The following is a 230,686-nucleotide window of genomic DNA, read 5'->3' on the forward strand; positions in this document are numbered from 1 at the left end:
TGCAACTGCACGTAAGACTAACCAGGGACTTCAGGTAGATACCCATTCTCATGGTGTACATTATTCAATTGATGAACCCAAAAATGCTGGTGGAACTAATACGGGGATGAACCCAGTCGAATTAGAACTCAGTACTTTGGGTGCTTCTCTGCAAGCTACTGCCAAACAACTAGCAAAAAATGAAGGGTTCCAGTACGATCAAATGACAATCGAACTGGAAGGAGATCTCGATCCTCGTGGCTTTATGGGAAATCCTGATATACGGAATGGCCTTCAAGAAATTCGGATCAATTATCAGGTTAAGACCACTGCCTCTGCGGAAGAGTGCGCAACATTTATGCAAAAGGTTGAGCAGCAGTCACCGATTATGGATAATTTGCGTAATGGAGTCAAAATAGTTGTTGGACAAGTAACTACAAAGTAGAAAGTAAGTGAAAAACAAATGACAACATATAAAGCAAGCGTTAGTAGTACTGAAGAAGAGAATGTTTATCAAGCACAAGTTCGGGAATTTCAAATTAAATATGATTTAACAGGACGACGAAACGGGTACGAAGAGGGCGTAGTTCCGGAAGAAGCACTGTTATGTGCGCTTGGTGCTTGTGAATCAATTGTTGCTGGCTCATTTTACCGAAAGCAGCATTTTACATACCGTTCCTTCTACTTGGTATTAAACGGGACTATTAATGGTGATCGTCCAGGATTCGATGAGATAAGAATGGATGCCCATTTTAATACCGATGAATCGAAAGAAAGTACGGAAAAATTTGTTGAGTTTATGGAAAATACTTGTCCGGTTCGTGATAACTTGGCGAATACCGTCCCAATTAAAAGCCAAGTGACGATTGTTAAATAAGATCATTAATAAATAAAGAATCCAACTTTCGGTGTGAAGTGCCTCATAATTGTTAGACAAAAGTTCTAACGATTGTGAGGCACTTTTTATGACTAAATACAAACCTGACTTTAAAGCTAAAATTGTCCACGAATATCTGACTACTCCACAAAGTTCTCGAGCCTTGGGGCGCAAATACAGTATCAGTAGCCGACTGATCAGGAAATGGATTCAAAGATATCGCTTAAGTGGGATAGACGCCTTGAAACGGCGTCGTCATCCACGAACCCTTACCGCAGATTTTAAGTTGAGTGTGATAGACTACTACCAAACTCATGAGGAATCGATGGTTAAAGTAGCGGCTCGATTTGACGTGCAAGCGTGCCAAATTTCACTTTGGCGGTCACAGTTCAAGCGAGATGGTATTGAAGCCTTGAAACCTCACCCGAAAGGTAGGCCGTCAAAGGTGAAACATACTAAGAAACGACTTCGTCGTCTTACTAATAAGACTGAAGTGGAACGTTTAAAAGAAGAACTTGCCAAGAAAAGCCAAGAACTCTATGACACAAAATTGGAACGTGACATCTTAAAAAAATCGTTGGCCCTGTTCGGACCCTCCAAGGCAAAGAGAAAACGCAAATAGTTGATCAGATCAGGGCAGATCAAGCATCGCTACCGAAGAAATATCGCTATAAGATTGGTGACATTCTCCATAAAATCAACCTTCCTAAGGCTACTTACCATGATGAGCGCAAGCGCATCGCTAACCATCATGATAAATATGCGAGTGTTAAGCAAGTGATTCTTAGCGTGGCTAAAGAAGGGCAAGTCCGCGGACGATGGACCTACGGTTATCGTCGCGTGAACCAAAAACTGCGGGCAATGGGCATTCATTTGGCGGACATGACGGTGAACAAGTTGATGGCGAAATTAGATGTTCAAGTGGCACTGTATAATCGCCACCGTAGTGGTAAATACTCATCTTATGAAGGTAATGTGGGCACAGTTGCGGATAATCTACTAAAACAACAATTTCAGGCCACCATTCCTTATCAAGTCCTCCACACAGATGTTTCTCAAGTTCGCTTAGCTAATCACAGTTGGGCTTATATTTCCTCAATTATCGATGAAGCCAGTAAGGAAGTTTTAGCCTTCCAATTGAGTCAACATCCTGATCGACAGTTGATTACCGCTACTCTCAACGAGCTATGTACAAAGCTGCCTGATAATGCTCAACCAATTATTCATTCTGATCAGGGGTGGCACTATCAACTGGGGTACTATACCCAAAAGTTAGCTGATAATCACTTTATTCAAAGTATGTCCCGTAAGGGAAATTGTCATGATAACGCACCAATGGAGAGTTTCTTTCACCTGTTTAAGACAGAGTTATTAGATGGTTTCCCACCATGTAAAGACTTAGCTGAATTAAAATCACTCTCAGCTCAATACATTCATTACTTTAATTACCAACGTATCTCCTTAAAAACAAAAGGTATGACTCCGGTTGAATACCGAAATCATACCTTGGTAGCTTAAATAATCAATTTTGTCTAACTTTTTTGTTGCACTTCATTTCTTCTCAGACCTTATCGATATTTATGTTATTTGTTAAGATCGTAAACCCACTTGCGACCGTCACGAGCTAACAATTCAGTAGCTGCGGCAGGACCCATTGATCCTGGAGTGTAGTTAGGAAATTGTGGCTTTTCGATGTCCCAGAGGTTCCGAATAACATCAACGAACTTCCATGCATAAGCAATTTCAGCCCATGAAGCAAAGTTAGTGTGGTTACCTTCAAGAGCATCGTGGAAAAGACGTTCGTATGGTTCTGGTGATTCCTTCTTGGCAGAGTCGCTTTGGAGGAACTTCAAGTCAACTGGTTCAGTTGTGTAGCCTTGACCAACGTGCTTAGCATTTAATTGAAGAGCGAAACCAGACTTAGGTTCAACAAAGATAGTTAAAACGTTGGAATGAAGTGCTTGTTCATTACCAGAGTTTGGATTAGCGAAAATATCAATTAATGGCTTCTTGAAGACTACATCAATCCGTGTAAACTTGTCAGCTAACTTCTTACCAGTCCGAACGTAGAATGGAACACCTGACCAACGGTAGTTATCAAACATTAACTTAGCAGCAACGAATGTTTCAGTGCCTGATTCTGGATCAACACCATCTTCGTGCCGGTAATCAGGTTGACTGCCATCAGCACCATATTGACCACGAACAAAGTTAGCAGCGGCTTGTGATGGGGTGTAGACACGTAAACTACGTAATGCCTTGATCTTTTCAACACGAACATCGTCGTCAGTAAAGGCAACTGGTTCTTCCATTGCGAGTTGAGCGACAACTTGCATGATGTGGTTTTGAACCATGTCACGTAAAGCACCAGAATTGTCGTAGTATCCAGCACGTTCTTCAACACCAAGCTTTTCGCTAAGGGTTACTTGGATGTTGTCAATGTATCGGTTGTTCCAGAGAGCTTCAATAACTGGGTTACCGAAACGCAATGCTTGGATGTTTTGAACCATTTCCTTACCAAGATAGTGGTCAATCCGGAAGATTTGGTTTTCTTCGAATGTTTGTGACAATTCGTCATTCAACTTCTTAGCTGAATCGAAGTCACGACCGAATGGCTTTTCGATAACAAGACGGTTGTAACCATAATCAGTTAATAAGCCTTGCTTCTTGATGTTGATAGCAATAGTACCGAAGAATTGTGGAGCCATTGACATGTAGAATAAACGGTTACCTTCAGTACCGAATTGCTTGTCAAGCTCAGTTAAGCGATCCTTCAACTTAGCATAATGTTCTGGTTTAGTAACATCATGAGCACAGTAGAAGAAATGCTTAGAAAATGCTTCTGCTTCGCCATCCTTTGCAGGAATATCCTTAATTGAGTTTAAAACCATTTCTTGGAATTCTTCGTCGCTCATTTCATGACGTGAAGTACCAAGTAATGCAAAGTGGTCAGCTAAGTAGCCCTTTTGATAAAGCTTGAAAAGGGAAGTGTAAAGCTTCCGCTTAGCTAAGTCACCAGTTGCACCGAATAATGTAATTAATGCCTTATTTTCTGTAGCCAAAATGTTCACTCCTTCTGAATATTCAGAAAATCTTCTAACGCTACAATTATATACTTTCAACAGCAATTCTGCATTAAAAATGGTAAACGTTTTCTCTATGAATTATTTACAAAAGTAATGGATCAACTGAGATCTTTATTCGTATGAAAAGAACATTCGCTATTGATAAATAATTGGTCTAGAACAAAACTTTTTTGCTTTTTTATACAAAATTAAGCAAATTTGCGAATGAAAAATCAAAAAATGATCGTTCTAATATATTAGAAAGGTGATTTTCAGTGCCTTATTTTGGGACACTTGTTTGACGTGACACAAAATGAACAATATAATCAAAAAAGAGGATTTTAACGGAGAAAAAACATGACTGCACAGATATACCCATATTTAACATTTGAGAATGCAAAGGAAGCGATGGACTATTATGTTCAGAACTTTGATGCAGAAATTGTTTATCACCAGCCACTTAGTGAAGAGCAAGCGGAAAACTTGGGATTGGATATTGACTCATTAAGCACTACAACTTTTCGTGGCATTTTTCAGGTTGCTGGTCAGAAGCTAATTTGTGCAGACGCGACGATGACGAATCCCCAACCATCGTCAATGGTTTCTATTATGCTTAATTTTGGTGAAGATGAGGCTGGGGCAAAGCAGCTATTTAATAAAGTAGCAAGCTCTGATGAACAGCGCGTTACAATTCCGTTCGGTAATCAAGCAGCTGATAATCAAGTTGGTCAGGTAGTAGACAAGTACGGAATCACTTGGTTGATTTGTAGTGGTAAATTGATGCAGGAAGATTAAATAAGGAGCTGGGAATAATAAAGGACTGGGAAAACGTTTTGTTTTTCCCAGTCCTTTATTTTTTTATCCTGATCCACTCTATTTTTCATTCCATCTCTTTGCAAGACGATCGTAGATAACCTCGATATCTTGAGAGGTTCCGCGAAGTTCATAATCAGTAAGGAAAGGAGCATCAAATTGCTTAGCGTACTTTCTTGCAGTTAGGCAGTATTGCTCGTTGAAGTTTCGGTTACCGCTGCCGACAATTCCGAGACACTTCTTAGCGTTGTCGCCATAAGCAATGTATTCGCCTAGAGCGGTGGTCATAATTTCTGTAAAGCCGGAAGTAATACCATCGCCACCATCTAAGTATGTCGGAACAAAAACAAAGAATGGTTCTTGCTCATTAGCTGGTTCTGTTTGGTCAGTGATTTCCTTAAGGTTTAGTAGTGGGCTGCTGGGATTAAAACTATGTTGTTGCTTAGCGTATGTTTCCATACGACTAAGAAATGAACGCGTATTTCCCTCAATGGAGATATAAATAATGTTCATTGATGTCATTTGAGATCCTCTTTCTATTATAACGTAATTGATTCTTAATCTATTTTAGATGAATAGGGCGATAAATAACAGTATAAATTATTTTATTGTTAAGGATTGCTAATAGTATTGTAAATGATGGTGAAATTCATTAAGCTCTAAAAATAGCCTAAGAAATATTGAAGTAATCAGTAATTAGTAAAATATAAAAATCATTTTAAACCGATGACATAGTCTATTTATATAATTACATGATAAAATTAATCTATAACGTTTCTTAATTTGGGAGGACTCGATTTGAGTAGTATTGTTTTAGATAACTTAACATTCGATGCTAAGTCTGGGGATCAGCTTGAAAATGTTTCATTAGAATTGACTTCGCCACAAGTGATTACTTTTTGTAGTAATGATAATGGTGCGACAACAGCATTAAAGCAACTCTTAGATGCTCAGGGAAGCATTGAAGAGGGAGCAGTACTTGTAAATGGTGAGCCATTGGGAAAAGTAAATCGTCGCCACGGCAACTCGCTAGTAGCTCATTTTGATGATGTTGAGCTGAAAGGGAAAACTGTTTTAAAAGCAGTAAAGAATTCCCTTAAGCACCACCAAAATGTTTTGACTGTTGATCAGACTAACCAAATGCTTGAATCGCTTGGCATTGTTCCAGGAAAGCGAATTGCTGACTTAACCCCTGACGAACAGCAAAAGCTTCGAATTGTGCTCCTCCTTTCTTGGTGTCGACCGATTGTTCTTCTTGATAATGCCTTTGATGGTCTTGATGAAGATAGTCGCCTAACAATGAGTGACCTTGTTGCTGATTATACTAAAAAGACTGACTCATTAGTCATTTTTACAAGCCAGGACGTTTCAACATTGATGCGTTTTTCTAAAATAATTTATTATTTTGAAGGGAGTCATCTTACATCTGCTCGTAATGTTGAAATGCTGGATAGTGTTGACTGTGTAGTAACAATAATTGGAACAGGTTTTCCGGTTGAAAACGCGGTAAAGTTAGGAGCTCATATGTTAGAGGAAGCCCCGAAAGAAACACGCTTTCTTTTCACCGGTAATATTCAAGTCTTACTGCCGCTTCTAGAGCAGAGTACGATTACTGATGTTCGAATTGAAGACGCAACGGTGGAGGATGAACTGATGACTTGGTAAATGTTTAAGGAGGAATGCATGTGGGTAGAGTAGTACTGGTTGATAACCGGGAGGATGAATTGGCGCTTAAAATTATGAAGAAGGTGCCGGATGCCATTGTATCAACAAACTTCAAGGTTCAATTTCAATCAGGAGATATTCTATGCTGGTTGCCAAAACCAAGCGATTACGTGGATGACGAAGTTCAAGAATTAGCCGATTTAATAGATCAAAGCACGTTTTTACCAATAAAAATTATCATGTTAAGTGTTCCCGGAACAGCAGACGATGCTTCATTGGAGCAAGTAGAGAAGTGGTATGGTAAGGATGCACGTTCAATGATAATGGCGCATCAATATGCAATTAAGATGATTGATGAGTTTGAGATTCCGTATACAATTGTCCGCATTCCACCATTGACGTTGACTAATACAAGTGTTTCAGTTATTGGTGAAGGGCAACCGATGACTGGCGATAAACTAGGAATAAACCAACTAGTCTCGATTTTCCAAACGGTTCTCGAAACCAACCGCTACCTTAATCAGTCAATTGGGATTGTTAATAGCGAGGGAGGTCAACAATGACAAACTTAACAGAATTTAAACGCTGGGAGAATGGGATCTCCCGGATGCATTTTCCAAAGTGGGAAGAATTGCCAAGCTTGGGATTATATGTTGATCAAGTGGCAGCAGTAATTAATGAATATTTAACTAGTTTGGGGATGGAACCTCTTACCAAGTCAATGATTAACAACTATGTAAAAAAGAAAACTATTCAGGCACCAATTAAGAAAAAGTATGCAGTTAATCAAATCGTTGACTTATTACTGATTGGTTTCTTCAAAAATACTTTTACGATTAATGATATTCGACAAGGAATTTTTCAAGTCACTACCAAGGATTATCCTAAGCAAGCTTATAACCGGTTTGTGGAAGTCCTTAATGCGCGGTTAAGAAATGAGCCGATTCCAACTAACCCTAATTTCAACTCGTCAAATGAACAATTAATGGTTCTAGGAATTGACGCTGTTCTGGCTGGGCTGAAGGCTCGATACTTGCTAGAAAATAATGGCAGATAGTAACAAAACTGAAAAAGATTAAAAATATGGGAGAGTTAATCCAGAGTCATGTGTGACTCCAGAGGAACTCTCCCATTAAATTATTCAGTTGCTAAGCGTTTATGGGTATCTGTCTTAATAATTTTATAGAGAGCAGCGAATAGCGGTACGGTAAACATCATTCCTAAAATACCGTAAATTCCACCGCCAATAATAACTGCGGCAAAGACCCAAACGCTAGGCAGGCCAATTGATTTCCCAACAACTAGCGGGTAGGTAATTCGATTGTCAAGCTGTTGGAGGATGATAATAAAAATTAAAAACATCCCTGCTTGAATTGGAGAAACTGCGAAGATAATAATTACACCAATTCCGGCACCAAGAATTGCACCAATAATGGGGATCAGGGCACCAATCGCCGTTACCACGCCAATCATTGACGCGTATGGCATTCGGAGAACACTCATCCCAATAAAACAGAAAATTCCCAAAATAGCGGCATCCTTACACTGACCAACAATGTAACTGCTGTAACTATCATTAAAAACTTTGGTAACGTAGAAGATATGCTTGCCTAACCGAGGAAGGTAGGCATTAATAAGCCGTTTTATTTGGCGGCTTAGAGTTTCATTATAAATTAGGAGGTAAATGGAAAAAAAGAGAGCAACCACTGCGGTCGCAACAGTTGAAAATACCGATGATGCAGTTGAAATGATTGCCTTAAAAGTCCCACCAAAACCAGTAGTAAGGTATTTGCCAACCTGATTCCATTTAATTTTTTCTAAATCAAAACTATTCCATAAGGTATTTAGATCCTTATTATGTTCAATAAACCTTACGAAACGGTTAACAACTTGTCCATGATTAGCTACTAGTAATTTAATACAGGAAATAAGTTCCGGAATTACTAACGATGAGACGATCACTAGGATCAGAATAATTGTTAGGTAGGAAAGAACAATCCCGAATAATCGTCGGTATTTTTGAGCCCGCTTTGTTTTAAACGTTCTGGAATAAAGATGCTCGTACTGATTGAGAAGAAGGTTAACAATATATGCGATAATTCCGCCAATTAATAGCGGCATCGCGGCACGAGTAACTGACCCAATTAATTTAGCCACTGTAGGCCAGTACCTTACTGCCAGATACAGGCAAAAAAGAGCAATTATTAATGATAGGTGGTTTTTTTGAATTTTAACTTTCACGCTATTCTCCTTGCATTAGTTTTTTAGCGATGGTAGTAAGATAACGGTGACTTTCAACCTGTTCATGACAATTCCATTGATCGCGAAGGTTAATTTCGTAGATGCTGCTAGCATCTGGGTTTAGTAGCTTTAGTACAGGAGCCCAATCAATCTTTCCCTTACCTAGCTGCAGACTATCATGTGTTTGCCCCATTGAATCTACAAGGTGGTAGTGGACAACGTGATCACGCAGATGCTTAAGCGATGCCTGCAGTGCTTGATTATCACCATGCATCTCAATGAAACAGTGTGAAGTATCGAATGCTAGTCGGTAGTCGTGACTTAGTATCTCGTCTTCTTGTTCGGGATGGCCGTACGCAAATACTGGTGCAATTGAATTTTCAAACATAATATGACGACCGCCAGCCTTCGCAAAGCGATCTAACCGCTTATAAACTGCTTGACGAGCTTCTTCTGTGCTTGAATAAAGGTTAACCATTTCCTGAACTTCTTTACCAGCATAGCCACCGTGGACTAGCACTTGGATATCTCGCTTTTTGGCTAGATCAATTAATTGTTCAGTTGATGTTTCAATGAAACGATAAAGCTCGGGAAAGTTTTTTTCGGGTGCAACAACCTCTGAGTGCCACTCATGGTAGACCATTGGGTGGTGAATAACAATCCTTTGAATTCCCTTTGCCTGAACATATTGAACTGCTTCATCAAGCTGTTGATACCCTTCAGGTGTAAAGTCAGCAGCGCTTGTATAAAATTCATATACGTCAGGGTGATATTGAAGGCGATCGTCAATCTGCCGCTGATCACTACTTCCCTTTAACCCTAGCATTGGCATAACCATCATTGTCAGTCCTTCCAATAAAATAGTTACCTTCATTTTAGCAGATTATATAGTTAGCGACTGATGAAGAAAACTGAAACGTTTCACATGGAACAAAATAAGATTTAGGATTTGATAATATCAAATCCTAGATCTTATTGTTGAATGTACTATAGATTCTTATCCATAATAAATGTTAATTTAGAAAGCTCAAGACCATGCATAATTAAGTTACTCATTAACTCTTTAGTCCGTTTTGCCATTTCCGCAACCATCTTGTGGGTTTCTTCACTGAGGTAGGCGCAAGCATCATTATCACTCATCCCTTCAACCTTTGGTGCAACCTGATTGACCCACCGGTAAAGATATTCACGTGAGTCTTTTAAGTAGTTAAGGTCATCCTGAGTAAATTCAGCATGGTGAGCTTCAACAATCATTGAAAGTGCTCGATACATCCAGTAAGCACTCTTTAGATCCATATTAAGCTTCTTTGGTGTTTCACGGTAGCTGACATCAATATCATCTGCGTTACCAAAGAATGGAATATAAGGGGTGAAGGTTGGAATACCAAAACTCATCCACATAATGGTAGAGGAAGCTTCTGGTAGATCATTCCGTACTTGAAGAACGTGGGAGTTCTGTGTTCGGTTAAGAGAAATTGGCCGGAACAAGTGCTTTTGTTCTTCGGTACCGTGACCTAGTGGATCATATGGGGTGCCTTGGTAGTGGCTACTCAAAATCTTTTGTACATCTGCCAAAGTAATTCGGTAGTTAGTTCGCATAATGAATGGAAGATCAAAATCAAGTGGATCCTGTTCGACACTTGGATTGAGGACCTTATGACCGTACCATTGCCGTGGTGTATTGTAGTGCTGATCGAATACGTCGGCCGTTCCAAAGATGTGCCGGAAATCCCAACCGTATTTATCGGGGTTAAGATGATTCTTTTCAACAAATTCTTGAATACCTTCTGACCACATAAAGTTATCATGATCGTTGAAGTCCACTTGTTGAATGGCAACCCGATTGCCAGTTACTGCATAAGCATCATCTGGGATTCGTTCAGCAACCCAGTGATGACCGGTAACGATTTCCATGTACCAAACATCATTTTTATCACTAAAAATAACCCCGTTTCCTTCTGCGGAACCATACTTTGCAATCAATTGACCGAGGTACTTAACACCATCTTTAGCACTGTCAATAAATGGAAGCGTTGCGGCAACGATTAGGTCTTCATTAATGCCAGATTCAGTATTTAACGGATCACATGCCAGAACTCGTTCGTTAGCATAAACACTTTCAGTGGCGCTCATTCCAACATTCTTTTCGTTAAAGCCGCTTTCATCAAAAACGCCCTCAGTCTTGTAATTAACGTTTGGAGTTCCTTGGTACCGATATCCGTCAGCTGGCCGATCAACAACACACTTATTTAAGTATGCTTTTACTTGATTAGGGTGATTATGGTAAGCAGGATAAGTGACGAACCGTTGGGGTGTTAATGGGCCAAACGTATCATCATTTCTTGCTGCCATTGTTGAGCCGTCAATTGTAGCGTCCTTACCAACCAGGACGGTGGTACAAGCAGATAAATTTTTCTTCATCTATTTCAAGACCTTTCTAGATAAAACATAAAAAATTGGTCATTATCATTTTAAGCTTCTTGATACCGGTTATCAATTTGAGTGCATAAGTTAGCTTAACGAGAACCGATTATATTGATTAAGTTAACAATGTTAAGAATGTTGTTCAAGATCAGCAAATTCAGCGTGAACCAGTTTAGCTAAGTCCTCTGAATTTAATTTAACCGAACGACCAAGCTTGCCAGATGAAACGTAAATCTCGCCTTGTTCTTTTGCCTCATTATCAATGAAAATTGGGTACTGGAACTTTTCGTAAATACCAATTGGGGTATTGGCACCGTGGACATATCCCGTAGTCTTCAAGAGGTTTTTTAACGGCACCATATTTACCTTTTTATTTCCAGAAACCTTAGCAAGTTTCTTTTCATCAAGGTGCTGATCTACCGGAACCACGCCAACAAGGGGACCAGTAACGTTACCGGAAAGCACCAGTGTCTTATAAATGTGGTGTTCATCAACACCGGAATGATCAACACTCATTGTTCGGACGTCACCATCTTGGTGGGTAGGAAATTCTGCTTGTTCATATGGAATGTTATTTTTATCCAGGATTTGTTCAACCTGGGTTTTCTTCATTTTACTTTTTTTCTTTTTACTCATAAATCTTAAGCTCCTTTTTTCTGGGACGAACCAATTTTTATTGAAATAGATCCCAATTTTAAATAGGTCTGCTATACTAGAAATAGAATTAATCGTCTATCAAATAATCCGAGGAGTAAATGACATGGCAGATTTAGTATACCGCTCAGTAATGAGTGATATAAAACAAAAAATCTTAGCAAATCAATATCCAGGAATGAAATTGCCTGATGAGCGGAGTCTTAGTGCAAGCTATAAGGTGAGCCGTAGTTCGATCAAACGCGCACTTGGTGTTTTAGCTCAGCAGGGGATTATTTTCAAAAAACGGGGATCTGGAACGTTTATTAATCCCTTATACCTAAAGAACCGGTCACTATTCCGCTATGAAGGAAGTAACTTGGGGGTTACCGACAGTTTTAAGTTTGGTGACAAGAAGCAGAGTATCAAATTAATGGACTATCAGGTCATTCCCGCAAGTAAAGATCTTCAGCAGGACCTTTTCCTTGAAGATAATGATTTTGTCTACAAGGTTAAACGACTTCGCTTAATTGATGATCAACCTTTTATTATCGAAACCGGTTATATTCCAATTAAGATCATTCCAACCCTTTCACCAGACATTGTTAAGAGTTCGATTTTTAATTATCTGGAAACTGCCAAGGGAAAGCGAGTTACAAAATCCTTTATGTCGATTAGTGTTGCCCCATCAAAGGCAGATGACCAGCGACTGCTTAAATTAAAGCCAACTGAACCGGTTGCCATTATGGAAGGGGTTTTCTTCCTTGATGATGGGACGCCATTCGAGGTTTCTAATATGCGTGTTCATTACCGTTACATGAAGTACGATACCTTTGTAAGTTTGGATCAAGAAAATTAAAATGTAAAGAACGGCAACTCTGATGCTATAGATACGCTAGCATCAGAGTTGCCGTTCTTTACATTTTAATCGTCGGTAATAACTTTTAAGATATTACCAGCTAAATTCTAAAAAGACAACATAAATTAGCCATTAATTAGGTGGCGAAAGTGAAAGTTGTACTTAATAGTTGACCATAACCAATGGAAACCATAGGCGGAAATAAATGCTAACAAAACGGTCATTAGAATTAGAAGTGGAAATTTGATCATTAACGGAATTGTCCAGTGAGCTAATAGTTTCCAGTTCCAGTAAAGCCAGAATACGTGGGAAAGGTAAGCGCGGTGAGCATAGAGCGCCACCCAATGAACTAAGGGTAACCATTGGCTGTGAAACTTTTGCATATACAGCGCAATTGTTGCGATTAAACTAATTGAAGCTAAATTATAGAAAATCATTGATGGTAAATAATAAGGAGCATTATCTAGCCTGACTGGTGTACCATAATTAAAAAAATTGAAGGTAACGTAGTAAAGAAGAAGACACCAAATGGTAACCAGCAGTCCCCAATGATTCATTACGAATAAACAAAGGGACTCATGGAAAACCCATAAGAGGGTACCGCTAACGGCAAAAATAATAAAACTCGGAAATATTCGATCAAATAAGTACCATTGCTGAGCTTGCGGACCATGGAAAATTTCTAATTTATAAATCCAATGCCAGGTTAGTTCAAATGCTAGGGTTAGACTAAAAATGAGAATTCCCCGGTGCGGTTGCCCCGTACACCAACGAGCTAGGCTCCAAAAAATTGGCATTAAAATAATAAATTGAAGCATCATGACGTTGTACCAAAGGTGTGGGGCAGCATTCCCACTGATAAACTGCCAAACAAAACTGATTAGGTCATGATAGTGACCATGTTGTTGTAGTTGTGGTAAGAAAACTAGGTAGACCGTTGTCCAAAGAATTGAGGGGATGAACAAAATGTGCCAACGGTTAATCATAAACCGAGGATAATCGCATAGCCGAGCTTGGGGATGGGTCCGGGTCGATGAGAAGAGAATACCAAAGATAAAAGCAGATACAGAAAATTTAACTACTTCATATATTCCGCCAAGTAAGAATTGCTGCCCTGTGGGTAAGGCGGTTTGCATCAAGAAACTAATGATCGATTGGATCATTACGGTAGTCACAGCGAAAAGTTTTACAAAGTCTCCAATATCCGCCTGACTGTTTGCGCCTAATTGTTGCAAAATTACTCCTCCATATTATTATTTAAACTTACATTAATAAGTGTAAAGCGAGATTCTTTTTTCGTCACTAGTTTGGTAGGCTAATTATTCGTAAAAGTAAATTATATAAATTGGATCGGATCAATTTGTTAAAAGGTTGACTTTTATTTTAAATCCGTTATTATTAGTAATGTAAATTTGAATGATTTACGTATTGTTTAACGGCAAGAACGTATTTATTTATTCAGAAGGAGTGTTTATTAGAATGGCAGTAGATTACGATTCCAAGAAGTACTTGGAAAGTGTTGATGCTTACTGGCGTGCAGCCAACTACCTTTCAGTTGGTACATTATTCTTAATGGGTGACCCATTATTACGTCAACCATTAAAGGCGGAAGACGTTAAGCCTAAGCCAATTGGTCACTGGGGTACTATTGTTCCTCAAAACTTCATTTACGCACACTTAAACCGTGTAATTAAGAAGTACGACCTTGACATGTTCTACATCGAAGGTTCAGGTCACGGTGGCCAAGTTATGGTTAACAACTCATACTTGGATGGTTCATACACTGAAATTTATCCAGAATATACTCAAGATACTAAGGGAATGGCAAAGTTATTTAAGCACTTCTCATTCCCAGGCGGTACTGCATCACACGCCGCACCTGAAACTCCAGGTTCAATCCATGAAGGTGGGGAACTTGGTTACTCACTTTCACACGGTGTTGGTGCAATCTTGGATAACCCAGACGTTATCGCCGCTGTTGAAATTGGTGATGGTGAAGCTGAAACTGGTCCATTGATGGCATCATGGTTCTCAGATAAGTTCATCAACCCAATCAAGGATGGTGCGGTATTACCAATCATCCAAGTTAACGGTTTCAAGATTTCTAACCCAACTATCCTTTCACGGATGAGCGACGAAGAACTTACTAAGTACTTCGAAGGTATGGGCTGGAAGCCTTACTTCGTTTCAGCTTACAAGGAAGCTGATCGTGAAGGTGAATTTGATGGTTACAAGGACCACATGGAAGTTCACGAACAAATGGCTAAGACTATGGATACTGCTATTGAAGAAATCAAGGCTATCCAAAAGAATGCTCGTGAAAACAACGATGATTCATTACCACAATGGCCAATGATTATCTTCCGTGCTCCTAAGGGTTGGACTGGTCCTACTAAGGATCTCAACGGTAACCCAATCGAAAACTCATTCCGTGCTCACCAAATTCCAATTCCGGTATCACAAGATGACATGGAACACAAGGACATGCTTGTTGACTGGATGAAGTCATACAAGCCAGAAGAATTGTTTGACGAAAACGGTCACCCAGTTGCTCTTGTTGAAGAGAACACACCAGAAGGTAACCGTCGGATGGCTATGAACCCTATCACTAACGGTGGTATCGATCCTAAGCCACTTGTATTGCCAAACTACCGGGACTTCGCTGTTGATGTTCAAACACCAGGTTCTGTTGTAAAGCAAGACATGCTTGAATGGGGTAAGTACCTCAGCAAGATGGCTGAATTGAACCCTAACAACTTCCGTGGATTTGGTCCTGATGAATCTAAGTCAAACCGTCTTTACGCATTCCTCGACAATGACAAGCGTCAATGGATGGAAGGTATTCATGAACCAAACGATGAAAACCTTGCACCTGCAGGTCGGATGATCGATTCACAACTTTCCGAACACCAAGCTGAAGGATTCCTTGAAGGTTACACCTTAACTGGTCGTCACGGATTCTTCGCAACTTACGAAGCATTCGGTCGTGTTGTTGACTCAATGCTTACTCAACACATGAAGTGGTTACGTAAGGCTAAGGATCTTTACTGGCGTCACCAATACCCAGCATTGAACTTTGTTGATACTTCAACTGTATTCCAACAAGACCACAACGGTTACACTCACCAAGATCCAGGTCTGTTAACTCACATGTTCGAAAAGGAACGTCCAGATCTTGTTAAGGAATACTTACCAGCAGATACTAACTCTCTGATGGCTGTTTCTAACAAGGCCTTCAACGACCAAGAATGCATTAACATCTTCGTAACTTCCAAGCACCCACGTGCACAATGGTTCTCCATTGATGAAGCTACTGAATTAGTTGATAACGGTCTTGGCTACGTTAACTGGGCATCTACTGACCAAGGTAGCGAACCAGATGTTGTCTTTGCATCAGCAGGTACTGAACCAACTGAAGAAGCTCTTGCTGCTATTGACATTCTTCATGACAACTTCCCTGAATTGAAGATTCGTTACATCAACATCATTGAAATCATGAAGTTGATGAAGCAAGACAAGAACCCAGAAGGTTTGTCTGACGCAGAATTCAACCGTTACTTCACTACTGACAAGCCAGTTATCTTTGCATGGCACGGATTCCGTGACATGATCCAAGCATTGTTCTTCGATCGTGCAAACCGGAACGTTCACATTCACTCATACGAAGAAAATGGTGACATCACCACTCCATTCGACATGCGTGTATTGAACGAACTTGATCGTTTCCACTTAGCTAAGGATGCAATCCAAAGCGTTCCTGGTTACGAACAAAAGAGTGCTGCATTTGTTGCCAAGATGGACAACATGATCAACAAGCACAACCACTACATCCGTTCAGAAGGTAAGGACTTACCAGAAGTTACTAACTGGACTTGGAAGGGTCTTAAGTAATCACCGTTGATTACTAATTAAACACTTAATAAATTGAAAATAGCTGAAGAAAAGATTGTTTTTCTTCGGCTATTTTTTTGCTCTTAAGTTGAACGAAAAGATTTGTAAAGTAATTTTTAGCAGGGTACAATTTAAGTGTAGATATTATTTTTGTTATAAAAGATTGAAGGTGAAGATTATCAGTGGAAAAACAACGAGTCCCAAAAAGTTATCTTTTATTTCAATTTACTTTTTAGGCATTAATGGTGTTATTGGCTCTGGAGCCTTTCTGTTGCCACAGGTGATTTATAAGGACATGAATTTAGCAAGTGTGCTTGTTCTCCTCTGTGCAGCTATTACCGTTAGTATGGTTGCCCTATGTTACGCGGATCTTTCTAGTAGGTTTACAGGATCAGGAGCGGCCTGGCTATATTCATACAATGCGTTTGGCCGTTTTTGGGGTTATGAGTTAGGAATCTTTACGTGGTTTTTAGGATGCTGCACTTTATCAGCAGAAGTTGTTGCGCTGTTGACAACGCTGAAGAGTTTCTTACCAATCTTTAGCAATCATTGGGTTTATTATTCATCTGTATTTGGTCTAATTCTGTTCTTTTCGCTTATTAATTTTTATGGAAGAACAATTGTAAAATTTGTTGATAACTTATCATCTGCTGCAAAGATGATTACGGTGATCGTATTCATTGTTATTGGTGCCTTTTGCATTCATTTTGCAAACTTTTCGCCAGTTATTCCGCATGCGGCGATGACTGGTGCAATGCCGTTAGCCAAACATTTTGGTGCGGCCTTTAGTGTTGTTTTCTATATGTTTACTGGCTTTTCTTTTATTCCGATTGCTGCTAAACAAATGAATAATCCTGAGAAGAATATTGCACGGGTGCTAATTTCAGTAATGATTAGTGTAACTATTTTATATTCGTTAATGATGCTAGTTGCGATTGGGATTTTAGGAACGAAAATGGTAAATTATAGCACACCAATTGCGAATGCTTTTAATGTAGGTGTCGGTCGCTGGGGATATATTTTAGTTATTGCTGGGATGCTGATTAGTATTTTTGGGGTTGCTTTTACAGCTTCATTTAATACGCCATCCTTAATTGCCTCTTTGGCGAGTGAACATGCGATGTTACCAAAGTGGATTGGGAAGAAGAATTCTCATGATGCCCCGTGGGTAGCGATTATTTTAACCGCAGTAATTTCTCTTCTTCTAGTAACGCAATCTTACCTGTTCTTGGTATCTTGTATTGTGCTTGCTTCATTTGTTCAATATGTTCCGTCAATTTTGGCGGTAATTAAGTTTAAGCATACTGATGAATTTCCAAACCATGGCTTTAAATTACCAGGTAAGTATGTAATTCCCGCGCTTGCCTTAATAATTTCCTGCTACATGGTGACTAACTTTACAATTAAAACGATCACTGTGGGAGTGGTTGTTGCCGTGCTTGCTGCTGTATCGTACTTCTTTATTGAACGCGATGAGAAACATGAAGCTCAGCATCAGGCTAAGTTAGAGATGCTAAAACGGCATTAAGTAGTTCGAGTATTAATTAAACCCTCTGGAGTTAGTTATTTAGCCGACTCTGGAGGGTTAAATGATTATTTTAGTTCAAACAGCTGATTTTCTTCTCTGCGGAAAATAGTTGTGTATAATATTAATGATAACTGAAGTGAGGTGTTAGTGAGTATGCAACGGCAGTACCTAAGTATTGATATTGGTGGAACAACGATCAAAAGTGCCCGAATTGATCATTCTGGAAATATTATGACTAAAGGAAGACAGCTAACACCACGCTCCAGAGATGGTTTTTTGCAGGCTCTGCAAACAATTATCCAAGAAAACCCAGTAATTGCTGCCGTCTGCGTGAGCGTTCCTGGAATTGTTGATCCACAAACGGGAAATGTTCAATTTACAGGGGTATTGAGTTATATGGGAAACTTTGAGTTAGCTCAGTATCTTGAAAAGACGACTCAGTTGCCTGTCTACGTTGGTAATGACGCTAATTGTGCAACGTTAGCAGAGCAATGGCTAGGAAACCTGGTCGATGTTGATAATGGTGCGGTTATTACTCTGGGGACATCGGTTGGTGGCGGAATCGTAGTTAATGGAAAACTTCTTCATGGTCCGCATAGTCGTGCGGGAGAGTTAAGCGCGATCGTAACTAATCGTGATGATCCGTTAATTGAACAACGGACGGTGGGGGCTACTACTTCAGCGGTTAGAATGGTTGAAATGATAGCCCAAGCATGCAATCTTCCTGATCCAGCAGATGGTCAACAGGCATTTCAAAAAATTATTGCTCATGATCCGCTTGCTTGGGAAATCTTTGAAGAGTATTGTCAACGGGTTGCCTATTTAATCGTTGCTCTTCAGGCAGTCCTTGATCTCGAAGTAGTTCTCATTGGTGGTGGAATTAGTGTTCAGCCAATCTTAATTGAGAAAATTAAAAACCAGTTTATTAAAGTCCAACAAGCGGATCGGCGATTGATGGCTGATATTACAATGCCAGTTATCAAAGCGGCCAACTTTGGCAATGAGGCCAACCTTCTTGGAGCGCTTTACGGGTTGCTTTTAAAAATTGAAAAATAAAAAGAGAAAGTAGGGACTAGAAAAACAAAATGTTTTCTGGTCCCTGCTTTCTTATTTCAGGTTACTATTTATTAACTTTTGCGGGTCTTTCTCGCTCTGCTTGACAAGGATTGAGTTAAGGACATCTTGCAAAGAAATTGTTGCTAGTTTTGCTTTTGCTGCCATTTCTGCCTGATTATAAAAATCGTTAAGGGTTGCCTGGATGTTACCACCAACAATGCAATCGGGATTTGTTTTGGGATCAATTGCAAAGAGATGCTGTTCATCTTCGACTGCAAGGAAAACGTCATAGAGTGAAATATCTTTTGGCTCGCGCATTAGCTTAGGGTCAGCTGATCCATGGACGGTCTTGATCAATCCGGCACTCCGTAGTTTTCCCATTAATCGACGAACAACAACCGGAGAAGTTTCAATGCTTGCAGCGATATGCTCGCTACTTAATGGTAATTTACCCTTGTAGGTTTCAATAAAAGCGAGAATATGGATACTATCGCTAAAACGAGTTGAGATTCTCATGTTAATTACTCCTTTTCTGTATAACTAATTGTAACAGCTGATGTTACAATTATCCAGAAGAAAGTCATTTGTATTTCTTGACAACATATTATCAGTAATATAAGCTTAGAATTATAAGATTGATCGATGAAACTTTTTGAGTTACTAATCATGGAGGCAAAAGAATGACAACTCGTTTAAGAAAGTTGATTACTAGACTAGCTTTGCTTGGCATAATGATTTTGGTTGGTAGTAGTATTCCAATGACCATCAGTGCAAGCAGTAAGCCGATTATCGTTGGTTCTAAGAGCTTTTCGGAAAGTAAAACAGTTAGTGAAATTTACGCATTAGCATTAGAACATGCTGGATATAAGGTAGTGCGGAAACCAAATATCTCTAATTCTGTTGTTTTCCGTGCGGTGAAGACTGGGCAGATTGATGTTTATCCAGAATATACTGGAACAATTGTCGAGGCGTACCTAAAGAAAAGTGCTAATGGTAAGAGTGCTTCACAGATGGCATCGTTAGCACAGAATGGTGTAAAGAAAGATGGCCTAGTAACTTTTAATTATGCACCAGGAGATAATCGCCAAGGGATTGGAATGCGGACAAGTGTTGCTAAAAAATATAATATTAAGACGTTAAGCGATCTCCAAAAAAATGCTAGTCATATTCGGTTTGTTTCCCAAGGAGAGTTTGATAAACGGGCAGATGCGTTACCAGGGATGAATAAGAAATACGGGAAATACAACTTTAAGTCCCATAAGGATTACGATGACAGTTTAAAGTATAAAATTATGTCACAAAATAAGGGAGATGCAGCACCGGTTTCTACTACGGACGGTCAGCTTGCTACTAGTAAGTTTACCTTGTTGAAAGATGATAAAGGACTGTGGTCGCCATATAATCTTGTTCCACTAGTAAATAAGAAGGCAGCCAAGAGTCACCCAAAGATGGAAAAGGCTTTGAACCAGGTTGATGCTAAGTTGACTACCAAGCAGTTGACTAGTCTTAATAAAAAGGTTGATGTTGATGGTCAAAACTATAAGACAGTAGCGAAAAATTGGTATAACGAGCACGTATTGAATTAGTAGATGGGTCGTTTCAAAGAAATTGGGGAGTGACGTTTTGGTATCGCAAATTATTCATTATTTTCAAACGGACAGTGGTCAATACTGGTTATACGTTTGGCAGCATATTTATCTTAGTGGGATTACATTGGTGATTGCAATGACAATCGCGTTGCCGTTGGGGTATATTGGTTCGCAAATTAGGGCAGTAGCGGCTTTTTGTACAGCTTTTTCTCAAGTGTTGCGAATTATTCCAAGTTTGGCGTTACTCTTTTTATTAATCCCGTTTATTGGAACGGGGATGACTCCAGCATTAATTGCACTTGTCGTTTTGGCATTACCCCCGTTATTAATCAACACAATTCTTGGCTTTAACGAGGTTAGTCCCTTATATAAGGAAGTTGGCACTGCCTTAGGGATGAATCGTCAGCAATTAAGGCGGCAAATAGAGATCCCGCTTGCCTTACCCTATATCTTGAACGGAATTAAGCTCGCCCTTGTTGAAATCATTGCGAGTGCAACCCTTGCTACTTATATTGGTGCCGGTGGTTTAGGAACATTAATTTTTACCGGATTAGGGTTATATGATATGACCTATGTTATTATCGGCGGAGTCAGTGTAGCGATTCTAGCATTGCTTTCGATGGTTGGATTTGATTTTTTGATTAGGAGGGCTCGGCGGTATGACGAAGCCAGTTATTCAATTTAAACATGTTCAAAAGCGGTTTGGCAAAAATGTGGTAATTCCAGACTTGAATTTTGAAATCAATCAGGGAGAGTTTGTGACAATCCTAGGTTCTTCCGGTTCCGGTAAAACAACGACCCTTAAAATGGTTAATGGCCTCTGGAAGCCAAATGCTGGAGAAATTCTGATTGATGGTCAAAAAATTAGTGATCTTGATCTAGTAAAATTACGTCGTCATATGGGTTACGTTGTTCAGCAGATCGGGCTTTTTCCTCACATGACGATTGCGGAAAATATTGCGGTAGTGCCGAAGATGCTGCATTGGGAGCAGCCAAAAATTGACCAGCGGGTGAAGAAATTACTTGCTTTAGTTCAACTTGATCCAGCAAAATATGCTGATCGATACCCTAGTCAACTTTCTGGTGGGCAACAGCAACGAGTTGGCGTTGCCCGGGCATTAGCTGTTAACCCGCCATACGTTCTTTTTGACGAACCTTTTGGGGCATTGGATGCTCTAACGCGAATTGAATTACAAAAAGAAGTTAAACAAATCCACGAATCACTAGCAAATAAGACGTTCATGTTTGTCACCCACGATATTAATGAAGCCTTTTTCCTGGGGCAAAGAGTGATGATAATGCACGAGGGACGAATTGAACAGTTTGCAACACCAGGAGAGATTATTTCTCATCCCGCAACTTCTTTCGTTAAAGAACTTTTGGGGACAGTTCAACAGAATCAAGAGCTCTGGAGGCAATATCATGATTGAGTATTGGAAAACTAATTGGCCAACGATGATCATTGATTTGCAACAGCACGCTGTTATGGTTCTGACTTCTTTAGGAATTGCTCTAGTAGTGGCGGGAGTAATTATTTTATTACTGATGTACAGAAGAAACTGGTTGAATGGTTTAACCTACTTTTTTTCGTTACTTTATTCAGTTCCCAGTTTTGCCTTTTTTGCCCTCTTATTGCCTATTTCTGGCTTGGGGATGCGCACGGCAATTATTGTCTTAACAATTTATTGTGAGTACGTTCTGTTAAGGACATTCATTACTGGTATTCAGGAGATCGACCCAGCGTTAATTGAAGTTGCTAAGGGAATGGGGATGACAAGGAGGCAAGTCTTCTTTAAAGTTCAACTTCCTCTTGCTACGCCTGCTATTTTTAGCGGACTTCAGGTTGCCTTAGCTTCAACAATGGGAATTGCCACAATTGCAGCTACGATTAATGCTGGTGGATTAGGACAGCTACTATTTGAAGGCCTCCAGTCACAGCAAGTAGTACCAATCCTATGGGGAACGTTGTTAACGGTTGTGCTAACGCTTTTGTGTGCCGGGAGCTTAAAGTTAATTGAATGGTTGCTAATTCATCATTGGCGAGCAGCAATTAATTAAAACGGGGTCTGAAAAAACAAAACGTTTTTTCAGACCTCATTTTAGTTATCTTTTACGTGTGCCATTGCTGGGACTTGATCCCATTTAACAGGATAGCCAGCACCGTGAGCACAGAAAACAGAATCTGGGGTGTTAGCCAAATCAGCGGTCGGGTTATAGTTTGCTTTTGTAATAACCTCATCAGCGTTATGACACTTTTGGTAGCCACTGACCGTTAATTCAAGCTGCCCTTGTCCATGAGTATACGCTCGGACTACTGATGCGTATTTGCGCATCTCGGTTACTGGAGCAGTTCCTGTAATAACGGTGGTGGACGAATTGGAATTATTTTCGTTAAGCTTGAATGTACCGGCCATCTGCTGAATGTCGTTAATCGCACGACCAACATGTTCCTGGCTAACAGTTAACCTGAATTGATACCAAGGCTCAAGGAGTTCGCAGTTCCCAGCTTGTTTAAGTTCCATTAATCCTTGACGAACGGCCCGAGAAGTTGCTTCGCGGAAGTCCCCGCCCCAACAGAGTGAACAATACTTCCGCGACCGTTAACTAGGGTGATTTTGACATCCGTTAACGGCGCACCAGTTAGGACGCCCCGATGTTCCTTATCCCGTAAACTGGTCATTACCTGTTCCTGCCAATTATGGTTAAGAATATCAACACTACACTCGTTAGCGAAGGATAGGCCACTTCCTGAATTGCCGGGTTCAATTAAAAAGTGAACCTCAGCATAGTGCCGCAGTGGTTCAAAGTGCCCAATGCCGATTACCCTTGAAGTAATGGTTTCCTGATAAAGAATGTTTCCTTCATCAAAGGTGACACTGATCCCGTATCGCTGGTCAAGAAGTTGCTGAATGGTTTCAAGCTGGACTTCTCCCATGATTTGAAGATGAATTTCCTGAAGGTGTTCTGACCATTGAACATTAAGGTGGGGTTCTTCGTCTTCTAGTTCTCGTAATGCCAATAAGCACTTATGGGGATCGGTGCCGTTTAAGTTAACTGCATAACTAAGAACTGGTTGAATTTCGTTGAGTGGTAAATCATCAGCAGTCCCTAATCCCTGACCCGGAAAGGTTGTGGTAGGACCAGTAACTGCACAGACGTCACCGGCTGAAATTTCTTGAACGACTGTAAACTTAGCACCATTATAGACACGCAATTGATTAGCCTTTTCATTTGGGATGAGTTCTTCCTTTGCCTTGAGACTGCCGCCAAGAACCCGAACCCAGGTAAGGCGTTCTCCCTTGTTATCATGAGAAATCTTAAAAACGCGTCCCTGAAATTCTGTCGATAGTGATGGCTTAACGGTCCATTTAGAAAGACCAGCAATAAAATCATCAATTCCCGTTAATTTCAAGGTTGCACCAGAATAAACTGGAAAAACCTTCTGCTGGTTAATTAATTGCTGGATTACGTCACCGCTAAGTTCACCGGATTCAAGATAAGCACTTAAAACCTCATCATCGGTCATTGCAATTGCCTCAATTGTATCGGCAGTTAATGGTTCAGAAAATGGTAAACAGGCGGGAGAAAATTCTGTCTGTAATTCTTGAACTACTTTGACTGGTTCAGCACCAACGACGTCTGTCTTATTGATGAAAATAAAGGTTGGAACTTGGTATTTCTCTAGGAGTCGCCATAACGTTCGGGTAGATCCCTGAATTCCATCAGTTGCTGAAACGACTAGAATAGCGTAGTCAAGAACGGGGAGCACCTGTTCAGTTTGTCCAGCAAAATCAACGTGTCCTGGAGTATCAAGCAGGGTGAGGTGGAGGTTGTCATAAGTGACACTTGCTTGATGAGAAAAGATAGTGATTCCACGTTGCTTTTCAAGGGTGTTCGGATCAAGAAAAGAATCTCCATTATCAACCCGTCCCAGTTGTCGTTGCGTTCCTCCACGGTAAAGAAGCGCTTCTGAAAGGGTTGTTTTTCCTGCGTCAACGTGAGGGACAACTCCTGCGACAATTTTTTCACAAGTTCCTCCTAATTATTATCTTCCGTCCGAACAACAAGAACATCACAGAGGGCGTTACGGTTAACGTAATTAGTAACTGAACCAAGAACAAACCGTTCAACGCTTGAAAGTCCCGTGGTACCAATAACAATTAAATCGCTATGGTGATCTTTGGGGAAGTCCTCAGCAATGACCCGTTTGGGATTACCGAAACGAATGTGGATACTAACGTCAAGAAGCCCCATTTTCCAAGCGCGCATTTTAAGATCTTCTAACCGTTCTTTAGTAGCTTCCACTAAACTATAGGTTTGCTCGCTGCTGACCGTTGTGTCAGTAATATAGCCGTCAGTAATTTGGCCTATTTGTTCAATCGTGAGGAGATCCAGGTGGGCATGATTTTGAAGTGCAGATTTAACTGCCGCTGTTAACACGGGGATGGTTGCCTTTGAACCGTCGATTGCCGCAACGATGTTTTGATATTGCATATCCTTCATCGGACTTACTTCCTTTCGAACTCTTTACTTTAATTATAAATGTTTATCTTAAATCGCAGTTAATAAAAATATAATTTTAGTAAAATTAATTTCCATGATTGAAAACGGTTGCAAATAGGACTAAACTTTAAAAGTAGATTAAAGGACAATTTACCGAATTTAGTCTAATAATAGTTAGAATCTTCACAAAGGAGTTGTAATTAATATGCGATATGTTTCAATGACTTCCCACAATATTGGGATGAACTTGGCAACCGAACAGTATTTGATGAATGATAAGGATTTTGGTCGGGAACCATTAGTGCTTTTTTACTATGAAGAACCATGCATCATTGTTGGACGAAACCAGAATACTCTTGAAGAAATCAACCAAGATTACGTTAAGGAGCATAATATTCGGGTAACCCGGCGACTTTCCGGTGGTGGTGCTGTTTACCAAGATCTCGGCAATCTCTGCTTTAGTTTTGTTGTCCCAAGCGATAGTGAAGAATTCGGTGACTTTAAGTCCTTTACCCAACCAATTGTTGATGTTTTGCATAAAATGGGGGCAACGACTGCAGAAGTTAGTGGCCGGAATGATATCTTAGTTGATGGTAAGAAGTTTTCTGGTAATGCAATGTATTCACGGAATGGCAAGACATTCTCACATGGTACATTGATGTTAAATGTTGATCTGAGCGTTGTTGCGGATGCCCTCCATGTTGCTAAGGATAAGATCGCATCAAAGGGAATTAAGTCAGTTCGGTCACGGGTTACTAACTTACGTCCATTCCTTGATAAGGAATATCAGGATATTGATGTGCCAACCCTCCGTGATGACTTGATTAAGGGACTCTTCCACGTGGATAGCTTAGATGAGATTAAGGATAAGCAATACGTGGTTACTCCAGAAGATCAAAAGGAAATTGATAAGATTTATGAACAGTACTATAACAACTGGGACTGGGTCTACGGCAAGTCTCCTGAATTTACCATTAAACGGCGGAAGCACTTTGACATGGGAACAATCGATGCCCGGTTTGATGTTAAAGATGGTGTGATTAAGAACGTAAAGTTCTATGGTGACTTCTTTGGTCCACAAGATATTAATGAATTAGCGGCCAAACTTCAGGGAGTTAAGTATGACCATGACGCAATTGCAAAAGTTTTAAATGAAAATGGTACCCAGCAATACATTACAGGAATTCCAACGGATCAAATTGCGGATCTATTGGCTTGATTGAGCTTTACCGTGATCTTTAGTAAAATGTGGTTGATTGATCATTTCCGGATGGTGGATTAACCACATTTTTTTGATCCGGTAAGGAGAGACGGAATATGAAATTAACAGTTGCAGATTATTTAGATCAGGTTGTTGGAAACAAGGTACTTATTACTGAAAATGAGACAACCGCATCAAAGGTTCAACAAAAAACAATGTTAAAGAAAGCAATCGAGGCAGTGATTGAAGCACTGGATACAGGGCATTTAGGAAAGTATCAAATCACTATTAGAGTCAAGAAAGGTGATCCAGTGGTTTTTCATCTTGATACCAACCTGATCAATATTCCAATGGCAGAAGCTGAACGGCTAGACGGCAAGCTTTTGGATAAGGAGATTAGTTACCCGGTAAATCTCTATATGGTAATGGAGAGCAAAGATGTAAATAAGTCTGGGCTACGGATCGACGAGTTAGCTAACGAAACTGACTTGGCAGGAAATATTGATCCCCTTGTCGAACGGCTTCAAGAGTGGCTTGCTGAGCATCTTGCCGATGTGATGGAAGCACGAGCAGAGGCATAAGACTTGCGCAAATAGCTCATTCGTGTTAGATTATTCTTTGCGATGAGTCGAGAGGTCTGGTAGCAACCCAAATAGCTACCATAAGACATTTCGAATGTGGGGCACAAAACTCACCGGATTGTGAGGTGCCCGGAAATAGTCGGAGTGGACACTGGCTGGTTTCCTGAGATAGTATCAATACACGGAGCGGGCCTAGAGTTGTTAATACAGCTCTAGGTCCGCTTTTTCTTTTTCCTAATTGCTAGCTTTCTTTACTGAAAGGGCTTACAATAATAACGAGGGGTGATCGAAATGAGAGAATGGTATTTCTTTGGTTACTTTGTTTTGTTCGTTCTTCTGTTATTCGCATATTGTACGTTTATCCACTAAAAAATATTTTAATATTTAATAATAGAAAGAAGCTGACGAATCCTTTGGTTTTCGTCAGCTTCTTTCTATTATTAAAATGAATGTTGATCTTTAAAAACGCATTCCAGTATATTTCTTACTTAGAACTAAGACGAGGATTGTTGCGGCAAGGCCATAAACCGCACCGACGTAGCCTAAGTTGCGCATCGGCAAAAAGGCCACGGCTTGAGAAGCGGTGAATGATCCAAGAGAAATCCCGATGTTAGCGAAGATTGAGTTAAGGGATGAGGCAAGATCTAATGACTGCGGATACTCTTTTTCAGCAATGTCAAGGAACATTAGCTGGGTTGAGGAACCATAGGAGGAGAAGGCAACACAAAGTAATGCAACGATGATAATAGCAACCCACTTGAATGAAAGTAATGGTCCAAAGAGGAGGTAGAGGATCGTCATTGCAATGTAAATTCCGCCTAACCGATGAATCCCGCCATTATCAGCAATGTAGCCACCAAACTTATTTCCGATGATAAAGAAGATCCCCATACCGAACAGCAACCAGTTTAGCCAGATGTTACTAAAGCCCATTTCATTAGTGATTAATGGCCGGATATAAGTATAGATAGTGTAATCAGCGGCACAGACCGTAACGATAAAGATAACCCCAAGGAGGACCCGAGTATCTTTTAAGAGAGTGAATTGCTTGCTTAAAGTACTCTTGAATTGTGGTGTGTCTTTTGGAACCAGCCAAATTAAGGAAATAAAGACAAAAATCGTTAAACCAGAAATCATCCAGAAACTGTCGTGCCACGAGAAAGTAGTACTGATTACCGTACCGATTGGAATCCCAATAACGGAGGCGATACTAAAGCCGGCAAAAACCCAGGAAACCAGACTAGCCCGCTTTTCTCGTGGAGCTACAAAGCTAGCCATTACTAACACGATTGAAATAATTGCTCCGGCAACGGTAGCTGTTAGTACCCGTGAGAAAAGCATTGAAATAAAGTTGCTAGCAAGAGTAGTCCAGGTATTGCCGATAAAAAATACCACCATCAAGACGAGCAAAACGTGGTGTCGTCGCCAGCGGTTCGCGAGTGATGTAATAATCGGGGTGAAAATAGCATAAACAAGTGCAAAGACAGTTACGAGCAGTCCAAGCGTTGATAATGAATCATGATATTGGTGTGCAATATCGGGAAGAACACCAACGATCATGTATTCATTACACCCGAGCATAAACGCAACAAACACAAATAAAATTGATTGGAGACGGTATTTCATTGTATTCAACCCTTACTGATCGACAGAATGCCGGACAGTTTTCCTTTCTTTAAAAATTCCAAACTTGCAATATTGTATCGAATAATAACTTGAATTACTAGGGCATCCACAAAAAAAGACCCGCCACTAAAAAGTTTGCGGTCTTTAGTTACCTTGCGATGTAAATTTGCTCGTCGATTAAGTCGAATGAATGAAGTTGCCGGTTAACCTTTTGCAATGCTTCATCCTGACTTAACTGAGCATTATGCCAGAAGGTCTTTGAATTAGTTGCACCATTCTTCTCACCGATTACGAGAAGGTTAATTTCTGGGTAATCCTTTCTGAGAAGCTGGAGAACTTCCCAATCGGTCTCCTGCTTATCTGGTGCCCAAGACATAATGACGAATTTAACCTGATTACCATATTTTTTAATTGCCTCGATGGCATCTAACTTTTCAATTTGGGTGACAGGGTGTTTACCGGTCTCATTCTCCTTAGTCCAGGCTTGACTATCAGTAGTAAAGAGCTTTTCCGTAGGGTTATTATTCCGGATTCCCTTAGAGATATAGCCGTTTCCAGCCATAATTTCGAGAACTGGATCACCATTTAAGTATTCCGCTAATGCCTTGGCAAAGGGAGCATTGACGTATGACCACATGCCATAAGTATCTTCAAGGTAGTCACGGAAATTGCGAAGAGCCTTATCAAGTTTAGGCAGGGCTGCCGAATATTTATCCCATAAAGCGTCACCCTGGGGATCGCCCTTTGGGTAATGCTGGTTAACGTACGTAAATACTTGATCTTGAATGTCATCAGGAAGAAGAAGGTGGGGTAGTGGTTGTGGTAAGAGACCTTTTTTAAGTAAGCGGTCACTTTCTAAGGCATTATTAATTAAGAATTTAACTTCCGGAAAGGGATCAAATAAGTCACGATATTGAGTAAGTTCTTCAATATATTTGGGCTGTTGAAGAGTTTTCTGGGCCTTTTTAACGCGCTTCTTAAGCTTCTTTAATTGCTTTGGATTCATAATAACTCCTCACTTTAGCTTTAGATTAAGCTGTTCTTGTTTTCCATAGAATTTGTCAGTATCAAGACGGTTATTCCGTCCCTTTAAATAACCATCGATCAGTTGGAAAATTTCGTAACGGTCATCGCTCCCAATATCAGTTTGGTTAAAGGTTAAATTGCGAGCGGAAATTAATAATTTGGCAAGGTCAAAGTCGTCTCGATCTGACTTTCCGGTAAGGTAGTCAAGACTGACATCAAAGAACTCGGCAAGCTTGCGGGCTTCAATGTAAGATGGCGTCCGGATTCCCCGTTCCCAGTTACCAATTTGTGAAGCGGTATTTGGCTTTTCGTTAGGACCGAGGTTTTGGTTGAGGTGTTCAGCTAATTCTTTTAATGTGATCTTTTGCCCTTTACGTAAGGCACGTAATCTTTCTGGAAACATCAAGTCACTCCCTTTAATACTAACCTTTATTTTAACATTGGAAGCCACGTTTCGTGGAAAAATGTGCAATTAAAAATATTCTGTGATAAAATCATGAACGTTAATAAAAATGCAACATGGGGTTAATTATTTTGAGTTCACAAAAAAAGAAACAAAAGCATTGGATACGTCGCGGCTTAGTCACGGTATTAGTAGTGCTTGGAATTACTCTTTTCGGTGCAGGATCTTATTTTTTCCACGTTGGAATGGTTCCGGGGCATAAGTCATTCGTTAATAATAACCAGCGAATCGAAAAAAGTGATCCGCTATATGACCAGAAGATGTGGTTTAAACATGCTAAAAAACAGCAATGGACAATGAAATCTGCCACTAAGGATTACCGGTTGGTGGCGGATTATATTCCTGCAAGTCACCAAACGACTAAGAACGTGGTAATTCTTCATGGCTTTATGGGGAATAAAGAAAAAATGGGCGAGTATGCGACGCTGTTTCACCAGATGGGGTACAACGGTTTGATGCCGGATGCTCGTGCACATGGTCAAAGTCAGGGGAAATATATTGGCTATGGCTGGCCGGAACGTTATGATGTCCGTAAGTGGACGCAAAAACTGATTACCCATAATGGTCAAAATAGCCAAGTTGTAATTTATGGGGTCAGCATGGGTGGAGCCACAACGATGATGACAAGTGGGATTCACATGCCAAAACAGGTGAAGGCCTATGTTGAAGATTGTGGATACAGTAGCCTTAATGATGAACTTAACTATGAAGCCGGCAACTTATATAACATTCCAACACCAATTCGTTGGCCATTAATTAAAACTCTTAGCTTAATTAATCGAGTTCGTAACGGCTTCTTTACTGGGGAGGCTAGCTCCGTTAATAGTCTGCACCATAATCATTTGCCAATGCTCTTCATCCATGGGAGTAACGATCATTTTGTCCCAACCGACATGGTGTATGCCAACTATCGGGCTACTCAAGGACCTAAGCAATTATGGATTGTTAACGGTGCCTCCCACGCTTCTTCCTTCGCCCACGCTCCCCAATCCTACCGCCACCATCTTGAGAAATTTTTGGGAAGGTATGTAAGATAGAGTGCCTTCGCTCCAAAGAGTTTCCGGAAAGCTAGCGATTTCTCCTGACGAAGGCGACTTGCGCCTAGGAAGGAGGTCGCTAGCTCTAGGAAACTCGGGCGAAGCACGTTTAAAGTAGATTGTGAAGCCGTTAAAAACTTCCGGTGGCTAACGATTTCTCCACCGAACGGCGGTAAGTCGTCGGAGGTGGAGGTCATTAGCTCGAGGAAGTTTAGGCTGAGCACGTTTGGTCTATGTTGCAGTAGGAGCTACCTAGCCAGAAGTTGCGGTCACGGCGAACACGTTTTGACTCTGTGACAGTAGAACTTCATCTAGGTGGAAGCTCATTTCAACAATGTTATAATTAACCGTTAAAGCAAAAACGGATAGGAGAATCAAAAATTGGGAATTGCATTTGAAATCGTTACAATCTTAATTGGAATTGAACATCTGGGAATTATGGTACTGGAAATGTTTGCTAGTCCTGCCAAACAGGCTAAAGCGTTTGACATGGAAGAATCTTTTCTCCGGCAAAAGGCTGCGAGAATTTCAATGGCTAATCAGGGAATCTACAACGGGATGCTTGGAGCGTTATTAATTATTAGTCAGTTTATCTTCCCGGGGATCACGGCGATCATGGTAGGACGCTTATTACTTATTTTCGTTGCAGTCGTTGGGTTATACGGTGCCTTAACTGCTACAAAGAAAATTTGGTTATTCCAATTTATTCCAGCGGTAATTGGATTGATTTTATCACTTTAAATAATTGAGAGGCTGAGAAAAAACAAAACGTTTTTTCTCAGCCTCTCGCTATTACCGATAGTTTACAAATTTACTGAGTTTAATCGCGGGAATCAAGCAAAGCCCTAGTGTCTAGTTACGAACGGAGAACGGTTCTAATCGAACCAACCTCCGTTCTCGACTAGCCATACGGACTCTTAAAAAGCTTGATTTCCAGCTTCATTTTTATTCCATTGATTGGACCATTACAAGTTCATCAGTTGAAATTTGTTCATTAAGCGCGTTCGCAAGTGATTGGGAGAATTTACCGTCAACGAGACATTGTTGAACATACGAGTGCTCTAACTGAAACGCTTCGACAAAGAGAGCGTTTATTCTATCGGCATCAACTCGTGAATCACGGTTGAAGAAGTGCGATCGTTGAAGGTAAGCTCGACGAATCATTGTAATTTCATTAACGTTTTTAGGGGTTTGAATTGTATCAAGGTATTTATTAACACGTTGGTTAAGAAGGTTGAAAACTTCTTTAAATGATAAAAACTGGTCAGGATGAAGTTGGTGCTGTTCAAGCTGACGACGATGTTGCGCTTGGACTTTGCCGTTACGGTGCCGGATAATTCGCCACTTAATTCGGTGAATAACAGTGGAAATAAAGGACATGAAAGTATGATTTCCAGTGTTATAAATTGAACGAGCGACAATTCGGGAATACCATTCTGCTTGGCGTTCAGAGATTTTTTCCTCTTCAGCAAGTTGCTCGATGACCTCTAGTTCTAATTGATGAGACTTACGAGCGATTTTCTCAAAAACATCTGTATTGATACGGTGATACTGGGTCATCTGGCTGCTTAACTGATCCATAATGATCGCTTTTTCAGCCCGATCTTCAGTATTTGATTTTAGCTCATTAATTGCGTGTTGAACCGTTTTTACTAGGGCACTATGAAATTCTGCTGCACTGTAATCGTTGGCTTTTCGTGGAAGAATCATTGGAAAGGCAATTGCGCCGACAATGATACTGGTTAGAATTACTAATGCCGAGATGAGGATAATTGAGTTCCGGAAAGCAAATTGATGACCGCTAACAATAATCGGTAGGGAGAACGCTAAAGAAAGTGTGATGGTACCGTGAACGCCCCCTAGAGCAAGCAACCAACTATCACGGTTAAGCTCTTCCTTTGGTGAATGGAGGTTAACTAACCGCCAGCGAGCCCAAGCATACCGAAGAATTAACATTATTAGGAAAAGGACTACCGAGAGACTAATTAGTTTTAAGAGGTTAGCGGGTGTTGTTCGACCAATTACTTGAGGAATTAATAATCCCAAGAGGACAAAGACAATTCCGTTTAATGCATCACTAATAATTGACCAGATTGTTTTTGTTGCCATTTGGACCTTAGCGGAAGTTAAACGTAATCGGTCATAGAGAATACTATGAACAACCCCTGCGGAGACAACCGCTAAAATCCCGGAAAAGTGACATTCTTCAGCTAACCAGTAGATAACAACTGGCGTCATAACGTTAATCGGGATCACAATTGAACCGATATCAACGTGCCGACTCATTAATTTCATCCGCAGAGTAATCAAAAGGTTACCCAAGATTGCCCCGAAGATGATTCCACCGAAGAAAACGTAAGAGAAGTACCAGATCCCGTGAGCAAGTGAAAAAGTCCCAGAGGTAAAAGCAGCAAGCGCGAGATCCAACAGAACGATTCCTGAAGCATCGTTAAAGAGAGACTCAACCTCCAAAGTCGTATTAACATTTTCAGGCATCATTACGTTAGTGGTTAACGACTTGACAGCAACAGCATCGGTTGGCGTAATAATTGCCACTAGCATAAAGGCAAGCGGCAGAGTAAACAGCTTGGGGAAAGCTAAGTGAAGAGTTGCCCCGATAATAATTACAGCAACAAGCGCAAAGCCGACACTTAGCGACAGGATATTTCTAACGTTTTTTGATAAAACTCTGAAAGACTGATTTTGACCGTCATTAAACATTAATGGAGCAATAACCGCCATCATGAATAACTCTGGATGCATTGTAAAATCAGTGGCGGTGGTTGGCAGGGATGCCATTAAAATCCCGGCTACGATCTGATAAATTGATAGTGGGATTTTCGGATAAATTAGGTGAATGATATTAGCGATGACAACGGCAGTCAGTAATAGAAAGATTGTAAAAATCGTGTTCATTTACTTACTCAGCTCCTTCTAAAAGACTGCTAAACTATTCACGACCAAGAAGAACTTTCACTGCCATTGCAATATTGTAAATATAGAGGATTAACGCAATTAACAGTGCAAAGGTTAAGAGGATCCCACTGAATGCACCTAGGTTGGTAATTATTGAATGCCAAGCTGCTACGCTAATGAAGAGGAAGCAGAAGATAATGTACAGTAATGGGAAAATCTGCGTCCAAAAGGCTAACTTAGCCTGGTGTTTAACCCAGGGATTATCGCTTCCAGCAACAATCCAGACAATTAGCGGAAAAATTACCGGAAGAAAAAGAATACTGAGGTACGAAAGAGCCCCAATGATTCGTTTTGATAAACTAATATCGTTATTCATAATGAAAAAATCTCCAATCATTTTTCTTCATTATGCCTGATCTATTGCGGGAGTGCAATTAGCAGAACTTGAAGAATGATGATACTAACGATGAAAATTATCCAATCAGACCAAGAAATTGGGATTTGGACAGTGTGAGTCCGTGGCTGTCCTTCACGGAAACCGTGAGTCTCCATTGCCTGAGCCAGTTGATCTGACCACCTAATAGCTGAAAGGATTGCTTTGAAGTAAAGGGTTGGTGACCACCAGTGAAGGTTAGTCCCGCGCATTCTTCCAGCAATCCTAATTGAGATAACGGTTTGCTTAATCCGCGGCAAAATATTTAATGCTGCTAAAGTACCATAGGCAAACTTACTGGGGAGATGACAGTTCTGTTCTAATGATCGCGCTAGGGCAAGAGTTGAGGTTGTAAAGGTCATTACCCCACCAGCAAAAACATAAACGTAAAAACGGCTTACCATACTCCATCCAGTAAGCCAACTATGCCCTGGACCATATCCACCAATAGTGATCAGAACTGCAATTCCAGGAATTAAAGGAATTAGCATTAGCCACATAAAGCGACGCCATGTTAGGTGGTGAAAAAGAAGAACGAGCAAAAGACAGACGATCAAAATTAGGTTTACATAAAGCTGATTTGTAAAGCTAATCTCAAGTGAAATGAGGAGAAGGAGGAGAAGTTTAATACTGGGATTCATTTTGTGATCCTCCTTGGTATGAAAGCTGCTGATTAGTAAGGTTAAGGTGATAATCAACTACGCCAGCTAAGTAATCCAATTGGTGACTCACAATTAGCAACGTTTGTGGAAAGGATTGCTTACTTTGTTCAATAAGTGCCAGTAACTTTTGTAGTGATTGATGATCGAGGCCAGTAAAAGGCTCATCCATTAGCAAAATTTCCTGTCCCATTACCAACATGACAAGGTTTTGGATGAGTTTTCGCTGACCACCACTCAGTGAATAAATAATTCTTTGACTAATGTCAGGTAAACCGACCATTGCTAAAAGTTCTGTTACCGTCTTTCGAGTTAGAAACGGATTATGACCATTCTTGAGGCTTAACAGTAATTCTTCACCGACAGTAACGTTTAAGAATTGCTGATTAGTTTCTTGGAAGATTAGACCGACCTTGGAATAATATTTCCCGGGGAATATTTTTTGGATATTTTGCCCCTTATATGTTATTTCCCCCTGATAAGGAGTTAGCTTAGCAATTGATTTGAGGAGAGTTGATTTTCCCGCACCACTAGGACCAGTTAATAAGGTGATTTTGTTCTGAATGATATTTAAACTGGTGGGCCTAATAAGGGAAGTTTGATTACGGCTTACAGCATAATCTTTTAATTCCATAACGATATTAGCAGTTAGCGGCGGAACCTTAGTGGTGAGTCTGTTCCTATGTTGGTGATTAGCATTTTCTAAAAGCATCAAACTATCATGGTGTGACAGTAGAGTGACTTTAGAATTGTGAAACTGAACAACAAGCTGACTAAACTTTTGGTAATTATGGAGATCGTGATCGCTGATAATGATCGTTGTGCCATTTTCATTTTGTAGTTGGGTCAGCTTTTGAAGGAGAAACTGTCGGTTAGCTTCATCAATACTTGAAAAAGGTTCGTCTAGTAGAATGATCTCTGCCTTCATAGCAATTGTAATTGCCAACGCAACTCGCTGTAATTGACCGCCAGAAAGGGTAGTTAGTTTTTGCTGAGCAAGTTTCTCTAAGCCGACAAAGCTTAGGGCACTCTTTACCTGCTTGTTGATTTCTTCGTGGGGAACTTGAAGATTCTCTAGGGTAAACTCTAATTCATGTTGCGGGGTATCCATCGTGAATTGCATCGCTGGATCTTGAAAGAGCATTCCAATTCGTTGCCCGTGGGGAATGGCAACTTTTCCTGAACAGCTGCCACCATATTTTGGAAGCAAGCCAGCGATCAACTTCAGCAGGGTTGTTTTTCCACTGCCAACGGACCCGCTAAAGATGATTGAAGTATGAAGTGGTAATTCAAGGGAGACGTCATTAAGGATCGGCTGACCGTCCTCATATGAAAATGTCAGGTGTTGAATAGCGATTGATTCCATTTGTTTTACCTCGGAAGAACGTGACTTCTGTTTAATAGGTTAACAATGAGCTTAACAAGGATGCCAGTAAAGAAAAACATTGATAACCAGCGAACAATCAGCATCACAATTAACATTGAAAATGGAAAATGGCTGTAACCATTGCGGAACCAGTCCCAGGCAAATGTCAGAATCGTGGTAGTGGTTGCGGAGAGGAGTAAGGTCACCCAATTGTATATTTTATAAAGCGTTAAGGTAAAACCGAGCTCAGTCCCGATCCCTTGAACCAGCCCTGAGAGCAGAGTGGTCACACCCCATTGATCACCGAGGAGCATCTCCACAACGGCACTGAGAAATTCACCGAGAAATGAGGCACCAGGAAGACGGAGCATAAAACCAGCTAACGGACCAGCCATACACCAAATACCTAATGTAATATCGTTAGCCATTGGTCCATAGCCAAAGGGAGTCAGGGCAATTGTTAAGCCGTTGTAGAGCAGACCAGTTGCTAAGTAGATCACTCCAAAAACGATCCCGATGATTGCTAAGAGAATAATGTCCTTTAAATGAAATTGATGAAACATAATGATTCCTTTCTTGGGGAAAGAAAAAGAACCGTGACAAAAAATGCCATGGTTCCTTAAATGGTCGATTAAAAACGCGCTTCCTTCGCTAGCATTATCTAGACAGGTTCAATGGGTCTAATCTCAGCCAAGTGGCACCCCAGACATATAATTTTCTTTTATTATTACCATCATACAACAAAAATGGGTTCTTCGACAGTTAATTTAGTGATTAGCTAAAAGATTAGTCAGGTGGTTCATAAAGACGGAAACAAATCGTTCTTGGTTAACGTTAATTGCCACCTTAACATTTGGGTGGGGTTCATTCAGCCGTGTTTTATCACCGATTGTTCGGGCATAATTATGCTTATTGGTAATAACCTTCATTGGCAGGGCAAGGGTGGTTACAAATGATGGGTCAATTGCCACGCCAACTGCCAATGGATCATGAATTGCACAGCCACGCTTATCAATTCCTAACCGGTAATAGGCATCAATGTAGAAGTCGGTAAGATCAGCATAAGCAATTCCAGCCCGTGTTCCCAAATTGCGCCACTGCTGAGTTTCTTTTTTCGTGAGGAGGGTCCGTAAAGTAACGTCAAGGCCGACCATTGTAATTGGTAATGGACTGGTAAAAACCTCGTTAGCTGCTTCGGCGTCTTGATTGATATTCGCCTCGGCAACATCGCTAACGTTTCCTTCGACCGTTAGCGCACCACCCATTAAAGTAATATTACCGATTAATTGGCTAATCTGTGGATCCCGATGTAGTGCAGCAGCAAGATTTGTCAATGGGCCAGTAGGAACGATAATGAGATCTTTGCTGTACTGGTGGGCCGCCTCAATGATAAAGTCGACACCATCTTTTTCTTGAACTTGATGGCGCGGTTCGGAGAGTGAAATATCACCAATTCCGTTGCTTCCGTGGATCTCCTTGCTGACTTGCATGACATTGAAATGATCAGTAGTACTTGAATGGCTAAGGCCCTTAAAAACAGGAACATCTTGGCCGAGTAATTCAAGAAGCTGTAATGAATTTTTAGCGGTTTGTTCTAGTAAGTTATTACCATAAGAAGCAACAATCCCAATTAAGTCAATCTGTGGGTCAGCAATTGCATACGCAAGAGCTAACGCATCATCGACCCCGATATCTAGGTCCAAGATCATTTTTTTAGTGGCCATGATATTTTCCTCCATTTAGCTAGTTATTTATTTCAATAATAGCTAAATGATGAAGACCCCGCAATTTTAATTTTAGTAAAAATCAATTACAATAAGAAAAAAGAACAGAGAGGAGCCATTACGAATGGCAAAGATGTATGACATTACAATTATTGGTGGCGGTCCCGCAGGAATGTTTGCGGCATTTTATTGTGGACTCCATGAATTAAACGCCCAATTGATTGAAAGTTTGCCCCAACTTGGCGGTCAAGTTAATGCTCTTTATCCGGAAAAACAAATCTGGGACGTTGCGGGACTTCCGGGAGTTACGGGACATGAACTAGTAAGTCAGCTTCAAAAGCAACTTGCTGTGGCTCCGGTTGACCAGTTTACAGGTGAGACTGTTGAGGACGTTGTAAAGGAAGCAGATGGAACGTTTACAGTTAAGAGTGCTGATCGCATTTCGCATTCCCGGGCAATTGTGATTGCATTAGGAAACGGTGCATTTAAGCCCCGAAAATTAGCTCTTGATGGAGCAGATGAAATTGAAGGACACCAGCTTCACTACTTTGTTACTCACCGCGATGACTTTGTTAATAAACGAGTAGCTGTCCTAGGAGGCGGGAATTCAGCAATTGACATTGCTTTAATGCTTGAACCCGTAGCTAAGCAGGTTTCGTTAGTTCACCGTCGGGATCAGTTTCGGGGGATGGAACATTCTGTTTCGCTTTTAAAGAAGTCAAGCGTGGATCTGGTTACACCATTTTTGCCAAAGGAACTTCAAGTGGAAGATGATCGATCCGTTACGTTGAAACTAAAGAAGATGCGAAGCGATGAAATGACAAGTTTGAACGTTGATCGGCTTGTGGTTAACTATGGCTTTACGTCCAATAATGCGGCACTTGATCAATGGTCGCTTGATTTAGCCGCAGAACGAAACTTGATTAAGGTTGATTCAACGATGCAAACAAATATTGAAAATGTTTATGCGATTGGGGATGGGATTACCTATCCTGGAAAGACTGCACTTATTGCAACTGCTTTTGGCGAAGCGCCGACTGCAATTACTGCCCTTGCTAAGAAACTTTACCCGAATAAGCGGCTGGCAACGCACAGTTCATCAATGAAAATTGGTTAATTCCAGCGATTAGGCATAAGTGCAGAAGATTGAAAAAAGCAAAGAGGATGGGAAAAAACGTCAAGTTTTTTCTCATCCTCTATCCATATTTAGCGATCTCCGAATCTATAGAGTCTAATTGCGGGAATCAAGCAGAGCCCTAGTGTCTAGTTACGAACGGAGAACGGTTCTAATCGAACCTCGACTAGCCATACGGACTCTTAAGAAGCTTGATTCCCAGCTTCCTCAATTTTAGGGTCGCTAAAATAGATCAAGAAATAATTTAAAAAGGTAACAGATGTTGAGAATAATCCAAAATTTAAAGAAGATCCCCCATGTGATAATCGCTAATTGAAAATGACACAGATCATAGATGATTACGAGAGAAATAAAGAGGATGTTTCCTCGCAGAATATCCTTTGACCATTTGTGGGTGACAATGTATGTCCAAAGATTGCTAAAAAGACTATTAATACTTTGCATAGGGCTGATCTCCAATTAAATTAAGTTAGCACAAATCACTGCAACGATAAAAAAGAAAATTGCGGTAAGATAGCTAATTTTCAAATTTTGACGCATTTTGTTACCTCGTATTATTCATTAAAAAGACGATTGATTATCTAATAGTCTATAATATAATAGAAATGATTTTATTGGTAGTTGAATTAAAAGGGGTAAGGTAAAATCAATGAAAAAAAGTAGATACGTTATTTATGCGTTATTCTGCCTACTTATTGCTATTTTTGGTGTTCATTCCAGCCTGAAAACTAGTGCAAATGATCAGGGGAGTACGGCAGCTACTACCGTTACAAAAACAGTTGCACAAAAGTCGGCAGCATCTTCTAATTCTAGCAGTCAGATGCGGACACCAATTGATTGGCAAAAGTCTTCTGAAACAAAGGCATATCCTGATTTGAGCAAGGTTAAGCACTTGTGTATTAAGGTCAATTTAAGGACTAACCGCACGTATTTATATGATGGTAATCACGTGATCTACACTATGTATTCAACTGGTGGGATTTATAAAAAAGATCCTAAAACAGGTAAAATGAAAAGTATGACACCAACGGGTACTTTTTATGTTCAACAGGAACGGGGAAATAGTTTTTATAACGCGCGATTAAAGGAAGGCGCTAACTACTATACTTCCTGGTTAAACCATGGAGAATATTTATTCCACAGTGTTCCAACAAATGCAGACGGGTCATATAATAAAAAGGAAGCTGCTAAGTTAGGAAAGTCCACAGGCTCACATGGCTGTATTCGGTTGTCAGTGGCAGACGCTAAATGGATGGAAGAGAATTTACCAGTGGGGACAAAAGTTGAAATAGTTGGTTAAAGGCAACTGATTGGAGAATAAAAATGAAAAAGGTTATTGCTTTTCTTTCGACATTGTTACTGATGATTTGTTGTGTGGTTGCTAGACCACAAACAGCATCTGCTGCTCAGGTGATCGATAGTCGATCTGCAATTATGATCGACGCTGATACGGGGCAGATTATTTATCAACAAAATAGTGAGGAAAAGCTGCCGATTGCTTCAATTAGTAAGCTATTAACGGTAAGTGTGATTGAAGATGAGATTAATCATCACCAGCTTACGTGGAATACCAAAGTAAAGATTAGTAAAAAGATCGCTGATGTTTCTAACGATTCAAACTATTCTGCAATTGGGTTGCAAGCTGGACAATCATACACGGTTCGTGAGCTTTTTAATGCAACTCTGATTAAATCTGCTGATGGGGCGGCCTTGGCATTAGCAACCGCTGATGGAAGCACCATTAAACAGTTTAACGAAAAAATGCAGAAGAAGGCTCGGCAAATAGGAATTACCGATGCCACGATTGTTAATCCAGTTGGGTTGAAGAATGGTGACCTGAAAGGATTAAAGCAAGCGGGAATCAGTAATAACGCTGAAAATTCGATGACTGCACGGGATGTTGCTTTACTGTCGCAGTACTTGGTTAAACACTACCCAAGTGTTCTAAAAGTTACAAGTCAACCTAAAGCTCAGTTTACAATTGCCAAGGGGAAGACAAAGGAAGTTGAAAACCTGAATAAGATGCTTCCTGGTGGTAAATATACCGTTGAGGGTGTGCAAATTGATGGTCTAAAGACCGGGACTTCTGATGCTGCGGGAGCTTGTTTTGCTAGTACAGGAATTTACCAGGGACATCGACTAATTACTGTTGTTCTTCATGCTAACGGTAAGGATAAGGATGCTCGATTTACGCAAACGCAGAAATTGTATCAGTACTTTATTCAAAATGCTCACCAACAAGTGCTAACACTGAATAAAAAGCAATCACAAAAGCGGGTTTCTAATGGTACTAAACGGATGCTAACCGTTGGACCACATTCATTTACGGTATGGCAGATGCAAAAGACTGCCCAGTATACCATTCAGCCTCGTTATTACAAGCACTTAACTAACCATAAAGCAAGGTTGAAGGCACCGGTTAAGAAGGGTGAACGACTTGGAACTATCGCAGTTACTGGCTCTGACATCAGAACCGTTGATAATAAGCCTCTCGCTATTCCGTTACAGAGTACCGAAACAATCAACCGCGGAAACCTTTGGCAGAGAATTTGGAATTAATTAGAGTGTAAGCCGCGACGAATTAGCCACCGAGTACTAGGAAGTTCGGTCGATGATTGGAAGACAATCGAGACTGGACTAATTAGACGGAGGCGGCGGTCGTTATCATCCGGGAGCTCTTTACGGCTTCACGCTCTGCTGGCTCACACTCTATTTGTTATTCCCATCCGGGTTAGTAATTTTAATTCGGTTAGAATCAGTTGAAGAGTGGTTTTGTTCAGGTGCGTCGGTTGAGTAATCATCAACGGTTGAACGATCGCCATTCTTCGAGAAGATACTGGTTGACTTATCTCCTAATTTCTTTTCGATCCGTTTTTCGCGCTTCAAACCATTGGAATAATTGTAGTTCGCAGGGTTAACTTTCTTGAAGCCCTTTGGATGGTAGAAACGAAGAAGGTTCTTTTCGTTTAAGGAATCGGAAAGCGATAATTCGGTATTAACAAGCTTGCGATCTTTCTTTAGCTGTTTCTTTTGCTTTGCAGTTAATTCAGCGATTTTACCAGTCTTATTATCGTAAATTGTTCCGCTAATGCTGGAGAAACGTGGAGTCACGAAATCATGATTACGGAAAGCAACAACCTGACTGTGCTGACTAGAGAAGAGGTCGGTACCAAACTGGATATACCGCTTGGTACTAATCCCAAGAAGGTGAAGCAGGGTCGGTAAGACATCAACCTCGCCACCATATTGGTGATAAATTCCTCCGTGACCGCCAGAGCCAGGGATAACAAACATTAATGGTACTCGCTGAAGTTGAGTATTATCAAAGTCAGTCCAATCATCTGGATTACGATCAAGGGCGGTTGCTAAAGCCTTATTTTCAGAATTCGAAATTCCGTAATGGTCACCATAAATCATGATCACTGAGTTTTTATCTAACCCGGTCTTTTGCAGGTAAGCAAAGAATTCAGCAAGTGATTGATCGAGATAATGGGCTGTCACGAAATAGTTGTCAACAGTAGTGTTGCCGGTATTGGTAGTTTGAAAATTAGGATCCTTATCCTCATCGTCCAAGCTGTATGGGAAGTGGTTAGTAACAGTGATGAACTTGGTATAGAACGGCTGCTGTAAGTTTTGCAAGTAGTTAATGGAGTTCTTAAAAAGCAGCTTATCCTTAAGACCATATCCCGTTGCCTTATCACCAGAAGTATCATAGTAGCTTGCGTCGAAGAAGTATTGGTATCCTAAGTTTTTGTATACGTTGTTCCGGTTCCAGAAACTGGCAACGTTACCGTGAAAGACTGCGCTAGTATAGCCAGCTCGTTGATTTAGAATTGCTGGCGCTCCCTGGAAAGTATTATCACTACCAAGAGTAGCAAAAAGTGACCCTTGAGGAAGCCCAAATGTACTGGTTTCAAGCATATTTTCAGCATCACTGGTCTTTCCTTGACCAACTTGGTGGAAGAAGTTATCGAATGCGTAAGTATCATTGCCATGATATAAGGAGTTTAGGAATGGGGTAACTTCTTGCCCGTTAACTTTTTTATCAATTAAGAATTGTTGGAAACTTTCAAGGTGGATAACAATAACATTGCGTCCCTTAGCGATCCCGTACATTTTGGGATTCGGGGATGCATAATGTTTATCAGTAAACTTTTTAACTTTTAGCAACTCTGATTTTGTGGCACTTTGCCGCATTTTGTTAATATGTTGTGATTTCAAAACATCATACCCGGTAAACGCATCAATTCCAAGATACTTAACAATGTAAGTTCGGTCGAACGTCCGGGTAAGTAATTGTGGTCGGCTCATTTCGGCAAATGAAAGGTTAATGCCAAAAAGAGTTAATGCCATTGAAGTAAACGCAAAGGCTAATTTACTGCTGATAGCACGAGGATCAAAGTGGATCTTGTGCAATAGCATTAGAATGATAATGACGACAATATCAAGCCAATAAAAAAGATCGTGAATGTTGGTGAGGGCTAGTGAACTGCCACTTAGTCCCTGATTAACCTTTGAATAACCAGTCATGGTTGCAATTGTCATAAAGTCAGTAAATTCACGATAATAGATGACGTTTAGGTACAGTAAAAGCGTGTTAGCAATATCTAATCCCATTAGAACTGGGTAGAAAAAGCGGGAGCGCTTAAAGTAAAAGGCAATACTGTAAATTAATGCGGTAATTGGTAACGGATTAATTAGCAGAATCAGGTATTGAAAAATGCCTTCTGCTCCTAATTTAAAGTCAGTAAAGTAAGCAAATAATGTCTTTAACCAAAAAAGGACTACTAGAAGGGTGAAGAACCCGATCCTAGTGTCCACGAATTTGCTTAGTTTTTTCATTAGGAATGTTCCTCGCAATCGAGATTTAATAGTTATTTAGTGCTAGCAAAACTAGCAAATCAATAGCCATTCTATCACAGATCAATCGAGAAACATTTATCTAAGAAAGATTGTTGTCAAAATTTAATTATTTATTTACCTTAACCGGAGCCGGTTCAGGTTCTACTAACCAGTCATGACTGAATAACTTGCGTAACTTCTTGTTGACAGGAATCCAAATTCCAGCACGAAGAATGTCTTTTAAGGATTCAAGCATCGTTTTGTCCTGCCGGTATTCCTTGGTCAATGGAATTACCAATAAGTGGCCTTCTTCCGTCACTACGGTAACTTTTTTGGCACTCATGGCAATGATTTTAGCCGCGACAATGTTAGGTTGAGAAGTAGTTTCTTTTAGTATCATTAATAATCCCTTCCTTCATCTTGGTTTTAAGAATAATGGGAAAATATGAAGAAGCTGTGAAAACGAGAATAAGCAATTTCAAAGAATTGGTTCCGCTTCTAAATCGCTAATGGTAGCGCTATAATTAAGGAGATTACAGAAGAACGGAGGATGGGTCATGACAAAATTAAATATCTACTTAGTACGACATGGTCAAACATATTACAACATTTATAATAAGCTTCAGGGATGGAGTAATTCACCGTTGACTGAAAAGGGAAAGCAAGACGCGAAGAAAGCTGGCGAGCGGCTGAAAGAGATTCACTTTGATGCGGCTTTTTGTAGTGACACAACACGGGCAATGGAAACTATTCAAGAGATTCTCGATTTGAACCAAGCTGATTCCGTGCATTCACCAGTCATTGCCCCATATTTCCGTGAGGAGTTTTATGGTTCTTATGAGGGAACGAATATGGACTTAGCTTGGTATAACGCTGGTGCTCCACATGGTTACAATACGTTTAAGGAAATTGTTCTTGCTAGTTCCATCGGTCAAGCGAAGGATTGGCTGAAGGAAGCCGATCCATTCCACGATGCGGAAAATAATCAGGAATATTGGGAACGAATGAATAAAGGACTTGACTTGATCCGGCATGCTGATCTTCCTGAAGATGCCAACGTTCTGTGGGTAAGCCATGGAAATACCCTCTTAAGCCTTGTTGAAAAATTTGGTGGCGGTAAATACGATGTCACCGTCCGTCCAAAGAACGGTAGCCTCACCACCGCCACCCTCACCGACCACGATTTCAAGATTGAGGAGTATGACAAGTAGAGTGTGAGCCGTGACGAATTAGCAACTGAGCACTAGAAAATCCCGGACGATGATTGTTTACAATCAAGGACGGGATAGCTAGGCGGAAGTTGCGGTCACGGCGAACACGTTTGGTCTATGTTGCAGTAGAAGTAGCGATTTCTCCCGACTGGATGCTGAAACCCTCTACTGCAGGAGGTCGCTAACTCTAGCATTAACGCGAATATCATTAAATACTGGGAGACTAATGACCTGTTAATCTCTCAGTTTATTTGATCCCAGATCCGAATTCAACCAATTTATCAAACCCAATTGAAAGTAATCACCAATCCTGTTATAATTACCGTCAATTAATAAATATTCAGTATTTTGAATAAAAGATATTGGCTATTGCTTGAGGATAGAGATTGGAGTTAATGCTAATGGACGAGAAAAAAGGAATTAATACAACCGAGTTAACGTTGTTGATTATCGGTTCAACAATTGGTTCGGGAGTTTTTGGAATAACAAGTGATTTAGCAACAGCAGCCGCGCCTGGACCGGCGATTCTAGCATGGATTATTGTTGGGATTGGGGTCTTAACGTTAGTATTATCGCTAAATAACCTTTCGCAAAAACGACCAGATCTGGATTCAGGAATCTTCAGTTATGCAGGCGCTGCATTTGGACCACTTGGTGAGTTCATTTCTGGATGGGCGTATTGGCTATCGGCTTGGCTTGGTAACATTGCGTTTGCCACGATTACAATGAGTGCGTTTGGGACATTCTTCCCTAAGGTATTTGCAAATGGTCAAAATCTAGTATCCATTATTGCAGCAATTATTTTAACTTGGATTTTGACACTTTTAGTTAACCGGGGGATTGAATCGGCAGCTTTTATAAATTCAATTGGAACAATATGCAAAATCATTCCGCTAGTTGTATTCGTCATTTGTGTAATTATTGCGTTCAAAGCAAAGATGTTTACGGCAGACTTTTGGGGTAATGTTGCTCAAAACGTTCACGGACTAAAACAAACATCCCTATTTACCCAAGTTCGGTCGTCAATTATTGTTATGATGTGGCTGTTCGTTGGTGTTGAGGGGGCGTCAGTGCTTTCAAGTCGGGCACGAACACGAACCGATGCAGAACGAGCTTCAATTCTCGGTCTTGCTAGTTTGCTAACAATCTACATTGTCGTTTCGATCTTGCCTTATGGGGTAATGACCCGGGCACAGTTAGCTGCTGGTGGTCAACCGGCTCTTGGGGCAATTATGCAACACCTAGTTGGTAGTTGGGGTGCCGCATTGATTAGTATTGGGTTAATCATTTCAGTGCTAGTTTCCTGGCTTTCATGGACGATGCTGCCAGCTGAATCATTGATGTTAATGGCAGATGACCAAACCTTGCCAACCGCTTGGGGAAAGTTAAACAGTAAGAAGGCCCCAACTCGAGCATTAGTCATCACTGGGGTGCTTCAATCAATTTTCCTGTTCTCATTATTATTCACTAATTATGCGTATAATTTTGCATATACTTTATGTACGGCTGCGATTCTGATTTGTTATTTCTTAGTGGGAGTTTACCAAATGGAATATAGCGGTCAAAATAATGAATGGGGTCAGTTTATTATTGGGTTAATCGCAACCTTGTTTGAATTAATGGCAATGATTTTGTCTGGCTGGAAGCAAGTAATGGTAGTTTCTGTCGGCTTTATTCCTGGCTTTATTTTCTACTTGCAGGCATGTAAGGAGTTTAAACACGTTGTTACCACAAAGGAAAAAGTTGTCATGGTTTTAATCGTTCTTTTTGCTGTGGCTTCGTTAGTCTTAATTGGTAACGGTACAATTTCAATTAATAATTAGGAGGCTGTGACTTATGGTAGAAATCGCTCCATTTGGTGTTGAAGCATGGTTGAATAAATGGGAAAAGAGTGCTAAATATGATATTTCCCAGAGTACAATTGCTTCGTTAACAATGCATGAAGTCCTAAACCTTGACGATAATAATGGTCAAGAGTTCTATGAGATGCTGGATCAGCAAAAGATGAACTATGGTTGGATTGAGGGTTCACCTGAATTCAAGCAAGAAGTTGCTAAGCTGTACCAACATGTGGAACCGGAAAATGTGCTACAGACTAATGGGGCAACCGGTGCCAACATCTTAGCTCTATATAGTCTGATTCAACCCAGCGATCATGTTATTGCAGAATACCCTTCATACCAGCAGTTATACGATATCCCTAAGTCACTTGGAGCAGAAGTTGACTTTTGGCATATTCATGAAGAAGCTAACTGGTACCCTGATATTGATGAGCTGAAAAAGTTGATTCGTCCTGATACGAAGATGATTTGCTTAAACAATGCTAATAATCCAACCGGGACAATTTTAGACAAGCAATTCTTAGAGCAGATTGTCGAAATTGCTAAGTCGGTTGGCGCGTATGTTTTGGTAGATGAAGTTTATTTGCCATTAGATGATCCAACAAAGTTTACATCAATTATTGATCTTTATGACAAAGGAATTGCGACTAATTCGCTTTCGAAGACCTATTCAGTACCAGGAATCCGGATTGGCTGGACCGCAACTAATAGTGAACTTGCGGATGTCTTTCGGAAATTCCGTGACTATACAATGATTTGTGGCGGGGTCTTTAATGACTTGCTTGCCACCTACGTTCTTCGTCACCGTGACCAGGTGTTGGCACGTAATCGAAAGCTGGTTCTCGGTAATTTAAAGATTTATCAAGAATGGATTGAAAATGAGGATCGCGCTTCAGTAGTAATGCCCCAAGCGGTTTCAACTTCATTCCCAAAGTTAGATGTTCCAATTGATATTCATACCTTCTGCGAAAACCTGCTAAAGGATGAAGGGGTCTTACTTGTTCCGGGAGATGCCTTTGATACACCTAAGCACGTTCGTTTAGGTTATTGCGCTCCAGAAGATACCTTAAAAGAAGGGCTTAAACGGTTATCAAGTTACTTACATTAGTGGGACTAGTAGAAAGAAGCTTGATTCTCGCGATTAGACTCAGTAAATTTGGAAACTACTGTAATAAAAAAGATCTGGAAATTGTTTTCCAGATCTTTTTATTCTTTACTAACGAGTCCATCCAAGAACTTTTGAATAGAAATTCGACCACCAGAGGGGCGTTTACCTTGCTGATATAGCATTTCACTATGGACACTTTCGTAGCCAAAAAGGAGATTGGAAATATCAGATAATTGCTCATCATAAGGATTATCGATCAACCTATTGGCGATGTTTGCCAAGCCAACCTTAATTGCCCGGCGAATTCGTTGCTCGATTATTCGCCGTTCATGCTCAGAAAGGTCCATCAATTGTTCTAAGTCAAGGTTCCGGTAATTCTCGTTCTGCGCTTCCATTAACGAAGCGATCTTAAGAATATCGCTAGTTCCCTTTTCTGAGGTCATCCCGAGATAGCTAAGGGTAGCAGTTGCTTGGTGATGAGCTTTAACTGATTTTGGTTGCGATCGGGGAGTGAAGTTATTAACCATCTTTGAAATCGAAGATAGCTGAGACGCCATTTGAAGACTTTGCTTAACGTTTTTGAGAACTGCTTGAACCTCGATTAAATTAATTGGTTTGTTAATGAAAAATTCAATTCCGGCCTTATAGGCTTCAGCACGCATTTCGCTGTTCTGAACTTTGGAGATCATGACAAAGCGAATATTTGGTTTCACATCTTTGACTTTTCGGACAAGGTCAACGCCTGATAATTCAGGCATTAAAAGATCGACAAGGACAATATCGACGTCCTTAACCATCAATTCTTGCAATGCGCCAGTTGAAGAACTAGTCATCCCGACAACTTCATCGTTAAAATTTTGCTCAATAATATTCTGCAGAACATAGAGGATTGATTGGTCGTCATCTACAATATAAAATTTCATTTTTGCTCCCCCTAACTAATTAACTTTTGCCGATCTAATGTTACGAAAAATGTTGTCCCGACATTTGGAGTCGAATCAACAGTGATCTTTCCCGCAAATTGTTCTTCTGCAATTGTCTTGACGTTTGAAAGGCCGATTCCCCGATAGATATCCCCAAATTGATCAAACTTAGTCGAAAAACCTGATTTGAAGATCAGTGGGAGAAGATTTTTCGGGATTCCACTTCCGTTATCGGTGACAGAAAAGAAAACGTGACGACTATCAGCAGTTACTTTAATTAGCAGTTCCCCGTTTCGCTTAGTCCCGATCGCATCAATCCCGTTGATGATGAGGTTTGACAGGATGGTAACTAAGTAGAAATGACGCGGGATCGTAATGTCAACGTGATTTTGAACAACGAGGTTAATATGAGCTTGTTTCTCACGGATAATCATTTGTGAATAGTCAACAACGATTTTTAAAATGTCCATCATTGTCATTGGCGCGTTACTCTGATCATCAAAATAATCGCCCAGTCCCTTAATGAGATTTTGGTAGGAATGCTTGATTTCATGAACATTTTGAGCGATTTTATATGCCATTGCCTGCTCCTCAGGAAGACCCTTCTCTTTTAAGTGTTGGTTAAGTTGGTAGGCGTTTTTGGTTACCTGCTCAATCTCGTTAATCGTTTTTTTCATGAAGTAAACCTCACTCTTAACCGCTGATGCGACCAAAATGAAGTGATAATATTGTCGTTCGTGGCTTTCGCTATTCACCGTTAAAAATTGAAAGTAACGAATGGGAAAAGCAATAAGGAAAGCTAATGTCGAGCGAGCAAAGGCAAGAATAAATAGTCCTTGAAGAGTATTAAAGGAGAACGCGCTGAAGTGATTTAAAAAGGCAATCTCGGTCATATTAGCAAAATAGTCACAGATAATAATCGTAAAGTAAAAGGCAACATTATTTTGAAAACTACGGAGCCAATAAATTAAATAATAAAGGAATACGTAGCAGGTAAAAAAGATAATGTCTGCGATAGTATAGGTGAGGGCATTCGATGCCGTTGCGCCATTACTGACCAGTAAAATAAAGCCCCGAAAAACCGGGGAGGCAATGGCAATTGCCAGACCTAATTGAAGCGGGTTTAAGTCCTGGTTGAAGTAGAGAAAGACTGGTAAAAGAAACGCAGAAAGAGCAATTGTATTCCCCGTGGTAAAAGCGCTGGTACCGATTTGAGACGCGAGAGCAACACAAATGGCAGCGATGATAATTCGTTGGTATTTCCGGTAACGTAAAAAGTTGAGATTTTTTAACATGTGAATTCCTTAATTTTATTCATGATTAATTGTGATTATTTTTGATGATCATGGAAAGCGCTTACTAAAATTTTGATTGTAACTGATTAATCAGTTAATAACTGTTAATCATATTAACTACTATTATACAACTATCCGAATAACGGACGGGAGTAGTAGTGGTAAATGCAATTATTTTATTATAGTGAGGAGTTTAGGGTTATGGATGCAACTGCTAATCAGCCAAAGAAAAAATGGAAACTGAAGATGCCTGGCGCCTTCACAATTCTGTTCTTTCTGACGGTCATTTCAGTATTTTTAACATGGTTTGTACCAGCGGGGAGTTATTCTAAACTTTCGTATAGCAATGATCATCTTCAAGTTGTAGCGCCAAGTGGAAAGAAGACGGTTTATCCGGCAACACAGGCGACACTGAAGAAGCTCAACGTAAAAATTGATGTCGATCAGTTCAAATCTGGGGCAATTAGTAAGCCGGTTTCAGTTCCGGGAACCTACAAGCGGCTTAAGCAACACCCAATGAGTCTGTATTCAATTTTTACCAGCATGGTTAACGGGACGATGCAGGCCGTTGATATTATGATCTTTATCTTTGTCCTTGGTGGCCTTATTGGGGTTGTTAAGGCAAGTGGGGCTTTTGAGTCAGGGCTTGAAGCATTGACGAAGAAGTCAAAGGGTAAAGAATTTATTCTTATCTTTATGGTTGCCGTTCTGTTGGCATTTGGGGGAACGCTTTGTGGAATTGAGGAAGAAGCGGTGGCTTTTTACCCAATTTTAGCACCGGTATTTATTGCAATGGGCTATGACTCAATTGTCGTTGTTGGGGCCATCTTCCTGGCTTCGTCAATCGGGACAACTTTCTCAATTATTAACCCATTCCAGGTTGTTATTGCTTCTAATGCCGCCGGAACTCAATTTACCCAGGGGATGACTGGGCGAATTGTTGGTTTTACCGTGGCTGTTATTTGCCTGCTCTTCTACCTCCATTGGTATGCCCGGAAGGTTCAAAAAGATCCATCATTCTCATACACTTATGAGGATAAGGAGAAGTTTGATGAAATGTGGTCAATGGATTCTTCAGAAGAAAAGGATCTTACATTTACAATTAAGAAACGGATTATTTTAATTCTCTTTGCCGCTTCATTTATCATTATGATTTGGGGTGTGATGGCTAAGGGCTGGGCCTTCCCAGAAATGGCATCATCATTCTTATTGATTGCGGTAATTATCATGTTCTTAACATGCTTTGGTCATAAGGATGGGCTTGGTGAATACCAAACAACCGAAGCATTCTCTAACGGTGCCGCCAGCTTAGTTGGGGTATCATTGATTATTGGATTAGCACGGGGAATTAACAACATCTTGAATGATGGTTATATTTCTGATACGATCCTTTACCAATCTTCAGAATTAGTTCGTCATATGTCAGGATCTGTTTTCATCATCATGATGATGCTGATCTTCTTCGTCCTTGGTTTTATTGTGCCATCTTCCTCTGGTTTGGCAGTTCTTGCCATGCCAATCATGGCACCGTTGGCCGATACTGTTCATATTCCACGGTACATCGTCGTTACCGCCTACCAGTTCGGTCAATACGCAATGCTCTTCCTCGCACCAACCGGATTAGTTATGGCAACTCTGCAAATGCTTGACATGAAGTACTCTCACTGGGTTCGCTTCGTCTGGCCAGTCGTTGCCTTTGTCCTCATTTTCGGTGGCGGAATTCTGGTAATGGAAGTGTTGATAGGATAGAGTGTGAGCCCGTTAAGACCTTCCGGTGGCTAACGATTTCTGCGACGAACGGCGTCTTGACGTCGGAGTCGGAGGTCGTTAGCTCGAGGAAGGTTAGGGCGAACACGTTTCTACTCTGTTGTCGAAAACTTTATAATACAAAAAATGCTATCCAGGAATTTCCTGAATAGCATTTTTTATTAAAGGGCGGTATGTGGGATTCGAACCCACGCGTGCCGGACCCACAAACCGGTGTGTTAACCAAACTTCACCAATACCGCCATGAAATAACAGTAACAAGTGTAGCATACTTTTTGAAAAATGAATAATTATGTTTGAGCAGGATCGTGGTTGTTAAGACTATTATTAACTTATGATAGCGGTTAATATTTTATTGAACAATCAATATACAAGTGATATATTGAATTTGAACATTGTGCATATTCCTATTCCTTACAAATACGATGTGAGGGATGTGTACAAAATGGCCGATGGGAATAAACAAGCTGAAAAGATGGGGCTTGTTGGTTTGATTGCACTTTGTGTTAGTGCAATGGTCGGTTCAGGAGTTTTTGACTTACCAAAGAATATGTCGATGGAAGCTGGGGTTACTGCTCAGTTCCTCTCCTGGATTATTACTGGTATTGGTATTTGGTTCATTGCTGAAATGTTTGTTATTTTAAGTGATGTTAAACCAGATTTAACTGCCGGTCTTTATAAATATGCTCAAGTTGGTTTCGGCTCTTTTACCGGATTCTTTAGTGCATGGGCATACTTTGTTTGTGAGTGTGCTGCTAATGCTGCATATGCTGTCTTGGTTATGAGTACCTTAGACTACTTCTTCCCGGGAACCTTTACAGGTGGTAATAACTGGCCATCAGTTATTGGTGCTTCAATTATTACCTGGGCAATAACCGCTCTGGTTCTCCGTGGGGTTGAGGTATCAAGTGGTGTTCAAAAGATTGCTACTGCAATTATGTTAGCAGTTGTTATCGTTTTCCTTGTTTCTGTGCTATTTCACTTTAATATCCATACATTTACCACTAATATGAACGCTACTCACAGTGTTCCATCCGTTAGTGATAAACCAATGGGTAGTGTGATGCATCAGTTAATGAACACAATGATGGTAACCCTGTGGCTCTTTGGAGGAATTGAAGGGGCCGTCGTTATGTCTGGTAAGGCCAAGAATGTTAAGCAGGTTGCTCCTGCGACCGTTATTGGTTTCGTTATTTGTTTAGTGATGTATGCACTTGTCGGGATGCTATCGTTAGGTGCCTATTCATATGGTCAATTAGCAAAGATGACCTCTCCTTCAACTGCCTACATTTTGACTAATATCTGGCATAATAATATTGGTCGTGACGTGATTGCAATTGCATTGTTAGTTGCTGTCTTCTCAAGTTGGATTTCCTGGATTCAAATGTTGGCTGAATTGCCACAACATGCAGCAGCAGAAGATGGTTCTTTCCCACGGGCTTTCGCTAAGGTTTCGAAGAAGGGAGAACCAGTATTTTCAATTATCATTGCGACTGTATTAATTGAAATTATTATTTTAATTGCACACTTTGATGAAAGTGCATATCAAATGCTGTTGACAATTGTTGGGGTTATGACCGTTCCACCTTACTTGTTATCTTCAATGTACTTGATTAAGATTAGTCGTAAGGAAAACGGTGACTTTCCTACAAATACAAAACACCATCGTGGTGCAGGGATGGCAATTGGGATCCTAGCATTCCTGTACATTATTTTTATGGCATATTCTGCAAATATTAAATATACTTTGATTTCATTTATTTTCTACGCTGTTGGTATTCCACTGTATATGTGGGCTCGTCACCAACATGGTAAGAAAATCTTTACTAAGGGTGAATTGATTTTTGCAATAGTTATTTTAGTAGTAGCTATTTATGGGGTCTACGATCTGGTTCACTAACTTTTAAAGATTAAATTTGTGTGCTTAATTAAAAAATAGAAAACAATAATATGGCTGTAAAAGGCGTCAAAATTAAAATTTTGGCGTCTTTTTTCTTTTAAATTTTGAGGTTAATTATTTTAAAAACTGCAATTTTTTCAACAAATTTCCCGTTTCCTATTGACATATATATATATATATATATACTGAGGCTTGTAAGGAATAGGAAGCGCTTTCGTTCGTTGCTATTGTTGTAACTTTTGTTTTAATTAATGGAGGTCTAATTATGTCCGAATTAGATACGAAACTTAATAAGCTTGGCGTTGACCGTATTGCGATTAGTCCATACAAGCAATGGAGTCGTGGTTACATGGAACCAGGAAATCTTGGTAACGGTTATGTAACTGGTTTGAAAGTTGATGCTGGTGTCCGTGACAAGACTGATGATGATGTCTTAGATGGTATTGTTTCATACGACCGTGCCGAAACTAAGAATGCTTACATTGGTCAAATTAACATGACTACTGCTTCATCATTTACTGGTCCTCAGGGTCACTGTATTGGTTATGACCTGTTGAGAAACCCTGAAGTTGATAAAGCTGAACCACTCTTTACTGAAAAGCAATGGGATGGCAGTGAATTACCAATTTACGATGCTAAGCCATTACAAGATGCTTTAGTTGAATACTTTGGTGTAAACGATGATCGTCGTCACTACCCAGCTCCAGGTTCATTCATTGTTTGTGCTAACAAGGGTGTTACTGCAGAACGGCCAATGAATGATTCAGACATGAAGCCTGGTCAAGGATATGGTGTATGGTCAGCAATTGCTCTTTCCTTTGCTAAGGATCCTTCAAAGGACTCCAGTATGTTTATTGAAGATGCTGGTGTTTGGGAAACTCCTAACGAAGACGAACTAATTGAATACCTTAAGGGTCGTCGGAAGGCAATCGCTAAGTCAATTGCAGAGTGTGGTCAAGATGCTAATACTTCATTCAAGAGTTCATGGATCGGCTTTGCTCACACAATGATGGAACCAGGACAAATCGGTAACGCAATTACGGTTGCTCCTTATGTTTCAATGCCAGTTGATTCCATTCCTGGTGGTTCTATCTTGACACCAGATAAGGATATGGAAATCATGGAAGACTTAACCATGCCAGAATGGCTCGACAAGATGGGTTACAAGTCATTAACTGCTAATGGCGCTGTTAAATACTAATAGTAAACAGTATAAGTCTTTTTAGTCAGCTATCTATTAACAGCAGTTTTTAAATTCCCTTCCAGAATGTCTTCTAGTCTTTTTGATGGGAAGAGGGTATTCAATTATATCCCTCTTCCTTTTATCGGTTAGGTTGTGTTGATTTATGACAGATAATTATAACGTAAGTGTTCAGCGGATTGAGAAAGTAGTTCCTGCTTCACTCATTACCAGTGAATTTAAACAAACGATAGAAAAGACAAACGATCGGATGTCACAAGTAATTGTGAATGATAATCATGGCAGTAAAGAAATATTGATGACATCAATCCATAATTTTTATCGGTATGTTAATGGTAAGATTACTTCATTTAAAAAGGATGAAGTTAAGAGTGTGGAATTTATTAAAGGAACTCCACACGGGAAAGTAGTGATTAATTTTCTTGATTCCAGTTGCCTTCAATTAGACGATATTACTAGTGGTCGAGCATTTGATTTTATTCAGGATATTAAGCCACGAGAAATTAACCATGCAGGATATGATAATACGATCCGCGGTGAGTTCCCTCAATTACTTGATCCTGATCATGCTGAAGAAATTGATCGGTTACGACGCTGGATGCAAGATGGACATATTAGTCATTACGAATATGATGATGCTAACCCAGTTTACCCAAAAGCTGGGAAGTAAAACGTGATAAATGCATATTGACAAATTCATATGATCGTTTATCATTTAATTCAAGAGCAGTATTAATTTAATGCTTGTTCTTCAAAAAGATTAGTCGACTAATTCTTTTTATTGATTTGAGAAACATCTTTAATTCACATTTTGCTTATGTGAATACTAAAAATATTTCGTGATGGGGAGCGTTATTACCCCGGCGGGTGGTTATACCATTTACCCGGTGGAACACTTTACCTTGATGGTAAGTGTGAATTAAGGTAGTATATAAAGGCTCTTCATAAGTCGGTAGACTTACTGAGGAGCCTTTTTGTTTGAAAAGGTGGGTTCTATAATATGGCAAAAGCTAAAGTTAATTATCAACGGCCACGTGGTACTGTTGATATTTTGCCTGGTGAAAGTGAACTATGGCAAAAAGTTGAAAATATTGCACGGAATACATTCGCGGAATTTGGTTATTCAGAAATTCGAACACCGATGTTTGAAGACTATAACGTCTTTGCGCGGAATGTCGGTGACACCTCTGATATTGTTGAAAAGCAAATGTATGACTTTCACGATAAGGGTGATCGTCACATTGCTTTACGACCAGAAGGAACTGCTGGAGTTGTTCGGGCTTATGTACAGAACAAGTTATTTGGCCCTGAATATGCTAAGCCATACAAGGTTTATTACATGGGGCCAATGTTCCGTTATGAACGACCAGAGTCAGGACGCCAACGTCAATTTACCCAAATTGGTTGTGAAGCCTTAAATAGCGAGTCACCACAAATTGATGCGGAAGTTATTCTTGAAGCATTAATGTTCTTTAAGCGGCTTGGAATTTCAGGGTTACGGGTTGCCATCAATACACTTGGCGATAAAGAAACCCGTGATAACTACCGCCAAGCTTTGATTGACTACTTAAAGCCACATTATGATGAACTTAGTGATGATTCTAAGGAACGTTTATATAAGAACCCATTACGTGTCCTTGATAGTAAGGATGAGACCGATAAAAAGATTGTTGCGAATGCCCCTTCAATCCTGGATTCATTGAGTGATTACTCTGCCAAGTACTTTGATTCAGTAAAGAGGATCCTTGATAAATTTAATGTTGACTATGTAGTTGATAATGAAATGGTTCGGGGATTGGATTATTATACTCACACTATTTTTGAAATTATGTCTAACTCGCCAGTATTTGGTGGTGGTTACACGACAATTTGTGGTGGTGGTCGCTACAATGGATTGATTTCGCAAATTGGTGGTCCTGACGAGGGCGGTATTGGTTATGGTATTGGAGTTGAACGATTACTTCTTCTGTTGAGACAAGAAAATAAGAGTTTTGTTCCACAGCCCGGACTGGATTTATTCTTTGCCACTGTTGGCGAGGAGGCAGATGAATTTGCCTTTGAATTAATGGAACCGCTTCGTAATATGGGAATCAAAGTCGATAAGGATTATCAAGGCCTGAAAGTTGGTACTCAAATTAAGGAAGCAAGCCGGCGAAACAGTAAGTACTTTGCTGTTATTGGTGACAATGAAGTTTCGTCAAAGGAGATCGAGTTAAATCTCACTGAAGCGGACAGCAGTGAGAAAGCACGGAAAGTATCTATTGATGAACTTTTGAGTGATCCAGAAAAGTATTTGAAGTAATATCAAATTATTGCACAATAGCAATGAAATAAATGGACAATAAGAAGAGCAATGATCAAGACGGACACTTGGTCATTGCTCTTCTTATATATTAATAGGGTTATTTAAATTTGAGGTAGAGATGATTAGTAATCACAATCGGTATAAAAGTGACTAACATTAATAGGAAGGCAGTAATAAATAGGACGTTATATGAATAGGCCTCAATGATGATTCCACCAAGAAGAGGACCAATTGCCCGACCGATAGAAACGGTACTGCTAATGAGACTTTGATATTTGCCAGATTTACTAATCGGCGTTATCTCAGAGATCCATGCTGGAATTCCTGGGATACTAAGCATATCGCCAATAGTTAAAACGATAAAATCAAGGGTAAAGCCCAGTAATGTATGAATAAACGGTAGAAAAAGGAAAGAAAAAGTGAAAAGAAGTAAACCAATATAAATTTGGATATGTAATTTAATGTAGGGAGCAAAATAACTAATGATTGGTTGACCTACAATAATAATTGCTCCATTCAAAGTCCAAAGCAGACTATATGCTACAAATGGAATCCCCAGATTGGTTATATGAACGGACATGATGCTTTCCCAAAGTGCATACGCTAAGTAGATCATGATTAGATGAATGAAAATTGCATAGATAATAACTTCTCTAAGGGATCGGTGACTACTATTTTCCTGAGAATTTGTATTCTGCTTTTTCTTTATTTGTCTATGAAGAGGGACATTAAAGCAAAAGAGGACAGTTAATAGGAAGATAATGTAAAAACATGAAGCAACAATAAATGTCAATCCAATACTAATTGGGTATAGGATTCCTACCAGTAATGTTCCTAAAACAACCCCAACGTTAAATGCAAGGCATACCATGTTGTAAACAAAGCGGGCATCTTTGCTTGGAATAAAGTTGCCATATGAATTAATAACGGAGGCACAGATCCCGTCTCCAAAACTAACAAAACAGATTAAAATTGGGAAAGCAGGCCAATTATGACAAAAAATCATTAAAATAATTGCAACAGTAGCGATAATAGCGCCCCAAACGCTGGTAAAATACGCATTCCAACGATCAAATAAATAACCACCGATATAGTTTCCCACTATCATAGTGATGGACATGATGAAAAGAACAATTCCGGCAACGGTTAATGATTCTCCGAGGTGCTTATTGATAAAGACTGTTGTTAACGGCCAAAGAAATGCTGCACCTGTACTATTTAATAAACTTGCTAAAGCTAACCATTTTAGCTGAAGTGTCTTAGCTTTAGGCATAGAAAATTCCTCCTTATAAAGGAAGCGCTCACCTTTATTCTATTATAAAATGGGTTAGAGTGCGAGCCAGCAAAGATGACTAGAACTTTATGAATATAAAGTTCAGTCAGCTACTGCGGAGAGAGGTCGTTATCTTGAGGGAGCTTAGGCTGAACGCGTTTTGGCGCTACCGCCGAGAAACATCATTTAAGCATAAAAGAGGCGTGGACCGTAATTAAACGATTCACGCCTTGTCGTCATTCTCCCCAATAATCTTAAACCCGTAATCACGAATATGATTTTTAAGCAACTGAATAAATTTCAGACTTAACTGGCTTGGCACAGTATGCTGATGTTGAGCAATCCCGATTGTTATGGGATCGTCAAGCTCCAAGGGAATAGCGACAATCTTGTCATCATTAAGCTTGCTGCTAATGATTCCTGAACTGATGGTGTAGCCATTTAACCCGACCATTAAGTTGAAAATGGTTGCCCGGTCACTAACCTTAATCTCCTTTTTATGACTCAAAGTTGACTGAATCTCCTCGGAAAAGTAAAAGGAATTATTTTCACCTTGCTCAAAAGAGAGGTAGGGAAGCTCGGTCAGATCATCAAGGCTGATTGAGTGTCGTTTTGCAAGTGGATTATAACGGCTTAAAAAGACGTGTGGCTTAGCAACAAAGAGTGGCGTGAATTTGAGGCCGTTTTCCGTTAACAATTTATTGATAATTCGCCGGTTAAAATTATTGATATAGAGTATACCTAACTCACTCTTAAAAGTTCGTAGATCATTAAAAATATTTTCGGTTTCCGTCTCACGGAGAGTGAACTTATAAGTTGGTGAATTGATTTCCTTGATTAATTCTACAAAGGCATTAACAACGAAAGCATAGTGTTGTGCGGAAACAGCGAAGGACTGGTGAAGCGCTTGCTGATGTTTGAAGCGGTCATCAAGTAGACGAACTTGGTCCAGAATTTGTTTGGCATAATTCATGAATTCGCGCCCGTCAGCAGTTAAACGTACTCCCGAGTTACTTCTTTGAAAGATCGTGATTCCCATTTCTTTTTCTAAATCCTTGATCGCGCTTGAGAGACTTGGTTGGGTAAGGTAAAGTCGTTTAGCCGCTTCGTTAATTGAGCCAGTTTCAATCACGGCTTCTAAGTATTCTAATTGTTTAATTCTCATTGGTCTGATCCCTTTTTATTTGCATTATAGTCTTTGCCTATATCCAGTTCAAATATTTAACAGTTATTCAATAGCGAGAATCCATGGTAGATTATTAGACAAATAAAAAGGCGAAAGAGATGAACGAACGATGACAACAACTACGATTATTGGCTTCCCCCGGATAGGTGAGAAGCGGGAATTGAAATTTGCTACTGAAAAATACTTTAAGAATAAAATTAGTCAAGAAGAGCTACGGACAACGGCAAAGAAACTAAGGAAAAATAACTGGGAACTTCTTCAGCAGGCGGGAATTGATGCAATCCCGAGCAATGACTTTTCATATTACGACCAAACTTTGGACGCTGCTTTCCTCTTTAATTTAGTTCCCCAAAAAGTTCAGGATTTGCCGCTTTCGGAACTAGATAAGTATTTTGCCTTAGCACGAGGCTACCAGGGCAAAGAGGGAAATGTTTTAGCTTGGCCAATGAAGAAGTGGTTTAACACTAATTACCACTACCTCGTTCCGCAGCTTAATCAGGACACCCAATTTAAGCTAACTGGAAATAAAATTTTTGCGGAGTTTGAAGAAGCAAAAGAATTAGGGATCATTACCCGCCCTGTATTGATTGGTCCCTTTACATTACTGAAGCTAAGTGAATATCAAAATGTGACTGCTCATGACTTTATTAATGACGCTGTAACTGCCTATAAAGCAGTTTTTGATCGACTTGCAGACAGCGGGGCGCAATGGATTCAACTTGATGAACCGGCTCTCGTTAAGGATTTAACTACTGAAGATCGCCAACTATTTAATGAACTTTACCAGCCACTATTAAACGCTAAAGGAAAATTAAAGGTTCTCCTGCAGACTTACTTTGGTGACGTTCGGGATATTTATGACGACCTGATCGAATTACCGTTTGATGGTCTTGGCCTTGACTTTGTTGAGGGAAAACAGACGCTTCAATTAGTTCGTCATCATTTTCCGGAAGACAAGATTCTTTTTGCCGGAATTGTTAACGGAAAAAATATTTGGCGGAACCATTATGATAAGAGTTTGACGCAACTCAAGAAAGCTGGAGTGAAAAATCTTATAGTTAGCACCTCTTGTTCGTTACTCCATGTGCCAATTACAGTTGAAAATGAAAACTTTGAGCCAGCTGTTAAAGAGCACTTTGCATTTGCTGTAGAAAAGTTAGCTGAGCTTAAAGAGCTTGCAGCAATCTACGAAGGTTCTGCTAAAGAAAAGCTTCGAGCTAATCAGGAATTGTTTGCGAAGCAGCGAGTTCAGGAGGATGCTGAATTACATGAGCAAATTGCAAACCTGAAGGATGAAGACTTTGTTCGTCAACCAGCTCGTCAGGTACGAGAAAAGATCCAGAAAGCAGAATTTCACCTACCACTTTTACCAACCACAACGATCGGCTCCTTCCCACAAACTAAGGAAGTTCGGCAGACTCGTCGTCAGTTCCGTCGCCATGAAATTGATCAAAAACAATACGACGACTTTATTAAGGGAAAGATTGACGATTGGTTAAAGTGGCAAGAAAAGATCGGACTAGATGTTTTGGTACATGGGGAATTTGAACGGAATGATATGGTTGAATACTTCGGCCAGCACCTTTCGGGATATATCTTCTCCAAGAATGCATGGGTTCAATCATACGGAACCCGCTGTGTTAAGCCGCCAATTATTTGGGGTGATGTTAAACGACAACAGCCAATTACCATTAAGTGGTCCAAGTACGCTCAAAGCCAAACCAAAAAGCTGGTTAAGGGTATGCTGACAGGACCGGTAACCATCCTGAACTGGTCATTCCCCCGTGAAGATATTAGCTTAAAGGAATCAACTCTTCAGTTAGCTTTGGCTATCCAAAAGGAAGTCCTTGACCTAGAAGCTAACGGGATTAAGATCATTCAGATTGATGAAGCGGCCTTGAGAGAAAAACTGCCGCTGAGGAAATCTGATTGGTATTCTGAATACTTGAACTGGGCCATTCCAGCTTTCCGCTTAGTCCATAGCAAGGTCAAACCAGAAACCCAGATCCATACCCATATGTGTTACAGCGAGTTTTCCGATATTGTTCCGGCAATTGATGCGATGGATGCCGACGTTATTTCCTTTGAAGCTTCACGTTCTAATTTGGAAATCTTGGATACACTGAAGAAACAACATTTTGAAACGGAAGTGGGGCCTGGAGTTTATGATATTCACTCACCACGAATTCCATCCGTTGACGAGGTGAAGGCAACAATCAACCGGATCCTTGCTAAGATTGCTGCTCCAAAGGTCTGGATTAATCCAGACTGTGGTCTAAAAACCCGTGGTGTTGAGGAAACAAGGGCTAGTTTAGCCAATGTAATTGAAGCAACTCGTGAAGTTCGTCGTCAGTTAGGAGAGGGTGATTAAATGACAACTTTATCATACGAAGTTTTTCCGCCTAATTCGATGGTGGGGATCAATCATCTTAACCAGGTACTAACATCTTTGCGTGATCTTTCCCCGGATTTCATCAGTGTCACTTGTAACAGCAATACAAAACAGCTTGCTCATGAAACAGTTAGGGTAGCTGATTACGTTGAGAACGATTGTCAGGTACCAGCAATGGCCCATCTTCCTGCTTGGTATCTCAGCCGGGAAGACGTTGATCGGATCTTGGAACAATTGCGAGTATGCCATGTCGATCGGGTACTGGTGTTGCGAGGCGATGAACGACCAAATTTGGAAAAGAAAACTGACTTTGCTCATGCTAGTGATTTGATTGCTTATATCAAACAAAACTATCCTGACTTCCAAATTACCGGAGCTTGCTACCCGGAGAAGCATCCCGAGTCACTGAGTATGGTAGATGAAATTCAACATTTAAAACTAAAGGTTGAAGCGGGATGTGACCAAATAATTACCCAGCTTTTCTTGGATAATCACAGTTATTATCGGTTCCGTGAACTGTGTGCCATTGGCGGGATTGATGTACCAATTATTGCGGGGATTATGCCAGTCGTTAATGAACGACAAGCTAACCGAATTTTGCAAACTAGTGCGGTGACAGTTCCGGAGAAGTTTAAGGATATTCTGGCAAAATATCATAACCACCCCCAAGCATTGAAACAAGCTGGAATCACCTATGCAATTGATCAAATTGTTGATTTAGTGACCAATGACGTGTCCGGGATCCACCTTTACACGATGAACCACTCAGATACTGCCCGCCAGGTTAAGCAAAACATTGGCTCGCTTTTCCAAGTTTGTTGCTAAGGGGAGATTATTGACGGTAAAAAATTGCCTGGGAAATCAATGAAGAAAACTGCTAACGTCCGATGAGACACTAGCAGTTTTCTTCTATTATTTAGTATTTAATTTTTAGCGCGCTTCAAGCCAATCCCAGTAAATCCGCTAATAACGGAGAAGACTGGTGAGAAAAGACTGAAGAATGCAAATGGCAAGAAGTGGAGAACCGGTACGCCAAGAGTGGAAGCGGCAAACATCCCGGCAACTCCCCATGGGATCAGGTAGTTAATAACACTACCACCATCTTCAAGGACCCGACTAAGGGCTAATGGAGAAAGCTTCATATCCTTAAAGGCAGTCTTAAAAGCTCGTCCTGGAAGAATTACTGAAAGGTATTGTTCACCAACGAAGAGGTTCACCCCAATTCCAGAAAGAATTGTAGTCAGAATTAAGCTCCCTGGAGTCTTAAGGTGCTTAACAAGGGGATCCATTGCAGATTGGATAACGTTAAATTGCATTAAGATCCCCCCAAGAGAAAGGGTCACAATAATCAAGGAGACCGTTCCCATCATACTGGTAATTCCACCACGAGAAAGAAGAGCATTAACTGAAGCATCATTAGTATGAGCAACGAATCCTTCACTAATCAAGTTAGTTAATGATTTCAGAGAGGTGTGCGGATCTTGAATGAAAATCATGATTACGGTCACAATGATATTGATGAACAGAGTGGGGATGGCTGGGACATGACGCCAAGCACAGGTGAAGAGTAACGCGATTGGTAGCAAGGCCCACCAGCTAATACTGAAGTTGTTCATCAATGCTTGAGTAGTGTGAACGATCTTACTGGAGTTCATCCCGCTACCGCTTTGACCAATAATCCAGAAGAGGATAAATGAAACGATGAAAGATGGGATGGTGGACCACATCATGTTCTTAATGTGGGCAAATAAGTCACTACCGGCAATTGCGGAGGCCAGGTTGGTAGAATCAGATAGTGGCGACATCTTATCACCAAAAACCGCACCAGAAATAATTGAACCGGCAACTAAAGCCGGGTTAATTCCCATTGCGTGACCAACAGCGAAAAGTGCTAACCCAATTGTTGAAATGGTGGTAAAACCACTCCCAATTGAAACCCCAACTAGTGAGCAGACGAGGAAAGTAGAAGAAACGAACCACCGTGCGCTGATAATCTTAAAGCCGATTACCATAATTGATGGAATAATCCCAGCTTTAATCCAAACGGCAATTAGAGCACCAATTAGGATGAAGATAAAAATTGGAATAATTGCTGTACCGATCCCATCTTGGATTCCCTTATGAAGGTCATCCCAGGAAGCTCCCCGTAGTTTTGCCCAAAGCATGATTAAGGCGATGACGAAGAGGACTGGAATCTGTGGGGAGAGCCCAAACTTAATAACGGCTATTCCCAAAATAACTAACATAATTAGTAGGATACTAACTGCTTCACTAAACTTAATTGACTTCATAATTCAAATCTCCCTTATAAAATTTATTTATTGGTTATTATTTGAAATGAAGTTGATAACGGATAATGCCACCACAATTTTTCATTTTTTTGCTCCTCCTTAATGAACTGCTTGCATAAAAAATCCCGCTGATGAAAAGATTCATCAACGGGACGATTTATTAACCGCGGTACCACCCACATACGTATTGATCTAATACGCTCTCGTATCAGGTGGTAACGACACTGAGTATGGCCGAGCAATCTTAAACTCGCGATAATTCATTAACTCCGCCTGACCGGTTCGCACATCCCCACCGGCTCTCTGACACCGAACGAAGCAACTACTGAAACGATAATTGTTGAAATTATTCTAGCGTGACCAAATTAAATTGTCAATACTATTATTAAAATTTAATGAGATTAATCTTTGGCCAGTTTTTCCTTCCCGTAACCGTTGAAGAGCAGGTTAAGAACAACAGCAGCAACACTACCGACAACCACACCGTTTCCCATCATAATCTGAAATTCGGTTGGTAGGAATTGAAAAATATGTGGATACATGGTTACACCTAACCCTAAACCAACAGAAACTGAGGCAACCAGGATATTTCCGTTATCAGTAAAGTCAACCTTATGTAGAATTTGAATCCCTTGAACCCCAACGATCCCGAACATAACAATCATGGCACCACCAAGAACCGGATCGGGAATAACGGTCGCAAGTGCACCGGCCTTGGGAAGCAATCCCAGAAGCAACAGCATAAAGGCGGCGTAGTACACTGGTCGACGGGTTTTAACCCCAGACATCCGAATAACACCAACGTTTTCGGAGAAGGTTGAGTAGGGGAAGGTATTAAAGAGACCACCAAGAATTGCGGCAATTCCTTCAGCACGGTAACCCCGCTTGATGTCATCGCTTGTAAGCTTTTGTCCGGTAACTTCACTCAGGGCAAAGAAGACTCCCGTAGACTCGATCATCGTTGTCAAAGAGACCAGGATCATTGTAATCATGGCGCTCCCGTTAAAGTGTGGGACACCAAAGAAAAATAGTTGCGGGGTGTGAAGCCAGGCAGCTTCAGAAACCGGCTTTAATGAAACCATCCCCATTGCGCCAGCAACAAAGGACCCGATTAAGATCCCTAGCAGGATGGCGATTGACTTTAAGAAACCCTTTGCCCAGGCATTAAGAAGCAGGATTACCGCAATCGTGACGAAACCGATGAAGAGGTTTCTGGGATCACCAAATGAGTGAGCAGTTGGTGTTCCTCCACCAAGATCCTGGAAACCGACCGGAACCAGGGTAAAACCAATGATGGTGATTAACGAACCGGTAACGACTGGTGGAAAAAGCTTCTTTAATCTAGAAAAGACTCCAGCAATCAGAAAAACAAAGATTCCGGCAGCAATGATTGCTCCGTACATATAAGTGATTCCCAGCTTACCCCCAATTGATTCCAGCGGGGTTACTGATTGAACGGCACAGCCTAGAACAACGGGAAGCCCAATCCCGGTTAGCGGCGTCCGCTTTAATTGAAGGAGCGTTGCAATACCACACATGAAAATGTCGATTGAGACCAAGTAAGTCATCTGGATGGTTGAAAAGTGCAAGTAACTACCAATTAGCAACGGGACAAGGACATCTCCCGAATACATTGCTAATAAGTGTTGAAAACCAAGTACCAGATCTTTAGGCGAAAATAAAACTTTTCGTTGGTGAGTGTTATTTACTGAACCTGTTTCGTCCACGATTAATCCTCCAATAAAAAAGAGACTGCTAACAACTGTCGCGGTCCCTACAAAACTAGTATTATTGCTTATAGTCCAAAGTTTAAGGCTTTGGGTAGAGACTCACCGACCATATTACGGTATTATATAGGCATATAGTGTTGTTATCCTACCACGACTTGAAAAAGCAAACAAGTCGATTAGGTTAAAAGTGTTATTATAATAGTAAACGCAACCGAAAGGACGGGACAAAATGAGCGTCAAAAAAATGAGCAGTTGTACTGCAATGTTAGTTGGTAAAAACGCGTCAATTGATGGTTCAACCATGATTGCACGGAATGAAGATTATTACGATGGTGTTAACCCAAAGACTTTCCAGGTATACCCTGCTAAGGACTATACTGGTGAACACTTTAAGTCAACCTACAATGGCTTGGAAGTTGACTTGGATGGTCAAGGTTGTCGTTTTACCGCCACAACAAATGGCGATATTAATAACGGCCGGTGGGATGAACAAGGGATTAATGAATATAATGTTGCGATGAGTGCATCCGAAACCGAAATGACTAATCCGCGAGTACTAGGTCACGACCCGCTTGTTGAGAAGGGTGTCGACGAAGACTCAATGGTTTACCTTGTTCTGCCGTTTATCAAGAGTGCCCGTGAAGGTGTCCAACGCCTTGGTCACTTAATCGAAACTTACGGGACCGGTGAAAGTAACGGAATTGCATTTAGTGATAACAATGAAGTTTGGTACTTTGAAACTGCTGGTGGTCACCAGTGGGTTGCTCAACGAATTCCGGATGATGCTTATGCAATTTGTCCTAACATTATGTGTATCGAAGAGGTTAACTTTGAAGATCCAGACAACTTTATGTTTGCCCCAACAATCCAACAATTTGTTCAAGATAATAACCTAAATCCATATCCTGGCAACTTCAACTTCCGGAAAATTTTCGGAACTAATGATGAAGCTGATCAATACTACAACACTCCACGTTCATGGTACGGTCAAAAACTATTTACCCCATCAGTTGAACAAGAACCAACCAGTTTGGACATTCCGTTCATTCAGCGGGCAGAGAAGAAGCTGGCTGTTGAAGATGTTGAATACTTCTTGTCATCACACTACAATGGCACGCCATATGATCCAACCGGTTCGTATGCTTCTGGTGATGAAAAGGATCAAAAGAAGTTCCGTTCAATTGCTTTAGACCGGAACCAAAGCTCATGCATTTTACAAATTCGGAATAATGTTCCAGCAGAATGTGCCGCAATTCAATGGATTAACTTCGGCTTCTTTGCATACAGTCCATATGTTCCATTCTTTACCAACATTAATGCAACACCGGCATCATACGATCACGCTGGCAACAAGGTTGATGACAGTGCATACTGGCTACAAAAGCAGCTTGAGGTAATCGTTGAACCCCGTTACCATGAATTTATTAACGAGGTAAATGCTTTCCGTGATGCTTCACAAAGCTATGCCGTTAAGCGAATTGATATGATTACCGCGATTGCCAAGACAAAGCAGGGGGATGCCGTTACCGACTTCCTTACCAAGCGGAATGAAAAGACCGCTACCCACGCCATGGACGCTACCAAAGATCTCCTCAACAGCCTCATCCACCAATCCCTCTTAAACTCCAAGTTCCAGTTCGAGAGAGGGGATAACTATTAAAAGAGTGCGAGCCAGGAACTTGCGGAAAGCTAACAATTTCTCCCGACTGGATGCTGAAAGCATCTGGGAGGGAGGTTGTTAGCTCTAGCAAGTTCCTGGCGAGCAGATTTCTACTTTGTTGCAGTAGAACGCTAGCTCTAACCACACAAAAAACAAAGCCTAAGTACACAGCCATTCAAGCTTATGTACTTAGGCTTTTCTAATGCCACCGAGCCAAAACGCGTTCGCAGGGAAGACCCTATAGATAACAACCATAGTGATAACGTGCTTCGTCCACGCTTCCTAGCTTCTACTTCAACTGAGTCAAAACGCGTTTGCAGGAAAGCCCCTATAGACAACAAACTCCCTCCCAGATGCTTTCAGCATCCAGTCGGGAGAAATTGTTGTCTTACGGGCCTTCTTAGCCTGCTCACGCTCTATTATTTCCACCAATCTTTTCTAATCAGGAAGACGGCGCAGAGGACCATTAGGAGGATTGCAATTACGATGGTAATAATCCAGGAATAGCTCTTGTTAGCTAGTGGTAGGGCAACGTTTTCACCATAAAAGCCGGCGACGATGGTGGGGATGGAAAGGAGAATTGAATAGATTGTTAAAAACTTCATTGTTTGGTTTAGATCACTATCCAGGACCTTGCTGTAAGCATTTGAAACTCGAGCGGAAACGTCAGAAGTCATCTGTGCCATTTCCAATCCTTGCTGGGCTTCAACAATGACATCATCAAGGTCATTCCTTTGCCGGGTCGACATGATCGGGTTCATTCGGCGTTCGAATTCTTCCAGTAGTGAAACATTTCCCTTTAATGAGGTAAGCATGTAGACCAACCCAGTTTCAATTTCCATAAATTCAGTAATGGCTTTTCGTCCGGTACGTCCTTGAAGCGAGCGCTGGATTTGTTGCCGCTTTTGGTCAACCCGGCGTAACGGACCAAAGTAATCGGTTGACAAGCGATACAGGACGGCAAGAACCAGATTTAATTTTTCAACGACGGTATCACGATTCTGTAAACGTTTGAGTTGGTTAGCGATAATTCCGTTAACAAAGTTAGTCTTGGCATTTGTAAATGTGATCAGATTGTTATTCGTTAACATAATACCGATCGGTGCGGTCTGTGGGGCAGTTACTTCGTGAGTTGGAACATAGACATCAAAGATCAGTAAAGTAACTCCAGCATCTGGATCGACTTCAACCCGAGCTTTTTCATAGGGGTCGATGGCATAGTCAAGTAGCTCCTTAGTAACCTCATACTTTTGGATAAGATCCTGTCGCTCATGGGGGAGTGGTTCAAACACACTGATCCACCAGCTATGAGCGTTGATTCTCTCCGTACTTAACATTGCCGTTCATCCCCCTTGTGTAAATCGCTTATAATCCTATTCAACTATTTTAGCAGAGAAAAGTAAAGCAGTCTGAGAACAAAATGATAACTATTTCCCGGGAAATCAGATAAACTTAAGATAAAAAATGGGAGGTAAACGATCATGTGTACCAGTATTTACCAGGTAACATTGGATCACACTCACTTGTTGGCGCGAACAATGGATTGGCCGATCTTGGCAGTTTCGCCATTATTTGTTCCTCGGCAATTTAAGTGGGCTACCGCATTCGATCACCGGATTTATACAAATAAATATGCAATGGTTGGCGGAGGGAGTCTTTCTGCAACCCGGATCGATGTATCAGATGGGGTTAATGAGCATGGACTAATGGCACAGAAACTGACATTTGCTAACGGGGCACACTACGTAGATGAGCGTAATCAGGGGAAAGTTCAGCTTGCAGCGTATGAATTTATCTTTTGGCTTCTCGGTAACTTTCGGACCGTTGCTGAAATTGAGGAGCACCTCGATGAAGTTGAATTAATGAGTGAAAAGAATAGTGATACCAAGTATGGCAATCCAGAACTTCATTTTGCGGTTGCTAATCGAACGGGAAGAATTGTTGTGATTGAGCCAACCCAGAACCCATTAAGAGTAATTGAAAATCCCTTAGGCGTAGTAACTAACAGTCCTGATTTTGAAAAGCAGCTTCACCAAATGGAAAAGTATGTTGAGTTTACTCCTGAGTTTAACGAACATCGTGTTCCACTTAATACACCGCGCGTAACGACTGGCCGTCTTTCAGGAAAGACCAATCCGCCAGGTTATTATTCGCCAAGTGCGAGGTTCGTTCGGGCTGCTTACTTAAAGGAACGATCAGATGTCCCACAAGATGAAAAGCATGGAGTGATCAGTGAGTGGCATCTCTTAGATAGTGTAACGGTGCCGCAAAATACTCGTCACCAGAGCACCTATTCCGTGTACCGCGCAGTGACAGTCGCTGAGAGTCGCAGTTATTACTTTCAACCATACCACCGCGGCGATATTACAAAATTGCAACTAACTCCAGAAATGCTCAGTTGGGATAAGCCCAAAGTCTACCATGTTCCTGACCAATTAACTGTTCGGGAGGTTAAGTAATGACTAACTATCAATGGCAAATACGGGAACAGTTAACCGCTAATCAGCCAGTGATTTCCATTCGTGAACTGTTACAGCGACAATGGCTCCTTCCAAACCGTTTTGTTCACTATCTGCGTAGTCGTCGTCAAGTGTTGGTGAATAGCAAGTACCATCCAATGAATACGGAAGTTCACCCTGGAGATCAGGTAATGTTGCAATTTAGAGGTGATGAGTTCCGTCATCCGGGTAATAATCAGTACATTCCAACAAGCAATCCCAAGTTAGCTGTCCTGTATGAAAATCGTGACTTACTAGTTGCTAATAAACCACGGGGTCAAAAGAGCCACCCTAATGAAACGGGAGAAACTGGAACACTAATGAACGATGTTGCTGGATATTTACACCATCAAGCATATATGGTTCACCGAATTGATCTGCAAACTAGCGGAGCAGTAATTGTGGCGAAAAATCCGGTTGTGGTGCCAATCTTAGACCGATTAATTAGTCAAGGAAAAATTCATCGGGAGTATCTAGCATTAGTTGAAGGGCAAATCAAAGGTAGTGGTGAGTGGGACTGGCCAATTGGAAATGACCTGAGTGATATTCGGAAAAGAAAGGTTAATGGCGAGCGTTCACAGCGGGCACAAACTTTTTATCAAACGGTTAAGAGTAACTCAAAGTACTCGCTGGTTGATTTGAAATTGGGAACGGGAAGAACGCATCAATTAAGAGTTCACCTTGAATATAGTGGTCATCCAATTGTGGGAGACCCGATTTATAATCCTTCCTCGTTAGCTAAAATGTACTTACACGGGTACAAACAACAGTTAGTGGTACCGTTTAGTAATCAGAAAATTACAATTACCGCTCCTCTTCCTGACTATTTTAGTCAAGATCTGGTAAAATACCATTTAGAATAGAGAATTTAAAGGAGGACATTGATTGTCACTTTTAGAAAAGCTTTATGGTCCATTCTTTGATGGTCATAATTGGGCAATGGTAATTACTTCGGGACAGGATTGGTTGATTATTCTTTCCTTAGTATTAATTGAGTGTTTGCTTTCGGTCGATAACGCGATTGTGTTAGCGGCCCAAACACGAGTTTTACCAACGCTAAAGGAACAAGAAGAATCACTCTTCTACGGAATTTGGGGTTCGTACATTTTCCGGTTCCTGGTTATTGGGTTAGGGACCTATTTGATTCATTTCTGGGAAATTAAAGTTCTTGGTTCTGTTTACCTAATGTACTTAGTGTACCGATTCTTTAGTGCCAAGTTTTCTCATAAGCAAAAGAAAGAGAAAAAGCCGTTAATTCATCGTTTAGGCGGAAAATTGACGGGAAGAAAATTATTTTGGTCGGTAGTTGCCCAGATTGAAATGATGGACATTATTTTCTCAATTGACTCCGTATTAGCATCTTTGGCAATTTCAAATAATCCAGTAATCGTCTTAATCGGTGGTATTATTGGGATTGCATGTATGCGTGGTGTTGCCGAAGTTATTATGAAGTTAATGCGCAAGATTCCAGAACTGGAACCAATGGCGTATGTCTTAATTTTCATTATTGCAATTAAGCTCTTCTTAACCATTCCGGCAATCGACATCGAAATACCATCTGGCTACTTTGGGGCGTTTGTCCTCATTGTCTTTGTCGCTACGATGATCATTCACTATCTCCGTCAACCAAAACGAAAGGAAAAATAGCAATGGCAACAGTTGTGACTGACCAGACTTTTGCTGAGTTAACTAGCTCTGCTCCAGTAGTGGTGGTTGACTTCTGGGCTCCGTGGTGTGGGCCCTGCAAGATGATGGCTCCGGCATTGGAAAATCTTGAAAAAAAGTATGCCGGTAAAATTAAATTTTTGAAATTAAATGTTGATGATAATAAAAAAATGGCTGCCAAGTACAAAGTAATGAGCATCCCAACCCTAATCCTTTTTCGGGATGGCGTTGCTAAAGAAAAGGTAACGGGCTTCTACCCTGAGGTAAAGTTGGATCATTACTTTTCAAGGAAAATCTAAAAAGGGAGCGTGACAGAAGTCATTTATGACTTCGTTTTCACGCCCCCGCGAGCGCAAATAGGGTTCCAGAGTTCGGTTATACCGGACACTGGAACCCATTTGCGTACCGCGCTGTTCGTATTTGAACTTGGTAAAAGTACTTATGTCACAATCCCTTTTTTAGTTTTCTTTTATGACGAATCAATTAGGTTTTCCAACAGCTTTATTATTCAGTGCTCTTTCTATTAAAGTGTGGTTCATAGACTTTGTAGAAGATTAGCCCCAAAATCAAAGTTAGTACGTCTGAACATGCTTGAGCAGCTAAGATTCCCGTATAGCCAAAGAAATGAGCCAGGATTACGATAGCTAGGCCAAAGATTAACCCTTGACGACTGAATGATAGCCAAAATGCTGGAGCAGCCTTTCCCATTGACTGGAAAGCGGTGGTAAATACTAGGATTATCCCAGCTAAAGTAGTTGTTATAGATAACCAGCGAAGCATCAAGGCACCTTCTTTAACGATTACCGGATCATTCATAAAGATGCGAATTACTTCAGGGGCAAAAATAAGAAGGAGTATTGTTAAGACAATGTTAATTGTAGAAATAACGAATAAATCAAAATGGATAATTTCGTAAAAGCGTTTTTCGTTTCGGGCACCATAAGCATAACCAATTAATGGTTGGGCACCGAAAGCAAAGCCAACCATGATCATAATAATGATTGAATTAGCTTTCATCGCAATCCCCATCGCAGCAACGCTATTAGCTCCATATGAAATTAAGTAGCGATTAGTCATGGCTGTTGCGAAGGAAACCATAATATTGGTAATCGATGCGGGAATTCCGATAGCATAGATCTGAATTTGATGATGCCAGCTGATTTTAGTCTCATGAATTGAAGTTGTCAGCTTTTTACTTTTCGTTCTGAGATAGTAAACCATAATGATGTCTGCAATTACACTTGAAGTGACCGTTGCCAGGGCTGATCCGGCAGCTCCTAATCCACAGGTGAAAATAAAGATCGGATTAAGGAAGATGTTAATGATCGTCCCCGCCATCGAGGCAATCATTGACTGGATCGCTAGGCCTTCTGTTCGGAGAATATTGGTTGGCGATAACCCGAAGATGATAAATGCCGCTCCCCAGGCGATTACCAGGTAATATTCACGGGCGTACTTCCAAGTATTAGCTGAAGCACCGAGCAGGTGAAGAATTGGATTTTGAAAAACTAATAGGATGATTGTAACAACAATTCCACAGGCGATTGAGTAATAGAAAGCGTAGCCGGAAACGTTTCTTGCAAGGTGGTCCTGATGCTCGCCGAAAAGCCGTGAAATTAATGAACTACCACCAAGACCGAAAATATCACCAATCGCAATCATCAAGGTGAAAGTTGGGGCTCCCTGAGATACTCCAGCAACTAGATCAGGGTTACCAGTCTTAGAAACAAAGAAGGTATCAACCAGATTATAAATAAGCGTTACAGCCATGCTTAACACTACTGGTAGTGCAAGAGTAAAATAGGCCTTTTTAATCGAAGTACGCTCAAATAGGTTATTCACAAATAATCCTCCCGTTAAAAATTGTTTAAATTATTAAAGAGACCAAGAATGCTCTTAGCCTCTTATTATCTTAAAGGATATTGATATTGTAGTGCAAGGAGACTCGTACTTTCTCTCAAACGTGCTCAGATTAACCTTCCTCGAGCTAATCGTTTCCACTGCAATATAGCAAAGAACTGCTCACCGCGACCGGCCACCTCCGTCTAACTATCCCGTCCTTGATTGCAAGACAATCATCGTCCGGGATTCCTTAGTACTAGGTGGCTAGTCCGTCGAGGTTCGCACTCTCTCCCTAATATAAATTCTTTGGATGGGGTTCGCCTTTAATTTCGTGTTTAACGTGGGCAATCATGTCATCCGTTAATTCCATAATGTGAGGATCGTCAAGGATGTAGAAGACACGGGTGCCAGAGCGACGGGAACAAACCAGTTGGTAACGCCGGAGGATTCCGAGTTGTTTAGAAACCACTGGTTGGGCAAGGCCAAGATCATTAACAATTGTTTTTACATCAACCTCATCAGTTTGATGACGGAGATAGTAGAGAATTTTGATTCTCGTGCTATTGCTTAATACTTTGTAGATCTTTGCCGCTTCGTTAATTAAGACATCTGGTTGTTCCACAGGTGAAGGCCTCCATCGCTTTTTGATGAATATTATACCAGACCAACCCACTGTGCCAAGTGACGGATCAGCCCGCTATCAAAGAAGACATATATTCCGACTCCAATGTAGATAATTTTCATTAACAGTTCGCTATATTTATCCATGAACTGGGCGACTGGTGGTAATTTACCAATTTCCTTAATCAAAATTACAACGAGAATGGTGAGAATAAGAATGAAACTCAATGCCAAGCCAAAGTGACCGAGGGGAATTCCTGTTAGGATTGGTAAAAAGATCGAGAGATTACAACCAGAGCAAACTGCAAGGTATGTTATGAGAACAATCAAAATTGGTGATCGAGTGGTCGATTGGTGGTTGGAATCTTCATCGTTATCATGGAGTGCCATGTAAATTGGTAAGATTCCAAGGAAGCCGAGGAGCCATTCAGGAAGGAAAAGCGTAAGAACCTTACCAGCAGCAAAGCTAGCAGTGACCAGGAGTGCGACACCAATCACGTAACCGATGATAACGTCTCGCAATGGGTATTTATTGACCAGACAAAGCAAGATAAAGAAGAAGTCTAGATTGACAGCAATAAAGGTAACAAAAAGAAGCCAGTAATTCATGATTTAAACCTCCAATATTCCAAAAACGATATATTTCATTATTAATATATATCATTTTTGGAATATTAACAAGGCTATTCTTCAAAATAGGTATAAAGTTTGTCAGTGGTGAGCTGTTGTTTTGCTTCACCTTTAAAGTCGGCTTTAATTTGGCCGTCTTTTAGGACAATTAACCGATTACCATATGTTAAGGCATCTTCTAGGTGATGAGTAATCATCAAAGCCGTCAGGTGATCCTGATTGATCCGCTCATCAGTGGCATGGAGAAGATTTAAACTCGTATGTGGATCAAGAGCAGCGGTATGTTCATCCAATAAAAGAATATCAGGACGCTTAAGAGTAGCCATTAAAAAGCTAAGTGCTTGCCGTTGGCCGCCAGAAAGTGCTCCGGTTGCGGTGGTCATTCGGTTTTCTAACCCGTTGTTCATTGTGGCAGCTAATTTGGTAAACCGTTCCATGTTTTGCTTTAGTTTTCGCAAAACCAGGTGACGTTTTTCACCACGCTTTGTTGCGAGCAGCATATTTTCAGCGACGGTCATCCGGGGAGCTGTCCCAAGCTTGGGATCCTGAAAGACGCGGGCAAGAAAGGACGTTCGTTGTTCTTCGGTTGAGCGGGTGATGTCCTTGCCATTATGAAGAATTTGCCCGCTATCAGCATGGAGGTTTCCACCAATAACATTGAAGAGGGTTGACTTACCGGCCCCGTTAGTGCCGACAATGGTAATAAAGTCACCTTCGTTAATTTTTAAATTAATCCCTTTGAGGATCGTGGTTTCGTTTGCAGTTCCCTTATTAACAACTGTCTTGACATTTTTTAATTCTAAAATGGGCTTACTCATGTGGTTGCACTCCCTTCAAGATTGGCTTTTTTAAATTAACAACCTTTTCCAATTGCGGTAGCATCATGCAGATTGCAAGAACAATCGAAGAAATTAAGTTGAGGTCGTTAGCGGAGAAGCCGAGTTGTAATACTGCTAATAGAATTAAGCGATAGATGATTGAACCAAGAGTCACAGCAACGAGTCGCTGATTAAGAGTGAGGTCACCAAAGGCTACTTCACCAATAATAATTGAAGCTAAGGCAATAACGATGGTCCCAATCCCTATGTTAACGTCAGCATAGCCATTGCTTTGGGCAACGAGGGCACCACAGAGAGCAACCATCCCGTTAGAAACCATTAAGCCAACATTAATCATTTTGTCAGTGTGAATTCCTAATGACTTTGCCATTGTGGGGTTATCCCCGGTTGCAATGAATGCTTGCCCATAATCAGTGGCGAGAAAGATCATCATCAGAATAGTTACAATGATGATCACAATTAAGCCGACTGTCACGCTATCAAAGAATTGGGGAAGTTGACGAAGAAAATTACCATTAAAAAGTGTTGGCTTTCCCAATAATGAGATGTTAGATTTCCCCATGATCCGTAAATCAACGGAGTAAATCGCGGTCATGGTCAGGATTCCAGCTAAGAGGCTTGGGATCTTTCCCTTAGTATAAAGAAGACCGGTAATTAGACCAGCAATCATTCCAGCACCGATCGCCAATAACGTTGCTAAAAACGGGTTAATGCCGTTTGCAATGGCGGTAACTGCAGTGGCGGCACCAAGAGGGAAAGTTCCTTCAACTGTCATATCACAAAAATCAAGGATCCGGAATGTGAGGTAGAGGCCAAGACCGAGTAATGCCCACAATAATCCTTGACCGATAGATGAGACGATTAGATTCATTTGTATACTTCCCCCTTTGTTTGTGCTTCGTGTTCGAACTGGGCAGGAATTTGTAAGTGGAGTTTTTGTGCCTGCTTAAGGTTAAGGACTGGTTCACCGCGACGAACGTATTCGACTGGAAGGTTACCAACTTTCTTTCCTTTAAGGACTTTTACGGTCATTTTTGCTCCCATTACACCAAGCTTGTATTGGTTAACGCTGTATGTAGCAACCCCGCCTTGCTTAACCATGGTGTCAGTAGCAGGGAAAACGGGCTTATTAGCAGCATCCGCGTTCTTTACCAGTGTCTGCATTGCTCCAGCAACCGTGTTATCGGTTGGAACAATCACCGCGTCGACCTGACTTACCATTTGTTGGGAAACCTGGTTTAAATCGTTACTGTTCGAGATCGAGTACGCTTTTAGCTTAATGTCCATCTTCTTGCATTCACGAGCAATTTGGTGGTAGCCAGTAACACCAGAGCTGTCATTAGAAGTGTAAATTACCCCGAGAGTTTTGAGGTTAGGAACGAATTGCTTGATTAAGGTTAGTTGCTGGTGAACTGGTGCTAAATCGGAGACACCGCTAATGTTGCCACCAGGATGCTGGTTATTCTTCACTAGGCCGGCTCCTTGAGGGTTAGAAACCCCACCGAGGATGATTGGCGTCTTAGTGGTAGAATTGGCGAGCGCTTGAGCAGCGGGGGTAGTAATCCCAAAGAGAACCGTTGGATTGTTATTCGTTAATGTATTGGCCATTGTTTTAAGATTACTCTGGTCACCATTGGCATTCTCGTATTCAATTTTAATGTTCTTCCCGTTGTGGTAACCTTCCTTAGCCAGCTCATCGACATACCCCTTGTAGATTTGATCTAAGGCAGGGTGGTGCATCAAGGTTAATGCCCCGACTTTTGGAACCCGCTGCTTAACAACACCGCCGTTTTCGGTGAAAAAGGCAATCCCGAGAAAGCCAAGCAGCAGAATAATGACTGCGGACATTCTTTTCATAAAGATAAAACTCCTTCCCTAAAGAAAAAACGGGGAACCACATGCAAAGGGCTCTCCGCTTTTGAAAAAAGAAAAGCCTGCATGTAGGATCCATGCAGACTGAATAAATGATCACTTCTCAGCCGGCACAGATGCAATCTGTCATCTCAGGTTGCATCCATGACGAACTCAACCCGAATTACCGGCTTTGCCAAGTATTTAACTTGATGGTGTGAGACATAATCATTTAACATTCTCCGTTCACTTAAGATTGCTTATAGTTTAGCGAAGGATGATCTGGATGTCAAGGTGAAAATGAGATTCCTTTAATAATCAGTTTGGAGAGGAATTTGATTTGTGTTACCATATTAAGCAGTTTAAACGGAAAAATGAGGAGAGAAGACATGGCAGTATTAGATGTCAAGGGATTGACAATGAGTTATGCGGATAAGCAACTCTACGATGACGCTAGCTTTCAGCTTGAAAAACATGAGCATATGGGAATTATTGGTCAAAATGGTGCTGGTAAAAGTACCTTAATTAAGATTTTGATTGGGAAAGTCCTTCCGGTGTCGGGAACGGTAACTTGGGCTAAGAACGTTAAAATTGGTTACTTAGACCAGTACGTTGATATTCCTAAGGGGATGACTCTGATCAAGTTCCTTCATACCGCCTTTGCTGATCTTTATGAAATCAATGACCGGATGAATAAGCTGTACGAAGAATATGCTCAAAAGATGGATGATGAACTGTTAACTAAAGCAGGTCGGCTCCAAGAACAATTGGATGCTCATAATTTCTATGATATTGAGACCGAAGTTGAGCGAGTAATGAATGGGTTAGGGTTAACCGAAATTGGGAAGGATCACGTTGTCTCTGAAATGAGTGGTGGCCAACGTTCTAAGATTATCTTAGCGAAGATGTTACTTGAGCAACCGGATGTAATCCTGCTTGATGAACCTACTAACTACCTTGATACGGCCCACATTGAGTGGTTGATTGACTACTTAAACGACTTCGATGGTGCAGCGATGATCATCTCTCACGATTATGATTTTTTGGAACAGGTAACGAATACGATTTGTGATGTTGCCTTCGGGAAAATTACCAAATATCGGGGGAGCTTTGAACAGGCAATGCGACAAAAGGAGGAGCGCAAGGAAACCCAAGAGCGGGAATACGAAAAACAACAGGTTGTTATTGAAAAGGCTGAACGGTTTATTCGAAAAAATAAGGCGGGGTCAAAATCAACGATGGCTAAGTCGCGGGAAAAGATGCTGGCCCGGATGAAGCGGATTGATCCACCGACAGATAATTTAAAAGCAACTTTTAAGTTTCCGTATGAAAATACCGGCTCCGCGAACGCGCTTCGGGTCGAAAACCTTTCCGTTGGTTATGGTCATCCATTGTTAGCACCGGTGACATTTTCAATGACGATGGGAGAAAAGCTGCTTTTCACAGGATTTAACGGTGTTGGGAAGTCAACGTTGATTAAGTCGATTTTAAAGAAAATTCCTGCTCTTGGTGGAACAGCAACTTTTTCACCATCCGCTAAGGTTAACTACTTTGATCAGGATCTTGAATGGGATGACCCGTCATTAACCCCATTACAGACAATTCAAAATATGTTCCCAACGATGCAGCCCAAAACTATTCGGCAAAAGCTAGCTCGGGCAGGAATTAATGCGGCAAATACAATGAAGCCGTTACACCTGCTTTCAGGTGGCGAACAAACGAAGGTTAAGCTGGCAATTTTAGAGTTAACCCCGTCTAACTTTTTGATCATGGATGAACCAACAAACCACCTTGATGATGAAACTAAGGAAGGATTGAAAACGGCATTACAAAATTTCCCGGGAAATTTAATTTTAGTTAGTCACGAACAAAGTTTCTATGAAGGCTGGCTTGATAAGATCCTGAATGTTGAAAAACTTAGCTTAAAGTAAAAAATATGAGACAATAATTGATGAAGGGAGGGTGCCGGACCATGCATTACTCAATTTCAGAAATTATTGTCTTATTTTTTACCTATTCGGTAGTTGGCTGGTTATGGGAAACCTTTTATTGTTCGATTAAGGATCATCACTATGCCTACCGTGGATTCCTTTTTGGTCCATATTGTCCAGTTTATGGATTTGCTGTTACCACGATTTTAATTACAGCGGAACCCGTTAAAAATAATTTAATTCTCCTATTTATTGTTGGCTTTATCGTTGCTAGCATCTTTGAATATTTTGCGAGTCTCTTTTTGGAGAAAGTCTTTCATATGAAGCTCTGGGATTATTCTAAACTGAAAGGAAACATCCAGGGAAGAGTTGCTCCAGAAATATCATTGTTCTGGGGGATCGGTGTGGTTTTCTTAGTTAAGTACATCCAACCTTTTATCCAGCGAATAATTAATTGGGAAGAAGCACGGACGCACGGTTGGCTGGCTGTTATAATCGTTCTTGTAATGGGCACTGATACGATTTTGACGATGTTCAGTGTTCACCGACTTCATACATCTACTAAACAATGGGATAACCGGATTAATCAACGGTTTGAACACTTGCATGAACTAATCCAAGAAGCCAAGCCTGCGGAAGAACATCGCTTAAAGCAGCGGCTGGCTAATTGGCGGGCAGAGATCATTAATAGTGAAGATACGCGACGGTTTAACCAGCACCTTTCCTGGAACCAACGTCGGCTGATTAGGAGCTTCCCAAAGATGAAGGTTACTGATGCAAAACACTTTAATGATGTTAAAAAGGACTTATTAAAGAAGTTTTAAAACTTCTCGCTTTATAATAAATGATTGTTTATAATAAGCGCGAATACTTAGTTAAAGAGGAATAAATATGAAAAAAGAAACTAAAATTATTTCTGCAATTACAATCGTTTTTCTTGTTGTCGTCTTTACGATTTGTGGACTAACCATTAAGAATAGTCCATTGTCAGGGTACCCCCGACAAATTCACGACCAAAACATGACTGTTCAACAGTTTGTCTCTCAGGTGGCGCCAGCAGCTCAGCGTGAACAGAAGAAGTATGGCATCCCAGCAAGTATCACAATTGCGCAAGCTGGATTAGAGTCCCAGTGGGGAAATAGTCGGCTCGGTAATAAATACAACAACTTGTTCGGCATGAAGGCAAGTAAGGGTGAAGATAAGGTACGGATGTATACCATTGAAAACATTAATGGTAAGCAACGGTACATTCCTCAATACTTTGCTGTTTACCAAACATGGGATGATTCAATTAAGGCTCATACTAATATTATTGTTAATGGAACCAAGGACAACCATCACCGCTTCGATGGTGTCCGCACCAATACTAATTACCGAAAAGCCGCTCAAGAACTCCAAAAGAACGGCTATGCCACCGACCCGAACTACGCCAACAAACTCATCTATGCTATCCAAAAGTTTGGATTGGAGAGGTATGACAAGTAGAGTGTGAGCAGGTAAAGAAGACCCGTAAGACAACAATTTCTCCCGACTGGATGCTGAAAGCATCTGGGAGGGAGTTTGTTGTCTATAGGGGCTTCCCTGCGAACACGTTTCGGCTTTGTTGCAGTAGAAACTAACGATTTCTCTCGACGAAGGCGACTAGCGCCTAAGCGGTGAACCAGAAAACTTGTTTTCGTCTGTGAACCCTCGCAAGGCTGACTAGGACTTTATAACCAACTTGTTGGGATATAAAGTTCAGTCAGCTACTGCGGAAGGAGGTCGCTAGCTCTAGGAAACTCGGGCAAAGCACGTTTCGACTCTGCTACAGTAGACGGAAGGTCACGGCACGCACATTTACCATGTAAAAAACTCAGCCCAGAATGGTGACATCCTGAACTGAGTTTTTTAGATTGGAGTTTTTAATTAATGGCGATTATTAGATTAGACTAATCAACTTCTGTCTGCTTAACGTTAACTTGGTTGTGGCGGAAGAAGTGGAATGCGAGCCCGACAACTAAACCAACAAGTGCTGGAACAACCCATGAGAGACCCATTGAGGCGAGTGGCATCATCTTCCGGACACCGGCTACCCAGAGGCCAAATGAACTTTGACTTACAACGGCTGGGAAAGCAACAACCATATCACCAAGTGCTGGAACCACAGTCAAAAGGACAACGAAGAAGTAAACAACGCCATCACGATGGAAGAGTGGTGAAGCAACTGAAAGAACGATTAAGACCATTGATAGTGGGTAAAGGAACATTAGCATTGGAGTTGACCAAGCGATGATTTGATCCAAACCGAAGTTAGCAGTTAAGAATGAAGCAAGGCAACTAAGTGCTAACCAGGTGTGGTAACTAACCTTTGGGAAGTGCTTGTGGAAGTCTTGAGCAAAGGCAGCAACCAAACCAACAGCAGTAGTTAAACAAGTAACAGTTAATAAGAATGCTAGAACAACTTGACCAAATGCACCTGCATAAGCGTTAACTAATTGGTTGAAAGCAACACCACCATCAGGTGAAACCTTAAAGCGACCAAGTGACATTGCACCAAGGACGATTAGAAGAAGGTAGATGAAACCGATAGCACCAACTGCGAGAACACCAGATTTTGTAACAACCTTTGAAACAGCACCTGGACGACGAACGCCCATCCCTTTAATTGCGGTAACAACAGTAACCCCAAAGGCAAGACCTGCTAGAGCATCCATTGTGTTGTATCCTTCAAGGAAACCATTAGTAACGGCACTGTGAACGTAAGCGCTAGTTACTGGTGCAGTAGCTGGGTTCCCCAACGGATTAGCGAACGCAACTACGAAGACTAAGAATAGAAGTGCCAAGAAGACAGGGTTCAAAACTTTACCAACGTTTGAAAGAATGCTGTTTTCCTTGTAAGAAAAGGCAAATGCTAAGACAAAGAACACTGCTGAGAAAAGCAATAGTGACCAGCCTTGAGCAGCTTTTGGAACGAATGGCGCAACCCCAACGGTAAATGAAACGGTTGCTGTCCGTGGGGTCCCGAATAAAGGACCGATGGTAGCGTGAATTAAGACCATGAAGACTAGGGCAAATGCTGCACCGAGTGGTCGACCAACATCGTAAACCCCTTCAGCACGGGTAACAGCGATGGCAAGAACAGAAAGTAATGGGAGTAAGACCCCAGTAACTAAGAAACCAAGAGCAGCTGGGCCCCAATTCGCACCAGCTAACTGTCCAAGGTGAAGCGGGAAAATCAAGTTTCCGGCACCAAAGAATAGCCCAAATAGTAACGAAGCAACAACTAAGTATTGCTTAAATGTTAACTTTTTTGTTGTTAAATCCTGCATAATCAATTCCCTCCTAGGAAAAACGTTAAATAATTGCTTTGATCCCAACAAAAAGGTCCCTTAACCAAAATTACTTTGGTTAAGGGACGCTCGAGCGTGGTACCACCCTATCTTCGTATCATCATTACTGATAATACCTTACACGTACGACCCGGGACTGGGCGATACGCTGGCACGTTAATGGGTGCTACCATTAAGTCTTACTATGAATTAAGACTTAAGCTCGAAAGTGATTTTCGATTAACGTTGAACCTGTCTCCTTCCACCTAACGAGACTCGCTAATGGATATCGTTAATTTACTCTTCTTTCTCATTGCGATCGAATAATTAAATTGTTATTTAATTATTCTAACTAGTTTTTAATAAAAGTCAACAAGTTTTTTAGAATTTTTTTATTTTTTCTGGTAATTAGCCATATCTTCGCTTGTTTGTGCATAGGCAGGGTCACCATTCAAAGCCCGTGCAATTGCTCGTTCAACAGCAGTATTTGTTGTTGTATTCGCGATTGCTAGCGGTTTTTCGTAACGCTTGGCATGATGATTTGCTAACTGGCTAATTCGATGATGAATTTTATCAATGCAGACCACAATGAAGTCAGCCTCACGAATTTCCCGTTTCATTTTACTGCTGGAGACTTTATCTTCCATGGAAGCGTCAAGGGCATGGTAAATTCCATGGTGCTTATCAACAACTGCCTTTAATTCTTGTGAACGTTCCCGATCACCAGTAATCAGGAGAACGATTCGTTGTTTCAGATCGTAATCCAATTTTTTCTCGTAATCGTGTCGCGGATGAACAGGCTTCTTAACCTGCTTTGGTTTAGCAGGCTGTTTGGTTGTGTCGAAGTCCTGTTTTTCGTGAATCCAGCGAATTAACCCATTCTTAGCATCTTCAAGACCATTTCCATGATCGAAATAGGCGTAGTCGACCACCATTCCAGCCTTGAGACTTCGCCCAGGGAACTTAAATGGATCAATAACAATCGTATTAGCTGAATCTTTATCCAAGATTGAATTACCCTTTAGCGTAGCATTAATTTGCAAGACGTCTGAGCCAGGAACGCTACTTAATTCGGCGTACTCAATTACTTCAATCTTTTTTGGCTCGTAATTATCCAAGTGGTCAGCGGTCACTCGACGAATTGCGGGCAGGCCACGAACCGTTTGTTGGGGATCGAGTTGAACAATATCACCGTCTTCAAGCGGAAAGTGAAGTGAATGAATCACTGCCTCGTTGTAATAATGGTGATTAATCTCAGCACCACTTAATTTTCGGTGAACAAGGTAAAGATCATCTGCCGCTAGTCGCTCTTCTTGAGAAACTTTTTCGACCGTGACTGGTTCTGGAGTGACTGGCCGTTTAAGAGAATTAGGTGTCACCTTGTGTGCTGGACCGGTAAGAAGGGAGGAATGGCTTGCCTGCCGAATTCGTGGAGCTGGTCGAATTGCCTTATTTTCAGGCTGGGCGAGTTGCTTAGGCCTTTGAGGCGATGTTGATGTTTGAGTATCTTCGTAGTGATTTAAAATATTAATCACTGTGTTTAAACTTTGGAGTGTTTGCCGTAAACTCTGCTGGTCGCTACTAGTGTTTTCTAGTAATTCGATCAGCTCATGACGATAATCGTATATTTGCATAGGTACTTTATCCTTTCTAAATGCTTACTAATGATAATCATACCAAGAAGTTTGGAAAGTGTCAGGACATATGAATAAGCTTCTTGGTATAATTGGTTAGGATTAAGCAAAGGAAATGGTATTAATCATGGCAAATCAGGTAATTAAAATTTTCTCACACAACGACTTAGATGGCTTTGGGGCACCGCTATTGTTAGAGACGGTTAAAGAGACGATGTTTCCTCATAGTGAATTTGATCTTACCAATTGCGGTGCAGGTCGAATTGATGAAGAATTCGCTAAGTGGTTGCAGACCCCAGAAGCAAGTCGTACTACCGATGTTTACATTATGGATATGACGCCAGATAGTGACTACACGTTTAAGCAGTTAAACACTAATTTTGCTAACCACTGGTTGGTATTTGATCATCATGAAACTGAAGCTGAATTACGAGAACAATATTCAGCTAACAGTATTCGGCCAGCAAATCCAAAAGTAAACCCAAGTGCAACGAGTCTTGTTTGGGATTGGTTAACAAGTCAACCGCATTTCATGGAGCTAAGTGAAGACCGCCGACAACAGCTTGAGTATCTTGTGGAACTTATTCGAGCTTACGACACATGGGATTGGCAAAATGATCCGAATATTAGTGAAGAAGAACGGGTTGCTGCTGATAACTTTGACCAGTTATTCTGGTTCTATCCTCTACAAGACTCGGCATCATTCGTTGCAAACGTCTTTAGTGTTGGCTGGGAAGAATATGCAAAGCAAAATCAGCTTCTGATTAAGACGCTTAACGAACGTCGGGCAAAGTACCTAAAGAGCCATTTGAAGGATACCCTAATTACAAAAATTGCTGGCCATCAATTGGGGCTTGTTTATGCTGACGATTATAAGTCCGAAATTGCTCATGAATTACTGATCCAGCATCCTGATGTCGATGCAGCGTTAGTAATTAGCCCAGTTAGTGTTTCCCTGCGAAGTAACGGTAAACTTGATGTTGCTAAGTTCGCTGAGAAATACTTTAATGGCGGTGGTCATGCTGATGCTGCTGGTGGACGACTTACTATCAACCCGATTGAAATTGGTGAACAGGCAGTTGCTGATAATTTAGCCGAAATAATTAAGAATAGCCAGCAAACAGCCACGTCAAATAACACCGGTACTTTGGCAGACAACCTTGATCCTGAGGTTGCAGCCAAGATGGCGCAATTATTTAAGAAGTAAGCAAGAGAGCTACTAATTTAATAGAGTAAAGAAGGGAGCGTGACAGAAGTCATTTATGACTTCGTTTTCACGCCCCCGCGAGCGCAAATAGGGTTCCAGAGTTCGGTTATACCGGACACTGGAACCCATTTGCGTACCGCGCTGTTCGTATTTGAACTTGGTAAAAGTACTTATGTCACAGTCCCCTTCTATAATTGTTAGTTTTGAAACTTACTGATTCTCAACTTCAATTATTTTTAATCAATCTTCAATAAGTCTTGTGGTTTATGGAGCGGGTAATCAGCGTCTTGAATATTCTGCGGCTGAGATGAGCCATATAATGCACCAGCAAATTTAATGCCAGCATTATGAGCGGCTTTCAGATCGTTGATCGTATCACCAACGTAAACTGAATTTTCGGGACGGGCACCAAGCTTGTCCATTGCCAACAAGATTGGGTCAGGATCCGGTTTGTGCTTGCTAGTTAACTCCTCAGTTACGGCAACATCAAAATATTTCGTCCAGTCGTAGTCATTGACAAAGTGTTCCTGATAATCTTCGCGAACCTTAGATGTTGCAATTGCTAATTTCGTGTCAGGACGAGCAGCTAGTCCCGTAACCATTTCCTCAATTCCAGGGAAAACCGTTACTAAATCTTCACGTTGGAAAGATAACGCGCGCCATTCATCGACCATTTCGGGGATGTCCTCCTCTTTGACACCGCCCTGACGTAAAGAATCAGCACCGGTGATACCAAAGAGTTTTCTTTTGAGAGAATCAACTTGGTCAGCAGGAACATGGTAGCCATGTTTTTCCATTACATCAATCATTGGTGGCATGTATTTCTCATAAGTATTAATGAGGGTTCCATCAATATCAAAAATGAAATTTGTAATTTGGTGTGCCATAAAGTAAACCTCGCAATCTTAAGTTTTCCATTCTTATTGTATACCAATTATGGTTAGGAATTAACTAATATCAATATCTGTAACGCAAAGAATAAGAAAAGCCGAGAAAACCAATTCGAATTTTCTCAGCTTTTTGATTATCTTTAGTTTTGTTCGCAATCCCGAATGAAATCAGCGAGATGCTTGTAATAAACATCTGGATTATCAACCATGTGGTGGTGACCACCGTTTGGCGTGGTAACGAACTTAGCGTTTGGAATTAATTCGGCCATCTTTTTCCCGGTAGCAAGTGGCATTGATTCGTGTTCACCAAAAGTAATCAGTGTTGGAACCTTGATGTTCTTAAGTTGGTTACGGAAATGCCAATCCTTTAATTTCCCGGTAATTACAAATTCGTTATCACCTTGGAAGGCGTTGTAGACCGCATCGCCACCAAGATCTTTAAGGTGGTAAAGCTTAGAAGGTTGTTTCCGGTCAATATAGTTTTCGTTCATTACCTGAACATACTCTTGATACTTTGGATTGCTGTAATCATTTTTCGCTTCACAATCCTTCATAAAGTCAACGGCTTCCTTAGAGAGCGTCTTTTCCCGGAGTGCGTTGACGTGCTTAACGTAATCATCAATTTCATCGACCATGGATGAAATGATGGCACCCTTTAAGTGTTGACCATACTTGACAGCATATTCTTGAACGAGGAGACCACCCCAACTTTGCCCAATGAGGTAGAAGTTATCGAGTCCCAGCTTTTCACGAACTTCATCAACTTCATCCAAGAAATATTCATAGGTTAAGTATTTCTTGGCAATTTCAGGATCTGTGTAGTCGGGCTGATCAGAATAGAGTGAGCCCAATTGGTCGTACATTGTAACTTGAACGTTTAGTCCTTGCTTTTTCAGCTGTTCTGCGGCATCTTCCCAGTACTCATGATTACCACCAGGACCACCATGAAGAGCTAACAAGTGAATGTCACCCTCGCCCTGAGTGTTTGTCCAAAGGTGATAACCGTTATCCAGGGTAATAATCTTTGTTCCTGTTTGCATTCTCAATCTCTCCTTTGTCTGTATATTAATACAGTATACAAACCATTCTAGCACAGGATAAGTTTACTTGTGAAAAATAAGCAGTTGGTGCAGGAGATTAGAGTGCCATTACTCCCGGAATCAATAAGGAACTATCGGCTGTTTTAACAGTATAGGTAATCTCTTCATTACCACGAAGAGTAGCGCCATAGTCAGTGCTATAAATAATCAGACCGAGGCGATGACCTTTAAGCAGGTGATGAAAAATTGGCTGAAGCTCAAAGTGGACTTTCACAAACTGATTTGCTGCTAAATCATCAACCTGACTGGCACTATGACGGTTTTGCAGGTTGATATGGCCGTCAGCAATTACCTTGTAATCACTAGCCTTTGCTTGTAAATGAAATTCACGGAGATCATCACTTGCCCAATGAAAACCTAACTGGAGGCCGTTGCGGTTCAATAAAACAGGCGAACTCGTTAATCGTTTAGCAGTACCAAAATCAACTAATTGAGCACTAAGCATCCCGTGATCAGCCGAAGAAGCAACGGTAACGGAAACTTCAGGTGTTCCCCGAAGTAAAAGATCTTCTCCAGCGGGTGCCGTCATTAATTTATAAGAGAACTTGCCGTGATCCTTAATTAATGAATCTTGCCAGTCATTAATATTTCGGCACCATTTTTCAAAGGTTTCAGGAGTTTGGTGATCATTAAACCGATATTCCGAAGAAAGTTGCGGATCATTAGTGATTAATTCCGTCTTATTAAAGGAGAGCCTTCTTGTGTTCCCAGCAGTCCATTCATTATACTTCCACCAGGTTTCAGGCTGCGTATTATCTTGAACTAACACTTTTGGCAGAGTTTCATCGGCATGGTTATCCTTTTCCCACAGTTTATTAGCTAACCACAAGTTAACCATTTCAGAAAAGTCAAGGGATTGAAAGGCGTTGATATAGATGTGTTGACCTTGGTGTAAGACTAGCTTGCTGGTTACGGGAAGCTTTTGTAATTCGTCATAGAGCGCCTTAACGTTGCTTGGCTTGACGTTGGTATCATTTAGCCCATGAACCATCATGACGGCTGCTTTAATATTTTTGATTGCTGGTCGGTAATTACGGTTAGCCCAGAATTGGTTATAGTTTCCGGTTTTCCGGTCCATTGCCTGTGAAAGCCCGTCAATATATTTGTCATTTGTTTTCTTAATTCGTTGGTAGTCAGCTGGCCGTTTTGTTCGACTGAATGTTTCATCAGCCAGAACATCGGCATCTTCACCCTGGAAGCCGCCGGGAGCACGAACAAGGCCGTTTTCGCGGTAGTAGTCATACCATGATGAGATTGCCGCTTCGCTAATGATTGCCTTTAATCCGGGAACAGCAGTTGTCGCAACGGCGGTGGCCAGGGTTCCAAGATAGGATCGTCCAGTCATTGCAACATTGCCGTTACACCACCATGCCTTGATTTTAATCCCGCTATGTCGATCGGTAAACGCAATCCGGTCACCATGGAGCCATTCGACAACTGCCTTCATTGAGTCAGTTTGTTCAGGCGAGCCACATGTTTGAAGACCATCAGAATCCTTAGTCCCAATTCCCGCAGAGTAGATAATTGCATAACCGCGTACTGCCAGATAATTATTCAGGGTATAAGCTGGTGTTTCCGCAAAACCTTCTGTGGCGCGTTTACTTTCTCCTTTAATCTCGCGATGGGTGAATTGCTTTGGAAAGGTTGGTTCGGTAGGAGAATTTTCCCCGGCAATCTTATGGGTTAACGGGTGATTTACATGGTGGGTTACTTTTTCTCCCCATTCATCATTAGTTCCCTGATTGTATGGACTAGCAGTAAAGACGGCCGGGACCTTTAAGCCGTTGTTACTATCGACGGGTCTGAGAATTTCAACCTTAACAAGGTCAGCCTTGCCATCGTAATCGGTATCCATATCAGTCTCAACGTAAACTACCTCACGAATAAACTTGGCTGGATCAAAGGAAGCAAGCGGCTTGCCATTAAAGTACAGTGGCTTTTTATATGCCGGCAATTGGTACGACCAGGTGAGAAAGCCTTCGCTCGTTAGCTGATCAATAAATGACTGTCCATCCTTATTGCGAGTATTAAGAAGCAGGTAAAAGGCTTCTAGAACATCTAACGTTGACCAGCTTGTGTGCTGAACAAACGGCAGACCAATATGTGCCCAGTCTTCAAGGGGATGGTTAGAATTAAAGTCAACTTCTGGCTCGAAATGAAGGAGCTGAAGAGCAACTAAGTAAAAAACATCAGTTGTTAATGGCTGATCATGTTCAAGCCATTCATCAATTGCAAGGGTTGGTGTAGCAAGGAGATCGTGGAGCCATTGGCGAACCGCAATTGGCTGCTCACTTGCCATGTGAGTACGGGCAAGGAGAGTGAGCCACATTTGGGTTGGATCTAGCTCCGTTGCTTCATTAGCTCTCAGTAAATGGAGTTTCTTTAATTCACGTAATTTTTGTTCAGAACTTGTCTTGGTAATACTAAATTGGTTAATTTTCATGAAGAGCACCTCGTTATGATAGAGTGTAAGCAGGTAAAGAAGGCCCGTAAGACAACAATTTCTCCCGACTGAATGCTGAAAGCATTTGGGAGGGAGTTTGTTGTCTATAGGGGCTTTCCTGCGAACACGTTTGATAGAGTGTGACCTCGCAAAGAACTCGCGGAAAGCTAACGATTTCTCCGGGGAGTGGTGTCTTGCACCACTTCTCGGAGGTCGTTAGCTCTAGCGAGTTCCGAGGGAACACATTTTGACTCAGTTGCAGTAGAAACTTTAACTCTTGAATATGTTGCAAAATAAAGTTTAACTATATCATTCTACTGTAACATAGCCTAAACGCGTTCAGCCTAAGCTTCCTCAAGATAAAGTTCTACCATTACAGAGTCAAGATCTGTTCGCCAGGGACTTGCTAGAGCCAGCAACCTCCTTCCGCAGTAGCTGAACTTTATATCCATAAAGTTCTAGTCATCCTTGCGAGGGTTCACAGACGAAAACAAGTTTTCTGGTTCACCGCTTAGGCGCGAGTCGCCTTCGTCAAGAGAAATTGCTGGCTTTCCGCAAGTCCTCTGCTGGCTTACATTCTCCATTATAAATCCAAATTGTCATTGCATTGTAACTACCGAGAAAATAAATAAAGAGTATAATTAATTGGCTAACTATGGACGATGAAGTAAATAAATCGTGAGGGAAGATTATGGCAAAAAATATCTTGGAATTTAAACATGTTGGTAAGCGTTACGATGACAATGTTGTTCTTCGTGACATTGATTTTGAGGTTGAAGCGGGAAAATTTTATACTCTGCTTGGACCATCTGGCTCTGGGAAAACGACAATTCTGCGAATCATTGCCGGATTTGATCAAGCTAGCAGTGGTGAAATCCTTTTCGATGGGCAACCGATTAATAACGTGCCCGCCAACAAACGACAAGTAAATACCGTATTTCAAGATTATGCCCTATTTCCGCACATGAATGTCGCTGAAAACGTGGCATTTGGGCTCCAAATTAAAGGAGTAAAAAAGACGGCGATCCGACAACGGGTAAAAGAAGCCCTGCACCTTGTTCGGTTGGATGGTTATGGTAATCGGGAAATTACCGCAATGTCTGGTGGCCAGCGTCAACGGGTAGCAATCGCCCGCGCAATTGTTAACCGCCCGAAAGTTCTCCTTCTTGATGAGGCCTTATCAGCTCTTGATCATAAATTGCGGGTCGACATGCAGCGAGAATTGCGTCAGTTGCAGCGACAATTGGGGATCACTTTTATCTTTGTCACCCATGATCAGGAAGAAGCATTAGCGATGAGTGACCAAATCATGATTATTAATGATGGCAAGATCCAGCAAACGGGAACCCCAGTAGACATTTATGATGAACCGTTAAACCATTTTGTTGCTGATTTCATTGGTGAAAGCAATATTGTTCCTGGAGTAATGAAGAAGGACTATGTTGTAAATATTAATGGTCAGGACTTTGAGTGTGTAGATGCCGGAATGAAGCCTAATGAAAAGGTTGAAGTTGTAATTCGGCCGGAAGACTTGGACATCACCACGGTTGATCAGGGAAAATTAAAGGCAACGGTTGATACGCAGCTCTTTAGGGGAGTTGACTACCAAATTACCGCTCACGATCAGCGAAACCATGAGTGGAAGATTAATTCAATCCATAAAACAAGGGTCGGGGCCAAAGTAGGCTTAACGTTTGATCCTGAAGATATTCACGTAATGCGGTATAACGAATCAGAAGAAGATTTTGATGCTCGTCTTGATAGCTACGAGGAGGATGAGGATTAATGCGGCAAAAAGTAATGTTCATTGTTCCCTATGCTTTATGGATCATCCTCTTTGTGGTTGCCCCATTAGCACTGATTTTTTATCAATCATTTTTTGATATTAACAGCCATTTCACATTGGCTAATTATCAAGATTACCTAACATCGCCAACGTACTTAAAGATGACCCTGAATTCTGTTTGGTACGCGACCTTAATTACAGTAGTGACTCTCGCAATTAGCTACCCGACCGCTTATGTGCTTACCCAATTGCAGAATCGCCAATTCTGGTTGTTGATTGTTATTTTACCGACATGGATAAACCTTTTGCTGAAAACCTATGCATTTATTGGCCTTTTTTCACGAACCGGGTCGATTAACCAATTTTTACGGTTTGTTGGTTTGGGAAGTCACCAGCTCCTTTTCACTGACGCTAGTTTTATGTTCGTTGCGGCCTACATTGAAATTCCGTTTATGGTTTTACCAAGCTATAATGCACTGATCGAGATTAATCCTTCATTACTAAATGCTAGCAAGGATCTCGGGGCAACTTCCTGGCAGACTTTTCGGCGAATCGTTTTTCCATTATCAATGCCCGGAGTAAAAGCAGGAATTCAAGCAGTTTTCATCCCTTCGCTCTCCCTCTTCATGATTACACGGTTAATCGGTGGTAACCGGGTAATTACTTTAGGGACCGCGATTGAGGAGCACTTCTTAACGACCCAAAACTGGGGGATGGGATCAACGATTGGAGTTGTTTTGATCCTCGCAATGTTTATTGTAATGTTTGTTACTGGTGATACGCGTGAGAAAGGAGGTCGGCATTAAGATGAGACAGAAAGTTGCGTGGGGCAAGCTATATTTAGGGTTAGTGTTTATTATTCTGTACGCACCAATCCTGTATTTAATGATCTTCTCCTTTAGTTCTGGAAAAACGATGGAACACTACCACGGCTTTTCCCTTCAGCACTATGCCGACTTATTTGCGGATTCCCGGATGATTACGATCGTGATCAATACAGTGCTGGTTGCGGTATTATCGTCTTTAATTGCGACAATTATCGGCACGCTTGGGGCATTGGCAATTAAAGAAACACATGGAACCTGGCGAAATAGTTTGTTGTCATTAAATAATGTCTTAATGGTTTCACCAGATGTCATTATTGGGGCAAGTTTTTTGATCTTTTTCACTGTTCTTGGCATTCGCCTAGGCTTTGTTTCAGTGCTTTTAAGTCACATTGCGTTTTCAATTCCGATTGTGGTTTTGATGGTGCTGCCAAAGATTAATGAATTGTCGCCAACCTTGGTCGATGCTGCCTATGACCTAGGCGCATCAAGGTGGCAGGCATTATCACGAGTAATCTTACCAGCGATTTCACCAGGAATTATGGCGGGATACTTTATGGCTTTGACCTATTCGCTTGACGACTTTGCGGTTACCTTCTTTGTTACTGGGAATGGTTTTTCGACGCTATCAGTAGAAATTTATTCTCGGGCACGTCAGGGAGTTAACCTTGAAATTAACGCTTTATCAACCTTGATGTTCATTGTGTCCCTAGCATTAGTAATTGGTTATTACTTTGTTAGTAAGCATGCAGGTCGTCGTCAACGGGTTGTTACGGTTAAAGAGGGGGATGCTCAATGAAAAAACTTTGGGGCGCCCTCTTGGGAATTATCGCCCTATGCTGTTTGCTGGCATTAGGCGATTACTTCATGAACCGGCAGAATAATGGTAGTAGTGGAAAAACCGTGACCGTTTATAACTGGGGAGATTATATTGATCCAGCGCTGATCAAAAAGTTTGAGCGGCAAACGGGCTACCATGTTGACTACGAAACCTTTGACAGTAATGAATCGATGCTAACGAAGATCCGGCAAGGTGGGACAAACTATGACGTTGTAGTTCCGAGTGAGTATACGGTTCAACGAATGAAGAAAGAACACCTTTTGGCACCGTTGGATCACCGGAAGCTAAGTAATTTGCGCTATATTGACGCTCGCTTCCTTAATCAGAATTTTGATCCAGGGAACCGATATTCAGTTCCGTATTTTTGGGGAACGTTAGGAATCATCTATAATGATCAGAAAATTGCTGGACAAGAGGTACAACACTGGGAACAGCTTTGGAATCCACGACTAAAGAATAATTTATTATTGATTGATAGTGCACGGGATGTTTTTGCGATGGCCTTGATTACTCAAGGGAAGTCAGTTAATACAACAAACTATTCACAATTAACGCAAGCCCAACACCATCTTCAAGCTTTAACACCTAATGTAAAGGCGATTATCGCGGACGAGATGAAAATGTATATGGAGCAGGATGAAGCAGCCGTTGGGGTAACTTATTCTGGGGATGCTCGGGAAATGATGAGCGTTAATCATCACTTACACTATGTTGTTCCTAGTGAGGGAAGCAATATTTGGTTTGATAATATGGTAATTCCTAAGTCAGCGAAAAATAAGCAGGCTGCCTACCAGTTCATTAACTTTATGCTTCAACCAGAAAATGCAGCCAAGAATGCTGAATACGTTGGTTACGCGACTCCTAACCGTGCCGCGAAGAAACTATTGCCACGGTCTGTAACTGATGATCAGCAATTCTACCCGCCAGAATCAACAATGGAACACTTGCAAACGTATAAGGATCTTCCTCGACGTGTTCTGGGTGAGTATAATGATTTGTTCTTAGAGTTTAAGATGTTTAAGAAGTAAAGATGGATCTTTACCGCGATTAGACTAAGTAAATTTAAGATCGATAAAGGCCGAGAAAAGCAATTTGCGTTTCTCGGCCTTTATTAGACTTGTAGGTTTGTTTGACAGGTTCTATGCGACAGAGTCAAGAACTGCTCGCCAGGAACTTGCTAAAGATAATGTTCTAGGCGACCGAGCCGAAACGTGCGCAGTAGCTGATTGACTTCTTTCACCAACGAGTTGGTAGCAAGAAGCCTAATCAGCCTTGCGAGGGTTCACAGACGAAAACAAGTTTTCTGGTTCACTCCTTCGCCGTGACCGCAACTTCCGCCTAGATGACGTTCTACTGCAACAGAGTCAAAACGTGTTCGCAGGGAAGCCCCTATAGACAACAAACTCCCTCCCAGGCAACAGAGCCAAAATGTGCTCAGCCTAAGCTCCCTCAAGATAACGAACTCTCTCCTAGGCGCGAGTCGCCTTCGTCGAGAGAAATCGTTATCATCCGGGAGCTTTTTACGGCTTCGCACTCTACTCACTCTACTACATTCTCTTTGCATCCATTCTTTTAACGGCATAGAAGATTGGGAGACCAACGATGACGATTCCGATGAAGAGAAGGACACCAGCAGGATCGTTGAAGACTTCACTGACAAGAACGAAGATTCCACCGGCAATTGCAATAATTGGCACGAGCGGGTAGAGCGGGGTACTGAAAGGACGGGGGCCATTATTTTTCTTTCTTAGAATGAAAATGCCGAAAAATGCTAAAAGGTAGAAGCAGTAAACTGTAAAGACACAAAGATCCGAGAGGTGGTCTGGATCAAAGAAGAACATCATCACAGTTGCAAGAGCCACGATAAATAATGTGGCAACGACTGGCGACTTTCCCTTTGGTGTAACGAACGAAAGAAAACGTGAGAACGGGAGATCACCACGACGCGCCATTGCGTAAACGATCCGGGGGAAAGTAATCATCTTTCCGTTAAGGGTTCCCATCATCGAGATAATAATTCCGGCCGAGAGAAGTTTCCCGCCAATAGCACCAAATGCTTTGGTTGCTAAGTAGGCGGTGGCATTTTCACCAAGGCGGTGGATTAAGTTAGCCGGTAAGAATTTAAGAATTCCGATTGTAATTAAAGTATAGATTACGAGAACGGCGGTGATACCAAGGATGATTGCTTTTGGTAGCAACTTTTGTGGGTTCTTCATTTCACCACCAAGGTTAGCAATTAGGATCCAGCCATCATAACCGAAGAGGGTGGCTAAAACCGCGACACCAAAACCGCCAGTAGCGTGTTGGACTTCGGTAACGGTTTGACCAAATGCATGCTGATTACCGAAGAGAAGACCGAAGATAATAATTGCTGCGATTGGAATCATTTTCCCGGCCGTTGTAATAATGGCAAAGATCGCTCCGACCTTGTTTTCAAAGAGGTTCATTACACCGATTGCCAGAACGGTGATAACAGCCAGTGGAATTCGCCATTCAGCACCAAGACCAAAGAAATTGGCCATTAAGATACTCATAAAGCCGGCAACCGAAGCAATGATTGCTGGACCATAGACGATTACTTGCATCCAGCCGGCAAGGAAACCAAGAATCCGGCCATAGAGGTTTTCGATGTAGACGTAAAGACCACCAGTGTATGGCATTTGGGCCCCAATTTCGGCAACGGTTAAACCACCAGTTAGGGTAATAATCCCACCAAATACCCAGGCAGCAATGGCTAAAGTTGATGAACCGGCACTATCAAGCACGGAACCCTGCTTAAAGAAGATCCCTGAACCAATAATTGTCCCCACGACAATCGAGATTGCCGACCAAAAACCTAACGACCGTTTTAATTCTTCTTTTGGTTGATTATTCATCGCCATTCCTCCAATTCAAAATCGGCATAATAAAAACCGGGTCCACGCTTAATCATCTGGAAAGTGCCAAATGATTAAGTGAACCCGGTAATTCATTAAACCGTTCTATAGGTACACTAAAATCACTCAGCCTCGAATAGAGCTAGAGGCTGAGGAGGAAGATTGTTGTAATTGGTTATTGAATACTAACATTGATCTTTCTCCTTTCGTGTACTTGATGTTTCTTAGAATACCATTAGAAATTTAATTTGGCAAGGCTTAATTTTAAAATGTGCGTTATTAAGTCCTGTTATTTTAATTGCAAACCTAATTTTCCCATTTAGAAACAACTACTTTCCCAATCATGTGACCACTCTCTACTAAACTATGTGCCTTTCGGAGATTATCCGCATTTAGAGGAGAAAGTGATTGCGTTAATGTTCCTTTTAACTTACCCTCATCAAGGAGCTGTGCAATTTTTTCCAAAATAATATGTTGAGTCTGCATATTGTCTGTATGGTAATAAGATTTTGTGTACATCCATTCCCAGGCAAAAATGGCTTTTTTCGGAGTTAAGAGACGCAGATTGATTGGCCGCCTATTTTCGGTGATTGAGGCAATTTTTCCTTCAGGTTTGATTAACTCACACATTTCTTTCCAGTGACTATCGATGTCTTTAAGCTCCAAAATATAATCTACATATTTGTAGCCTAGCTTTCGTACTTCATCAACTAAGTTATTCCTGTGGTTTACGGTATGCTTAGCGCCATGCTCTTTAACCCACTTAATACTTTCAGGACGGGAGGCCGAAGCGATAACAGTTAAACCGGCATTAGCTGCTAATTGAGTTGCAACTGAGCCTACTCCTCCAGCGCCGTTGATAATAAGGAGAGTTTTACCTTTATTTTCTGAACTAGTGGTTGGTAATGATAACTGTTCAAATAATGCTTCATATGCAGTTAATGATGTAAGAGGCATTGCAGCTGCTTCGTCATCACTTAATGTCTTTGGTGCGTGGCCGACAATTCGTTCATCAACTAATTGATATTCACTGTTACTTCCGGGACGCTTAAAGGAGCCAGCGTAAAATACTCTGTCACCAGGCTTAAAGAGTGATACGTGAGTGCCAACTTTTTCGACAACACCACAAGCGTCCCAACCGATAATTTTAGGTGTCATTAATTTTCCACGCCCACTGCGTCGTACACCAATATCAACAGGATTAACAGAAACAGCATTAACTTTTACTAATAGATCATGTCCCTTAGGAGAAGGAACAGGTTTTTCAAACTCAAACAGACTTTCAGGATCATTAATATCTAAATGTTGTGTAAAACCAATAGCTTTCATAATAAGTCCTCTTTTCTACTTTGCACTTACAAATAGTAACTCGACCGAAAAATTAAAAAAGAGGAGAATTTAAATTTCCTATGTAACAATTATTTCCCTAATAGTAACGTAAATAGAATCAATGTATTATGGAGTAAGTATATCCTTTGAAAGGAGTGCTCATCTTGCAAAGGCATATTTTTGACTGTAGTGAAGGTTGCCCTGTTGAAAGTACTTTACAGATAATTTCTGGTAAATGGAAAAGTGTTATATTGTATCATCTTATAAAAAATGACGTGTGTAGGTTTAGTGAACTGCAAAAGAAAATGCCAAATTGTTCCCGGAGAATGTTATCATTGCAGCTTAACGGATTAGAGAAAGATAAGATTATAGAGAAAAAGGTATATCCGGTTGTCCCTCCTAGAACAGAATACAGATTAACTAGTTTTGGAAAAACATTAACACCAATTATTATTGAAATGGAAAAATGGGGTCAAATGTATAATTCGATCAAATCCAGTAGTAATGATTAAAATCAATAATTATAAAAAATAAGGCATCGAATCAATATAGTTTCGATACCTTATTTATTACAATTAAGCTTTTTTCATCCTCGACCGAATCCACTTGTCTCCTTCAGTGAAAATCATAATCAAGCATGAGAAGAGGATTACGGCACCCCATTCAGCGAGACTGATTCCAGTAACGTGGAAAGCAGTCTGCATAAATGGTACGTAAGTTAAGATAAGTTGGAAGATGATCATCAACCCAATTACGCCCCAGGCATTTTTGCCAATGTCGTTAATTTGAGTTAATCCGTACTGTTCAGTTCTAATACTGAAGAAGTAGAAGACCTTACTGATAACAATTGTGTTTACCATCATTGTTGTGGCGTTTATTTCGCTTGCACCACCTCGAATGAACCATTCGTAGCCAATTAAGGCGAAAATTGCCATTAATGCAGATACATAACCCATTTGGAAGAGATCATGACGATTCATCAATCGCTGAGTAATTGGTCGTGGTGAACGTTCCATAATCCCATCCTCAGCCTTTTCAAAGACAAAGGCAAACTGGATTGTAATCGCAGCAATTAAGTTAATCCATAATAATTGGGCCGGTTGAAGCGGAACCTGTTGAGCAGTCAAAATCGAGAAAGCAACGACGAGTCCTTCCGCAAAGGATGTCGGCAGGAGGAAGAGAATACTCTTCTTAATGTTGTCGTAGATTCGTCGACCTTCCTTAATTACCGCTGCCATGGTAGCAAAGTTGTCATCACCCAAGATCATGTCAGCGGCGTCCTTCGCCACGTCCGTTCCCTTGATTCCCATCGCAACCCCAATATCGGCCTTCTTTAATGCTGGAGCATCGTTTACCCCGTCACCAACCATGGCAGTGACCTGTTGTTGATTTTGAAGGGCTTCAACAATTTCAAGCTTGTTTTGCGGGGTCGTTTGGGCAAAGACCTGGTTATTCATCGCGGCACTTTCTCGCTCTTTTGCGGATAGCTTATCCCATTCGGCACCGGTAATGGCGTTGATTGGACCATTAGTCAATCCTAGTTCCTTACCGATTGCCCGAGCGGTTTGCGGATCATCACCAGTAATCATCTTAACGTGAACCCTAGCGGTATTCATCTTCTTTAGAGCAACGATGACCTCTTCTCGTGGCGCATCAAGCAATGCAGCGAGACCAAGGAATTTAATGCCTCGGTAAAGGTGCTCGTGTTCCACCTCAGTTAAGTTTTCGTTGCTTGGTACTGGTTGATACCCAACAGCAATTACCCGCTTACCAGCACTTGACCAGTCGTTAACCCGTTGTTGCCACTTGGCAAGGTCAAAGTTAGGATCCTCTTTTTGGGCCATTTCAAATAACTTATCAGGAGAGCCCTTGATGAAGATAACTTTTTCATGGTTTTCTTGGTCCTCTGTCAGTTCGGCAATGTACCGGTAATCAGAGTCAAATGGCAATAGGTCAATTTCGGCATACTGTGATTGGTGCTTAGGACCATATGCTTTATGGTAAAGCGTTAGGAAAGCACCGTCAGTAGGTTCACCATTAATGTGCCATGCACCATTATTTTCACTTAAGACGGTGTCATTGGCTTGATAACCAGCTTCGACAAAGAGCTTGAGCTGGTCAGTGAGCGGCGCCTTTTTACCATTAAGTTTGATCTCGCCATTTGGTGCGTATCCAGTTCCTGAAACCTGGTAGAGTTGATCGCCAACCCACAATTCAGTCGCTGTCATTTCATTTTTAGTCAGCGTCCCAGTTTTATCGGTTGCAATCACGTCAACCGAACCGAGAGTTTCTACGGCAGGCATTGATTTAATAATTGTCTTATACAATTTGGCCATTTTACTGATTCCAAAGGCTAGAATCACGGAAGTAATTGCCGGTAACCCTTCAGGAATCGCACCCACAAGCATCGCAACAACTGCGAGGGCTAATGCAGGAAGAGAGTAAATCTTCAGCATAAAACCAACGATGAAGACGATGATTGAAGTTGTAATCGTGATGTATGAAACCACAGTCCCAACATGATCAATTTCCCGGGTAAGTGGAGTCTTCTTTGGTTTGATGTGGGCGACTTCTTGAGAAATTTTCCCAATTTCAGTTTGTTCAGCAGTAGCAATTACGACACCCAGACCGCTTCCGCTTGTTACAGAAGTGGAAGCATATGCCATATTCACGCGTTCTGCTAACGGAATATCATTATCAGTTAATGCTTGATCCGTTTTAATGACAGAGTTCGTTTCACCAGTTAATGCAGATTCTTCAATCCGTAAGTTATCCGCAGAAACAATTCTTAAGTCGGCTGGAACATTGTCACCAGCTTCAAGGAAAACCACGTCCCCAACAACCAAGTCAGCAGCGTCAATATCTTGGCGCTTACCGTCACGATAGACCGTTGCCTGGTTTGCCATCATTTCCTTAATCTTAGCAAGGGCATTGGCAGCACTCGTTTCCTGAAAGTAGCCGATTAAGGAATTTAAGACAACCACGGCCCCAATAACGATCGCATCAGTATAGTGGCCAATAATAATTGTTAACAACGTTGCGACTAACAGAATGTAGATCACGATGTTGTTAAATTGGCGAAGAAAGATCTTCCACTTAGGTGTCGGCTTTACTTCGAGAACGTTTTGACCGTCGCTAGCTAGTTTTTGTTGCACTTCTTTGCTAGTTAGTCCTTGAGTAAAGTCCGTTAAGTTAAATTCTTTCTTTAATTCGTCAGTAGTTAATTGATATTGTTCTTTCATTTTGCTCCTCAAATATTTTCTATAAAGCAACAATCTCATGGGATCCCGTCTCCATGATTAACAGTCGGTTGTTTGCTTTGAGTTAAGTTGCTTTAATCAGTCCTTTTCTTATTTTTCGTAAGAATATTATACCATTCTGATTGAAGCGAGAAGGCTCTGAAGTGCAACAAAAAAGTTAGACAAAATTGATTATTTAAGCTACCAAGGTATGATTTCGGTATTCAACCGGAGTCATACCTTTTGTTTTTAAGGAGATACGTTGGTAATTAAAGTAATGAATGTATTGAGCTGAGAGTGATTTTAATTCAGCTAAGTCTTTACATGGTGGGAAACCATCTAATAACTCTGTCTTAAACAGGTGAAAGAAACTCTCCATTGGTGCGTTATCATGACAATTTCCCTTACGGGACATACTTTGAATAAAGTGATTATCAGCTAACTTTTGGGTATAGTACCCCAGTTGATAGTGCCACCCCTGATCAGAATGAATAATTGGTTGAGCATTATCAGGCAGCTTTGTACATAGCTCGTTGAGAGTAGCGGTAATCAACTGTCGATCAGGATGTTGACTCAATTGGAAGGCTAAAACTTCCTTACTGGCTTCATCGATAATTGAGGAAATATAAGCCCAACTGTGATTAGCTAAGCGAACTTGAGAAACATCTGTGTGGAGGACTTGATAAGGAATGGTGGCCTGAAATTGTTGTTTTAGTAGATTATCCGCAACTGTGCCCACATTACCTTCATAAGATGAGTATTTACCACTACGGTGGCGATTATACAGTGCCACTTGAACATCTAATTTCGCCATCAACTTGTTCACCGTCATGTCCGCCAAATGAATGCCCATTGCCCGCAGTTTTTGGTTCACGCGACGATAACCGTAGGTCCATCGTCCGCGGACTTGCCCTTCTTTAGCCACGCTAAGAATCACTTGCTTAACACTCGCATATTTATCATGATGGTTAGCGATGCGCTTGCGCTCATCATGGTAAGTAGCCTTAGGAAGGTTGATTTTATGGAGAATGTCACCAATCTTATAGCGATATTTCTTCGGTAGCGATGCTTGATCTGCCCTGATCTGATCAACTATTTGCGTTTTCTCTTTGCCTTGGAGGGTCCGAACAGGGCCAACGATTTTTTTAAGATGTCACGTTCCAATTTTGTGTCATAGAGTTCTTGGCTTTTCTTGGCAAGTTCTTCTTTTAAACGTTCCACTTCAGTCTTATTAGTAAGACGACGAAGTCGTTTCTTAGTATGTTTCACCTTTGACGGCCTACCTTTCGGGTGAGGTTTCAAGGCTTCAATACCATCTCGCTTGAACTGTGACCGCCAAAGTGAAATTTGGCACGCTTGCACGTCAAATCGAGCCGCTACTTTAACCATCGATTCCTCATGAGTTTGGTAGTAGTCTATCACACTCAACTTAAAATCTGCGGTAAGGGTTCGTGGATGACGACGCCGTTTCAAGGCGTCTATCCCACTTAAGCGATATCTTTGAATCCATTTCCTGATCAGTCGGCTACTGATACTGTATTTGCGCCCCAAGGCTCGAGAACTTTGTGGAGTAGTCAGATATTCGTGGACAATTTTAGCTTTAAAGTCAGGTTTGTATTTAGTCATAAAAAGTGCCTCACAATCGTTAGAACTTTTGTCTAACAATTATGAGGCACTTCACTCTATTAAGGTATTTTTAGATAATAGTTCAACAAAAATTCATAAATAAACAAGCTGGGAATTAGACTCTATAAGTTTGGAGATCACTAAGGATAAATAACCTAAGACTATTTCTTGCTCTGAACTAATCTTAGGTTATTTGATATCTATTTACTTTTTACAAATCGTGGCGATGTTTCAGGAGCCCAGAAGAGACAGATGAGGCCACCGATGATTAAGACAATGGTACAAACGAGCATTGCTAAGTGAGCGCCACCAATATTGGTCAATACTGGCAACAGAAAGGTTCCACTAGCAGCACCAACTCGACTAATTGTAATACAAGTTCCGACCCCGGTAGCGCGAACCTTAATATCAAAAAGTTCGGTTGGGTAAGGGTAGTCAAGGGTTAATCCTGAAGAAAGGATAATTGAAAACAGCGCAAAAAGTCCAATTTGAAAGTCAAAAGACGACTGAGGGCCGATGATCATGCCGACCAGACAAATTGCGGATAAGAAGAAGGTACCAACTAGAAATACTCGCCGACTAATCCGCTTGAAGAACCATGCACCGAGTAAAACGCCGACCATCATACAACCGTTATAGATGATTCCTGATAGATTACTATCTCCCATGTGCATACTCTTTAACAAGATTGGCAAGAAAATACTGATACCGAAGAATGCAAACGCCTGGCAGGCATAAAATAATCCACCAACAAGTGTTCGTCGGCGATACTTCTTACTAAATAGAATTGTCCAGGAAATATTATCAACGGGTTTCGCTTTGAGGAGGTGAAGAGGGAGTCCCCAGCGCTTACCAATATGCTTTTGAATTAGTTTCTGGGCCTTTTTATTTTCACCCTGACTAGCAAGCCAGCTAGGCGAAGCAGGGAGCTTGGATACGGAACGAAAAATTCCAGCGACTAATCCGGGAACGGCGGAAGAAGCAAGGATAACTTGCCAATTATGGCTACCAAAGCCACTAATCATGATCCCGGCAATGTAGGAAAGAATAAAGCCAATTGTCCAGTAAATAATTAATTGACTCTGCCGCTTGCCACTTTCGTTTACAGGTAGCCATTCAACAAGCAGTGAATTCCCTACCGTGTAGTCGATAGCAATCATTAGACCGATAAGGAAGCGCAGAATAAACAATAAGAATAAATTAGTAGTCACTAGCTGAAGGAGCGAAAAAATCGTAAAAAGATACATGTCAATCAGTAACATTCGACGACGCCCAAATTGATCAGCAATTCGTCCCATCAACGCGCTTCCCATGAGGCCCAGTAAGCTACCAGCACCGATTAAGCCGACCCAAAAATCATTGATGGCAATATAATGCTGTGCTTGAGCAAGCCCGGTACCACTAATACCGAGGGCGTACCCACAGGCAATTTGACCAAGAACGATTGCAAAGAAGACGCGGAAGTGAACAGCTTTTAGGGGTGCTTTTTTATAATTCTTTTTTGTATATTCCATAAATATTAGACAGTCATTTGAGAGTGTCTATTAATTGATTCCTCCTTGAAATTAACAATAAAGTTTAAAACGTATTGTTAAAAACACTAACAAAAGTAAAAATGGCTTGTCAAACGTTTATCGGGGAATAAGAAAGCGGATTAGCTTTTGAAATGAAGCCAATCCGCGGAATTTAAAATTTAATTTTGTTTGTCATTTAGCTTACTGTGCCAGTAGCCATAAGTGAAGTAGATAATAATCCCCAGTGTGAACCAAATTCCAGCACCAATGTAGGTCTCAAGTTGCAATTGGGTCATCATTGCTAGACAAAGCAGTCCAGAGAGAATCGGAATAACTGGGTAGAGAGGAACCTTGAACCCACCACGGTTACCAATATCCTTTCGGTGACGAAGAGGAATGATCCCAAATGAAACTAATGTAAAGGCAAATAAGGTCCCAATGTTAACTAAACTAGTTAATTGATCGAGTGAAACTAAGCCACCCATAGTAGCGATAATCACGGCAACAATCCAGAGGGCAACTTGTGGAGAGTGACTCTTCTTGTCTAACTTTCCTAAGAATGCTGGCAATAATCCGTCACGGCCAATCGCGTAAATTAACCGTGAACTTGAGTAAATCATGGCGACCATCATGGTAAACATTCCAACTAGTGCCCCAATTGAAAGCAGTTCTGCCAACCAGTCTTGGTGAACTAGCTGAAGCGCATATGATACTGGGTTAGCAACATCTAGCCGGGTATACTTCACCATTCCTGTAAGGACAACTGCAACCCCCATGTAGAGCAAGGTAACGATTCCTAAAGTACCGATGATTCCAAGAGGCATGTTGCGCTTTGGGTTCTTTACTTCAGCGGCTGAACTAGAAACACAGTCAAAACCTAAGTAAGCAAAGAAACCGATCGTTGCCCCATGAATAACCCCGCTCATGTGGTAAGGCAAGAATGGATGATAATTCTTCGGCTTGATGAAGAACAGTCCAGCAATAATAAAAATTAAAATAATAGCAACTTTAACTACTACCGCAATGTTGTTAACCCGAACGGAAGATTGTAAACCACGAGATAACATTACGGTGATTAAGAGGACAATGACGACCGCAACGATATTGATATATGTACCGTGTGCGGGATCAAACGGCCCTGATAAGGCATGAGGGATCTTTAGCCCAAAACTTTCGATAAATGAATTAAAGTAGGCTGCCCACCCCGTTGAGACTGATGCTACGGCAAGCATGTATTCCAGGATCAACGCCCATCCAAGGAGCCAACCAAAGAATTCGCCGAACACCACGTTACCATAAGAATAAGCACTACCGGCAACGGGTAATGCTGAAGCGAATTCGGCATAACACATTGCGGCAAATGCACAAACGATTGCGGAAAGTAAGAAGGAGAGAGAAACCCCCGGTCCAGCTTGCTTAGCAGCAATAGTACCAGGAAGAATGAAGATCCCGGTACCAATAACGGTTCCGATTCCGATAGCCATCAGATCGCGAGCGTTCATCGTTTTAACGAAGAGTTTATCAGCTCCGAGATAACGATCGAGACTCTCTTTTCGGAAAATGTTTAAGCCCATCTTTAACCCACCTTTGCTATAATAAATTTAGCGGCAGGGAGCAATTCCTGTCGCGGATACTAAATATAATACATATGATTAATATTAAAAGTCAATTAGAAACATTAGATTATTTTAAAGGGAGTCAATAACTATGGCAATTGAAATTACTAGTGGTGCTGTTGTTTACCGAAAGAATACTGGTAAAATTGAATACTTACTGTTAGAAAGTCAGAATAAGGGTCATTTTTGGGGATTCCCTAAAGGTCACGTTGAAGGGAACGAAACCTTAGAAGAAACTGCTAAACGAGAAATCAAAGAAGAAACGCAATTGGTATTGCCAATCGACACTAGTTTTCACGTATATACTGAATATGACTTGCCAAATGGGAACCGGAAGCAGATGACGCTGTATACTGCTGACTTAACGCAGAGCGAAGATATTCATTTACAAGCAGAAGAAATCAAAAACTGTGGTTGGTTTAACTATGCTGATGCTCGAGAACGGTTAACTTATAACAACCTTAAGCAATTGCTCGATCAGGTTAACGACCACTTAACAAAGTAATATGAATTCTGGAAAGGTATTTGTAATTGTCGGTGCAGCTGGTTCGGGGAAAACAACGGTTGCTAAGTATCTTCATGATCGTTACAAAATGGAGCGGATCATTACCCATACAACGCGGGCATCACGCCCTAATGAACTGGATGGGGTCGATTACCATTTTGAGACGCCGGCGTCAATGAATAGACTTCATTTGCTGGAATCCGTCGAATATGATCACCATCTTTACGGCTCTTCATTAGAAAGTTTGATTACAGGATGGCAAACAGGACACGATGATGTGATTGTGCTGGATACCAAGGGAGCGTTCACTTATTACCAGAAGCTTGGTGATCGCGCGATAATTATCTTCCTGACGGTGAGTCATATTGCCTCGCTAGCTCACCGGATGGTTAAACGGGGCGATGAATTACGGGCAGTCCATTCAAGACTGAAGAGCCCTGAGTATCACCGGGACCTTCATTTACCGGATGAGCTTAAAGAAATTGCAAATGTTGTTGTTAACGATTCCTGGTCGCAAACAACTACTCAAATTGACCGAATAGTAAGACAAATCAGTTCAGAAAATGACTAATTTATGGTAGAATATTTTTCTCATTGGGGAGGTGGCATTAGATGAGTGACCTTGTAGAACAAGCTCGTAAGGTATTAAAGGATAATGGTTCACGGTGGACTAAGCAGCGTCAGCAAATGATTGAGATTCTAGCCGAACATCCGGATCATTACATTGATTTTACGGATGTCGATCAACGCTTGCGGAAGGATAATCCGGGACTTAGTCATGGTACCGTATATCGGAACCTCAAGGATTTTGAAAGCTTGGGGATTGTTGAAACTAGGCAAGCTGGTGAACGGATGCAGGTTAAGGTTTGCTGTGATTCCAATCATCACCATCATTTTATTTGTGATGTTTGTGGCAGGGTGCAAGAGATTCAAATGCCACCAATTGATTATGCCTTTTTTGCCAAGCAATTACCGGGGGCTAAAATTAATGGTCATACGTTTGAGCTGCATGGTATTTGCGCTGATTGTCGGGCAAAAAAAGAAAAGGCAAAATAACTTCAACTTTCCTTAATATTTATGGAGGAAAAAAGCGAGTATGATAGGTTGTAGAAAAGGAGCATTTATTTATGGCAAATAAAATCCCACCTTTCGTAACTCCCTTTGCGTTGTTTTCAATTGTATTAGCGCTGGGGGCTACTAACGTTGTGGTTAACCACGCAACGCATACATCTGAAGGTGCACGAGTGAGTTCTACCTCGTCAGTTAGTCGGCGAATGGACTCTGATGACAGTAGCTCAGTTAGCCGTTCATCTTCACAACAGGATGAAAGCGAACAGCAATCTTCCAGTACTCGTAGTAATAACAATTCAACTACTCAGGAAAATCAAAATAATACTGGGAACGATACTGAACGCTCATCCTCGACTACTACCCAGAATAAGCAAAATAACGGTGGTAATACTTCAACTGGCAACGAAAGCCAGACAGGTCAATCAAATAGTGGTCAAAATACTAATACTCAGGCCACAACTGATAATCAATAAGCGGGGTGAACCTAACTAATGTTTAGTTTTCTCGATATGATTAATTCATCGTTAAGTTACTTTAACCTGGACGTTAAATTGAAGAACCGGATTTATATTGTTCTAGCGACTCTAGGTGATATTTACTTGGTATACGTAACCTTCCGCTTATTTGTTAATCAAGCCTGGTTGCGTGGGTTCTTGTACTGTTTAGCGATGATTGCAATCACGTACTTTATTTACGTTAACTTTGTTTTCTACTTTTTAGGCAAGACGTCGCAATTTGACTTTTTGTCACCACGAATTGCCAAAATTACGGGGCAGAAGTTTGCGGACAATAGTCAATCGCAGATGAGACGGAGAGCTGCTGGCCGGTACTCAACAGGACTTGCTAACCAGTCAAATGGTCTTTTTGATGGGGCGGATACGATCCCCGCAACTGTTGAGATTGACCATTCGGAACAAGAAAATCTCCAAAAAGTGGTTGATCGGCTTTTAACGGAAAAGATCTTTGTTAATGATTTTAACGGGATGAGTGAACGGGAGATTATTCGCCAGTACCAAGAGACCCATAAACCAGTTCAAGCATTGAATGTGGAATCAATTCCGCCATTTTTTGAATTAGTTCATGATCCGATTCGTCATCGCCTTGAAATTTACATGGGGATGAATCAAATGGAGCGGCGACCAGTTGGCCATATTTCTAAGATTGGGTTGACCGATGTTCGGGAGGCCCACCAGAAATACCGAATTTATTTAGCTAACTTGGTCGTGGTTGATGGACCAAATAAGATTCCTGGTCGAAGCGGCACCACAATCATGACAACTGCTGATTATGGTCTGAAGGCTCAGGTTGCATATCGTCAACGAACTTCAAATTAAAGAACTACAATTAAACAAGATATTGTATAGTAAAACTATTGTCCTAATCTAATAAGACAATAGTTTATTTTTGTCTCATTTTAGCTCAGATGTGCCAAATTAACTCTGTTGTCTATTTTTGACACGGTTTACAATATTCATTGCAAAATTGGCGAAAAGGAGGGGAAAGTTGTGCGAGTCACGAGAACCGTGCGTGATTTTCAAAATGCATTGTTGACGTTGCTTGAAGAGTATTCCTTTGAGCACCTAACCGTTGACCAGATTTGTCAAGAAGCGTTATTACACCGGAGTAGTTTTTACCGTTATTTCCGTGATAAATATGACCTCCTTGAACAAACTCTGGGAACACAAATAAACCGGCTGGTTGATAGTAGTGATTCCGAGGATGATTTAATTAAGCAATTAATTTATTACGTCAATGATCATAAGAACGTTTTTCGGCACTTAGCATCTGAAAGTGCTCATAGTTCGCTATATGCTGAAATGATGCATATCTTAAGCCAGATCATGTTGGAACGACGGCGTGAAAAGAGCAATGATTCTGTTATTCAATTATTACAGCAAACCGATGATCCGGAGATGCTGGCTTATGTTTTGAGTGGCGCACTGATCGGCACGTTTTATTGGTGGCAGGAGAAAAATTATGATGTTTCAATTGAACATGTAATTGAGTTTGCCAAACGAACGATGCAGTCGTTATCAATTGGTCGTCAATTGGAACAAAAACAGTGAAACTATTAATAAAAATATTTAGGGGATAAGAGGAGAATAGAAATGTGGAATGCGATTAAAGCAGAATTTAAGAATATCCTGCACAATCGACTGTTATTGATTTCCACTACTGTTATTTGTATCATCCCATTCCTTTACAGTATCTTTTTCCTGAAGTCTGTTTGGGATCCATACGGGAGTACAGAAAACTTACCAGTAGCGGTTGTCAATAAGGATGTTCCAGTTGAATATCGTGGACAAACGATGGATATTGGACACCGGATGGTCAAAGAATTAAAGAAGAATAAGCAATTAAAGTGGGAAATCGTTTCACCAGAAAAGGCGCATTATGGTTTAACCCACCGGAAATATTACACAGTAGTGACAATTCCAAAGGACTTCTCGAAAAATGCCACAACTGTATTGGATAAGCATCCTAAACAAATGCAGTTGAAGTATGAGACTAATGGTTCCCTTAACTACATTGGTGAAGTAATTAGTCAACTCGGGATGACCAAGCTGAACGAAAAAATTCGGGTGCAAGTTACCCGGGCATATGCTACGGCAATGTTTAAGGCCTTGCACACCGTTGGTAAAGAAATGAGCACTGCTGCTAACGGGGCAAAGCAACTAAGCACTGGAATGGTTACCCTTCAAAGCGGAATGAACCAATATGTTGCTGGGGTTTCCCAAGTAAACAACGGTGTTCAAACATTGCGGGTAAGCGTCGCCCCATTAGCTGCCGGTGCCCAACAATTGGCATCTGGTAGTCAAACACTTGCTAACGGTATTCGCCAATACACTGGTGGCGTTGGTCAGCTTGCTACTGGATTAGGTCAACTGAACGCTAATTCTGGTGCGCTGAACTCTGGTGCAAGTCAACTGCAAAGTGGTTTGAGTCAGTTGAGTGGCAACTCTGGTCAGTTACGAAGTGGATCTGGTCAATTAGCTACTGGTGCAAGTCAGCTAAATAGTACTGTTAATAGTCAGTTGGGAAATATTGACTTTAACGGTATTATGGGCGCAATGAATCAGGCACAGGACCTTCAAAAGGGATTAACTCAGTTACAAACTGGTTTAACGACTGCTAAGGCTACTTTAGCTGGTGTCCAAGAAAGTGCGGGTAAGCTTCAACAGGCTTCAGGTGCTTTAGCTGGTGTCAGTCAGGTTAAGGGACAATTAACCAGTGCTGCAAGTGGTACGGGTAGTGTTGCCAAAAGTGATGCTGAGATCGCTGGTAAATTACAAGAACTTGCAGGCTCAACCAGTGATAATAATATTAAGAGCCAATTAGGTGCATTAGCTGCGCAAGCTGGAGCAAATGCGAAAACTGCTGGGGATAGTGCTAAAACTATTGCCAGTGTGGGTGAGACATTAACTAGTTTAAATAGCTTGGGGAGTTCTTTAAGTGATATGCAATCGCAACTTGGTCAGCTTTCTCAAATGTCAACAATCCTTGATAATGCTGATGGCACAATCAAGCAAGCTAATACATTACTTAATACTTTAAATGGTTATAAGGGTACTTTATCGTCAATGCCAGATGCCGTTAATAAGTTAAAAGAAGCTACTGGCCAAATCTCCTCTGGTGCCAACACGTTGAATGCCGGTGTCAACCAATACACTAACGGAGTAGATACTGCTGCCGCTGGCGCCGGAACGTTAACTTCTGGGATTGGTCAATACACCGCTGGAGTTGCTCAAGCAGGTGCTGGTGTTGGTCAATTAACGGCTAACTCTGGTCAATTGAATGCTGGTGCTGGTCAACTTGCTGGTGCTCTTGGTCAACTGAATGGGCAGGTTCCTGCATTGACTGCTGGGGTTAACCAATTGGCTGCTGGTACTCAGCAATTAGTTGATAATTCACCTGCACTTGTCCAAGGAATTATCAAACTGAATGTTGGTGCTACTAAGCTCTCAACTGCTCTTGGCAAGGGTGCGAAGACAATTAATGGTATTAAGACTTCACCACGGACTGCTAAGATGATTGCTGAACCTTCAGTTGAAAAGCACTCTAACTACAGTTACGTACCAAACTATGGTCACGCACTGGCACCTTATGTTCTGTCAGTTGCCCTCTATGTTGGGATGCTGGTCTTCAACTTTGTTTACCCAATTCGTCGGGTTGCGGATCCAGATGCTTCTGCAACTGCTTGGTGGTTCAGTAAGGTTGTCGTTGGTGCGGTAGCCGCAATTGCCATGGCCGTTGTTGAATGTGGAATTATGATGATGTGTGGCTTAACAGTCGATCATGTTCCGTCATTCTTTGCAACAACAATTCTCTTCGGGCTCGCTTCAATGGCCGTCGTAATGTTCTTATCGATGACCTTTGATAACCCTGGACGGTTTGTTGCCATGGTTCTTCTGATGTTACAACTTGGTGGTTCCGGTGGGACATTCCCAATGGAAGTTACTATGAAGTTCTACAATGTTATTCACTGGTACCTACCAATGACCTACTCAATTCTTGGCCTTCGTGATTCAATTAGTGGTGGTCTTGGTACTCACTACACATTGTTCTGTAACCTGGTCCTTCTCGGAATCGCGGTTGTCTTCAACTTGTTACTCTTGTTAACGATGAAGGGAATTGCATCACACGATTTCCGTGCGCCAACTGTCGAAAGCTTAAAAGCTAACGAACACGGTCCAATGGGTAAGGGCGATGGCTTTACATCAAATGGTGAAAATGATAAATAGAATTTGATTATGATTAACTAGAGCTGGAAAAAGCAGTGGCTTCTTCCAGCTCTTTTAATAATTTGTGACTTAATCGCTTACAATAGCAAAGTTCGTCTTTTACTTGTTGTTTAATTAAAAATCCTGTGTTATTTTTTAAACACCGAACTAATATATATTATTTAAAAATAATGTTCGGAAATAATAACAAAGGAAGTATCAAGAATGGCAAAGACGAGAAACCGGTATGGAGTCGCAATTGCGGGGGTAATTCTCCACTTAATGATTGGTGGGGTATATGCTTGGAGTGTATTTACCAAGCCAATTTCTGCCTATACTGGTTGGAAGGAAACATCAGTATCATTTGCGTTTAGTTTGGCAATCTTCTTTTTAGGAATGTCAGCTGCATTTATGGGACGGCTAGTTGAAAAGTTTGGTCCAACCGTTACTGGAACAATCTCAAGTATTTGTTACGGAAGCGGAATCGCATTAACTGGATTAGCTATCCAATCACATCACTTATGGTTGCTTTACTTGGCATATGGTGTCATTGGCGGATTAGGGTTAGGTTCTGGCTATGTTACACCAGTATCAACGATTGTTCGCTGGTTCCCTGATAAGCGGGGGTTAGCTACCGGGTTAGCGATTATGGGATTTGGTTTTGCAGCAATGCTTACTGGTCCAGTTGCTCAACACTTGATGGCATTTGTTGGAATTGCGAATACCTTTTATGTTTTAGGAGCATTTTACTTTGTTGTAATGATTGTGGCTGCTCAATTTATTAAAAAGCCTCGTCCTCATGAATTACCACAAGCAATCGCTGAGAACGCTCAACGGGTAAGTTTAACCAACCAAGAATTAACTGCTAACCAAGCATTAAAGACCCGGACTTTTGCATTCTTATGGTTCATGTTCTTTATCAATATCACAACTGGAATTGGACTTGTTTCAGCTGCATCACCAATGGCTCAGAACATGACGACAATGACTGCTAGTGCCGCTGCGGTAATGGTCGGGATCATTGGTTTATTTAACGGTTTTGGTCGACTTGCCTGGGCAACATTATCTGACTTTATCGGTCGGCCACTTACATATAGTTTGATCTTTGTATTAGATATTTTAATGCTCTTCGTTCTCCTCTTCTTCAAGACACCATTTATCTTTGCGTTAGCGCTCTGCTTGTTAATGTCATGCTACGGTGCCGGATTCTCAGTAATTCCAGCATACCTTGGCGATGTCTTTGGAACAAAGGAATTAGGAGCAATTCATGGCTACATCTTGACTGCCTGGGCTGCAGCGGGGATGGTTGGACCAATCCTTCTTTCCTACACTCACCAAGTACTCCATAATTACTATGTAACTTTGATTGTCTTTGTTATTATTGATGCCCTAGCAATGATTGTCTCCGTTTGGATTCAACGTGATTTTGTCACTCGTCGGGAAACTAAGGCTGCTTAACTTAAAAATAACTTTTTAAATAAGAGCTGAAGACTAATTTGTCTCCAGCTTTTTAGTTTACCCATCAATTTAGTATAATAAGGATTGTAAGCGATTTTTTGCACACAAATACTTACAGATATATAAAGGATGGGATTACAAATGAAGCTAATTATGTTTGGCGTAGACGATAAAGAAGTACCTTACGCTAAGGAGTGGGCTGCTAAAACCGGCAATGAGGTTAAGCTAGTTGGGGAACAATTAAATTCTTCAACCATTGATTTAGTAGAGGGCTTTGATGGAATTTCAGTTCTTCAAACCAGTAAGATTGATGATCCAGCCATCTATACTAAGTTAAAGCAATTTGGGATTAAACAACTATCAACCCGGACAGCAGGATTTGACATGTTCGATCTTGAGTTAGCAAAGAACAATGGCTTGAAGATCACGAATGTTTCTATCTACTCTCCACGGGCAATTGCGGAAATGGGACTGACTCACGCAATGTACCTTTTGCGCCGGATTGGCGAGTTTAAGGAACGGATGGTAAATGACGCTGACTTCCGCTGGAGCAAGGATCTTGTTAGCAATGAAATCTATAACCAAACCGTTGCAGTTATCGGTCTCGGTCACATTGGCGGAGCAACCGCGCAGATCTATAAAGCGCTGGGGGCACGGGTAATTGCGGTTACGCGGGAAACAAGCGTTGTTTATGCACCGTATGTTGATGCCTTTGTTGATCTAGAAACCGCGTTAACGGAAGCTGACATTATTACCCTTCACGTTCCGTTGACTTCTAGTACAGAAAACATGTTTGCTGCTCCGCAATTTAAGCAAATGAAGAATAATGCAATCTTGATTAATATGGCACGGGGAAAAGTTGTTAATACGAATGACCTGATTGCGGCATTAAAGGATCACGAAATTGCTGGAGCGGGACTTGATACTCTTGGTGATGAAACAACCTACTTTAGTAAGAAAGTTTCTCCAGAGGAAGTTCCGGCTGACTTTAAGGAGTTAGTGGAAATGCCAAACGTGGTAGTGACGCCCCACGTGGCCTTCATGACGACTACTGCTGTTCGTAACATGGTTCAAGTTAGTCTGAATGATATTGCAGCGATTATTGAAGGAAAAAATGTTAAGAATGAAGTTCGTTTTTAATTCATAATTAAAAAGCGGGCAGACGTTAAAAGACGTGAAGATGCTGGTAGATTAGTATCTTCACGTCTTTTGTTAATTTAAGGAAAAGATAATTAATATTAATACTTTCATAAGCAGACTAGTAAAGTATCGCTAATAAAATCGCTTATTGTTATGATCAAATCATCAAAGAAAGTTACTAGCACACAGTCACTCGGATAGAGAAAGGAGCAGACTATGACTAGCAAAAAGAGTATTAAGAATAAGGTTGTCGGTAAGCTGAAACAGGTTGAAGGGAAAATAACTAAGGATAAGGTTCGTGAGGCAGAAGGCAAAGCACAAGAAACTCACGGTAAGGCGCAAGCAAAAGCAGATGAGTTGAAGAAGAAAGCAGCTAAGAAAAAAGAAGAATTAGGTGAATAAAAGGAGGGGATGTAAATGTTACATTGGATTTGGGTATTAATCGTTGGTGGTGTCATTGGATTGATTGCCGGAGCGATTACTCGTCGTGGTGGTTCAATGGGAGTCATCAGTAATATCATTGCCGGACTAGTAGGTTCATCACTAGGTGAAGCAGTCCTCGGTGCTTGGGGACGACAAGTTGCTGGAATGGCAATCGTCCCTTCGATTATCGGTGCGGTAATTCTGGTATTAATCGTTTCCTGGATTATGGCGATGATTAATCGACGGGCAGCGTAGTATCACTTATATATAAATAAATAGAAGAAGAGGTAGGGGAAATTTTTCCTACCTCTTCTTCTATTTATTGAATAACGTATTTTTGATACTTATCGTAATCTTTTTGCGAAAGTTCAACGGTCAGAACTGTCCCACTATTTTGATATTCAGTATTCAAGATATTGGTGTTTTCGTTAAGGTACGAAACGACATTGCCGTCCGCAAATGGGATCAACATTTTAGCTTCAACATAGTCTTGGAACAAGTGTTTTCGAATGGTTGAAACGAGGAGATCGAGTGATTCATCATCCTTAGCAGAAATTACGATTTGATCGTCGCCCTCAAGTACTGGATATTCCATGTCGGTCTTATCAGCCTTGTTAAAGACATACAACATTGGGATGTTTTCAATTCCAATCTGCTTGAGTGTCTTTTGGGTAGTTTTCATCATGTCTTCGTAATGTGGATCTGAAGCATCAATTACCTGAATTAACAGGTCAGCATTAGCTGCTTCTGCTAACGTTGACTTGAATGATTCAACCAGGTGGGTTGGCAACTTGCTGACAAAACCAACCGTATCGCTAAGTAAGAATCGCTTTTGATCCGGCAATGTCAATTGACGAACACTAGTATCCAAAGTAGCGAATAGCATATCCTTTTCAAAAACAGTCTTGTCTTCACCAGCACCATATTTTTCAACGAGGCCATTCATGATTGTAGATTTACCAGCGTTAGTATAACCAACGAGGGCGGCTGTTGGAATGGCACTCTTGTCCCGTTGCTTCCGTTTAACTTCTTCAGAACGATCAATTACCCGGAGTTCCTTTCGCAGGTGGCTGATTGAATTCTGAATTGTCCGACGGTTCATTTCCAGCTTGGTTTCACCGGATCCCCGGTTAGTGAAGCCGCTACCGCCACCGGTTTGCTGATCAAGTCGTTGGTTAGCACTCGTCTGTAATCGTGGTAACCGGTATTGTAATTCTGCAATTTGAACCTGGAGTTTGGCTTCCTTAGACTGTGCCCGTTCAGCGAAGATTTCAAGAATCAATGCAGTTCGGTCAAGAACACGACAGCCAAGTTCGTCCTCAAGGTTTCGTAACTGGCTAGGAGTTAACTCATCATTAGTGATCACGGTTGAAATATTTTCAGCTAAAACTGCTTCTTTAATTTCATCAACCTTACCACTCCCGAAGTAAGTAGCTGGATTAGGCCGGTCAATTGACTGATCAATCCGGTCGATTACTTTCATGTGATTTGCCTGGGCTAATTCAGCAAGTTCGGTCATGGAATAATCAAAGTCTTCTTGTTCGGTATTTAACCCAGTGATTAATACTGGCTCTTCAGTTTGTATGTTATCCATTGAAAGATAGTGTTCCCCCTTTTAGTTCAATTATTTTTATTTATCAGGAATGTGGAGCTGGTTATAAAAGTCCACATGAGTATCAGTATCAGTTAGTGTCATTTTCATAATGCTGCCGTTTCGTGGCGAAACGTTTTGGTCGACCCCTTCAAGGTAGCGGTCAGCGATTGAGCGGATCGCAGCACCGTGTGAAACGACAACCGCAACAGAGTTATCTGGCAGGCTACGCAACCGATCAAAGCCCTTATCCATTCGTTGCCAAAAACGTTCGGCATCTTCAGCGTCCCCATATTGATCCGCCTTTGCAATTCGATCCTTAAGTTCGTCTGTTCCCCAGCCGGCAGCCATTTGTGAGAATGTATGGTAGCCATATTTACCGCCAACAATATCAGCAACGGCACCGCCATTTGCTCCTTCAAAAAAGCCAAAGAAGATTTCGCGAAATGCTGGTTCTTGAATCGGCTCCTTAAGGTCAGTATTTGGGTCAGCAGCAAGGAGCAACCGTGCGGTATTCACTGCCCGTGAAAGGTCACTGCTGAAAATGTAATCAAATTTAACTTTCGATAGTGCTCTTCCTACACGCTTAGCATCTTCAATCCCCTTTTCGGTCAGGGGAGCGTCAGACCAGCCCTGCATCCGATTATAGCGGTTAAGGTAGGTTTGACCATGACGAACAAAGTAGACAGTAATTGCCAACTTGATCAGCTCCTTTATTACGTAATAACAATTATCTACTATTTTACCATGCTTTAATGGTAAGTGGGAACTGTGGTGGCTTAATGTTAGAGCATGTTATTCCGCTTAAGGATCTTTCGCCGAATATGGCGGATGAGGGCAAGGATGGCAATAACTAGCAAAGCGCCAGCAGCAAAAATCAAGATAATTAGCGAGAAGTGCTCCTTAACGAAGGGAATACTGCCAAAGTAGTAACCGACGACACTGGCGAGGAGAACTCATATTATAACACCAAGAAGGTTTCCAATCATAAACCGACGAAAGTCAAAGTGCATTGTTCCAGCAATTAACGGCACGAATGTCCGGATCAGCGGAACAAAACGACCAAACGCAACGGTTTTAATCCCGTGCTTTTCTAGTAGCTGATGAGCTTTAACCATTCCGGGACCATTAACTCGTTTTGAAAGCCATTGCCAGCGCGAAAGGGAGCGACCAATAAAGTAATTGACCGTATCACCAATAAAAGCCGCCAAAAAGAAAACGGGAATTACAATTTCCATTTTCAGAACAGGGTGGAATGCAATAAACGAGGCGGTAAGGAAAATCAGTGATTCTCCCGGGAGCCACGGAAAGATGACCAGTCCGGTTTCCATAAAAATGATTGTAAACAATAGAACGTAACTCCAGGGTCCCAACCATTCAAACATTGGAATGATCACTTCAGCAATGTGAGTCAAGATATAAAATAAGTTGGCCAATCGACGAGGCTCCTTTCTGAATCGAGTTATTATACCATTTTACCGTTATTCTGGACTTAAAAGTTAGGGTAGCAGTAATATTTAAAGATAATTTAGCATTCACGATAGCAGGGCGATATTGTTTCGGTCACCGCTTCATCAATGATATAATAGTAAGACGATTTCACGAATGGAGGTAGAAAGAGTGACCGAACAGTCAGTACAAGAATTTGAACAGCAGCATTTAGATCACGTTATTGATGAGATCAAACAGGCTAAGGAAAAGGCCGAAGAAAAGATCCATACCGCCCGACATGATATTAAGGGAATTAATAAACAGATTGATGATATTCACCTAAACACGACGACCTATTCAGGGATGATGGATACGGCAATGTCATTTCGTGCCCAACAGCAGATGCTGGATGAACGACAAAATAGCTGGCAACACGCTGCGGATCGCCTTTCAACCTTGAAACGCTTAGAAAAGAAACCTTACTTTGCTCGAATTGATTTCCAAGAAAAGGGGGCCGAAAAGCCCGAAACCGTTTATATTGGCTTAGCATCATTTAGTGATCAACCAGATCATTTTCTGGTATACGATTGGCGGGCACCGATTTCTTCGATCTACTATGAGGGAAAGCTAGGAAAGGTTAGTTACGAGACTCCAGTTGGAACTCAGGAAGTTAACATGACCCTCAAACGTCAATTTCAGATTGATGATGGGACAATTGTAACGATTTTTGACACTGACGAGCAGGTCGGTGATCAAATGCTTTTGGAAGCTTTGGGGACTCATTCCAGCACTAAGATGAAGAGTATCGTTACAACGATTCAGCGAACCCAAAATGAAATTATTCGGGACACGAAGGATGATCTTCTCTTCGTTCAGGGAGCTGCGGGTTCCGGTAAAACAGCCGCGGTTCTTCAACGGGTTGCATGGCTTTTATATCGCTACCGGGGAAACCTGAGCTCGTCGCAAGTGGTTCTCTTCTCGCCTAATCAATTATTTAATGACTACATTGACCAGGTGCTCCCGGAGTTAGGGGAACATAACATGGTCCAGATGACTTATTACCAATTTGCTAATCGGCGGGTTCCGCGATTACACGTAGAAACGCTCGCCCAACGATTTACCAGCAGTCAGGCTCCAACAACCAAGAAGGCGGTTCAACTAACAACAAGTTTAGCTTACTTTAAGGCAACTGGGCGTTATGCTAAGCATCTTGGGAAGGCCAACATGCGTTTTCGCAATCTGATGTTCCGCGGAAAAGTCTTCATTAGCAAAGAGAAAATTAAAGAAATTTACTACTCATTCAATAGTAACTACAATCTTGGCAACCGGCTTGATGGAACCAAGGAAGCATTAATTAAGTACCTCAATCACCGGATTAGTGTTGAAATGCGCAGTAAGTGGGCTGAAGAAGCCGTGCAAAACCTGAGCAAGGAGCAAATTGATGACTTGATGGACAACCAGCCACGAGAATTTGCGGATGAAAATCAACAGTTCAAGTTCCTCGCCCGCCAGATTGTAATGAAGGCGCTCACACCAGTAAAACGGGCGATTGATCATAATTTATGGCTAAACATTAACGCCCAATTTATCCACCTCCTCCGTGCAACCCCTAAGCTCATGGACCTGAATAAATTTGGCATTAGCACTGCTGAATGGGAAGCGTACGTTGAAAAAACAAAGGATGATCTCCGTCAAGGAAACATTAGCGCCAACGGGATTACCATTTATCTCTACCTCTACGATTTAATGACCGGGAAGAAGGGCCAACGGGATATTCGATATGTCTTCATTGACGAAGTTCAGGATTATGATGCCTATCAGTTAGCATACTTAAAGTTCCGTTTTCCTAATGCTCGGTTTACTCTTCTTGGTGATTTGAATCAGGCAATCTTTACCCATGAGAATAGCCGTTCACTCTTACGCCAATTGGGAACAATGTTTGAACCGGAAAAAACAAAGGTTGTTCAACTAACTAAATCTTACCGGTCAACTAAACAAATCACGGACTTTACGAAGCACTTCTTAACGAATGGCGAGGCGATTGAGGCCTTTGATCGGAATGGTGATTTACCAACCGTGATTGAAGCTGATAATTATTCTGCTGGTGTTGATAGTGTCGTTGAAACGCTAAAGAAGTACCAGCAGGAGCATGATGCAGTGGCGATTATCGGCAAGACGCTTGATGATTGTGAAAAGCTTTATGACGAATTAAAACGGCGGAATGTCAAGACAACGCTTATTCGGACAGAAAACCAGCGCTTAGTTGATGGGGTTATTATTGTGCCATCTTTCTTAGCTAAGGGACTAGAATTTGATGCAGTGCTAGCTTGGAACACTAACGAGCAAGAATACCCTGATGACAGTGAACGCCAGCTACTGTATACGATTGCTTCTCGGGCAATGCACGCGTTAACGATGATTTCCGTAGGTAAGGTTACGCCGTTACTTAAGGATGTACCAGATGAACTTTATTTATTTGTGAAGCGCGATAAGAATAATTAATTAAAGCAAAGACCTAAGTCTCCGTTTGGCGGGAACTTAGGTCTTTGTCTTAAAGATAGTTTAATCTTGCACTCTTAGCTTTGACTTACGGAAATTAAACTGCATGATCACGTTAGCTATAATAATCAGTAGACCACCAATAACTAACCGTAGTGAAAGCTGGTCGTAGCCGAGAAAAACGGAAATGACGGTTGCAAAGAATGATTCGCTCATCAGAATCAAACTGGCAGAAGTGGCATCAGTGTACTTTTGCGCCCTAATCTGGATTCCCCGAGCGACAAAGGTAATTACCACAGCGATGATTGCTAGTGGAAGAAGTGCTTGGAGCCAATGAATGTGGGTAAGGGATGCTCGTTCTGTTGTTAGTGCTAATGGGGTACCACAAATTACTTGGACAACTCCGATCAATGTAATGATAATCCACGGACTAGATGCCCGACTAGCATATTTACCGAAAATGATAATTTGCAATGCCCAGAAGAAGGCGGAGAAGAAAGTGATTAGGTCGCCTGGCCGAAGAGACCAGGAACTTCCGGTAATACCCGTTAGAATTGCCATTCCAGCAAGCGACAGCGGGATCGCAAAAATGATCTTGAGTTGTGGTCGTTCGTGCCAAAAAATCCATAAAATTATTGGCGTCAAGATAACGTAAGTCACGGTGATAAAAGAGCTCTTGGCCGGTGTTGTGGAACGAAGACCGAGCGTTCTTAGATAATAACCGCAAAAGTTAATCAGGCCAACGATTAACCCTACTTTGATGTCAAACCGGGTAGCTTGTTTTAGTTGGCGGTGAAAGAGGATGATTCCGCCAGCCACACACATGGCACCACGAACCGCATTGATGGTTCCTGATTGCATTCCGGCATTAACCACCATTTTATTGAAAATATAGGTACTTCCCCAAAGAATGGTTACAAAAACAAGAAGGAGGTTAGCGGCTGTTTTGGAAAGCTTCATTGGCGTGCTCCTTTCAGCTTCCAGGAAATTCCTGGTTAAAAGATAATTACAGGGTACCAATTGTTGATGCTAAATGCAATTAATTAGTCCGTTTTAAGAACGGGAGACGGTGAAGATCAGTTTGCATAATCGCATTTGCGAGAAGTAAGATTGCTCCACCAATGATCAGCGAATGGGTTAATGAATCATAACCCAAAATTACTGACAGAACACTGGCAAAGAACGATTCAAGCATCAGAAGCAAGCCAGCTGATGTAGCATCGGTATATTTTTGGGCGGTAATTTGCATTCCCTGAGCAATGAAAGTAACGAGAATGGCAAGCAGGGCAACTGGAATTAACGCTTGGAGCCAGTGGATGTGAGAGAAAGTTTGGACCTCAGTTGCAAAGGAAACACCCCATCCGGCAGCGCCCTGGATTAATCCGATCATAAAGATAATCACCCAAGGACTTGAAGCTTTCGAGGCAATTTTGCCAAAGAAGATTAACTGGAGGGCCCAGAAGATTGAAGAAATAAGGGTCAAAAGGTCACCATAATTTAAGGCTAATCCAGTAGCTGTAACATTAGTTAAAATGCCCATCCCGATTAACGCTAGCGGAATAACAAAGTAGGTTTTCCGTCGTGGCCGTTCGTGCCAAAAAATCCATAAGAGAAGTGGTGACAGAGCAACATACATGGTAGTGATAAAGGCGTTTTTGGCTGGCGTGGTAAAACGGAGACCGTCAGTTTGTAAGTAATAGGCGACAAAGTTAGTAATCCCCATTAATAGACCTGCCTTGAAATCAAACCAAGTCATTTGCCGGATACTTTTATTAAAGACAATCAGGCAGCCAACCACACACATCGTCCCTCGGACAGCATTAATCATTCCTGACTGCATTCCAGCATTGATTGCCATTCGGACGAAGATATAGCTTGCGCCCCAGAGAATGGCTACGGTTAGCAAGAGTAAATTAGCCTTACGTTTTGACATTAAGATTCCTCCCCAAAATATTTACTATCCTAGTATATGATATTTTGTTGCAAATACAACAAAGAATGTGAGTGGTTGTTATTTTTGGTAGCTGGTTAAGAACTGCGCAGTAGCTGATTGACTTCTTTCACCAACAGGTTGGTAGCAAGAAGACTAATCAGCCTTGCGAGGGTTCACAGACGAAAATAAGTTTTCTGGTTCACTCCTTCGCCAGGAACTATCTTCAGTTCTAGATAACATAGTCAAGAACTGCTCGCACTCTAATTTAAACGTGTTCGCCAGGAACTTGCTAGAGCTAGCAACCTCTCTCCTAGGCGCAAGACGCCTTCGTCGAGAGAAATTGCTAGCTTTCCGGGAACTCTTTGGGGCGAAGGCACTCTACTTTATTCTTAATTTTTTTTGAAATAAGTTTTTAAAGGTTGCTCACTCTAAATTGTTGTAATATTGTAGGTATTGATATTTTTTAATGGAGGAACGATTATGAAGACAGCGTTGCAGAAGCTCTGGCACGGCTTGAATACCAAGCTTGGCTTTTTTCTGCTAGTAGTACTCCTGTTTGCAATTAAAAGTTACTGGGCATATAGTACTGAGTTTAACTTGGGTGTTAAGGGGAGCGTTCAGCATTTCCTCTTGGCATTTAATACCATTCCGGGTGCCTTAGTTTTTCTGGGAATTGCGTTATATTTTAGGGGACGGTTATCGTACTGGTTAATGCTGATTATTAATGCATTACTCTCAACCTGGCTGTTCGCTAATATCCTGTACTACCGTGAATTTTCCGATTTTATTACATTTAATATTATTAAGGGGTCAGGAGCAGCCTCTAATAACTTAGGGACGAGTATTCTCGGAATTATTCGTCCAGAGGATTTCTTGGTCTACGCTGATGTGGTTATTCTTGCATTAGTACTCCTGTTCCATGTTATTCGGATTGATATGCGGTACTTTAAGATTCGCTATGCGATGACAATTACCGCGTTAGGTTTTGTCTTGTTTGGCGTTAACTTGGGGATGGCCGAATCAAACCGTTCGCAATTGTTAACCCGGACATTTGATAATAACTACATCGTTAAGTACCTCGGGTTACAAGCTTACACTATTTATGATGGGGTAAAGACAACTCACAACAGTGTGGTTAAGGCTAAAGCAAATAAGGAACAGCTAAAGCCAGTGCAAAAGTTCTTAAAGAAGAACTATGCTGGTCCAAATGTTGAATATGAAGGAACGATGCGGGGAAAGAATATCTTCGTTATCCACTTGGAAAGTTTGCAGCAATTTATGATTGACTATAAGCAAAATGGTCAAGAAGTAATGCCAAACTTGAACAAGCTGTACCACTCATCTAATACTCTGGCATTTGATAATTTCTTCCACCAGGTCGGTCAAGGGAAGACTGCTGATGCCGAAATGATGCTGGAAAACTCCCTTTATGGGTTGCCAGAAGGTTCAGCAATGGTTACTGACGGGACGAATAACACGTTCCAGTCAGCACCTGCTCTATTGCACCAAAAGCTTGGTTACACGACAGCTTCGTTCCACGGGGATGTGCCGAGTTTCTGGAACCGTGACAATGCTTATAAGTCATTTGGTTACCAGTACTTCTTTAGTAAGAGCTACTACCCAAAGGTTAAGGATCAAGAATTGGGTTATGGGTTGAAGGACAAGATCTTCATGAAGGAATCAATGCACTACATAGAGCAGTTGCCGCAACCATTCTATGCTAAGTTGATTACCGTTACTAACCACTACCCATACATTATTGATAAGAAGAATACTTCAATTGATGCCTGGAAGACTGGGGATGACACGGTTGATCACTATATTCAAACCGCCCATTACCTTGATCAATCAATTGGTGAATTCTTAGATTACCTTGATAAGTCTGGCTTACGGCAAAATAGTGTCATTATTTTATATGGTGACCACTACGGAATTTCAAATAATCACCGGCCAGCAATCGCTCAGATTTTAGGTAAAAAGAAGGTTACCAACTACGACTTGGCAATGTTCCAAAAGGTCCCATTCATGATCAACGCTCCTGGCCTTAAGGGTGGAATTGATCATACTTATGGTGGTGAAATTGATGTTCTGCCAACCATCGAGGACTTGTTAGGAATCAGTTCAGACAAGTATATTCAATTCGGACAAGATCTTCTTTCTAAGGATCGCAATCAAATTGTGCCATTCCGGAATGGCGACTGGGTAACGCCAAAATACACGAAATATAATGGTGATTACTACCACACTGCTACTGGAAAGCAGATTAAGAACCCAACAGCAAAGGAACAGAAGCAGTTTGACAAGATTCAAAAGTACGTCACAACTGAGTTAGGCTTAGCCGATAAGGTAATGAATGGTGACCTGATTCGCTTCTATAATCTTCCAGGATTCAAGAAGGTCAACAAGAAGGACTACACTTATAACATGAAGAAGAGTCTGAAGAACCTGAAGAAGGATCAGAAGAAACACAAGACAAGTGTGAAGGCAGAGAACAATAATCAAAGTACTTACGATGATTACTCGACTGACGCACCGGAATTAAAGGATCAGAACCCTAGTTTCCCAGATTAAGGTGTATATAAACCTGTCAGCAATAAACTGACAGGTTTTTTATTTGATTGAAATATAAAATAAGATAAGCAAATATAAACGGGTATGTTATAGATAATCAATTGATTACGGTTCCTCGTCGTGGTTTTGTCCAATTATCATTACCATTCTTTGCTGAATTTGTTGATAAATATAACCAAGAACACTTTCTGATCTAGTCACACTAAACTATGGTATGATTATTGTTAATCGCTTACATTAATTAATGAAGGAATCAGTAACTATGAATGAATGGATGAATTATGAGCAATTTGATCGACAGGAGTGGCACAGCTTCTTTCCAACTGATACGGTTCGTTTGAGCCAGGATAACCTTGATGAGATTAAATCGCTTAATGATCGAATTTCAATTGAAGATGTCCAGGATGTCTATTTGCCACTAATTAAGCTGCTTCAGTTGCGCTTTCAAAATCATCTGGAATGGCAGATGCAAAAGGCTAATTTTCTCCACCAGAAAAGTGAACGGGTCCCGTATATTATCGGGATTGCGGGATCGGTTGCGGTTGGTAAGAGTACGATTGCCCGGCTTTTAAGTATTTTGCTAAATAAACTTCTCCCAGATAAGCGGGTTGAATTAATGACCACGGATGGTTTCCTTTATCCAAATGCCGAATTGAAACGGCGGGGGATCCTGGATCGGAAAGGGTTCCCTGAATCGTATGATATGGAGAAACTGCTGCGCTTTATGAATGATATCGAGGCTGGTAAGGCAGTAGTAAAGGCACCGACATACTCACATCAAGTGTATGATGTAATGCCAGACCAGCCGTTAGTTATTCGGCAACCAGATATTTTAATCGTGGAAGGGATTAATACCCTTCAGCTGCCATCCAGTCAGCAAATTTATGTTAGTGACTATTTCGATACTGCAATTTATGTTGACGCTGATGCTGAGCAGATTGAAAAGTGGTACCTGCAACGGTTTGGGATGTTGTTAGATACGGCACTTACCGATTCGGATAATTATTACTATTCATATTCTCAGGGACCACGAGAAGAAGCGTTTAAGATGGCGAAGAATGTTTGGCAAACAGTTGATTTACCGAACCTCACTGACTATATTTTGCCAACCCGTAATCGAGCAAATATCATTCTTCATAAGACCGCTAATCACGTGGTTGATCGAATCTACTTAAAACGTGGTTAAAAGTTGACTCTTGATGCATTACTTTTTAAACGGTGCATCAAGAGTTGTCTAGTTTAAAAAACGAACTAATAATGATCATTGACCATTAAACGTTTAGCTTGTAAACTTAGTTGTTAAGAAATAAGAAATTCAGAAAAGGGAAGTGGCAACGTGGCAAAATTAAACTTGGATGCTTTTGATAAGATTATCGTGCTTGATTTTGGTAGTCAGTATAATCAATTGATTACCCGACGTTTGCGTGACTTTGGGGTATATTCTGAACTCCTTTCACACAAGATTACGGCTGATGAAATCAAGAAGATTAACCCGAAAGGTATTATTTTCTCTGGTGGTCCAAACAGTGTCTACGACAAGGATGCCTTTAAGGTTGATCCTGAAATCTTTAAGTTAGGTATTCCAATTTTAGGGATTTGTTATGGGATGCAATTAATGTCATACGATCTTGGCGGTAAGGTTGAGAAGGCCGATAATTCCGAATATGGTCGTGCTGATATTGAAGTCTTAAAAGATGATGCGGTATTGTTCAAGGGCTTGCCAAAGAAGCAATACGTTTGGATGAGTCACGGTGACTTAGTAACCAAGGCTCCTGAAGGCTTTGAAGTTACTGCAACCAGCAAGAACTGCCCAATTTCCGCAATTGCCGATGACAAGCGAAAGTTCTATGGAATTCAGTTCCACGCTGAAGTACGGAACTCCGAATATGGGTTAGACATTCTTCGGCGGTTTGCCTTTGATGTTTGTGGCGCCAAGGATAACTGGACAATGGATGACTTTATCGATCTTCAAGTCGACCATATCCGTCAAGAGGTTGGTGACAAGAAGGTTATCCTGGGCCTTTCCGGTGGGGTTGATTCTAGTGTTACTGCCGTACTGATTCACAAGGCAATTGGTGACCAATTAACTTGTATCTTTGTTGACCACGGTCTGTTACGGAAGAACGAAGCCGATCAAGTAATGAAAGCCTTGAATAAGGATCTTGGGGTAAATATTATCAAGTTTGACGCTGCTGACCGCTTCCTCGGCAAGTTAGAGGGTGTTACTGATCCCGAAACAAAGCGGAAGATTATTGGTAAGGAATTTATCGAAGTCTTCAACGAAGAAGCAAAGAAGATTCCTGACGCTGACTTCCTCGCTCAAGGGACCCTTTACACCGATGTGATCGAATCTGGGACTGACACTGCCCAAACAATCAAGTCACACCATAATGTTGGGGGCTTGCCAAAGAAGCTCGGCTTTAAGCTGATCGAACCGTTACGAAAGCTCTTTAAGGATGAAACCCGTGAATTGGGTGAAAAGCTTGGGATCCCGCACGAATTAGTTTGGCGGCAACCGTTCCCAGGTCCAGGTCTTGGTATCCGGGTTATCGGTGAAATTACTCCAGAAAAGCTGGAAATTGTCCGTGAATCGGACGCAATCTTGCGTGAAGAGATTAAGAAGGCCGGACTTGATGAAAAGATCTGGCAATACTTCACCGTCTTACCGGGAATTCGTTCAGTTGGTGTCATGGGTGATGGCCGGACATATGATTACGCCGTTGCCATTCGTGCCGTAACATCAATTGACGGGATGACTGCTGACTTTGCGAAGATTCCATGGGATGTCTTACAAAAGATTTCTGTGCGGATCGTTAATGAAGTAGATCACGTTAACCGGATCCTTTACGATGTTACGAGTAAGCCACCTTCGACTATTGAATATGAATAGCATTGTAATGTAACTTAGTGTTGGAATGGTGATATAACAGCATTTTAGCAGTGTTAAAACTTGACCAACTCACTTAAATCTACATGTTTGTTTGCCAAAACGCTTGTTATATCTTGCTTGTTATATAAAGAAAGCATCCAGTGTCAAAACTGGGTGCTTTTACTATAGAAATGGAAATTTGAGTATAGAAAAGGTGATTAGTTAATTCTTCAAAGTTGAAGTGCCTCATAATTGTTAGACAAAAGTTCTAACGATTGTGAGGCACTTTTTATGACTAAATACAAACCTGACTTTAAAGCTAAAATTGTCCACGAATATCTGACTACTCCACAAAGTTCTCGAGCCTTGGGGCGCAAATACAGTATCAGTAGCCGACTGATCAGGAAATGGATTCAAAGATATCGCTTAAGTGGGATAGACGCCTTGAAACGGCGTCGTCATCCACGAACCCTTACCGCAGATTTTAAGTTGAGTGTGATAGACTACTACCAAACTCATGAGGAATTGATGGTTAAAGTAGCGGCTCGATTTGACGTGCAAGCGTGCCAAATTTCACTTTGGCGGTCACAGTTCAAGCGAGATGGTATTGAAGCCTTGAAACCTCACCCGAAAGGTAGGCCGTCAAAGGTGAAACATACTAAGAAACGACTTCGTCGTCTTACTAATAAGACTGAAGTGGAACGTTTAAAAGAAGAACTTGCCAAGAAAAGCCAAGAACTCTATGACACAAAATTGGAACGTGACATCTTAAAAAAATCGTTGGCCCTGTTCGGACCCTCCAAGGCAAAGAGAAAACGCAAATAGTTGATCAGATCAGGGCAGATCAAGCATCGCTACCGAAGAAATATCGCTATAAGATTGGTGACATTCTCCATAAAATCAACCTTCCTAAGGCTACTTACCATGATGAGCGCAAGCGCATCGCTAACCATCATGATAAATATGCGAGTGTTAAGCAAGTGATTCTTAGCGTGGCTAAAGAAGGGCAAGTCCGCGGACGATGGACCTACGGTTATCGTCGCGTGAACCAAAAACTGCGGGCAATGGGCATTCATTTGGCGGACATGACGGTGAACAAGTTGATGGCGAAATTAGATGTTCAAGTGGCACTGTATAATCGCCACCGTAGTGGTAAATACTCATCTTATGAAGGTAATGTGGGCACAGTTGCGGATAATCTACTAAAACAACAATTTCAGGCCACCATTCCTTATCAAGTCCTCCACACAGATGTTTCTCAAGTTCGCTTAGCTAATCACAGTTGGGCTTATATTTCCTCAATTATCGATGAAGCCAGTAAGGAAGTTTTAGCCTTCCAATTGAGTCAACATCCTGATCGACAGTTGATTACCGCTACTCTCAACGAGCTATGTACAAAGCTGCCTGATAATGCTCAACCAATTATTCATTCTGATCAGGGGTGGCACTATCAACTGGGGTACTATACCCAAAAGTTAGCTGATAATCACTTTATTCAAAGTATGTCCCGTAAGGGAAATTGTCATGATAACGCACCAATGGAGAGTTTCTTTCACCTGTTTAAGACAGAGTTATTAGATGGTTTCCCACCATGTAAAGACTTAGCTGAATTAAAATCACTCTCAGCTCAATACATTCATTACTTTAATTACCAACGTATCTCCTTAAAAACAAAAGGTATGACTCCGGTTGAATACCGAAATCATACCTTGGTAGCTTAAATAATCAATTTTGTCTAACTTTTTTGTTGCACTTCAGTCCAGTAAACGGTATTGGGTATTTTTTATTAACCTTGAAGATATAAACAGATATAAAACTTGAGCTAAGATATAAACAGATATAAAATGCAACTCAAAATATAAACAGCTATAAAACTAGGGGATGAACCAATGGCATACGACTTTAAAAAAGAACAAAAAGAACTATATCGTCCAGGAAAACGACCAGCAATAATAAAGGTTCCGCCAATGAATTACCTTGCAGTTCAAGGGAAAGGTGATCCAAACGCCGAAAATGGTGAATACAGTCAAGCACTGCAACTCCTCTATGGGATTGCCTACACAATTAAGATGAGCAAGAAGGGTGATTATCAAATTCCCGGCTACTTTGACTTTGTTGTTCCGCCACTGGAAGGGATGTGGTGGCAGCCGGGAATCAAGGGCGTTGATTATCAGCATAAGGAGCAATTTAACTTCATTTCGTTGATCCGGATGCCGGACTTTGTTACTCCTGAGATCTTTGATTGGGCGGTAAAGACGGCTACTGAAAAGAAGCAGACTGACTTCTCTAAAGTTGAGTTGCGTTCCGTTGATGAAGGCTTGTGCGTTCAAGCGTTGCACGTTGGCGCATATGATGACGAACCAGCTACCGTTGAAAAACTGCATGAGTTTATTACTAACAACGACCTTCAGCTAGATATTAATGATCACCGTCACCACCATGAGATTTACCTATCTGATCCGCGGCGCACTAAACCGGCTAACCTAAAAACCGTTCTTCGCTTGCCAGTGAGAAAACAATAGTAATCGAATGATTTTGGTGTATGATAATTAATAAAATTTGCAGGATGAAGGTGATTAAATGGCGTTAAATTTAAATGATGCGATCCAGGCGTGTTGGAAACGGATCGATGAGGGACAAGTAGCAACCTATATCCCCGCTTTAGCAAAGGTCGATCCTTACCAGTTAGGGGTGTGTCTCTATGATGTCGATAGTGGAAAGAAAAACTGTGCTGGCGCTGCCAATGTTCGCTTTGCGATTGAGAGTGTCTCTAAAGTAATCACTCTCCTTTATGCGATTGAACGATTAGGGCTCGCCAAAGTAGAAGAGCAGGTAGGCACCCGGCAGACTGGCTTTGCCTTTGACACGATTTTGAACATGGAGATCACTAAGGAAACTAAGCCGCTAAACCCGTTTGTTAATAGTGGTGCGATCTTGGTTTCATCACTGATTGAAGAGGAGGATCATCGTTCACCGTTTGACCAGATCCTTGATTTTACTCGAGAAATTTGTCATGATCCGCAAGTTACTCTAAATGAAGAAATCTATCAATCTGAATTACGAACAGGAGATATGAATCGCTCGCTTGCATATTACTTAAAGGCCAAAGAAACCCTGGCAAATGATGTGACCACTAGTCTTGAGACCTACTTTAAACAGTGTTCAATGATGGTTACCTGTGAAAGTTTGGCTAATTTAGGCGCGGTTCTTGCTAATGACGGAATTGCTCCCTGGAGTGGCGAACGTTTAATTTCAAGTGATGCCGCGACCTATGCTAAATCGGTAATGATGACAACAGGATTATATAATGAATCAGGAACCTATTCGGTTAAGATTGGAATTCCAACCAAGAGTGGTGTCGGTGGGGGCCTAGTTGCTAGTGCACCAAAGTATGGGATCGGAATTTTTAGTCCAGCACTTGATCCGGCTGGTAATAGCGTTGCTGGACTAGCACTGTTGGAAATGATTAGTCGGGAATTAAAACTTGATATTTTTAATTATTAAGAAAGACTTCATTTACGGTCTCGTTGTTACATTCTCACTGCCGAGTAGCTATTTTATTAAATCTCAATTAATGGATTGATTCCGATATTCAACCGGAGTCAATCTTTAATTTTTGATTTGGTAGAAATTTACGTTAACATCGCTGATACTAAATTATTTTATTTTTCATTTAAACCTTTTGATATATAGTATAGATAACGATAATTAAAAATTAGTTCATGGTATAATCTATATGTAGACAGATGGCTTCTATTTGACTTTTATTACTAAATAACCTGCCGTTGAAAAATCATGTTAATCAAGGTTATTTAGAGCCTTAAGTGGTTAGTTGTAAGATCGTAGTCTTAATTTTAAACTGAGTTAAGTATGATAAGTGGAATTGCAGTATAATTAGAAAATAGATATTAAAACGCGAATAAATAGAGGGAAGGAAGATATTATGGGGAGAAACAACCAGCGAAGAAAAACAAATATCGAACAACGAAACTTCAAATTATATAAGCATAAGAAGCAATGGATGACCGCGTGTGCAACCTTCTTACTGACTTTTGGCGCAACCGCGGTAATGAACGTTAGCGCAAGTGCTAATACCGATAATATTAGTAACGGGAATAGTACGCCTAAAAATGCTGAAGTAGTTAAAGCGGCTTTAACGAATGAGGAGCAGTCTAACAATGCTCAGCAAGTTAATGAAATGCCCGCTGACTCTAAGAAACAGACTGCCACCGCTTCAACAGCCGATCAATCAACAGCTAAGCAAACGACAGCCGTAAAGGATCGTCAAGAACAAACCGTCGCTACCCAGCCAAGTGAATCAGTAAATTCCTCTAAGGATACTAATCACTCCGCAACAGTTGCTACCTCTCCTGTTTCCTCCGCAACCCACCCAACAAGCTCTGCTGACACTGCTCAGAGTAACGGTGAACAGTCAGAGTCAACGGTTGTTACATCTCAGACTACCCCTGGTAAGGCGGCAGAAACAAACCAGGCTGATAATAAAGATGCTGAGACGACTACACCTAAATCTGGTAGTACTGCTTCTCAGAAAGCTAACCCTGTCACTCCTCATGCTGCTTCAACTGAAAACATTGCACCGGACCCTTATACTATGGATGGCGATAGCCAAGAACCTCCATATGTAATTGCGGGGACTAACTTAACCGACCTTGCTTCAAAGTTTCTGAAAAATGGTGATGCCTTGCTTCAAAGTGGTGCAAAAATTTCTTGGGTGGGGGATGTGCCAACTCCAACTCAACAGGACGCAGGTTCAACAATAAGCGGGACCATTAAAGTGACGTATGCAGATGGTACAAGTGTTGATGTGCCGATTGAATCTATGGTTGAACCACAATCTCAACTTCAGCCAAATACTTTTTACTATGTAAATAAGCTTGGTGATACTCCAGACTTTAATACGGCTGATGCGAATGGCAATGATTTATCTACGATTCTTTACAATCAACTTGTAGGTGATCCCAGCGCCTTTTCTTACAAGGTGTTAGGGACGGTTGATACGAGTGAAGTTGGAATTCATTGGGCTAACGTTCAAGTTACAGATAACAATACCTTTAATAGTGCTATATAAGATTCTCCAAAAGTGATTGGTGGCCCTTACGTTGTTCAGATCCCGTATGTGGTTCAAGGATTAAAGCTCCGTGATGATATTCAAGTTGATGCTAGTGGCAATCCGATAATTAATGCACAGCTCTCAACAATGCCGGAATCAACGTTTAATACGCCAACAACGCCGCAGCTTGCTTTTGATCCTACTGGTACTAACAATACATCTCAAGGATTATGGGGACAATATTTCTACCAAGACTATGCTTTAGCTTATGCCTTAGGGATTAAAGTATCAGCAAGTAATTGGACTGCACCAACTGATTTAGTCAATACTAAGACCAATCATTTCACGATGACTTTTAGTAAGCTGCCCAATGCTACCCAGCAAGAAGTTGCAGTAAACTACGTTGCAAGTCCTGAAGCTGATGATATATATATCTATAATGCAACAAACAGAAATTACATGACTGCAAGCGGGCTTAACAAAACTAAAATTGGCGAACTGCTTGCTGATGGCTATCTTAATGACAAAGTTTGGGTAACGTTAGCCGATGGCACTAAGGTTTATGCTTCTAAACTTAGTTTTATTGACAACGGTCAAAGATTTTCTATTAATGGTACAAGAACAGGTAAGTACAATATTAATTTCAATGCTAGCTTTGATCAAACTAGTCCTAATGGTCAACCACTGATTTTTGCAAATAGTAACTTCGATGCAACAAGTACGGAGTTTAACAACGATTTAAATAAGTGGTATCAAAAGACTAACAACTCAACTGTTGCTAATTATGCTGTAGAGACACCTGCAACATGGGATAGTGTTTCAACTACGGGGATCGCTTTAGCGCCATCAATGAAAGCAAAAGAAGAACCTTACGACCAAGAACTGACCAATGGCCCATTTACTTTTGATAATAATGCACTTGGAGAATTGGTTAGAAATCCAAGTGCTCCTAAAGAAGTACATGACAAGCTACCTACTTGGCCGGTCAATATGCAGCCTAACCCAATTCTGGATAATAATACAAAGTGGCCAGAAGGTACTAAATTTGATTGGGCTGGTAATGATGGCAGTAAAGAATTAACTTTTGATAAGGCTGGTGAAAGCAGGACTGGGAATGTAACGATTACACTTCCTGGTGGTTCATCATACACGGTTAAAGACATCACAGTCATTTCGAAAGCAAATGTGATGGCAAAGAGTGAAACTGTTGACTGTGGGACCACTCTGACAGCATCAGATTTAGTAACTAATAAGGATGTTTTCCCAGAAGGTACTACTTATCAATTTGTGGATGGTTCAGAACCAACCTGGGGGACAGCTGGTTCATATAATAATGTTAAAATCACGGCTACTTATCCTGGACCGGATGGTAAGTCAGTCACTACTGACGTGGCTAATTGTGCCGTTGCAATTAATGATGCACGCAGCATTACTGTATTAGCTGGTAGTGATGCTCCTTCAGTTGATAGTATTTTGAACTTGCCAAGTAATTGGGAAGAACATACTGCATCTTGGACTACCCCGATTAACACTAGTTCAACTAATCAAGGTGTCATTACCGTTCACTATACTACCAGTGGCCTTGATCAGATTATTAAAGTTTACGTTTCGGTAATTCCAAAGCAGACAGCTGTTGACGGACAAAAATTCTTCACTAACGGCAAGCTTTATAACGGTCAAACTGGCAGTATTGCCAACGGAACAACTACTAGCACGGTCTTAACTTCAAACGGTACTAAGGAAGTTTCTTATAGTGCTTACAATAAGAGTGGCAATCCAGGTCAGCAAACCACTTTCACCCAAGGCACCGACAGTTATCAGCCAAACTATACTATTTCCGGCTTGCAAACCAATGCTGATGGCTTAGTGAGTGGCCCGCAAACTGCTACCATTCGCGTTACTGTTCCAAATGGTACGCTTGGTGCTCAATATGATGCAGATGGTAATTATTATTACTACGAACTGAATGCCAACGTTAATGTTGCGCAAAAGGTGACGTTTGAATTTGTAGACCAATACAACAATAATGCGGTTGTCGGGCAAACTTATTCTCAAGAATTTATCCCTGGTGCTCAAACTAACCTTAACTTTAATATGACCATTCCAACTGATCCAGAAGGCTATGGATATGAACTAGCAAAAGGTACGTCAATTCCAAGCCAATACACTCTGCCTGCTTATACGCAAACTCCAGTTGTTGTACAAGTGCCAATCCACCAAAAGATGCACTTTAATATCAGGTTCCATGATGAAGATTCAAACACTGATTTAGGGACAGTGGATATATCCGGATTCACTGCTGGAAATGGAGGATATGATCCGAACGCTACAGCACATTTGAAATTACCAAAAGGTGCAAGCGTAGGTAATTATTATTCGGTTTCAACTTCTGGTGTTCCCAAAGGTGTTACCTTAATGGGCTCTTCCTGGACCCCATTGACTAATCCTGATGCTACTTGGTATATTCCAAACTATAAGTGGGAGAAGACTGAGGCTGTTGAAAAGGCATTAACTGGTACAACGATGACTATTAATCTTAAGCACAAGATTAATACTACTCAAGAGCAACAAACGCGGACTGCGACAGTTAACTATGTCAAAGCTAAAGTTAATGCTGATGGTACCTACACCCAAGATGGTAATGTTACACAATCAGCAGTTCTTGATGTCTGTTACAGCCGTAATAAATATGAAGATCAGGTTACTAAGAAAATAACTTATTCTCCATGGCTCTGGGACACTAACCAAGGTCAAAATGGTTATCATGTAGTATCTGGCAAGTGGACAAGTCTGCCAACAAGTTGGGGAGCAGTTGTGGCGGATGTCCCAACTGTAGATGGTTATACTGCTGCTGTAATTACTGATAAGTCTGGTAAACCGGCAAATGAGTTTGTTTACCCAACTTGGAATACTACTGGTGCAGATGGTAATACAGATCCAGCTCAAGCTTCGCAAGCATACACTAAAGACACTACCGCATATGAAGCTCAGCCTGTTCATACTGTTTTGTATATTCCAGTTCAAACTGAGGCTAGAACAATAACCGCTAAATTTATCATCGCTGGTGGTGACAAAGATGGTCAAGATTTTGCTCCAGCTTCTCAAGTACAAATCTTTTACAATCGAATTGGTAGCTTAAACATTGACAATAACATCATTACTTATGGTAATTGGCAATGGGATAACGCCGCTGGTAATTCAAACACTCCTGGATTTAAAGTGCTTTCTGGATCGTGGAGTCTTCCTACAGAACCAAATCAAAGCTGGAGTGTAAATACTCCTAGCGCTGGTTCAGATTATGTAATGGCTAAGATTAATTCTGCAGGTTCCTATACTACCAATACTTTTGGAGCTCCAGCTTATAATTCAAATACTACTTTTACTAATTCAACTGCAAATCAATGGTTTATGCGGAATGAATTAACCACGTACTATGTTCCTAAATCTTTAGTAAATAAGACAGTAACTCGTACAATTACAATTACTGAACCGGGAGAAGCAACTCGAACTTTTTCTACTGACACAGTTGTGTTAAATCGTCCAGTAAAGGTTAACAATGATGATACCGGTGTAGTCTTTGCCGGTTTTGATGGAAGTGGCTGGAATACTCAAAGTTGGATGGCAATAACCAATTTACCAGCTCATGAAGGCTATACTATGTCTGCGACTAAAACAGTTAATGGCGTTACTACCCCAATTCAGTTAGTTAATGGCCAAGTTCCAGCTGAAACAGTAACCGATGCTACACAAGACACGACTATTAATATCACTTGGGGCGCTGTAGCTACAGCAACCTTAACGGGTAATGGCGAAAGCACGTATAATGGACAAGCAATTACTAATGGTGAACTTAATAAAGGTTTGAAAGTAACCATTACCGGACCTACTGCAGGTTCAGGCACTTATACTTTGCAAAATGGTGATGTTGAGTTTTCAATTGACGGCACGACTTGGTCAACCAACATGCCAATTAATGCTGGCAAGTACCAAGTTCGGTTAACCACGCAAGGTGAAAATGGGATCAAGAACCAGTTCGGTAACAACAGTATTGTCTGGACTAATGATGGTCAATCAACAATTACCAGTAACGCAACTTACACGATTAACAAACTTGATAGTGCTGCGACAATGGCTAATGCCCAAACTGGCAATTACGAGATAACCTACAATGGTGCGGCTCCAAGCGCAATTGATCCAGCTAAGTTCCAATTTACGGCTATTGTGAATGGTCAAAGCGTTGTCTTAGATGCAACTGGCTTAACTTCAGCTGACTTTGATTGGGCTGATGGTGTAGCTCCAGTAAACGTTGGTACTTACCAAGTTAAGTTAAACGCAGCTGGTTTAGCACAACTGCAAAAAAATAATCCGAACTTTACTTTAACTAATGCTGGCAATGGTACTTTCACTATTAATCAAGCGAATGCGTCAGCTACTTTATCTGGTAATGGCACGAGTCCATACAATGGTAATGCTGTTACAGTTGATGAGTTGAATGTTAGCGATGATCATAACAACATTACTTTGACCTTGCATTATCCAAAAGATGGCAACGCAGATTACTCAACTACGGTTAAGTTAAACGCAGGCGACTTTACTTGGAATACACCAAATGGTCAAGCTCCAGTCAATGCAAGCAGTCAAGCTTACACAATTACCATTAATTCAGCAGCTATCCAAAAGATCATTGAAGATGCTGTTGGTACTGGTCAAAACGGTGTAAGTAATGTGAAGTTTGCCAATGGTGCAATTACTGGCACTGCAAACTACACGATTACGCCATTAAATACTGATGCTACCTTGGCTAACCTTAGTGAAGGCAATTACACTAAAGTCTATGACGCACAAGCTACTAACCAGATTGATCCATCTAAGTTCCAAGTTACTGTGATGGTTAATGGCAAGAAGGTAACGCTGGATACTCAATCATTTACTGGCAACAGCTATGAATGGGTTGATGCTAACGGTAATGCGTTAACTGAAAATCCAAAGAATGTTGGTACTTACTACGTTAAATTAACCGATGCAGCATTTAGTGCTCTACAAGCTCAAAATCCAAACTTTAAATTGGCTAACACTGGTTTAGGTGTTTACACCATTACGCCAGCTGAAGCTACTGGAACTTTAAATGGTTCTAATAGTAAGGTTTATGACGGCCAAGCAATTAGCGATGCTCAGCTTAACTCAAATGGTGAGATCAAGGTAAGTCTTAACTTTCCAGGGGTAAATGGTCAAACTTACACGTTGAAGCAAGGCGACTACACGATCAGCGGTAACGCGACTGATGCTGGTAATTACACCATCACTTTGACCCAAGCAGGGATTACTAATGTTGGAAACTACATCAAGTCACTAGCTGGTAGTGGTCAAAATGATCAAAGCAATGTCCAATTTGCAAGTGACGCAATTAGTGGACAAGCTAGTTTTGAAATTACCCCTTCCGCTAATGTAATTAGTGTCAGTGGTACACAAACTGAAACTTACAATGGCTCTCCAATTAACGTTGTTTACAACGCTAACGGCAACAACAGTGTAGTAGTTTCAATTGCTAAAGCTGATGGCAATACTAGTGGTGCATTGGCAAGCTTGACGAACGTAACCCTTGATTCAGGTGACTTTACAGTCGTTAATGGTCCAGCTGAGAATGCTGGTAGCTATGCGGTTCAGTTAACTGAAGCTGGATTGGCTAAAATTCAAAAAGTACTTGGTGAGAATTACAGCATTAGTCTTGGCAATACAACTGGTAAATTGGTTGTTAATAAGTACAAAGCAAGTGCCGAATTTAGTGGCAATCCAGAATACACTTATACTGGTACTCCAGTAAGTAGTGATGATTATCTAGGTCAATACTCAATTAAATTGAATGAACCAAACAATCCAACTTACAAGTTGGTTGCTGGCGATATTGAATTTAATGTTAATGGTACTTGGACAACTGAGACTCCAGTGAATGCTGATCAATACCAGGTTCGTTTATCGCAACAAGGCTGGAATAATATCAAGGCCATTAATAGCGCCAATGTTGAGTGGTCGGCCACTGCATCTGCAGGAACTGGTACTTACACCATTAACCAAGCTAAAGTGACTACTGACCTTAGTGGTAATAATTCAATGATCTACAATGGTTCAGCTGTAACTACTGGTGATTTGTATACTAAGGGTTCAACAATTAAGGTTGCAATTGACGGTACCGGAATTGCTAACTTGCCGGCTACTTTTACTCTGAGCGAGGGTGACTATACTTGGAATACAGCTGATGGTAGCGCACCAAAAGATGCTGGTAATTACACTATTAAGTTGACTGAAGCAGGGATTAACCATATTCAAGCCCAAATTAACCAAGCTGTTGGTCAAGGCAACGTTGCTCTAACTACAACTGCTGATAAGGCAGGAACTGCTAGTTTTGAAATTAAACAAGCAGTGGCTTCAAATGTCCAATTATATGGTAATGAACAATCAACATATAATGGTCAAGCAGTTGTCTTTGATCCAACCAATAGTGAAACGGCTAAGAATTTTGGCTTCCACAATGTTGAAAACTTAACCCTTCCTATCTTGTCTACAAGTGACTTCACTTGGTACGATGCTCAGGGTAACGAGATTTCTGCGCCAACTAATGCAGGAACTTACTACTTGAAGTTGAATGCTGCTGGTGAACAGGCATTTGCTAAGGCCAACCCTAACTATACCTTTGAAGATCAGGGTAAGAGCACAATTAGCGGACAAATTACTTATGTAGTAAACCCGGCCGAGCTTGTAATTGGGGTTGCTGGTAGTGCTTCGAAGGTATTTGATGATAAAAATGCAGCAATTACGCAAGATCAGATTAATAAGGGCGATATTAAGCTGGTCTGGGGCAATTCAGATACTGAGCCTACTGACTTAGGTAAGTTCAATTTGACGCCAGATGATCTTGAAGTAGTAGATGCTCAAGGTAACCCAGCGCTTCATGCTAATGCTGGTATTGGTGTCGATGGGAACCCTATTAAGGGCACACCTTATGTTGTTCGTTTAACTGTTAGTGGTCTTGAAAAGATTAAGCAATTAACGGGTGCAAGTAACTACACAATTAGTCAAGCAGCTAAGAGTGGGGAATACTTCATTTATGAACATAAGGCAGAATTAACCTTAACTGGTAACCAGACCACGGTTTATGGAACTGCAATGCCATTTGATCCAGGTGCATATGAACTAGACTTTACTAATTGGTTGAATACTGAGAAGCCAGTTCCAAATCTTACTTGGAAAGACGGTAAGCTTTTAAATAATGGAAAAGATACTGGACTTACCTGGGATGCTGGTGACTTATATGTTGACGGCTACCCAGATGGCGGTGTGCCAACTAATGTCGGGACTTATCGTGTCAAGATTTCTAAGCAATTGACTGATAAACTGCGTCAGTTGTTCCCAGACTATGACTTCTCGGGCAATGTTGGTAAAACTACTACTACTGATAGCAATGGCATTCTTAGTGAAAAAGATGTGGTGGAGCCTAGTCATACGCCAGCTTCCTATGTCATTACGCCAGCGCAAACTACAGTCACGATTAATGGTGCTGAGCATATTAAATATGGTGAAAATGCAACTATTAATTACGGTGGCAATAACGGCTACTCAATTTCAATCACTGCTCCAGTTCATAATGGTAGCGTAGATAATGACGCTGAGCAAATATACACCGATGTAACTTTGAGTGATGGCGATCTTGAATTTGTGAATGAACCAGGTGCTGTTGGTTATTATCAGGTTAAGTTATCAGCACAAGGTTTAAAGAAGCTGCAAGATTTAACTGGTTCAAGTAACTATGATTGGACTCAAGCAACTAGTGCACGAGCAAACTTCTATGTCAATCAAATGCCAGTGACGATTGCCGTTTCAGGTCAATCAAGTGTTGATTATGGTAGCCCAGAATGGCTGGACGTAATTGGTAAGAATCCAGCTGGCTACACTTTGACGGTTATAACTGAAAATGGCACGGCTTTAAATTACACTGCTAAAGACGGTGACTTAGTATTTAACCAAACTCCAGGCAATGTCGGTACTTACCAAGTTGAACTGTCTGCACAAGGTTTAATTAACATCGAAAATGCCCTTGGCACTAACTATGCATATCCTCAAGTAGCCGCTGATGTAACTACGAAAGGCACGCTTACAGTTAACCAAGGTGCGGTTACGGTTACCCTTAATGGTAATGATGGCAAGACTTATGACGCTAATGAGGCCCTGCCAAGTAACCTTGATTTAAGTAAATACAATGTTACTTACTCAGTTCCTGTTTACTCAGCAGACGGTAAGGTTCAAACTCTTACATTGACAGCTGACGATTTACAAATTGTTGGTAACGCTACAAATGTTGGTACTTATCAAGTTGAATTATCACCAACAGGTCAAGCAAAACTTGAACAGTTAACTGGTAATAACGGCGCTAACTACAAGTGGACGTTTGCTACAAATGCTGACTACAAGATTACGGCGGCAACTGCTAAAGCTGAACTTAGTGGCTCCAATGAAAAGACTTTTGATGGTTCAGCGGTAACTACTGTACAAATTAACAGCAATGGTCAAATCTTAGTTCACTTCACTTACCCAGGCGCGAACGCTCAAAGTACTTATACCTTACAAGCGGGTAATTACACTTGGAATACTAGTGATGGTAAGGCACCGACAACTGTTGGTAGCTACACGATCACTTTGAACAAGCAAGCAATCTTAACGCACTTACAGACAGTGCTTGGTAAGCAGGCAGGTAGCGGAAACGTAACGATCTCTGCCGATAGTTTATCAGGACAAGCTAGCTTTAAGATCACACCAAAGCAAATTAGCAATGTCACTATTTCCGGCAGTGATCAAAGCAAGACTTACAATGGTCAAGCAGCTGATCTTGATGTCAATGGCTTAACGCTTTCTGCCAAGGGGACATTAACTGATACTCCATTAGTAAATCCTGGCATTACTGCTAGTGACTTTGACTGGTACGATGCAGATGGTAATAAGCTTGATGCTGCTCCAGTTAATGTGGGTACCTATAAAGCTCGCTTGAAGGCAAGTACGTTAGCTGCATTGCAAAAGGCAAATCCAAACTACACGTTTAGTTCAGTTAGTGGCGTAATCAACTACACGATTAACCCGGCTGCTGCTACTGTAACAATTGGTGGTAGTGATAGTCGCACTTACAATGGTCAGACTACTTCAATTGCTGATGTAGTAAATGACGTAACTTTGAATTCAACTGGTTTAGTTTCAGGGCAACACCTTAATACAGCTGGTATTACGGCTAATAGTTATGGCTGGTATACTAAGGATAGTAATGGTAACTACCATGCAATGACTGGTGATCCGGTTAACGCTGGTACTTACTACTTGAGATTGACTGATAGTGCAATTAGTCAACTTCAAAAGGACAATCCAAATTACAAGTTTGCCGATAATGCAATTGGTGGCGAGTTTACCTACACAATTAATGCTGTTGCCGGTCAAGCAACGCTTAGTGGTCAAGCTTCAAAGACTTATGACGGTCAGGCGGTAACGACTGCTGATGTAGACAGTACTAACGGCAATATCATTGTTCACTTCACCTTCCCAGGTTCTAACGCTCAAAGTACTTATACTTTGCAAGCTGGCGACTATATTTGGGAAAATGATCAAGATCCAGTGAATGTCGGTACTTATACATTGAAGTTGAGCGATAGCGGATTAGCTCATTTACAAGCAGCACTAGATAAGTATGCAGGCAATGGCAACGTAACGCTTAGTGCTAAGGATCTGTTAGGATCAGCTAAGTTTACTATTAATCAAAAGCCTCTTGATGTAACTTTGGATAACCAAGCAGGCACTTTGCCGGGTAAGACTTATGATGGTCAAGCCGGTTCAATTAATCCAAGCGATGCTAACTTTACGGCTAGTGGCTTAGTTGCAGGTCAAACGCTTAATACTACTGGTTTAACTGCCGATGACTTTGAGTGGGTTGACGAAAATGGTAAGCAAATTGCTGCACCAACTAATGCTGGTACTTACTACGTTGCCTTAAATAAGGCTGGTTTAGAAAAACTGCAGAGCAACAATCCAAACTATGCAGTTTTTGAAAGTGGCCGGTTCAAATACGTAATTAGTCCGGCTGAAGCTAACGTTACAATTACTGGTAGTCAGGAAAGTACTGAAGCTAAGATTGATGGTGCAAACTTCAAAGTTAACGTTCCAAGTGGTATTACAGTTCCAGCAGGGATGGCTTATCAGTTTGCTAGTGGAACTACTCCAGATCAATCGGGCGTTTACTTAATCAGTTTGACGCCAGACAGCTTAACTGCTCTTAAAAAAGCAAATCCAAACTATAAGTTGAAGATTTCTTCAACTGCTGAATTCACGTTAGACGCAACCTTGAAGATTGTGTTTGAAGACACTCAAGATGGCAATAAGCAGGTTGGTAAGACGATTACGGAGACTGGTGTTGCAGGCTCGACTATTGATGATCTGGGCTTAGTTGTTCCAGAAAATTATGAGCTGGCTCCAGACCAAACGTTACCTACGAGCTATACCTTCACGAAAGCCTTGAATCAAAACTTGTACATTAAGTTAGTTCATAAGACTGCGGAGATTAATCCGCTTGACCCAGCAACTAATCCAGATCCAAAGAATCCAAATTGGTTCAAGGATAATGGGTTGGTTAAGGACGTAACGAGAACGATTAATTACGAAGGATTGAGCCCTGAACAATTAGCTCAGATTCCAGCAGATCAAAAGCAACAAACTGTTGAATTCACGAGAACGGCTAAGTACGATTTAGTTACTGGCAAGATCGTTGCTAAGAGTGAAGGTGCTTGGACAGCGGTTGATGGCAAAGATACTTTTGCCGGATTTACCCCAAAGGCCTTTGCTGGATATACAGTAAGTCCTACTTCTGTACCAGACGTTACTGTTACTAGTGAATCTCCAGACATTACAATTACGATTACCTACAAGCCGGTGGTAACCCCACCTGTAACGGAAGACGCCACTGAAATTGTTCAGTTTGTTGACCAGGCAACGGGTAAGGTAGTTGATAGTCAACTTTACAAGGGTAAACTTAATCAAACGCAGCCGGTAAGCCTTAAGCTACCAGCGGGTTACAAACTGGCAAAGGGGCAAAGTCTCCCAACACAGATTGTAATCAGCAATGGTAAAATAACGATTTATGTAGAGGCTGAGGGTTCTGATCAGCCAGTAAATCCAGATAATCCAGATCACCCAGTAAATCCAGATCATCCGGTAACACCGGATCACCCAGAAAACCCTGGTCAGCCGACTACTCCAGATCAGCCTGCTCAACCTGGTAATTCAGGTGAGAATAGTACTGTTCCGGCGGTGAATGACCACGTTCCTGGCCACATTGCTAATGATCAATCGCTTTCTTCTCAGATCGCTCACCATGTCAATGGAACTACCCAGGCTCGTCAATTACCACAAACTGGTAATGGAGAAAACGAAAAGGCATCTACACTTGGATTCCTCTTCGCGGGTCTTGCAAGTATCTTTGGCTTGGCTGGATACAGAAAGAAGAAACACTAAAATTTAGGCTAGGGTTTATATCCCTTCAAAAATAAACGCCTCCTAGTATTCGTTAATCCGAGTACTAGGAGGTGCTTTTTATATCTTAATTTTATTATTTTTAATAAATAACATGTCTATATCGTTGAATATAAGTATTACTGTTCGGGAATGGCAACCCCCTGCTTCTGGGGAACCTTGACTAACATTCCGGCAACTACCGTAAAGATTGTTACTAAGAAGGGGAAGAAGGCCCAAGGAATAAACTGAAGCGGGTTAACCTGCAGGGTCGTTGCAATAAAGACGCCGGAAACACTCCAGGGAACAATTGCGTTGACCGCGGCTCCAGCATCATTAAGGATCCGAGTTAGATCAACCCGCTTTAGACCAAGCCGATCAAATGATGGTAAGAATGATTGTCCAGGAAGGATGATTGCCAGGTAGTGCTCACCAACCATGAGGTTAACGCCGATACAAGTGATTGCCGTTGCGAGTGATACCCGACCAGGAGTTTTAACGATTCCGGTAAGGTGGTTAATAATCGTGCTGATAATATTGAACTTGATCAGGAGACCACCGAGGGCAAGAGCAAAGACAATTAAAGCTAATGAAGTCAGCATACTGGCGATTCCACCCTTGGAAAGCAGGGTATCAATGGTCTTGTTCCCGGTATGGGAGACGAACCCGGTCATAATTGTCTTAGTGATTAAGGAAATATTCGTACTTGGAGCGTGCAACCATCCAAGGACAATGGCAAAGAGTGAGCCGAAACCGAGTGACGGAATTGCCGGAACCTGGAAAATAGCTAGAATAACCAGGAGCAGGACTGGGAGTAATGCCCATCCGGAGATCCAGAAGCCATTAGCGAGTCCATTCATCATTTGATGAACCGTATTCAGGCTGACATTTTTAGAATTCCAGCCAAGAAATGTGTAAAGGATTAAGCAGATTGCCCAAGCAGGAATATCAGTCGTTAATAACGATTGGATATGCTTGTAAATACTAATTTTACCGACACTCGCAGCGAGGTTAGTGGTCCCGGAAAGCGGGGAAATATTAGAACCGCAGAAGGCACCGGAAACGATTACCCCGGCGGTGAGACCGGGATTAATTTGTAATGTAGCACCGATCCCGATAAAGGCAATCCCCATTGTGGAAACGGTCGTAAATGAACTTCCGCAAGCAACCCCGACTAGGGTACAGACGATAAAGACGGTTGGTAAGAAGAATTTAACCGAGATGATTTTAAAGCCAAAGTACATGATTGTGGGGATGGTTCCAGAAAAGATCCAGGTGGCAATCAGGACCCCAAGTGACAGGAAAATTACTAGCGGGTCAACCCCGGTACGTAGTCCTTCACGCATCCCGTCCATTACGGTTTGCCATTTAAAGCCTCTGAGGTGACCGTAAAGTGCCAATACCATAAATGATATAAAAAGTGGTGCTTGTGGTTCTTGCTTCTTAACAATAATTAGGTAACCGAGAATGCATAGAATCCCAACGAGGACGAGGATGCTTTCCCCAAAGCTAAACTGGGGTTCGGTATTGTCATTCTTTTTCTTCAATAAACTCATTATTTTTCTCCCTTTCAATCTAAAAAGCCACTAACTAGCAGACAAGCAATGCTCAACCTAGGTTAGTGGCTTTTTAAGAAAGATGAGATAATCCTAATGACCACCATTGCTAGACGACACCTAGCAATGGTACACATTAAATACAACCATGCTGAGGTGCGAACAAGCTTGTCCGCACCATTACAATGCAGACATTAAAGCTGACGAGCATAGTTATAATGCTTAGTATTTAATGTGTGAGTAGTCATATTATTATTCCCCTTCGTTAAATGATGTTTTTATTAAAACATTCTCATTTTAATTTGTCAATTCTTAATTTTAAATTATTGAATTAAACCGTTGTCAAAAGTCTTTTCTTTTTCTAAAGAATAGTTGTAGAGACAGTAACTTCACATATTCTTCACAGCTTTCATGCTATACTGCGAATATTGAAATGATGAATTATATTCTCATTTTTACTAGTCAGAATACGTGGCCATACTGGAAAGAAGGGATGAATAATGGCAACTTACATTCGTCGAGCACAAGAAGCGGATTTATTTAAGGTTGAAGCTCTGATTGAAGACGCAAAACAGGTATTAAAGCTCCATGATAACCCGCAATGGCAGGATGGGCATCCTGAGTTAGCAACTCTTAAGAATGATATCCAAAATGGTAATAACTGGTTATTGATTGATGATGATCATATTGTTGGCACCGCGGTTCTTCAGTTTCAAGCCGAACAAAGTTATGATGAAATTACCGCAGGACAATGGGAGAACCCAGATGAACCATATGCAATTATTCATCGGTTAACAATTGATCGGCGAGTAAGCGACCAACATTTAGGTAAATTATTTTTAGCTAATCTTATCTCGGTAGGAATTCTCCAGGGGATTCGCAATTTCCGTTATGATACGCATTTAAAGAATATTCCAATGCAAAAGCTGGGCGAAAAGATGGGATTCGTTAAGCGGGGAGTCGTCTATATTAAAGATCAAACCGATCCGAAGCATTTAGCTTATGAACTACAGTTAAGTGATCGGTAGCCGTTAACAAGAGAATAGTAAAGGAGCTGAATAGTATGCGTAAATGGCAACAGAATTTAGTCCGTTCGGCAATGGTTCTCATTGTTCAGACGGTTGCTACTAAAGTAGTTTATCGCTTGTTTAACCAGTCAGCTAGCCGTAGAAGCCGGACTAAGTAAGCAACAGAATTATAATATTTGGCCGATCTACTTCTTTCTACGCTTAGTCAAGTGGGATTACCGACATTAATTGTTTTAGTGTTGGTAATCCCACTTTTCTTTAATTTAAATTTAGTAATTGAATGCGTGCAAAGTTGATCTGGAGCCACGACAAAAAAGCCCAATGTTAATGCTGATTTAAACAGTGGACTGAACTTGATCCTATATCCAATTCTGCTGGTTATCCTTTAGTAGCTAAGGAGTAATCATAGAATTGGTTATTGATGACGAGATGATAAATTGTTCGAATTAGTCGGTGAATTGCCGCGATTGCGATCTTTTTAGTTCCATACTGCCCAGCGTCCATTTTTCGTCGCTGGTAGTAATCATTAATATGGTTAGGGTGATAATGAGCTGCTGAAGCAATGTTTTGAATTGCCTTAAAGAGGATCTTCCTGGCAACCGTATTCCCCCGTTTACTAATATGATCGTTTGCGACATAGTCACCAGATTCATAATGACGTAGATCAATCCCGATGAAAGCATTTAGCGCGTTACTATTGCGAAAACGCCGAATATCACCAAGTTCACCGATTAAAGAAACAACGGTTCGGGCGCCTAATCCAGGAATGCTAAGGAGTTTATTATATTCGGGTAATTCCCTCGCCAGCGCGGTCATTTGTTCAATGATCTTGCTTTTAAGCTTGGTTTCCTCCTGAATTTGACTTACCAGATGATTAACTTGCAGGTAGACAGGTGAATCATCATCAACTGCTGAATACGAGAGGCGAGCCGCTGAATAAAGGCTATGAGCAATCTGTTCAGCACGGGCTTTGGAAATGTTTTTATGGGTTCCTTTAAGGATGCTATCAACGACTTCATCAAAAGTGCATTCTCTAGTAACCCGAGTTGCTTGAGAGAATTGACTAACTACCGACCAGTACAGTTCATTATTAGTATTACTTAATACGTGTTCGATCTCAGGAAAGACAAGCTGGAGTGATCGATGAAGGCGGTTCTTGTGAGTTGCGACGTCTTTACAGACTTCTTGATAAAATCGGCTGAAATCCATTAGCTTACGGTAAGTTGGGCTGATCTTGTAAGTAATTGCCCGGTTCATGATAAATTGTGTTTCGGCAAGGTGCCGGGCGTCATTACGATCAGTTTTATACGGTCGAAGACCATCAAGCTGCTTCTTTGCAACTAGCGGGTTGAGGCAGGTATAGTCCTGATCAAGATCATCAAGGAAGCGCTGAAGCCGTCGTGAATAAACACCTGTTGCCTCAAAAACAACCTCGGGATTGCTAAAAGATTGCAGAGCTTCTTCTAGCTTTTTGAAGCCATCACGATTTAACGGAAGCTTCATTTCCCTAAACATTGCTTGATCAATAACAATCGCCACACTAAATGTATCCTTACTAACATCAATTCCAAATACGCATCGCATTCTTTTTCATCTCTTCATGAAGTTCAATCGTTCCTTCCATTTCTAATTTTCTGTACACGACTTTGAAGCCAGCAGACTCAAAACAGATTATGGAAAGAAAGTGAAGTTGCCACTTTTTATTCCGACATCGAGTGTCAAAGTACTTTTCGACATGTCAACTTCGAATAACTACTTTCTAAAACAAAAAAGCAGTGAAATTCTTAATCCGTCGATTAAAAATTTCACTACTAATCTTAGTCTGTTTTTATTTAACTATAACTCTTTCTTTTGAGGTAAATTGCAATGATAATTGCCAAGCTTACCGAAATAGTGACGGTAAACCAAAAGCCAAACTGAGTATTTTTCCACGGGAGTCCACCAACATTCATTCCCATGAATCCAGAAACTAATGCTGCCGTTGCAATTACTAGTCCAGCTGAGTCAAGAAATTTCATCAGATTATTTAAGCTGGAATTCATCATTTCGGTAAATAAGCCGCTAATCGAGTCAAGAAGATCACGAAAAATATGAATTGTTTTAGCAAGCCGCCGCTGTTGAATGTCTGATTCAAAACAAAGGGCCTTTTGATGAATGGTTTCTAATAGTGGATTTTTAATAAAGGCGGTAATTGTTTCTGACTGATCATTCATGGTGTGCTCAAAGAAAACTAATTTTCTGGTTAGGTTAGTTAATGATCTTAGTTCATCATTGTTGAATGATTTTTGGGCAGCAGCATCAAGGCGGTCGATTTCCGGTTTATATTTTAAGAGAGCGTTCATTAGGTTTTGCTGGCATTTTAAGAGATAGCCTGTAATGAAATCAATAATTTGTGACTTCCTTTCGGCAAGCTGTCGTTGGCAAGTTTCGTCATTATCCGTGCAAACGATTAAGGTATCCTGATTAAAAATCATAATGGCGGGAGTTAGCTGGTTTTCAATTTTTTCTGGTTCGGTAATAAAATCATAGACTACCAAAATATGTCCTTCTGGAAGAGCATTGCTGATAAGCGGGTGGTAACGTGAAACCTCTTCGGGAGATGAGCAATAATCAAACGTTAGGGGATCGAGATCAAAGGTACGACAAACTTGGCGAAGTTCTTTTTTACTCGCTCGTGTAAGCAAAATCAAATTACAGTCTTTGAGGTTTACAGGAGATTTTTCTGAGCTATAAGTCGAAAGCTGGTATTTTGTTAACATGGGTCACCTCACAATAATTATTGGAAACATTATAGTTTGATTCTAGCATAACCTTGCGTTTAACGAGCTTTAGCTATTAAAAGTTAATGGACTTCTTACCAGTTTATGAATCTCTTTAACTTTGTTCAGGGATGCAGGAGTTTATTCCAAAATTACTGCGAATTAGGTAAGATAATTTTTAATTTTTTTGTTGCATTTGCAATAAAAATAAATATAATAGAAAAGGTAAGGAGATATTTATCATGATTGACATTTTGCGTGAGGTGGGAATGATTGAGCGAGCGCTTGATTCAATTTCCAACATTGAATTTAAGGACATTAACTTATCTAATCTGCAATTTCTTTATGTGGTACGGATTTATGAGCACCCCGGAATCATCGCTGAGCAACTTGCTAATCTGATAAAGGTCGATCGGACAACCCTTGCCCGTGCTGTACGTCGCCTAGAAAAACAGGGTTATGTTTATCGAGAAAACGATCCAGATAATAAGAAGATTAAGCACCTTTACGTTACCGAAAAGGGGAAAGAGATCTATCCATTTATTATCCGAGAGAATTCGCATTCTAATGAGGTGGCTTTGAAAGGCTTTACTTCAGAAGAAGCGCAACAGGTTCATGATTACTTGGTGCGAATTCGTCAAAACATTGATGCTGATTGGAAGTTCGTCAAGCATGGCGGCAAGCGAGAATACTAATCAAAGGAGCGATTTAAGATGGATCAAGTAACAGTCGATCAAGGCTTCTGGGATCTTTTCCCAGATGCTCAAGTAAATATTTTGTACGCAGACGGGATCAATAACCACGATAACGACGAGAACGTTGCGGAACGACGGAAATTACTCCACAACGCGACCGAAGAAGCGCAGAAGTTTTTAACAAACGAAACTTTCCGGTTGAACCCGGTAATTGATCAATGGCGTCAGGCTTACCAACAATTTAAGAAAAAGAAGGGTGCGCGTTCATCAGTTGAAGCATTGTTAAAGCGAGCAAATCAAGGACGAACTTTTGAACCAATTAACCCGTTAGTTGATATTTACAACAGTGTTTCAATGACTTATGGCGTTCCTGTAGGGATTGAAGATCGGGATAAGATTGCTGGAAACATGCACCTTGGAATTGCAAAGGGCGGTGAGGCGTTCGATTCAGTTGGTGATGGGAAGAACGAGCCAGCCCTTGAAGGTGAAGTCCTCTGGTACGATAACGATGGTGCGGTTTGTCGTTGCTTGAATTGGCGTGACGGTGAACGGACGATGCTGACTGAGGAGTCACAAAATGTAGTTGCCGTAATTGAATCAGTTAACGCTGAACAAATCAAACGCGCTAACGAAGCAATAGAAGAATTAAGTAAGTTAATCAACCATTACTTTGGTGTTGAATCAAGTCAGGTATTCCACCTTACTAAGGACAACCCAACAGCAGTGGTCCCAAAGTAATTAATTTAAGTAAGACTAGGAATGTTCCTGGTCTTTTTTTGATATAATCAATTTAGTAATGTTGTGTTGAAACGATTAAGGAGTGATCTTGATGGAGTATGCAGGAAAGTCACCAGAATTATGGGCAGCAATAAAAAATGAAGAACAGCGACAACAGGAAACAATTGAGCTGATCGCTTCCGAAAACATTGTTTCTAAGGAAGTACGAGAAGCTCAGGGATCAGTATTAACTAATAAGTATGCGGAAGGGTACCCGGGCAAGCGGTACTATGGTGGTTGCCAATACATTGATCAAGTTGAACAATTAGCAATTGATTACGCAAAGAAACTTTTCGGTGCTGAATACGCGAATGTTCAACCCCACTCCGGTTCACAAGCCAATATGGCAGTTTATCAGGCACTCCTTAAACCAGGAGATAAGATCCTTGGAATGGGAATGGATGCTGGTGGTCATTTAACCCATGGCGCAAAGGTAAACTTTTCGGGGAAAGTTTATGAATCATATAGCTACGGCTTAAACCCGACAACGGAAGAACTTGATTTTGATCAAATCGAACAATTAGCGTTGGAAATTAATCCGCGCTTGATCGTAGCTGGAGCTTCTGCTTATAGTAAAATTATTGATTGGCAAAAATTCCGTAAAATTGCGGATGAAGTTGGCGCATACTTAATGGTTGATATGGCGCATATTGCTGGGCTGGTAGCCACAGGTGCTCATCCTAGTCCGGTACCGGTTGCGGATGTGGTAACAACGACTACTCACAAAACTCTTCGTGGCCCTCGTGGTGGAATGATCCTTTCTAAGTCGTTAGAAATTGGCAAGAAGATTAACTCGGCACTTTTCCCTGGAACTCAGGGTGGCCCGCTGGAACACGTCATTGCCGGAAAAGCTCAGGCATTTTATGAGGACCTTCAGCCACAATTTACCGACTACATTAACCAGGTTGTCAAAAATGCCGCAGCAATGGCTGATGAATTTAATCAGTCTGACACAATTAGGGTTGTATCTGGTGGCACTGATAACCACCTAATGGTAATTGACATTACTAAAACCGGTATTACCGGTAAGGATGCTCAAGACTTGTTGGATGAGGTTCACATTACAACGAATAAGGAATCAATTCCCAACGATCAGCGCAGTCCGTTTGTGACGAGTGGTTTGCGGATTGGAACTCCAGCGGTAACTAGTCGCGGATTTAAGGAAGCCGATGTTCGTCAAGTAGCCGATTTGATTATTCAATTGCTGGAACATGCTGATGATGAAGCGGTCAAGGAAGAAGTTGCCCAGCAGGTTCATGAGTTAACTAGTAAGTACCCAATTGAGGAATAATTAAGGCAAAACTATTCTGTAAACGAATAGTTAGTGATAGAAAGAAAGCATTTTCATTTGTGGCGCTTTTTCCTTATAATAAAGGGGAATGTTATTGCAAGGAAAGGAGTCCTCAAAATGAAAAAGGCATTTTTTGCTAAAGCAGGACAAATGGAATTAAAGGACGTCGAAAAACCAACAGTTCAAGCGGCCGACGATGTAATTTTAAAGATCGTGCGGACTTGTGTTTGTGGGTCAGACCTCTGGAACTTCCGGGGAATTAACCCGCTCAAGGGTGGCGAAGAAAACTCTGGTCACGAAGCTTTAGGAATTGTTGAAGAAGTCGGGGATGACATTACTACGGTTAAGCCCGGCGACTTTGTAATTGCTCCATTTACTCATGGCTGTGGTCAATGCGCTGCTTGTCGTGCGGGATTCGACGGCTCATGTGAAGCTCACGCTGATAACTTTAGTAATGGTGTTCAAGGAGAATACTACCGCTTCCAGCATGGGCAATGGTCTCTTGTTAAGGTTCCTGGTCAACCAAGCGATTACAGTGAAGGAATGCTGAAGTCGCTGTTGACCCTTGCTGATGTAATGGCTACTGGTTATCATGCCGCACGAGTTGCCAACGTTAATAATGGTGATACTGTTGTTGTTATGGGTGACGGTGCCGTTGGTCTTTGTGCAATCATCGCTGCTAAGATGCGTGGCGCTAAGAAGATCATTTCTACCAGTCGACACGCAGATCGGGAAGCCTTAGCGAAGGAATTCGGGGCAACTGATAACGTTGCGGAGCGTGGTGATGAAGCTGTTAAGAAGATCATGGAATTGACTCATGGTGACGGTGCTGATGCTGTTCTTGAATGTGTTGGGACTGAACAATCAACAGACACGGCGATGAAAGTTGGCCGACCAGGTGCCATTGTTGGTCGGGTTGGTCTGCCACACACTCCAAAATAAGATATGACTACCCCATTCTACAAGAACACGATTGTTGCTGGTGGTCCGGCTTCAGTTACTACTTATGATAAGGCTGTTCTTCTTAAAGCCGTTCTCGATGGTGAGATTAACCCTGGTAAGGTCTTCACTAAGACGTTTACCCTTGACCAAATTCAGGATGCATATAAGGCAATGGATGACCGTCAAGTTATTAAGTCTTACGTTGTAATTGACTAAGTAAATTAAATAATTCAACCGTCCTTTAATTCGTCAGTTCATTATCCTTGACGAATTGAAGGACGATTTTTTAAATTAAGGACGAATATGAAAGGAGGGGTGAAGATGCGTCGTTATTTTTTATTGTTATTGACGCTAATAACAGTTGGTTTAGTTACTCAGCCGGCTAGTGCTGATGATAATAATTCATCACTACCGACAAGCTATTTCAACCAGGATGCTGAAGATACTAGCACAAACGATTTTAGCTTTAATGATTCTGATCAAACGCCAAACAACCAGAAACTAGCAATCCCTCAGAATACCCCAACACCCCTTGAAGGGATCAGGTGGCGGAAACGGACGATCCTGATCTATATGCGGACGACTGATCCCCAATTAAAAGCCGCTTTTCGCGGTGCGGTTAAGAAGTGGAACCAGGTTAAGGTGATTAAACTTAAGTGGACGAAGAATGAGGACAAAGCCAATATCATTGCCACGGATAGTGACCTCTCGGCTCATACCAGCAATAATGGGGTCGGTTACCAGACAGCCCAGCTAGGAGAAACCAAGACAGAGTACAATCCTGATACCCATGAATTACACAAGGCGACATCGATCCTTGACCCTTACCAACTAGACTATACTAACCCAGAATTTCGGAGTGAGGTTGCCCAACATGAACTGGGACATGCCTTAGGGTTAGCCCACGCTCCGGAATATGCGCATAGTGTCATGGTACCGCGGAACATTCGTAACGGAATTACCAAGCAGGATCGGAAAAGCATTTGCCTCCTTTATCAATGAGTTTTTATTGTTGACAAATGTAAACAATGATTTACAATAGAATTATAAATTACATTTGTAAACGATAGAAGTGGAGGAAATTATCATGGCACAAATCATTGTTTTAATTGTGGCGATTGCGTTAATCGCGGGAATTATTTGGTGGTTCTTTGGTAAACATACCGAAAGCAGTGAAAGAGCAATGGTTAATGATCAGCATCAAACTGCAACGGTAATCGTTCACGGTGGCTATTCCCCAGAAAGGGTTGTTTTGAAGAAGGGGGTTCCAGCAACCGTTAACTTTGAGATGAAGGACGGAACAGCCTGCCTATCCCACGTTGTTTTTAGTAAGTTGGGAATTGATAAGGACCTTACTAAGCAACCGGTAACCTCAATTAAGATTCCTACTGATAAAGCTGGTGAATACAATTTTGCTTGTGGGATGGACATGTTCCATGGAAAGGTGGTTGTTAAGTAATGAAACTTTCTAGTATCCAGCGTTTTTGGATTTCATTTATTTTAACGATCCCGATGATTATCCAAATGCTGGCAATGCCGTTTCATTGGATGATGCCTGGATATAATTGGATCGCTTTAATTACAACAACCTTGGTAATGCTAGTGGCAGCGGTGCCTTACTGGACGAGTGCGTGGGTTGCCTTTAAGAATCATCATGCGAACATGAACACTTTGGTTGCGTTAGGAACGGGAATTGCTTATTTCTATAGTATTTTTGCAATGATAACGGGACGGGCAGTCTACTTTGAAAGTGCTGATTTTATTGCTGTTTTCGTATTGCTCGGTGATACGATGGAAGAACGGATGCATAACAACGCGTCAAACGCTCTCAAAAAGCTTCTCGATTTACAAGTAAAGGAAGCTGACGTTTTACGGGACGGTAAGTTTGTCCAAGTACCATTAAGCCAAGTTAAAAAGGGTGACATTATTCGGGTTAAACCTGGACAGAAGATCGCCGTTGATGGTGTCATTACGAAGGGATCGACAACTGTTGATGAGTCAATGGTGACTGGTGAAAGTATGCCAGTGAGAAAAAAGGTTGGCGATAACGTAATCGGTTCAACGATTAACGGTGACGGGGCAATTGAGTTTCGTGCCACGAAGGTTGGGGATGAAACTGTCCTTGCCCAGATTGTTGAGATGGTCAAGAAGGCCCAAACTAGCCATGCGCCAATTCAGAATCTCACTGACCGAATTTCAGGAATCTTTGTTCCGACAGTCTTGATCATTGCAATTATCACCTTTGTAGTGTGGTATGTTTTCCTCGGGGCAACGGCGGTAAATGCAATGCTTTTTGCGGTAGCCGTGATTGTAATTGCCTGCCCATGTGCATTAGGATTAGCAACCCCAACTGCTTTAATGGTTGGAACAAGTCGAGCTGCCAAAATGGGTGTTTTGATTAAGGACGGTCAGGCACTTGAAGAAATTAATGCTGTAAAGATAATTGCCTTTGATAAAACTGGGACAATTACTGTTGGTAAGCCAACCGTTACTGACGTGGTCGGCGAGCAGACTAAGACTTTACAGGTTGCAGGAAGCTTAGAAGCGTCATCCGAACACCCGCTTGCTAAGGCAATTGTGGAAAAAACTCAACAAGAAAGAATTAAGCTTCTTCAGGTAACTGATTTTAAGGCAGTTGAGGGTCAAGGGGTAACAGCCAACCTTGATGGTCAGCCAGCATTTGTCGGGAGCTTGAAATTAGCTGAAAACGAACAGTTAACAGAAAAGCTGAAAGAACAGGCAGGTAAACTTCAAAGCGAAGCCAAGACGGTGGTTTATGTTGGCCTTGGCGATGAGATTGTTGGGTTGATTGCTATTCAAGATACGCCAAAAGAGAGTTCTGCTACGGCAATCGCCCAATTAAAAGCACGGGGACTTCGGACGGTAATGATTACCGGTGATAATGAACAGGTTGCCCAAGCAATTGCGAAGGAAGTTGGCATTGATGATGTCGTTGCCGGAGTGATGCCAAATCAAAAGTCAGCTGTAATTGAATCGTTGCAAAAGAATGGGAAAAAGGTTGCTTTTGTTGGTGACGGAATTAATGATGCACTAGCTTTGACCACGGCTGATGTCGGAATTGCGATGGGTTCAGGAACTGATATTGCGATTGAATCAGGAAGTATTGTCCTTGTAAAAAATGATTTACGTGGCGTTGTCCGGGCATTGTCGATTAGTCAGAAGACCTTTAATCGGATTAAGCTAAATCTCTTCTGGGCACTAATCTATAACGTTATCGGGATCCCAATTGCTGCTGGTGTCTTTGTTGGTGTTGGCTTGACCCTTAGCCCAGAATTTGCCGCATTAGCGATGGCCTTTAGCTCCGTTTCCGTTGTTACTTCTTCGCTGTTATTAAATTGGACGAAAATTGAGGACGCCTAGAACTTAATTTTTGATTTTAACTAAATTGCTGTGGTAGGTGTGATACAATAGGAACCGAATGCTTTATGAGCAAAATTACGAACGAAGCCATGAGGACGGGATTAATGTGATCCTGGATCATACTCTCATTGCGAGAGCGTAGTTCAAAAATACGTGAAGGAGTTTTTAGTTATGATTCAAACAATCGATCTGAAAAAAGGAATGGTTTTTGAACGCGGTGGCAAGTTGCTCCGGGTTCTTCAAATCAACCACCACAAGCCAGGTAAGGGTAACACTTTGATGCAAATGGACATCCAAGACGTTCGGACTGGTTCTATTGTCCACACTACTATGCGTCCATCCGAAAAGGTTGAACAAGTTAACGTTGATAAGCGCCAAGCACAATACCTTTACGACCAAGGCGATGCTTCAGTATTTATGGACATGGAAAATTATGACCAATACGAAGTTTCTGCTAGCCAACTAGGCGATGACAAGAAGTACTTGGTTGAAAATATGAAGGTTACTGTTAACTTTGTTGATGGTGAAATCGTTGGGATCGAATTACCAACCACTGTTGAACTTGAAGTTGCTGACACTCAACCAATGATTAAGGGTGCCACTATTGATGGTGGTGGTAAGCCAGCTACAATGACTACTGGTTTAGTTGTTAACGTCCCTGCCTTTATCAAGAACGGCGACAAGCTGATCATCAACACTACTGATGGATCTTACAAGTCACGTGCTTAGTGCCTAGAGTGTGAGCAGGTATAAAAAGCCTGTAAGACAATAATTTCTCCCGACTAGATGCTGTAAGCATCTGGGAGGGAGTTTGTTGTCTCTAAGGCTTTTCCTGCGAACACGTTTTGACTGTGTTGCAGTAGAACGTGCTACACATTAAATTCAAAAAAGACTAAGCTGAAATTTCAGCTTAGTCTTTTTTACAAGTTAGTGTTATCACTTGAACAAGAATTTGACTTCGAACAATTGTTCTAGTATATTTAGATAACAATTTATTTTAGTGGAGTAGTGACGATTTTGAAAAAGATAGTTACGATGACGGCTGAACACAGAGCTGGCATTTTACAACAATTAAATGAACGACAAATCGAAGCCCTAAGTGAGTTTACCCGCTTTACGATGCTTTCGCAGTTTCACACTCGTCACTATTTACAGAATACTGATTGGCAGTTTGTGGGGATGGTTGTTGATCCTTGGTATCGACGAGCGCACGGTCACCATGGCGAAAATCTTTACTGTGATTGTGGACGCCGCTTAAAGAACCAGTTTATTCTTCGCTCACGTTCGACAGGGAAACGGCTATGTTTAGGAATTACCCATTTTCAACAGCATGCAAGTATCCCAATGACAGTTGCTAAGGAGATTCAGCGAGGGATTAATGAGGTTCATTTGTACATGGATAGTATTCTGTTGAAGTACCAATCTGGACAACGCTTCCCTGAGAAGTTATTTGACTATGCCTGCCAACATAATGGGTTTAAGAATCGGGAAAGTACAATTTTGTTTCAACGCTGTCAGCTCTTTAGTCAGGTTAATTTACCACTATATAAAACTGACGAGCATGACTTACGTGCCCTGGTTGAGCAACTGCAATCAGGAAACCGGCCACGGCTAACTAAAGAGCAGATCCAACAGTTATTAGCATCAATTGCCGACGACTGGCGACAGGTAGAACAACAGATTACATTATTCACGTACCAGCTAAGTGAACAAGGATTAGGACAGCAGGAACTTCACCGGATAAAAAGCAATGCGATAAATTATGCCCTTCAAAGAAGAAAGAGTCGGTTCTTGGTTCAAAATTGGAAGGCACTTAACACATTAACCCTGACTAAGGCGCGGACCCAGCTAGCAATCAAACTGCGTGAGCTCGCATTCTACGTTTTAATAACTGAGCCGCTTGCAGAACAATTAATGATTAGTCGGACACAAGCACTGCAGATTCTAAAGATACATCGTTATCCAGTAAAATCATCTCATTCATTTGGCGTTCGGGAAGCCAGACAGCTGGTGACGACTATCGTAAGTGAACGGTAAAGAGTAGAATAGGGAGAGGATAGACGCGGATCAAATTGGAGGGCTGCATCATATGACTCAAACAACATTTGCAATAACGAGCGCTGGAAAGCCGGTTCAGGATATTCATCCTTTAGTTGCTCATCATTTACTTGTCGTGGGACAAACGGGAAGCGGTAAAACCACAAGTACTTTATCATTACTTGATCAATTGCAACGCACCAACTACACCACGATTATTCTTGATCCAACTGGTGAGTATTCAAAACTACCTAATTCAGTAACCTATAAATTAGGTGAAAATGCTTATCTTGAGGCTGGACAGTTAAGTGCTCATCAGTTACGGGAAGCTCTTCAAATATCGGGATCACCGCTGTTGAATGCTAAACTATCGCAGGCTGTCAATGCATTACGGATCCAACAGAACCTTGTTCAAAGTAATCAGCCATATGTTAAAATTGGGGTTCCAATTGCAGATTATCAAAAACAACTGGTAAGGCTCAGTAACTGGTCTCGTTCATTTGCACCCCAGCAGTTAGCAGAACAATTAATTGAGGAGTTCGTAATCCCGTATCCTGATGAACGAGCTGATTATTCATTGCTTGGGCAACAGTATGATCGGCCGACAATTAATCGAGAATGGAATGCAATTGCGACAATTCGTCAACGCCTTGTCAGCGATGCCTTTCGGGTACTATTTGATCCGGATCCACATCCAGGAGTTTTTAAGATAGAATTAAATTTTGTCATTAAAATGTTTTTGGAACACCGGAGCAGTCACCGAACATTAGTAATTGATCTTTCAAAATTGAAGCAATATGAGGAAAGTCAACGAGTAGTAATTTCATTGCTGCTAAAGAATCTTTTAGCTGCTCGCCTGCAAGCGCCTAATAATTTTCCGGTTAATATTGTTCTTGATGAAGCTCACCGATACTTGCCACAGGATGAACAGCAGCTTGCGGATAACGGTATTTTCCAGGTTCTACGTGAAGGACGCAAGGTCGGTTTGTCAATGACATTGACCACTCAATCACCATTAGATTTGCCGGCCCGCTTGCGATCACAATTTGCTAACCTCTTACTTCATCATTTGACAAGCCCGGAAGAACTTTCTAGTTTAGCGATTACTGACGGGATTGATTTACGTGAGATTAGTCGGTTATCAACTGGAGAGGCAATCTTGTTGCTAGCAAATACACCACAACGAAAAATTAAGGTTAACCTGCCAAAATGGTGGGAAAATAATCATGATGGGAATGAAGAGAATGGAGATTGAAGGACAAACAATCGCTGTGCCATTTGTAAAATGGGTTGGTGGTAAACGGCAATTACTAGCCGAATTGGCATCCTATTACCCGAAAAAATTTAATCGTTATTTTGAACCATTTATCGGGGGCGGGGCTAATTTACTTAACCTTCTCCCAAAGAAGGCAACGATTAATGACTTTAATGAGGAATTAATTAATGCTTGGCAAGTGGTTAGAGAACAACCTGAGAAGCTAATTAGCCTGGTTAGCGAACATGCAGATAATGATAGTAAAGAATATTATTTGGATATTCGGTTAGCTGATCGTGACGGTCGTTTGTCAAAAATGTCTGCAGTTGAACGGGCAGCGCGCTTTATTTATTTGAATAAGGCCGGCTTCAATGGCCTTTGGCGCGTTAATTCGAAGGGACAGAATAACGTTCCCTATGGTGCTCATAAGAAGGTTAATGTTCCGGTCAATGCGATTCGAAATGATCATCATTATCTAGCTACTCATGATATTGAAATCCTTCAGGGTGACTACCGGAACGCAGTAGCAAGTGCCGGACAAGATGATTTTGTTTATTTTGATCCGCCGTATATTCCCGTAAATCAAACAGCTGCATTTACCAGTTATACCAAGAACGGCTTTGGTTTAGTCCAGCAAGAGGAACTGCGTGATTTAGCGATCCAGTTGGCCGATCGTGGGGTTAAGGTAATGTTGTCTAATTCCGACGTACCGTTAATTGAGCAACTCTATGCTGATCAGCACTTCCGTATCCATCACGTACAAGCGCGCCGAAGTGTTAATTCAAAGGGAAATAAACGGGGTAAAGTTGGCGAAGTAATCATTACGACTTATGGAGATTAAATATGATTGAGAATGGTACAGGTGGCGCAAATACTAATTTAAATGGCCTTGCATTTGAACGACAAACAGATTTAGCCCATCACTTGGCAAATGATTTTAACGGAAGATATGAGTTAACAGAATATCCGATCAAAAAAGAAAATTTGGTGAAAAGCGGGGCTAAAGATCGGCATTATCTTGTCCATGATCGGATTAATAATGAAGATATTGGTGTCGTGACCAAACAGTTTCAGTTTTACAATGTCTTGAAACAAGTTTATGGAATTAAGAATATTCATCATAAATTCTGGAAACCTGATGAAGCCTTTTTTAACTTTAAACGCCGGACAGTTTTTATTGTTGAAAAGAAGTATCAAAATGGTTCTGGATCTGTTGATGAGAAGTTATTCGGCTTTAATGCTAAGCGAGTTCTCTATCAAGAATTGTTTAATCGTCAGATGAAAGAGCCGGTTATTCCAGTAGAATTTATTGCGATGTTTAATCGTTCATGGTGGCTAGATGGTCAAACATTAGATAAAACCACGGGCAAACTAAAGAAAACTCAATCGGTTGATTATCACGATTATTTTGACAGTCTCCGGAATAATGGAGTCCGAATTATGTTTGACCATTATGAAGACTGGTACCTTGGACTAGCCGACTAGAGTGATTAATTCGTAATTGAAAAGATAACGGGACAAAATTTATATTTTATGGTATAACTAGTTATGGATTATTTTATCCAATTAATTACTTTGAATCACAAAAAGGGCGACGGTATTATACCGTTGCCTTTTTTGTCGGAAATTGTTAATGTGATCAGTAGTTAATGTTAAGATAGAAAGCATACTAGGTGAATTAGGCGGTGGTCGTTAATGATCGAGATTTTTAACCATAAATATTCCTTTCCCAAGATACTAACTTGGGGCTTTTTAGCGATCATTTTTCTCGGGACGATTTTATTATCATTGCCGATTGCAACACGTTCTGGGCATAGTGATGATATTATGACGGCCTTTTTTACTTCCACTAGTGCAACCTGTGTGACTGGCCTAACGTTAGTATCAACGGCAACTTACTGGTCCTTCTTTGGTCAAGTGGTAATTGCGATCCTAATGGAAGTTGGTGGGTTGGGTTTTATGACATTTGCGGTAATGATGTCCTTATTAATCCATCAACGAATGCGGATGTCGACACGGTTATTAACTCAAGAGGCTCTCAATCTTGACCATCTTTCTCAGTTAAATGTGGTTAACTTGATTATTCGCCTGTCGATTATTATCCAACTTGCAGGAATGGGCTTGCTTTTTATTGACTTTTATCCTCGCTACGGGTTAAAAAAGGGACTGTGGTTTAGTGCTTTTCATTCTATCTCGGCGTTTTGTAATGCTGGGTTTGATTTGACCGGGAATAGTCTTGAAGATTACGCAAAGGATCCTTATATGTTGACGGTAATGGCTGTGTTAATCATTACTGGTTCATTTGGGTTCCTGGTTTGGCAAGACCTGCTTCAATTTCCTAAGTGTCACCACTTGTCGCTCCATACGCATTTAGTTCTCCGGACTGGGGCAGTTATCTTTGTTATTTCAGCACTTGTTTACTTTTTGACTGAACATAATTTAAGTCAGTTTAGTAGGGAGTTAACCTACCCGCAGCGATTGCTTAATACGATCTTCATGGCAATTACTCCCCGGACAGCTGGACTCGTTACCGTCCCGTATACAAAATTGAGTGCTGCCGGAATCAGTACAACAATTATTCTAATGTTTATTGGTGGTGCACCAGGGTCGACTGCTGGAGGGATTAAAACCACAACGATTGGGTTACTAACGCTTCAAAGTATTGCGACCTTACGTGGACGAAGAGATACGGTTTTTGCCCATCGCCGGTTTACGGATGAGAATGTCTTTCGGGCCTTAACACTGCTGTTTGTTGCGTTTGCGATTTTGATGATTTCAATTTTGATATTAGTCGAAACCCAAGCACTTCCTCGGCACGATTCGTTAACATACGTTACTTTTGAGGCTACAGCAGCCTTTGGAACAACGGGAATTTCTCTTGGAATTACACCAAGTCTAAATTTTGTTGGTAAATTGATTATTATGTTTTTGATGTTTATTGGTCGGGTTGGGATCTATACGGTCATGTACTCAATTCTCAATGCTCAGCCAAAACAACGGGAATACCGGTATCCAAAGGAAGGTGTCTTAATTGGTTAAACGAGAAAGCTATGCTGTCATTGGTTTAGGACAATTTGGTTCGTCTATTTGTGATGCGCTTGTTCAAGCGGGGCAAGAAGTCCTTGCAATTGATAGTAATGAAGAGGTAATTAATGAATACGCTGACTCTGTTATGCGAGCGGTAATTGCCGATGCTCAGGATGAGGACGCCCTCCGCGATCTTGATATTGGAAGCTTCGATCATGTTTACGTTTCTATCGGAAAGAACGTTGAAGCCAGCATTATGGTAACGTTAATTGCCAAAGAATTAGGGGCAAAGGATGTTATCTGTCGAGCAGAGAATGCGAACCATGCCCGGGTCCTTGAGAAAATCGGGGCCGATCAGGTTGTACGACCAGAACATGATTTAGCAAAGCGGCTTGTCTTTCAACAGTTGAATCCAGGTGTAATTGATTATGTCCAGCTCAGTAAGAAGGTCACGTTGGCTGAGGTTAATATTAATAACCCAAAGTTCTTTGGCAAGACTTTAGACGAGCTTGATTTTCGGAATCGGTTTAACGTTAACGTCATTATTATCGTAAATGCTGATGATGAGGTTAACCAGATGCCTCAAGCTAGTGATGTGATCAAGCCACATGATAAAATTACAGTAGTGGGCGACTTAAAGGACATTAAGAAACTTAATAGTATTGTTGCTTGACCGAAAAGAGGGTAAATCATGAAGGTATTATTAGTGATTATTATTATCTTAATCTTGTTAGTGGTAGGAATTTATTGTAATACACTATTTCGGGGACGGAGTTTAATTTGGGGACAAATTCTTCGGGAACTAAAGATGCCTGAGAACGCTCAGGTTGCAATCCTAGGGCTAAACTATGCGGGCCTCTTTATTGATGTGGCAAAGCGGTTGAAGGCTCCAGGAAAGGTAACGGGAGTCAACATTGGTAATGAAAATGTGACAAAGCAGGAAAGTGAGCGGATTAAGGAAAATCGGGTTGCCGATCGGGCGAAACTGGTTGATGGTAGTTTGCTGAACCTTCCGTTAGAGAGTCGGCACTATGACTATGTCCTTTCAACATTTACTTTCCATAGTGTTTCTCCCGCGATTAATCGGGGACGGGCAATTCAGGAAGCTGTTCGGGCAATGAAGCCTAATGGCACCCTAATCATTGTTGATTTTGGTAACCTTCAACAATACCGCCCACTTCTTAACAACCTCGGTTTTCAAGACGTAAGAGTAGTTCCAACCGGTATCAATGGTTGGTGGGGCGGTCCATGGTTAAAGACCAGCGTCCTAACGGCAAGAAGATAAAGAGAAAGCCTTTAGAAACTGTTTGAGGTCTTTGAGAGACCTCAAACAGTTTCTTATGAACGGTCAAGTAACGCCACAGCGCTGGGTCGTGGAACGTAGTTTCAGTTGGTTAACCAACTGGCGACGGCTTTGGTTCAATTACGAACGCAAGTTAAATACCAGTAAAGTCATGGTTGCTATGGCCTTTATAGGGATCCTGCTTGCTCGTCAATAGAGACCTCAAACAGCTTCTAAAAAGTTATTTTTTGTGAATCTGATGAGACTTATTATAATCATTAATAAATCGTTTTCACGAAAAAATTAAAAAATAATGTTAAAAAAGCGTTGACAAATGAGAATATTATCAGTAATATCTAATGTATCAATTAATTGAACAAAGGAAATGCTTTGAGAGGAACAGTAAGAATTTACGAAGTGCGTAGAGAGCTCTCATGAATGGTGAAAGAGAGACACGGGGTAATTTCTTAAAATCATCCTTGAGCATGATAACTTGAACTAATAGTAAAGTTACCAAGAATGCACCCTTTATCGTGCCAGCGTATGAATGCGTACGTCAGAGGTTTAGTCAGTGATGACTAAATGAAATTAGGTGGTAACACGGTAAACGGATCGTCCTAAGCAGCATAAGTTGTAGCGCTGCTTAGGACTTTTTTTGTTCAATTAAAGCAAGCTTTCTAAATGGGGGGGAAGAACATGGAATCCGACATTTATTAGTAAGATTAAAATTAGATTAAAGAGAGATTATATTATAAGCCTTACGGGAGAAATTTATTATGAGAATGAACAAGAAAGTATTAACTTTAGCCGGGGTTGTGGCTTTAACAGCAATGTCCTTAGCAGCCTGTGGTAATAACGATAAAAATAAAGCAAGTGGTGATTTAAACGTTACTTTAAAAGCAAATCCAGTTACGCTAGATCCTGCTAAAACAATTGAAACACCAAGTTCATCGATGCAAATACAGTCATTTGAAGGGCTTTTAAAGTATGACAAAAACAATAAGGTGGTTCTTGGTGAAGCTGCTAGTCAACCAAAAGTTACGAATGATGGTAAGACATGGACCTTCACTTTAAAGAAGGGGCTGAAATGGAGTAACGGTGATCCTGTTACTGCTCAAGATTATGTAGCCTCGATGCGACACTGGGCAGATCCAAAAACTAAGTCACAAGCTGCCGATCGCGTTGCTGATCTAGAAAACTACGAACAAGTTTCTAAAGGTCAATCCCCAACATCAGCACTTGGCGTTAAAGCGCTCGGAAAAGATAAGGTGCAATTTACATTTAGTAAAAAGTTACCAACGGTTAATGTTCGGAACAACTTTGCTTCTAACTTAAAGCCAGTTAACCACAAGGTCCTGGCAAAAGAAGGAAGTAAGTATGGTTCAACTTCCGATAAGGCCGTTTATAACGGACCATACAAGGTTGTAAACTGGACCGGTGGTAGTGATGATAACTGGAGCTACGTAAAGAACAATCAATACTATGGTAAAAAGAATGTTCATATGAACAAGGTTAATGTTCAGGTCACCAAAGATAACAACACCGCTCAAAACTTGTTTAATTCTGGTAAAGTTCAAGAAACATCAGTTACTTCTGATTACGTTAAGGGTAATAAAAATAACAAAGAACTACACACTAGTTTAATGGCAACCCAATATTACCTCTACTTCAATGGTAAGAATGACTTAACAAAGAATGAAAACTTCCGTCAGGCCGTTAACTACGCCTTTGATAACAATCAATTAGCGAAGAAGGTTCTCCAAGATGGCTCTGTTGGTGCTACTGGTTGGGTACCAAAAGGTGATATGAAGAATCCAAAGAATGGTCAAGACTTTGCTGAAGAAGCTGGCCATCTGCAAAAGCAAAATAAGAATAAGGCTCAAGATTACTGGAAAGCCACCCAAAAGGATCTTGGTAAGAAGAACATGACATTAAATCTATTGGCAGATAACACCGATGATCAAAAGCAAGTGGCTGAATATCTTCAATCCACATTACAAAAGCAATTTAAGGGACTCAAGGTTGAAATTACAACATTACCACACGCACAACACGTTAGTCGTGATTTTGCTGGTAAGTTTGAACTGAACCTAACAGATTGGAATTCTGATGTTCCTGATGCTTCTGATTTCCTTTCTCTTTTGAAGACCGGCAACAAGGTTAACTTTACTAACAACACTGATCAGAAACTTGATGACTTACTGAACCAAGCCAACGATGGTACAAAGTCTGCTAGTGAACGTTACAAGCTTCTTCAAGAAGCAAATAAGCAAGTCCACACTAATGCTGATGGTGTTCCTCTGTACACCGCTGCTCAAGCACACTTAGTTTCTAAACATGTTACTGGTTTGAACTACGGTCCATTTAATACCGTTGCTCAATACCAATACGCTCAATGGAAGAAGTAAAATTAATATCCGAAGCTTAAATAAAGAAGGTCTGCTTGCTCCTCTGTTAGACCTTCTTTATTTATAAGAACAGGAGGATTTTATGAGAAAGTATATTATTAAACGGTTACTAATGATGGTGCTAACTCTATTCATTGTTGCCACCTTAACATTCTTTTTAATGAAGATGATTCCGGGATCGCCTCTTGGGAACACAATGAAGCTCTCAAAGGCTCAACAGTTAGCCGTTGAAAAACAATATGGATTAAATAAGCCGGTTTGGCAACAATACCTTTCTTACATGACAGGGGTTCTCCACGGTAATTTTGGAATGTCCTACCAATATAATAGTACGACGGTCGCCTCCTTAATTGGTCACCGGGTAGGACCATCCATCCTCATTAGTTTTCAAGCCTTGGTATTAGGGGTTGTTGTTGGGATCCTTTTGGGATGTGTTGGTGCCTTAAAAAAGGGGACGTGGGCTGATGCTACCAGTAGTACACTAGCGGTTATCGGTATTTCATTCCCCAGCTTTATTCTGGCAATCTTACTTCAGTACTATCTTGGTTTTAAATTAGGATGGTTCCCAGTAGCCAGTTGGGACGGTTTCCCATCAACCATCTTACCAACAATCGCATTGTCGGCTGTACCAATGGCTCAAGTTTCACGATTTGTCCGGACAGAAATGGTGGAAGTCTTAAATTCTGACTATATCTTGTTGGCAAAAGCAAAAGGATTATCGGTCCCACAGGTTGTTTTCCGCCATGCATTAAAGAATAGTATTATTCCTGCTTTAACATTAATTGGCCCATTAGCAGTTACCCTTATTACTGGTTCAATGGTGGTTGAAAATATCTTCTCGGTTCCAGGAATCGGTGAATTATTTATTAACTCAGTTTTGGCTAATGATTATCCAGTAATCATGGGCTTAACAATGTTTTACTGCCTATTACTATGTGGTATTTTGTTGCTGACCGATGTTATGTATGGATTAGTTGATCCACGAATTCTTTCAAAGGAAAAGGGGGAACATTAAGATGGAGACACCTAAAAAATTTACTTCGAAAAATGAAGAATTTCAGTTTGTCAATCTCGATGAAGTGACTGCCGCTCAAAGTGGAGTTGCCCCAAAGTCCTTATCCTTTCATGAGAAAGCTTGGCATCAGTTAAAGCATAATCATGCTGCGATGGTTTCCTTAATTTTTTTACTCTTTATTGCGGTTGTATCAGTGGCTTCCCTATTTTGGATGCCCCATGATCCTAATGCACAAAATGTTAGCTTATCAAACTTGAAGCCGTTCACTAATGGTAGTTATCCACTAGGGACCGATGGACTAGGGCGCGATATGTTTTCACGACTCCTTTATGGCACGCGAATTTCATTAATGATTGCATTATTTGCCACCCTTGTTGATATTTTAATTGGTGTTCCATACGGTCTCGTTTCCGGATGGTGTGGCGATCGTGTTGACAATATTTTACAACGGATCATTGAAATCATTAGTTCAATTCCAGAATTAGTATTAATCATGCTTTTACTGATCATCTTAAAGCCAGGAATGGTTTCCATCATTCTAGCAATTGCACTTAGTTCATGGGTTTTGATGGCACGATTAGTGCGTGCCTCAGCGATGCAAATCAAGAGTGCTGATTTTGTTCTCGCTGCTCAAGCAATGGGGGAAAGTCCCATGCAAATCGCATTTCGTCACATTTTACCGAATACCATGGGTGTGATTATTACACGGACAATGTTTACAATTCCGGCAGCAATTTTCCTGGAAGCGTTACTTTCCTTTATCGGAATCGGTGTTAAAGCGCCCAATGCTTCATTAGGGACATTGTTAAATACTGGTGAAAAAGGGTTCCAATTCTATCAATACCAATTATGGGAACCGGTCCTCGTCCTATCTTTAATGATGATTGCCTTCAACTTACTTGGTGATGGATTACGGGACGCATTTGATCCTAATACGAGGGGGGAGAAATAAATGGCAGAAGACGTACTGACAATTAAAAATCTTTCGGTTGATTTTAAGACCCTTGAAGGGACCGTCCACGCAATTCGCAATGTAACATTGAAACTACACCCCGGTGAAGTTCTCGCATTAGTTGGTGAATCTGGTTCCGGTAAATCTGTAACCACCAAAACTATCATGCAACTCTTACCTAAGAATGCAGAAGTGGTCAGCGGTAGTGTTGAATATGAGGGTCGTGACTTATTAAAGCTGCCTGAAAAGGAATTACAAAAACTGCGGGGAAATGATCTTGCAGAAATTTTCCAAGATCCGATGACTGCTCTTGATCCAACTATGCGGGTTGGTAAACAAATCATGGAAAACCTATTGCAACACCAGGACATTAATAAGGAAGATGCAAAGAAAAAAGCGTTAGCAATTATGGAAAAGGTGGGAATCGTCAATGCTAAAGAACGGTTTAAAAACTTTCCATACCAGTTTTCTGGTGGGATGCGGCAACGAATTGTAATTGCCATGGCTTTGATTTGTAATCCCAAAATTTTAATTGCAGATGAACCAACAACTGCGCTTGACGTTACCATTCAATCACAAATTTTAAAGCTTATTAAACAGCTGAAGGACGAGTTAGGGACAGCGGTAATTTTCATTACTCATGACTTAGGCGTAGTTGCTGGGGTAGCTGATCGGGTTGCAGTAATGTATGCTGGACGAATTCTTGAATTCGGGTCAGTTAATGATATTTTTTACTATCCCCAACATCCATATACAGTTGGCCTACTAAAATCGACACCAACGATGGAGATGGATGGTGGTGATCTCGAATCGATCCCAGGAACACCACCAAACTTAATTAATCCACCAGCTGGTGACCCATTTGTTTATCGTAATCGGTATGCTCTAAAGATTGATTTTAAGAAATTACCACCATTCTTTAAGGTCAGTGATACTCATTACGCAGCAACTTGGCTGTTGGACAAACAAGCACCAAAAGTTCATTTAAAGGATAAGCTTGATCAACGTCGTCAACATTATGCAAAACTCGTTGAAAAGGAGGCCCATCAAGATGACTGAAAACCTAGTAGAAGTTCACCATTTAAAGAAATATTTCCACCAAGGACGTCCTGATGAAGTCCATGCGATTAATGATGTCTCCTTTAATATTCAACGTGGTGAAGTCTTTGGCCTAGTAGGTGAATCCGGTTCAGGTAAGACAACAACCGGGCGGTGCATTTTAAATCTATATCAGCCAACTTCTGGTGACATTATTTATGACGGTGAGGATGTCACTAAACTAAAGGGACATCAAAAATTGAAGGAGTTTCATCAAAAAACCTCAATGATTTTTCAAGACCCATACTCGTCTTTGGATCCCCGGATGTCAGTTCGTGACATTATCGCTGAAGGACTTAAAATTCACCAAAAGATTACCAATCGTGAAGAATTTGATGAAAAAGTCGCGGAGACCATGAAATTGGTTGGGCTAACACCAGACCTTATGAATAGGTATCCATATGAATTTTCAGGTGGTCAAAGACAACGGATCGGAATCGCCAGATCACTTGCGGTTGAACCAGAATTTGTTGTTGCTGACGAACCATTATCAGCTTTGGATGTTTCCATTCAGGCACAAATTGTTCAACTCATGGAACACCTCAAGGAGGTTAGAAATTTAACTTACCTTTTTATTGCTCATGATATTTCGATGGTTAAATATATTTCTGACCGTATTGGGGTTATGTATCATGGCAAGCTTTTGGAATTAGGAACAGCAGATGAAATTGTTAATCACCCACTGCACCCATATACACAGAGTTTATTATCCGCGGTCCCAGTTCCAGATCCTACTTATGAACGAGTACGAAAACAATTTACTTATGATGAAGAACCAGCAAATGTACCTTTACGCGAAGTCAAGTCAGGTCATTATGTTGCGTTGGCTTAAGAAATAAATTAAAGAGGGAGAGTGTTTATTATGGCAGTTCAATATAAAAATGCTCAAGTTTTTAATGGCCATGAATTTGTCAAAACAGATTTTACCGTTGAAGATGGCTATTTTAAAAACGTTGGTAAGAATAGTAACACTGATCAAAGCGTAGATTTAACAGGAAGGTTTGTGACCCCCGGCCTAATTAATGCTCATACTCATATGACAATTCCAGCTGATCCTTTTTATTGGACTAGTCGACCACAAAATACAGTTTCTAAAACAGTCTTAGCAATGCAAAATCTAAAAGAGGCGTTATCAGTTGGTGTAACCTACGTTCGTGATGTTGGCTCAACTGATAATGTTGACCTGACATTAATGAAACTCAACCTTCCTGATTTACCAGGAATTGTTGGTAGTGGTCGGGCCTTATCAATGACTGGTGGTCATGGTTCCAACAAGAGTGGTAATCCCGATGATGGAACTTTAGAGGTTGATGGTGTTCGCCAAGGTGCCCGGACGGTTTTAAAAGAGGGAGCACGGAATGTTAAGTTAATGGCTACAGGTGGCGTGTCCTCTCCAGGAGAAACACCCTTTGATGTTCAATTATCAGAAGAAGAAATGCATGCTGCCGTCGTTGAAGCCCACCATAAAGGATTCCCAACCGCTGCCCATGCTCAAGGAACTGAAGGAATTAAGAATGCCGTTCGTGCCGGAATTGATTCGGTTGAACATGCTATTTTTATGGATGACGAAGCTGTTGAGTTAATGAAAGAGCACGGGACTTTTGTTGTCCCAACATTGGTCGCTCCACGGGCAATTTATGAAAATCCTGACCACCTTCCAGATTTTATGGTAAAGAAAGCGCGCCAAGTTGCAAAAGCTCATCTTACAAGCATCCGTAAGATTGTTAAGGCGGGTGTTCCCGTTGCAATGGGAACGGATGCTGGAACTCCATATAACACCTTCGGCCATTGGGTCGTTAATGAATTAAAAATGTATTTAGATGCGGGAATGACTCCGGAGCAGGTATTAAATTCTGCGATAACCGTGGCTGCTAAATTGCTACGGGTGGATGATTATGTCGGGAAAGTTGACAATGAATTTGAAGCAAACTTTGTTGTCCTTGATAAGAATCCATTCGATGATTTTTCAGCATTTGAACAAGCGGTTGCCGTTTATCGGAAGGGACGGCGAGTTGTTAACCGGTTGGATGTTAAATAAGGAGGATGATAATCATGAATGGTTTAAATGTTAATGACCTCGTTAATTTAACGAATACCGGTGCTTTGAAAACCCATTTGAGCGCTCGGGCATGGTTAACTGCCTGCGCCAACGCTGATGATCTTGAACATTATCGTTGGCAACTATGGTTTCAACCTCTTGACCAAACACCTGTAATGGTTGTTGAGACTAATAACCAACCTGGCTTTACCTTTAATGGTGACCACCAATTAGTTTACACGACGGTTAATACACAAATGAAGCACACGCGTCTTCATTTTTATGATGTAAAAAATTATGAAACAAGTAAGACGGTTTTATTAAAAGACCACCAATTAAAGGTTTTGGAGAAACTTGCCGGTGGACAATTTTTGCTCGGTGGCAGAACACAACGACCAGATAAAGAACCGAATAAGCCTTGGCATGAACTTAAAGAGGTTCCCTATTGGTCAAATGAAGAGGGCCTGGTTGACCAAACAAGACGCCACCTGTGGGTGTTTAATTCGGCAACCGAACAATTAAATGATTTGCTACCTCAGGACTTTGATTGTTCGAATTATTGGTACCAAGATGGTCAACTCTTTTTATGTGGGGTAAGTTACAAAAATTCACGACCATTTAAGGATGGCCTGTATAAATATGATTTTGTCAATCAAGAATTACAGGAGTTAGTTCGTCCTAATCAATATCGAGTAGATACTATTGCTCTCTTAAAGGATCAATTATTTGTTCTAGCAAGTAACTGCAAGATCTATGGGATGGGTGAGAACCCTAATTTCTATCGTTATTCTGGTCACACCCTGCATTTAGTAGCTAAATGGGACCACAATGTTGGCAATATTGTGGTTAATGATATGACCGTTGTTGGTGGTCACAGTAGCACTGTTAGTGATGGCAAGTTGTACTTTGTTTCAACCGTTATTGACCATACTGAGGTATATTCATTTGATGGTCAACATATTAATTTAACCTTTAAGTGGCCTGGTGCAGTTAACTCACTAGCTTCAGAAAATCAGCGACTTGTCTTCACTGCAACGACGGCTGATCAACCGCAACAGGTTTATCAATATGATGGTAGTGATTTGGGACAAGTAACAAAATATAATCGCTTCTTGCAAAAGCGGTCAGTGGCGACAATGCACGAATTTGAATATTATGATTCCACTAATCGTCAATGTCATGGATGGGTACTGTATCCGGTTAATTATCAATCTGGTAAGAAATATCCGGCAGTTCTTGAGGTCCATGGTGGTCCACGAGCAACTTATGGCACCAGTTTTTTCCATGAAATGCAAGTCCTTGCTAATGCCGGTTACTTTGTATTATTTACTAATTTACATGGTTCGGAAGGACAAGGAGATGAATATGCAGATCTGCGTGGTCGCTATGGACAAGTTGACTACGCAGATTTGATGGCATTTACAGATGCCGTTCTAAAATAGTATGTAGATATCGACCCGACCAAGGTTGGTATTACTGGTGGTAGCTATGGTGGTTACATGACTAATTGGGTAATTGGTCATACTAATCGTTTCAAAGCAGCGGTTAGTCAACGGAGTATTGCAACATGGGTTTCGATGATGATTTCCGACATTGGACCAGAATTTGTTACCGACCAGTTAGCAGCCAGTCTCGATCAAGAAAATGGTATGCAGACTTATTGGCAACATTCACCGTTATCCTATGTCCACAATGTCCAAACACCGACTCTTTTCCTTCATTCTGACCATGATTTCCGCTGTCCAATTCCTGAAGGTTACCAAATGTTTCAATCGATGAAACTTCAAGGAGTGCCAACCAAACTAGTTGTCTTCCATGGCGCTAATCATGATTTGTCAAGGGATGGTCGTCCTGACCAACGGATGAAACGTTTGACTGAAATGGTAGCCTGGTTTAATAAGTATCTAAAGTAAGGAGAGACTAACAATGACAACAACATTATTTCATAACTGTAATTTATTCACTGGAACTAAAAATGAAGTAACTCCTGATGCCTGGTTTACGGTTGATGATGATACCGGTCGATTAACTGCATTAGGGACAGGTAATCAGCATGGCGAAGCAGATCATGTTGTGGATCTTCAAGGTCAGTATGTAATGCCAGGATTGGTTGACGCCCATACTCATATGATGATGGATGCTTTAACCAACAAGCTGTATTACCTTACGGAAACTGAAGTCACCTTGCAAGCATTAGAGAACCTCCGGTCAGCATTACGAGCTGGTGTTACCTACGTTCGTGATTGTGGCGCCGCTTTTGATGTTGATATTAAACTTAACAAGTATCGTGCTAAACACCCGTTTGTTGGACCGGAAATTTTACCCTCTGGTCGACCAATGTCGATGACTGGTGGACATGGTGATTTTACAGAAGGTGAGCATGGTGAAACTACTTGGGGATACCTCGTTGATTCTCCAGAAGAAATGCGTCATGCAGTTCGGTTAGCTTTCAAGGAAGGCGCCAAAAATATTAAAGTAATGTCAACTGGTGGAATTATGTCAGCAACTGACCAGGTTGATGATACCGAATTAAGTCTGGAAGAATTAACAATGGCGGTTAAAGAAGCGCACTCTAAACACATGACGGTTGCCGCCCATGCTGAAGGAGCAAAGGGTATTCATAATGCAATTGTTGCCGGGGTTGATTCAGTTGAACATGGCTGTTACTTACGACCAGAAGATGTTAAATTAATGAAAGAAAAGGGAACTTACTTGACCCCAACGTTAATTGCTGGTTACACAATTCCTAAATTTGGTCAAGGCAAGCTTCCTCAATATATGTTAGATAAAGCGGAAGCTTTCTTAGATGACTTTTTTGAAAATGTTGGTCGCGCACTTCAGGCGGGTGTTAACCTTGCCTTTGGAACTGATTCGGGGACGCCCTTTAATGAATTTGAAGATGCACCGTTGGAACTCGGTTTGATGGTCAAGGCTGGGGCAACGAATTATCAAGCACTACATGCTGCTGGATTAGGCTCTGCAACTTTATTGCGGGTTGATAAGGATTATGGAAGTTTGGAAGAGGGCAAATTTGCCGATTTCCTTGTTTTGAAGGAGAACCCATTAGCTGATGTTAGTGCTGTTCAACAGGTTGATAAAAAGGTTTATCAGCATGGTCAGCAAAAATTCTAGGAGGTGAAAACCAATGGAACTAAACCGTAATAAGGTTGAGGAATATGCCCTTGACCACTGGCATGATTTTAAAGAATACCTAGAACATCCAAGTATTTCTGCACAAAACAAGGGGATTAATGAAACTAGTGATTGGTTAGTGCAAACCTTTAAAGATTTAGGAGCTAAAACCGCAACTAAATGGGATGACCAGGGTGGCAACCCGGTTGTTTTTGCCGAATTTAATGGCCATAGTAATTATACCGTTCTCTTTTATAATCATTATGATGTTCAACCACCTGAACCATTAGACGAATGGAAATCGGCACCCTTTAAGCCCACCGAAAAGAACGGAAAATTGGTAGCTCGTGGTGTTTGTGATGATAAAGGTGAATTAATGGCTCGCCTTGGTGTTGTTAAATACTTTAATGAGCATGGTGGTTTACCCGTAAATCTTAAGTTTTTCGTTGAAGGGGAGGAAGAAACTGGCAGTCAGCATGTTGCGCTATATGTCAATGCTCACCAAGATGAATTAAAAGCAGATGCTTGTATTTGGGAAGGCGGTGGCAAAAACTCGGTAGACCATTTTGAGGTCGTTGCAGGTGTCAGGGGCATTGTCAGTTTTGATATTAAAGTTAAAACGGCGAACGATGATATTCACTCATCATTGGCAAGTTATGTTCCTAATGCTGCTTGGCGATTGTTAGAGGGCTTAGGTTCTCTCCGCGATCCTCACACGGGGAGAATCATCGTGAATAATTTTTATAGTGATATTGAACCTTTAACAACTGACGAAAAGACTGCCGTTGATGAAATGGATTTTGACGAAGATAATGTTAAAGAAACCTATGGACTAAAGCGACCACTGGTTACAAATCACCCCCGTGAGGAGTTGGTTAACGGAACGACCCTGACAATTAATGGCCTTTCTGCTGGTTATGAAGGCGCTGGGGTTAAAACAATTGTTCCAAAGGAAGCAAGTGCCAAACTGGATTGTCGATTAGCACCTAACCAAGAACCCAAGAAGGTAATGGAATTGCTTAAAGAGCAGTTAAGAGTAAATGGCTATGATGATTTTGAAGTACACCTTAATGTCGCGGAAGATGCTTGGCGGACACCAATGAAGGACCCGTTCGTCCAACAAGCACTCAAAACTGCTCGGGTTGTATATGGTCCGATGACAAAGTTTGTCCCGAATACAGCAGGAGGCGGACCGGCTCAACCATTTGGAGAAACACTTAATCTGCCAGTAGTAATGGTTGGTGTTCATTACGCGAAGAGTGGTCCGCATGCTCCTAATGAACACATTCGCCTCAGTGATTACGCAGAAGGAAGTTATTATTTAGCCACTTTCCTCAATCAACTCGGTGAAAGTCACCAATAATATAAATTCAATCATTCATAATATTTAGCCTCTCAGGTTCAAAACAGCTGAACTTGAGAGGCTTTATTTTAAGTTATTTGTAAGGTTAATTCATTCTGGCTAGACATTGGGACCAATTTGTGAAAAATTGAAAAATGCTATTAAATAGCGGGAAATTAACATGTATGTATAATACGTTAACTAATAGGAGATAATCTTATGTCGAATACTCAAATGACAGGAAATGGTATTGATGCCAAGCGGATCCATATCATCCATAATGATGAAGAATCAAATATGTCAATTAAGGATATTTTTGATCCCTTAGAATATCCACAATTAATTGCTGTTACGGGACACGTTAGAAGCTGTTTGAGGTCTCTATTGACGAGCAAGCAGGATCCCTATAAAGGCCATAGCAACCATGACTTTACTGGTATTTAACTTGCGTTCGCAATTGAACCAAAGCCGTCGCCAGTTGGTTAACCAACTGAAACTACGTTCCACGACCCAGCGCTGTGGCGTTACTTGACCGTTCTTCAGATCACTTTGTTTGGCGATAATGACATCTGCACCAATGATTGCATGGACCGACTGGGCGAAGTTATCGCTTGTATAGCTACCATCGGCCATCGCTCGCTGAACAAGATCAAACTGCTCTTCATTTAACGCGAGTAAAGCGATCGCACCGTCCCGTTCGGAGACATTAGCTGTGGTAATGTGGATCGCGAATGGGAGACCATTAATATCAACGGCAAGGTGGCGTTTAATCCCACTGATTTTCTTGCCGCCATCATACCCTTTATTTTGGGGTGTTGCCGTATTTTTGACGCTTTGCGCATCAAGAATTACGAACGACGTTCGTACCGATCGTCCCATTCGTAATCGCTCTCGAGCGACAATTTTTTTAAAAGCAGGTCAATCAGGGAATATTCCGAATTAGCTAATGGTTTTGACCACATGGCAAAGTAAGTGTAAACGGTTTGCCATTTCGGAAAATCATGCGGCAACTGACGCCATTGAGCGCCCGTACGAAGCTCGTAAAGCACTGCATTGAAGACATCAAATAGGTCCTTCGAGGACATGTACGCTTGCGAAACGTCTCAAGGTCAACGCGAATCAATTCAAATTGGTCACGAGTGATATTGCTTGGATAATCAGTCATAATGAAGTCCTTTTTTCACATATTTTACCGGAAATTCAAGCGTCTTTCAAAGATCTCAAACAGTTTCTTAGTATTCGGCTAATACCGAGTGCTAAAGGCTTTATCAGTTTAAAGTAGTCTTTTAGAAGAAGAGGCGACTCATAACAATCATAAAGATTAGTAAACAGGTTGAACTGATAATGGTAGCACCAAAGACAGCACCACCACGTTTGAAAATAACCCGGAAATTAACTGAGATTCCAAGAGCTGCCATTGCCATCCCTAAAAAGATGTAAGCTGCTTGAACAAGACCATCAAGGAGTCCAGCAGGAAGTGGCAGAAATGTTCCCAAAATACTGGTAAGGATGAAACCACCCAGGAACCACGGAATTGGCAATTTCTTTGGTGCCTGTTCGTGTTCTTCAATGCTTTCACGGATAAGCCGCCGTTGGTACCAGTAACCGACAATTAAAGCTACCGGGGCAAGAAGAAGGACCCGAGAAAGCTTCATGATTAACGTATTATCTAAGCTGGCTTCACCAAAGGCCCCTCCAGCAGCGACTGCATGGGCAATTTCATGAAGTGATCCACCAGCGACAATCCCGAATTGGGGATCGGTTAAGCCAAGGATTGGTTTAAGACCAATTTCAACCAGGGTAAAGACGGTTCCCATGACACAAACAACTGCTACCGCGAGGACCTCATTTTCCCGTTTCCGTTCTTCATCGGTAGTTTCGATCTGTGGTGAAACCCCCATGACGGCAGCGGCACCACAAATTTCGCAACCACAAGCTGATAAAATTGCTAACTCATCTTCAGCACCGAATTTTCGGCTGAGCCAGTAAGTTAGGCAGATGGTTCCGGTAACACCGACCATCGCAACTAAGATTGTTTTTACCCCAGCCTGGGCGAGTGATTCGAGATTTAACCGAAAACCAAGAAGAATAATCCCAAGACGGAGAAACTTGTTTGAGATGAAGCCCATTCCAGATTTAGCATCAGCTTGTAACTTACTTGGGGTCAGTTGCATTGCAATCCCAAGAAGCAACGCAATTACTAGGGCACCAATTAGGTTAACATATGGTAGTTTTGCTAAAAGAACTCCCGCAACTGCACAGATGAGTGTCATTACAGCTGCTAGCCAGAAGCTCTTTGTTTTAATAATTGACATTATTTAATAATTCCCCTCTCTTTAATCCTGTATAACTTTAGCAGATCCATGAGCATAAACAAGGGGATTTATTAAGAAAGTTAAATGTAAACGGTTGCCGCAGTCATTCTGCTTGAAGTTGTCTTCAAAAAGCATGAAAATAAAGGTGTCAAAAAATGGAGGGATATTAATGGATATTCAAAATGTTTCACTATTTCAGTCTTTTTCTTCGTTAGATATTTATCATAGTAATAGTGATGAGCCGCTACCCGGAATCGTAATTATCCCCGGAGGCAGTTACAATGAGATTATGGAGCGTGATTCTGAACGGGTGGCAATTACCTTCGCAAGTCACGCTTTTCAGACATTTGTGGTTCGTTATCCGGTAGTTGAACATAAGGATTACCAAGCAGCTAAATCAGCAGTTGCCCAGGCATTTGACCATATTGTTGCCCATGCTGACGAACTAAACGTTGATCCAAAGCGGTTAGGAATTATCGGGTTTTCAGCTGGAGGACAATTAGCGGCTGCGTACAGTAATATCGCTCACACGAAGGCTAAGTTTGTTGGTCTTGGCTATCCGGTAATTAAACCGACGATTGATGATCGAATGGGCGTGGTAACTGAGGATGTTACTCAACTTGTTAACGATAATACTCCGGCAACGTTTATTTGGGGGTCGTTTAATGACCAAGTAACACCATTCAATGATCATATTTTGCCATACGTTCAAGCATTGAGAGCTCATGACGTTTCAGTCGAACTTCACGAATTCTGCACTGGAAACCACGGACTGGCACTTGCTAATAAGTATACGGGAATCGTTAATAATGACCGGACGGATGAGCACATGAGCGAATGGTTTAACCTCTTTCTTAATTGGCTGAAAACATTGAATTAGGGCAGTTTACGCATCTTTATTTAATTGAATAATCTTCGAACCTACCTGCTCAATAAAGTGGTGATCGTGTTCCACAAAGAGGAGCGGTGGTTTGTATGCTTGAATTAAGTCAATTAGCTGCTCCTGATTATATGTGTCCAGGTAATTTAATGGTTCATCCCAGATATAGAGATGGGCGGGAGTAGCTAGTGATCGTGCCAATTCAACCTTCTTTTGCTGCCCCATGCTCATCGTCTCAATTCTGTTATTAAAGGCTGAGCGGGGAACCCCTAGCTTGTGAAGAAGGTTAAGAAATAACTTGAGATCAAGATGATTATTCTTTGCAAATTCAGTGAGGTTTCCTGAATTATCTGAATAGTCTTGACGAACCGTACTAACTGTAATATTGCTAGCAAGCTCAATCGTTCCGTTAATATTCCCGGGGAATTGCTGACAAATTGCCTGGATTAAGCTGGACTTTCCAGTACCGTTTCTGCCGCTGAGAGCAACCTGTTCATTTTGCTTAACGGTAAAATTCAGCGGGGCAAAGAGCTGCCGGTCAGGAAACGAGAGCGTTACGTCCTTAATCGTTAATAAAGTTTGGTGATGATCTTGTTGAAGATTAAGCGAGAGTGGTGTGATGGAATCGATGTTGTTAAGCAATCCTTGTTTATCATTGATTGCTTGCTCAATTCGGTTATTAATGGTCACTGATTTCTTCATCATTTTTGCGGCCTTAGCGCCAAGAAATCCCTTATCAGCGTGGGAGTTATTCTTTTTCTCACCTTCAGCTCGCTTGGCCCATTGCTGGCGTTGCTGTTGACTCTGTCTAAGTTTTTTAATATCAGTTTTCAATTGCTGATTAGTCGTGATTGCTTCTTGGTCACGACGCTTTTTTTGTTTAAAGTAAGTTGAATAATTTCCTCGCTCTAAGACTAGTTGGGATTTTTCGATTACTAGGGTATGGTCAATGATTTGATCAAGAAATTCTCGATCGTGACTGGTGATGATGAAACCGGTAGTTTTTTGACGGAGATAGTTAGCAACTTGTTTACGACCAACCTGGTCAAGATGGTTTGTTGGTTCATCGAGAAGAAGATAATCATAATCACTGGCAAAGAGGGCTGCTAACTGGAGCTTTGTTCGTTCGCCACCGCTTAATGTTGAGTAAGGTTGCCACAAGATTTCAGGATTGGTTGCCATCAAATTTAGTTCTCGCTCTAATTGCCAAGGCTCAAGAAACGAGTTTGGAACTGCTTCAATTACCGCGTCTCCAGCAAGGAAAGCCGGATCCTTAATTGTTAGCGGGAAATATTGTGGTTTTAGATTAGTAATGATCGAACCTTGATAGTTGACAAGACCACGGAGAATCTTCATCAGAGTAGTTTTTCCACGACCGTTTCTACCAAGTAAGCCTAATTTCCAGTCACCATCAAGATCTAAATTACAGTGATCGAAAAGGGGAGCTTGCCCTGGATAAGCAAATGAGAGGTTTCTGATTGTTAAGTTTTCCATTAAACTCGTCACGTCCTTTCGATGGACGCAAAAAAGGCCTACCACACGGGCAGACCTTTAAAATGGTATTCTCCTACCATTAAATTTATGATCTTCACATTGAAATAATAATTCTACCCGTGAGCAACCTTTCCGCGTCATAGATACAGATTAGTTGCAGTAAATTGTGTAGAATTAAAACTTCAATGGATGATCCCTCCTCAAAATTGTTAATCAGAGCATATCAATTTTAAGAAGAGTTGTCAAATGGTGATTTTGCTGCGATAGGGTGGAAACGTGTTCGCAGGAAAGAACCTATAGACAACAACCTCCCTCCCAGATGTTTTCAGCATCCAGTCGGGAGAAATTGTTGTCTTACGGTTCTTTTTTACCTGCTCACACTCTAATAGAAACGTGTTCGCCCTAACCTTCCTCGAGCTAACAACCTAGGCAACTAAGTCAAAATGTGTTCGCCAGGGACTTGCTAGAGCTAGCAACCTCCTTCCGCAGTAGCTGACTGAACTTTATATCCATAAAGTTCTAGTCATCCTTGCGAGGGTTCACAGACGAAAACAAGTTTTCTGGTTCACCGCTTAGGCGCAAGACGCCTTTGTCGGGAGTTAGTGTTATCTTTCCGCAAGTTCTTTGCTGGCTCACACTCTAATTTAATTCCCCATCCGCGATTTTGTCTAATAGGGGACGAGAAGGAATAAAGAAGAGCTGGCCGGAAAGAATATCAGAGAATGATAGCAGGTAATCATTCTTCTTGAGCATGTTTTCAAGCATTGTCTTGGTGACCTTCCAATAACGGGAATAACCGATGAAGTAAGTTCCTGTATTTCCGGCAACGGGATCGGAGTATGGGACGTTCATCCGGACGATCTTCTGTTCTACACCGTTAATTGTTGCTTGTGAGGCAACATTGTGGGCGTTAGCAAACTTTTCGTGATCTTCAAGCTCAAGGTCGCTAAACTTCTTTCGCCCAACAGCCTTTTCCTGATCTTCAGTAGTTAATTGATTCCAGATGTCCATGTGGTGACGCCATTTTTGCGCAAAGGCATATGAGCCATTTTCAAAGAATGGGTCTTCGTCGCCAATGATTGCATAATGGGCGGCATCTTCAACTTGTGGCGCTTCAGTACCATCAATAAAGCCGATAATTGCTCGCCCCTCAAAGTAACGGAAGCCCTTTGTTTCGTCGACAACGGTAGTAAAGTCCTTCAGGAAGAGACGACATTGACGGAGGAGCTCGTATACAACAGCCTCGTCATTTGCCCGAATATGAAGGAAGAGATCCCCTTTAGTGGCTGGCATTGTATATTTCTCACCGGAAAGGGTTTGGTATGGTTCAAGTTCCTTTGGCTTAGGAGCATTTGGAAAAAGGTAATCCCAAGCATCACTGCTAAAGCCTAATGAGGTTTTCAGGTTACCACCATTATCACGGATTCGTAATGATCTGATAATTGCCTGATAGCGATCCACAAATTCTTGAATTGCCTCTTGTTCTTTTGCTTGATCTTTGCGGTTTAGTTCAAGAACCGTAAACTGAACGTGCTCTCCTGCGTCTTTCCAGACATCTTGAGCTTTACTTGGATTCATGACCATTTAAATTACTCCCTTCACAAAAGACCGATAAAATACTATTAATTTCACTTTTATTGTATCATTTAATCTTCGGAGGAACCTGGTAGAGGTTTAATAAAGTTAAATAATAATAAACTTAGTTATATAGGGATAAGTGTATGATAATAATTGCATTTACGTTAAAATAGATATACGATTTATTTTGAGAGTTTAAATTAAGAAATTTAAAATTTGGTTATCAGGCGAATGTTATTCTAACCCCATTAGCACATCCTTTCACAAAAGAATCTTGTGAATGAGGAAGAGTAACAATTGGGAATAGAAAATGAATTATACCGTTACAATCAATAATCGGGGGTAATACTTTTATAATTAGTGGTTGTAACGGACTGGTCAATAAGGCAAAGTGACGGTGAGACAATGAATATTAATGAGCAAAATCAACCAATAGATCCAAGTCAACTGACTGCTGCTAATGAATACTTCGATGAAGGTGAGCAGGGACACTACGGATCCGTTGTTTTACATAGTTTAGATCGGGCATTAAAGCAAGAAAAATTACGGTCAATTCCATACACCCAGAACGAGGATGGCTCATTTAAGAAGATTCATATCCCCGTCGAAGGTGGTTATGCTTCGGTATTGAGCGATGGTAACGTTGTAACTACGTTTGATCCGGCAACCTTAAAGGATCCTACTAAGGACACTGATATCTATTACATTGTTTACTACAGTTTAGTTGGGCAAAAAAACGGCTAACCTTTCTAACCAGCCACAAAGTATTGAGCTGGATAACTTTTATAGTGTTAGTACGTCAGGGGATGAAATGTGGCCCGCTACATTTGGTCCCATTACGCTAACTAATAATTTAAACCAGATTTTTGGTAAGAATACCTCTATTTGGGTTGAAGGAAACTACATTGATACTGGGCGAAATTCTGTTAAGATGGTTGCTCAGAAGATGGATGAAAATGGCGAACCGGTTCCAGATACCAACATTGGGACATACACGTTAACCTCTAAGGGTGCCACCGTGGTGCTGAGGTTAGTTTTGAGTTAACTGACAGCACTTATAATGGTCCGGTTGCGCCAGCTTATGTGATCTTATCAGACAGTAATTTTGAATATATTGGTTTTGTTCGGTTCCAACCACAAATTATTCGTGGTGAGGTTTCTAACCCATCAACTGTTGGTTGGCAAGGTAAGGAACAACATGCCAAAATTTCAATTAAAAATAATCTGCCCGTGATTACCCAAAACGACAACCCATCAACTGATCTGTTTTATCAACGGACTAATCCTGAGAAGAAGATTGAAGAGAAAAAGCCATCAAATATTGATGTAAGAGACATTAAGTTCTGGGTCAACGGAAGTGCAACTGGTGCCCAATCACTTGATGCAATCTTGAACGATGAAAAGATTGGTGTTTACCGGCTCGATCGAGGAAAGAATGAAATTATTTACCAACCGAGCGGAACGTTTGTTGGTCGTCCGCAACCAATCGAATTTATTGCTTATGGTTCAGATGGACATAGTTATCTTGGTAATTTCAGTCAGACTGTTTTAGGAATTCAGTTGCAAAACACTCATGATATCCAAGGAGTTACCCAGACTTCACAGATTACAATTATTTCTAGTCCTAATGAACCAGGAAGACCTCTCGATAGTAATTGGCCAATTGAGTTTATTAGTAATGGTCAGGCAAGTAAGCAGCTTAGCGCAACTAAAAATGGTCAGACTGTTGGTCTATATCAAATTGACCCTAATACAGGAACGGTATCATTTGCGCCAGATAAAAACTTTATTGGTCAACCAGATAAAGTAACTATTCGGATAACGTCTGCTAGTGGCGAACAGACCAACCTTCAGTACCAGCCAACAGTTGATGCTGTTCGGCCAAGTGCGCGGATTGCGCCAACAATTGGTGAACAAGGTCAGAGTCAAACTTCTAAGGTTCGGATTACTAGTGGCAGTGATCAAGTAATGGCGCGAATTGATGCTAATCACCCGGCACGATTTATTATTAATGGTCAGGTAAGTAATGCTGAAAAGATTTCCATCTCGGGAATTGGTAGTTATATTTTGGAACCAAGTACCGGATTAGTGACCTTCTCACCTGATTTTGAATACTTTGGTAAACCAAAAGGGATTAGTATTCAAGTAACCGATGACAACAACACACCAGCAATCGCCACTTATAACGTTACTGTGTTACGTCATCAGGCTGCACAACAACCTTCACCAGCAGCTAATAGTAGTGACCAAGGGGTAATTGAAGAATCACCTGCTGGGGAAACAGTAATTCAACAGCCGGTTAGTCAACAGCAATCACAACCAGTTCAACAACCACAATCGCAGCCACAACAGACTGCACCTCAGCAAAAAGTTGTTGTTCACCAGCAAACACAACCAACTACTCCGCAATCACAGGAAGTAGTAGTTCAATTAGCACCACAAGGACAATCAACGGCACCACAGCAACAACCACAATCAGTTGTTCAACAACCGCAAGCCACTGATAATCCACAGGAAGTTGTAGTCCAAGAACCAGCTTCACAAGTTACTGTTCAGCCACAACAGCCGGTTAGTCAACAACAATCACAACCGGTTCAACAACCACAGACTCAGCAGCAACCGGCTCCGCAGCCACAGCCAGCGCCAGCCCAACAACAATCAGTTCAGAACGTTGCTGAGCAGGTTCCTAATGATGCTAGCGAGTTGCCAATGCTTGATGACACCAATGCTTGGTACATGATGGCAATTGCTCTTCTTGGCGCATTATCTGAAGGACAGGAATAGTAAATTAAACTTAAACAAAAAGATCATTAACGATTGAAATTTCATCGTTAGTGATCTTTTTGCTATTTCATAGCTATTGATTTATTTCTTGAGAAAATCAGGATCTTCAAACTCAGGGTTAGGGTAATGGTAGAATCCTTGACCTGACTCTTGACCAACGTGACCAGCGTCAATCATTGCTTTTAACTTCTGGGCAATTGTTTGGTGGATCTCATCTTTGGTAGTTTGATAAGCATTGAGTTCCATTTGGTAAGGGGTTCGTAAACCAACCATGTCCAAGATCATAAATGGACCCATTGGTGAATTAGTAGAAATCATCCAATCCTTATCAATTGTTTGCGGATCAGAAACATCATTCGCCCATAATTGCATTGCAGAAGCAAGAAGGGGCATTAAGACAGCGTTAAGAACATAGCCATGTTGTTCCTTATGAACTTCAATTGGCACCATCTTAATTTCACGAGCAAAGTCAACCACTTCTTGGTAAACTGCTGGATCAGTTTGTTCAGTTCCCATAATTTCCGCAACATTAAACCGCCAAATTTTATTAGCAAAGTGCATGTGCAGGAATTTTGCTGGGCGATCAACAAACTTAACTAGCTGGCTGGGGATAAATGATGAAGAATTACTTGCAAAGATCGTTTTAGCAGGAGCAGCCTGCGAAAGTTCAGCGTAAAACTTTTCCTTGAGTTCTAATGACTCGGGAAGAGCTTCGATGACGTAATCGGCGTCCTTAACGGCTTCTGGAAGATCAGTGGTAATTGTAGTAATGTTATCTAACCCAGCCTGGAACTCTTGATCGGTTAGGTTGAGATCACGTTGATAATCTGCCTTTAACGCATTAATTCGCTTTTCAGCGGTATCAATGTGATGGTTATAAACGGTAACATTAAACCCACTAAGTGCAATTTGGTAGGCAATCTGGCTTCCTAAAACACCAGCACCCGCAACAGTAATGTTTTTAAATGACATAATTACGTGCTCCCTTCTACTTCTTAAGAAAATCCGGGTCCGCGAATTCTGGGTTAGGGTAGTGATAGAACCCTTGGCCTGATTCAAGTCCTTCGTGACCAGCATCAATCATTTCCTTAAGTCGATGCAATTACCTTGAAGATTTCTTGATGGCGAGATTCGTAAAGGTTAGTAACAATGTTCCAAACTGTCCGTAAACCAACGTCATCGAGCATCATAAACGGGCCAACAGGTGAACCGGTAGAGATCATCCAGTCCTTATCAACCGTCTGTGGATCGGCAACGCCCTTTACCCAAAGAGCCATTGCGCTAATCACAAATGGGATCAGGAGGGAATTAAGGACGTATCCTGGTTGTTCTTTGTGCAGTGGAATTGGCACCATCTTAATTGCATGGGCAAAGTCAACCACTTCTTGAAAAACAGCTGGATCAGTTTGCTCAGTTCCCATAATTTCGGCAACATTACACTTCCAAATTTTATTGGCAAAGTGCATGTGCAGGAATTTTGCTGGTCGATCGACAAACTTAACTAGCTGACTGGGAACCATGGTTGAGGAGTTACTTGCAAAAATAGTCTTTTCTGGAGCAAGCTTTGATAATTGCTTGTAGAACTCTTCCTTAATTTCCAGATTTTCTGGTAAAGCTTCAATTACATAATCAGCATCTTTAACCGCTTCGGTAAGGTCAGAAGTAAAGCTAAGCCGACTAAGACCAGCGTTGAATTCATCATCGCTTAGTCCTAAATCGTTTTGGTAACTTGTCTTCAGCGCACTGACCCGCTTCTTAGCAGTATCTGGATTGCGATCATATGCTGTAACGTTGAAACCATTTAATGCCGTTTGATAAGCAATCTGGCTTCCAAGCACACCCGTTCCAGCAATTGTTACATTTTGAAATGCCATTATAATCATCCTCCTGTAACAAACCTAGTTAACAATACAACTCTATTCTGATCGTACCATAAAACCGCTTACAATGAACGCAATTACAAAAAATAGGTCACTAATATTCCAGAAACCTTAGAATATTAGTGACCTAATTAAGTTTAAAATATTGGTAATTCTAGTTATTTAACCGGACTTATTAATTGGAAAGGGTTTATGATCAGTCGGTTAATTCAATGAATTACTTTTGTTCCATAACCTTTTCACCGTTAGCAGTGATTGTAAAGGTCTTGTTGGCGGCATCAGCATCGAGGACAGCAACGTTCTTGCCATCTTTATCTTTCCGGGTAATCTTGATTGTGGTTTCGGTTGGAGTTTCAACTTCAATTGAGCCATCAAGATCAAAGGCAGCAAACTTGTTCCGCCATGAGAGTAACTTCAGGAGATTTGCAACTACTGGACGTTGAACTTCCTTAGCAACTTCATCCTTAGTGTAGTAGTGACGGTTAATGTTCCGACCTTCCTTAGTCTTTTCAAGTAATTCAAGGTCATTTGAGCCGGCAAGCAAACCAACATAGTAAACCATTGGAATACCAGGAGCAAAAACCTGGATTGCCCGGGAAAGAAGGTAGGCGTCATCGTTGTCACCTAGTGCTGAGTAGTAAGTAGAGTTGATTTGGTAAATATCAAGGTTGTGGTATTCAGCACTTGAGTACTTCCGCTTAACGTTGGCACCAACCTTGTATAATTCGTTTGATGCGTATTCGATTTCGTCATCAGTTAAGATGTCCTTAGCATCAACAACACCGATTCCATCATGAGTATCAAGAGTAGTGAATTGCTTCATTGGTGACATCTTCAACCACTTGGCAAGGCGGTTAGTCTTACCAGAGTAGAGAGTGTAAAGGGTGGTCATTGGTAATGCAAAGTCGTAAACAAAGTAACCGTGGTCAGAAATCTTTTCTGGAATAGTGTAGTGTTCATGAATTTCTGGCAAGATATCAGCCTTGTAAGGGGCAAGAATATCACGCACTTCATTTAAGAGGTCCCAAATTTCTGGTTCGACAAAGAAGTCGTTAGTGTCAACCTTCTTAACAGCGTAAGCAAAGGCATCTAAACGAATTAAGTCAGCACCGTGCTTAACCATGTCAGTAAGAGTTTGCTTGAAGAATTCTTGAGCAACCTTACTCTTAACGTTGATGTCAATTTGTTCTTCACCAAAAGTATTCCAGAGGTGTTCCTTAGAACCGTCAGCAAAGTCAATTTCTTGTTCAGGAGCCTTATCTTTCCGCTTGTAAATAAGGTCAATATCTTTTTGAGTAGGACGACCCTTACCGGCTGCTTCCCAGAACTTTTCCCAACGAATGAAGAAATCATTGTACTTGGAATCGTCATGCTTTTCCTTGAAGTCTTGGTACATTTCTGACTTCTTGGAGATGTGGTTGATCATGAAGTCAAACATTAAGTAGTAGTCTTCACCTAATGCTTCAACATCATCCCAGTCACCGAACGCAGAATCAACAACATCGTAACGGTATGGGGCAAACCCACGGTCACCAGTTGAAGGGAAGAATGGTAGTAAGTGAACACCACCAATAGCGTCACCAATGTAGTTCTTCAATACTTCATGAGTTTCCTTGATGTTCTTTCCCATTGAGTCAGAGTAGGTAATTAACATTGCTTTGTTTTGAATAGGCATAATTAAAATCCTCCTAAATAATTCTGATTAAGCTTTGTGTGCGTGACGACTTGCAAAGAAGATAATGATTCCGATTAGAATCAGGACAACACCGTAAACCGGAAATGGTGCTGCAAGGCCGAGACCACTTAATGGCTGGCCAAGCAAGTTGTTTGTCCATTGCCCGATAGTTGGTGAGAAGAATGAACCAAAGTTAAATCCGATTAAGCAAAGGGATGTTACTAATGGTTGTCGCTTAGCAGGAGCCAAGTCTGGAAGTAAGTTAAAAATTAATGGTGAAACTAATTGAAGGGGGAAACCGATTAATAACAAACCGATAACCATGACAACAAAGTTATGACCGGCAAACCCGAATAAGAAGTTTGAAAGGGCCATTAAGCCGAGGCCAAGGTAAACAGTTCCAAAGCCAAGGCGTTTATTAATTGGACCGTAGCAGATTCCACCAAGAGTTGCCCCAATCAACATTAAGGAAAGGAACATTGATGAACCGGTGTATTGTTCACCGTTGATGGCAACAGAAAGACCAGGGAACCGGTTTTCCATTCCAACGTAGTCTACAACTAGCAGAAACGCGAATAAGACAAGAAGATAAACAACGGGGCTAATCTTGGTAATATCTTGTGGCTTTTCGTTAGTTAGTTCCTCAGCGAGATCATCTTCAGCAACGCTATCGTCTTGAGCTTTACTGTCATCAGGAACCCGCATTGCAAAGAAGAAGAGGACAACGAATGCAAAGGCATAAACAAGGAATGAAGCATGCCAGCCAGCATAGTTGAGTAAGAGACCAGCAACTGCAAGGGTACATGCTTGACCAATTTGTTCGGCAGCCGCACGCCAACCAAGCATTTGCGCTCGGGTTTCGCCTTGATACCAAACAGAAATCAGGGAAATAGCTTGGGAGTTATATAACCCATAACCAGCACCCAGAATTAGTCGGGAAATCAGGATAATAGTGTAGTTACTAATAAACATTGGAACCAACCCAGCAAGTCCAACGATGGTAACACCAGCCATAATAATCTTCTTGTCAGAAATGTTGAACCATTCTTGAAGTAATGGTGAAAGGACAACGAAGATCATTACCGCAAATGAAGGAGTAGTAACCAGGTACTCCGATTGTGGCTGACTGATTCCTAATGCAGCCTTTAATTGTGGTAGTGAACCTTGAATGGCATATGCACTAGTAACCATGAAGGAAACGGATAAGAAAGCGAGTTTGGTAACCATTGAATTCTTGTTATTCATAGTTCAAATTACTCTCCAAATATTAATTTGATAAGCGCTTATCATTTGCTTGTGTGAATAATATACAATGACTATTTTTAAATATCAAACGTTTATCAATTAAAATTGTAATCATTTTCATTGCTATTAAATTGGCATCTTATGAAAATAAGAATGAAAGCTTATGGGAATGCGAAATGAAACGAATGGACAGTAAAAGTGAAAAGTTGAATAAGCAGAAAAATATTTTTTGAAACCATCTTGTGTTATCTTGAGACCAAGAGAAATGGAGGGTAAGAAATGAAAAAATATGATTATATTTTAATTGGGTCTGGTCCAGCAGCCTACAAGCTATCTAATTTGTTAGCTAAAACATCCCGGAAAGTTTTAGTTGTTGATGGGGATGAATTTGGCGGGACATGCCCAAATTATGGCTGTGAGCCAAAAATTTTCCTTGAAGGGGCAACTAGAGTAGTTTTACAGAGTCAGCAACTCCAAGGAAGAGGAATCGAACAAACGGCAACAATCGATTGGCAGAAGTTAATGGCTACTAAGTTAGAACGGTTTAATTCATGGCCAGAAGAGACTAAGGCGATCATTGCTAAAAGCCATGATGTTGAGTCAGGGTATGCCCATTTCGTGGATGATAATACAATTGAAGTTAATGGTCACCAATATCAAAGCAACCGAATTGTAATTGCTACAGGGCAACGTCCTCATCGGTTAGCAATTCCTGGCGACCAATTTACGCATACTAGTAGGGATGTCCTATCACTCCCACACTTGCCGCAACATGTTACCTTTATTGGCGGCGGTTATGTTGCTATGGAATTAGCAACTGTGCTTGGTGCTGCAGGAGCTGCAGTTACGATCATTGACCATTCCGCCCGTCCATTAAAAGCTTTCCCTGCATCAAAGGTTCAAGTGGTAAAGGAAGCAATGGAAAAGCGTGGCGTCGAATTTTTAATGGATACCAGCGTTCAAGGCGTCCGTCAACAAGATGAAGGATTCATTGTTCAGACCGATCAAGGGGAAATCCCAACTGATTATGTGGTCGATACAAGTGGTCGTCAACCCAATATTGATCGGCTAGCATTAGAAGCGGCTAACATTGATATTGATCGGGGCGGCATTATTGTTAATGAACACCTGCAAACGAGTAATCCTAATGTGTACGCAATTGGTGATGTTATCAGTCGACCGCAGCCTAAGCTGACACCGGTTGCTGAATTTGAAGGAGAGTACCTCTTTAACTACCTAGAGGAGAAAACATCACTAGCAATTAAATATCCAACGATTGGAACCGCTGCGTTTACGTTCCCGGAGATTGCTGAAGCTGGTGTGAAGGAGGAAGAAGCAAGGGAAAATAGTCAATATCAGACAAAAAACCTTAATCTTAAGTATTCTAGCCTTGCAGCTGGTCAAAATGATCAAACCGGAAAGTTAACCCTAATTTTTGAAGGAGCTGTCTTAGCTGGTGTCAGTGTCGTTGGCGATCATGCAGCCGATGATGTTAATAACTTCCTCCCGATAATTGGTTTAAAGGTTACTGGCGAAGAATACCGCCAAGCAATTATCGCCATTTACCCTGCATTAGCAGATAAGGTTGCTGGAGGTTTGATTTGATTAATAAAGGAGCTTGAGAAAAAACATTTTGTTTTTTCTCAAGCCCTTACTATTACCAGTAATTCCTGGAATTACCGAGTCTAATCGCGGAAATCAAGCAGAGCCCTAGTGTCTAGTTACGAACGGAGAACGGTTCTGATCACCTCCGTTCTCGATTAGCCATACGGACTCTTAAAAAGCTTGATTCCCAGCTTCTGCTAATATTGATGATTGTATTCGTAAGTCAATTCGGGTTCTCGACCGGTTCGAGCGTATTGATTAAGGCTATCGATCGTCTTCATTTCTTCAGGAGATAGGCTAAAATCGTAAATATCCGCATTTTGCTGAATTCGCTCAGGATGAACGGACTTTGGAATAAATGAAACCCCGTTTTGTAAGTGCCAACGTAAAATGATTTGAGCAGTTGACTTACCGTGTTTTTCAGCAATTGCCTTTAATTCAGGAATATTGAGGACTGCTCCACGGCCAAGCGGACTCCATGCCTGGGTAACAATTTGGTGTTCTTCGTCATATTTAAGCAGTGGCTTTTGGGTTAAACGTGGATGAAGCTCAACTTGGTTAACAACAGGCATTTCATTAGCCTTGGTTGCTAAATATTGAAGGTGGATAATTTGAAAGTTGCTAACACCAATTGATTTAGCAAGTCCTTCCTTTTTTAATTCTTCAAAAGCACGCCAAGTATCAAAAAGGGCTCGCTGAATAGGCCAATGAACAAGTAAGAGGTCAACATAGTCCATCTGAAGTTTCTTTAAGGACTCTTTTACGGAATTAATTGCACTTTGGTATCCTTGGTTAGCCTCAGAAACCTTGGTGGTTACAAAAATATTTTCCCGGGAAATATTCAAATTTTTAAATGCCTGACCGACTTCTGCCTCATTACCGTAAAGCTGAGCGGTATCGAAAAGGCGGTAACCATCTTCATAGGCTGCGCGAACTGCGTTATTCATCGTTTCTTGATCGTCAACTTTGTAAAGACCAAATCCTTCTTGTGGCATTTGGTTACCATCAGCAAGGGTTAACATGCTTGATTGAATTTCCATTTTATCAACTCCCACTTAAGAAATCAGAGAATCATGACTTGAATTTTCTAAGATTAGCTTGTTACTAAGTTAAAAGTTTAGCTTTATTATAAACCTATCTTGGCTGGATTTGTTATTCAATGAGGTGGCAAGCTGTTAATAATTAATTTTTTTGCATTCTAGTAGTAAAAGGATTAATACAGATTATGGAGGTGGGTAATATATGAACCAAAATATGCAACCACAAATTGAACTGAATAATGGAGTAAAGATTCCTCAATTAGGACTGGGAGTTTGGAAGTCGACAATTGAGGATGCGGCAAATGCTGTTCATGCTGCCTTACGGAATGGTTATGTTTTAATTGATACTGCTAAACAGTACGGAAATGAAGCAGGTGTTGGTAAGGGAATTCAAGCTGCCATTAAGGAAGATGGTATTAAGCGTGATGACATTTTCCTAACTACTAAGATCTTTAACGGTGATCAGGGAGATTATGATCGTGTTCGACAAGCCTTTGAAGAGCAGTTAAAGGCTTTGCAGACTGATCACGTGGATCTTTTATTAGAGCACTGGCCAGTAGATGGAAAATATAACGAAACCTGGCGAGCAATGGAAGCCATTTTAAAGGATGGTCAAGCACGGGCAATTGGTGTTTCTAATTTTAATAATGAAAGGCTGACTGATTTAATGGATCATGGAACAATAATTCCGGCGGTAAATCAGATTGAATTCAACCCCCATATCCATCAACAGGAAATTGTCGACTTTGACCGTTCACACGGTATAAAGCTTGAAGCGTGGTCACCACTAGGAAGCGGAACGTTATTAAAGAACCCAGTTGTTAACAAGATTGCTGAAGCACATAATAAGAGTGCGGCTCAAGTTGAACTTCGCTGGGGGTTGCAACACGGAATGATCGAACTAGCAAAGACAATCCATGAGCAACGGATGAAAGAGAACATGGAGATCTTTGATTTCGTCCTTTCTGCTGCTGAAATGAAAGAAATTGATGAGTTAGATCAAGAAAAGCATTCACTCTGGTATCACGATTTCCAGTGGAATGGTAATCCTGATGGAATCGGTGATTATGTTGCAACGCCAGATAGATGGTGAAATTTAATTGGGATAAAATAGCCTCCCACTTTCGGTATAACGAAAGTAGAAGGCTATTTTTACGGAGTTAATTTAGAATTGGTTTTGTGACGCGGGCAAGCTGATTGAGGACCTCTTCTCCGGTTTGCATCGACTGGTTCTTGTCACTGTACATGGCGATGGTATAGGAAGTACCGTTATTATTCTTAACATAACCAATACTGTTAATGATCCATTTTTCATTGCCATTTTCGAGCCAACCATTCTTCAGAGCAAAATTATCACTCGAAGCCGAGACCCCCCAAATTTGATCACTTTCAACATTACTCATTAGATTGCTGATGTATTGTTGAGAATCCGCGGATAAGAGGTTTGATTTGTAGAAAATATTATTAAGAAGCTTAATTTGATCTTTAGCCGTCGTGGTACTTAATCCCCAAGATGAATCCGCTGTTGAATTCTTCATCCCAAATTGATTAAACGTCGATTGAAGACCTTCCTGTCCGCCAAGATTATCGAATAATTCACTTGTTGAGTTATTGTCACTCGCTTCAATCATTTGTTTAGCTAATGAGCGCTGGTGTGATGATAAGGCACCATCTTGCTTAACCAAGAGACCAGCAAGAATGCTGACCTTAACCGTACTTGCCATATGGAATTTATGGTTTGGAACGTTGGACGATGAGTATGTTCGGTGAGTTTTCGGTGAATAAACAGCGATAGCAACGTTATTGTTTGAGGTGAAAATGATCTTATTCCAAGCTGACTTTAAGCGGGGACTAGTTGCGGTAAAATGGTGTATTCCCCAGGAAGCGGCAAGAATGATAAGAATAAACAAGACAACTTTACGACGGTTTAACCGACGATGAGATGCACCCATAATGAAAACTCTCCTTTAATTTGATAACATTAGACAATCATACCAGTAATTGAGGGAAAAAGGAGGAATTCTCATCTAATTATTAGGAGAATTTTAATAACTAGGAAAATGTTTCATAAAAGTTATTAAAAAGTCATCCTCTTAACATCGGAATGCGATATTATTGAGTTTGATATTTTTGAGAGAGGGATAACGATAGTGTGATGAAAAAATTAAAAAGGGCGTTAATTGCGTTTCTAATTGCCATTTTAACGGTAAATGTAGTTGCTTTAGGGGTTATTAATACCGTTTCAGCGGATACAACAACGTTAAGTTTAAATGCGCGGGCGGCTTACGCAATTGATGCGGAAACAGGTCAAGTTCTATATCAAAAGAATGCCAATAAAACTTACCCGGTTGCATCCTTAACTAAGGTACTAACGCTAGCTGTAATCGAACAGGATGTAAGGAACCACCACTTGAGTTGGAACCAGAAAGTTAAGATTACACCAGCCGTTGCTAAGGTTGCGAATGATTGGCATTTTTCTAATGTGCCACTGAATGCGGGTGAGAGCTACACTATTCGTCAGTTAACTGAGTCAATGATGATTATATCAGCTGATGGAAGTGCAGAAGCCCTTGCCTTGGCGGACGCGGGGAGTACCGCAGCCTTTAATAAGAAAATGCAAGCAGTTGCCAAAAAAGCGGGCGTTACCGATGCTAAAATTTATAATATGATTGGTTTAGCGAATGGTGACTTAGGGAAAAATAGCCTCAAAAATGTCAAGAAGACGGCAGAAAACCAGTTCTCGGCTAAAGATATGGCACTTATTTCAAAGTACCTAATTGAGACGTACCCTGATTCACTCAAAATTACCAAGACTAAGATGGCTAATTTTCGGGTTAGTGCAAATCAGGAATACCAAATGATAAACATTAATTCGTTATTGCCAGAAAACGGGTTTGCTCCTAAAAACGGGACAATTGATGGACTGAAGACGGGAAATACTGATACAGCTGGTAAATGTATAATTTCAACAGGAATGTTTGCTGGTCGGCGGGTGATTGTTGTTGCCCTCCATACTAAGGGCGATTGGAACGATCAGTCCAAGGATGCTCAGAAATTCTATGAGAAATTAACTGAGATTTATCAGCCAGTTCAGCTAACTTCTTTACGACAGCTATCAAAGAATGTTCAGGACGCTCATGTTGTCCATGCCAAAGATAAACATAGTACCGGACTTGAACTAATCAAGTCGACTACGATCTGGCTTCCTAAGGGTACAACGCTTAACCAGGTTGGGGCAAAATTGAAGATAGATCAGTCAGATCGGTCAATGACTCACCAGCTAAAAGCTCCAGTTAAAAAGGGTCAACATGTCGCCTATGTTACCCTTAAACCAACGGGGATGCCCTCAATTCAACTCCCTGTTAAAGCCACTGATAATATCAAAAAGAATGGATGGTTTTAAGGGAAGAAGCTGAGTTAAGCTTCTTGAAATTAGACTATATGTATTTGGAAATCGTGAAAATGAGAAGGAAGCACTCCAGAAGTTATTTTTGACTTCTGGAGTGCTTCCTTCTTTTTCTTTAGGGCTTATAAAAAACTAGTATTCTACGTGCCACTTAATTGTGTATTCCTTTTCGTCACCTGGATGAAGTGTGATATCACCGAAACCAGGATGATGGATAGCATCTGAAAGAGTTTGTGCTTCCATTGCAAGCCCTAAGTGTGGGTGAACTTCACCGTGGTTATAAACCGCTGGATCATCAGAATTCATGGTGTACATGATTAAGGCATTCCGGTCTGAGTAGAGGGTCATCTTACGGCCGCTTTCGGGATCTTCAAGGGTAGCAACTGGTTCGGTGAGACTTGGTTCGACTTCCCAAATATCATCAAACCCGTTTTCTTTAGTCGATGCCATTTCTTCGAGAGCATCACCAAGACGGGTTGGGGTGCTAAAGTCAAATGGTGTTCCTTCGTTTGCCAGTTTTTCTCCAGTTGGGATTTTGCCATCATCAACGGCTAAATGGTTTTTGGAATTGACATAGAGTTTTAATTGATCAACTGTCTTGGCACTTGCCTTAGCCATATTCCAATAAGTGTGGTTAGTTGGGTTAAACAAAGTATCCGCATCAGATGTAGCACCAAACTTCAAGGTCAGGTTATCGTCATTATCTAGTGTATAGGTTGCGGTGACATGGATTTTTCCAGGGAAAGTATCCATATCTTCAGTAAGGGTGAGACTTAAGGTAATGGATGCTTCATTATCAGTGACGTTAGTAGAATCAACATCCCAAATATAGCTGTAAAAACCATTTGTCCCACCATGAAGCGTGTTCTTCCCTTCATTTTGTTCAAGTTGGTATTCCTTACCATTAATTTCAAAGTGACCATCAGCAATTCTTCCCGCAACCCGGCCAATTAAACGGTTAGTGCAAAAACCATTGTTAGTAAATTCATCAAGGTTTTCACTGGTTAAGATCATATCGGCCTTGCCGCCATTCTTTGTTGGCACCTTAAATGATTGTAATAGCCCAGCAAAGTCTAAGATTCCCGCTTGAACACCGTGATCATTTGTCAAAATATACTTTGTAACTGGCTTATCTTGGTAAGTTCCAAATGGTACTTTAGTAATATTCATAATTTCATTTGCCTCCTTGAAGTAAGCGCTTCAATATTTACAAGTACCATTTTACCACATATGAATAAGGAGATGGTGCAAACGTTTGCGCTATCTCCTTATAAACTATTATTTTGTTATTAATACATTATTACCCTGCAAGCTATTCCGAAAATCATCATAATCGACAGCTACTTGTTTAGCATAGGCGTTTGTCCAGTCGACGAGGCCGTCATCTAATATTTTCTGTCCCCTTAGGTAACCACGAACCATTGGGGCGGTTGGACTTTGAAAGTGGGCCATTGCTAACAGTGAACTACAGATTTGGCAGTAGAGGTTAAAACTTTCGTAATCAAGCTTGCTGACATTGATTGATTCTTTCATATCACGGAATTGGCGAACATAGTAACTTCGGCCGCCAAATGATGTGCTACCAAGAAATGGATCAGAAGAAGCTTGAAGAGTTCGTTGCGCGGTCACGATTCTTCGGCCTGCCAGCACACCATTTTTGATTGCTTCTGCAGTCGGTAAACGGAGTAAGTTATAGCGCAGGGGCATCGCTTCCTTAATCTGGAGAACTAGGTGGCTACCTTCATTACCAGTGAGGAGGAGCAGGTAGCAGCGAGTCCCAAAACTACCAACGCCAACGCTGTAGCGAATAATATCGGTAATACTAAAATTACCAAGAAAGATGCGGATATCTTGGCGCACATTATTCCGATAATGATTAAAGCCCTGAAGAATTTCTGCGTACTTCTCTGCATTGAGATGTTTAGCGCGCGGAGCATTTTCGCTAAACCTTAATTGGCCGTTTTCGTCAAGTTTCGTCATCTTCTTAACAATTTGCTCAGAGTTGCTCCGACTACTTTTCTTGATAATCTTATTGAGGATTTCGTTCATTTGACTTGTACTACTATGCAAAGTATCAATTGCAGTGATCATATCATGAATTTCGTATGAAGAGTATAGCCGTTGAAAGAGACTCAGCTTATTATTGTGCTTTATACTATGACGGTAGGTTTTAGTAATTAGGTGGAGGACGGCATTCAAATGGTGGTTACTAAAACCGTTTTCTTCACCAGCTAAGCGAGCGCTAACCAGAAGACGTTTAAGATCACTTTCCCAATTGCCTATCCGGGATTCATCAAAATCATTCAGGCCAAAGATTAATTGGCGCTCTGGAGAAGCATAGAAGCCATAATTATTGACGTGGGCATCTCCACAAATAATTAACGGAATGTGGCTTTGGTACTGATCCTTAAGATCTTGTTCCATTAGTTCTGCTGTTCCGCGAAAGAAAGCAAACTTACTAGCCAGCATTCGTTCATGACGAAGTGGCAGCAGTTCCTGAACCATTTTAGATTCTGTTTTCTTAATCGCGGCAACAGGATCTCGGTGGACGGGAATAAATTCGGCCAATTGTTCGCTACTTACCTTAGCTCGCTTTTCTTTTCCTGCCTCTTCTAACTCTTTTGCCGTTCGATTAATTTTGATTTTTTTGAGATCAAAAATATCTAATTTACCAGAATCAATCATTTTGGTTACTCCTTTTAATATTTCACGTTTTCTTAATTATTGTAGTAGTTTTGTCTTGATTGTCTAGAATATTTGTTTTCATTTAGTCATTCTGTCACAATGGAGATAAAGGAAACATAAGGGATTAAATAGGGTTCTGGGATTTCTGGAGAAACGCTAAAGAATTAGATTAACCCCGTTTTAAAAGAAGGAGTGATGATGGTGTTAATTGCTGTTGAAAATAATGTTGCTCAGCATCTCCACGCCAATACAAGGCTAGCTGATGAACAACGGTTGATGCGCACTGATGCCTGGTCGATTAGGGTAACCGGCGATTTTATGATTGTAATGAATAACCTTCTATCGTTACCGGTAATTGTCCGTCATCCTCAGCAATTTAGTGACCCGCGGGCTTTTACCGCAACGTTTAAGCGTGAGCTAATCCGCTTATTAGAAGTTCTTCCGGTACCACGGGTTAAAATTCGGATGATTCGTGATGCCCAATTAAAACAGGTTGAATTTGTTCGGCCGGTTGTTCCTGCACTCCAACAGCGGTTGCAGATTTTTCAAAACCTGTTAACGCGACCTGATATTGTGCAGTGGGATGACGATCCTAGTAACCCAGCAATTTCACTCGCGTTGATGAAAAATTTAAAGCTGCAGGATGTCAAAACAAACGAGGTTCAGACAGCAACGGAACTTTTTGAGAATTACGTAATTAATAATTTTGCTGTTCCCGCACATCCTACGCTTAATGAGCATAATCGGCGATATCTTTACCATTCTGAATCGCTCAATGATGTTATGAATGAGTCAGAAGTTAGCGAGGAGATTATTCGAGATTACCGTTCTTCTCTGGAACAAGTTGGGAAGAGTGATCAAATTATTGATCGGGATACTGATTACGCAACGGATTACCTATCTTATCTTGCAGAAGGTGGGAAGACAATTCTGGACGATATTTCGACAATTTATTATTACGTTTATGATTATGGCAAACGCAATAGTGAACGATTAACTACTTCAAAGTACCGGGGGATGGGAACCGCCTTTCGGGAATTTGGTCGGTTTCTTAAACGACAGGATCTGTTTGCTGATGCTGACTTTGACCAGTTTAGTCAGGCATTAAACCAGGCAATTGATAACGCAACGCCCGCTAAGGAAGGTTACCGGTTAGAAAGAATGCTGCATAGCGCAGAATCCGAACTTGCCCGGCGTCGTTCTTCATTAAAACATGCCCACCGTTACCGTAAACTTGAATATCAAATAAAAGTTGAATTAGCAGATTACCAGCCGAGCATGTGGCGACGACTTCAGTTTAGTGGCGAAACCCGTCTTGATGATCTTTGTTACTTCATTATGGCTAGTTTTGGTGCAACCGGCTCACACCTGTATAACCTTCAATTAAACAAGAAAAACTACCAATTACCGTACCTTGATGGCGGAGAGAATATTACGCTCCATTGGTTAGGGGAGGCTCATCAGGGAGATCAGTTAATACTCGAATATGATTTTGGTGATTCTTGGCAATTCAACATTCTAATTGAGAAAACGACGCCAATTAGACGTTATCGACTAAGTCCGACTGAACCAAAAGTCTTAGATGGCAATGGCAAGGGGATCGTAGATGATATTGGCGGAACAGCTGGTTTAGAACTAGCTGCTCAGGATGATCAGACAATCAATAGTGGCTTAAATGTTAACCAGTTGCAAAAACAATGGTCTGCTTTAACGGCAGAAATTGCTAAACAGTATCAATGATTTTATTGTTTGTTAATTCACAAATATTCAAAAAAGACTACAATAGTTTACAGAAAGCTAATTAAAAGAGGTCTTGAAGATGAGTAATCAAGTTGAAATTCCAAAAACAATGCGTGCCTGGGAAGTAACAACGCCTGGTCCAATTGATGGCGAAAATGCTCCACTAAAGCTTGTTACCAAGCCGGTTCCACAACCACAACGCGGAGAGGTTTTAGTAAAGGTCCTTACTTGTGGTGTTTGCCATACCGATTTACATGTGGCAGAAGGCGATTTGCCGGTTCATCGTGAGCACGTTACTCCAGGACATGAAATTGTTGGTAAGGTAGTTGCTTTTGGGCCAGAAACACAACGATTTGAATTAGGAGAGCGAATTGGGATTCCATGGTTCCGGCATGCATGTGGCGTTTGTAAATTCTGCCGTTCCGGTCATGAAAACCTCTGCCCGCATTCAGTTTATACCGGCTGGGACCATGATGGTGGCTATGCTGAGTATGTTACCGTACCAGAAGGGTTTGCTTACCGGATTCCTGAGAAGTTTAATGACCTCGAAGCAGCGCCACTATTATGTGCGGGGATAATTGGCTACCGGGCTTATGAGCGGGCAAATGTTCCTGCAGGTGGTCGCCTCGGTTTGTATGGCTTTGGTGGCTCCGCACATATAACAGCGCAAATTGCATTAGCTCAGGGAGTAGAAGTTCACGTCTTTACTCGGGGGGCTGATGCACGAAATTTTGCTCTTCAGCTTGGCTGTGTTTCTGCTAAGGGGGCATATGATCTTTCGGATGTCCCGTTAGATTCGTCAATTATTTTTGCTCCAGTTGGCGATATCGTTTTGCCAGCATTGGAGAGTTTAATTCCCGGAGGAACGTTGGCAATGGCAGGGATCCACATGTCGGATATTCCAACACTGAACTACCAAAAACACCTCTTCCATGAAAAGACGCTAACGAGTGTTGAAAGTAATACTCGCCGTGATGGAGAAGAATTCTTAACATTAGCCGATCGTCTTAATATTCATCCAGAAGTTACCGAATACCCGCTTGAAAAGGCGCTTGATGCACTAAAATACGTTAAACGTGGTGATATTAAAGGCGCTTGTGTGCTAAGAATAAGTCATGAGTAAAAATTAAGGAGGAAGCAAAATGCAATATCCGCAACTAAAACTTGGGGCTGTGAAGGGGCCGCAAGCAACAATCAAAACAAACCTTGGTGAAATTAAAGTTCAGCTATTTAAGGAGCAGGCACCCAAGACCGTTGATAACTTTGTTCAATTGGCAGAAAAGGGTTACTACGATGGGGTGATCTTTCACCGGGTAATTCCTGATTTTATGATTCAGGGTGGCGATCCAACCGGAACTGGTCGTGGTGGTAAGAGTATTTATGGAAAAGCTTTTGAGGACGAATTCTCCGATGAATTGTTCAACTTTAACGGAGCGGTTTCAATGGCTAATGCTGGTCCTAACACTAATGGCAGTCAGTTTTTCATTGTTTCTAACGAACATGTTCCGGCTAATATGATTGAACAAATGAAAGCAGTTGGCTATCCACAAGAAATTATCGATCATTACGCAGAGGTGGGTGGCACCCCATGGCTGGATCACCGTCATACCGTATTTGGCCAAGTAATTACCGGGATGGATGTAGTAAAAAAGATCAGCCAAGCTAAGCGTGATAGGATGGATAAGCCGAAAAAGGACGTTATCATGGAAAAGGTAACGATTGATAATGAGAACTAATGCTAAAATCGGGTTGTTCTGTCTAATAACTTTGTGATTTTAATCTTATATAGCAAAAAATTCTAGTTATTTCATTGAGAATTTAACTAGAATTTTTTGTTTGGTTTGCTTGTGAAATTTATTCAACGATTGATGATGGACTCAATGATTATCAGTGATTAAGAAGACACTATAAGTGAATTTTATAACATATTGAATGTTTGACTATGGATATTATACCGCGTTAGGATAGTAGTGTAATTGATGTGTATTTTTTCACAAATAGACGATTTATTTAGACAATGGAGGCTTTTACAATGACAAAATACCGTACTGAAGAAGATACTCTTGGTCCAGTTCAAATTCCTGCAGATGCATTATGGGGACCACAAACAGAACGGAGTCGGAACAACTTCCCAACTGGTCAGTATATGCCATTAGCCATTATTCGTGCTTTGCTGAACATTAAGAAGGCAGCTGCCCAAGCAAACATGGAAACAAAGGCTATTTCTGAAGAAAAGGGTAACTTGATTGTTCAATCAATTGATGAACTCTTAGCTTTGAGCGATGAAAAATTACGTAAAGACTTCCCATTGAAGGTTTACCAAACCGGTTCTGGTACACAAACCAACATGAACACCAATGAAGTTGTTGCTCATAAGGCACACCAACTTAACCCTGACATCGAAATCCTACCAAACGATGATGTTAACAAGGGGCAAAGTTCTAACGATACCTTCCCAACAGCAATGAATGTTGTTGCTTTAGAAGCTCTTGATAAGTTGAAGCCAGCTGTTCAACACTTGATTGATGAATTGAAGGCTAAGCAAGAAAAGTACATGCACACCGTTAAGGTTGGTCGGACTCACTTGCAAGATGCCGTGCCGTTGACTTTCGGCCAAGAATTATCCGGTTATGTGGCTTCTCTTGAACATGACCTTGACTACATTAAGACCCTTGAACCAACCTTAAATGAATTAGCAATTGGTGGAACTGCAGTTGGTACTGGATTAAACGCTGCTGAAGGGAGGCCAGAGAAGATTGCTGAAAAGCTTAGCGAAGTATACGGCTTAAACTTAACAGCTGATTCAAACAAGTTCTACGGCTTAGCTAACCACTCAGGATTAGATGTTGTCCACGGCGCATTGAAGAGTTTAGCTGCCGATATGTTTAAGATTGCTCAAGATATTCGTTTCTTGGGTTCAGGTCCACGTGCTGGTTACGGTGAATTAAACATCCCAGCTAACGAACCTGGTTCATCAATTATGCCTGGTAAGGTTAACCCAACCCAAGCTGAAGCCGTAACAATGGCTGCTTTACGGGTATTCGGTAATGATACTGTTGTAACAATGGCATCATCACAGGGTAACTTTGAAATGAACGTTTACAAGCCAGTATTGATTGATGCGTTCCTTGAATCAGCCGACTTGATGACTGGGACAATCATGGGCTTTGCGGACAAGATGATCCATGGCATGACCGTTAATGAAGACCGGATGGCAGAATTAGTTGATAACTCACTGATGACTGTTACGGCATTATCACCACACATTGGTTACCACGACAGCGCTAAGATTGCTCAAGCTGCTGATAAGGCAGGAAGCACTTTGAAGGAAGCTGCTTTGAAGTCTGTTAAGGTAACTGAAGAACAATACGACGAATGGATGGACATGCTTAAGATGACCAACGTTGATCGTAAGGACTAGAGCTAAAGCTAACTAATATTGAAAGGAAGAACTACGTAATGGCAGAATTTCAACCAACATCTGTTGGCAAATTAGAAAATGACTATGATGTTGTAATTATTGGTTCTGGTGGGACTGGCCTTTCAGCCGCTATTCAAGCAAATGAATTAGGGATGAAGGTTGCAGTACTAGAAAAGGAAAAGGAACTTGGTGGGAATACTAACCGGGCTTCTTCTGGAATGAACGCTGCTGAAACCAATGTTCAACTTCACCATGGTGTGATCGATAACGTTGCTGACTTTTACCATGAAACATATAAGGATGGTGGTCGGCTCAACGATAAAGATATGTTAGGCTACTTCGTTTACCACACTGCCCCAGCAATCGATTGGTTAGCCGATCATGACATTAAACTGGATGATATTACCATTACGGGGGGAATGTCTAAGAAGCGGACCCACCGTCCAGCAAGTATGGCACCAATTGGTGGCTTCTTGGTGAAGAGTTTACTGGAAGTCGTTGCTCAGGAAGATATCCCTGTATTTAACAAGACGAAAGTTACTAAGTTACGACGGACTGACGATGGCCGGGTTAATGGAGTTGAAGTTAACGCTGACGGAATCATTAAGGTTATTAATGCGAAAGCAGTTATTTTAGCCACTGGTGGTTTCGGTGCTTCAAAAGAATACATTAAGCGGTTCCGTCCAGATCTTGAAAGCTACAAAACAACTAACCAACCAGGTGCTACTGGTGATGGGTTGAAATTAGCTGAAAACGTTGGGGCTGAATTAATGCAAATGAATTTAGTTCAAGTCCACCCAACTGTTCAGCAAGATAACCCTCACGTTTACCTGATTGGTGAAGCAGTTCGTGGTGAAGGGGCCATTATGGTTAATGGTGAAGGAAAACGGTTCGTTAATGAACTAAATACGCGGAAGATTTGTGCAAATGCAATTACCGCGTTACCGGAGCACAGTGCTTATTTAATCTTTGATCAAGGAATTCGCGATCATGTTAAGGCAATTGAATTCTATGACAAGGTTGGCTTAGTTGTTCATGGTGAAACGATTGAAGATCTTGCTAAGCAGATTAACGTGGATCCAAGCAACTTGAAGCAAACTGTTACCACCTGGAACCAAGCAGTTGAAAACCATGATGATGCTGAATTTGGTCGGACAACGGGGATGGATCGTGGTATTACCAAGCCAGGATTCTTCGCTATCCACATCGCCCCTGCTATTCACTACACAATGGGGGGAATTCACATTACGCCAAAGACTCAAGTACTTGATGGAAATGGTGACATCATTAAGGGACTTTTCGCTGCCGGTGAAGTAGCTGGTGGTCTTCATGGTAACAACCGTGTTGGGGGAAACTCCATTGCTGAAACGATCGTCTTTGGTCGTCAAGCAGGTCAACAAGTGGCCCTTTACGCACGGAGTTTGTAAACAAATAGCAACAGTTGGTGGTGAAAAACCACCGCGAGCAATTATTACTATTTAATTAAGGGACGGAAAGATGAAAAAATTAGAAAGTGTAAATTATAAGGGGTTCATTTGGCCTGTTATCGTTGGCCTAATCTTATGGTTTATGACCCCAATTAAGCCGGCTGCAGTTCCGGTTGCTGGTTGGCATATGTTTGCCTTATTCGTTGCAACGATCATTGCATGTATTACTCGGCCATTACCAATTGGTGGGGTATCAATTGTTGCCTTTGCTTTAACGGTATTGACAAAAACTGTACCAATGGAAAAAGCAATTGTTGGCTTTGGGAATGCTTCTATTTGGATGATTGCAATGGCATTCTTCATTGCCCGTGGGTTTATCAAGACCGGACTAGGTCGGCGGATTGCATTGAACTTTGTTAAGGCCTTTGGTAAGCGAACACTTGGTTTAGCTTATTCATTAATTGGGGTTGACCTAATCTTGGCACCAGCGACTCCAAGTAACACTGCTCGTGCTGGTGGTGTTTTATATCCAATTATTGAATCATTATCACAGTCATTTGGCTCAGATCCCAAGAAGGGGACCTCGCGGAAGATTGGTTCATTCTTAATCTTTGCTGAATACCATGGTGATATGATTACCGCTGCAATGTTCATGACGGCGATGGCTGCTAACCCACTAGTTCAAACCCTTGCTAAGGGGAATGGCGTTAATGTTACCTGGGTTGGCTGGTTCTTAGCTGCCTTGGTACCGGGTGTCATTTCATTAATCGTTGTACCATGGTTGATCTACAAGATGTATCCGCCTGAAATTAAGGAAACACCAAACGCTAAGCAGTGGGCTGAAGATCAGCTTTCAGAAATGGGACCAATGACTCTCCCTGAAAAGTTGATGGCGGTAATCTTTGTATTGGCATTAGTTCTCTGGATTGTTGGTAGCTTTATTGGAGTTGATGCAACTTTGGCTGCCTTCATCGCATTAGGATTACTTCTCTTAACTGGGGTTCTCAGTTGGCAAGATGTTTTGCATGAAACCGGTGCTTGGAACACATTAACATGGTTCTCTGTTCTGGTTATGATGGCTGGTTCATTAACAAGCTTAGGATTTATTCCATGGTTAAGTAAGGCTGTTGGTAGCTCACTTCACGGAATGAACTGGGTATTAGTATTAATCATTTTGATTGTGGTTTACTTCTACTCCCATTATCTCTTTGCTAGTTCAACTGCCCACGTTACTGCAATGTACAGTGCCTTCTTAGCAGTGGCAATTTCTGCTAACGTTCCACCAATGTTAGTTGCTTTGATGCTTGGGTTCTTCGGTAACTTAATGGCATCTACTACGCACTACGCCTCAGGTCCTGCACCAGTTCTCTTTGGTTCTGGTTACGTTCCTCAATCCAAGTGGTGGTCACTCAACTTTGTCCTCGGGATCTTCTACATCGTCGTTTGGATCGGTATCGGAAGTCTCTGGATGAAAGTATTGGGTATGTGGTAATTTGAGAGTGCGAAGCCGTAAAAAAGCTCCCGGATGATAACGATTTCTCTCGACGAAGGCGACTAGCGCCTAGGAGAGAGGTCGTTATCTTGAGGGAGCTTAGGCTGTAGTAGAGTGCGAGCCGTGACGAATTAGCAACTGAGCACTAGAAAATTCCGGACGATGATTGCTTACAATCAAGGACGGGATAGCTAGGCGGAAGTTGTGGTCACGGTGAGCACGTTTCGGCTTGGTCGCCTAGAACATTAGCTCTAGCAAGTTCCTGGCGAGCAACTCTTAACTCTATTGCTCAACCACTCAAAGTTTAGAATAGAAAATTAACTAACAGACTGACGAAAATTAATTATTTTCGTCAGTCTGTTTTTTTGTATTCGGAGATAATTAATTACACTTGTCATTATTATCTGCTTGCCGTTCTGTTTGGTTATGGCGTAAGATATGATTATGTATCAAAAAAAGGAAGGAACGAAAATGAATACCCGCGATTTACAGTATTTTGTTGCGTTAGTTAAATATAAAAATTACACACGGGTTGCTAAAGAATTTAAGGTTTCCCAGCCGAGTATTACTCAAGCAATTCAACGATTAGAAAGGGAATTTAATACCCAATTAGTTCGTAAGGATCGCTTTCATCGTGATGAAATGATTACGCGAAGTGGGTTACTTCTTTATGAAAATGCTGTTCTGATTAATGACAAGATCGATCTAACACGGAAAGAAATTAGCCGTGCTAACCAAAAGCAGATTCGGTTTGGCTTGCCGCCAATTATTGGGAAACTATATATTTCAAAAATTGTTGAGGAGTTTTCTGGTGATTTACTTTCCCGTCTTCGAATAACCTCAGTTGGTTCCCACGATCTGCTTAATCAGTTGCGGAAGGGAAAAATTGATATTGCCATTTTGGGTTCAACTACACCGATTAATGAAGATGGTATTTTTGCTGAATTAGTGGCAACACGGTCTTTTGGAATCATCGTTAGTAAGCAAAATTCACTTGCTCAAAAGGATGCGGTTTATTTTAATGAATTAGCGACGCAAAAATTTATTAATTACGATCAGCAATATGTTCATCAATCTGCGTTTCAGGCATATTGCACATATGCTCAAATAAAACCTCAAATTGTTGTTTATCGCTTGCCAAATATTTCTTGGATTAAGGAACTTGTTCGGCAGGATAAGGGGATTAGCCTAATGGTTAGGGATGCTGCGACAAATGAACCAGGAATTAAAGCATTAGATATCCTTGATCCGATTCCAGAAAAGTTTTACATTTCAATCGTAATTCGGGAAGGATACGTTCTGAATGATGACGAGCAGGACTTTATTCGGCGAGTCAAACAGATTCAACTTGATAATTAGTGGTTGACAAGGTCGGTATAATTATCTATGTGAATTTAAACTGAACGGAATTGATGGAGGAAAAGCAGTCATGAAAAAAAGTGACGCAGAAGATACAGAAGGGATAATGGGATTCGAACCCGCAGAACACATTTCGACACATCACCATATGGCAATCCCGTGGCAAGACTTCTTTACTAATGATAATTTTACGCCAGCAGGTGAAGCTAACCTGGTGGAGCGAGCCGCAATTGCCGGACGAATCGGTTTAATGATGCTGTCATACGGAACGGGAGCTTGGCGAGTTCGTGACTCAATGAATATTGTTGCCCGTGAACTAAAGATGACCTGTTCGGCTGATATTGGACTGGTTTCACTAGAGTATACCTGTATGGATGCTCACCATAGCTATACCCAAGCATTGTCGTTACCAAGCACTGGGATTAATACGAGTAAACTATCCCAGATGGAACGGTTCATCGACGAATTTCACGAACATGGCAGTGAGATGACAATTGGTGAGATTCATAATCGCCTTGAAAAGATTGCTCATAGTCGAGGAAATTACACGCCAATTCAAGTTGGTCTAGCGGCTGCTTTAGCTTGTAGCTGTTTCGTTTTCCTGCTTGGCGGCGGACCTGTTGAAATGGCTTGCTGTTTTCTTGGCGCGGGCTTAGGAAACTATGTTCGGCGGAAGTTAATTGATCGCCATATTACGTTATTAGCCTGTGTTTCTGTAGGAGTCGCGGTTGCTTGTCTCTTTTACCTGTTTGCTTTTGTTGGGATGCAATGGTTATTTCACATTAGTCCCCGTCACGAAACGGGATATATTGGAGCAATGCTTTTCATTATTCCCGGCTTCCCATTCATTACTAGTGGCCTAGACATTTCTAAGTTAGATATGCGATCAGGTCTTGAACGACTTGCCTACGCGGTGACCATCATTGTGGTAGCAACATTAGTGGGGTGGATTGTGGCAATGGCTGTCCGACTACGACCAGGAACGTTAGCGGCTCTACCGTTACCACCGTTAATGTTAATGCTGCTACGGGTTGTGACGAGTTTTGGTGGTGTCTTTGGATTCTCAATCATGTTTAATAGTACGCCGAAGATGGCAACAGTTGCAGGATTAATTGGAGCGATCGCCAATACGACTCGCTTAGAATTAGTAGATTATAGTAATATTCCTGCCGGTGCCTGTGCGTTTATTGGGGCATTGATTGCTGGGTTATTAGCTTCAATTGTTAAGCGGAAAATTCACTATCCACAGATTTCAATTACCGTCCCTTCGATCGTAATTATGGTTCCTGGATTATATATGTATCAGGCAATGTATAATATGGGGCTAACCTCAATTAGTGTTGGTGCGCTCTGGATTACTAAGGCCCTCCTAATTGTTGTTTTCTTACCGCTTGGTTTAATTACTGCCCGAATCATTACTGATCCAAAATGGCGGCATAATGGTTAACATGGGAGTGATGAAATGATCATTCAATATCCACAAAATCTTTTAGCTGAAGTTCACCAACGAGTTGCTGGACGAAATCTTGCTGGCTTTACCCCTGGTCAAGGAAAATTAAAGCCAGACTTGATGCTGGTTGGTGAAGCTCCTGGTCGCCACGAGGAAGTTCATAACATTCCCTTTTCAGGGGCCTCTGGTAAAGAATTAATGAAAATGTTAGCAACGATTGGTTATGACCGGAATAGTGTTTATATCACCAGTGTTGTTCGTCAACGACCATACTCAATTAAAGAGGTCGTTGATAAGAAAACTGGTGCTAAGGTAGTAAAAAAGCCAAACCGGACGCCAACAAAGAAGGAAGTTTTAGCATTTGCTAACCTTTTTGATTGGGAACTTGCTCAGGTTCAACCTAAAATAATCGTTCCACTAGGCAATACTGCGTTGCAACGGTTACTTGGACCACAAGCTAACATTGGAAAACTTCACGGTCAATTGTTGAATCAACCAATTCAGCACGCTAAAAAAGATGGCAGCGGCTATGAGTTTTCAACAACCAATACCTTACTAGTACCGATGTATCATCCGGCTGCAGTTCTATATAGTCGAAAACTAGAGCCAACTATTTTGCGTGATTGGCAAAGGTTAGGGAATTTTATTAAAAAGACTAACTAAATATTTACTTGGAATTGAAAAGAGGTTGAGTTAATTTTCAACTCTTTGTATAATACATGACTAGTTATTAACTAGAAAATATTCGATAGCAAGCGGGGGAAGCGGAATGCTGCGGAACCCGCTATCTTTATTCTGGGGAGGGGACAAGAATTTGGAGTTAAAACAACGACGAACAATCGTTACGGGAGCCTTATTGTTATCTAACATTATGGCGGGAATGGACGGGACGATTGTTAATACGGCATTACCGGCAATTACTAGTGACTTGCATGCTCTTCAGTATATGGGATGGATAGTAGCGATCTTCCTGTTTGGGATGGCCGTTGCAACTCCATTGTGGAGTAAGTTTGGTGAGCATAAGGGAAATAAAATTGCTTACATTAGTGCAACCTCTCTTTTTGCGATTGGGGCGATTTTTCAGGGGCTTGCTCCAAATATTATCTGGTTTATTATTGCCCGGGCAATAATGGGAATTGGCGCTGGGGGAATGAACACTATTCCATTTATTGTCTTTGCCGAAATCTATACTAACCTAAAGAAACGGGCCACGGTGCTTGGCTTATCAAGTGCTTGTTTCGGGACTGCTTCAATTATTGGTCCCCTCCTTGGTGGGTGGATCGTTGACGCGCTTAGTTGGCATTGGGTATTTTATGTTAATGTTCCGATTGCGTTAATTGCAATTACGATCATTGCAATCTTTTATAAGAATGTTAATGCCCAGGCAGCCGGTAAACCAATTGATTACTTGGGAGCGACGTTGTTAGTTAGTAGTTTAATGCTGATCTTGATTGCGGTTCAATTAATTGGAGTTGCCTCGCTTCCTGTTATCCTTGGCCTAATGATTATTGGCGGGGCATTACTATGGTGGATGGTAAAGGTTGATCAGCAAGCCGCTGACCCGATTGTGCCGAATCGATTATTTACCAATCATGAATTAGTAATTGACTTTATGCTCTTTGTGATTATCTGGGGTTCCTTTATTGCCTTTGTTATTTATATTCCAATGTGGGCTCAGGGACTTCTTGGGCTATCGGCATTACTTGGTGGAATGACGCAAATTCCAGGAGCAGTGACGGATTTTCTTGGCTCCGAATTGGTCCCGTTTATTCAGGATCGATGGTCAAAGTATGAAATTGTTGGCTTAGGTGCTTTGACAATTTTTATTTCATTTCTCGGCCTTTTGCTTGGCGGTCAGAAATCGCCATTCTGGTTGATCATGATTCTTGGTGCATTTGAAGGGTTCGGTGTTGGTTTAGTTTTTAATATTCTTTAGATTAATGTTCAGACTGATGCTGAATTACGAGATGTTCCAATTGCAACATCAATGGGTTATTTGATGCGGATCCTTAGTCAAACTTTCATGTCTGCAATTTATGGGGTGATCCTTAATAACGCCTTGCTGCAGGGAATCAAACACCATCATGGAATTACAATGGGAATGCTAAATAAGTTATCTAACGCCAAAACAGCAAGTAGTTTGCCAGGAGCGTTGTTACCCGAGATGCGTCATATTCTATACAATGGGTATAGAAATATTGTGATCACAGCACTAACCCTCATTACTATTTCATTAGTAATGGTTGTTGTGATGTGGATCCGAAATAGAAAGCAATCTGTAAAAAGAGGTTAATGAAAAGTGAAGAGCGTGAAGAAGAAGCCAGTTATGACTAAGTTTTCACGCTCTTTTATTAGTTATTAATTATCATTTTCTCGATGCCACTCTTTGATTTGCTCCATTCGGGCTTTAAAGCGCCCTTCGCGACCCTGACTTGTTGGCTTATAAAACTGTTGCTCCGCCAATTCTGGTGGCATTGTTTTCATTGAGGTTAGTTTGTCCTTAGTATTGTGGGCATATTGATAGTGAGCACCGTAATGAAGATCCTTCATTAGTTTTGTTGGTGCATTCCGAATTTGAAGGGGAACTGGCAAATTACCAGTCTTTTTAATTATTTTTTTGGCAGTCATTCGGGCTTTATAAACCGCGTTTGATTTAGGTGCCAGTGATAGGTAGATAACACACTCTGTGAGGTGAACGTCACATTCCGGAACACCAAGAAATTTGCAAGCTTGGAAAGTATTAATAGCAACGGTTAATGCATTAGTATCTGCAAGACCAATATCCTCGCTGGCGAACCGGACCAACCGTCGGGCAATGTAGAGCGGATCTTCACCACCATCAATCATTCGTGAACACCAATAGATTGCCGCGTCAACATCACTATTGCGCATTGATTTGTGGAGCGCGGAAATGACATTGTAGTGTTCTTCACCATGCTGATCGTAGCGTAATGATTTAGTATTGATCAGCTGCTTGAGGCTATCAATGGTTAAATTCACTTGATGATCATGATGATTAGCATTTAACACGGCCATTTCAAGAGTGTTGAGGGCAACCCGAGCATCGCCATTGGCAAATTCTGCAATCATTGTTAAAACATCATCGTTGTAACTAACCTTAATTCCAGGAAAACCAGCTGGGTGGTTGATTGCTCTTTTAAGAATCTCAATAATGTCAGTTACTGTTAATGATTTAAGAACGAAAACTTTGCACCGACTAAGTAAGGCAGAGTTGATTTCAAAAGAAGGATTTTCCGTTGTTGCCCCAATTAAAATGATACTTCCCCGTTCAACAAAGGGAAGAAAGGCATCTTGTTGAGCCTTATTAAAACGATGAATTTCGTCGATGAAGCAAATCGTTCGTTCACCAAATTCACGATTTTTCTCCGCCTCTTCCATAATTTTTCGGATATCACGAATACTGCTTGTAACAGCACTGAAGGTGATGAAATGGGACTTTGTTTGTTGAGCAATTATTTCCGCTAACGTGGTTTTACCGACACCGGGCGGTCCCCATAAAATAAGTGAGGATACCTGATCGTGTTCAATCAGGTCACGAAGAACCTTGCCGTTACCGATTAATTGTTGCTGCCCCATAAATTCCTCAAGAGTTTTAGGACGAATGCGGTTAGCTAGCGGAGTATTATTGTTTGATTGAGCGAAAAGAGATTCCTGATGCATTGAGATTACTTCCTTTATTAATTAATTTTAAGACAAAACTTAATAAAATTGAATGGAGTTGGGTGCTAAAATCGTGTTACGATGAGAGTAACTATTTATAGTGAGGTCGGGGAAACTCGATTAGTTTATTAAGAGGAGCCCAACAGCTCATGAGAAAATTACCAAAATTTCAACATCAGGTTGCTTCTGAGCTTGCTAGCAATTTTGGCCAAAGTATTCGTGAATTAATATGCTGTGGTCAACACCGTTCACAACGAGCAACCTTTGTTGAATTACAAATCCAGGTGAGCGGCTTTAAGCAACGGATGACTGATGAGCAAAAATTTCACCAAATGCTTACGGAAGCACAACAAGAAAGCGAAGAAGATTTTGTGATGCCAGCAGTTCCGTTTAGTGTCAGCTTACGTAAATTACCCAATACTTTAGCGAGAACCTATGTCTTAAATGAACAGCCAGGCCCACAAAAGGCAATTATCTATTTACCAGGTGGGGCATATATTGAGTCGCCTGTAAAGGAGCAGTGGTTATTTGCTGACCGGTTAGCTCAAGAAACAGGAGCGCGTGTTTATGTTGTCTTGTATTCCCATCTTCCACGGCACCAGTTTCAAACGGCATATCGAGAGATTACTCAGCTATATCGACAAGTTTATGATCAGGTTCCGGTTAGCAATATTACACTCCTGGGTGACTCCGCTGGTGGTGGTTTAGCTGCTGGATTTTGCGAATACTGTGCAGCAACCGACCTGCCACAACCAGGACACTTAGTTTTAATCTCGCCCTGGTTGGATCTCGACTTGAATAACCCGACAATTACCAAGTATGAGGCTCATGACGTGACTCTATCAGTTAAGGGGTTACAGCGAGTGGCTAAACTGTGGGCTGCAAGTGAAAAGCATGATGATTACAGGCTAAGTCCAATTAATGGCGATGTTAGTCAGTTGCGGGATGTTTTGGTTTGTGTGGGTACCCGAGAGATTATGTATCCAGATAGCGCCTTATTTGTTCAGAAGCTCCGTGATGCTGGAGTGACCGTTAAATTTGTTGTTGGACGTGATTTACCTCATATTTTTCCGATATACCGGATGCCAGAGGCCGATCAGGTGATGACAGAAATAACAAAACTAGTTAATAGTTAAAACAAAGAATTAGAGAAGGAGATCTTAGGTTATGCCAGAAGTTGCAGTTGTATTTGCGCCAGGATGCGAAGAAATTGAAGGGTTAACAGTAATTGATGTATTGCGTCGCCTTGGTATTGATGCCAAAATGGTTGGCCTTGAAGATAAGGAAGTTCTTGGTGCTCATAACATTAAATTGACTTGTGATGAGCTGATGGGTGATCAGCTGTTGGAGTATGATCTTGTTGCCTTTCCGGGTGGCATGGGTGGTTCGCAACGGCTTCGTGATAACGAACAATTAAAGCAATTAATGGTTCAGCGTAATCAGGAGGGTAAGTGGGATGCCGCAATGTGTGCTGCACCAATCGCGCTTGCTCATTATGGCTTGTTAGATAATCACGATTACACTTGCTATCCTGGAATAAATGAAGAAATTCAAAAAGAAGTACCAACGGCCCGGTTCCACAAAGAAATTACGGTAGTTGATGAGAAAGCAAAGATCCTTACTAGTCGTGGCCCAGCAACCGCTCTTGCATACGCCTTTAAGATTGCAGAAGTCTTAGGAGTTGACACAAAGCAAATTAAGAAGGACATGCTATACGATTATCTTGCCCAAAATATCTAAATTTTATCTAAAATTCCTCTTTACAGATGAATGCGAATATTATAAGATACCATTTGTTGTTTTATTCGTAATTACTGTTTGGAGGATTTTTTCTTGAACGCAATTAGCAATTATTTTAAGCTTAATGAATTAAATACGAACATTCACACGGAAGTTTTAGCTGGCTTCACAACTTTTATTTCAATGTCATACATTTTGTTCGTTAACCCTAATGTTTTAGGAGCAGCGGGGATGAACCAAGGGGCAGTATTCACAGCAACTGCACTTTCAGCAGCATTCGGGACATTAATGATGGGACTTTATGCGAAGTACCCGATTGCTACTGCTCCAGCTCTAGGAATTAACGCTTTCTTCTCGTATTCCGTTGTTATTGGGATGGGAGTTAACTGGCAGACTGCCTTAGCTGCTGTTTTTGTTGCTTCACTGATTTTTATCCTCATTACAATTTTTAAGTTACGTGAAGTAATTATTGACGCAATTCCAAGTGATTTGAAATTCGCGATTTCTAGTGGGATTGGTTTATTCATTGCTTTTTTAGGACTTCATCAAGGTGGTTTGATTGTCGCTAACAAGTCGACTGTTGTTGGCCTTGGCTCGTTTACTACACCAACTACCTGGTTAACGATTATCGGCCTAATTGTTACCTCGATTTTAATGGTTAAAAGGGTTCCGGGGGCAATCTTTATTGGAATGGCGGTGACTGCAATTGCGGGATTGATTACCGGACTAATTCCAATGCCACATCACGTTATTTCGGGTGCTCCAAGCTTAAAGCCAACATTTGGCGTTGGTGTTGAATATTTCTCCCATATTAATACCATTCAGCTCTGGGTTGTTGTTTTGACTTTCTTGCTAGTAACTTTTTTCGATACTGCTGGAACGTTAGTTGGTCTTGCTCAACAGGCAGGGTTTATGAAGGATAATAAAATGCCGCGGGTTGGGAAAGCTTTAATGTCCGACTCTAGTGCAATGTTAGTTGGTTCCATCTTGGGAACTTCACCAGTTGGCGCCTATGTTGAATCGTCAGCGGGGATCGCAGTTGGTGGTCGTTCCGGTTTGACTTCAGTGGTAACGGCGATTTGTTTTATTTTAGGAATGTTTTTCTCACCATTATTACCGGTAGTTACTAATCAAGTAACCGCGCCAGCGCTAATTATCGTCGGGGTATTAATGGCTCAGTCAATGAAACGGGTTCATTGGGAAAAACTCGAAATTGCGATTCCAGCATTCCTGATTGTTATCGGGATGCCGTTAACCTACAGCATTTCAGATGGGATGGCTCTTGGATTAATTATGTATCCACTTACCATGATTGCTGCTAAGCGAGGTAAGGAAGTCCATCCAATTATGTATGCCCTTTTCTTTATCTTTATTGTATTTATTGCAATTTTGAACGTGAAGTAATAATTATTTAATTAAAAAGCGGGAACTGCTTGCAGATCAGAAATAATAGCAAGTGGTTCTCGCTTTGTTTAGTTAGAATTTGATTGATCCTACTTAGTTAATAATATATTTGGCAGCTTCGCCAGTTAAAACATTAACGGCATTAGTGGCAACAATTTCAGCCATTGCATCCCGGGCTTCAAATGATGCGTTACCAATGTGTGGTGTCAAGATAACATTATCGAGATTCTTGAAACCGTCAGCAACGTTTGGCTCAGCTTCATAAACATCAAGCGCAGCACCAGCAAGTTTATGATCCTGAAGAGCCTTGAGTAGGGCTGCCTCGTTAATTACGGGACCGCGGGCACAATTAATCAAGAATGCTGAATCCTTCATCATTGCGAATTGAGGAGCATCAATTAAATGGTGCGTTTCTGGTGTTAGCGGACAGTGAAGAGTAACCACGTCAGAACGTTTTAATAACTCATCAAGCGTAACGTATTCAGCAGAATATTGAGCTTCCGTTGCTGGATCAGCTTGGTGACGTTGGGTGTAGATGATCTTCATGTTAAATGCATGGAGACGTTGTGCAACTCCACGCCCGATACTTCCTAACCCAACAATTCCTAAAGTCTTGCCAGCTAATTCGTGACCAAGGAAGAAGAGTGGTGCCCAGCCGTCAAAACCAACAGAGCGCATTACGCGATCTCCTTCAACAATTCTTCGCATGAGGGCAATAACTAATCCACTAGCAACTTCGGCAGTAGCAGTTGAGGAAACAAATGGCGTATTAGTAACGTCGATTCCCTTAGTCCGGGCGTATTTGACATCAATATTATTAAACCCGGCGCCAAAGTTAGCGATTAACTTAAGTTTTGGAGCGGCGTCAATCACTTCTTGATCAACTTGGGTGGATAGCGGAGTAATTAATACTTTGCAGTCTTTAACATGCTTAATCAATTCATCTTTTGAAATTAACCCTTTTCCGTCAAAAACCTCATAGTGGATTGCAGCCTTATTTAATATTTCAGTAGCCACTTTTGGCAATTTTGCTGATAGGTAAACGGTAGCCATAATATTCGCCTTCCTAATAAAAAATAATGATCGTGTAAACGATTACACGATCATTATAGTTCAAACTTAAATTAGCGGCAAATTAACGGGCAATCCAGGAAAAGAAGGGACGTTTTTCTTGCTTATCAGCACGTTGGTTAATAACGCTAACAAGAGATAGCATTGAGTTAATAATTGAACTCCATTTCCGGAATGCGGTATACCGAGATTCCCAAACATCAGCATACTTGTTCTTATACCGCCGAAGCCCCTGAAAACCGTATAGGTGGTAACCATATTCGTAGATAAAGTGAGCAACCTTTTCACCAAGAAAGCTAAATTGAGATTCACCCACATTTGATAGCGGGGCCATCCCTAGGTCAAAGTATTCGTAACCATGTTCTTGACCATACAAGAACATACTAATGAAAATTTTATCCATAATACCCGAAGGAGCATTGTGGGTATGCCGCATTAAATCAATAGTGAGGTACTTCTTTCCCCCAGTTGGCATGAAGGTGGCAAAAGCAACGATTTTGCCATCTTGATCTGTAACAGTTGCGACCGGTGCTTGCTGAATATAGTTTGGTGAGAAGAAGCCCAAGGAAAAACCTTTTTCTATTTGCTTTCCAAGCCAATCATCAGAAACAGCCTTTAATTTTTGCATGAATTCGTCGTCAAATGGGGGCTTTACAACGTTAAACTGGTAGCCTTCACGATCGAATTTGTGCATTAATGCCCGTTGTGAGCGTTGTCTCTTTCCTGCTAAGGTAAAGTCAGCCAAGCGAACTAGGCCGGTTTCACCAGTTTTTATGAAGTCAAAACCAAATTCATGAAGCAACATCGTAAATTCACCGGAGACTTCATAAAAGACTAACTGGTAATTATAGAGGTCGGCTTCCGTTAAAAATTGACGAAGAGCAGGCCGAATTTCAGCGGAATTACCGACAGGATCGCCCATAATGATCAATCGGTCATAATTTCGGCGATACATAAAATATAATTGATCCTGATCATCTTTTTGGTAAAAATACAGGTTCTTATCTTTTAAGAAGGCGAGGTGACTAGTCCGGCTGCCACCGAATTGGTCAATCACCTTATGAATCCGCTCTGCAGCAAACTTTTGCTGTTTAGCAAACGGGTCAGTGCCAGAACAGAAGTAACGTAAAATTAAAACTAGAAGGATTAGACCAAGCAACAGACCGATTAAGCCAGAGAACCAAACTTTTTCACCTGGGAAAAGGAAGAAGTTTGGAATCTTATGCGACCGGGTATATTGAGGAGCATTAAGAACTCCCACAATAACGTAAAGAATACAGCTTCCGGCAAAAATTAAAAGGTCGGTTGCAAATTTGCTAATTGAGTACTGAAGTTTTGCACGGTAGAGCTCTCGCTTTGAAAGGAGGATAAGGATTAAAACAATGGCAAGATAAATTGTTAGGCTCATTGTTCTTAAATTCCACCAAGTGCTGATAATTCCGATTAATAGTAAAGCAAGTGTCGGCCAGTAAGCTTTTTGAACTTTTGACGCTAATCCACGGGCACAAGCTAGCATAGCAATGGCGAAGAGCACTGTGGATAATTGATGGATAAAAAAGAAAGTAAACGGATAAAGTCGGGCAAAAAGCTTATTATCAGCTGTGATGTCAGGAACCGCAGCGGCAAGTAACATCAAGATTCCAGAAATGTACATGAATGCTGTGATTAGAAAGTGAGCAGTATTTTGAATAATAACTAATGGCAGACCATCAAAGAAGTCATTAACCTGCCGAGCTAAATCGTGAAGGAAGAGAATTCCGGCAATAATTAGTGGCACGATATAGTAGAATATTCGGAAGAGCAGGAGCCAAATAATAATTGTTGGCTTAGAAACTCCCATTAATGATAATTCAAACATCATCATGACATCGAAGGAACCAAGGGCACCGGGAATCATGGAAATAACCCCAAGCAACTGAGCAACTACATATAAGGGTAAAACTGATGCTAGATTATGACGAACACCTAAACACCAACCGACTAGCAAGAAGAAAAGGGCGACAAAGAGCCATTCACAGGTTGAACTGCCGACGAGGAGTCCCTCAATTTTTGGTGTAACGTCTTTAAACAACCGGTTATTATTAATCAGGGTAAAGTAAAAAACAACAGGGAAGTAAAGACCACCGGCAACAAGCCAGAGTGCGTACTGGTTAAAATGGCCTCCCTGATGAAAGATAAACATAAAGGCTAAGGCAACCCAGCAAAGTACCGAAAGACCTGACAAAAGGAAAACAGCGATTTTAGAAATTGCTAATAAGATATCTTTTTTATTAGCGTGTTTACGGTAAAAATATGCCCGCATTGTTGCGCCAAGGACGCCACCAAAACCAGCAATATTTGTGAGCGTGTTGGTAATCCAGCCACAACGAATAATGTATGATCGTTTAAATTTACCGGGAAGAAATTTAACAATTGCAAAATCGTATCCCAGCATTGGGATAACTGCGATACATCCAAAGACAAGCAGAATTAGGATGCTTGACCATGTTAAATTGCTTAATCCTGTGCCAACCCTGTGCCAATCAACGGTTTTGAAAAAGCTTGTTAGGGCGTGGACGACAAAGATAATGACCGAGATTACAAAGATAACCTTTATCGGTCGCGCGTATTTAACCCACCATGATGACAATCGTTTATATAGGGATTCCATAGTATCCTCCTCAATAGAATGCTAATAATATTATAAGGTATTTATGGCTGATGAAGAAGTAAAAGGAAATTTAAAAAGTTGTTGACACTTGAGAGGAAGTTTCGTATACTTTTATTTATTGTCAAATGGTCCGTTGGTCTAGTTGGTTTAGGACGCATCCCTGTCACGGATGAGATCACGAGTTCGAGTCTCGTACGGACCGTCATAATAAATAAAGAAAGGCTGGGGAACTCCCCAGTCTTTCTTTATTTAAGAATAATTTGGAGGTAAAAATGGAAAATACTTGGCAATATCAAGGTACCGAACCGATTAAAATTAAAAAGTTTCTTCAGTCATTGGGAATGGGGCACCGCCTTTTCAATGATTTAAAGAATGGTCAGGGAGAATTCTTGGTTGATCACCGAAAAGTTCGACCAACGGCAAAGATATTGCCTAACCAGCCATTAACTATAATTGCTCAACCGGAGATGCGTGATTTATCGGTAAAATTAAGTGATGCCCCTCTTAATATTGTTTATGAAGACGATAATTGGCTGGTAATTGATAAGCCTGCAGGGGTAACGTCAATTCCTGGCCCTACAGTTGACAATGGAACTGTCCTTAATCGTGCAGTCCGCTATTTGGTTGAAAAAAAGTCAGTCGACCAACGGCCACATTTGATTACTCGACTTGATCGGTATACAGGCGGCTTACTTTTAATTGCTAAGCACCATGTTGCATCTAGTATGATTAGTCAACAGGTTCAGCAACACCAAATGTTAAAGGAATATACGGCATTTGTATCAGGAACCTTTGATGAGGAACACGGTATGATTAATCAGCCGATTGCTCGTCGTGAGGGTCAGGTTCAACGAGTCATTGCTGAAGATGGTCAACGTGCGGTAACTGAATATTGGGTAGAAGAGAAGGGCGCGGGGTGGACCAAACTGCGAGTTCGGTTGCATACTGGACGTACTCACCAGATACGAGCCCACCTCGCTTCAATTAACCACCCATTGATCGGTGATCACCTTTATGGTGGCGATACTTCTAAGTATCAGCATCAGGCACTCTGGGCAACTAAACTATCATTTAAAGATCCTTTTACCCTAAAACAATTAACATTTTCCCGGGAAATAAATGAAATTCCTGATAAGTAAAATGAGATTATCACGCTAGGTGGATAACCTAAAAGAAACCGCGAAAAAAGCGTTTTGCTTTTTCGCGGTCTCTTTGCATCATAATATTAAACTTAATTTTTTCTAATCAATTGAGCGAGAAATTCTTGTTCAGCCTGTTGTGATAGTTGTTGGATTTGGTGAGCACTCATATTTGGTTGCTTTACCATTGCAGCCTGGACTTTTGCACTTACAAAGCTTTTTGCTTGGGCCTGAATTTGTGAATTATTAGCATCAGTCATCTTTTTTTGCAGCCGTTGAGCCTGAGCTGCGGTAAGCTTAACGAATGTGTGTGGGTATTCAATTACATTTGTTCGCCGGACTAATGTTCCGTCTATTCCGGACCATAAGAAGAGGTATTTGTAGAAACTATTCTTAAATCGCCACCGCGTTTCGGTTGTTTTTAATTCAGGTGTAGAACGGTTAGTGAACTGCATCTTGCTTGTCGTATATTCATTTGCTTGAGTGTGAGTGGCTTTCTTTTGTTTCTGGTTAGTCTTATAAATTAAGACGTTTTCTTGACCACTAGTTCCAACCGGTTGGTAAACGGCAATTGGAAGAGGGGCGGCTGCAGAGTATACAGCTTGTCGAGTAACCGTTGTTTCTTGCTTCATTCCGAAATGCTGACTGTAATTTAACGTCATTAAAGCAGTTGAGCCGACAAAAAGAATACCAAAAATAAGGGTGCCAACAATTCTTACTGAACGTTGATTGATAAACATTACACTGGCGAACAGGACGAGTGCTGACCCAAACATTAAGATAATAATCATTTAGAATCCCCCTTTCTTTGAGTATCATTTGTGTCAATTTTTATATGGATTCCTGTGCCGCTTGTTACAAAGATAGTAAGGCAGAGACCAATCAAAGCAAAGGCGATTGCAAACCAAAATGCTGAATGATACCCCATTAAAGTTGCATCAAACATTTGTGACTTATATTGTAGTGGCGCGGTTTTAAGTAATGAATGAGCAGGTTTATTGTTGTTAGTAACATTGGTTAAAACTGAGATCATAATGGCCGTTCCCACGGAAGTAGCTACTTGCCGTAAGGTGTTATTTACAGCTGTTCCGTGTGAGATTAAGTGGTATGGTAAAGAGTTCATTCCAGCTGTAGTGACTGGCATCATTACCATTGAAATACCAAACATCCGAACAGCATATAGGAAGACAATGTAGATAATTGGTGTATCACGAGTAATAAAGGCGAATGGAATTGTACCAACGGAAAGAATAAACATTCCGGTGATCGCTAACCGTCTAGCGCCATGGCGATCGAACAAATTTCCTGTAATTGGACTCATAACTCCCATAAAAAGAGCACCGAAGAGTAGGGTTAACCCTGAATGGAAGGCAGACATTCCGTGAATAATTTGAAGGTATAGCGGGATAACTAATTCAACACCAACCATGGCCATCATTACAATGGAACTCAAGATGGTTGCTAGGGTGAATTCATTACTCTTGAAAACCTTGAACTCTAAAAATGGTTCATCTAATTTGTTTTGTCGAAGAATGAGGAAGATAACTAAAATAATTCCGATGATAATGGTTGTTAAGACAACCGGATCAGTCCAGCCATCATTACCAACACTGGAGAAACCGTAAAGCATACTACCGAATCCAGCAGTAGAGATGATAACTGATAACCAGTCAAGGTGTGGCTTTTGATTTGGAATAACGTTTTTAACCAGAAAAAGACTGGCAATGATTACTACGGCTGCAATTGGAACGATCATTCCAAATAGCCACCGCCAGCTAAAGCTATCGATGACCCATCCGGAAAGAGTTGGTCCAATTGCTGGAGCCAAGCCAATAACTAATCCGTTAATTCCCATTGCAGCCCCGCGCTTTTCAGGTGGGTAGATTGTTAGCATAATATTTTGCATTAATGGCATATTGATTCCAACGCCAATCGCTTGAATTAATCTTCCGCTTAAAAGCACAGCGAAGGAAGGGGCAAGCCAGGACATGATTGTTCCCAATTCAAAGATTGACATTGCAATGACAAATAGCCCTTTAGTATTAAAACGACTACTTAAATATGCACTAATTGGGATCATGATCCCGTTAACCATCAAGAAACCAGTGGTTAACCATTGAACCGTTGATGTACTGATATTAAAAGCATCCATTAAAGCCGGAAAAGCGGTTGAAAGAATAGTCTGGTTTAAAATAGTACAAAAAGCACCGATTAATAGGACGAGAACCATTAGATTCCTGTTGTATGGCTTGTTGTTAATATCTACTGGAATAGATTGTTGATTCAAGCTAAATACCTCTTTTCGTTTTAGACAATGCCTAATAATATAAAACTATTTAATTCTATTGTCAAATAATTTGACAATGATAATAAATTTTAAGATAATGACTTATGAATTAAATACTTGGAGGAATTTGATGGATATTTTACTATCAGAACGATTTCGCAAAATGATTAAGCAGAGTAACCTAAGGATTACAATGTCTCAATTAGGAGAAATGACAGGAGTATCGCCAAGTCAAATTCGTTATTGGGAAAAAAAGGGTTACATTAACTCTGAGCAGGGTGAAAAGAACCAAAATCATCTCTATTCAATTGGTATTCTTTATCGGGTTTGTACGATTAAGTTTTTTCTTGATCAGGGGTATACGCTTGCTGTCGCGGTGAAAAAAGAAAAGGAACGACGGGAAGCCATTAACCTATTTAGAGAGTTTATTTTTAGTCAAAGATTGAGTGTTAAACAAACTGGCTCAGATAAGGTTGAGATTACGTTAGGAAAAATTGCTGAAGACTCAAATATTGAAGTTTACGCCACAATAGAAAATGGCAAAACAGGACTTCACTTGCGAAAAATGAATAATTAACGAATATTAGTGGTTTGTGTTATGGTAGAAATAAATAGCTATGTATTCTATGGTAAATTAAGAAAGGAAAGCGATCAGATTGGCAGAAGTAGGATTGCGCTATGATGAACTAGATAACCAAGCGGCTAAGGAAGCAGCTTTGAAAGCATTTATTGCGTTTTACATTCATCAATACCGATTAAAGAGCCTTGAGATTATGGGGGCTAAGGCTTCAAATGAGGTTATGGGAACGATAAACCACGTTTTGAAGGAAAACTCTTACCATGGTGCAGAAGAACTTGCGGAAATTAGCGAACGACTTTGTAAACCCGCATATGAGGAAGTTCTCAGCGAGTTAACCGACGTAAAGTTTAACCAGGAAGGACAACCTATTGTTCCGTTAGAAAAGCTTTGGCAAAAGGAAGAAGAACAATTGCCAAAGGAGGATTAGGAAAAAAGAGTGTGAGCCAGCAAAGAGCTTGCGGAAAGTTAGCAATTTCTCCTGGCGAACACATTTCGAGAACCTACAGTTAGGGCGAAGCGCAGTAGCTGAGTGGCTTTTGTCATCAACAAGTTGATTGCCAACAACCTACTCATCTTTGCGTGGGTTCACAGACGAAATTGACAAATCAATTTCTGGTTCACTCCAACATTTCGGCTCGGTTGCCGAGAACGCTAACTCTAGTAAGTCCATGGCAAGCGTGTTTTAGCTATGATGCAGAACGGCAGCTTCTCAATTAATTGAAATTTACTGAAAATGATAATTAAAGTGATCTCCTTATCAATTTAGGGAGGTCACTTTATTATTTCGCGAAATTTTTTGATTCTTGGATAATAGCAGAAAAAAATAATTTATGTTAAAATATTATTAGTTTTAAGTACGGATATAAAATATAAAACTGAATCACCAATTGTTAAAACCGTTCCCTTACCTGAGAAGCGGGTCTTTTGGTTTACAATTTTCCGTTATTGTTTAGATCTAAATAGAATTTAAGAAAACAGAAAGGTATAAGAAAGGTATTATGTCAAAATTAGATATTAAGAATAATGAAGTTGCCTTTTATGCGATGGGTGGCTTAGGCGAAATTGGTAAGAACATGTACTGTGTTCAGTTCCAAGATGAAATAATTATTATTGACTGTGGTGTGCTTTTCCCTGAAGATGAACTCCTTGGGGTTGATTACGTAATTCAAAATTATGATTACCTAATTGAAAATAAAGATAAAATTAAGGGGATTTTTATTACTCACGGTCATGAAGATCACATTGGCGGCTTGCCATTTTTCTTGCAAAAAGTGAATGCTCCAATATATGCGGGACCATTTGCAATGTCCTTAATTAAGGGAAAACTTGAAGAAAAGCACCTTTTACGTGATGCAGAGCTTCATGAAATCAACGAATTTGATGAAGTCCATTTTAAGAAATTGTGGGTTAGTTTTTTCCGGACTACTCACTCAATTCCTGACACTTTAGGAGTGGCTGTTCATACGCCCCAAGGAACAATCGTTCAAACCGGTGACTTTAAGTTTGATCTAACTCCGGTTGGTCACTTACCAGGGCCAAATCTCCAACAGATGGCAAAACTTGGTGATGATGGTGTTCTCCTTTTGACATCTGACAGTACTAATGCTGAGCGACCACAGTTTACTAAGTCAGAACGATGGGTCGATATTCACATTCGGCGGATCTTTGAACGGATTAAAGGACGCATTATCTTTGCATCATTTGCTTCAAATGTTTACCGACTACGTGAAGCTTCAGATGCAGCGATTGCTCAAGGTCGGAAGATCGCTGTCTTTGGGCGAAGCATGGAAAATGCGATTACTGCTGGTCAGGAGCTAGGCTACCTTAATATTCCAAAGGATTCATTAATTGATCAGAACGAAATTAATAATTATCCACCGGAAAAGGTTTTAATTATGTGTACTGGTTCCCAAGGTGAGCCAATGGCAGCCCTGAGTCGGATCGCTAACGGCACTCACCGGCAAATTACTATTCAACCTGGTGATACCGTTGTCTTCTCAAGTAACCCAATTCCTGGTAATACTACTAGTGTTAATGCTTTAATTAATAAGCTAGAAGAAGATGGTGCGAATGTTATTCATGGTTACGTTAATAATATCCACACCTCTGGACATGGTGGCCAAATTGATGAAGAGTTCATGTTGCGGTTAATGAAGCCAAAGTTTTTTGCACCAGTTCACGGTGAATACCGGATGCAGAAGATTCATACTAAGTTAGCAGAAATGACAGGTGTACCGCAAGAAAACAGTTTTATCTTGGCTAATGGTGATGTCTTAGCATTAACTAAGGATTCTGCACGGATTGCGGATCACATTGAGAGCGCTGCTGACGTGTACATTGATGGACGGGATGCTGGTGATACTGTTGGTAATCCTGAAATTCACGAACGTCGTCTTCTTTCTGAAGAAGGGGTCGTGACTGCTGTTGCGGTTGTTGATTTGAAAGATTATCAAATTGTTGCTGGACCTGATATTGTCTCTCGGGGATTTGTTTACATGCATGAATCTCAAGAACTAATTAAGGCGGCAAACCACGAAGTCTTTTGGGCCATTTTAAATACCTTTAAGAATCATAAGCACGTGGATCGGCGAGCGCTTAATCGGACAATTATTAGTCGTTTACAGAAGCTTCTCTACGCACGAACAGGTCGGCGCCCAGTGATCATTCCAATGGTTACGATCTTAAATGGTGATCGTCATTACGAAAATCATCACTATCGCCAACCAAACAACAAAAAGAAAGCTAATCACGAAAAGAACAACAGTAATAACCGGAAAAGCCACCATCAACAACGAAAAAATAATGGTCATAAGAAACAAACCGTAAAAAAAGAACCAGTTGTTGCTGGCAAAAATGAATAGGTAAGAGATGAGAACAAGGCAAAACAAAGCCATTTATGACTTCATTTTGTCTTGTTTCTTTTAATTTTAAATAAATGCTTAAACTAGTTTGCTTAATTTGGTATGATCGAACAGTATAAGCAATTATTTATTTGGAGGAATCTCGATGACTGGAAGAGACTATTTAAAAATCTGGTATCGAGTTCAAATCGGTGCGACTTTAATTATTTTAATGATGATGATGATTCGTAACTTTGAACTTGGCCGTAATATTTGGCTACAATTGTTATGGATGGTAATTATTCTCGGAATAGGACTTTCTGAGGAGTTATGGGAGAATGTTCCCCCAATTATCAGTAGGATTAATTGTTGGCTTCAGGGATTAGCTCAGCCGATAATTCTAACCTTTGCGTGGGGAGTTATTACCCGGGAAATTATTACGGTACTCCACATGCCACCTCGGGGAGTAGTATCAATTATGATTTTATATTATTTCGTGATGTATGCGCCCTTTGCTAGTGTTATTGGTGGACAAATGAAATTAAGTATTGAGCGATTTATCTTTGTACTTTGGATGTTTCAGATTGTCATTGTCCCCTTTACATCTTTACCGTTTGATTTAATTGATAACCAGAAATTATCAACCTTACTTGTAACCGGGGCAGTTGGTGCAGTTGCTTACTTTATTTTTGCTACAACCGTGATGCGTGCTTGGCACTTGTCATGGCCTGGGCTAAAGCCAAATTGGAGTGGCGACTTTAATTGGTGGATTCTCTTATTGATGATCGCAATTTTTGTTGTTCCACTTGGTAGTAACATGATGGCGATCAATCAGTTGCCTAAAGGTGGATTCTTTAAATTAACATGCCAAGCATTTGAAGCGGGATTAGCAGAAGAAAGCCTATTTCGCTTTGCAATGCTCGGGGTTCTCTTTTATGCCTGGCGAAATGTTAAGCAACGACTACCGCTAGCGATCCTTACAAGTTCAGTCTTATTTGGCTTTGCGCACCTGATTAACTTGGGCGGACAAAGAGTTGATTTAACGTTCTATCAAGTCGGTGTAGCTTTTCTTTTGGGACTATTTTTAGCAGTTGTTTATGTTTATACGGGACAACTATGGTTAACGATGCTAATGCACTTTAGTCTCGATTGGTTTAGCTTCCTGGCAACGGGAACCACTAAACTTACCGGTGATTTGGTCCCTGGTGACTGGTGGGCACTGTTAATACTCTTCGTGATTTTTGGTGGTTTCAGTATTTGGATGATGTTTGGTACTCGTCGGAAAGTAATGGAGCGTCATGTTAAACGCTTAACTGGTGAACACCAGCATTTTGGCTACTCAATTCAATATTAAAGATAAATAAAAATGATCCAGCTCTTAACTAAGGACTGGATCATTTTGTTTATTTATAGTTATACTGTTACTCTTTTCCTATGCTAAGTGCTTATCAAGGTAACGGGCAAGAAGGGATAGAGAATAACAAACAATAAAGTACAGAACAGCCAAAGCAACGAACATTGGAATAATGTAATTGGTGTTTTGACCATAAATAATTTGAGCGTGATACATTAATTCTGGCAAGACAATAATTGTTGCTAGTGAGGTATCTTTAACCAGTGAAATGAATTGACTAACGAGTGCTGGAAGCATATTTTTAATCGCTTGTGGAAGGACGACTAGTCGGAGAGCCTGCCACTTAGTAAGCCCATTGGCAAGTGCTCCTTCGGTTTGACCATAGTCGATCGAATTAATTCCCGAACGAACAATTTCAGCAACCATTGATGATTCGAAAACGGTTAGTGCCATAATAGCGGCTGGAATGATCTCGGGCTTAACCCCAATGTTTGGTAAACCAAAGTATGTAAAGAAGATAATCAGCAATAATGGAAGGTTCCGAATTAGGTCAATAATGAAACCAACAATTGCTGAAAGATACTTAATCTTGGCATATCGGATAATTCCTAGTAAAGTTCCGATGATGAAACTACAGATAATTGAGGCAACGGAGATTTCAATAGTAATTCCTAATCCTTGAAGTAAGAAACGAATATTAATCCATGAATAGGCATCAATAAAGTTTTGCATATTATCCACCTCCCTATGCTAGCTTCTTTTCCAGGTGACGCATATAGTAGCTGAGAGGTAAGGTAATGATTAGGTAAAGGACACCGACAATGAAATACGTTGGCATTGTTTGTAAGGTGTCATTTGCGATCAGATTTCCTTCATACATTAAGTCAAAACCAGCTACAAAGGCAAGAACAGAAGAGTTCTTAACCAAGTTAATAAATTGGTTGCCCAGTGGCGGAATAACAACCCTAAATGCCTGGGGAAGGATGATATAACGCATTGCTTGGGCGTGCGTTAGTCCGTTGGCAAGAGCCCCTTCTAGTTGACCACCCTCAACTGAATTGATTCCCGCCCGAACAGTTTCAGCAATGAAGGCGGAAGTATAGAGAGTTAAGCCGATTGTTCCGGCAGCAAAACCGCTTATTTTAGTGATGTACATGGGAACAATAAGAAAAAAGCCCATTGCAATTACCAATAAAGGAATGTTCCGAAAAACTTCAACATAGATACTCCCAATTAAGCGAACAATACGATATTTAGAAATCTCTAACAGAGCAAAGAATGTGCCAATTATTAAACTACCAACAAG

The 230,686-nt window shown here is 41.1% G+C and carries 186 protein-coding genes, 2 tRNA genes, 8 pseudogenes, 2 riboswitches and 2 other annotated features (2 of these 200 only partly in view); of the genes and pseudogenes, 122 read left to right on the top strand and 74 right to left on the bottom strand.

Annotated elements, in window-relative coordinates; all coding sequences use genetic code 11:
- The 4 genes from PRK60_RS00280 to PRK60_RS00295 form a co-directional block, all read left to right on the top strand.
- On the top strand, nucleotides 1-424 hold the 3' portion of the coding sequence (locus tag PRK60_RS00280) for an OsmC family protein (protein ID WP_273646085.1). It extends 14 nt beyond the left edge of the window; the window shows 424 of its 438 coding nt (coding positions 15-438); the start codon falls outside the window, past its left edge; the stop codon is at nucleotides 422-424.
- An 18-nt stretch (nucleotides 425-442) separates the two neighbouring features.
- Complete coding sequence (locus PRK60_RS00285) at nucleotides 443-856, top strand: OsmC family protein (RefSeq protein WP_273646086.1); 414 nt, start codon at nucleotides 443-445, stop codon at nucleotides 854-856.
- 88 nt (nucleotides 857-944) lie between these two features.
- Nucleotides 945-1,478: a helix-turn-helix domain-containing protein gene (locus PRK60_RS00290; RefSeq protein ID WP_102169382.1), complete on the top strand. Its 534-nt coding sequence runs from the start codon at nucleotides 945-947 to the stop codon at nucleotides 1,476-1,478.
- Nucleotides 1,479-1,486: 8 nt separating this feature from the next.
- On the top strand, nucleotides 1,487-2,374 hold the full coding sequence (locus PRK60_RS00295) for an IS3 family transposase (RefSeq protein ID WP_260846181.1): 888 nt from the start codon (nucleotides 1,487-1,489) through the stop codon (nucleotides 2,372-2,374).
- A gap of 65 nt (nucleotides 2,375-2,439) precedes the next feature.
- On the opposite strand, the gene zwf is transcribed toward PRK60_RS00295, so the two are convergent.
- Nucleotides 2,440-3,918 (bottom strand): glucose-6-phosphate dehydrogenase, encoded by a 1,479-nt coding sequence (gene zwf, locus PRK60_RS00300; RefSeq protein WP_273646087.1) that lies wholly within the window; start codon nucleotides 3,916-3,918, stop codon nucleotides 2,440-2,442.
- Nucleotides 3,919-4,278: 360 nt separating this feature from the next.
- Between zwf and PRK60_RS00305 the strand changes: the two genes are divergently transcribed.
- Nucleotides 4,279-4,716, top strand: coding sequence for a VOC family protein (locus tag PRK60_RS00305; protein ID WP_102169551.1), 438 nt, complete (start codon nucleotides 4,279-4,281; stop codon nucleotides 4,714-4,716).
- A 78-nt stretch (nucleotides 4,717-4,794) separates the two neighbouring features.
- On the opposite strand, the gene nrdI is transcribed toward PRK60_RS00305, so the two are convergent.
- Nucleotides 4,795-5,256, bottom strand: coding sequence for a class Ib ribonucleoside-diphosphate reductase assembly flavoprotein NrdI (gene nrdI, locus PRK60_RS00310; RefSeq protein WP_273646088.1), 462 nt, complete (start codon nucleotides 5,254-5,256; stop codon nucleotides 4,795-4,797).
- Nucleotides 5,257-5,532: 276 nt separating this feature from the next.
- Between nrdI and PRK60_RS00315 the strand changes: the two genes are divergently transcribed.
- Genes PRK60_RS00315 through PRK60_RS00325 form a run of 3 tightly spaced genes read left to right on the top strand, consistent with a single transcriptional unit; the run spans nucleotide 5,533 to nucleotide 7,456 of the window.
- Nucleotides 5,533-6,399: an ATP-binding cassette domain-containing protein gene (locus PRK60_RS00315; protein ID WP_273646089.1), complete on the top strand. Its 867-nt coding sequence runs from the start codon at nucleotides 5,533-5,535 to the stop codon at nucleotides 6,397-6,399.
- 20 nt (nucleotides 6,400-6,419) lie between these two features.
- Nucleotides 6,420-6,962 (top strand): SDR family oxidoreductase, encoded by a 543-nt coding sequence (locus PRK60_RS00320; protein WP_219721868.1) that lies wholly within the window; start codon nucleotides 6,420-6,422, stop codon nucleotides 6,960-6,962.
- Nucleotides 6,959-7,456, top strand: coding sequence for a DUF1836 domain-containing protein (locus PRK60_RS00325; RefSeq protein WP_273646090.1), 498 nt, complete (start codon nucleotides 6,959-6,961; stop codon nucleotides 7,454-7,456). The genes PRK60_RS00320 and PRK60_RS00325 overlap by 4 nt, the downstream gene beginning before the upstream one ends.
- 80 nt (nucleotides 7,457-7,536) lie before the next feature.
- Here the strand turns inward: PRK60_RS00325 and PRK60_RS00330 are convergent, their stop codons facing one another.
- The 4 genes from PRK60_RS00330 to ybaK form a co-directional block, all read right to left on the bottom strand.
- A complete protein-coding gene (locus PRK60_RS00330) occupies nucleotides 7,537-8,640 on the bottom strand; it encodes an AI-2E family transporter (RefSeq protein WP_273646092.1) in 1,104 nt (367 codons plus the stop codon).
- A gap of 1 nt (nucleotide 8,641) precedes the next feature.
- The gene (locus PRK60_RS00335) at nucleotides 8,642-9,478 is read right to left on the bottom strand and encodes a TIM barrel protein (RefSeq protein WP_102169553.1); all 837 of its coding nucleotides are present in this window, start codon (nucleotides 9,476-9,478) and stop codon (nucleotides 8,642-8,644) included.
- Between the two features lie 149 nt (nucleotides 9,479-9,627).
- On the bottom strand, nucleotides 9,628-11,061 hold the full coding sequence (locus tag PRK60_RS00340) for a C69 family dipeptidase (protein ID WP_273646093.1): 1,434 nt from the start codon (nucleotides 11,059-11,061) through the stop codon (nucleotides 9,628-9,630).
- Between the two features lie 132 nt (nucleotides 11,062-11,193).
- On the bottom strand, nucleotides 11,194-11,700 hold the full coding sequence (ybaK, locus tag PRK60_RS00345) for a Cys-tRNA(Pro) deacylase (RefSeq protein ID WP_102169544.1): 507 nt from the start codon (nucleotides 11,698-11,700) through the stop codon (nucleotides 11,194-11,196).
- 124 nt (nucleotides 11,701-11,824) lie between these two features.
- On the opposite strand from ybaK, the gene PRK60_RS00350 reads away from it, so the two are divergent.
- The gene (locus PRK60_RS00350; protein WP_102169543.1) at nucleotides 11,825-12,556 is read left to right on the top strand and encodes a GntR family transcriptional regulator; all 732 of its coding nucleotides are present in this window, start codon (nucleotides 11,825-11,827) and stop codon (nucleotides 12,554-12,556) included.
- Nucleotides 12,557-12,681: 125 nt separating this feature from the next.
- On the opposite strand, the gene PRK60_RS00355 is transcribed toward PRK60_RS00350, so the two are convergent.
- Nucleotides 12,682-13,791 (bottom strand): acyltransferase family protein, encoded by a 1,110-nt coding sequence (locus PRK60_RS00355; protein WP_273646094.1) that lies wholly within the window; start codon nucleotides 13,789-13,791, stop codon nucleotides 12,682-12,684.
- A 244-nt stretch (nucleotides 13,792-14,035) separates the two neighbouring features.
- On the opposite strand from PRK60_RS00355, the gene PRK60_RS00360 reads away from it, so the two are divergent.
- From PRK60_RS00360 to PRK60_RS00370, 3 genes are all read left to right on the top strand, one after another.
- Entirely contained in the window at nucleotides 14,036-16,447 is a 2,412-nt protein-coding gene (locus PRK60_RS00360) for a phosphoketolase family protein (protein ID WP_102169542.1), read from the top strand.
- A 169-nt stretch (nucleotides 16,448-16,616) separates the two neighbouring features.
- Nucleotides 16,617-17,975 (top strand): APC family permease, encoded by a 1,359-nt coding sequence (locus tag PRK60_RS00365; protein ID WP_273646095.1) that lies wholly within the window; start codon nucleotides 16,617-16,619, stop codon nucleotides 17,973-17,975.
- Nucleotides 17,976-18,128: 153 nt separating this feature from the next.
- Nucleotides 18,129-19,031: an ROK family protein gene (locus PRK60_RS00370; protein WP_273646419.1), complete on the top strand. Its 903-nt coding sequence runs from the start codon at nucleotides 18,129-18,131 to the stop codon at nucleotides 19,029-19,031.
- A gap of 51 nt (nucleotides 19,032-19,082) precedes the next feature.
- Here the strand turns inward: PRK60_RS00370 and PRK60_RS00375 are convergent, their stop codons facing one another.
- On the bottom strand, nucleotides 19,083-19,547 hold the full coding sequence (locus tag PRK60_RS00375; protein WP_273646096.1) for an Rrf2 family transcriptional regulator: 465 nt from the start codon (nucleotides 19,545-19,547) through the stop codon (nucleotides 19,083-19,085).
- Between the two features lie 164 nt (nucleotides 19,548-19,711).
- Between PRK60_RS00375 and PRK60_RS00380 the strand changes: the two genes are divergently transcribed.
- Genes PRK60_RS00380 through PRK60_RS00395 form a run of 4 tightly spaced genes read left to right on the top strand, consistent with a single transcriptional unit; the run spans nucleotide 19,712 to nucleotide 22,678 of the window.
- Nucleotides 19,712-20,617, top strand: a complete 906-nt coding sequence (locus PRK60_RS00380; protein WP_102168405.1) for a glycine betaine ABC transporter substrate-binding protein — start codon at nucleotides 19,712-19,714, stop codon at nucleotides 20,615-20,617.
- 22 nt (nucleotides 20,618-20,639) lie between these two features.
- Nucleotides 20,640-21,305, top strand: coding sequence for an ABC transporter permease (locus PRK60_RS00385; RefSeq protein ID WP_102168404.1), 666 nt, complete (start codon nucleotides 20,640-20,642; stop codon nucleotides 21,303-21,305).
- The gene (locus PRK60_RS00390; protein ID WP_102168403.1) at nucleotides 21,280-22,050 is read left to right on the top strand and encodes an ABC transporter ATP-binding protein; all 771 of its coding nucleotides are present in this window, start codon (nucleotides 21,280-21,282) and stop codon (nucleotides 22,048-22,050) included. Before PRK60_RS00385 ends, PRK60_RS00390 begins: the two co-directional genes overlap by 26 nt.
- Entirely contained in the window at nucleotides 22,043-22,678 is a 636-nt protein-coding gene (locus tag PRK60_RS00395) for an ABC transporter permease (RefSeq protein WP_102168402.1), read from the top strand. Before PRK60_RS00390 ends, PRK60_RS00395 begins: the two co-directional genes overlap by 8 nt.
- Before the next feature lie 41 nt (nucleotides 22,679-22,719).
- On the opposite strand, the pseudogene PRK60_RS00400 reads toward PRK60_RS00395, so the two are convergent.
- Together PRK60_RS00400 and PRK60_RS00405 are read right to left on the bottom strand one after the other, a co-directional pair.
- Nucleotides 22,720-24,641, bottom strand: a pseudogene (locus PRK60_RS00400) (GTP-binding protein).
- A gap of 17 nt (nucleotides 24,642-24,658) precedes the next feature.
- Complete coding sequence (locus PRK60_RS00405; RefSeq protein WP_102168400.1) at nucleotides 24,659-25,123, bottom strand: universal stress protein; 465 nt, start codon at nucleotides 25,121-25,123, stop codon at nucleotides 24,659-24,661.
- A gap of 205 nt (nucleotides 25,124-25,328) precedes the next feature.
- Here PRK60_RS00405 and PRK60_RS00410 point away from each other — a divergent pair, with 205 nt between their 5' ends.
- Nucleotides 25,329-26,342 (top strand): lipoate--protein ligase, encoded by a 1,014-nt coding sequence (locus tag PRK60_RS00410; protein WP_273646098.1) that lies wholly within the window; start codon nucleotides 25,329-25,331, stop codon nucleotides 26,340-26,342.
- A gap of 98 nt (nucleotides 26,343-26,440) precedes the next feature.
- Nucleotides 26,441-26,905, top strand: coding sequence for a hypothetical protein (locus tag PRK60_RS00415; protein ID WP_102168398.1), 465 nt, complete (start codon nucleotides 26,441-26,443; stop codon nucleotides 26,903-26,905).
- Nucleotides 26,906-27,364: 459 nt separating this feature from the next.
- Here the strand turns inward: PRK60_RS00415 and PRK60_RS00420 are convergent, their stop codons facing one another.
- From PRK60_RS00420 to PRK60_RS00430, 3 genes are all read right to left on the bottom strand, one after another.
- Nucleotides 27,365-28,531 (bottom strand): MFS transporter, encoded by a 1,167-nt coding sequence (locus PRK60_RS00420; RefSeq protein ID WP_273646100.1) that lies wholly within the window; start codon nucleotides 28,529-28,531, stop codon nucleotides 27,365-27,367.
- A 148-nt stretch (nucleotides 28,532-28,679) separates the two neighbouring features.
- Nucleotides 28,680-29,537, bottom strand: a complete 858-nt coding sequence (locus PRK60_RS00425; RefSeq protein ID WP_102168396.1) for an SAM-dependent methyltransferase — start codon at nucleotides 29,535-29,537, stop codon at nucleotides 28,680-28,682.
- Nucleotides 29,538-29,546: 9 nt separating this feature from the next.
- A complete protein-coding gene (locus PRK60_RS00430; protein WP_102168395.1) occupies nucleotides 29,547-29,960 on the bottom strand; it encodes a helix-turn-helix domain-containing protein in 414 nt (137 codons plus the stop codon).
- Between the two features lie 116 nt (nucleotides 29,961-30,076).
- Here PRK60_RS00430 and PRK60_RS00435 point away from each other — a divergent pair, with 116 nt between their 5' ends.
- Both PRK60_RS00435 and PRK60_RS00440 read left to right on the top strand, forming a co-directional pair.
- Nucleotides 30,077-31,057, top strand: coding sequence for an alpha/beta hydrolase (locus PRK60_RS00435; RefSeq protein WP_273646101.1), 981 nt, complete (start codon nucleotides 30,077-30,079; stop codon nucleotides 31,055-31,057).
- Between the two features lie 381 nt (nucleotides 31,058-31,438).
- Nucleotides 31,439-31,798, top strand: a complete 360-nt coding sequence (locus tag PRK60_RS00440; protein WP_102168393.1) for a DUF1304 domain-containing protein — start codon at nucleotides 31,439-31,441, stop codon at nucleotides 31,796-31,798.
- A gap of 204 nt (nucleotides 31,799-32,002) precedes the next feature.
- On the opposite strand, the gene PRK60_RS00445 is transcribed toward PRK60_RS00440, so the two are convergent.
- The 6 genes from PRK60_RS00445 to PRK60_RS00470 all read right to left on the bottom strand — a co-directional run bounded on the left by PRK60_RS00445 (nucleotide 32,003) and on the right by PRK60_RS00470 (nucleotide 38,155).
- The gene (locus PRK60_RS00445; RefSeq protein ID WP_273646102.1) at nucleotides 32,003-33,973 is read right to left on the bottom strand and encodes a cation:proton antiporter; all 1,971 of its coding nucleotides are present in this window, start codon (nucleotides 33,971-33,973) and stop codon (nucleotides 32,003-32,005) included.
- Between the two features lie 34 nt (nucleotides 33,974-34,007).
- Nucleotides 34,008-34,349: a magnetosome magnetite crystal formation protein family gene (locus PRK60_RS00450; protein ID WP_148444510.1), complete on the bottom strand. Its 342-nt coding sequence runs from the start codon at nucleotides 34,347-34,349 to the stop codon at nucleotides 34,008-34,010.
- A gap of 41 nt (nucleotides 34,350-34,390) precedes the next feature.
- On the bottom strand, nucleotides 34,391-35,047 hold the full coding sequence (locus PRK60_RS00455) for an energy-coupling factor transporter transmembrane component T family protein (RefSeq protein ID WP_148444509.1): 657 nt from the start codon (nucleotides 35,045-35,047) through the stop codon (nucleotides 34,391-34,393).
- Nucleotides 35,031-36,431 (bottom strand): ABC transporter ATP-binding protein, encoded by a 1,401-nt coding sequence (locus PRK60_RS00460; RefSeq protein ID WP_102168389.1) that lies wholly within the window; start codon nucleotides 36,429-36,431, stop codon nucleotides 35,031-35,033. The genes PRK60_RS00455 and PRK60_RS00460 overlap by 17 nt, the downstream gene beginning before the upstream one ends.
- Nucleotides 36,432-36,436: 5 nt before the next feature.
- Entirely contained in the window at nucleotides 36,437-36,994 is a 558-nt protein-coding gene (locus PRK60_RS00465; RefSeq protein ID WP_102168388.1) for an ECF transporter S component, read from the bottom strand.
- A 62-nt stretch (nucleotides 36,995-37,056) separates the two neighbouring features.
- Nucleotides 37,057-37,146, bottom strand: a riboswitch (TPP riboswitch).
- Nucleotides 37,147-37,198: 52 nt separating this feature from the next.
- Entirely contained in the window at nucleotides 37,199-38,155 is a 957-nt protein-coding gene (locus PRK60_RS00470) for a nucleoside hydrolase (RefSeq protein ID WP_102168387.1), read from the bottom strand.
- 124 nt (nucleotides 38,156-38,279) lie between these two features.
- On the opposite strand from PRK60_RS00470, the gene PRK60_RS00475 reads away from it, so the two are divergent.
- From PRK60_RS00475 to PRK60_RS00485, 3 genes are all read left to right on the top strand, one after another.
- Nucleotides 38,280-39,272, top strand: coding sequence for an NAD(P)/FAD-dependent oxidoreductase (locus PRK60_RS00475; protein WP_102168386.1), 993 nt, complete (start codon nucleotides 38,280-38,282; stop codon nucleotides 39,270-39,272).
- A 667-nt stretch (nucleotides 39,273-39,939) separates the two neighbouring features.
- Nucleotides 39,940-40,590 (top strand): L,D-transpeptidase, encoded by a 651-nt coding sequence (locus tag PRK60_RS00480; RefSeq protein ID WP_273646106.1) that lies wholly within the window; start codon nucleotides 39,940-39,942, stop codon nucleotides 40,588-40,590.
- A 23-nt stretch (nucleotides 40,591-40,613) separates the two neighbouring features.
- Nucleotides 40,614-41,849, top strand: a complete 1,236-nt coding sequence (locus PRK60_RS00485) for a D-alanyl-D-alanine carboxypeptidase family protein (protein WP_273646107.1) — start codon at nucleotides 40,614-40,616, stop codon at nucleotides 41,847-41,849.
- Between the two features lie 150 nt (nucleotides 41,850-41,999).
- On the opposite strand, the gene PRK60_RS00490 is transcribed toward PRK60_RS00485, so the two are convergent.
- Together PRK60_RS00490 and PRK60_RS00495 are read right to left on the bottom strand one after the other, a co-directional pair.
- Entirely contained in the window at nucleotides 42,000-44,132 is a 2,133-nt protein-coding gene (locus tag PRK60_RS00490; protein ID WP_273646108.1) for an LTA synthase family protein, read from the bottom strand.
- A gap of 127 nt (nucleotides 44,133-44,259) precedes the next feature.
- Nucleotides 44,260-44,532: a hypothetical protein gene (locus PRK60_RS00495; RefSeq protein WP_102168381.1), complete on the bottom strand. Its 273-nt coding sequence runs from the start codon at nucleotides 44,530-44,532 to the stop codon at nucleotides 44,260-44,262.
- A 157-nt stretch (nucleotides 44,533-44,689) separates the two neighbouring features.
- Between PRK60_RS00495 and PRK60_RS00500 the strand changes: the two genes are divergently transcribed.
- From PRK60_RS00500 to PRK60_RS00510, 3 genes are all read left to right on the top strand, one after another.
- Complete coding sequence (locus tag PRK60_RS00500) at nucleotides 44,690-45,343, top strand: histidine phosphatase family protein (protein ID WP_102168380.1); 654 nt, start codon at nucleotides 44,690-44,692, stop codon at nucleotides 45,341-45,343.
- 401 nt (nucleotides 45,344-45,744) lie between these two features.
- Complete coding sequence (locus PRK60_RS00505) at nucleotides 45,745-47,166, top strand: basic amino acid/polyamine antiporter (RefSeq protein WP_102168379.1); 1,422 nt, start codon at nucleotides 45,745-45,747, stop codon at nucleotides 47,164-47,166.
- A 13-nt stretch (nucleotides 47,167-47,179) separates the two neighbouring features.
- On the top strand, nucleotides 47,180-48,292 hold the full coding sequence (locus PRK60_RS00510; protein ID WP_273646110.1) for an aminotransferase: 1,113 nt from the start codon (nucleotides 47,180-47,182) through the stop codon (nucleotides 48,290-48,292).
- Between the two features lie 98 nt (nucleotides 48,293-48,390).
- Here the strand turns inward: PRK60_RS00510 and PRK60_RS00515 are convergent, their stop codons facing one another.
- Both PRK60_RS00515 and PRK60_RS00520 read right to left on the bottom strand, forming a co-directional pair.
- Nucleotides 48,391-49,215, bottom strand: coding sequence for a DNA-binding domain-containing protein (locus PRK60_RS00515; protein ID WP_102168377.1), 825 nt, complete (start codon nucleotides 49,213-49,215; stop codon nucleotides 48,391-48,393).
- An 11-nt stretch (nucleotides 49,216-49,226) separates the two neighbouring features.
- Nucleotides 49,227-50,510 carry an ATP-binding protein gene (locus tag PRK60_RS00520; protein ID WP_273646112.1) on the bottom strand — a complete coding sequence of 428 codons (1,284 nt, stop codon included), beginning with the start codon at nucleotides 50,508-50,510 and terminating at the stop codon, nucleotides 49,227-49,229.
- Between the two features lie 201 nt (nucleotides 50,511-50,711).
- On the opposite strand from PRK60_RS00520, the gene PRK60_RS00525 reads away from it, so the two are divergent.
- Nucleotides 50,712-52,259, top strand: a complete 1,548-nt coding sequence (locus tag PRK60_RS00525; RefSeq protein WP_273646420.1) for a YfcC family protein — start codon at nucleotides 50,712-50,714, stop codon at nucleotides 52,257-52,259.
- A gap of 185 nt (nucleotides 52,260-52,444) precedes the next feature.
- Here PRK60_RS00525 and PRK60_RS00530 read toward each other — a convergent pair.
- Nucleotides 52,445-52,519 (bottom strand) — tRNA-His (locus tag PRK60_RS00530).
- Between the two features lie 203 nt (nucleotides 52,520-52,722).
- On the opposite strand from PRK60_RS00530, the gene hdcC reads away from it, so the two are divergent.
- The 4 genes from hdcC (at nucleotide 52,723) to hisS (ending at nucleotide 57,680) form a co-directional block, all read left to right on the top strand.
- Nucleotides 52,723-54,177 (top strand): histidine-histamine antiporter, encoded by a 1,455-nt coding sequence (gene hdcC, locus PRK60_RS00535; RefSeq protein WP_102168374.1) that lies wholly within the window; start codon nucleotides 52,723-52,725, stop codon nucleotides 54,175-54,177.
- A 265-nt stretch (nucleotides 54,178-54,442) separates the two neighbouring features.
- Entirely contained in the window at nucleotides 54,443-55,378 is a 936-nt protein-coding gene (gene hdcA, locus PRK60_RS00540; protein ID WP_102168373.1) for a histidine decarboxylase, pyruvoyl type, read from the top strand.
- Between the two features lie 145 nt (nucleotides 55,379-55,523).
- Nucleotides 55,524-56,048: a histidine decarboxylase maturation protein HdcB gene (gene hdcB, locus PRK60_RS00545; RefSeq protein ID WP_102168372.1), complete on the top strand. Its 525-nt coding sequence runs from the start codon at nucleotides 55,524-55,526 to the stop codon at nucleotides 56,046-56,048.
- Between the two features lie 330 nt (nucleotides 56,049-56,378).
- A complete protein-coding gene (hisS, locus tag PRK60_RS00550) occupies nucleotides 56,379-57,680 on the top strand; it encodes a histidine--tRNA ligase (protein ID WP_102168371.1) in 1,302 nt (433 codons plus the stop codon).
- A gap of 100 nt (nucleotides 57,681-57,780) precedes the next feature.
- Here hisS and PRK60_RS00555 read toward each other — a convergent pair whose 3' ends face one another.
- Together PRK60_RS00555 and PRK60_RS00560 are read right to left on the bottom strand one after the other, a co-directional pair.
- Nucleotides 57,781-58,956: an MFS transporter gene (locus PRK60_RS00555; RefSeq protein WP_273646113.1), complete on the bottom strand. Its 1,176-nt coding sequence runs from the start codon at nucleotides 58,954-58,956 to the stop codon at nucleotides 57,781-57,783.
- 223 nt (nucleotides 58,957-59,179) lie between these two features.
- Nucleotides 59,180-60,121, bottom strand: a complete 942-nt coding sequence (locus tag PRK60_RS00560) for a LysR family transcriptional regulator (RefSeq protein WP_102168369.1) — start codon at nucleotides 60,119-60,121, stop codon at nucleotides 59,180-59,182.
- Nucleotides 60,122-60,251: 130 nt separating this feature from the next.
- Here PRK60_RS00560 and metE point away from each other — a divergent pair, with 130 nt between their 5' ends.
- Nucleotides 60,252-62,513, top strand: coding sequence for a 5-methyltetrahydropteroyltriglutamate--homocysteine S-methyltransferase (gene metE, locus PRK60_RS00565; protein WP_148444508.1), 2,262 nt, complete (start codon nucleotides 60,252-60,254; stop codon nucleotides 62,511-62,513).
- Complete coding sequence (gene metF, locus PRK60_RS00570) at nucleotides 62,514-63,359, top strand: methylenetetrahydrofolate reductase [NAD(P)H] (RefSeq protein WP_148444507.1); 846 nt, start codon at nucleotides 62,514-62,516, stop codon at nucleotides 63,357-63,359. It abuts the gene before it with no gap.
- Nucleotides 63,360-63,457: 98 nt separating this feature from the next.
- Here metF and nhaC read toward each other — a convergent pair whose 3' ends face one another.
- Complete coding sequence (nhaC, locus tag PRK60_RS00575) at nucleotides 63,458-64,825, bottom strand: Na+/H+ antiporter NhaC (protein WP_273646116.1); 1,368 nt, start codon at nucleotides 64,823-64,825, stop codon at nucleotides 63,458-63,460.
- Nucleotides 64,826-65,226: 401 nt separating this feature from the next.
- Entirely contained in the window at nucleotides 65,227-66,552 is a 1,326-nt protein-coding gene (locus PRK60_RS00580; protein WP_273646117.1) for a nucleobase:cation symporter-2 family protein, read from the bottom strand.
- 51 nt (nucleotides 66,553-66,603) lie between these two features.
- A riboswitch (purine riboswitch) is annotated at nucleotides 66,604-66,702 on the bottom strand.
- A gap of 82 nt (nucleotides 66,703-66,784) precedes the next feature.
- On the opposite strand from PRK60_RS00580, the gene PRK60_RS00585 reads away from it, so the two are divergent.
- Nucleotides 66,785-68,215: a C69 family dipeptidase gene (locus PRK60_RS00585; RefSeq protein WP_102168365.1), complete on the top strand. Its 1,431-nt coding sequence runs from the start codon at nucleotides 66,785-66,787 to the stop codon at nucleotides 68,213-68,215.
- 419 nt (nucleotides 68,216-68,634) lie between these two features.
- On the opposite strand, the gene PRK60_RS00590 is transcribed toward PRK60_RS00585, so the two are convergent.
- The gene (locus tag PRK60_RS00590; RefSeq protein WP_102168364.1) at nucleotides 68,635-69,552 is read right to left on the bottom strand and encodes a magnesium transporter CorA family protein; all 918 of its coding nucleotides are present in this window, start codon (nucleotides 69,550-69,552) and stop codon (nucleotides 68,635-68,637) included.
- A 144-nt stretch (nucleotides 69,553-69,696) separates the two neighbouring features.
- On the opposite strand from PRK60_RS00590, the gene PRK60_RS00595 reads away from it, so the two are divergent.
- From PRK60_RS00595 to trxA, 4 genes are read left to right on the top strand one after another with little or no spacing between them, the layout of a single operon-like run.
- Entirely contained in the window at nucleotides 69,697-70,674 is a 978-nt protein-coding gene (locus PRK60_RS00595) for a choloylglycine hydrolase family protein (RefSeq protein ID WP_102168363.1), read from the top strand.
- Nucleotides 70,674-71,576, top strand: a complete 903-nt coding sequence (locus PRK60_RS00600) for an RluA family pseudouridine synthase (protein ID WP_102168362.1) — start codon at nucleotides 70,674-70,676, stop codon at nucleotides 71,574-71,576. Before PRK60_RS00595 ends, PRK60_RS00600 begins: the two co-directional genes overlap by 1 nt.
- A gap of 22 nt (nucleotides 71,577-71,598) precedes the next feature.
- Complete coding sequence (locus PRK60_RS00605; RefSeq protein WP_102168361.1) at nucleotides 71,599-72,360, top strand: DUF475 domain-containing protein; 762 nt, start codon at nucleotides 71,599-71,601, stop codon at nucleotides 72,358-72,360.
- A gap of 2 nt (nucleotides 72,361-72,362) precedes the next feature.
- A complete protein-coding gene (gene trxA, locus PRK60_RS00610; protein ID WP_273646118.1) occupies nucleotides 72,363-72,677 on the top strand; it encodes a thioredoxin in 315 nt (104 codons plus the stop codon).
- A 205-nt stretch (nucleotides 72,678-72,882) separates the two neighbouring features.
- Here the strand turns inward: trxA and PRK60_RS00615 are convergent, their stop codons facing one another.
- The 6 genes from PRK60_RS00615 to trpX all read right to left on the bottom strand — a co-directional run bounded on the left by PRK60_RS00615 (nucleotide 72,883) and on the right by trpX (nucleotide 78,167).
- Nucleotides 72,883-74,220, bottom strand: coding sequence for an MATE family efflux transporter (locus PRK60_RS00615; protein ID WP_102168360.1), 1,338 nt, complete (start codon nucleotides 74,218-74,220; stop codon nucleotides 72,883-72,885).
- Between the two features lie 292 nt (nucleotides 74,221-74,512).
- Complete coding sequence (locus tag PRK60_RS00620) at nucleotides 74,513-74,842, bottom strand: ArsR/SmtB family transcription factor (protein ID WP_003716514.1); 330 nt, start codon at nucleotides 74,840-74,842, stop codon at nucleotides 74,513-74,515.
- A 32-nt stretch (nucleotides 74,843-74,874) separates the two neighbouring features.
- Complete coding sequence (locus PRK60_RS00625; RefSeq protein ID WP_102168359.1) at nucleotides 74,875-75,450, bottom strand: cadmium resistance transporter; 576 nt, start codon at nucleotides 75,448-75,450, stop codon at nucleotides 74,875-74,877.
- Nucleotides 75,451-75,524: 74 nt separating this feature from the next.
- The gene (locus PRK60_RS00630; protein ID WP_102168358.1) at nucleotides 75,525-76,289 is read right to left on the bottom strand and encodes an ABC transporter ATP-binding protein; all 765 of its coding nucleotides are present in this window, start codon (nucleotides 76,287-76,289) and stop codon (nucleotides 75,525-75,527) included.
- A complete protein-coding gene (locus PRK60_RS00635) occupies nucleotides 76,282-77,181 on the bottom strand; it encodes an ABC transporter permease (RefSeq protein ID WP_273646121.1) in 900 nt (299 codons plus the stop codon). The genes PRK60_RS00630 and PRK60_RS00635 overlap by 8 nt, the downstream gene beginning before the upstream one ends.
- The gene (gene trpX / locus PRK60_RS00640; protein WP_273646122.1) at nucleotides 77,178-78,167 is read right to left on the bottom strand and encodes a tryptophan ABC transporter substrate-binding protein; all 990 of its coding nucleotides are present in this window, start codon (nucleotides 78,165-78,167) and stop codon (nucleotides 77,178-77,180) included. The genes PRK60_RS00635 and trpX overlap by 4 nt, the downstream gene beginning before the upstream one ends.
- A 383-nt stretch (nucleotides 78,168-78,550) precedes the next feature.
- Here trpX and PRK60_RS00645 point away from each other — a divergent pair, with 383 nt between their 5' ends.
- From PRK60_RS00645 to PRK60_RS00655, 3 genes are all read left to right on the top strand, one after another.
- Nucleotides 78,551-80,092 carry an ABC-F family ATP-binding cassette domain-containing protein gene (locus tag PRK60_RS00645; RefSeq protein ID WP_102168356.1) on the top strand — a complete coding sequence of 514 codons (1,542 nt, stop codon included), beginning with the start codon at nucleotides 78,551-78,553 and terminating at the stop codon, nucleotides 80,090-80,092.
- Between the two features lie 41 nt (nucleotides 80,093-80,133).
- Nucleotides 80,134-80,916 carry a putative ABC transporter permease gene (locus tag PRK60_RS00650; RefSeq protein ID WP_148444503.1) on the top strand — a complete coding sequence of 261 codons (783 nt, stop codon included), beginning with the start codon at nucleotides 80,134-80,136 and terminating at the stop codon, nucleotides 80,914-80,916.
- A gap of 67 nt (nucleotides 80,917-80,983) precedes the next feature.
- Nucleotides 80,984-81,577 (top strand): glycoside hydrolase family 73 protein, encoded by a 594-nt coding sequence (locus PRK60_RS00655; protein ID WP_102168354.1) that lies wholly within the window; start codon nucleotides 80,984-80,986, stop codon nucleotides 81,575-81,577.
- A 443-nt stretch (nucleotides 81,578-82,020) separates the two neighbouring features.
- Here PRK60_RS00655 and brnQ read toward each other — a convergent pair whose 3' ends face one another.
- The gene (gene brnQ, locus PRK60_RS00660; RefSeq protein WP_242334668.1) at nucleotides 82,021-83,400 is read right to left on the bottom strand and encodes a branched-chain amino acid transport system II carrier protein; all 1,380 of its coding nucleotides are present in this window, start codon (nucleotides 83,398-83,400) and stop codon (nucleotides 82,021-82,023) included.
- Between the two features lie 79 nt (nucleotides 83,401-83,479).
- Nucleotides 83,480-83,723, bottom strand: a binding site (T-box leader).
- A 69-nt stretch (nucleotides 83,724-83,792) separates the two neighbouring features.
- A complete protein-coding gene (locus PRK60_RS00665; RefSeq protein WP_102168352.1) occupies nucleotides 83,793-85,034 on the bottom strand; it encodes a DUF2325 domain-containing protein in 1,242 nt (413 codons plus the stop codon).
- 127 nt (nucleotides 85,035-85,161) lie between these two features.
- Here PRK60_RS00665 and PRK60_RS00670 point away from each other — a divergent pair, with 127 nt between their 5' ends.
- On the top strand, nucleotides 85,162-86,241 hold the full coding sequence (locus tag PRK60_RS00670; RefSeq protein ID WP_148444501.1) for a DHHA1 domain-containing protein: 1,080 nt from the start codon (nucleotides 85,162-85,164) through the stop codon (nucleotides 86,239-86,241).
- Nucleotides 86,242-86,477: 236 nt separating this feature from the next.
- Here PRK60_RS00670 and PRK60_RS00675 read toward each other — a convergent pair whose 3' ends face one another.
- From PRK60_RS00675 to PRK60_RS00685, 3 genes are all read right to left on the bottom strand, one after another.
- A complete protein-coding gene (locus tag PRK60_RS00675; RefSeq protein WP_102168350.1) occupies nucleotides 86,478-87,128 on the bottom strand; it encodes an HAD family hydrolase in 651 nt (216 codons plus the stop codon).
- A gap of 143 nt (nucleotides 87,129-87,271) precedes the next feature.
- On the bottom strand, nucleotides 87,272-88,171 hold the full coding sequence (locus tag PRK60_RS00680; protein WP_102168349.1) for a proline-specific peptidase family protein: 900 nt from the start codon (nucleotides 88,169-88,171) through the stop codon (nucleotides 87,272-87,274).
- 97 nt (nucleotides 88,172-88,268) lie between these two features.
- On the bottom strand, nucleotides 88,269-90,674 hold the full coding sequence (locus tag PRK60_RS00685; protein ID WP_273646123.1) for a Xaa-Pro dipeptidyl-peptidase: 2,406 nt from the start codon (nucleotides 90,672-90,674) through the stop codon (nucleotides 88,269-88,271).
- Nucleotides 90,675-91,365: 691 nt separating this feature from the next.
- Between PRK60_RS00685 and PRK60_RS00690 the strand changes: the two genes are divergently transcribed.
- Genes PRK60_RS00690 through PRK60_RS00705 form a run of 4 tightly spaced genes read left to right on the top strand, consistent with a single transcriptional unit; the run spans nucleotide 91,366 to nucleotide 95,153 of the window.
- Entirely contained in the window at nucleotides 91,366-92,460 is a 1,095-nt protein-coding gene (locus PRK60_RS00690) for an ABC transporter ATP-binding protein (RefSeq protein WP_273646124.1), read from the top strand.
- Nucleotides 92,460-93,266 (top strand): ABC transporter permease, encoded by an 807-nt coding sequence (locus PRK60_RS00695; protein WP_273646125.1) that lies wholly within the window; start codon nucleotides 92,460-92,462, stop codon nucleotides 93,264-93,266. Before PRK60_RS00690 ends, PRK60_RS00695 begins: the two co-directional genes overlap by 1 nt.
- Nucleotide 93,267: 1 nt before the next feature.
- The gene (locus PRK60_RS00700) at nucleotides 93,268-94,083 is read left to right on the top strand and encodes an ABC transporter permease (protein ID WP_191912503.1); all 816 of its coding nucleotides are present in this window, start codon (nucleotides 93,268-93,270) and stop codon (nucleotides 94,081-94,083) included.
- On the top strand, nucleotides 94,080-95,153 hold the full coding sequence (locus tag PRK60_RS00705) for an ABC transporter substrate-binding protein (RefSeq protein WP_102168344.1): 1,074 nt from the start codon (nucleotides 94,080-94,082) through the stop codon (nucleotides 95,151-95,153). The genes PRK60_RS00700 and PRK60_RS00705 overlap by 4 nt, the downstream gene beginning before the upstream one ends.
- Before the next feature lie 519 nt (nucleotides 95,154-95,672).
- On the opposite strand, the gene PRK60_RS00710 is transcribed toward PRK60_RS00705, so the two are convergent.
- Together PRK60_RS00710 and PRK60_RS00715 are read right to left on the bottom strand one after the other, a co-directional pair.
- Entirely contained in the window at nucleotides 95,673-97,001 is a 1,329-nt protein-coding gene (locus tag PRK60_RS00710; protein ID WP_102168343.1) for an APC family permease, read from the bottom strand.
- A 306-nt stretch (nucleotides 97,002-97,307) separates the two neighbouring features.
- On the bottom strand, nucleotides 97,308-98,330 hold the full coding sequence (locus tag PRK60_RS00715; RefSeq protein ID WP_102168342.1) for a zinc-binding alcohol dehydrogenase family protein: 1,023 nt from the start codon (nucleotides 98,328-98,330) through the stop codon (nucleotides 97,308-97,310).
- A gap of 164 nt (nucleotides 98,331-98,494) precedes the next feature.
- Between PRK60_RS00715 and PRK60_RS00720 the strand changes: the two genes are divergently transcribed.
- On the top strand, nucleotides 98,495-98,842 hold the full coding sequence (locus PRK60_RS00720; RefSeq protein ID WP_102168341.1) for a winged helix-turn-helix transcriptional regulator: 348 nt from the start codon (nucleotides 98,495-98,497) through the stop codon (nucleotides 98,840-98,842).
- Between the two features lie 63 nt (nucleotides 98,843-98,905).
- Here PRK60_RS00720 and PRK60_RS00725 read toward each other — a convergent pair whose 3' ends face one another.
- The 5 genes from PRK60_RS00725 to PRK60_RS00745 all read right to left on the bottom strand — a co-directional run bounded on the left by PRK60_RS00725 (nucleotide 98,906) and on the right by PRK60_RS00745 (nucleotide 106,283).
- Nucleotides 98,906-101,572 carry an HAD-IC family P-type ATPase gene (locus tag PRK60_RS00725; protein ID WP_273646126.1) on the bottom strand — a complete coding sequence of 889 codons (2,667 nt, stop codon included), beginning with the start codon at nucleotides 101,570-101,572 and terminating at the stop codon, nucleotides 98,906-98,908.
- Between the two features lie 193 nt (nucleotides 101,573-101,765).
- Entirely contained in the window at nucleotides 101,766-102,710 is a 945-nt protein-coding gene (locus PRK60_RS00730; protein WP_144356498.1) for an IS3 family transposase, read from the bottom strand.
- Nucleotides 102,662-103,195, bottom strand: coding sequence for a helix-turn-helix domain-containing protein (locus tag PRK60_RS00735; RefSeq protein WP_102169382.1), 534 nt, complete (start codon nucleotides 103,193-103,195; stop codon nucleotides 102,662-102,664). Before PRK60_RS00735 ends, PRK60_RS00730 begins: the two co-directional genes overlap by 49 nt.
- A gap of 200 nt (nucleotides 103,196-103,395) precedes the next feature.
- The gene (locus PRK60_RS00740) at nucleotides 103,396-104,709 is read right to left on the bottom strand and encodes an MFS transporter (protein WP_273646127.1); all 1,314 of its coding nucleotides are present in this window, start codon (nucleotides 104,707-104,709) and stop codon (nucleotides 103,396-103,398) included.
- Nucleotides 104,710-104,888: 179 nt separating this feature from the next.
- Nucleotides 104,889-106,283: an APC family permease gene (locus PRK60_RS00745; RefSeq protein ID WP_273646128.1), complete on the bottom strand. Its 1,395-nt coding sequence runs from the start codon at nucleotides 106,281-106,283 to the stop codon at nucleotides 104,889-104,891.
- A gap of 133 nt (nucleotides 106,284-106,416) precedes the next feature.
- Here PRK60_RS00745 and PRK60_RS00750 point away from each other — a divergent pair, with 133 nt between their 5' ends.
- The 11 genes from PRK60_RS00750 to PRK60_RS00800 all read left to right on the top strand — a co-directional run bounded on the left by PRK60_RS00750 (nucleotide 106,417) and on the right by PRK60_RS00800 (nucleotide 115,898).
- Nucleotides 106,417-106,830, top strand: a complete 414-nt coding sequence (locus tag PRK60_RS00750) for a bis(5'-nucleosyl)-tetraphosphatase (protein WP_102168337.1) — start codon at nucleotides 106,417-106,419, stop codon at nucleotides 106,828-106,830.
- Between the two features lies 1 nt (nucleotide 106,831).
- On the top strand, nucleotides 106,832-107,401 hold the full coding sequence (locus PRK60_RS00755; RefSeq protein WP_273646129.1) for a guanylate kinase: 570 nt from the start codon (nucleotides 106,832-106,834) through the stop codon (nucleotides 107,399-107,401).
- A 41-nt stretch (nucleotides 107,402-107,442) separates the two neighbouring features.
- Nucleotides 107,443-107,886, top strand: a complete 444-nt coding sequence (locus tag PRK60_RS00760) for a Fur family transcriptional regulator (protein WP_102168335.1) — start codon at nucleotides 107,443-107,445, stop codon at nucleotides 107,884-107,886.
- Nucleotides 107,887-107,957: 71 nt separating this feature from the next.
- Nucleotides 107,958-108,374 (top strand): hypothetical protein, encoded by a 417-nt coding sequence (locus tag PRK60_RS00765; RefSeq protein WP_102168334.1) that lies wholly within the window; start codon nucleotides 107,958-107,960, stop codon nucleotides 108,372-108,374.
- A gap of 18 nt (nucleotides 108,375-108,392) precedes the next feature.
- Nucleotides 108,393-109,235 carry a DUF6681 family protein gene (locus PRK60_RS00770; protein ID WP_191912360.1) on the top strand — a complete coding sequence of 281 codons (843 nt, stop codon included), beginning with the start codon at nucleotides 108,393-108,395 and terminating at the stop codon, nucleotides 109,233-109,235.
- A 171-nt stretch (nucleotides 109,236-109,406) separates the two neighbouring features.
- Nucleotides 109,407-109,967: a TetR/AcrR family transcriptional regulator gene (locus PRK60_RS00775; protein WP_102168332.1), complete on the top strand. Its 561-nt coding sequence runs from the start codon at nucleotides 109,407-109,409 to the stop codon at nucleotides 109,965-109,967.
- Nucleotides 109,968-110,009: 42 nt separating this feature from the next.
- Nucleotides 110,010-112,643 (top strand): YhgE/Pip domain-containing protein, encoded by a 2,634-nt coding sequence (locus tag PRK60_RS00780; RefSeq protein ID WP_273646130.1) that lies wholly within the window; start codon nucleotides 110,010-110,012, stop codon nucleotides 112,641-112,643.
- A gap of 204 nt (nucleotides 112,644-112,847) precedes the next feature.
- Complete coding sequence (locus tag PRK60_RS00785; RefSeq protein WP_102168330.1) at nucleotides 112,848-114,080, top strand: L-lactate MFS transporter; 1,233 nt, start codon at nucleotides 112,848-112,850, stop codon at nucleotides 114,078-114,080.
- A 141-nt stretch (nucleotides 114,081-114,221) separates the two neighbouring features.
- Complete coding sequence (locus tag PRK60_RS00790) at nucleotides 114,222-115,220, top strand: D-2-hydroxyacid dehydrogenase (protein WP_102168329.1); 999 nt, start codon at nucleotides 114,222-114,224, stop codon at nucleotides 115,218-115,220.
- 216 nt (nucleotides 115,221-115,436) lie between these two features.
- The gene (locus PRK60_RS00795; protein ID WP_102168328.1) at nucleotides 115,437-115,622 is read left to right on the top strand and encodes a CsbD family protein; all 186 of its coding nucleotides are present in this window, start codon (nucleotides 115,437-115,439) and stop codon (nucleotides 115,620-115,622) included.
- A 15-nt stretch (nucleotides 115,623-115,637) separates the two neighbouring features.
- Nucleotides 115,638-115,898 carry a GlsB/YeaQ/YmgE family stress response membrane protein gene (locus tag PRK60_RS00800; protein WP_273646131.1) on the top strand — a complete coding sequence of 87 codons (261 nt, stop codon included), beginning with the start codon at nucleotides 115,638-115,640 and terminating at the stop codon, nucleotides 115,896-115,898.
- A 64-nt stretch (nucleotides 115,899-115,962) separates the two neighbouring features.
- Here the strand turns inward: PRK60_RS00800 and hflX are convergent, their stop codons facing one another.
- The 3 genes and pseudogenes from hflX to PRK60_RS00815 all read right to left on the bottom strand — a co-directional run bounded on the left by hflX (nucleotide 115,963) and on the right by PRK60_RS00815 (nucleotide 118,670).
- Complete coding sequence (gene hflX / locus PRK60_RS00805; protein ID WP_273646132.1) at nucleotides 115,963-117,237, bottom strand: GTPase HflX; 1,275 nt, start codon at nucleotides 117,235-117,237, stop codon at nucleotides 115,963-115,965.
- A 36-nt stretch (nucleotides 117,238-117,273) separates the two neighbouring features.
- Nucleotides 117,274-117,933 (bottom strand): histidine phosphatase family protein, encoded by a 660-nt coding sequence (locus PRK60_RS00810; RefSeq protein ID WP_102168325.1) that lies wholly within the window; start codon nucleotides 117,931-117,933, stop codon nucleotides 117,274-117,276.
- Between the two features lie 86 nt (nucleotides 117,934-118,019).
- Nucleotides 118,020-118,670: pseudogene (locus tag PRK60_RS00815) on the bottom strand (DedA family protein).
- Between the two features lie 169 nt (nucleotides 118,671-118,839).
- On the opposite strand from PRK60_RS00815, the gene helD reads away from it, so the two are divergent.
- The gene (gene helD / locus PRK60_RS00820) at nucleotides 118,840-121,167 is read left to right on the top strand and encodes an RNA polymerase recycling motor HelD (RefSeq protein WP_392391033.1); all 2,328 of its coding nucleotides are present in this window, start codon (nucleotides 118,840-118,842) and stop codon (nucleotides 121,165-121,167) included.
- Between the two features lie 60 nt (nucleotides 121,168-121,227).
- Here helD and PRK60_RS00825 read toward each other — a convergent pair whose 3' ends face one another.
- The gene (locus PRK60_RS00825) at nucleotides 121,228-122,124 is read right to left on the bottom strand and encodes a DMT family transporter (protein WP_102168322.1); all 897 of its coding nucleotides are present in this window, start codon (nucleotides 122,122-122,124) and stop codon (nucleotides 121,228-121,230) included.
- Between the two features lie 79 nt (nucleotides 122,125-122,203).
- A complete protein-coding gene (locus PRK60_RS00830; protein WP_273646134.1) occupies nucleotides 122,204-123,097 on the bottom strand; it encodes a DMT family transporter in 894 nt (297 codons plus the stop codon).
- A 480-nt stretch (nucleotides 123,098-123,577) separates the two neighbouring features.
- Here PRK60_RS00830 and PRK60_RS00835 point away from each other — a divergent pair, with 480 nt between their 5' ends.
- The 9 genes from PRK60_RS00835 (at nucleotide 123,578) to PRK60_RS00875 (ending at nucleotide 145,146) form a co-directional block, all read left to right on the top strand.
- Nucleotides 123,578-125,668, top strand: a complete 2,091-nt coding sequence (locus PRK60_RS00835; protein ID WP_216972168.1) for an LTA synthase family protein — start codon at nucleotides 123,578-123,580, stop codon at nucleotides 125,666-125,668.
- Nucleotides 125,669-125,930: 262 nt separating this feature from the next.
- Nucleotides 125,931-126,854, top strand: a complete 924-nt coding sequence (coaA, locus tag PRK60_RS00840; protein WP_102168234.1) for a type I pantothenate kinase — start codon at nucleotides 125,931-125,933, stop codon at nucleotides 126,852-126,854.
- Between the two features lie 150 nt (nucleotides 126,855-127,004).
- Complete coding sequence (gene guaA / locus PRK60_RS00845; protein WP_273646135.1) at nucleotides 127,005-128,558, top strand: glutamine-hydrolyzing GMP synthase; 1,554 nt, start codon at nucleotides 127,005-127,007, stop codon at nucleotides 128,556-128,558.
- 270 nt (nucleotides 128,559-128,828) lie between these two features.
- Nucleotides 128,829-129,362: a helix-turn-helix domain-containing protein gene (locus PRK60_RS00850; RefSeq protein WP_273646136.1), complete on the top strand. Its 534-nt coding sequence runs from the start codon at nucleotides 128,829-128,831 to the stop codon at nucleotides 129,360-129,362.
- 8 nt (nucleotides 129,363-129,370) lie between these two features.
- Nucleotides 129,371-130,258, top strand: a complete 888-nt coding sequence (locus PRK60_RS00855; protein ID WP_260846181.1) for an IS3 family transposase — start codon at nucleotides 129,371-129,373, stop codon at nucleotides 130,256-130,258.
- Nucleotides 130,259-130,426: 168 nt separating this feature from the next.
- Entirely contained in the window at nucleotides 130,427-131,059 is a 633-nt protein-coding gene (locus PRK60_RS00860; protein WP_102168232.1) for a GyrI-like domain-containing protein, read from the top strand.
- 58 nt (nucleotides 131,060-131,117) lie between these two features.
- Nucleotides 131,118-132,041, top strand: coding sequence for a glutaminase A (gene glsA / locus PRK60_RS00865; protein ID WP_102168231.1), 924 nt, complete (start codon nucleotides 131,118-131,120; stop codon nucleotides 132,039-132,041).
- A 439-nt stretch (nucleotides 132,042-132,480) separates the two neighbouring features.
- The gene (locus tag PRK60_RS00870) at nucleotides 132,481-133,626 is read left to right on the top strand and encodes a KxYKxGKxW signal peptide domain-containing protein (protein WP_273646137.1); all 1,146 of its coding nucleotides are present in this window, start codon (nucleotides 132,481-132,483) and stop codon (nucleotides 133,624-133,626) included.
- A gap of 12 nt (nucleotides 133,627-133,638) precedes the next feature.
- Entirely contained in the window at nucleotides 133,639-145,146 is an 11,508-nt protein-coding gene (locus tag PRK60_RS00875) for an MBG domain-containing protein (protein WP_273646138.1), read from the top strand.
- A gap of 137 nt (nucleotides 145,147-145,283) precedes the next feature.
- Here PRK60_RS00875 and PRK60_RS00880 read toward each other — a convergent pair whose 3' ends face one another.
- Nucleotides 145,284-146,699, bottom strand: coding sequence for a Na+/H+ antiporter NhaC family protein (locus PRK60_RS00880; protein WP_273646139.1), 1,416 nt, complete (start codon nucleotides 146,697-146,699; stop codon nucleotides 145,284-145,286).
- A gap of 500 nt (nucleotides 146,700-147,199) precedes the next feature.
- On the opposite strand from PRK60_RS00880, the gene PRK60_RS00885 reads away from it, so the two are divergent.
- Complete coding sequence (locus PRK60_RS00885) at nucleotides 147,200-147,727, top strand: GNAT family N-acetyltransferase (RefSeq protein WP_102168228.1); 528 nt, start codon at nucleotides 147,200-147,202, stop codon at nucleotides 147,725-147,727.
- 35 nt (nucleotides 147,728-147,762) lie between these two features.
- A complete protein-coding gene (locus PRK60_RS00890; protein WP_270512512.1) occupies nucleotides 147,763-147,885 on the top strand; it encodes a hypothetical protein in 123 nt (40 codons plus the stop codon).
- Between the two features lie 220 nt (nucleotides 147,886-148,105).
- On the opposite strand, the gene PRK60_RS00895 is transcribed toward PRK60_RS00890, so the two are convergent.
- Both PRK60_RS00895 and PRK60_RS00900 read right to left on the bottom strand, forming a co-directional pair.
- Nucleotides 148,106-149,311: an IS110 family RNA-guided transposase gene (locus PRK60_RS00895; RefSeq protein WP_273646140.1), complete on the bottom strand. Its 1,206-nt coding sequence runs from the start codon at nucleotides 149,309-149,311 to the stop codon at nucleotides 148,106-148,108.
- Nucleotides 149,312-149,559: 248 nt separating this feature from the next.
- Nucleotides 149,560-150,486, bottom strand: coding sequence for a magnesium transporter CorA family protein (locus tag PRK60_RS00900; protein ID WP_273646141.1), 927 nt, complete (start codon nucleotides 150,484-150,486; stop codon nucleotides 149,560-149,562).
- A gap of 242 nt (nucleotides 150,487-150,728) precedes the next feature.
- Between PRK60_RS00900 and PRK60_RS00905 the strand changes: the two genes are divergently transcribed.
- From PRK60_RS00905 to PRK60_RS01030, 26 genes and pseudogenes are all read left to right on the top strand, one after another.
- The gene (locus PRK60_RS00905) at nucleotides 150,729-151,181 is read left to right on the top strand and encodes a MarR family winged helix-turn-helix transcriptional regulator (protein WP_102168226.1); all 453 of its coding nucleotides are present in this window, start codon (nucleotides 150,729-150,731) and stop codon (nucleotides 151,179-151,181) included.
- A gap of 18 nt (nucleotides 151,182-151,199) precedes the next feature.
- Nucleotides 151,200-151,919: a B3/B4 domain-containing protein gene (locus PRK60_RS00910; RefSeq protein ID WP_102168225.1), complete on the top strand. Its 720-nt coding sequence runs from the start codon at nucleotides 151,200-151,202 to the stop codon at nucleotides 151,917-151,919.
- Between the two features lie 91 nt (nucleotides 151,920-152,010).
- A complete protein-coding gene (gene glyA, locus PRK60_RS00915) occupies nucleotides 152,011-153,249 on the top strand; it encodes a serine hydroxymethyltransferase (protein WP_102168224.1) in 1,239 nt (412 codons plus the stop codon).
- Nucleotides 153,250-153,366: 117 nt separating this feature from the next.
- A pseudogene (locus tag PRK60_RS00920) lies at nucleotides 153,367-154,407 on the top strand (zinc-binding dehydrogenase).
- Nucleotides 154,408-154,512: 105 nt separating this feature from the next.
- Nucleotides 154,513-155,193 (top strand): matrixin family metalloprotease, encoded by a 681-nt coding sequence (locus tag PRK60_RS00925; RefSeq protein WP_102168222.1) that lies wholly within the window; start codon nucleotides 154,513-154,515, stop codon nucleotides 155,191-155,193.
- Nucleotides 155,194-155,278: 85 nt separating this feature from the next.
- The gene (locus PRK60_RS00930; protein ID WP_102168221.1) at nucleotides 155,279-155,650 is read left to right on the top strand and encodes a cupredoxin domain-containing protein; all 372 of its coding nucleotides are present in this window, start codon (nucleotides 155,279-155,281) and stop codon (nucleotides 155,648-155,650) included.
- Nucleotides 155,650-157,572: a copper-translocating P-type ATPase gene (locus PRK60_RS00935; protein WP_273646142.1), complete on the top strand. Its 1,923-nt coding sequence runs from the start codon at nucleotides 155,650-155,652 to the stop codon at nucleotides 157,570-157,572. The genes PRK60_RS00930 and PRK60_RS00935 overlap by 1 nt, the downstream gene beginning before the upstream one ends.
- A gap of 171 nt (nucleotides 157,573-157,743) precedes the next feature.
- Complete coding sequence (gene efp, locus PRK60_RS00940) at nucleotides 157,744-158,301, top strand: elongation factor P (RefSeq protein WP_040530735.1); 558 nt, start codon at nucleotides 157,744-157,746, stop codon at nucleotides 158,299-158,301.
- A gap of 288 nt (nucleotides 158,302-158,589) precedes the next feature.
- Complete coding sequence (locus PRK60_RS00945; RefSeq protein ID WP_102168218.1) at nucleotides 158,590-159,609, top strand: hypothetical protein; 1,020 nt, start codon at nucleotides 158,590-158,592, stop codon at nucleotides 159,607-159,609.
- A 52-nt stretch (nucleotides 159,610-159,661) separates the two neighbouring features.
- Nucleotides 159,662-160,864, top strand: a complete 1,203-nt coding sequence (locus PRK60_RS00950) for an ATP-binding protein (protein ID WP_102168217.1) — start codon at nucleotides 159,662-159,664, stop codon at nucleotides 160,862-160,864.
- Nucleotides 160,845-161,705, top strand: coding sequence for a DNA adenine methylase (locus PRK60_RS00955; protein ID WP_455326442.1), 861 nt, complete (start codon nucleotides 160,845-160,847; stop codon nucleotides 161,703-161,705). The genes PRK60_RS00950 and PRK60_RS00955 overlap by 20 nt, the downstream gene beginning before the upstream one ends.
- Before the next feature lie 2 nt (nucleotides 161,706-161,707).
- On the top strand, nucleotides 161,708-162,349 hold the full coding sequence (locus tag PRK60_RS00960; RefSeq protein ID WP_102168215.1) for a hypothetical protein: 642 nt from the start codon (nucleotides 161,708-161,710) through the stop codon (nucleotides 162,347-162,349).
- Between the two features lie 210 nt (nucleotides 162,350-162,559).
- Complete coding sequence (locus tag PRK60_RS00965; RefSeq protein WP_273646144.1) at nucleotides 162,560-163,903, top strand: TrkH family potassium uptake protein; 1,344 nt, start codon at nucleotides 162,560-162,562, stop codon at nucleotides 163,901-163,903.
- Entirely contained in the window at nucleotides 163,896-164,564 is a 669-nt protein-coding gene (locus PRK60_RS00970; RefSeq protein WP_102168213.1) for a potassium channel family protein, read from the top strand. The genes PRK60_RS00965 and PRK60_RS00970 overlap by 8 nt, the downstream gene beginning before the upstream one ends.
- 18 nt (nucleotides 164,565-164,582) lie before the next feature.
- Nucleotides 164,583-165,176 (top strand): class I SAM-dependent methyltransferase, encoded by a 594-nt coding sequence (locus PRK60_RS00975; RefSeq protein WP_273646145.1) that lies wholly within the window; start codon nucleotides 164,583-164,585, stop codon nucleotides 165,174-165,176.
- Nucleotides 165,177-165,240: 64 nt separating this feature from the next.
- Nucleotides 165,241-165,390: pseudogene (locus PRK60_RS00980) on the top strand (transposase); the annotation flags it as partial.
- 164 nt (nucleotides 165,391-165,554) lie between these two features.
- Nucleotides 165,555-165,796: a binding site (T-box leader), on the top strand.
- Between the two features lie 153 nt (nucleotides 165,797-165,949).
- Complete coding sequence (locus PRK60_RS00985; protein WP_242334490.1) at nucleotides 165,950-167,581, top strand: peptide ABC transporter substrate-binding protein; 1,632 nt, start codon at nucleotides 165,950-165,952, stop codon at nucleotides 167,579-167,581.
- An 82-nt stretch (nucleotides 167,582-167,663) separates the two neighbouring features.
- Entirely contained in the window at nucleotides 167,664-168,596 is a 933-nt protein-coding gene (locus PRK60_RS00990; protein ID WP_102168210.1) for an ABC transporter permease, read from the top strand.
- A 1-nt stretch (nucleotide 168,597) separates the two neighbouring features.
- Complete coding sequence (locus PRK60_RS00995) at nucleotides 168,598-169,548, top strand: ABC transporter permease (protein ID WP_178695457.1); 951 nt, start codon at nucleotides 168,598-168,600, stop codon at nucleotides 169,546-169,548.
- Nucleotides 169,549-170,607 (top strand): ABC transporter ATP-binding protein, encoded by a 1,059-nt coding sequence (locus PRK60_RS01000; protein ID WP_273646146.1) that lies wholly within the window; start codon nucleotides 169,549-169,551, stop codon nucleotides 170,605-170,607.
- Nucleotides 170,600-171,478, top strand: coding sequence for an ABC transporter ATP-binding protein (locus PRK60_RS01005; protein ID WP_273646147.1), 879 nt, complete (start codon nucleotides 170,600-170,602; stop codon nucleotides 171,476-171,478). The genes PRK60_RS01000 and PRK60_RS01005 overlap by 8 nt, the downstream gene beginning before the upstream one ends.
- 30 nt (nucleotides 171,479-171,508) lie before the next feature.
- Nucleotides 171,509-172,684 carry a metal-dependent hydrolase family protein gene (locus PRK60_RS01010; protein WP_273646148.1) on the top strand — a complete coding sequence of 392 codons (1,176 nt, stop codon included), beginning with the start codon at nucleotides 171,509-171,511 and terminating at the stop codon, nucleotides 172,682-172,684.
- 257 nt (nucleotides 172,685-172,941) lie between these two features.
- Nucleotides 172,942-174,597 (top strand): annotated as a pseudogene (locus PRK60_RS10100) (alpha/beta hydrolase family protein).
- A gap of 13 nt (nucleotides 174,598-174,610) precedes the next feature.
- Nucleotides 174,611-175,816, top strand: coding sequence for a metal-dependent hydrolase family protein (locus PRK60_RS01020; protein ID WP_102168205.1), 1,206 nt, complete (start codon nucleotides 174,611-174,613; stop codon nucleotides 175,814-175,816).
- Nucleotides 175,817-175,829: 13 nt separating this feature from the next.
- Nucleotides 175,830-177,179: a M20/M25/M40 family metallo-hydrolase gene (locus PRK60_RS01025; protein WP_273646149.1), complete on the top strand. Its 1,350-nt coding sequence runs from the start codon at nucleotides 175,830-175,832 to the stop codon at nucleotides 177,177-177,179.
- Nucleotides 177,180-177,377: 198 nt separating this feature from the next.
- Nucleotides 177,378-177,602 carry a hypothetical protein gene (locus PRK60_RS01030; RefSeq protein WP_146001916.1) on the top strand — a complete coding sequence of 75 codons (225 nt, stop codon included), beginning with the start codon at nucleotides 177,378-177,380 and terminating at the stop codon, nucleotides 177,600-177,602.
- Here the strand turns inward: PRK60_RS01030 and PRK60_RS01035 are convergent.
- A pseudogene (locus tag PRK60_RS01035) lies at nucleotides 177,540-178,323 on the bottom strand (IS5 family transposase). The gene PRK60_RS01030 and the pseudogene PRK60_RS01035 overlap by 63 nt on opposite strands.
- 121 nt (nucleotides 178,324-178,444) lie before the next feature.
- The gene (locus PRK60_RS01040; RefSeq protein WP_273646150.1) at nucleotides 178,445-179,473 is read right to left on the bottom strand and encodes a YeiH family protein; all 1,029 of its coding nucleotides are present in this window, start codon (nucleotides 179,471-179,473) and stop codon (nucleotides 178,445-178,447) included.
- Nucleotides 179,474-179,642: 169 nt separating this feature from the next.
- Here PRK60_RS01040 and PRK60_RS01045 point away from each other — a divergent pair, with 169 nt between their 5' ends.
- Nucleotides 179,643-180,353, top strand: coding sequence for an alpha/beta hydrolase (locus PRK60_RS01045; RefSeq protein ID WP_102168203.1), 711 nt, complete (start codon nucleotides 179,643-179,645; stop codon nucleotides 180,351-180,353).
- A gap of 6 nt (nucleotides 180,354-180,359) precedes the next feature.
- Here PRK60_RS01045 and abc-f read toward each other — a convergent pair whose 3' ends face one another.
- A complete protein-coding gene (abc-f, locus tag PRK60_RS01050; protein WP_273646151.1) occupies nucleotides 180,360-181,847 on the bottom strand; it encodes a ribosomal protection-like ABC-F family protein in 1,488 nt (495 codons plus the stop codon).
- Between the two features lie 639 nt (nucleotides 181,848-182,486).
- Entirely contained in the window at nucleotides 182,487-183,431 is a 945-nt protein-coding gene (locus PRK60_RS01055) for a Dyp-type peroxidase (RefSeq protein ID WP_102168202.1), read from the bottom strand.
- 399 nt (nucleotides 183,432-183,830) lie between these two features.
- Here PRK60_RS01055 and PRK60_RS01060 point away from each other — a divergent pair, with 399 nt between their 5' ends.
- The 3 genes from PRK60_RS01060 to PRK60_RS01070 all read left to right on the top strand — a co-directional run bounded on the left by PRK60_RS01060 (nucleotide 183,831) and on the right by PRK60_RS01070 (nucleotide 186,209).
- Nucleotides 183,831-184,169 carry a hypothetical protein gene (locus tag PRK60_RS01060; protein ID WP_273646152.1) on the top strand — a complete coding sequence of 113 codons (339 nt, stop codon included), beginning with the start codon at nucleotides 183,831-183,833 and terminating at the stop codon, nucleotides 184,167-184,169.
- Nucleotides 184,170-184,236: 67 nt separating this feature from the next.
- Entirely contained in the window at nucleotides 184,237-184,470 is a 234-nt protein-coding gene (locus PRK60_RS01065; RefSeq protein ID WP_273646153.1) for a hypothetical protein, read from the top strand.
- 38 nt (nucleotides 184,471-184,508) lie between these two features.
- Entirely contained in the window at nucleotides 184,509-186,209 is a 1,701-nt protein-coding gene (locus PRK60_RS01070; RefSeq protein WP_273646154.1) for a hypothetical protein, read from the top strand.
- A gap of 81 nt (nucleotides 186,210-186,290) precedes the next feature.
- Here the strand turns inward: PRK60_RS01070 and PRK60_RS01075 are convergent, their stop codons facing one another.
- The 4 genes and pseudogenes from PRK60_RS01075 to PRK60_RS01090 form a co-directional block, all read right to left on the bottom strand.
- The gene (locus tag PRK60_RS01075) at nucleotides 186,291-187,181 is read right to left on the bottom strand and encodes a 3-hydroxyacyl-CoA dehydrogenase (protein WP_148444462.1); all 891 of its coding nucleotides are present in this window, start codon (nucleotides 187,179-187,181) and stop codon (nucleotides 186,291-186,293) included.
- 16 nt (nucleotides 187,182-187,197) lie between these two features.
- A pseudogene (locus PRK60_RS01080) lies at nucleotides 187,198-188,083 on the bottom strand (3-hydroxyacyl-CoA dehydrogenase).
- Nucleotides 188,084-188,306: 223 nt separating this feature from the next.
- The gene (gene gtfA, locus PRK60_RS01085; RefSeq protein WP_148444461.1) at nucleotides 188,307-189,764 is read right to left on the bottom strand and encodes a sucrose phosphorylase; all 1,458 of its coding nucleotides are present in this window, start codon (nucleotides 189,762-189,764) and stop codon (nucleotides 188,307-188,309) included.
- 27 nt (nucleotides 189,765-189,791) lie between these two features.
- Nucleotides 189,792-191,009 (bottom strand): MFS transporter, encoded by a 1,218-nt coding sequence (locus tag PRK60_RS01090; RefSeq protein WP_102168198.1) that lies wholly within the window; start codon nucleotides 191,007-191,009, stop codon nucleotides 189,792-189,794.
- 279 nt (nucleotides 191,010-191,288) lie between these two features.
- Between PRK60_RS01090 and PRK60_RS01095 the strand changes: the two genes are divergently transcribed.
- A complete protein-coding gene (locus tag PRK60_RS01095) occupies nucleotides 191,289-192,614 on the top strand; it encodes a dihydrolipoyl dehydrogenase family protein (protein ID WP_148444460.1) in 1,326 nt (441 codons plus the stop codon).
- A 197-nt stretch (nucleotides 192,615-192,811) separates the two neighbouring features.
- On the opposite strand, the gene PRK60_RS01100 is transcribed toward PRK60_RS01095, so the two are convergent.
- On the bottom strand, nucleotides 192,812-193,654 hold the full coding sequence (locus tag PRK60_RS01100; protein ID WP_273646155.1) for an aldo/keto reductase: 843 nt from the start codon (nucleotides 193,652-193,654) through the stop codon (nucleotides 192,812-192,814).
- Nucleotides 193,655-193,856: 202 nt separating this feature from the next.
- Between PRK60_RS01100 and PRK60_RS01105 the strand changes: the two genes are divergently transcribed.
- Nucleotides 193,857-194,747, top strand: coding sequence for an aldo/keto reductase (locus PRK60_RS01105; protein WP_102168195.1), 891 nt, complete (start codon nucleotides 193,857-193,859; stop codon nucleotides 194,745-194,747).
- Nucleotides 194,748-194,814: 67 nt separating this feature from the next.
- Here the strand turns inward: PRK60_RS01105 and PRK60_RS01110 are convergent, their stop codons facing one another.
- Nucleotides 194,815-195,606, bottom strand: a complete 792-nt coding sequence (locus tag PRK60_RS01110) for a serine hydrolase (RefSeq protein ID WP_102168194.1) — start codon at nucleotides 195,604-195,606, stop codon at nucleotides 194,815-194,817.
- Nucleotides 195,607-195,809: 203 nt separating this feature from the next.
- On the opposite strand from PRK60_RS01110, the gene PRK60_RS01115 reads away from it, so the two are divergent.
- Nucleotides 195,810-197,057 carry a D-alanyl-D-alanine carboxypeptidase family protein gene (locus PRK60_RS01115; protein ID WP_273646156.1) on the top strand — a complete coding sequence of 416 codons (1,248 nt, stop codon included), beginning with the start codon at nucleotides 195,810-195,812 and terminating at the stop codon, nucleotides 197,055-197,057.
- 135 nt (nucleotides 197,058-197,192) lie between these two features.
- On the opposite strand, the gene PRK60_RS01120 is transcribed toward PRK60_RS01115, so the two are convergent.
- Together PRK60_RS01120 and PRK60_RS01125 are read right to left on the bottom strand one after the other, a co-directional pair.
- The gene (locus PRK60_RS01120) at nucleotides 197,193-198,230 is read right to left on the bottom strand and encodes an aldose epimerase family protein (protein WP_102168193.1); all 1,038 of its coding nucleotides are present in this window, start codon (nucleotides 198,228-198,230) and stop codon (nucleotides 197,193-197,195) included.
- 108 nt (nucleotides 198,231-198,338) lie between these two features.
- The gene (locus PRK60_RS01125; protein ID WP_178695513.1) at nucleotides 198,339-199,745 is read right to left on the bottom strand and encodes a DUF2252 domain-containing protein; all 1,407 of its coding nucleotides are present in this window, start codon (nucleotides 199,743-199,745) and stop codon (nucleotides 198,339-198,341) included.
- A 195-nt stretch (nucleotides 199,746-199,940) separates the two neighbouring features.
- Here PRK60_RS01125 and PRK60_RS01130 point away from each other — a divergent pair, with 195 nt between their 5' ends.
- The 10 genes and pseudogenes from PRK60_RS01130 (at nucleotide 199,941) to PRK60_RS01175 (ending at nucleotide 212,927) form a co-directional block, all read left to right on the top strand.
- Nucleotides 199,941-201,485 (top strand): plasmid pRiA4b ORF-3 family protein, encoded by a 1,545-nt coding sequence (locus tag PRK60_RS01130; RefSeq protein ID WP_273646157.1) that lies wholly within the window; start codon nucleotides 199,941-199,943, stop codon nucleotides 201,483-201,485.
- A 79-nt stretch (nucleotides 201,486-201,564) separates the two neighbouring features.
- Nucleotides 201,565-202,608, top strand: a complete 1,044-nt coding sequence (locus PRK60_RS01135; protein ID WP_148444458.1) for a zinc-dependent alcohol dehydrogenase family protein — start codon at nucleotides 201,565-201,567, stop codon at nucleotides 202,606-202,608.
- A gap of 19 nt (nucleotides 202,609-202,627) precedes the next feature.
- Nucleotides 202,628-203,221: a peptidylprolyl isomerase gene (locus PRK60_RS01140; RefSeq protein WP_102168190.1), complete on the top strand. Its 594-nt coding sequence runs from the start codon at nucleotides 202,628-202,630 to the stop codon at nucleotides 203,219-203,221.
- A 296-nt stretch (nucleotides 203,222-203,517) separates the two neighbouring features.
- On the top strand, nucleotides 203,518-204,906 hold the full coding sequence (locus tag PRK60_RS01145) for a class II fumarate hydratase (protein ID WP_273646158.1): 1,389 nt from the start codon (nucleotides 203,518-203,520) through the stop codon (nucleotides 204,904-204,906).
- Nucleotides 204,907-204,944: 38 nt separating this feature from the next.
- Nucleotides 204,945-206,333, top strand: coding sequence for a flavocytochrome c (locus PRK60_RS01150; RefSeq protein ID WP_273646159.1), 1,389 nt, complete (start codon nucleotides 204,945-204,947; stop codon nucleotides 206,331-206,333).
- Between the two features lie 70 nt (nucleotides 206,334-206,403).
- Nucleotides 206,404-207,825 (top strand): anion permease, encoded by a 1,422-nt coding sequence (locus PRK60_RS01155; RefSeq protein WP_273646160.1) that lies wholly within the window; start codon nucleotides 206,404-206,406, stop codon nucleotides 207,823-207,825.
- A gap of 471 nt (nucleotides 207,826-208,296) precedes the next feature.
- Nucleotides 208,297-209,184, top strand: coding sequence for a LysR family transcriptional regulator (locus PRK60_RS01160; RefSeq protein ID WP_273646161.1), 888 nt, complete (start codon nucleotides 208,297-208,299; stop codon nucleotides 209,182-209,184).
- 106 nt (nucleotides 209,185-209,290) lie between these two features.
- On the top strand, nucleotides 209,291-210,631 hold the full coding sequence (locus tag PRK60_RS01165) for a threonine/serine exporter family protein (protein WP_102168236.1): 1,341 nt from the start codon (nucleotides 209,291-209,293) through the stop codon (nucleotides 210,629-210,631).
- 15 nt (nucleotides 210,632-210,646) lie between these two features.
- Entirely contained in the window at nucleotides 210,647-211,297 is a 651-nt protein-coding gene (locus PRK60_RS01170) for a uracil-DNA glycosylase (protein ID WP_273646162.1), read from the top strand.
- Nucleotides 211,298-211,403: 106 nt separating this feature from the next.
- Nucleotides 211,404-212,927: pseudogene (locus tag PRK60_RS01175) on the top strand (MFS transporter).
- 65 nt (nucleotides 212,928-212,992) lie between these two features.
- Here the strand turns inward: PRK60_RS01175 and PRK60_RS01180 are convergent.
- Nucleotides 212,993-214,315 (bottom strand): replication-associated recombination protein A, encoded by a 1,323-nt coding sequence (locus PRK60_RS01180; RefSeq protein WP_102168184.1) that lies wholly within the window; start codon nucleotides 214,313-214,315, stop codon nucleotides 212,993-212,995.
- A 149-nt stretch (nucleotides 214,316-214,464) separates the two neighbouring features.
- On the opposite strand from PRK60_RS01180, the gene PRK60_RS01185 reads away from it, so the two are divergent.
- The 3 genes from PRK60_RS01185 (at nucleotide 214,465) to PRK60_RS01195 (ending at nucleotide 217,459) form a co-directional block, all read left to right on the top strand.
- Entirely contained in the window at nucleotides 214,465-215,451 is a 987-nt protein-coding gene (locus tag PRK60_RS01185) for an alpha/beta hydrolase fold domain-containing protein (RefSeq protein WP_273646163.1), read from the top strand.
- Between the two features lie 31 nt (nucleotides 215,452-215,482).
- On the top strand, nucleotides 215,483-216,055 hold the full coding sequence (locus PRK60_RS01190) for a DJ-1 family glyoxalase III (RefSeq protein ID WP_178695517.1): 573 nt from the start codon (nucleotides 215,483-215,485) through the stop codon (nucleotides 216,053-216,055).
- A 93-nt stretch (nucleotides 216,056-216,148) separates the two neighbouring features.
- Nucleotides 216,149-217,459, top strand: a complete 1,311-nt coding sequence (locus tag PRK60_RS01195; protein ID WP_102168181.1) for an NCS2 family permease — start codon at nucleotides 216,149-216,151, stop codon at nucleotides 217,457-217,459.
- Nucleotides 217,460-217,552: 93 nt separating this feature from the next.
- On the opposite strand, the gene PRK60_RS01200 is transcribed toward PRK60_RS01195, so the two are convergent.
- Both PRK60_RS01200 and mprF read right to left on the bottom strand, forming a co-directional pair.
- Complete coding sequence (locus tag PRK60_RS01200) at nucleotides 217,553-218,512, bottom strand: 2-hydroxyacid dehydrogenase family protein (RefSeq protein ID WP_102168180.1); 960 nt, start codon at nucleotides 218,510-218,512, stop codon at nucleotides 217,553-217,555.
- An 82-nt stretch (nucleotides 218,513-218,594) separates the two neighbouring features.
- A complete protein-coding gene (gene mprF / locus PRK60_RS01205; protein WP_148444454.1) occupies nucleotides 218,595-221,180 on the bottom strand; it encodes a bifunctional lysylphosphatidylglycerol flippase/synthetase MprF in 2,586 nt (861 codons plus the stop codon).
- Nucleotides 221,181-221,307: 127 nt separating this feature from the next.
- Here mprF and PRK60_RS01210 point away from each other — a divergent pair.
- A tRNA-Asp gene (locus PRK60_RS01210) sits at nucleotides 221,308-221,382 on the top strand.
- A 70-nt stretch (nucleotides 221,383-221,452) separates the two neighbouring features.
- Complete coding sequence (locus PRK60_RS01215) at nucleotides 221,453-222,319, top strand: RluA family pseudouridine synthase (RefSeq protein WP_273646164.1); 867 nt, start codon at nucleotides 221,453-221,455, stop codon at nucleotides 222,317-222,319.
- A 92-nt stretch (nucleotides 222,320-222,411) separates the two neighbouring features.
- On the opposite strand, the gene PRK60_RS01220 is transcribed toward PRK60_RS01215, so the two are convergent.
- A complete protein-coding gene (locus tag PRK60_RS01220; protein ID WP_102168177.1) occupies nucleotides 222,412-223,110 on the bottom strand; it encodes a DUF4811 domain-containing protein in 699 nt (232 codons plus the stop codon).
- Nucleotides 223,107-224,606, bottom strand: coding sequence for an MDR family MFS transporter (locus PRK60_RS01225; RefSeq protein ID WP_273646165.1), 1,500 nt, complete (start codon nucleotides 224,604-224,606; stop codon nucleotides 223,107-223,109). The genes PRK60_RS01220 and PRK60_RS01225 overlap by 4 nt, the downstream gene beginning before the upstream one ends.
- Before the next feature lie 130 nt (nucleotides 224,607-224,736).
- Here PRK60_RS01225 and PRK60_RS01230 point away from each other — a divergent pair, with 130 nt between their 5' ends.
- From PRK60_RS01230 to PRK60_RS01245, 4 genes are all read left to right on the top strand, one after another.
- A complete protein-coding gene (locus tag PRK60_RS01230) occupies nucleotides 224,737-225,183 on the top strand; it encodes a MerR family transcriptional regulator (RefSeq protein ID WP_273646166.1) in 447 nt (148 codons plus the stop codon).
- Nucleotides 225,184-225,262: 79 nt separating this feature from the next.
- Entirely contained in the window at nucleotides 225,263-225,613 is a 351-nt protein-coding gene (locus tag PRK60_RS01235; protein WP_178695520.1) for a DUF3368 domain-containing protein, read from the top strand.
- Between the two features lie 571 nt (nucleotides 225,614-226,184).
- A complete protein-coding gene (gene rnjA / locus PRK60_RS01240) occupies nucleotides 226,185-228,047 on the top strand; it encodes a ribonuclease J1 (protein ID WP_102168174.1) in 1,863 nt (620 codons plus the stop codon).
- A 145-nt stretch (nucleotides 228,048-228,192) separates the two neighbouring features.
- Complete coding sequence (locus tag PRK60_RS01245) at nucleotides 228,193-229,380, top strand: CPBP family intramembrane glutamic endopeptidase (RefSeq protein ID WP_273646167.1); 1,188 nt, start codon at nucleotides 228,193-228,195, stop codon at nucleotides 229,378-229,380.
- 78 nt (nucleotides 229,381-229,458) lie between these two features.
- On the opposite strand, the gene PRK60_RS01250 is transcribed toward PRK60_RS01245, so the two are convergent.
- A complete protein-coding gene (locus PRK60_RS01250) occupies nucleotides 229,459-230,112 on the bottom strand; it encodes an amino acid ABC transporter permease (RefSeq protein ID WP_102168172.1) in 654 nt (217 codons plus the stop codon).
- Nucleotides 230,113-230,125: 13 nt separating this feature from the next.
- Nucleotides 230,126-230,686 carry the 3' portion of an amino acid ABC transporter permease gene (locus PRK60_RS01255; protein ID WP_102168171.1) on the bottom strand. The gene runs 78 nt beyond the window's last position, so only the last 561 of its 639 coding nucleotides appear in the window; its start codon lies off the right edge, out of view; it ends in the stop codon at nucleotides 230,126-230,128.

The sequence above is a fragment of the Limosilactobacillus portuensis genome, assembly GCF_028607025.1.
In the GTDB taxonomy this organism is placed as follows: Bacteria; Bacillota; Bacilli; order Lactobacillales; family Lactobacillaceae; genus Limosilactobacillus; species Limosilactobacillus portuensis.

Excerpts from the sequence above, each read along its gene's own strand:
- PRK60_RS00285 (WP_273646086.1), top strand. The coding sequence starts at position 443 with ATGACAACATATAAAGCAAGCGTTAGTAGTACTGAAGAAGAGAATGTT.
- PRK60_RS00290 (WP_102169382.1), top strand. The coding sequence starts at position 945 with ATGACTAAATACAAACCTGACTTTAAAGCTAAAATTGTCCACGAATAT.
- PRK60_RS00305 (WP_102169551.1), top strand. The coding sequence starts at position 4,279 with ATGACTGCACAGATATACCCATATTTAACATTTGAGAATGCAAAGGAA.
- nrdI (WP_273646088.1), bottom strand. The coding sequence starts at position 5,256 with ATGACATCAATGAACATTATTTATATCTCCATTGAGGGAAATACGCGT.
- PRK60_RS00325 (WP_273646090.1), top strand. The coding sequence starts at position 6,959 with ATGACAAACTTAACAGAATTTAAACGCTGGGAGAATGGGATCTCCCGG.
- PRK60_RS00335 (WP_102169553.1), bottom strand. The coding sequence starts at position 9,478 with ATGGTTATGCCAATGCTAGGGTTAAAGGGAAGTAGTGATCAGCGGCAG.
- PRK60_RS00340 (WP_273646093.1), bottom strand. The coding sequence starts at position 11,061 with ATGAAGAAAAATTTATCTGCTTGTACCACCGTCCTGGTTGGTAAGGAC.
- ybaK (WP_102169544.1), bottom strand. The coding sequence starts at position 11,700 with ATGAGTAAAAAGAAAAAAAGTAAAATGAAGAAAACCCAGGTTGAACAA.
- PRK60_RS00350 (WP_102169543.1), top strand. The coding sequence starts at position 11,825 with ATGGCAGATTTAGTATACCGCTCAGTAATGAGTGATATAAAACAAAAA.
- PRK60_RS00360 (WP_102169542.1), top strand. The coding sequence starts at position 14,036 with ATGGCAGTAGATTACGATTCCAAGAAGTACTTGGAAAGTGTTGATGCT.
- PRK60_RS00370 (WP_273646419.1), top strand. The coding sequence starts at position 18,129 with ATGCAACGGCAGTACCTAAGTATTGATATTGGTGGAACAACGATCAAA.
- PRK60_RS00375 (WP_273646096.1), bottom strand. The coding sequence starts at position 19,547 with ATGAGAATCTCAACTCGTTTTAGCGATAGTATCCATATTCTCGCTTTT.
- PRK60_RS00380 (WP_102168405.1), top strand. The coding sequence starts at position 19,712 with ATGACAACTCGTTTAAGAAAGTTGATTACTAGACTAGCTTTGCTTGGC.
- PRK60_RS00390 (WP_102168403.1), top strand. The coding sequence starts at position 21,280 with ATGACGAAGCCAGTTATTCAATTTAAACATGTTCAAAAGCGGTTTGGC.
- PRK60_RS00395 (WP_102168402.1), top strand. The coding sequence starts at position 22,043 with ATGATTGAGTATTGGAAAACTAATTGGCCAACGATGATCATTGATTTG.
- PRK60_RS00405 (WP_102168400.1), bottom strand. The coding sequence starts at position 25,123 with ATGAAGGATATGCAATATCAAAACATCGTTGCGGCAATCGACGGTTCA.
- PRK60_RS00410 (WP_273646098.1), top strand. The coding sequence starts at position 25,329 with ATGCGATATGTTTCAATGACTTCCCACAATATTGGGATGAACTTGGCA.
- PRK60_RS00415 (WP_102168398.1), top strand. The coding sequence starts at position 26,441 with ATGAAATTAACAGTTGCAGATTATTTAGATCAGGTTGTTGGAAACAAG.
- PRK60_RS00420 (WP_273646100.1), bottom strand. The coding sequence starts at position 28,531 with ATGAAATACCGTCTCCAATCAATTTTATTTGTGTTTGTTGCGTTTATG.
- PRK60_RS00425 (WP_102168396.1), bottom strand. The coding sequence starts at position 29,537 with ATGAATCCAAAGCAATTAAAGAAGCTTAAGAAGCGCGTTAAAAAGGCC.
- PRK60_RS00430 (WP_102168395.1), bottom strand. The coding sequence starts at position 29,960 with ATGTTTCCAGAAAGATTACGTGCCTTACGTAAAGGGCAAAAGATCACA.
- PRK60_RS00435 (WP_273646101.1), top strand. The coding sequence starts at position 30,077 with ATGGGGTTAATTATTTTGAGTTCACAAAAAAAGAAACAAAAGCATTGG.
- PRK60_RS00445 (WP_273646102.1), bottom strand. The coding sequence starts at position 33,973 with ATGAACACGATTTTTACAATCTTTCTATTACTGACTGCCGTTGTCATC.
- PRK60_RS00450 (WP_148444510.1), bottom strand. The coding sequence starts at position 34,349 with ATGAATAACGATATTAGTTTATCAAAACGAATCATTGGGGCTCTTTCG.
- PRK60_RS00455 (WP_148444509.1), bottom strand. The coding sequence starts at position 35,047 with ATGAATCCCAGTATTAAACTTCTCCTCCTTCTCCTCATTTCACTTGAG.
- PRK60_RS00460 (WP_102168389.1), bottom strand. The coding sequence starts at position 36,431 with ATGGAATCAATCGCTATTCAACACCTGACATTTTCATATGAGGACGGT.
- PRK60_RS00465 (WP_102168388.1), bottom strand. The coding sequence starts at position 36,994 with ATGTTTCATCAATTTCATTTAAAGGACATTATTCTCTTAGCAATCATC.
- PRK60_RS00470 (WP_102168387.1), bottom strand. The coding sequence starts at position 38,155 with ATGGCCACTAAAAAAATGATCTTGGACCTAGATATCGGGGTCGATGAT.
- PRK60_RS00475 (WP_102168386.1), top strand. The coding sequence starts at position 38,280 with ATGGCAAAGATGTATGACATTACAATTATTGGTGGCGGTCCCGCAGGA.
- PRK60_RS00480 (WP_273646106.1), top strand. The coding sequence starts at position 39,940 with ATGAAAAAAAGTAGATACGTTATTTATGCGTTATTCTGCCTACTTATT.
- PRK60_RS00485 (WP_273646107.1), top strand. The coding sequence starts at position 40,614 with ATGAAAAAGGTTATTGCTTTTCTTTCGACATTGTTACTGATGATTTGT.
- PRK60_RS00490 (WP_273646108.1), bottom strand. The coding sequence starts at position 44,132 with ATGAAAAAACTAAGCAAATTCGTGGACACTAGGATCGGGTTCTTCACC.
- PRK60_RS00495 (WP_102168381.1), bottom strand. The coding sequence starts at position 44,532 with ATGATACTAAAAGAAACTACTTCTCAACCTAACATTGTCGCGGCTAAA.
- PRK60_RS00500 (WP_102168380.1), top strand. The coding sequence starts at position 44,690 with ATGACAAAATTAAATATCTACTTAGTACGACATGGTCAAACATATTAC.
- PRK60_RS00505 (WP_102168379.1), top strand. The coding sequence starts at position 45,745 with ATGGACGAGAAAAAAGGAATTAATACAACCGAGTTAACGTTGTTGATT.
- PRK60_RS00510 (WP_273646110.1), top strand. The coding sequence starts at position 47,180 with ATGGTAGAAATCGCTCCATTTGGTGTTGAAGCATGGTTGAATAAATGG.
- PRK60_RS00515 (WP_102168377.1), bottom strand. The coding sequence starts at position 49,215 with ATGAAATTTTATATTGTAGATGACGACCAATCAATCCTCTATGTTCTG.
- PRK60_RS00520 (WP_273646112.1), bottom strand. The coding sequence starts at position 50,510 with ATGTTAAAAAATCTCAACTTTTTACGTTACCGGAAATACCAACGAATT.
- PRK60_RS00525 (WP_273646420.1), top strand. The coding sequence starts at position 50,712 with ATGGATGCAACTGCTAATCAGCCAAAGAAAAAATGGAAACTGAAGATG.
- hdcC (WP_102168374.1), top strand. The coding sequence starts at position 52,723 with ATGGCCGATGGGAATAAACAAGCTGAAAAGATGGGGCTTGTTGGTTTG.
- hdcA (WP_102168373.1), top strand. The coding sequence starts at position 54,443 with ATGTCCGAATTAGATACGAAACTTAATAAGCTTGGCGTTGACCGTATT.
- hdcB (WP_102168372.1), top strand. The coding sequence starts at position 55,524 with ATGACAGATAATTATAACGTAAGTGTTCAGCGGATTGAGAAAGTAGTT.
- hisS (WP_102168371.1), top strand. The coding sequence starts at position 56,379 with ATGGCAAAAGCTAAAGTTAATTATCAACGGCCACGTGGTACTGTTGAT.
- PRK60_RS00555 (WP_273646113.1), bottom strand. The coding sequence starts at position 58,956 with ATGCCTAAAGCTAAGACACTTCAGCTAAAATGGTTAGCTTTAGCAAGT.
- PRK60_RS00560 (WP_102168369.1), bottom strand. The coding sequence starts at position 60,121 with ATGAGAATTAAACAATTAGAATACTTAGAAGCCGTGATTGAAACTGGC.
- metE (WP_148444508.1), top strand. The coding sequence starts at position 60,252 with ATGACAACAACTACGATTATTGGCTTCCCCCGGATAGGTGAGAAGCGG.
- metF (WP_148444507.1), top strand. The coding sequence starts at position 62,514 with ATGACAACTTTATCATACGAAGTTTTTCCGCCTAATTCGATGGTGGGG.
- nhaC (WP_273646116.1), bottom strand. The coding sequence starts at position 64,825 with ATGAAGTCAATTAAGTTTAGTGAAGCAGTTAGTATCCTACTAATTATG.
- PRK60_RS00585 (WP_102168365.1), top strand. The coding sequence starts at position 66,785 with ATGAGCGTCAAAAAAATGAGCAGTTGTACTGCAATGTTAGTTGGTAAA.
- PRK60_RS00590 (WP_102168364.1), bottom strand. The coding sequence starts at position 69,552 with ATGTTAAGTACGGAGAGAATCAACGCTCATAGCTGGTGGATCAGTGTG.
- PRK60_RS00595 (WP_102168363.1), top strand. The coding sequence starts at position 69,697 with ATGTGTACCAGTATTTACCAGGTAACATTGGATCACACTCACTTGTTG.
- PRK60_RS00600 (WP_102168362.1), top strand. The coding sequence starts at position 70,674 with ATGACTAACTATCAATGGCAAATACGGGAACAGTTAACCGCTAATCAG.
- trxA (WP_273646118.1), top strand. The coding sequence starts at position 72,363 with ATGGCAACAGTTGTGACTGACCAGACTTTTGCTGAGTTAACTAGCTCT.
- PRK60_RS00625 (WP_102168359.1), bottom strand. The coding sequence starts at position 75,450 with ATGAATTACTGGCTTCTTTTTGTTACCTTTATTGCTGTCAATCTAGAC.
- PRK60_RS00630 (WP_102168358.1), bottom strand. The coding sequence starts at position 76,289 with ATGAGTAAGCCCATTTTAGAATTAAAAAATGTCAAGACAGTTGTTAAT.
- PRK60_RS00635 (WP_273646121.1), bottom strand. The coding sequence starts at position 77,181 with ATGAATCTAATCGTCTCATCTATCGGTCAAGGATTATTGTGGGCATTA.
- trpX (WP_273646122.1), bottom strand. The coding sequence starts at position 78,167 with ATGAAAAGAATGTCCGCAGTCATTATTCTGCTGCTTGGCTTTCTCGGG.
- PRK60_RS00645 (WP_102168356.1), top strand. The coding sequence starts at position 78,551 with ATGGCAGTATTAGATGTCAAGGGATTGACAATGAGTTATGCGGATAAG.
- PRK60_RS00650 (WP_148444503.1), top strand. The coding sequence starts at position 80,134 with ATGCATTACTCAATTTCAGAAATTATTGTCTTATTTTTTACCTATTCG.
- PRK60_RS00655 (WP_102168354.1), top strand. The coding sequence starts at position 80,984 with ATGAAAAAAGAAACTAAAATTATTTCTGCAATTACAATCGTTTTTCTT.
- brnQ (WP_242334668.1), bottom strand. The coding sequence starts at position 83,400 with ATGCAGGATTTAACAACAAAAAAGTTAACATTTAAGCAATACTTAGTT.
- PRK60_RS00665 (WP_102168352.1), bottom strand. The coding sequence starts at position 85,034 with ATGCAAATATACGATTATCGTCATGAGCTGATCGAATTACTAGAAAAC.
- PRK60_RS00670 (WP_148444501.1), top strand. The coding sequence starts at position 85,162 with ATGGCAAATCAGGTAATTAAAATTTTCTCACACAACGACTTAGATGGC.
- PRK60_RS00675 (WP_102168350.1), bottom strand. The coding sequence starts at position 87,128 with ATGGCACACCAAATTACAAATTTCATTTTTGATATTGATGGAACCCTC.
- PRK60_RS00680 (WP_102168349.1), bottom strand. The coding sequence starts at position 88,171 with ATGCAAACAGGAACAAAGATTATTACCCTGGATAACGGTTATCACCTT.
- PRK60_RS00685 (WP_273646123.1), bottom strand. The coding sequence starts at position 90,674 with ATGAAAATTAACCAATTTAGTATTACCAAGACAAGTTCTGAACAAAAA.
- PRK60_RS00690 (WP_273646124.1), top strand. The coding sequence starts at position 91,366 with ATGGCAAAAAATATCTTGGAATTTAAACATGTTGGTAAGCGTTACGAT.
- PRK60_RS00695 (WP_273646125.1), top strand. The coding sequence starts at position 92,460 with ATGCGGCAAAAAGTAATGTTCATTGTTCCCTATGCTTTATGGATCATC.
- PRK60_RS00700 (WP_191912503.1), top strand. The coding sequence starts at position 93,268 with ATGAGACAGAAAGTTGCGTGGGGCAAGCTATATTTAGGGTTAGTGTTT.
- PRK60_RS00705 (WP_102168344.1), top strand. The coding sequence starts at position 94,080 with ATGAAAAAACTTTGGGGCGCCCTCTTGGGAATTATCGCCCTATGCTGT.
- PRK60_RS00710 (WP_102168343.1), bottom strand. The coding sequence starts at position 97,001 with ATGAATAATCAACCAAAAGAAGAATTAAAACGGTCGTTAGGTTTTTGG.
- PRK60_RS00715 (WP_102168342.1), bottom strand. The coding sequence starts at position 98,330 with ATGAAAGCTATTGGTTTTACACAACATTTAGATATTAATGATCCTGAA.
- PRK60_RS00725 (WP_273646126.1), bottom strand. The coding sequence starts at position 101,572 with ATGAAAGAACAATATCAATTAACTACTGACGAATTAAAGAAAGAATTT.
- PRK60_RS00735 (WP_102169382.1), bottom strand. The coding sequence starts at position 103,195 with ATGACTAAATACAAACCTGACTTTAAAGCTAAAATTGTCCACGAATAT.
- PRK60_RS00740 (WP_273646127.1), bottom strand. The coding sequence starts at position 104,709 with ATGGAATATACAAAAAAGAATTATAAAAAAGCACCCCTAAAAGCTGTT.
- PRK60_RS00745 (WP_273646128.1), bottom strand. The coding sequence starts at position 106,283 with ATGGGCTTAAACATTTTCCGAAAAGAGAGTCTCGATCGTTATCTCGGA.
- PRK60_RS00750 (WP_102168337.1), top strand. The coding sequence starts at position 106,417 with ATGGCAATTGAAATTACTAGTGGTGCTGTTGTTTACCGAAAGAATACT.
- PRK60_RS00755 (WP_273646129.1), top strand. The coding sequence starts at position 106,832 with ATGAATTCTGGAAAGGTATTTGTAATTGTCGGTGCAGCTGGTTCGGGG.
- PRK60_RS00760 (WP_102168335.1), top strand. The coding sequence starts at position 107,443 with ATGAGTGACCTTGTAGAACAAGCTCGTAAGGTATTAAAGGATAATGGT.
- PRK60_RS00765 (WP_102168334.1), top strand. The coding sequence starts at position 107,958 with ATGGCAAATAAAATCCCACCTTTCGTAACTCCCTTTGCGTTGTTTTCA.
- PRK60_RS00770 (WP_191912360.1), top strand. The coding sequence starts at position 108,393 with ATGTTTAGTTTTCTCGATATGATTAATTCATCGTTAAGTTACTTTAAC.
- PRK60_RS00780 (WP_273646130.1), top strand. The coding sequence starts at position 110,010 with ATGTGGAATGCGATTAAAGCAGAATTTAAGAATATCCTGCACAATCGA.
- PRK60_RS00785 (WP_102168330.1), top strand. The coding sequence starts at position 112,848 with ATGGCAAAGACGAGAAACCGGTATGGAGTCGCAATTGCGGGGGTAATT.
- PRK60_RS00790 (WP_102168329.1), top strand. The coding sequence starts at position 114,222 with ATGAAGCTAATTATGTTTGGCGTAGACGATAAAGAAGTACCTTACGCT.
- PRK60_RS00795 (WP_102168328.1), top strand. The coding sequence starts at position 115,437 with ATGACTAGCAAAAAGAGTATTAAGAATAAGGTTGTCGGTAAGCTGAAA.
- PRK60_RS00800 (WP_273646131.1), top strand. The coding sequence starts at position 115,638 with ATGTTACATTGGATTTGGGTATTAATCGTTGGTGGTGTCATTGGATTG.
- hflX (WP_273646132.1), bottom strand. The coding sequence starts at position 117,237 with ATGGATAACATACAAACTGAAGAGCCAGTATTAATCACTGGGTTAAAT.
- helD (WP_392391033.1), top strand. The coding sequence starts at position 118,840 with ATGGAGGTAGAAAGAGTGACCGAACAGTCAGTACAAGAATTTGAACAG.
- PRK60_RS00825 (WP_102168322.1), bottom strand. The coding sequence starts at position 122,124 with ATGAAGCTTTCCAAAACAGCCGCTAACCTCCTTCTTGTTTTTGTAACC.
- PRK60_RS00830 (WP_273646134.1), bottom strand. The coding sequence starts at position 123,097 with ATGTCAAAACGTAAGGCTAATTTACTCTTGCTAACCGTAGCCATTCTC.
- PRK60_RS00835 (WP_216972168.1), top strand. The coding sequence starts at position 123,578 with ATGAAGACAGCGTTGCAGAAGCTCTGGCACGGCTTGAATACCAAGCTT.
- coaA (WP_102168234.1), top strand. The coding sequence starts at position 125,931 with ATGAATGAATGGATGAATTATGAGCAATTTGATCGACAGGAGTGGCAC.
- PRK60_RS00850 (WP_273646136.1), top strand. The coding sequence starts at position 128,829 with ATGACTAAATACAAACCTGACTTTAAAGCTAAAATTGTCCACGAATAT.
- PRK60_RS00860 (WP_102168232.1), top strand. The coding sequence starts at position 130,427 with ATGGCATACGACTTTAAAAAAGAACAAAAAGAACTATATCGTCCAGGA.
- glsA (WP_102168231.1), top strand. The coding sequence starts at position 131,118 with ATGGCGTTAAATTTAAATGATGCGATCCAGGCGTGTTGGAAACGGATC.
- PRK60_RS00870 (WP_273646137.1), top strand. The coding sequence starts at position 132,481 with ATGGGGAGAAACAACCAGCGAAGAAAAACAAATATCGAACAACGAAAC.
- PRK60_RS00880 (WP_273646139.1), bottom strand. The coding sequence starts at position 146,699 with ATGAGTTTATTGAAGAAAAAGAATGACAATACCGAACCCCAGTTTAGC.
- PRK60_RS00885 (WP_102168228.1), top strand. The coding sequence starts at position 147,200 with ATGGCAACTTACATTCGTCGAGCACAAGAAGCGGATTTATTTAAGGTT.
- PRK60_RS00890 (WP_270512512.1), top strand. The coding sequence starts at position 147,763 with ATGCGTAAATGGCAACAGAATTTAGTCCGTTCGGCAATGGTTCTCATT.
- PRK60_RS00895 (WP_273646140.1), bottom strand. The coding sequence starts at position 149,311 with ATGCGATGCGTATTTGGAATTGATGTTAGTAAGGATACATTTAGTGTG.
- PRK60_RS00900 (WP_273646141.1), bottom strand. The coding sequence starts at position 150,486 with ATGTTAACAAAATACCAGCTTTCGACTTATAGCTCAGAAAAATCTCCT.
- PRK60_RS00905 (WP_102168226.1), top strand. The coding sequence starts at position 150,729 with ATGATTGACATTTTGCGTGAGGTGGGAATGATTGAGCGAGCGCTTGAT.
- PRK60_RS00910 (WP_102168225.1), top strand. The coding sequence starts at position 151,200 with ATGGATCAAGTAACAGTCGATCAAGGCTTCTGGGATCTTTTCCCAGAT.
- glyA (WP_102168224.1), top strand. The coding sequence starts at position 152,011 with ATGGAGTATGCAGGAAAGTCACCAGAATTATGGGCAGCAATAAAAAAT.
- PRK60_RS00925 (WP_102168222.1), top strand. The coding sequence starts at position 154,513 with ATGCGTCGTTATTTTTTATTGTTATTGACGCTAATAACAGTTGGTTTA.
- PRK60_RS00930 (WP_102168221.1), top strand. The coding sequence starts at position 155,279 with ATGGCACAAATCATTGTTTTAATTGTGGCGATTGCGTTAATCGCGGGA.
- PRK60_RS00935 (WP_273646142.1), top strand. The coding sequence starts at position 155,650 with ATGAAACTTTCTAGTATCCAGCGTTTTTGGATTTCATTTATTTTAACG.
- efp (WP_040530735.1), top strand. The coding sequence starts at position 157,744 with ATGATTCAAACAATCGATCTGAAAAAAGGAATGGTTTTTGAACGCGGT.
- PRK60_RS00950 (WP_102168217.1), top strand. The coding sequence starts at position 159,662 with ATGACTCAAACAACATTTGCAATAACGAGCGCTGGAAAGCCGGTTCAG.
- PRK60_RS00955 (WP_455326442.1), top strand. The coding sequence starts at position 160,845 with ATGAAGAGAATGGAGATTGAAGGACAAACAATCGCTGTGCCATTTGTA.
- PRK60_RS00960 (WP_102168215.1), top strand. The coding sequence starts at position 161,708 with ATGATTGAGAATGGTACAGGTGGCGCAAATACTAATTTAAATGGCCTT.
- PRK60_RS00965 (WP_273646144.1), top strand. The coding sequence starts at position 162,560 with ATGATCGAGATTTTTAACCATAAATATTCCTTTCCCAAGATACTAACT.
- PRK60_RS00975 (WP_273646145.1), top strand. The coding sequence starts at position 164,583 with ATGAAGGTATTATTAGTGATTATTATTATCTTAATCTTGTTAGTGGTA.
- PRK60_RS00985 (WP_242334490.1), top strand. The coding sequence starts at position 165,950 with ATGAGAATGAACAAGAAAGTATTAACTTTAGCCGGGGTTGTGGCTTTA.
- PRK60_RS00990 (WP_102168210.1), top strand. The coding sequence starts at position 167,664 with ATGAGAAAGTATATTATTAAACGGTTACTAATGATGGTGCTAACTCTA.
- PRK60_RS00995 (WP_178695457.1), top strand. The coding sequence starts at position 168,598 with ATGGAGACACCTAAAAAATTTACTTCGAAAAATGAAGAATTTCAGTTT.
- PRK60_RS01000 (WP_273646146.1), top strand. The coding sequence starts at position 169,549 with ATGGCAGAAGACGTACTGACAATTAAAAATCTTTCGGTTGATTTTAAG.
- PRK60_RS01005 (WP_273646147.1), top strand. The coding sequence starts at position 170,600 with ATGACTGAAAACCTAGTAGAAGTTCACCATTTAAAGAAATATTTCCAC.
- PRK60_RS01010 (WP_273646148.1), top strand. The coding sequence starts at position 171,509 with ATGGCAGTTCAATATAAAAATGCTCAAGTTTTTAATGGCCATGAATTT.
- PRK60_RS01020 (WP_102168205.1), top strand. The coding sequence starts at position 174,611 with ATGACAACAACATTATTTCATAACTGTAATTTATTCACTGGAACTAAA.
- PRK60_RS01025 (WP_273646149.1), top strand. The coding sequence starts at position 175,830 with ATGGAACTAAACCGTAATAAGGTTGAGGAATATGCCCTTGACCACTGG.
- PRK60_RS01030 (WP_146001916.1), top strand. The coding sequence starts at position 177,378 with ATGTCGAATACTCAAATGACAGGAAATGGTATTGATGCCAAGCGGATC.
- PRK60_RS01040 (WP_273646150.1), bottom strand. The coding sequence starts at position 179,473 with ATGTCAATTATTAAAACAAAGAGCTTCTGGCTAGCAGCTGTAATGACA.
- PRK60_RS01045 (WP_102168203.1), top strand. The coding sequence starts at position 179,643 with ATGGATATTCAAAATGTTTCACTATTTCAGTCTTTTTCTTCGTTAGAT.
- abc-f (WP_273646151.1), bottom strand. The coding sequence starts at position 181,847 with ATGGAAAACTTAACAATCAGAAACCTCTCATTTGCTTATCCAGGGCAA.
- PRK60_RS01055 (WP_102168202.1), bottom strand. The coding sequence starts at position 183,431 with ATGGTCATGAATCCAAGTAAAGCTCAAGATGTCTGGAAAGACGCAGGA.
- PRK60_RS01060 (WP_273646152.1), top strand. The coding sequence starts at position 183,831 with ATGAATATTAATGAGCAAAATCAACCAATAGATCCAAGTCAACTGACT.
- PRK60_RS01065 (WP_273646153.1), top strand. The coding sequence starts at position 184,237 with ATGTGGCCCGCTACATTTGGTCCCATTACGCTAACTAATAATTTAAAC.
- PRK60_RS01075 (WP_148444462.1), bottom strand. The coding sequence starts at position 187,181 with ATGTCATTTAAAAACATTACTGTTGCGGGTGCTGGTGTTTTAGGAAGC.
- gtfA (WP_148444461.1), bottom strand. The coding sequence starts at position 189,764 with ATGCCTATTCAAAACAAAGCAATGTTAATTACCTACTCTGACTCAATG.
- PRK60_RS01090 (WP_102168198.1), bottom strand. The coding sequence starts at position 191,009 with ATGAATAACAAGAATTCAATGGTTACCAAACTCGCTTTCTTATCCGTT.
- PRK60_RS01095 (WP_148444460.1), top strand. The coding sequence starts at position 191,289 with ATGAAAAAATATGATTATATTTTAATTGGGTCTGGTCCAGCAGCCTAC.
- PRK60_RS01100 (WP_273646155.1), bottom strand. The coding sequence starts at position 193,654 with ATGGAAATTCAATCAAGCATGTTAACCCTTGCTGATGGTAACCAAATG.
- PRK60_RS01105 (WP_102168195.1), top strand. The coding sequence starts at position 193,857 with ATGAACCAAAATATGCAACCACAAATTGAACTGAATAATGGAGTAAAG.
- PRK60_RS01110 (WP_102168194.1), bottom strand. The coding sequence starts at position 195,606 with ATGGGTGCATCTCATCGTCGGTTAAACCGTCGTAAAGTTGTCTTGTTT.
- PRK60_RS01115 (WP_273646156.1), top strand. The coding sequence starts at position 195,810 with ATGAAAAAATTAAAAAGGGCGTTAATTGCGTTTCTAATTGCCATTTTA.
- PRK60_RS01120 (WP_102168193.1), bottom strand. The coding sequence starts at position 198,230 with ATGAATATTACTAAAGTACCATTTGGAACTTACCAAGATAAGCCAGTT.
- PRK60_RS01125 (WP_178695513.1), bottom strand. The coding sequence starts at position 199,745 with ATGATTGATTCTGGTAAATTAGATATTTTTGATCTCAAAAAAATCAAA.
- PRK60_RS01130 (WP_273646157.1), top strand. The coding sequence starts at position 199,941 with ATGATGGTGTTAATTGCTGTTGAAAATAATGTTGCTCAGCATCTCCAC.
- PRK60_RS01135 (WP_148444458.1), top strand. The coding sequence starts at position 201,565 with ATGAGTAATCAAGTTGAAATTCCAAAAACAATGCGTGCCTGGGAAGTA.
- PRK60_RS01140 (WP_102168190.1), top strand. The coding sequence starts at position 202,628 with ATGCAATATCCGCAACTAAAACTTGGGGCTGTGAAGGGGCCGCAAGCA.
- PRK60_RS01145 (WP_273646158.1), top strand. The coding sequence starts at position 203,518 with ATGACAAAATACCGTACTGAAGAAGATACTCTTGGTCCAGTTCAAATT.
- PRK60_RS01150 (WP_273646159.1), top strand. The coding sequence starts at position 204,945 with ATGGCAGAATTTCAACCAACATCTGTTGGCAAATTAGAAAATGACTAT.
- PRK60_RS01155 (WP_273646160.1), top strand. The coding sequence starts at position 206,404 with ATGAAAAAATTAGAAAGTGTAAATTATAAGGGGTTCATTTGGCCTGTT.
- PRK60_RS01160 (WP_273646161.1), top strand. The coding sequence starts at position 208,297 with ATGAATACCCGCGATTTACAGTATTTTGTTGCGTTAGTTAAATATAAA.
- PRK60_RS01165 (WP_102168236.1), top strand. The coding sequence starts at position 209,291 with ATGGGATTCGAACCCGCAGAACACATTTCGACACATCACCATATGGCA.
- PRK60_RS01170 (WP_273646162.1), top strand. The coding sequence starts at position 210,647 with ATGATCATTCAATATCCACAAAATCTTTTAGCTGAAGTTCACCAACGA.
- PRK60_RS01180 (WP_102168184.1), bottom strand. The coding sequence starts at position 214,315 with ATGCATCAGGAATCTCTTTTCGCTCAATCAAACAATAATACTCCGCTA.
- PRK60_RS01185 (WP_273646163.1), top strand. The coding sequence starts at position 214,465 with ATGAGAAAATTACCAAAATTTCAACATCAGGTTGCTTCTGAGCTTGCT.
- PRK60_RS01190 (WP_178695517.1), top strand. The coding sequence starts at position 215,483 with ATGCCAGAAGTTGCAGTTGTATTTGCGCCAGGATGCGAAGAAATTGAA.
- PRK60_RS01200 (WP_102168180.1), bottom strand. The coding sequence starts at position 218,512 with ATGGCTACCGTTTACCTATCAGCAAAATTGCCAAAAGTGGCTACTGAA.
- mprF (WP_148444454.1), bottom strand. The coding sequence starts at position 221,180 with ATGGAATCCCTATATAAACGATTGTCATCATGGTGGGTTAAATACGCG.
- PRK60_RS01215 (WP_273646164.1), top strand. The coding sequence starts at position 221,453 with ATGGAAAATACTTGGCAATATCAAGGTACCGAACCGATTAAAATTAAA.
- PRK60_RS01220 (WP_102168177.1), bottom strand. The coding sequence starts at position 223,110 with ATGATTATTATCTTAATGTTTGGGTCAGCACTCGTCCTGTTCGCCAGT.
- PRK60_RS01230 (WP_273646166.1), top strand. The coding sequence starts at position 224,737 with ATGGATATTTTACTATCAGAACGATTTCGCAAAATGATTAAGCAGAGT.
- rnjA (WP_102168174.1), top strand. The coding sequence starts at position 226,185 with ATGTCAAAATTAGATATTAAGAATAATGAAGTTGCCTTTTATGCGATG.
- PRK60_RS01245 (WP_273646167.1), top strand. The coding sequence starts at position 228,193 with ATGACTGGAAGAGACTATTTAAAAATCTGGTATCGAGTTCAAATCGGT.
- PRK60_RS01250 (WP_102168172.1), bottom strand. The coding sequence starts at position 230,112 with ATGCAAAACTTTATTGATGCCTATTCATGGATTAATATTCGTTTCTTA.